This is a genomic window from Pseudomonas sp. B15(2017) (assembly GCF_002113215.1).
Classification (GTDB): domain Bacteria; phylum Pseudomonadota; class Gammaproteobacteria; order Pseudomonadales; family Pseudomonadaceae; genus Aquipseudomonas.
This window is the reverse complement of sequence record NZ_NEJZ01000001.1, coordinates 228461-459146: the sequence shown is the minus strand read 5'-3', so window position 1 is coordinate 459146 and position 230686 is coordinate 228461. Positions and strand designations below refer to the sequence as shown.

Here is a 230686-nt window from a genome sequence, read left to right as displayed (position 1 = left end):
CCCTGCTTCCGCGACCCGTGTTGAAACCAAGTTGGAACAGGCTTAAACAATGTCGAACTTAGTGACCAATGCTGGACACGCCCATGGCCACGACCATGGGCACGATGACCATCACCACGACTCGGGCGAGATGACCGTATACGGTTTCTGGCTCTACCTGATGACCGACTGCATTCTGTTTGCGTCGATCTTCGCGGTATACGCGGTACTGGTAAACAACGTCGCCGGTGGCCCGTCGGGCCACGACATCTTCGAACTGCCATACGTGCTGGGCGAAACCGCTCTGCTGTTGTTCAGTTCGATCACCTACGGCTTCGCCATGCTGGCGTTGTACAAAGGCAAGAAGCAGCAGGTTCTGGGCTGGTTGTTCCTGACCTTCCTGCTCGGCGCAGGCTTTATCGCCATGGAGATCAACGAGTTCCACCTGCTGATCTCCGAGGGCTTCGGTCCTAGCCGTTCGGGCTTCCTGTCGGCGTTCTTCACCTTGGTCGGTACCCACGGTCTGCACGTATCCGCGGGTCTGATCTGGATGGGCATCATGATGTACCAGGTCAACAAGCACGGCCTGACGGCGACCAACAAGACCCGTCTGAGCTGCCTGAGCCTGTTCTGGCACTTCCTGGACGTGGTGTGGATCTGCGTATTCACCGTTGTTTACCTGATGGGGACCCTGTAATGGCTAATGCACACTCCCATGACAGCCATGATGCTGGCCACGGCAGCGTAAAGTCGTACGCCATCGGCTTCATCCTGTCGGTAATCCTGACCGTCATCCCGTTCGGCCTGGTGATGTTCCCGACCCTGCCGAAGTCGACGACGCTGGCAATCGTCCTGCTGTTCGCCGTGATCCAGGTGATCGTTCACCTGTATTACTTCCTGCACCTGGACCGCTCCGTGGCTCAGCGTAACAACGTGATCGCGTTCGTCTTTACGGCCATCGTGATCCTGCTGCTGGTCGGCCTGTCGCTGTGGATCATGTTCAGCATCCACACGTTCATGATGGCGAAGTGAGGTAGACCCGATGTCGCTCAAGCACTTTATCCAAATCACCAAACCGGGGATCATTTTCGGTAACGTGCTTTCTGTGGCAGGCGGGTTCTTCCTGGCCTCGAAAGGGCATGTGGATCTGGCGGTGTTCCTGGCCGCCATGATCGGCACTTCCCTGGTCGTGGCCTCCGGTTGCGTGTTCAACAACTGCATCGACCGCGACATCGACCTGAAGATGGAGCGCACCAAAAACCGGGTGCTGGTTCAGGGCTTGATCTCCCTGAAACTGGCCCTGGTCTATGCGACCGTCCTGGGTGTCGCCGGCGTTGCGTTGCTGTACAAGGTGGCCAACCCGTTGGCTGCCCTGTTCGCCGTGATCGGCTTCATCATCTACGTCGGCTTCTACAGCCTGTACCTCAAGCGCAAGTCGGTTCACGGCACGCTGGTGGGCAGTCTGTCGGGCGCCATGCCGCCGGTGATCGGTTACGTGGCCGTGACCAACAGCTTCGACATGGCCGCGTTGACTCTGCTGGTGATGTTCAGCCTGTGGCAGATGCCGCATTCCTACGCCATCGCGATCTTCCGCTTCAACGATTACCTGGCCGCATCGATTCCGGTGCTGCCAGTGAAGCGCGGGATCCAGGTGGCCAAGAAGCACATCCTGTTCTACATCCTGGCTTTCCTCGTGGCGACCCTGATGCTGACCTTCAGCGGCTACGCCGGCATGAGCTACCTCGCCGTCGCCGCGGCCATGGGCATGTACTGGCTGTACATGGCCTGGACCGGCTACAAGGCGGTGGATGACACGGTCTGGGCACGCAAGCTGTTCGTGTTCTCGATCTTCACCATCACCGCGTTGAGCGTCATGATGTCCCTGGACTTCAAGGTGCCGACCGAGCTGCTGCTGACGTACGCGCCGTAAGGTTCGAACGTTGTACGAGAAACCCCGTTCATCGAGAGATGAGCGGGGTTTTTTGTTGCTCGGATGCTGGAGAAACGACGTCAATTGTCGCCGACAGACCTTCTCCCAAAAGGGCGCGGTAACCAGCCATTCTCCCGAAGCGACTCGCTCGAAATCGACAGGTTGCGGTCGGTAGGCAAAAGCCCTAGATTCGGATCCAACGACATGCATCGATCAAGAGGCTGGGCGAAATGACTGAGAGGATGACCTGCGACGAGCGCTTCATTGCCCTGGCAAAAGAGCTGAATTACGACATCAATGGCGAGAACACGGTGGGCGGCAATTACGCGCCGCTGGTGCGTCATCGCGATGAGCTGTACATCAGTGGCATGGTGCCGCGCACCGAGGGCAAGATTCAGTATCCCGGCCGGGTCGGGCTGGAGCTGACGCTCAAGGATGCGCAAGCCGCCGCGAGCATCAGCGCCATGCGTTGCCTGGCGTTCATCGTCGATGCAGTCGGTTCGCTGGACAAGGTCAGGGCGTTGTTGCGGGTCACGGTGTACGTGAAGTCCACGCCGGATTTCGTTGACCTCAGCGAAGTCGCCAACGGCGCTTCGGATGTATTCAGTTATGTGTTGGGCGATGTCGGGCGTCACACTCGCACCACCGTCGGCGTTTATCAGTTGCCGAAGAATGCAGCCATCGAAGTCGACATGATTGCCGCCGTGCACCCATCGGCATAATCGCCAATCAGAGCCCAACAAAAAGCCCCGCCTGAATTTCAGAGCGGGGCTTTTTCGTCAGCGCCGGTATTACTGGGCGGCGATGCTGTAACCGTCGAACGCGGTCTGCTGTTGCAGGGCGGTGATGATGTTCTTGCGGTTGATCGCGTGCTCGGTGCCAGCGTTGTCGACGAACGTTTCGCCTTCGATTTCCGCCTCATCGCCTTCACCGACGAAGGTGAAACCGAGGAATTCCAGCGCCTCGCGATCCACGCTCAGGCGCGAACGTGGTGTGCGCATCGGCAAGGTCACGCTGATGCCGTCCTTGCTGATGCTGAATACTTCGACGTCTTTCTTGGCGCGTGCGGCTTTGCCCTTGCCGCCGCTCGGGTTGCTGATCGCTTGATGGGTCTGGTTCAGCACTTTGAGGGCCAGGCCGTAGACGATTTCCTGGAACGCCGGATCGTCCTTGAAGCTGGACAGGATGCGGCTGATCGGGAATTTGCTGCTCAGGTCTTCGAGCGCGGCGGTGTCAGCGGCCTCGGCGTCCTTCAGCGCTTTGAGCTGACCCATCAGTTCGTAAGCCTGATCGTCATCGAAGCGATCATGGGCCTGACGGATCGCGGCGCGCAACTCGCGGATCTGATCGCTCTCGCGGCTCGACTGGAACGCGTCCAGCACCATCTCGCTGATGATCTTCGCCTGTGGGATGTGTTGTGAAAGATTGATGGAGTTTTCGTATTCCGCTTTGGACGACAGAGTGACTACGGATTCAGCGGTGTTGAAATCGGACATTGAAATTTCACTACTTTTTTAACTTGAGATGAGACGAGAAAGCGCTGAAGGCTTTTTCAGGCCGACTAATTTAGGGGAGCGCGGCGGCGTTGTCACGGAGCAAGGGGCCGGCGGTGCCGATTATTTATCCTGATGTTTTCTGATGGGTAACCAGGCACCGCGAGCGCCCTGCGTTATTCATTGGCGACGGCATTTATCGGTAACCGCCGGGACGCCAGGTTACGCAGCGTCCAGTAGAGCTTCAACGAGCGGGTACCGATCAGGCCGCACATGAAACCCGCAATGCCGGCCTTGAACAGCAGCATGTCCGGCGACGCAGAACGCTCCGGATGCACGTCATGCTGATAATTGAAGTAGTAGTTTGCGAAAAAGAACATCAAATACATGATCAGGGTTTTTACCGTGCCGGGCATGATCAGCCCGGTCGCGGAGTCGTCGAGCTCTATGCCCCGCCGGGAGAACACCAGCCAGGCCGAGATTCCACCCAACATAAGCGAACCGAACCAGATGCTCAAAAACAAGACCGGGTTGATCGTCAGACTCACGCAGTACAGCGACCACGCGAGAAACGCCGGGGGTGTTATGAGCATTGAGGCGCGGCTTTCACGGCGAGGAGAAAATGCCTTGATACCGAGACAGACCACCAGCAGAAGAATCAGGTAAACCCGCAACGGGGTGTTTTGCAGAATCGTGAGCATTGCGCAGCATCCATGCTGGAGAAGGAGGAGGGTGGAGCATAGCCGGGGTCACAGTAAACGTCGGCTATTTCAGCCGCAAACGCTCCATCGCAATCACCGATGTTTCAAATCCCAGACTGGCGAAAAACGCTTCCGCGCCTTCGCGCCCGGCACGCAGGACCCAGGTGATGTCGGTGTTGTCGCCCATCACATGTTCAACCAGCGCCCGCCCGATGCCCGAGCGCCGATGTTGCCCGTCGACCACTACCATCGACAGGTAACCGTTGGACAAACCATCGGTGAGGCCTCGGGCGAAACCGACAATCTGCTGGCCGCTCAATGCCACGGCGGTGCGCTGAGAGTTCTGAACAAGCTGTGCGAAATGTTCGGCGGTGCCGGTGCGATGGCCCCAGCCGTGCCGCTCGAGAAACTGCCTTGCTGCCTCCACTTCCGTGGACATGAGATCGCGTACTGAAATGTCTTCGTTCATTCGTTGATCCCTTCCCTGGTGTATTTCCAACGGTAGTCGCGTTGTTTACGGTCTGCCCCACGTCTGCATGGCGAACTCGACGAAGCGACGCAGTTTCGGCAGCCGATAGCGATCAGGCGCGTAGAGCAGATGCATCGGGCGGTTTGGCGGCTGGTATTGCGGCATCACGACAACCAGTCGGCCGTCGCGCAGATCCTGTTCCACCAGCGCGTCCGGCAACATCACGATCCCCATGCCGGTGCGCGCGGCCTGATGCAGGCCGGCGGAACTGTTGATCAGCATCGGGCCTTTGACATCGACCATGATTTCGCCGTCCGGGCCGCTGAGGCGCCACTGCTTTTCCACCGATTGCCAGTCGTCACCGGCGGGATAGGCGAAGGACAGGCAGTCGTGCTGGCGCAGTTCCTCAGGCGTGAGCGGCATGCCGCGTCGGGCCACGTATTTCGGGGAGGCGCAGACGGTCAGGGTGTAGTCGATCAGCGGGCGGGCGATCAGGTTGGACTGGTCGAAGTGCCCCAGTCGGAAGGCCACATCGAGACCACTTTCCAGGAGATCCGGACGGCGGTTGGTCAGGATCACATCGAGTTTGACCTGCGGGCATTGCAGGGAAAACTCACTGAGCGCCGGGGCCAGGCGTTCGACGCCAAAGGTCAGCGGCGCAGTAACTCGCAGGATGCCGCGCGGTTCATCGAGCGTCTGCTCGGCGAGCCGCTCGGAGTCGGCGACCAGACCGAGCACTTCCAGGCAGCGCTGGTAGTAAACGCTGCCGAACTCGGTCAGTCGCTGGCGGCGGGTGGTGCGTTGCAACAGTTGTACGCCGAGCCGTTGCTCCAGCGCCCGCAGGTGGTTGCCCACCATGGTCGTGGACATTTCGCACTGCAGCGCGGCCGCCGTCATGCTGCCGGATTCCACAACCTTGACGTACACGCTCATCGACTGGAACAAATCCATTATCAAGCCCGGCTTTTAAATGATTGAAGTTTTACCGAGTTTATCCAGTTCAGGTGGATAACCATACTGCCAGCACCTCTCACCTCGCTGGAGTTTGCCGACATGACCGCCGCCCTGATGAACACTTATCAACCGCTGGACTTGAGCTTCATCAGAGGCCTGGGCACCCGACTCTGGGATCAGGCGGGCCGCGAATACCTGGATGCGGTGGCGGGCGTGGCGGTGACCAATGTCGGCCATTCGCACCCGCGCATCGTCTCGGCGATCAGCGAGCAGGCGGGATTGCTGCTGCACACTTCCAATCTCTACAGCATCGACTGGCAACAATCGCTGGCGCAGAAGCTGACGCGGCTGGCGGGGATGGAGCGGGCGTTCTTCAACAACTCCGGTGCCGAGGCCAACGAAACCGCGCTGAAACTGGCGCGTCTGTACGGCTGGCGCAAAGGTATCGAACAGCCGCTGGTGGTGGTGATGGCCAACGCGTTTCATGGCCGTACCCTCGGCACCCTGTCCGCCAGCGATGGCCCGGCGGTGCGCCTGGGTTTCAATCACTTGCCCGGGGATTTCGTCAAAGTGCCGTTCGGCGATCTTCAAGCGCTGGAGCAAGTGCAGCGCAAGCATGGCCAGCGGATCGTGGCGATTCTGGTCGAGCCGATCCAGGGCGAAAGCGGCGTGCAACTGGCACCGCCTGGCTACCTCAAGGCCCTGCGCGAGTTGTGCAACCGCCACGCGTGGCTGCTGATGCTCGACGAAATCCAGACCGGTATCGGTCGTACCGGCCGCTGGTTCGCGTTCCAGCACGAAGGCATCGTTCCCGACGTCATGACCCTCGCCAAAGGCCTGGGTAACGGCGTGCCGATCGGCGCCTGCCTGGCACGGAGCCGGGCGGCGGATCTGTTCACCCCCGGCAGCCATGGCAGCACCTTCGGCGGCAATCCATTGGCGTGTCGGGTGGGTTGCACCGTGCTTGAGATCATCGAAGAACAAGGCCTGCTGGAAAATGCCAGGGTTCAAGGCGAGCGACTGCTGACCCGTTTGCGCGCAGAGTTGGCGGACAATCCGAATGTGCTGGCGATTCGGGGGCAAGGGTTGATGATCGGCATCGAACTCAAACAGCCGGTCCGCGACCTGACACTGATTGCCGCGCGGGATCATGGACTGCTGATCAACGTCACTCGCGGCAAGACGATCCGGCTGCTGCCGCCGCTGACGATTGATGAGCGGGAGGTGGGGATGATTGTCAGAGGGGTGGCTCGGGTGCTGGGCGAAAGCTGATTGTCCCGGTCGCGTCTGAAATGGCTGCCGTTTTTTCGGCAGCCATTTTTTTTAATCAGGGTAGTCCGACAAATCCGGCGCCAGCATTCGGGTCTTCGGTGCGCCGTTCGCGTTGTGCTGAATGATGTCGTTCGGCTGTCCCTGTTGATTGAAAAACACCTGGCCGATCCCCGCCGAATTCCACAGGCGTTCACCCGCTTCGGCGTGCTCGGGCACATAAGGCACGATGCGCATGCGGCGGCGTTTGGTCAGCCAGTTGAGCGGTGAGCGCGGCGAGTAGAGCCAGCGGTTGAGGCGGTCGAACCATTCCAGCAGGGTCGGCGGGAATTCGTTCTTGATGCCGCTGCTGGTGATCTGCCAGATGCGCGGGCCGGCCTTGCGATGTCGGATCAGGACTTCGTAGACGAAGGAATAATGCACGTCGCCTGACAGCACCACGTAACTGCCCGGTGTACGTGAGTGTCGGAAAATGTTCAGGATCACCTGGGCCGCGCCGCGATGGGCCATCCAGTTTTCCGCGTCCACCAGCAGGGGATAACCGCACCAGCTGAAGACTCGTTGCACGGTTTCGATCAGCTTCACACCGAAGATCGGTGCCGGCGAAACGATGATCGCCGAAGGGTGGTCGAGCAGTTCCTGCTGCAGTTCGCTCAGAGCTTCCCAGTCCAGCAGACCCGACGGTTGCTTGAGCGCCATTTCGCTGCGCCAGCGTCGGGTGCGGGTATCGAGTACCACCAGCGCCGGGCTGGTCGGCAATACGAAATGCCATTGCTGAAAACGCAGCAGTTCCTCGATCAATGCGTCCTGCACGGGCGCGTCGAGGTAGCGATCGTCACCGCTCGCGCTCAGGCCTCGGGTTTTCTCCAGCACTGCGCTGAATGCATCCGGATGGTTGCCCCAGCCCTGACACAGCATGTAGGCGATCAGCGCGTTGCCGATGATGCGTTTGGAGAACGGGTGGCCGTAGGCCGTTTCCTCCCATTGCGCGGACAGGTTCCAGTCGTCGGTGATGTCGTGGTCATCGAAAATCATCAGGCTCGGCAAGTGCGCCAACGCCCGGGCAACCTGGCCGAGTCCGGCCTTGAACCCGTCAATGCGGGTCTGCTCGAGGGCATAGCGCTTGAGGCGTTCAGTCGTCAGCGCTGGCGGTTGCGGGTTGACCAGTGCCCAAGGGGTTGGCGACCACACCAGCAAATACATCGCCATCACTTCGGCAAACGTCACGAGGTGATTGTCGGCGCTGCTGCTGGTGAAGATCGGCTTGCGCGCACCCCCGAAGAAACGCTCGCGCAGTGTCTCGTTACTTTCCAGTGCCGGCAGCAAATCCGCACGGTGGTAGTAACTGGCCGGGTGTTCGTAGAGCATCGCGCTGTCGCTGACCACCGCGCCTTCGAGGTGCTCACCAAACAGGCCGAGGCGCTCGATCAGGGCATGAATTGCCCGCAGCATCGGACCGGCCACGTCATCGGCGTAAACCTGATCACCACTCATCATCAACAGCGCGGGGCGCTGCTGCGGATCAGTTTCGGCGGCCAGCAACCGGTCAACGCAGAGCAGACCGTCGGCGGCCGGGTGATGCGGCTTGCGGCAGGAACCGTGGAGCAACTGGTCGATGCGCGAGCGCAGGACGAAGTTCGGGCCGCTGGCGTTGTCGTAGAGCAGGTGTGGCGCCCAGTCGGCGATGGGCTGCTGGCCATCGATCAACAGGTCGTAGTCGATGCGGGTGTCGCAGGGCAGGGCCGTTTCCAGCGCAACGTCGATCAGGTGAACAAACGCCCCGGTGCCCACAGGAATGACCGTGCATTTCCCGGCATCCAGTGGAATGTCTCCTACGCCTTGCAGGCGCAAGGTCAGCGACAGCTCGCGGCTGCCGACCAGCCAAAGCACCAGGCGCGTCGGTTCCAGTCGGCGCAGCAGTGGCCCGGCCAGAACAGCAGGCAACGGGCTCAGGTCATCAGGTGTCGCAGGCATTGGGGAAAAAGCTCAAGGCGCACAGGCCGGCGATGATAGCGCAGCCGGCGCCTTGAACCCTTAAACCAGGCTTAAGAGCCGGCTTTTTCCAGCTTCAGCGCCAGCAGGCGCCATTCGGCAGGTGTCGCGTCGACGCTTGGCCGTTCCTGTACGGAGCAGTCGAAGCGGTAGGTCACGTCGTCGCCATTCATGTTCCGTGCGGTGACGGTGTTGCTGAACGAGTAAACCTGATCCTTGAAGCGCTGTGGCGTGAGGCTTTTGCTGTCGGCAAACCGGGCAGAGGCGGGGAAGCGCAAGGTGCTGGTCACAAACGGGCTGCACATCACATACGCGAGCATTGATTTGTCGCCCTGGGCGTCGGCGCGCGATTTTTTGCTCAGCGCCGTCAGGGCCTTGCGCCCCTGATCGTCACTCTGGTCGATCACGGTTTGCACCGACATCGTCTTCGGGGCGCGACTGGCGTAGTTCGGCAGCAATGCGGAATCCGCTGGAGAAGGCTTGTTGTCCGGCTCGATAGCGGCAAACACCGGCGCGTCTTTCAGCACAGCAGGGCTTGCGACCGCCTCGGCTTCCGGCAGCAACGAGGTCGGCTCGGCTTCCTGCTGTGCCACGACGTTTTCAGTCTGCGCAGTTTCGTAGCGATGCGCCGACGGGAACAGCGAAAAAGTGATCGCCAGCACCACCATCGAAACAATGAAACCGCCCGCTACACCGACCAGGTTGGCGTAAAACAAATGCCAGCTGCCGCGGTTTTTCACCACCCAGCGCCACATCAAACCCCAGGCCGCGACAAATGCCAGAAAACGCAGAAACTCCATTCGATCCTTTCCTTAAACCTGCAAAAACCTGAAAACAGTGCGTCGCGCAGAATGAGTCCCGACGATGGGGCGGCAAGATACCAAAATGGAAGTCTGACGCCACGAAGACATTTACATGCCGTTTTTGGGTGAATTGATGATTGCAAACAATATGATCGCCGCCAAGCACGCCCCCATGCCGCATGCGGCGCCTTGAAGCTGACGCATGGCGGGGTGTTCAGCCTGCGAGCGACGGGCAACCAGCATCCAGACACCCACCAGCGTGGCAACCGTTGCCATTATTTCCAGCAATATGCCCATGACGCCGTAAATCGGCGGTCGGGTTGATCCGAACAGGCCGATACAGAGCTCGCTGACCGTCACAGCCACCACCATGCCGCTGGCTGCGCCCAGCACATTGGCGAGAAGCAGATTCCACGCGCCGCGTTGCCGGACAACCCACACCCACATGCCGGCCCAAGCCATTAAGGCAATCACACCATCCATCGAATTCATCCTTTTGAATCAGTCGCGTTGCATGCGTTTGATAAGCCTGGCGACAGTGGACGGCACGATAGCAAAATAGTAGCTTCGCGCCACTCCTGATTCCTGTAATGGACTACTCATGTCAAAAGTCGCCCCTGCTCTGCGTCTGCTGTGTGCAATCACTTTCGCCAGCGCCATGACCCCGGTATTCGCCGCCTGGAAAGAGCACCCGGAAAACAGCTGGAAGTATTACCTTGCCAACTGTCAGCGCATGCAGGAAAAAATGGCCGACGTCCAGAGCGGTCGTGTATCCGGCGCCTTTGAGGTGATGGGCAATCTGGAGAACAGCCTGGGGAGCATGAATGAACGCCGCACGAACCTGCCTCCCCAATACCTCGCCTCGCGGGAATTCGCTCAATGCGAAAACGTGGCGGCCGAGGCCGATGCGATGATTGCCCGTGGCAAAGCCGAGTTCGCCGACAGAATGAACCAGGCCGCCGAGCAAGGCCGCATCGCCCACCAGAACTCCCCCGAATACCAACGCGCCCGTTCGCTCGGCTTCAGCGATGTCGGCGAAATTTCCTTCCTCAAACTTCACGAAGACACGGACGGCGAAGCACGCCTGAAAACCATGCTGATTACCGTCGATGAAGTCTGCGGCCAATACTTTCGCGCCACGCAATATGTGAAGCCGTATGTGATCTACACCGTTCGGCCGTCGGATGGCGGCTGTGGTGAGGAAAAACGCGTGGCGATCGTCGGCGGCAGGTCGGTGGAGAAGGGGGATTACATCGATGGGCGGGGCGAATTCCAGTATGTGGGCTGGAAGAAAATGGTCGGTGCGGACGGTTTTGCGACGGATGTTCGGGTGTTGAAGGCTCGGCGCTGACTGCAAAGCAGTCGCACCGTTTCTCCGGATCGCGCGTCTGAATTACAGAATGTCCTTGAGATAACCCTTGAGCGCGAGGAGCGGCTGATCCAGCTGCTCCAGCGATTGCGCCTGACTGAGGTCGGTCGACAACTTGTGCAGTTCCCGCCCCAGCGGTTTCTCGACGCCACCCAACGCATCCATCGCCAGCGCCAGGCACTCGTTCATCTTGAACTGGATCGTCTCGACATCACCCCGGCGCACCAGCAGTTCGAATACGTCTTTCTGATAGTCGCCCATGACCATGTCATCGCGCAGAATCGGGCTCAGGCCTTCTTCCTCGTAAGCGAGTTTCAGGGAGAAAAGGGCGACGGTTTCCAGTGACGTTTCCATGGGGTGAACCTGTGCGAGATCACGCCGGAGGGCCAGCGGCACTTTCCGACAGACGAAAAAAAAGGCCTTGCTAAGCAAGACCTTTCTTGATTTTGGTGCCCCGAGGGAGACTCGAACTCCCACTCCTTTCGAAAACGGATTTTGAATCCGCCGCGTCTACCAATTCCGCCATCAGGGCTCAATGGCGGCGAAGTATAGAGAGGTGCCTACCGTTGGTCAATCACGTTTCATGGTCAATTTTCGATATTTCCGCTAGACTTTCCGGCCCTGCTAGACGAACCCCATCATGCGCGTTGCTGACTTTACCTTCGAGCTTCCTGATTCGCTGATTGCCCGCCATCCTTTGGCCGAGCGTCGCGGTAGTCGCCTGTTGACCCTGGATGGGGTCAGCGGCGCCCTGGCACACCGTCAATTCACTGATCTGCTGGAGCATTTGCGCCCCGGCGATCTGATGGTGTTCAACAATACCCGGGTGATTCCGGCGCGCCTGTTCGGGCAGAAGGAGTCCGGCGGCAAGCTGGAAATCCTCATCGAGCGCGTGCTCGATTCCCACCGCGTGCTGGCCCATGTGCGCTCCAGCAAGTCGCCGAAACCGGGTTCGAAGATCCTCATCGACGGCGGCGGCGAAGCCGAGATGCTGGCGCGTCACGATGCGCTGTTCGAGCTGGGGTTTGCCGAAGAAGTGTTGCCGCTGCTCGATCGCGTCGGGCACATGCCGTTGCCTCCTTATATAGATCGCCCGGACGAAGGTTCGGATCGCGAGCGCTATCAGACCGTGTATGCCGAGAAGCTCGGCGCGGTGGCGGCACCGACCGCCGGGCTGCATTTTGATCAGACGCTGATGGACGCGATCGCCGCCAAGGGCGTCGAGACTGCGTTCGTCACGCTGCACGTTGGCGCGGGTACGTTCCAGCCAGTGCGCGTCGAGAAGATCGAAGATCACCACATGCACACTGAATGGCTGGAAGTCGGTCAGGAAGTGGTCGATGCGGTCGCGGCCTGTCGCGCCCGTGGCGGTCGAGTGATTGCTGTCGGCACCACCAGCGTGCGTTCGCTGGAAAGCGCCGCCCGCGACGGCGTGCTCAAGCCGTTCAGCGGCGACACCGACATCTTTATCTTCCCGGGCCGGCCGTTCCATGTGGTCGATGCGCTGGTCACCAATTTCCATTTGCCCGAATCCACGCTGTTGATGCTGGTTTCGGCGTTTGCCGGTTATCCCGAGACCATGGCCGCCTACAAAGCTGCCGTCGACAACCAATACCGCTTTTTCAGCTACGGTGATGCGATGTTCATTACCCGTAATCCCGCACCACGTGGCCCTGAGGAAACACTATGAGTCGCCAATGCCGTATGTCGTTTGAGCTGCTTGCCACCGATGGCAAGGCTCGTCGCGGTCGTCTGACCTTCCCGCGTGGCACCGTCGAGACCCCGGCCTTCATGCCGGTGGGCACCTACGGCACGGTCAAGGGCATGTTGCCGCGTGACATCGTCGCCACCGGCGCGGAGATCATTCTGGGCAACACCTTCCACCTGTGGCTGCGCCCGGGTACCGAAGTGATCAAGGAACACGGCGACCTGCACGATTTCATGCAGTGGAAAGGCCCGATCCTGACCGACTCCGGCGGTTTCCAGGTGTTCAGCCTCGGCGCCATGCGCAAGATCAAGGAGGAGGGCGTGACCTTCGCCTCCCCGGTCGACGGCTCGAAAGTGTTCATGGGCCCGGAAGAGTCGATGCAGGTTCAGCGCGATCTGGGCTCGGACATCGTGATGATCTTCGACGAATGCACCCCGTATCCGGCTGACGAAGACGTTGCCCGTGTCTCCATGGAGCTGTCGCTGCGTTGGGCCCAGCGTTCGAAGAACGCCCACGGCGACAACACGGCGGCGCTGTTCGGCATCGTCCAGGGCGGCATGCACCAGGACCTGCGCATGCGCTCGCTGGAAGGCCTGGACAAGATCGGTTTCGACGGCCTGGCCATCGGCGGCCTGTCGGTGGGCGAGCCCAAGCACGAAATGATCAAGGTGCTGGATTACCTGCCAGGCATGATGCCGGCTGACAAACCTCGTTACCTTATGGGCGTTGGCAAACCGGAAGATCTGGTTGAGGGTGTGCGCCGCGGTGTGGACATGTTCGATTGCGTGATGCCAACCCGTAATGCCCGCAACGGGCATCTGTTCATTGATACAGGCGTGCTGAAGATCCGTAACGCGTTCCATCGCCATGATGATTCGCCTCTGGATCCCACCTGCGATTGCTATACCTGCCAGAACTTCTCCCGCGCTTATCTGCATCATCTGGACAAGTGCGGCGAAATGCTCGGCAGCATGCTCAATACCATCCACAATTTGCGCCATTATCAGGTGCTGATGGCTGGTTTGCGCGAGGCTATTCAACAGGGTACATTGGCCGCCTTTGTCGATGCCTTCTACGCCAAACGCGGGCTTCCCGTTCCGCCTTTGGACTGAGTTTTCTGACCCCAAGATTCAACATTTGCAACTGGAGTGCTAAATGAGCTTTTTTATCTCTAATGCCATGGCTGACGCGGCTGCACCGGCTGCAGCGCCTATGGGCGGCGGCTTCGAGTGGATTTTCCTGGTCGGCTTCCTGGTCATCTTCTACCTGATGATCTGGCGTCCACAGGCCAAGCGCGCCAAAGAGCAGAAGAACCTGCTGAACAGCCTGCAGAAGGGCGACGAAGTGGTCACCACCGGCGGCATCGCCGGCAAGATCACCAAAGTGGCCGATGACTTCGTGGTTCTGGAAGTTTCCGACACCGTGGAAATGAAGTTCCAGAAGGGCGCCATCGCCGCCACGCTGCCAAAAGGCACGCTGAAAGCGATCTAAGGTTCCAACTTCTACTCAATCGACGGGGCGCGCAAGGCGCCCCGCGTTCATAACGGGCGGCGTGATGCTGAACAAATACCCTCTGTGGAAATACATTCTGATCCTGGCGGTGCTGGCGATCGGTCTGATTTATTCCGCTCCGAATCTATACCCCGATGACCCGGCCATTCAGATCAGCGGCGCCAGCACGGCCCTGCAGGTCAATCAGGCCGATCTGGATCGCGCGAGCACCGCGCTCAAGGAATCCGGGATCAACGTCAAGGCTTCGAGCCTGGCTGCGAACGGCAAGGGCGGTCTGATCCGTCTGACCAAGGCTGAAGACCAGCTGCCGGCCAAGGACGTTGTCCGCAAGGCATTGGGTGATGACTACGTCGTCGCGCTTAACCTGGCGCAAACCACCCCGCAATGGTTGCGCAACCTGGCCGCGCACCCGATGAAGCTGGGTCTGGACTTGTCCGGTGGTGTGCACTTCCTGCTGGAAGTGGATATGGACAAAGCCCTCGACGCCCGCCTGAAAGTCTATGAAGGCGACGTCAAGAGCCTGCTGCGCAAAGAGAAACTGCGCTATCGCAGCCTGCCGCAACTCAATGGCGCCATTCAGTTGGGCTTCAGCGATGCTGACTCCCGCGAACAGGCCCGCGCGCTGATCCGCAAGAATTTCAACGATTTCGACATTGTTCCGGCCGACCTCAACGGTCAACCGGTGCTGCGTCTGGCGATGACCCCGGCCAAGCTGGCGGAAATCCGTGAATACTCCATCAAGCAGAACCTGACCACGGTACGTAACCGCGTCAACGAGCTGGGTGTTGCCGAACCGATCGTCCAGCGTCAGGGCGCCAACCGTATCGTGGTTGAGCTGCCGGGCGTGCAGGACACTGCCGAAGCCAAGCGTATCCTCGGCAAGACCGCCAACCTCGAGTTCCGTCTGGCTGCAGAACCTGGCGCTTCGAAAGCCACTTCCGAAACCTTCGAGTTCCGTGAAGGCAAGCGTCCTCCTGCCCAGATCGAGCGTGGCCTGATCATCACCGGTGACCAGGTGACTGATGCCAAGGCCGGTTTTGATTCGCAGCACGGTACGCCTGAAGTGAACATCCGCCTGGATGGTCACGGTGGCGATCTGATGAACCGCGCGACCCGCAGCAACGTCGGTCGCAGCATGGCGGTGATCTTCATCGAGCAGCGTCCGGTCACTACTTACGTCAAGCAAATGGTTGATGGCGTCGAGAAAGACGTTCCGGTGCAGACCTTCAAGGAAGAGAAGAAAATCATCAGCCTGGCGACCATTCAGTCGCCGCTGGGTGCGCAGTTCCGTATCACCGGCCTGAACGGTCAGGGCGAGTCGTCCGAACTGGCGCTGCTGCTGCGTGCCGGTGGCCTGGCTGCTCCAATGTACTTCGCTGAAGAGCGCACCATCGGCCCGAGCCTGGGTGCGGACAACATCACCAAGGGTATCGATGCATCGCTGTGGGGCATGCTGTTCGTCTCGCTGTTCATCATCGCCATCTACCGTTTCTTCGGCGTCATCGCCACCGTTGCTCTGGCAGTGAACATGGTGTTGCTGCTGGCGCTGATGTCGCTGCTGGGGGCTACGCTGACCCTGCCGGGTATCGCCGGTATCGTGTTGACCATGGGTATGGCGGTCGACGCCAACGTGCTGATCTTCTCGCGGATTCGTGAAGAGATCGCCGCCGGCATGACCGTGCAGCGTGCAATCAACGAAGGCTTCGGCCGGGCATTCACTGCGATTCTTGACGCCAACCTGACCACCTTGCTGGTCGGCGGCATCCTCTTCGCCATGGGCACCGGCCCGGTGAAGGGCTTTGCAGTGACCATGTCCCTCGGGATCTTTACCTCGATGTTCACGGCCATCATGGTGACCCGCGCAATGGTCAACCTGATCTTTGGCGGACGTGACTTCAAGAAGTTGTGGATTTAAGGGGCTGCCATGTTACGTACAATCAACTTCATGGGCGTCCGCAACTTTGCGTTCGGCGTCACAGTATTTCTGACCTTGCTGGCCATCTTCAGTGTGTTCCACAAGGGCATGAACTGGGGACTGGACTTCACCGGTGGTACGCTCATCGAGCTGACCTACGAGCGTCCGGCTGACGTCACCAAGGTGCGCGAGCAGCTGGTGACTTCGGGTTACCACGAGGCCGTCGTGCAGAACTTCGGTGCAACCACCGATCTGCTGGTGCGCATGCCGGGTGAAGACCCGCAACTGGGTCATCAGGTTGCAGAAGCGCTGCAAAAGGTCGGCGGCGATAATCCTGCTACCGTCAAGCGCGTGGAGTTCGTCGGCCCGCAGGTCGGTGAAGAGCTGCGTGACCAGGGCGGCCTCGGCATGCTGCTGGCACTCGGCGGCATCCTGATCTACCTGGCTTTCCGCTTTCAGTGGAAGTTCGCGGTCGGCGCCATCGTATCGCTGGTCCATGACGTGATCGTGACCATCGGTATCCTGTCGTTTTTCCAGATCACCTTCGACCTGACGGTGTTGGCGGCGGTGCTGGCGATCATCGGCTACTCGCTCAACGACACCATCGTCGTATTCGACCGGGTGCGTGAGAACTTCCGTGTCCTGCGCAAGGCTTCGCTGATCGAGAACATCAACATCTCGACAACTCAGACTCTGCTGCGGACCATGGCGACGTCGATCTCCACCCTGCTGGCGATCGCGGCGCTGCTGTTCTTCGGTGGCGATAACCTGTTCGGCTTCTCCATCGCCCTGTTTATCGGTGTTCTGGCGGGTACCTACTCGTCGATCTACATCGCGAACGTGGTGTTGATCTGGCTGAACCTGAGTTCTGAAGATCTCATTCCTCCGGCCAACACCGAGAAGGAAGTCGACGACCGTCCATAACGGCCATCGTTTTCCCGGCGGTCAGTCAAAAAAGACGCGAGTTGAACTCGCGTCTTTTTTTTTGCTCCAAGGCTGGGAGAAGCGCGGGCGCGTTCCCGCATGTGATGGTCAGGAGGTTCATGTGAACAAGTCGTTGCTGGTTGGTGCGGTATTGGGTGCTGTCGGTGTGACTGCCGGGGGTGCTGTTGCCACCTACAGCCTGGTGAAAAGCGGCCCTGAGTATGCGCAAGTGCTGGCGGTAGAGCCGGTCAAGACACAGATCAAGACTCCACGTGAAGTGTGCAAGGATGTGACGGTGACCCGGCAGGCGCCGGTGAAAGACCAACACCAGATCGCCGGCACCGTGGTCGGTGCGCTGGCAGGTGGCCTGCTGGGTAACCAGATCGGTGGCGGTACCGGCAAGAAGATTGCCACGGTGGCCGGTGCGGTCGGTGGCGGTTACGCCGGTAACAAGGTTCAGGAGGGTATGCAGGAGCGTGATACCTACACGACGACTCAGACTCGCTGCAACACGGTGAATGACATCAGCGACAAGGTCGTGGGCTATGACGTCCGGTATTCGCTGGACGGCAAGGAAGGCAAGGTGCGGATGGATCGTGATCCGGGCAACCAGATTCCGGTCGACAAGGAAGGCAAGCTGATCCTGTCGCAGAACCAGCCAGGTCAGTGATTGGCTGATGGCTTATAGAAAAAGCACCTTTCGAGGTGCTTTTTTCATGCCCATAAAAAAACACCCCGAAGGGTGTTTTTGGTTTCGCGAAACGCTTAGCGCTTCAGCGAGGCCGGCAGGTGCGGCTGGATCGCCGTCAGAACTGCCTTGAAGCATTTGGTGTTGCCGGCAACGACGTGGCCTTTTTCAAGGAAGTCGTGACCGCCGGTGAAGTCGCTCACCAGACCGCCTGCTTCCTGAATCAGCAGGGCGCCGGCAGCCATGTCCCATTCGGACAGACCCGACTCCCAAAACGCATCGAAACGACCGGCGGCTACGTAAGCCAGGTCCAGGCTCGCCGCACCGGCGCGGCGGATACCGGCAGTCTGGCCAACCAGGGCGCGGAACATGCCAAGGTAGTTGTCGAGGTTGTCCATCTGGTCGTCACGGAACGGGAAACCGGTGCCGAGCAGGGCGCCTTCAAGGCTGGTGCGACCGCTGACACGCAGGCGACGACCATTCAGTTGAGCGCCGCGACCACGGCTGGCGGTGAATTCTTCCTGACGAACCGGATCCAGAACAACGGCGTGTTCCAGGCGGCCGCGGTATTTGCAGGCAATGCTGACAGCGAAGTGAGGAATGCCGCGCAGGAAGTTGGTGGTGCCGTCCAGTGGATCGATAATCCACAGGTATTCTTCGCCTTCGATGCCGGTGCCGGCGTGCAGGCCAGTCTCTTCACCCATGATCGAGTGATTCGGGTAAGCCTTGCGCAGGGCGTCGATGATTTTCTGTTCGGCAGCGCGATCCACCTCGGATACGTAATCCTTGGCGTCTTTTTCGTCGACCTTGATGGTATCCAGGCGCTCGATGGAGCGGAAGATCAGTTCACTGGCGCTGCGGGCGGCGCGCAGCGCGATATTCAGCATGGGCTGCATGGATGTGTCACCTAAGGTTGTTAAAGAAAGCCGCGCATTCTATCAGAACTTTTCTTCAGGTGAAGGTCGCTGTTCGCTTTCATAGCTTAACGGTAGGCTGTTCTGTAAGATTTGCACCCCTTTGCCGAGTCCGAGAGCGCCCGCCGTGCTGCAAAATATTCGTGTCGTCCTGGTCAATACCAGCCATCCGGGAAACATCGGCGGGACCGCGCGCGCCATGAAAAACATGGGCCTGTCGCGTCTGGTGCTGGTTGATCCGCGTGTCTTTCCGCATCACGAAGCCGATGCCCGCGCTTCGGGTGCCGGCGACATCCTTGAAAACGCGCAAGTCGTCGCCACCTTGGAAGACGCCCTGGTCGGTTGCAATCTGGTTCTCGGCACCAGTGCCCGTGACCGGCGTATTCCCTGGCCATTGCTGGATCCGCGCGAGTGCGGGACCAAAGTGGTCGAGGAGGCAGGGCAGGGCGCGGAAATCGCGCTGGTGTTCGGTCGTGAAGATTCTGGCCTGACCAATGACGAGCTGCAGCGATGTCACTATCACGTGCACATCCCCTCCGATCCTGGGTTCAGCTCGCTGAACCTCGGGGCGGCGGTGCAGGTGTTGAGCTATGAAGTGCGCATGGCGTGGCTGGCTGCACAAGGCCAGCCGACCAAGATTGAGAAGGAAGAAGTGGCCTCCGTGAAAAGCGCAGAGCTTGCGACCATGGATGAGCTGGAGCGGTTCTATGAACACCTTGAGCAAACCCTGGTGGCCATCGAATTCCTCGATCCGGAAAAACCGCGGCACTTGATGGCGCGCCTGCGCCGGTTGTACGGACGCAGCTCGGTCAGCCGGGCGGAAATGAATATTTTGCGTGGCATCCTCACGGAAACCCAGAAAGCGGCCCGTGGCGAGCTCCTTAAGCGGAAGGATTAATGATGTTCGAGCGTTTGCGTGAAGATATCCAGAGCGTATTCCACCGAGACCCGGCGGCGCGTAACGCTTTTGAAGTCCTGACCTGCTACCCCGGCATGCATGCAATCTGGATTCATCGACTGGCCGGCATGCTCTGGCGCAACGATTTGAAATGGCTGGCGCGGCTGGTGTCGAACTTCGCTCGCTGGCTGACCGGGATCGAGATCCATCCGGGCGCCAAGGTCGGTCGACGCTTCTTCATTGACCATGGCATGGGCATCGTGATCGGCGAAACCGCTGAAATCGGCGATGACGTGACGATCTATCAGGGTGTGACTCTGGGTGGCACCAGCTGGAACAAGGGCAAGCGTCACCCGACGCTCGGCGACGGCGTTGTGGTGGGCGCGGGTGCAAAGGTGCTTGGTCCGTTCACCGTAGGCGCTGGCGCCAAGGTCGGTTCCAACGCCGTGGTCACCAAGGAAGTGCCTCCGGGCGCCACTGTTGTGGGGATTCCGGGGCGGATCATCGTCAAGTCTGATGATGAGGTCGACGCCAAGCGCAAGGCGATGGCCGAAAAGATCGGTTTCGATGCCTACGGCGTCAGCGAAGACATGCCCGATCCGGTGGCGCGCGCCATTGGCCAGTTGCTCGATCACCTGCAAGCGGTGGACGGGCGTCTGGAGGGAATGTGCGGCGCGCTGAAGGATCTGGGCAGCAACTACTGTGCGAAAGATCTGCCCGAGCTGCGTGAAGAAGACTTCGCCTGCGTCAAGGGCAAGGACGAATCCAAGCTCCATTGACGCGCTTGCAGGGCTGCTGCCGACCGGTGTGCCATTAGGCCGCAGACCCTGCTATCATTCGCGCGCTCTTTTGCGGGTAAACCCGACTAAAGCACTAGGTCTTATAGTTGACTTAAATGCTCGGGAATTGCATACTCCCGCCCATTCCGAACTCCGTGGTAATTGTCCATGCGACTGACTACAAAAGGCCGATACGCCGTGACCGCCATGCTTGACCTGGCGTTGCACGCGCAACACGGGCCCGTGTCCCTGGCCGATATCTCCGAGCGCCAAGGCATCTCCCTGTCCTATCTCGAACAGCTTTTCGCCAAGCTGCGCCGCAGCAACCTGGTTTCCAGTGTTCGCGGTCCGGGCGGTGGCTACCAGTTGTCCCGCGACATGCAGGGCATCCAGGTGGCGCAGGTGATCGATGCGGTGAACGAATCGGTCGATGCAACAAAATGCCAGGGCCAGGGCGACTGCCACTCCGGTGACACTTGCCTGACCCACCACCTGTGGTGCGATCTGAGCCTGCAGATTCACGAATTTCTCAGCGGTATCAGCTTGGCCGACCTCGTAACTCGCCGTGAGGTGCAGGAAGTGGCCCAGCGTCAGGATCAGCGTCGTTGCAATGGCAAGGCGCCGCGCCTGGACAAGATTGAAGCGTCCGCCGTCGAATGACAGCCAGAGAGCTAGCGGCACGCCAGCCAGCCTGATTTAGGAGATAGTCCATGAAATTGCCGATTTACCTTGATTACTCTGCGACCACCCCGGTCGATCCGCGCGTTGCGCAAAAAATGAGTGAATGCCTGCTGGTCGACGGAAACTTCGGCAACCCGGCGTCCCGTTCCCACGTGTTCGGCTGGAAGGCCGAAGAGTCCGTCGAAAACGCCCGTCGTCAGGTGGCCGACCTGGTCAACGCCGACCCGCGTGAAATCGTCTGGACCTCCGGTGCCACCGAGTCCGACAACCTGGCAATCAAGGGTGCGGCACATTTCTACGCCTCCAAGGGCAAGCACCTGATCACCTCCAAGATCGAACACAAGGCTGTCCTCGACACCATGCGCCAGCTGGAGCGTGAAGGTTTCGAAGTCACCTACCTCGATCCGACCGAAGACGGCCTGATCACCCCGGCCATGATCGAAGCCGCGCTGCGCGAAGACACCATCCTGGTGTCGGTGATGCACGTGAACAACGAAATCGGCACCGTCAACGACATTGCCGCCATCGGCGAGCTGACCCGTTCCAAAGGCATCCTGTTCCACGTCGACGCCGCTCAGTCCACCGGCAAGGTCGAAATCGACCTGCAGAAACTGAAAGTCGACATGATGTCGTTCTCCGCTCACAAGACTTACGGCCCTAAAGGCATCGGCGCGTTGTACGTCAGCCGCAAGCCGCGTGTGCGCATCGAAGCGACCATGCACGGCGGCGGTCATGAGCGCGGCATGCGTTCCGGCACCCTGGCGACTCACCAGATCGTCGGCATGGGCGAAGCGTTCCGTGTGGCCAAGGAAGACATGGCTGCCGAAAACGTTCGCATCAAGGCATTGAGCGATCGCTTCTACAAGCAGGTCGAGCATCTGGAGGAGCTGTACGTCAACGGCAGCCTCACCGCGCGCGTTCCGCACAACCTGAACCTGAGCTTCAACTACGTTGAAGGCGAGTCGCTGATCATGGCGCTCAAGGATCTGGCGGTTTCGTCCGGTTCGGCCTGCACCTCGGCGTCGCTGGAGCCTTCGTACGTACTGCGCGCCCTGGGCCGCAACGACGAACTGGCACACAGCTCGATCCGTTTTACCTTCGGCCGTTTCACCACCGAGGAAGAAATCGACTACGCCGCGCAGAAAGTCTGCGAGGCCGTTACCAAGCTGCGCGCTCTGTCGCCGCTGTGGGACATGTACAAAGACGGCGTCGATATCTCGAAGATCGAGTGGGCGGCACACTAAATATAGAAGCCGCCGGATACGGATCCTGTAGCGACGCGGCGGTTTACGCAGCGCAGTTGCAGGGTCTCAAGAGCGGCCCTGATGAGTGAGGATTGAGAATCATGGCTTACAGCGAAAAGGTCATCGACCACTACGAAAACCCGCGTAACGTCGGCAAGATGAACGCCGAAGATCCGGACGTTGGCACCGGCATGGTCGGCGCTCCGGCGTGCGGCGACGTGATGCGTCTGCAAATCAAGGTCAACGATCAGGGCGTTATCGAAGACGCCAAGTTCAAGACCTACGGCTGCGGTTCGGCTATCGCCTCCAGCTCCCTCGCTACCGAGTGGATGAAAGGCAAGACCCTGGACGAAGCTGAAACCATCAAGAACACTCAGCTGGCTGAAGAACTGGCCCTGCCGCCAGTGAAAATCCACTGCTCGGTTCTCGCTGAAGACGCCATCAAGGCCGCCGTTCGCGATTACAAGCAGAAGAAAGGCTTGATCTGACTTTCAAGATTTGGCGACGAGTAAGGAGTCAACGATGGCTATCAGCATGACAGAAGCGGCTGCTCGACACGTGCGGCGCTCCCTTGACGGGCGCGGCAAGGGTGAGGGGATTCGTCTGGGTGTTCGCACCACGGGCTGTTCCGGCCTTGCCTACGTGCTGGAGTTTGTCGACGAGGTGGTTGCAGAAGATCAGGTGTTCGAGAGTCACGGCGAGAAAGTGATCATCGACCCGAAAAGCCTGGCCTACCTCGACGGCACCGAGCTTGACTTCGTCAAGGAAGGGTTGAACGAAGGCTTCAAGTTCAACAACCCCAACGTACGCGGTGAATGTGGCTGCGGCGAAAGCTTCAACATCTGAGGCTTGTCGTGGGTACTCCTTGTCATTTCGCTTTATTCGAGCTGCAACCGGGCTTTCGCCTGGATCTCGAGCAGTTGGCCACGCGCTATCGCGAGTTGGCGCGCGGCGTTCATCCTGACCGCTTTGCCGATGCTTCCGAGCGCGAGCAGCGGTCGGCGCTCGAGCAGTCTGCGCGGCTCAACGATGCCTACCAGACACTCAAGAGTCCGGCCCGGCGTGCACGCTACCTGCTGACCATCAGCGGGCATGAAGTGCCGATGGAAGTCACCGTCCACGATCCCGAGTTTCTTTTGCAGCAGATGCAATGGCGCGAAGAGCTCGAAGATCTGCAGGACAGTGCCGACCTGGACGGTGTCGCGGCTTTCAAGCGTCGCCTGAAAACCGCGCAGGAAGAGCTCAACGAAAGCTTCGCAGCCTGTTGGGATGATGCAGCGCAACGCGAACAGGCCGAACGCCTGATGCGGCGCATGCAGTTCCTCGACAAGCTCACCTACGAAGTGCGCCAGTTAGAAGAGCGCCTCGACGATTAACCCAGTGCCGCTCCGGTCGCACGCCTGATATACAGATAAGTCCTGATCACGATGGCCCTACTGCAGATCGCCGAACCCGGCCAAAGTCCTCAACCGCACCAGCGTCGTCTGGCTGTGGGGATCGACTTGGGTACTACCAATTCGCTGGTCGCTGCATTGCGCAGTGGTCTTTCCGAGCCGCTGGCCGATGCCGAAGGACGGGTCATCCTGCCTTCCGCCGTGCGTTATCACGCCGATCGCGTCGAAGTCGGCGAGTCGGCCAAGCTGGCTGCGTCCTCCGACCCCCTGAATACCGTGCTGTCGGTCAAGCGCCTGATGGGGCGTGGTCTGTCCGACGTCAAGCAATTGGGCGATCAGCTGCCGTACCGCTTTGTCGGCGGCGAATCGCACATGCCGTTCATCGACACCGTGCAGGGCCCGAAAAGCCCGGTCGAGGTTTCCGCCGATATCCTGAAAGTATTGCGTCAGCGCGCTGAAGCCACCCTCGGCGGCGAGCTGGTGGGCGCGGTGATCACCGTTCCGGCGTATTTCGACGATGCCCAGCGCCAGGCTACGAAGGATGCGGCGAAACTCGCCGGTCTGAACGTGCTGCGTCTGCTCAATGAACCGACCGCAGCAGCGGTGGCATACGGTCTGGATCAGCATGCCGAAGGCCTGGTCGCCATTTACGACCTGGGTGGCGGCACATTCGATATTTCGATTCTGCGTCTGACCGGCGGCGTGTTCGAAGTCCTGGCCACCGGTGGCGACAGTGCCCTGGGCGGTGACGATTTCGATCATGCGATTGCCGGCTGGATCATCCAAAGTGCCGGTTTGTCCGCCGACCTCGATCCGGGTGCACAGCGCAGCTTGCTGCAAGCCGCTTGCGCTGCCAAAGAAGCCCTGACGGACTCTGACACTGTTGAAGTTGCCTACGGCGACTGGAAAGCACAGCTGACCCGCGAAGCCTTCGATGCGTTGATCGAACCGATGGTCGCCCGCAGTCTTAAAGCCTGCCGCCGTGCCGTGCGTGATTCCGGCGTCGAGCTGGAAGACGTGCACGCCGTGGTCATGGTCGGTGGTTCGACCCGCGTTCCGCGTGTTCGCGAAGCTGTCGCCGAAGCGTTCGGTCGTCAGCCGCTGACCGAAATCGACCCGGATCAAGTGGTGGCCATTGGTGCTGCGATCCAGGCCGATACGCTGGCCGGCAACAAGCGTGATGGCGGCGAATTGCTGCTGCTCGACGTGATTCCGTTGTCCCTGGGTCTGGAAACCATGGGCGGCCTGATGGAGAAGGTGATTCCGCGCAACACCACCATCCCCGTCGCACGCGCACAGGACTTCACCACCTATAAAGATGGCCAGTCGGCCATGGCGATCCATGTGTTGCAGGGCGAGCGTGAGTTGATCAGCGATTGCCGCTCACTGGCTCGCTTCGAATTGCGCGGTATTCCGGCGATGGTGGCCGGCGCGGCGAAAATTCGTGTGACCTTCCAGGTTGATGCCGACGGTCTGCTCAGCGTCTCGGCCCGTGAACTGGGCTCGGGCGTTGAGGCGAGCATCCAGGTCAAGCCGTCCTACGGGCTGACCGACGGCGAAATCGCCAAGATGCTGAAAGATTCGTTCCAGCACGCCAATGACGACAAGGTCGCTCGCGTGCTTCGCGAGCAGCAAGTCGATGCCCAGCGCCTGATCGAAGCGGTGCAGGGGGCTCTGGAGGCGGATGGCGAGCGTTTGCTCGACGCCGAAGAGCGCATGGTCATCGATCTGCAGGTGCAGGAACTGACCGAACTGATGAAAGGCACTGATGGCTATGCCATCGAGCAGCAGACCAAGCGTCTGTCGCAAGTGACCGATGCTTTTGCAGCCCGTCGTATGGATCAGACGGTGAAAGCCGCTCTGTCGGGGCGCAATCTGAATGAAATCGAGGATATCTGATGCCGCAGGTCATTTTTCTGCCCCACGAGAAGTTCTGCCCTGAAGGCATGGTGGTCGAGGCTGAGCCCGGCACTTCGATTCTCGAGCTGGCCCACGAACACCATATCGAGATGGAAAGCGCCTGCGGCGGTGTCTGTGCCTGCACCACTTGCCACTGCATCATCCGCGAGGGTTTCGACTCGCTGGAAGAGGCTGACGAGCTGGAAGAAGACTTCCTTGATCGCGCCTGGGGTCTGGAAGCGCAATCGCGCCTGGCCTGTCAGGCGATCGTCGGTGAAGAAGACATCACCGTCGAAATCCCGAAATATTCGCTTAACCATGCGGCCGAAGCGCCGCACTGACTGGTAAGACTGTCATGAGCTACGGTTGGAATGATGTTCAACGTATTGCAGAAGAGCTGGCCGAGGCCCATGAGGGGCTCGATCCGTATTCTGTAGGTTTTGTCCGTCTGCAGCATATGATCGAGGAACTGCCTGACTTCGATAAGACTTCTGGCCGCGTTGGCGAGAAGGTTCTGGAAGCGGTTCAGGAGCTCTGGGCCAATGAATTGGACTGATCGTCTCGCAGGTTAGGCAATACCCAAGAACCCGCGTATAATTCGCGGGTTTAATTTTTCGCAAATTACCGTTTCTGGAGTTACACCATGGCTGTTCAACGTACTTTCTCCATCATCAAGCCTGACGCCGTTGCAAAAGGCGCTGCCGGCGAAATCGTTACCCGTTTCGAAAAGGCTGGTCTGAAAGTGGTTGCTTCGAAAATGAAGCAACTGTCCAAAGCCGAAGCTGAAGGCTTCTACGCTGAGCACAAAGAGCGCGGTTTCTTCGGTGACCTGGTTGCTTTCATGATCTCCGGTCCAGTGGTTGTTCAGGTTCTGGAAGGCGAAAACGCCATCGCTCGCAACCGTGAGCTGATGGGCGCTACCAACCCTAAAGAAGCTGCTCCAGGCACCATCCGTGCCGACTTCGCTGAATCGATCGACGCCAACGCCGTTCACGGTTCGGACTCCGAAGCCGCTGCCGCTCGCGAAATCTCGTACTTCTTCGCAGCTACCGAAGTAACCACTCGCTAAGCATTGGCTTGAGAGTGAAGGTGAATCCATGACTACATCGACTGTTAAAACCAACCTGCTGGGGCTGACCCAGCCGGAAATGGAAAAATTCTTCGACTCAATCGGGGAGAAGCGTTTCCGTGCCGGTCAGGTAATGAAATGGATTCACCACTTTGGCGTCGATGATTTCGACGCCATGACGAACGTCAGCAAGGCCTTGCGCGAAAAGCTCAAGGCTGTTGCCGAGGTCCGTGGTCCCGAAGTGGTCAGCGAGGACATTTCCAGCGACGGCACCCGCAAGTGGGTGGTGCGCGTGGCGTCCGGCAGCTGTGTCGAGACCGTTTACATCCCCCAGGGCAAACGCGGCACTCTGTGCGTTTCGTCCCAGGCAGGCTGTGCCCTGGACTGCAGTTTCTGCTCCACCGGCAAGCAAGGCTTCAACAGCAACCTCACCGCCGCCGAAGTCATCGGCCAGGTGTGGATTGCCAACAAATCCTTCGGCAGTGTTCCGGCTACCATCGACCGCGCCATCACCAACGTGGTGATGATGGGCATGGGCGAACCGCTGCTGAACTTCGATAACGTCGTGGCCGCCATGCATCTGATGATGGATGACCTGGGCTACGGGATCTCCAAGCGCCGCGTGACCCTGTCCACGTCGGGTGTGGTGCCGATGATCGATGAGCTGGCCAAGCATATCGACGTATCCCTGGCGTTGTCCCTGCACGCACCGAATGACGCATTGCGTAACCAATTGGTGCCGATCAACAAGAAATATCCGCTTAAGATGCTGCTCGAGTCGTGCCAGCGCTACATGTCCGAACTGGGCGAGAAGCGCGTGCTGACCATCGAGTACACCTTGCTCAAGGACGTCAACGACAAGCTTGAGCACGCCGTGGAAATGATCGAGTTGCTGAAAGACATTCCGTGCAAGATCAACCTGATTCCGTTCAACCCGTTCCCGCATTCCGGGTACGAGCGGCCGAGCAACAACGCCATCCGCCGGTTCCAGGATCAGCTTCACCAGGCCGGTTTCAACGTCACTGTGCGCACCACTCGTGGTGAAGACATCGACGCGGCTTGTGGTCAATTGGTAGGGCAGGTGCTGGATCGCACCCGTCGCAGCGAACGTTACATCGCCGTGCGTGAATTGAGCGCCGACAGCGATCTGGCACAGAACGCCGCGAACACTAACTAAGAGAGGATCTCTATGTCCCTGCGCTTTGCGCTGCTGTTGCTGTTGACCAGCCTGTGTGCTGGTTGTGTCCTGTCGGGCGATTACAACCCGATGAAGACCAGCAAGGGCCGTGACGAAGCGCGTGCTGCCTACGTGCAACTGGGGCTGGGATACTTGCAGCAGGGCATGACCGAGCGGGCCAAGGTTCCACTGAAGAAGGCCCTGGAGCTGGACGGTTCGGATCCCGACGCCAATGCCGCGCTGGGGCTGGTATTCCAGGCTGAAATGGAACCGAAACTGGCTGACGAACACTTCCGCAAAGCCTTGTCCTCCCGTCCCGCCGATGCACGCATCCTCAACAACTACGGCAGTTTTCTCTACGAAGAACAGCGTTACAAGGAAGCCTACGAGCGATTTGAACAGGCAGCCGCCGATACCCTGTATCCTGAGCGTTCGCGGGTATTCGAAAACCTCGGCATGACGGCGGCGAAGCTCGGGAAGCGTGATCTGGCGCAGCAGCAGCTGGAAAAAGCGCTGCGTTTGAACCGCCAGCAGCCAAGGGCATTGCTGGAAATGGCTGAGTTGTCATTCGAAGACAGGCATTATGTGCCCGCGCGTGACTATTACGACCGTTTCAGCCAGCTCTCCGAGCAAAATGCACGTAGTCTGTTGCTCGCCGTTCGGTTGGCAAAAGTATTTGAAGATCGCGACAAGGCCGCCAGTGCGGGCCTGCAATTAAAACGACTCTATCCCGGTACGCCGGAATATCAGCAATACCTGTCGGAGCAATGATGAAAGCGGCGCATCCCGAAGTTGTAGCAGCGAATCGCGTTAATCCCGGTGAGACCCTGCGCCAGGCCCGCGAAAGCAATGGCTGGTCGCTGGCCGAAGTGGCCCTCAAGCTCAACCTCACCGTGACTTCCCTGAGCAATCTTGAAGCCGGCGCATTCGACAAGTTGCCCGGGCATACCTTTGCTCGCGGCTACATTCGCGCGTACGCCAAATTGCTTGGCATGGACCAGACCGTTCTGGTCCAGCAATTCGACCAGTCCACCGGCACCGATTCCCAGGGCAGCAACGTCCACGCCCTGGGCCGTATCGAAGAGCCGGTGCGGGTTTCCCACACCATTTTGCGTATCGTCAGCCTGTTGCTGCTGATTGCGGTCATCGGCGGCGGTTTCGTCTGGTGGCAGGATCAGACTTCGCTGCGTACCAAGGACCTGATCGGCCTGACCCCGGAACACGTCGAAGTCGAAGGCGCCGACGGCACCACCCAGATTCATCCGCTGGACGAGCCGGAAGACCAGGCCGTCGCGGAAGGCGAGGCCGAGGGCTCCACCTCTCTGGCGCTGCCACAGTCGGAAACCACGGCTGAATCGACCGGTGCCGAGACTGCAGCCCCAGCGACCGCACCGGTTGCTCCGGCACCCGCTGCGCCAGCCGCCACTCCGGCTGCCCCGGCCCATACGCCAGCGCCTGTGGTTACTGCTCCAGCGAATCCGGCACCTGCCGCTCCGACCACGCCGGCGCCGACCGTCACCGCCCCGGCAGCTCCGGTCGTCGCTGCACCCGCGCCGACAGCGCCAGTTGCTCCGGCTGCAGGTCAAGGCCAGGTTCAGGTGCAGTTCATCGCCGATTGCTGGACTCAAGTGACCGATGGCAGCGGCAAAGTGCTGTACAGCGGCCTCAAGCGTAAGGGCGACAGCCTGTCTGTCGTCGGCAAGCCTCCGTTTGCCGTGCGTCTGGGCGTAGCCCGTGGCGCCCAGGTCAGCTACAACGGCCAGCCGGTCGATGTTGCTCCGTTCACCAGTGGCGAGACCGCTCGCCTGAAGTTGGGTCAATAAGTCATGCACGGCGAATCTCCAATCAAACGTCGCGAATCGCGCAAGATCTGGGTCGGTAACGTGCCCGTGGGCGGCGATGCCCCTATCGCTGTGCAGAGCATGACCAACAGCGACACCAATGACGTCGCTGCCACCGTCGCGCAGATCAACCGTCTGGAAGCCGCCGGCGTCGACATCGTCCGCGTTTCGGTGCCGGACATGGACGCCGCCGAGGCGTTCGGCAAGATCAAGCAACTGGTCAAGGTGCCGTTGGTTGCCGACATCCATTTCGACTACAAGATCGCTTTGCGCGTGGCCGAACTGGGTGTGGATTGCCTGCGCATCAACCCGGGCAACATCGGTCGCGAAGACCGAGTGCGTGCGGTGGTCGATGCCGCCCGTGACCGCGGTATCCCGATCCGTATCGGCGTCAACGCCGGTTCCCTGGAAAAAGACCTGCAAAAGAAATACGGCGAGCCGACGCCGGCCGCGTTGGTCGAATCCGCCCTGCGTCACGTCGAACACCTTGAACGCCTGAATTTCCAGGACTTCAAGGTCAGCGTGAAGGCTTCCGACGTGTTCATGGCCGTTGAAGCCTACCGTCTGCTGGCCAAGGAAATCGTCCAGCCGCTGCACCTGGGCATCACCGAAGCCGGTGGATTGCGTTCCGGTACAGTGAAATCCGCCGTGGGCCTAGGTATGCTGCTCGCCGAGGGGATTGGCGATACCATCCGCATCTCCCTGGCGGCCGACCCGGTCGAGGAAGTGAAGGTCGGTTACGACATTCTCAAGTCTTTGCATCTGCGTTCCCGTGGCATCAACTTCATCGCCTGCCCGAGCTGCTCGCGGCAGAACTTCGATGTGGTCAAGACCATGAACGAGCTGGAAGGGCGCCTTGAAGACCTGCTGGTGCCGCTGGATGTCGCGGTGATCGGTTGTGTGGTCAACGGCCCCGGCGAAGCCAAGGAAGCCCATATCGGCCTGACCGGCGGCACGCCAAACCTGATTTACATCGACGGCAAGCCGTCGCAGAAGCTGACGAATGACAATCTGGTGGACGAGCTGGAAAAGCTGATCCGCGAGAAAGCGGCCGAGAAGGTCGAAGCTGACGCAGCGGTTATCGCGCGCGGCTGATCGAACGAATTAAGGAATTTCTGTGAGCAAGTCCCTGCAAGCCATTCGTGGCATGAACGACATCCTGCCGGAACAGACTCCGGTATGGCGCTACTTCGAAGGCACTGTTTCGCGTTTGCTGGATAACTACGGTTACAAGCAGATCCGCATGCCGATCGTCGAGTTCACCGAGCTGTTCAAGCGCTCGATCGGTGAAGTGACCGACATCGTCGAAAAAGAGATGTACACCTTTGACGATCGCAACGGCGACTCCCTGACCCTGCGTCCGGAAGGCACGGCCGCTTGCGTGCGTGCGGTGCTCGAGCACGGCATCACCGGCGGTGGCCAGGTACAGAAACTCTGGTACATCGGCCCGATGTTCCGTCACGAGCGCCCGCAAAAAGGCCGTTATCGCCAGTTTCACCAGATCGGTCTGGAGGTGTTCAACCTCGACGGTCCGGACATCGACGCCGAACTGATCGTGCTGACCTGGCGCCTGTGGGGCGAGCTGGGCATCCGTGATGCGGTCAAGCTCGAGCTCAACAGCCTCGGCACCAGCGAGTCCCGCGGTCGTTATCGTGAAGCGCTGGTCGAGTATCTCTCGGCGCACCACGACAAACTGGACGAAGACAGCCAGCGTCGCCTGAAAACCAACCCGCTGCGCGTGCTCGACACCAAAAATGCCGACACCCAGGCCGTGCTGGTCAATGCGCCGAAAATGGCCGACTACCTGGATGACGAATCCCGTGCCCACTTCGAAGGCCTGAAGGCCCGTCTGGATGCCGTCGGCATTCCTTACGTGCTGAACCCGAAGCTGGTGCGTGGTCTGGATTACTACAGCAAGACCGTATTCGAATGGGTCACCGACAAGCTCGGCGCCCAGGGCACCGTCTGCGCGGGTGGGCGCTATGACGGCCTGGTCGAGCAGATGGGCGGCAAGCCGACTCCGGGCGTCGGTTTCGCCATGGGCATCGAACGTCTGGTGCTGCTGCTGGAAACCCTGGAGCAGATTCCGGAAGAAATCTCCCGTCAGGTCGACGTCTATCTCTGCGCCTTCGGCGAAGAAGCAGAGCTGGCCGGTCTGGCCCTGGCCGAGCGTGTACGCGACCAACTGCCCAACCTGCGTCTGCAAGTCAATGCCGGCGCCGGAAGCTTCAAGAGCCAGTTCAAGAAAGCCGACAAGAGCGGTGCGTTGTACGCACTGATCCTCGGTGACGACGAAATGGCCCAGCAAGTGGTAGGTTTCAAACCCCTGCGTGGCCAGGGCGAACAACAAAGCATTGCCTGGGATGCGCTCGCTGCACACCTGGCCACCTGCGTCGTGCAGGGTTGAAGCTGTCCAAACAGCCGATTTAGCGATTAAGGAGTATTGGGGTGTCGAGTACCGAAGACGAACAGTTGGCGGATTTGAAGGACTGGTGGACACGCAACGGCAAACCTCTGGTCACCGGCGGCCTGTTGGCGCTGGTCATCGTGTTCGGCTGGCAGGCTTATCACAAGTATCAGAGCAACCAGTCGCAAGGCGCCTCGGTGCTCTATCAGCAATTGCTGGAAACCACGCTGACCCCGGACGGCAAGCCTGACGCCGCGCGCGTTGCGGATCTGGCCGGCAAGCTCAACAGCGAATTCGGCGGTTCTGCCTACGCGCAGTACGGCAGCCTGTTCGTGGCCAAGGTAGCGGTCGACAGCGGCAAGCTGGACGACGCGGCGACCGAACTCAAGGCCATCGTGGCCAAACCGGCCAACCCGGCGCTGGGCGAAATCGCCCGTCAGCGTCTGGCGCAGGTACTGGGTGCACAGAACAAGGCCGATGAAGCCCTGAAACTGCTCGAAGGCGATGCCGACAAGTCGTTCCTGGCCACTCGCGAAGAACTCAAGGGCGACCTGCTGGTACAGCTGGGCCGTACCGACGAAGCGAACGCGGCGTATCAAAAAGCCAAGGCGGCACTGTCGGATGAAGCGGCGGTCGGTGGCCTTCAAATCAAGCTGGACGACCTGGCCAAAGGGGATGCGTGACGTGATCGGTTGGAAGCATGCAGCAGTGCTGGCTCTGGCCATTCTGGCCGCGGGTTGCAGCAGCAACAGCAAAAAAGAACTGCCACCGGCCGAGCTGACCGACTTCAAAGAAGAAGTGGTCCTGCACAAGCAGTGGAGCCGTTCGATCGGTGACGGTCAGGGCGAAACGTACAACATGCTGGTGCCGGCGATCGACGGTGACACCATCTACGCGGCCGACGTGACCGGTATCGTGATGGGCCTGGATCGCAGCAATGGCGACGTGAAATGGAAGAAAGACCTTGAACTGCCCGTGTCCGGCGCCGTTGGCGTGGGTTACGGTCTGGTCATGGTCGGCACCCTGCGCGGTGAAGTCGTTGCCCTCGATGCCATCAACGGCGAAGAGAAGTGGCGTTCGCGCGTCAACAGCGAAGTCCTCGCGCCACCGGCCAACAACGGTGACGTGGTGGTGGTACAGACCCAGGACGATCGTCTGATTGGTCTGGACGCGTCCACCGGCAACCAGCGCTGGGTGTATGACAGCACGCCGGCCGTACTGACCCTGCGCGGCACCAGCGCACCGATCGTCACCAACCGCCTCGCGGTGGCTGGCCTGTCGACCGGTAAAGTGGTCGCTCTCGACATTTCCAACGGCGTGCCGGTCTGGGAACAGCGGATCGCGATTCCACAAGGTCGTTCGGAGCTGGAGCGCGTGGTCGACATCGACGGCGGTCTGCTGCTGTCCGGCGGCACCTTGTACGTAGCCAGCTATCAGGGTCGCGTTGCGGCGCTGGATCTGGAAAGCGGCCGTCAACTCTGGCAGCGCGACGCGTCGAGCTACGCCGGTGTTGCACAGGGTTTCGGCAACGTTTACGTAAGCCTGTCGTCGGGCACCGTTGAAGGCGTCGACGAGCGTTCCACCACAGCACTGTGGAGCAACGACTCGCTGGCCCGTCGTCAACTGTCGGCGCCGGAAGTGTTCTCCAGCTACGTTGCAGTTGGTGACCTGGAAGGTTACCTGCACCTGCTGAGTCAGGTGGACGGTCGTTTCGTCGGCCGCGAGCGCATCGACAGCGACGGCCTGCGCGCCCGTCCGCTGGTGGTGGGTGACACGATTTATGTGTATGGCAACAGCGGCAAACTGGAAGCCCTGACCATCAAGTAATGGTTTGACTATGCTTGGGGTTGATCCCCAAGCGGCCCTGCTCCGGCAGGGTTTGCAACACCCATGGGCGTTGCCCCGAGCACCAGCCGCTGCCTCGCAGCGGCTTTTGTATTTTCTGAAATAACGAAGTGGAGAGCCGCATGGTTCCCGTAATCGCCCTGGTGGGCCGACCGAACGTCGGCAAGTCCACCTTGTTCAACCGCCTGACCAGGACTCGCGACGCCATCGTCGGCGACTTGTCCGGTCTGACCCGTGATCGCCAGTACGGTGAGGCCAAGTGGCAAGGGCGTTCCTACATTCTGATCGACACCGGCGGTATCTCCGGTGACGAGCATGGTATGGACGAAAAAATGGCCGAGCAGTCGCTGCTGGCCATCGAAGAAGCAGATGTCGTTCTGTTCCTGGTAGATGCCAAGGCCGGTTTCACCGCCGCCGACCAGATGATCGGCGAACACCTGCGCAAGCGTAACAAGCGTTCCTACGTGGTCGCCAACAAGGTCGACAACATCGATCCGGAAATGGCTCGCGCAGAATTCGCGCCGATGGGCATGGGCGATGCGATCCCGATCGCCGGCGCGCATGGTCGCGGCATCACTCAATTGCTGGAAATCGCCCTGAGCGAATTCCCGAAAGATGAGGACGAGCCGCAGGAAGGCGAAGAGCAGGAGGAAGTCGCCGAAGGCGAGGAAGCCAAGCGTATTCCTGGCCCGAGCGAAAAGGACGGCATCAAGATCGCCATCATCGGCCGGCCGAACGTCGGCAAGTCGACGCTGGTCAACCGCATGCTCGGTGAAGAGCGGGTGATCGTCTACGACCAGCCGGGCACCACTCGCGACAGTATCTACATCCCGTTCGAGCGTAACGACGAGAAGTACACGCTGATCGACACTGCCGGTGTGCGCAAGCGCGGCAAGATCCACGAAGAAGTCGAAAAGTTCTCCGTGGTCAAAACCCTGCAGGCCATCAAAGACGCCAACGTGGTGATCTTCGTGATGGACGCCCGCGAAGGTGTGGTCGATCACGACCTCAACCTGCTCGGTTTTGCACTGGAGTCTGGCCGTGCATTGGTCATCGCGCTGAACAAGTGGGATGGCATGACGCCGGGCGAGCGTGACTACGTGAAGACCGAGCTGGAACGCCGGTTGTTCTTCGTCGACTTCGCCGACATCCACTTCATCTCGGCCCTGCACGGTACTGGCGTGGGGAACCTCTACGCTTCGGTGCAGAACTCCTTCAAGTCGGCGGTCACTCGCTGGCCGACCAGCCGTCTGACCCAGATCCTCGAAGACGCGGTCAGCGAGCATCAGCCACCGATGGTCAATGGCCGCCGGATCAAGCTGCGCTATGCCCACCTTGGTGGCGCCAACCCGCCGCTGATTGTGATCCACGGCAACCAGATCGAAAAAGTGCCGAACTCGTACGTGCGCTATCTGGAAAACACTTATCGCCGTGTGCTCAAACTGGTCGGTACGCCGATCCGTATCGAGTTCAAGGGCGGCGAGAACCCGTACGAAGGCAACAAGAACACGCTGACCGACCGCCAGGTCAACAAGAAGCGTCGCTTGATGTCGCACAACAAGAAAGCCAGCAAGAAGCGCCGCGACAAGCGCTGATCCCGGTCATCAAGAGAGAAGGGCGCCGTCTGGCGCCCTTTTTTTATGGGCGCCGGATGGGCTATCCTCGGGCTCTCCCGCGCCGTCGTCAGAGCCGGGGCAGAGCAGGGAACCCCGATGATCACCAGCAAGCTGCCGAATGTCGGCATCACGATTTTCACGCAGATGTCTCAGCTCGCGGCGCAGACCGGAGCGATCAACCTTTCCCAGGGTTTTCCCGATTTCGACGGCCCGCAGGCACTGCGCGACGCGGTCGGTCGACACATCGCCAGCGGCCATAACCAGTATTCGCCCATGACCGGCCTGCCGGCGCTGCGCCAGCAGATCGCGGCGAAAATCGCCCGCAGTTATGACGTCAACGTCGATGCCGACACCGAGGTGACCGTGACCCCGGGCGCGACCCAGGCGATCTTCTGCGCCATCCAGGCGGTTATCCACAGCGGCGACGAAGTCATCGTGTTCGACCCCGCCTATGACAGCTACGAGCCATCGGTGGAACTGGCCGGTGGGCGCTGTGTGCATGTGCAACTCGGTCTGGATGATTTCTCCATCGACTTCGACAAGCTCAGTGCAGCGCTGAGTCCGCGCACGCGGATGATCATCCTCAACACCCCGCACAACCCCAGCGGCGCCCTGATCAGTCGCGCAGAGCTGGACCAACTGGCGGCGCTGATCCGCGATCGCGACATTTATGTGATCAGCGACGAAGTCTACGAACACCTGGTGTATGACGGCGTTCCGCATGTCAGCGTGCTGGCCCACGAAGAGTTGTATCAGCGCGCCTTCGTGGTCAGCTCGTTCGGCAAGACCTATCACGTCACCGGCTGGAAAACCGGTTACGTCGTGGCGCCGCCAGCGCTGACCGCCGAGCTGCGCAAAGTGCACCAGTACGTCAGTTTCTGTGGCGTGACGCCATTGCAGTTCGCTTTGGCCGATTACATGGCCGAGCATCCGGAGCACGTCGAAGAACTGCCGGGCTTCTATCAGGCCAAGCGCGATCTGTTCTGTGATTTGCTCGCGCCGTCGCGATTCAGTTTCACCCGGGTCACGGGCACCTATTTCCAGTTGGTCGATTACTCGCAGATTCGCCCCGACCTGAACGATGTCGAAATGGCAATGTGGATGACCCGCGAGCACGGCGTGGCGAGTATTCCGGTGTCGGTGTTCTACCAGAGTCCACCTGAAGGCCAGCGCCTGGTGCGCCTGTGCTTTGCCAAACGTGAGGAGACGCTGCGGGAAGCAGCGGCCAAACTATGCGTGATCTGAGTGCGTTGCCCGATCTCAATCTGGCGCTGATCCAGACCAGCCTGGCCTGGCATGACCGTCAGGCCAATCTCGAGCATTTCGACGTTTTGCTGGAGCAGGCGCGCGGTGCGGATCTGATTATCCTGCCGGAAATGTTCACCACCGGATTCTCCATGGAATCCGAAACCTTGGCCGAAGCCGAAAACGGCCCGACCAGCAAATGGCTGCGGGCCCAGGCTGCGAAGCTGAACGCGGTCGTCACCGGCAGCGTGATCATCCAGGCCGCCGACGGCAGCCACCGCAACCGCTTGCTGTGGGCTCGCCCGGACGGCGAAGTGCTGTATTACGACAAGCGTCACCTGTTTCGCATGGCCGGCGAGCACAACCACTACACCCCCGGCGAGCGCCAGGTGCAGTTCGAACTCAAGGGCTGGCGGGTGCGTCCGCTGATCTGCTACGACTTGCGCTTCCCGGTGTGGAGCCGCGACGCGCAGGACACCGATCTGTTGTTGTACACCGCCAACTGGCCGGGCGCGCGGCGTCAGCACTGGAACCGGCTGCTACCGGCCCGGGCCATTGAAAACCTTTGTTATGTAGCGGCGGTCAACCGGGTTGGCACCGATGGCAAAGGCTTTGCGTATACAGGCGACAGTCAGGTGCTGGACTTCCAGGGCGAGACGTTGCTCGCGGCCGGAGAGGCTGACGGGGTGTTCAAGGTGGTTCTGGAAGCGGCTTCGCTGGCGGCTTACCGCGAGCGGTTTCCGGCGAATCTGGATGCGGACACCTTCGAGTTCACCTGATAGCCCAGATCACCTAGATCGTTCCCACGCTCCGCGTGGGAACGCCACAAGGGACGCAGAGCGTCACGAGCTGCATTCCCACGCAGAGCGTGGGAACGATCAGATAGAAAATAAAAAGGCCCCGGAGTGCGAACTCCGGGGCCTTGTGCATTGCAGCGATCAGTTACGCCGCTTTCGCTTCCGGCTGGCTCAGCGAGCGGTTCAGCGCGCTGAACAGGGCCTTGAAGCTGGCGGTGGTGATGTTTTCATCGATACCCACACCGTGCACCGCACGCTCGCCGTTCACACGCAGTTCGATGTAGGCCGCCGCCTTGGCGTTGGTGCCTGCGCCGATGGCGTGTTCGTTGTAGTCCATGATTTCCACCGGAATCGGCAGACCGGCCACCAGCGCTTCCAGCGCGCCGTTGCCCTTGCCGCGCCAGTGCAGGTTGGTTTCGCCCTGACCTTTGCTCGCCACTTCCACTTCGACGGCGCTATTGCCGTTTTCTTCCTGCAAGCGATGGCTGACCAGCGCGTACGGGGTATTGGCTTGCAGGTATTCGCTGTGCAGCAGCGCGTGGATCTGCTGCGCAGTCATCTCCAGGCCCAGGCGATCGGTTTCACGCTGCACGACCTGGCTGAATTCGATCTGCATGCGACGCGGCAGGCTGATGCCGTATTCCTGTTCCAGCAGGTAAGCGATGCCGCCCTTGCCCGACTGGCTGTTGACGCGGATCACCGCCTCGTAGCTGCGACCGATGTCGGCCGGGTCGATCGGCAAGTACGGTACTTCCCACAGTGCGTCGGATTTCTGCTGGGCGAAGCCCTTGCGGATTGCGTCCTGGTGGGAGCCGGAGAATGCGGTGTGCACCAGGTCGCCGACGTATGGGTGACGCGGGTGAACCTGAATCTGGTTGCACTCTTCAACGACTTTGCGCACGCCGTCGATGTCGGAGAAGTCCAGTTGCGGGTCAAGGCCCTGGGTGTACATGTTCAGTGCCACGGTCACGAGGTCGACGTTGCCGGTACGCTCGCCGTTGCCGAACAGGCAGCCTTCGACGCGGTCGGCACCGGCCATCAGGCCCAGTTCGGTGGCGGCCACGCCAGTGCCACGGTCGTTGTGGGTGTGCAGGCTGATGATCACGCTGTCACGACGGTTGATGTTGCGGTGGAACCACTCGATCTGGTCGGCGTAGACGTTCGGGGTCGCGCACTCAACGGTGGCCGGCAGGTTGAGGATGATCTTGTGCTCAGGCGTCGGGTTCCAGACCTCGATCACCGCATCACAGACTTCCTTGGCGAATTCCAGCTCGGTGGCGCTAAAGGTTTCCGGCGAGTATTCGAATGTCCACTCGGTGTCCGGCTGCATGGCTGCGTATTTGACGAACAGCTTGGCGGCGTTGACGGCGATGGCCTTGATCCCGTCCTTGTCCTGGTTGAACACGATGCGACGGAAAGAAGGGGAGGTGGCGTTGTACAGGTGAACGATGGCTTTCTTCGCCCCGCGCAGGGATTCGAAAGTGCGCTCGATCAGGTCTTCACGGCCCTGGGTCAGCACCTGGATGGTGGTGTCGTCCGGGATGTGGCCGTCTTCGATCAGGGTGCGCACGAAGTCGAAGTCGGTTTGCGAAGCGGCAGGGAACGAGGCTTCGATTTCCTTCACGCCTACCTGCACCAGGGTTTTCCAGAAGCGCAGCTTTTTCACCGCGTCCATTGGCTCGATCAACGACTGGTTGCCGTCACGCAGGTCGGAGCTGCACCAGATCGGCGCGGCATCGATGGTTTTCGATGGCCAGGTACGGTCCGGCAGGTTGATCACAGGAAACGCGCGGTATTTCGAAGACGGGTCTTTGAGCATGCTCATCGGGAAATTCCTTATTGTCTGGGCCGAAAAGAGGCGGCCTGCCGGTGGAACGAACGTTCTTGGAAAAGCGTGGGACGAGGCGCAGCGATTCAGCCCGGCAGTCGTGCGCTGACGAGGCACAGGCTGCGGTGCTGGCGAAGCTGAATGAGGGTGTGAGAGGTTTTCATGCCCTCAACCCTAACCGCGGGGGATGAGGATGGCAAGCAGTCGAAAAAAATTGAGAGGAATACTCGGAAAGCGGTTTTTTCCGAGATTTTATTCTCTGAAACAGATTGATTGTTTGCAGAGATTGCGCAGTCCGTTCGTCGTGCGCAATCGCTGTGGGAGCGAGCTTGCTCGCGATGAGGGCCGTCGCCTCACCCGCAAATCAAGGCTGGAAAGCCCCGATGAAAATCGCCGGATCGACTCGCGCATCGTTCAGGCTGACGTTCCAGTGCATATGCGGTCCGGTCGCCCGACCTGTGGCGCCCACCTTGCCAACCACCGCGCCACGCGCCAGTTGCTGGCCGTTCTGCACATCAATCTTCGACATATGACAGAACATGCTGATGAAGCCCTGGCCGTGGTCGACGAACACCGTGTTGCCATTGAAGAAGTAGTTGCCGATCAGGATCACCTTGCCCGCCGCCGGGGTCTTGATCGGCGTGCCCGCCGGCACCGCGAAGTCCAGACCTGCGTGTGGATTGCGCTCTTCACCGTTGAAGAAACGGCGCACGCCGAACTTGCTCGACAGCGGCCCGTTGACCGGTTTGTCCAGCAGCAGGTTGCTTGGGGTGTTCGGGCTGAAACTGCGATAGGCCTTGATCTGCTCGGCCAGTTCGCTCTCGATGCGCTTGAGGTTGGCCGGGTTCGGATTGACCTGCTGAGTGTTCTTCAGGGTGATGTGCTGTTCCGGGTATTTCTTGTTGCCGACATTGAAGTTGAGGTTACGGCCGCCACTGCTGATCTGCTGAATACCGGGTTTGACGGTCAGCGGAACGCCGACAATCGCCAGCCAGTTGTTCTGTTCCTTGACGACCAGCACCGGTTTGCCCTGGTACGTGGCTTTCGGCGCTTGCGCGGCGCTGCCCAGATTGACGACTGCCACGCCGCCCGGCACCGGTTTGTTCAGTAGGCGGGTGATGTAACTGTCGGCGTGGGCGTTGAAGGTCAGGCACAGCAACAGCAGCGGAGCGAGAAAACGCGGCATGGATCAGTCCAGTAAAGAGAGAGTGACGGGCGTCAGGTGGTTGTCCTCGACGCGCACTTGCAGCTCGCCTTCGCCCAGTCTGGCTTTTAGGCGCTGGCCGGTGTGGGTCTGCGCGGCGTTGCGGATCGCGTTGCCGCGTTCATCCAGCAGAATGCTGTAGCCACGGCCGAGCGTCGCCAACGGGCTGACCACGTGCAACGTCTGCATCTGGCTTTGCAGCTGCAGGCGGCGACGTTTCAGGCCTTCGTTCATGGCGCGTGGCAGGCGTTCGGCGAGGCTGTCGAGGCGTTGGCGCAACAGGGCCAGTTGGCGTCCCGGGTGTTGCCCGGCGAGGCGGGTTTCCAGGCGGATCAGGCGTTCGCGGCGGGTATTGAGCTGACGCTCGAAGGCACGGCGCATGCGCATGTCGAGGTCATCCAGACGCTGTGCCTGCTGGCGCAGACGTTCGCCGGGATGGCGCAAGCGGCGGGTCACGCCCTCGAGCCGCAGGCGATCGCGCATCAGGCGATCACGCATGCGCATCACCAGTCGGCGATGCAGGCTTTCGACCTGACGGATCAGGTGACTGGAGTCCGGTGCAAGCAGTTCAGCAGCAGCGGACGGCGTGGGGGCGCGCACGTCGGCCACGAAGTCGCTGATCGACACATCGGTTTCATGGCCGACTGCGCTGACGATCGGCGTGACGCAGGCATCCACCGCCCTGGCCACGGCCTCTTCGTTAAAGCACCAGAGGTCTTCCAGCGAGCCGCCGCCACGGGCCAGGATCAGCGCGTCGAAGCCACGGGCATCCGCCATTTTCAAAGCGCGGACGATCTGCGCAGTGGCTTCACGGCCCTGAACGGCAGTCGGAATCAGCGTCAGTTGCACTTGCGGCGCGCGACGGCGAAACACACTGATGATGTCGCGAATCACCGCGCCGGTCGGTGAACTGATGATGCCGATGCGTTGCGGATGCGCCGGAAGCGGCACCTTGCGCTCGGCACTGAACAGGCCCTCGGCGCTGAGCTTTTCCTTCAGCGCATCGAAGGCCAGGCGCAGGGCGCCGTCACCGGCAGGCTCCACGGTGTCGAGGATCAGCTGATAGTCGCCACGCCCTTCGAACAGCGAGACCTTGCCGCGCACCTTGACCGCCAGGCCATCCTTCAGCGCCTGACGCACCCGCGCGGCATTCTGGCGGAACAGTGCGCAACGCACCTGCGCGCCGCTGTCCTTGAGCGTGAAATACACGTGGCCGGACGCCGGGCGGGCGAGGTTGGAGATTTCGCCTTCGACCCAGATGTTGCTGAACACGTCTTCAAGCAACACCCGCGCGCGGCCGTTGAGCTGGCTGACGGTCAGGACTTCGCGGTCCAGACCGAGTCTTGCAAAGGGATCTTTAATCATGGGGCGCAGTTTAAAGGCATTCGCCGGTGAATGTCTGGAGGAAGTGTTGCACCAGAGCTGTGGGATTTTGCCGAGAGGCGAGGGCGACGGTGCTCTGGCAATCGCCGGTCAGCGGGACAAATCTCACACCGGCGGGCGCGATATCCTGCATCGATTCCGGCAGTAGCGCGATGCCGAATCCGGCCTGGATCAACTGCAGTTGCGTGGTCTTGCGCGACATCACCCGCGCAGCCTGAGGGAAGAAACCGTGACGCATGCACAGGTCGGCGCACAAATAACTCAGCCCGCCGCGCTGCGGATGCGGGATGGAGATAAACGCTTCGTCTCTCAATTGCGCCAAGTCGACTGCCTCCACCAACGCCAGTCGATGATTCATCGGCACGGCAAGCAGCAGGCGCTCGGTATAGAGCGGCACAACCTGAACGCCTTCACGCTGGCGCAGTACTGGCAGACGCAGAAGGCCGATGTCGAGCCGGCCCTCGGCCAGTTCTTCAAGTTGTGTTTCCGAGGATAGCGTGCCGATGTCCAGCGAAACGCCGGGTCGTTGCTCAAGATATGCGCTCATGTCGCTCAGCAGCCGGCCACTGATCGGGACGGTGCTGGAGTGACACACGCGCAAAGTGCCGCGTTGGCCCTGGCCGATCTCCGTGGCCAGGGTGCTGGCCTTGTTCAGTTCATTGAGCAGGTTTCTCGCCCGGGGCAGGAACGCTTCGCCAGCAGCGGTGAGCCGAGGCTGGCGCGCGGTGCGTTCGAACAGCGGTGTTTGCAGGCGGTTTTCCATGTCCTTGATCTGCCGGCTCAACGCCGATTGAGCGATGAACAGCCGTTCGGCTGCGGCGCTGAAGCTGCCGCTTTCGGCGATTTCCACGAAGTAGCGCAATTGACGGGTTGAAAGCACGAGGCATGCCTTTTCGAGATGGCTTGGCGAATTCGATGATATTAGTCGCAACCCTCGGCGCTGGCTAAAGTCATCGCAGGTCTATAAAGGAAGCGAATGGATGAGCGTGGCGGGTTTGTTGAGCGAATGGTCGTGGGGCGCGCAGGGCTGGGTGGTGATCGGACTGGCCATCGCGCTGGCCTACATCGTCTTCGGGATTGCCGGTTTCGGTACGGCGCTGGTGGCGGGGCCAATTCTGATTCTGTTCATGCCGCTGTCGAAAATCGTGCCGTTGCTGGTGTTGCTGGATTTCGTCGCGGCGTTCGGCAATTTGCTGCCTTCGCGGCGGGATGTGGCGAAACCGGAATTGCTGCGGCTGCTGCCGTGCATGGCGGTGGGTTGCACGCTGGGGGTGATTTTTCTGCTGAACCTCAAATCCGATCTTTTGCTGCTGTTGATGGGGCTGTTCATCAGTGCCTATGCGATCTACAGCTTGTGGATCAAGGCACGGCCGACGCAGTTGTCCGCCGGGTGGGCATTGCCGATGGGCACGGTGGGCGGGCTGTTCGGGGCTTTGTTCGGCAGTGGTGGCTTTCTTTATGCGATCTACCTCAACAGCCGACTGCCCAAGGACGCAGCCCGGGCCACGCAAAGTGCGCTGATCAGTTGCAGCACGGTAGTGCGTTTGAGCCTGTTCGCCATCGCCGGTGTGTATGCCGAGCTACCCTTGTTGATGCTTGCGCTGTGCCTGTTGCCAGCCATGGCGCTGGGCTTGTGGGGCGGGCGGCGCTTGACCATGCGCCTGTCCCGCGAGGCCTTCGTGCGGCTGGTGACCTGGCTGGTGCTGGCAAGCGGGATTGCGCTGATCGGCCGCTATTTAAGCACTTGACCGGATTTTGTCAGGGATTAAGCTGCCGGCCGCGTTCGTCGCAGAACATCCTTTGACGCAGCAGGCTTGCACCATGAATTCCCAAAGCATCATCGTCCCGAAAATCTCCAACCTGCCGGTGCACGAGCCCCGGGCCCGGGCGATCCTGCGCTGGCTGGTGCGCAAGAACATCGTCAAGGAAGAGCTGAGCACTTGTGGACGCACCGGCAATCGCATGGCCTACGCCATCGCCGATGGCGCCCGCGCGGTGGTGCTATACCCCGAGGCGTTGCCGTTCGGTGAGCCGATCAATGGGCTGGAAGTCATCACCAAGCGCTGTATCTACACGCCAGCCAAGGGTTTTCTCGAGGAGGCTGGTTGTGCCGAGTGCCGTCAGGAAATCGGCGAAGCATTGTTCGAAAGCCTGGAAGACTGGATGCCGGGCCGCACTGACAACTTCACCTGCCCTGAGTGCGGGCATGAAGACGACATCAACGGCTTTCTGTATTTGCAGGAGTGCGGTTTTTCCAACCTCGGGTTCATCTTCAACAACTGGCTGGAGGCGGGGTTCAAGCAGAGCTTCATAGACGAATTCGCCGACTGGCTGGATCAGCCGGTGAGCTGGGTCAAGGTCGAGCTTTAGAGGCCGCTTTTTCCGTACATCAGCAACATTGATATAAGACAAGTTTTACATTGAACCCGAGGGGGTGTCTGACTATAATGGCGCGCTTCCATTTTCCCGCTCGGGAGCCCCCGCGATGCTGCGTATCAGCCAAGAAGCTCTGACCTTCGACGACATTCTCCTAGTGCCCGGTTATTCCGAGGTGCTTCCTAACGAAGTCAGTCTGAAGACCCGCCTTACCCGTGGCATCGAGCTGAACATTCCTCTGGTTTCTGCCGCCATGGACACCGTTACCGAAGCCCGTCTGGCAATCGCCATGGCTCAGGAAGGTGGCATCGGCATTATCCACAAGAACATGACCATCGAGCAGCAAGCTGCCGAAGTTCGCAAGGTCAAGAAGTTCGAAGCCGGTGTGGTCAAGGACCCAATCACCATCGAGGCTGACGCCACGGTTCGTGATCTGTTCGAACTGACCCGCATGCACAACATTTCCGGCGTTCCGGTTCTGCACGATGGCGACCTGGTCGGCATCGTCACTTCCCGTGACGTGCGTTTCGAAACCCGTCTGGACGCCACCGTTCGCGAAGTGATGACGCCCAAAGAGCGTCTGGTCACTGTTCGCGAAGGCGCCGACAAGAACGAAGTCCGCGAGCTGCTGCACAAGCACCGTCTGGAAAAAGTCCTGATCGTCGACGACAAGTTTGCCCTCAAAGGCATGATGACCGTCAAAGACATCGAAAAAGCCAAGGCTTACCCACTGGCCAGCAAGGACGACCAGGGTCGTCTGCGCGTCGGTGCTGCGGTCGGTACCGGTAAAGACACCGGTGACCGCGTTGCTGCCCTGGTCAATGCCGGTGTGGACGTGGTGGTGGTCGACACCGCTCACGGTCACTCCAAAGGCGTGATCGACCGCGTTCGCTGGGTCAAGGAGAACTTCCCTGAAGTGCAGGTGATCGGCGGCAACATCGCCACCGGCGCAGCCGCCAAGGCTCTGGCCGAAGCTGGCGCCGACGCGGTCAAGGTCGGTATCGGCCCTGGCTCGATCTGCACCACCCGTATCGTCGCCGGTGTCGGCGTTCCGCAAATCAGTGCCATCGCCAACGTCGCCGCAGCCCTTGAAGGCACTGGCGTTCCGTTGATCGCCGACGGCGGCATCCGTTTCTCCGGTGACCTGTCCAAGGCCATCGTGGCCGGTGCGTCCTGCGTGATGATGGGCTCGATGTTCGCCGGTACCGAAGAAGCGCCGGGCGAGATCGAACTGTTCCAGGGCCGTTCCTACAAGGCTTATCGCGGCATGGGTTCGCTGGGCGCCATGTCCCAGGCTCAAGGCTCCTCCGACCGTTACTTCCAGGATTCCTCGGCAGGCGCCGAGAAACTCGTTCCGGAAGGCATCGAAGGCCGTGTTCCCTACAAGGGCACCCTGAGCGCGATCATTCACCAGTTGATGGGCGGTCTGCGTTCCTCGATGGGTTACACCGGCAGCGCCAACATCGAAGAGATGCGCACCAAGCCTGAGTTCGTGCGGATCACCGGTGCAGGTATGGCCGAATCCCACGTCCACGACGTGCAGATCACCAAGGAAGCGCCAAACTACCGCGTAGGTTGAGGCTTCAAGCAAAACGTCAAATGACCGGGGCTGTTTTATTCAGCCCCGAGTTGTTTCTGAATCAAGACTGTTTCTGAATTACTTAGACGAGACTGAATCATGGCCCTCGACATTCACGCTCACCGCATCCTGATCCTCGACTTCGGTTCGCAATACACCCAACTGATCGCCCGCCGCGTGCGCGAGATCGGTGTGTACTGCGAACTGCACCCGTTCGACATGGACGAGGATGCGATCCGCGAATTCGCGCCAAAAGGCGTGATCCTCGCGGGCGGTCCCGAGTCCGTGCACGAAGCCAACAGCCCGCGCTGCCCGCAAGCGGTGTTCGATCTGGGCGTACCGGTTTTCGGTATCTGCTACGGCATGCAGACCATGGCCGAGCAGCTGGGCGGCAAGGTTGAAGGCTCCGAACTGCGTGAGTTCGGTTATGCCCGCGTTGACGTGGTCGGCAAGAGCCGCCTGCTCGACGGCATCGAAGACCACATCGACGCCGACGGCCTGTTCGGCCTCGACGTGTGGATGAGCCACGGTGACAAGGTCACCAAAATGCCAGGCGATTTCCACATTCTGGCCAGCACCCCGAGCTGCCCGATCGCCGGCATGTTCAACGACGAGCGTGCTTACTATGGCGTGCAATTCCACCCGGAAGTGACCCACACCAAGCAGGGCGGTCGCATCCTGTCGCGTTTCGTTCTCGACATCTGCGGCTGTGAAGCCCTGTGGACTCCGTCGAAGATCGCCGAAGACGCCATCGCCAACATCCGCGCACAGGTCGGTACCGACAACGTGCTGCTGGGTCTGTCCGGCGGTGTGGATTCCTCGGTAGTTGCGGCGCTGCTGCACAAGGCCATCGGCGATCAACTGACCTGCGTCTTCGTCGACAACGGCCTGCTGCGTCTGCACGAAGGCGAGCAAGTGATGGCCATGTTCGCCGAGAACATGGGCGTCAAGGTGATCCGTGCCAACGCTGAAGAGCAGTTCCTGAACAACCTGGCCGGCGAAGCCGATCCGGAGAAGAAGCGCAAGATCATCGGCCGCACCTTCATCGACGTGTTCGATGCCGAATCCTGCAAGCTGGAAAACATCAAGTACCTGGCCCAGGGCACCATCTACCCGGACGTGATCGAGTCGGCTGGCGCGAAAAGCGGCAAGGCCCACGTGATCAAGTCGCACCACAACGTGGGCGGCCTGCCGGAAGAAATGAACCTGAAACTGGTCGAGCCACTGCGCGAACTGTTCAAGGACGAAGTCCGTCGTCTGGGCCTGGAACTGGGCCTGCCGTACGACATGGTCTACCGCCACCCGTTCCCGGGCCCGGGCCTGGGCGTGCGGATCCTCGGTGAAGTGAAGAAGGAATACGCCGACCTGCTGCGTCGCGCCGACCACATCTTCATCGAAGAACTGCGCAAGGCCGACTGGTACCACAAGGTCAGCCAGGCCTTCGTCGTGTTCCAGCCGGTGAAATCGGTTGGCGTGGTCGGCGATGGCCGTCGTTACGCCTGGGTCGTGGCGCTGCGTGCCGTGGAAACCATCGACTTCATGACCGCGCGTTGGGCACACCTGCCTTACGAACTGCTGGAAACTGTCAGCGGCCGCATCATCAATGAAATCGAAGGTATTTCGCGCGTGACTTACGACGTGTCGAGCAAGCCGCCGGCGACCATTGAGTGGGAGTGATCCCGCGCAAGCCGTAATGGTTTGAATGCTGGATGAAAAAGCCGTGTGAACGTGAGTTCACACGGCTTTTTGCATTTGTGTCGTCCACTGGATTCATGCCCCTGCGGCCTGTGGTCACGGCCGCGTTGCTGTTTCTTTCTCATTTGCAGGTGTATCGTATTCGCCCTTTACGGGCCTGCGGGCCCGCCGCAGATACGTGAGGTAGTTGAGTTCATGTCCTTTACCCGTCGCCAAATCCTCGGTGGCCTGGCCGGTCTTGTTGTCGTTGGCGTGGGAGCGGGGGGCGCGTCGCGTTACTGGCTGGGCAAGATGGCCGATGCCGATGCGGGGCATGACTACGAGCTGATCGCCGCGCCACTGGATGTCGAGTTGGTGCCGGGGCACAAGACCGAGGCGTGGGCGTTCGGCCCGTCGGCGCCGGGCACCGAATTGCGCGTGCGTCAGGGCGAGTGGTTGCGGGTTCGCTTCATCAATCATCTGCCGGTCGCGACCACCATTCACTGGCACGGCATCCGCCTGCCGCTGGAAATGGACGGTGTGCCGTATGTGTCGCAATTGCCGGTGCTGCCGGGCGAATACTTCGATTACAAATTCCGTGTGCCGGACGCCGGCAGCTATTGGTATCACCCGCACGTCAGCAGCAGCGAAGAACTCGGTCGCGGGCTGGTCGGGCCGTTGATTGTCGAGGAGCGCGAGCCGACCGGGTTCAAGTACGAAAAGACCCTGAGCCTGAAGAACTGGCATATCGACGACGAGGGCAATTTCGTCGAATTCAGCATCCCGCGTGAAGCGGCCCGGGGCGGTACGGCAGGAAGGCTGTCGACCATCAACGGCGTGCCTTCGCCGGTGATCGAGTTGCCGGCGGGGCAGATCACCCGCGTGCGCCTGCTCAACCTCGACAATACCCTGACCTATCGCATCAATATTCCCGGCGTCGAAGCGCAGATTTATGCGCTGGACGGCAACCCGGTCGAGCCGCGCCCGCTGGGCAAGGAATACTGGCTCGGCCCGGGCATGCGCATCTGTCTGGCGATCAAGGCGCCGGCTGCCGGTGAAGAACTGTCGCTGCGCAATGGCCCGGTTCGCCTGGGCACTCTGCGTTCGGTAGCCAACAATGACGCGCCGACCGACTGGCCGAAAGCACTGCCGGCCAACCCGGTGGCCGAGCCGGACCTGGCCAATGCCGAGAAACTCAACTTCAATTTCGAATGGGTCGGTTCGGTGTCGGTGAATGTTGATAACGGCAAGCCGCCGAGCCTGTGGCAGATCAACGGCAAGGCCTGGGACATCACGGACAAGACCTGCGCCGACCGGCCGATCGCCAGCCTGAAACTGGGTCAGAGCTATATTTTCGAACTGAAGAACATGACCCAGTACCAGCACCCGATCCACCTGCACGGCATGAGCTTCAAGGTGATTGCGTCGAACCGGCACAAGATCGTGCCGTACTTCACCGACACTTATCTGCTGGGCAAAAACGAGCGCGCGCAAGTGGCGTTGGTGGCGGATAACCCTGGCGTGTGGATGTTCCACTGCCACGTGATCGACCACATGGAAACCGGCCTGATGGCCGCCATCGAGGTGAAGTGATGCGCCAGATTCGCCCCGCGGCGATCATCGACCGCAGCCGTGACCGCGACTTCATGCGCGAAGCCCTGGCGTTGGCGGCCCAAGGCGCAGCCCTCGGCGAAGTGCCGGTGGGCGCGGTGCTGGTACAGGATGGCGAGATTATCGGTCGCGGCTTCAATTGCCCGATCAGCGCCAGTGACCCGAGTGCTCATGCGGAAATGGTCGCGATCCGCGCCGCTGCTCAGGCTGTGAGCAACTATCGCCTGCCGGGCAGTACGCTCTACGTGACGCTGGAACCGTGCAGCATGTGCGCCGGGCTGATCGTGCATTCGCGGATTGCGCGGGTGGTGTACGGCGCGCTGGAGCCCAAGGCCGGGATTGTGCAGAGTCAGGGGCAGTTCTTCACTCAGGGCTTTCTCAACCATCGAGTGCTGTATGAAGGCGGGGTGTTGGCGCAGGAGTGCGGGGCGGTGTTGACCGAGTTCTTCAGGGCGCGGCGGGCGAAACCCGCAGACTGAAGCACAACATCAAACCCTGTGGGAGCTGGCCAGCCAGCTCCCACAATTTTTTGCAGTGTCTGGAAGGGATCGTTACTTCTTCGCGACGATGACGGCGCGCATCGGCGCCGGCAGCCCTTCGATCGTCTTGCTGTGATCTTGCGGATCGAGGAAGTCGCTCAACGACTGATACTTCATCCACTCGGTCCCGCGCTGCTCTTCGACGGTGGTGGTGCTCACATCCACACATTTCACATCGGTGAAACCCGCGCGCCGCAGCCACAGTTCCAGCGCCGGCACCGATGGCAAAAACCACACATTGCGCATCTGCGCATAACGGTCTTCCGGCACCAGCACTTGATGCTTGTCGCCTTCGACCACCAATGTCTCCAGCACCAGTTCGCCACCCTTCACCAGGCAATCCTTCAGCGCCAGCAAATGCTCGATCGGCGAACGACGGTGGTAGAACACGCCCATGGAAAACACCGTGTCGAAGCCTTCCAGGTTCGGCGGCAGGTCTTCGAACGGGAACGGCAGGTGCCAGGCATTCGGCTCTGACAGATAACGTTGCACCGCCTGGAACTGGCAGAAGAACAGCCAGTTCGGATCGACGCCGATCACGCTGTCGGCACCGGCGCCGAGCATGCGCCACATGTAGTAGCCGTTGCCGCAACCGACATCGAGGATGCGCTTGCCCTTCAGGTCCAGATGCGGAGAAACCCGCGACCACTTCCAGTCCGAGCGCCATTCGGTGTCGACGTGCACGCCGAACAGATCGAACGGCCCCTTGCGCCACGGCGACAGGCCCATCAGCGCGGTGCGCATCTGTGCGCGGGTTGCGTCGTCGCAATCGGTGTCCAGCTTCAGGCCGTCGAGCAGGTCGACTTCGGTCGGCTGGAGCTTCGGCAAAGCGTCCAGCGCACTTTGCCAGCGTTCCAGATCGCCGTGGCCTTTCTCCATTTTCTTGTCGAGCTGCACTTGCAGGGTGTTGGCCCATTCGGCCAGCGGCGTACCGGCCAGACGGCGGGCGAGGGGAGACAGATCAATCATGGCAAGGCAATCAACGAGGCAAAGTTAAGACACTGGAACCACGGCACGACTTTCGAGAACCCGGCCGCCAGCAGGCGCTCGCGGTGTTCTTCGAGGCTGTCGGGCTTCATGACGTTTTCGATGGCGCTGCGCTTCTGGGCGATTTCCAGTTCGCTGTAGCCGTTGGCGCGTTTGAATGCGACGTGCAGATCGGTGAGCAGCGCGTGTTCTTCGGCATCGTTGAAGCGCAGCTTCTCCGACAGAATCAGCGCGCCACCCGGCAGCAACGATTGGCGAATGCGCGACAGCAACGCGGTGCGCTGATCCGGGGCGATGAATTGCAGAGTGAAGTTCAGCGCCACCACCGAGGCCGGTTTGAAATCGAGGGCGAGGATGTCGCCTTCGATCACCTCCACTGGCAGCAACTCCTGGAACATCGAATCCTGACCGTTGAGGTATTCGCGGCAGCGCTCGACCATCGCCGCCGAGTTATCCACCGCGATCACCCGGCAACCGTCGGTGCGCACGTGCCGGCGCAGGGCCTGGGTTACCGCACCGAGAGAGGCGCCGAGGTCGTAGAGCACGCTGTTCGGCCGGGCGAACTGCGCGGCGAGCACGCCGAGGTTTTCGACGATGGTCGGGTAACCCGGCACCGAACGCTTGATCATGTCCGGGAACACCCGCACCACGTCTTCGTTGAAGGCGAAGTCAGGCACCTGGGCCATCGGCTGGGCGAAAATGCGATCGGGTTCTTTGCTCACGGCGGTTCCGGCGGTGTCGATGAAAAGGCCGGCATTTTAGCCAAACTGGCGCGCAGATGCGCGGGTTGTCTGATAAACCGCCGGGTCAAAGGGCCGGACGTTTGCTCTGGGAAAATGCCGAGGCGGCGATGCCCCACTGCCCCAGCCAGTAACTGAGGATGATGACGTACGGAGCAGCGTGGAACGGTGCGACAAAACGATCGATGCCGATCACGCTGTCAGAAAACACGAACGCCACTGCGCCACCCGCCGCCAGCAATGCCGAGCGCTGCGGCACGCCGCTGCCGAGCCGGGCCAGGGCGCGCCAGAGCATGGCGCTGATGGCGGTGCCGTAAACGATCACCGGCACGGTCAACGGACCCAGTCCACTGGAGATCAGAATGCCCAACAGCACGGCGCCGACGCTGAGCGCCAGGATCAGCGGCAGCAATGCCAGGCGCCGGCAATCACTGAGATAAGCCTTGAGATACGCAAGATGCGCGACCAGAAACGCACCCAGGCCGAAGACGAACAAATCCCCCGGCCACGCCAGCAGCACATCGCCGATCAACGAGAAAATCAGTCCGAGGCTGATCCAGCGGCGATATTCGCTCGGCGGCGCATCGTGCAACCAGCCGAGCAATGCCAGCACCGGCAGCGGTTTGACCAGCAGGCAAAGCAACGCCGCGTGGGTACTGACGCCGTAGAGAAAAGTCACGGCGCCCATCAGCGCGAGGATCAGCCAGCCCACGATCAGTTCACCGAAATGGCGCAGTCAAAGGTTTCCACCGGCAACACTTCCGGTGCCCATGGTTGCTGTGAAGTCAGACGCAGACGACCGGTGCCGGTGGCGAAAGCCTGGAAGCGCCAGGTCGAGAGACCGGCCGCGCCGACCACGCCGGCATCTTCCGGATTGCTGTAGACCTCGGGGCTGAGGGCGCGCAATACGCCGCCGGCGGAATCCTGGATAGCCCAGCGGTAGCCGGTGGTGGGGTTGCTCGGGAGCATGACGATCAGGTTTTGCCCATTGGTGAGTTGCACCGGGCATTCGCTCTGTTTTTCCACGGTCACGTTGGTTTTCGGTTGCGTGGCGCAGGCGGCCAGCAGGGCGAGAGACAGGGGGACAAACAGGCGAAGGGGGGACATGGATTCAGTGGCTCCGGCGTTGGCGACGAACGGCGAGCATAACTGAAGATGAGACAAAGTGTGACAACGCCAGGCTTGGCGTGATCGTTCCCACGTCGAGGCGTCGAACGCGTCCGCGTGGGAATGCCGCCCGGGACGCTCTGCGTCCTTTGCAAGCGTGACGCAGAGCGTCAAAGGATGCATTCCCACGCGGAGCGTGGGAACGATCAGCAGGGGAGGGTTAGAAAAGCACCTTCGCCACATCCGCAAACTTCTTGGCGAAATGCACGGTGATGCCTTCTTTCAGGTAATCCGGCAGTTCTTCGAAGTTGCCGCGATTCGCCTCCGGCAGAATCAACTCGAAAATCTTCTGGCGCCGCGCCGCAATCACCTTCTCGCGCACCCCGCCAATCGGCAGTACATGCCCGGTCAGTGTCAATTCACCGGTCATCGCCACGCCTTTTTTCGGCGGCTGGTTACGAGCGAGGGAGAGCAAGGCACTGGCCATGGTCACGCCGGCGCTCGGGCCGTCTTTCGGTGTTGCACCTTCCGGCACGTGCAGGTGGACGAAAGCTTCATCGAAGAATTTCGTATCGCCACCGAAGGATTTGAGGTGCGAGCTGACGTAGCTGTAGGCGATCTCGGCCGATTCCTTCATCACATCGCCCAGTTGCCCGGTGAGTTTGAAACCACGATTTAACGTGTGAATCCGCGTGGCTTCGATCGGCAGAGTCGCGCCGCCCATGCTGGTCCATGCCAGGCCAGTGATCACGCCGGTGCCGGACAGCACCTGTTCGTTGCGGAACACCGGATGGCCGAGGGACGCTTCGAGATCTTTCGGGCCGATCTTGATCACCGCTTTCGGGTCGTCGATCAGCTTCATCACCGCTTTGCGCACCAGTTTGCCCATCTGTTTTTCCAGCTGGCGCACGCCGGCTTCACGGGCGTAACCGTCGATCAAGGCCTTGAGCGCCGTGTCGCTGATGCTCAGGCTGCCCTTGGACACGCCGGCCTTTTCCAGCAGTTTCGGCCACAGGTGACGCTTGGCGATGGCGACTTTTTCTTCGGTGATATAACCCGACAGGCGAATCACTTCCATCCGGTCCAGCAACGGGCCGGGAATCGAATCCAGAGTGTTGGCGGTGCAGACGAACAGGACTTTCGACAGGTCCATCCGCAGGTCCAGATAGTGGTCGAGGAATTCGACGTTCTGTTCCGGATCGAGGGTTTCCAGCAGCGCCGAGGCTGGATCGCCCTGGTAGCTCTGGCCCATCTTGTCGATCTCGTCGAGCATGATCACCGGGTTCATCACTTCGACGTCTTTCAACGCCTGCACCAGTTTGCCCGGCTGCGCACCAATGTAAGTGCGGCGGTGGCCCTTGATTTCGGCCTCGTCACGCATGCCGCCGACGCTGAAACGGTAGAACGGCCGGCCGAGCGATTCGGCGATCGATTTGCCGACACTGGTTTTACCCACGCCCGGCGGGCCGACCAGCAGCACGATGGAGCCGCTGATTTCACCTTTGTAGGCACCGACCGCGAGGAATTCGAGGATCCGGTCCTTGATGTCGTCGAGGCCGGCGTGGTGTTTGTCCAGCACCTTGCGCGCGTGCTTGAGGTCGATCTTGTCCTCGCCGTACACGCCCCACGGCACTGAGGTCGCCCAGTCGAGGTAGTTGCGGGTGACCGCGTATTCCGGCGATCCGGTTTCGAGGATCGACAGTTTGTTCATCTCTTCTTCGAGGCGCTTCTGCACCTGGGTCGGCAGGACTTTGCCTTCCAGGCGCTGCTCGAACTGTTCGAGGTCGGCGCTGCGGTCGTCCTTGGTCAGGCCGAGTTCCTGCTGGATGACCTTGAGCTGTTCCTTGAGGAAGAACTCGCGCTGATGCTCGCCGATCTTGCGGTTCACTTCGGCGGAGATTTCTTTCTGCAGGCGCGCAACTTCGACTTCCTTGCGCAGCATCGGCAGGACTTTTTCCATGCGCTTGAGCATCGGCACGCAGTCGAGCACTTGCTGCAGCTCATTGCCGGTCGCCGAGGTAAGGGCGGCGGCGAAGTCGGTCAGCGGCGACGGATCGTTGGGGCTGAAGCGGTTGAGGTAGTTCTTCAGCTCTTCGCTGTACAGCGGGTTGAGCGGCAGCAGTTCCTTGATCGCGTTGATCAGCGCCATGCCGTAGGCCTTGACCTCGTCGGTCGGCTCGGTGGGCTGGTGCGGGTATTCGACTTCCACCAGATACGGCGGGCGGTGGTGTTTGAGCCAGGTCTTGATGCGGACGCGGCTCAGGCCCTGGGCGACGAATTGCAGTTTGCCGTTTTCGCGGCTGGCGTGGTGCACCTTGACCAGGGTGCCGTATTGCGGCAGTGCCTTGGTGTCGAAGTGGCGCGGGTCTTCCTGGGGCGTGTCCATGAAGAACAGGGCCAGGGAGTGGTGTTCGGATTTGCTGACCAGTTCGAGGGTTTCAGCCCAGGGTTCTTCGTTGACGATGACCGGCAGGACCTGAGCCGGGAAGAACGGGCGGTTGTGGATCGGCATGATATACACCTTGTCCGGCAGGTTCTGGCCGGGCAGGGCCAGACCTTTGCCAGGGACGTGGTGTTCGATGTGTTCGGCGTCGGTTTCGGTGATGTCGTCGGGGTTCTCGGGGAATTCTTGCTGGTCGCTCATGGGGCACCTGCGCAATGGGGTATGGCTGTTAGATGGGGCAGGGTTTTGGTGGTTTCAATGGGGTGGGTGTTTCTGGTTGTGTGTTCAGGGCTTTGACAGGTTTAGGACCTCGTCTGGAAGTGTATGTGTACCACCTTGTCAGGACTGCCCTTCGCCATGCTGCGCCCTCATTCTCAACATGGACGTGTGCCAATGAGTATCACCACCCCTCCCACACCCGAAGAGATCAAAAACGATCTCAACGTGATCGCCCATTATTTGTTCAATACCCAAACCCCATTGCTTCCCGAACAGAAACCGACCAGCGAACAGGCCTTCCTGAAACGCCTCGATGAGCAACTGAAAACCTACCGTACAAGCTACCTGCAACGCAGTCGCGCGCTGTATCAGGTGGTGGAAAACAGCGATCTGAAAAGCGCCGACGGCAAAAAGTTGATCGCAACGCTGAAAAACGGACTGGCTAGCCAACTGGCCGGCATGGACATGCGCGACCGCATCGACGGCAAACCGGCGAAAAGCTTCCTCGTATATGACGCGGGCTTCACCGCCATCGGCAACGAAGCAAGGCAAGCCGTCAGCGACCGCCTGCTGCACCCGCAAGCCGGCGAGCTTCTCCAAAAACTCAATAGGGTACCTATGCTGCGTCCAGCCACTTACGCGCTGCAGTTCAGCTACCAGGACACCATCGTCGAGCTGGCCGGCGCCTTCCTCGTCACGGAAAAAAACAACCGTCAGGTCAAGGATCTGCAGACAGACCAAGGCATGGGTTACGCGTTGCTGTTCACCCCCGCAAGGGGCATCGAATTCTTCAATTCCCTGGCTGATCTCGACAACCAGTTGCGCGCGTCACTGAACCAGGCCAGTGCAAGCCAAGAATTCATGCACATGCTGCCGACGCGCTATCACGCTGTGGGCGCAGCAGGTATCTGGCCGCTGTCGCTCGTACCGATCGACAGCAAGCCCTTGTTCGAACACATCTACGATGCGCTGATCGAAAAACGTACGCAGGATATCGAGCGCGCCTTGAGCTTCTCCGATAACCCGCTGCAAGACCCCACGCTATTGCTCGCGGCCCTGGAGCGCGCAATTGCCGCCGCATTGCCGGATCTCACGTCGCGTATGGAATTGCGCGCGCAATCCTTGTTCGAACGCCATCTGCGCGATAGCGCACCGCACTGGTATCGGAGCGCCAGCACTGCGCAAAAAAACGCACTGACGCAGCACCTGCGCAACTACCAGCAGAGGCGGCAACACCTGCTCGACCTGATGGGACCGGCAGGCAGCCTGACGGCCCTGGCCCGCCAGCAATGGCTGGAGCGCCTGAGCGAAGATCTGGAAATCGACGATATCGAGCCCGAAAAATTAAGCCTATCCACCGTTCGTCAAGTACCGGGATACGGTAATTATGTGCAACAAAGCAGTTTGCTTGAGCTGACCTTGCGCGGCCCGCACACCGGCGATGAATTACCGGACTCGGCGTTTTTGAAGCACACCACCCTCACTTACAATGACGAGCCTTTGCCACCAGCCTACGCTGACGTGACACCAGCGTGGCTGATCAAGCAAGCCCTGGAACTGCAGCCTCGAACTGATTTCTATGACTTGCAAAAAGCGCTACAGGCCAGGCCTGCGATCAAGTCCGCCATCGAGCAGATGCTCGATCACCGTATCGTCGCCCTCGCTCACACGGCAGTGCTGCAAGGGCATCTGCTCGACAGTGACCTGCAACTGATCCAGCGCCTGCGTGACGGCCGCGATTCCCGCCTGCGCGCCGCCACCGTGTCGCTGCACGGCGCACAGTTACAGGACTTGTGGGTGCTGTGCCAGAACGATGACGGCGGCGCGATCAAACGGTTGTTGCTGTGTACGCCAGAAGCGCCGCGAGAGCAGCAATTCCAGGCTTTCGACAGTGAGCTCGAATGCCAGACTCACTTGCTTGGCTGGGCCCGGCAAAGTGTCGCCGACAGCATGGCCGGCTATCTGATCCGTCGCGCGCCCATGCGTTTTCGCCAGAAGGTGCGCCAGGTGTTGTCCGGACTGAGTTTCAAGCCAGAGGCGCACGAGCATCACAAGGTCACGTTCGCTCACGGCAGTCATCTTGATTGCCTTGGTGCGATGGCCAGGCACATGCTCGCTACACGGACCGACGACTACGATTTCAGTACACCGTTGTGGTATCGCTCGACCACCTCCGTCAACCGCCGGAAACTGACGACCCATGGCGAAGGCGCCGACGGAGTCTTGCGTGCGTTCATTAGCCACGCCTTGTCGGGCAGTCGCTTTCCGACCTTTGATGACTATGTGCACGAGCAAGCAAAAATAAGCTTGAATCGCTTGCTCAAACGCACGGCCAACGATGTCGACCCGGATACCGTCTGGGCATTCTCGCCGACCTCCATCATGCCCTCGTGGACACCGGCACCTTTGACGTACACGGAGCTTTATCGCGACGGTTACGCCGACGGCGTCGGTTTTCTCGATGAAAAATTTTCCCGCTCGGCGCGCTTCAGAGGTCCGCAGGGGATCGATATCAGCAACCTGACCGCAGAGAATGTCGCGCGTTCGGTCACCGGTGTATGGATCGGCCAACGCTACATCGACAAAGTCAAGGCCGAGCTGCAAAGTTCGACAAGCGAAGGCTATGACTTCAGGCGTAATGCGACCCTGGCGATTACCCGGCTCCAGATGAAAAACGCCGCGCTGGAGTGCCAGCTGCAAGGCCATATTGCCAGTCATGACCTGCAATGGCTGGAGCGCAGTATTGACAGTATGGGTGAGACTTCAGGTGCCACGCGCACCAATTATGCGCTTCACCGTCTGATGATCGACGGCGAGTGGGTGATCGATACGTGGCTGTTCAGCCACGGCGACAACCCGGTCCTGCTCTACACACCCGATGCGCCCGACGGCGTGGTTTTTCGCGAGGCGCGGCTGTTCAACTACCTGCTTAAACAGCTGTCCGGCATGCTCGAATACCTGGTCTCGCGAGTCAGCGTCAGCGCCCGGCCCCGTGTAAGCAAGTACCTTGAAAATATCAGGAAGGAGCTGCCCGCAGGCCTCAATAAAACGACACCCAGCCCTGCGCGTTACGACTCGACCCACGCGGTCGCGGCAGTCAGTGATCTGCGCTTTGCCCTTTACAACATGAAGCTGCAACGTCGGATCGACGACGTTAACGCGACCACCACCAGCCGTGCCGGAATGATCGCCGGTCTGGTATGGATCACTGTCGAACTGTTCACCGCCATTGCCACTGCGCCGTTTCCGCTGCTGAGCCTGAGTAGCGGTCTGCTGTTGGCTTTCAAGGACGGCATGCTCGCCCTGCACGCCTATCGCCAGGGTGACCACGGTGAAGCTTTTGAGCATTGGCTCGGCTATCTGTTCAACAGTGCCGGGGCGGTACTGACCGACCTGCGTCCGATGTTGAAACCGCTCAAACCCACACGCAGTCTTTTGCTGCCACGCCTCTCCAGTGCCAGCGCCAGAAATCAACTGGAACATGTCATGGCCGTGATTGATGACGTGGCACCCCAACCTCATTTGAAAGACATGCATGTGGTGTCTTTCAGAAACCAACTGTTCTATACCAGGAACAGTCCTGACGAACTCGGTCGTTATTTGCTCTATCGGTTCAAGCCGGATTCCAGCGAACTCGTTTCTACCGGCATTCTGACCGTGCGCAATTCCGATGGCGTTCTGGTACGTAGTGGCATGGTCGGTGGAGCGCCCAAGTATGAGCCTGTACCAGAGACCCCCGGACCGTATAAGGACTATGGCGTAGAGCCCAAGTACCGGGAACGCATCGAAACGGTGATGAATCCGCAAACCCGGCAGAACATCCTCCTGCGCAGTCAGGACGATATAGCCATCACGCCCGCCGTCGTCATGGAAGGCGCCGCCCATGAGCTTGCCTCGACACGCACCGCATACCTCAAGCAGGTCGAAAAGCTCAGCGCAGACGCCACTGCTCATTTCGCCGGACTTGCCCCGCTGGCAGCCCGCGCCGAAGTCCCGGCAGTCGCCGGCGACCTGTCATTTGCCCGGTTGATCGGCAGCGATACTGTCAAAGGGAAAAATCTGGTGATCGGCGCCCGGCCCGATTCGATCGCCAGCAAACAACTGCTGATCGATAATCTGGACGCACTCGTCAGTCACGGCTACAAGCGGCTTTACGTGGAATACCTGGCGGGTGATGTCTTCAATATCAAGCTGGCAAAAATGAACAAGGGTGGAACCTGGAAGCACATCAAAACTCATCTTGAAGCCGTCGACCGTGCACTGGGACATGAGAAAGACGCACCACACTCGTATCTGGCACTGGTGCGTGCGGCTCGCGAAAAAGGTCTGAAAATCCATGCGCTGGATGCTTCGACCAGCTACAACCTGGACGGGGCTCTGGTCCTGGCCGATGTCTCGCCATTGACCCCTCGAAGCAACCTCATCAGAAATTTCTATTCACACAAGACGCTGGCCGCCGATATCGCCGATGCGCCCGAGGAGCGCTGGGTGGTTCTCACTGAACAATCACGCATGTGCACCTCCGACGAAACCCCAGGCCTGGCTGACCTGCATGCTGCTGTCGCCGTGCGTGTAGAAGACGTTGCCCTGGATCAGTCAGCACGTATCAGCCTCGATTCGGCCGGGACAAACGCGGGGGATGCGGCTGCCAAGGGCGATTATCGTGTGCAATGGCCGACGGCATACAAGGCTCCCCAGCCCGTCTCCAGGCCCGCTCCGATTACTTCTGTTGTCGAGCATTTCAGCGACTACGATATCCCGGCCTCCCTGCGTGACGATATCGCGAACATGTTGCACCAACGCCATGCCTTGGATTCACGTTATTCCCCGTCCGCACCTAAAGAAAGACCGGCGCATGATGCATTCATCACCAACCGCGAGCGTCTCGGGAAAAAAGCCCGGGACACTTTTGCTCAGTACACTCCCCCCGCAGCTGCCAGGCTCCCGACAATCACCTCAGACACCTCATTCGAAGGTTTTTTGCGGCAGTTGGCTGACGGACGCTTGAACCTGCTGATCGGCGAGGCCCATAGCGACGTATCGAGCAAAGTGCTGCTGAAAAAACACATGAAGGCGCTCAAGCAAGCCGGGTATGACACGCTGTACATGGAGCATCTGTTCACCGATCTGCATCAGGCTGACCTGGATGTTTTTTACCGGACACAGCGCATGCCGGACCGACTGAAGGCTTATCTGCGCGTTCAGGACCGTGGCCAGATGCCCACCCATGCCGGTAACGATACGTACACAGAGGTCTGTCAGGCGGCGGCCAAGTACAACATCCGTATCAGGGCACTCGATTGCACGGCGTCGTACCACGTCAAGGGCTTGCGTGACACCGATATTTCTCGCAACGAGATGTTCAGCTATTTCGCCACTCAGGTGATCAAAGCCGACCAACTGGCACACGGACCGCATAAATGGGTGGCCCTGATCGGCAGTGCCCACACCAATTACAACCTGGGTGTACCGGGGCTGGCGGATACCCTCTCGGCAGTCAGTCTCCATGTGCGCGACACCGCTCCGGAACTGGCCAAAGGTATCCATCGCGGGGGGTGGGAAGTTGTGGCCGGCAGGATGGGAACCGCTAGCCGCGCCCTGCGCAGCGATTTCTTGATGGAGGTGGCCGTCGCCGGAGGGGAAAAACCAGTCCCGGTGCAGTCTGTCAGCCGCAGCAAACTGACCGGTGCCGGGATGTTCATGATCGACAGTTCAGACACGGGTGCGCTCCGTCTGGTGCATAAATCCAGGACCGGTGAAATCGTCGAGACACCGATCCAGGTCAACGATCACGGCTTGCTGTTCATTGATCGTTGGGAGAAAAAAGATAAGCGATTCAAATACCTGCAGAACTTGATCAATATGCTTGAACACGATCTGCAAATGATCAGGGTGAGATAAAAACCGGCTGGCTCCGGGCATTGTCAAAAAACAACGGATTTGACGGTCGGAAGGGCTCGTGGTGCCTCAGGCAGAACGCACCACAAGCCCTTCTTCGCGCAGCGGTATTTTCAATAATCAGGTTGGATACCGATCGACCTCAACATTATCCAGCACCCGATTCACCGCCAGTTCAGCCAGCATGATGATTTGCTGAATGGCCAGAATCGTCCGCCGCTGCGGGAGGTCGATGTGTGCGGCGATGTCGCTGGTCATGAGGCTGGCCTGTGCCAGTGATTCGCAGGCGTGCACCAGCAGGCTTTCGCTGTCCTGATCGGGGGCGACCTGGAACATGGTGCTGGGTTTATGGAAGCGCAGGGTGGTGGCGTTGGGTTTCAGGTAGTGGTCGAGGGCGCGCTCGGCGGCTTCGTGGAGTTTTTTGGAATCTGGCGATTCGTAGGGCGATGCGTCGTTTGATTCGGGGGGATTGGGTGTTGGTTTTTTCATGGTGAATACTCAGTTGGTGAAGTTGGAGCTGCCTTCGATTGCCGCGACGCAATCTGAGGTGGCAGCTGTACGCGGGTTCGCGGACCGATAACTGAGGAATCGGCATACCTCCAGAGAAGGTATCCCGCGCACAGCCGCCATGACACAAACAACAGGCACCGGGGTGCCGTGAGGTTGGCGATTATGCATCAGTTATCGGGCCGCGACGCCCCATCGCTGAATGTTTCAGCGACCCTGAAAGCCTATCCACCCCGTTTCCTAGGGACAACCGACGCGACTTGTCGGAATCATCCCCAAAAAACACCCCGTCTGTAGGACGCAAGTTTCAAAACAGATGCTGCTCCAGCCGCCGGGGCCCGTCGCCCGCTCTATCGAGTATCCAGCGCTGGATGTCAGGCAGTTTGCGCAGTGCAGCAAACACGCGGGGGGAATGTTGCGGCGTGCACAGCACATGTACGTTGGGGCCGGCATCGAGGGTGGCGCAGACGTCCAGGCCTTCGCGACGCAGTTGGCGGACCTGTTCCAGCACGGCCAGTGTCGCCGGGCGCCAATAGAAAACCGGTGGCTGCGAAGTCATGGCGATCAGGTGCAGTTCGATGGCTTCGCGCTCCACGGCATCGGCCAGTCGGGTGAAGTCGCATTCGAGAATGGCGCGGTGCACTTGTTCCAGACGCTCCGGCAGCAGCTTCAAACGGGTCGGATAAAACTCGCTGCTGGTGGCCAGCAGATGACCCTGGCGGGAACTGACGGTTTTGTGTCGGGCATCGACCACAGCGATCAGGTCATGCAGTGGCCAGTGCCGTGCGGGAGCGATTTGCAGGGCCGGCCCCGAAAGCAGCTGCGCATTGCCGGGCCACTGCACAAAACCACCGCAGACCGAGCGCGCCGCCGAGCCGGAGCCGGACAGGCGCGCCAGATCGCTGAGGGTGGGATGCGTCAGCGAGTGTCCGCGATACACGGCAAATGCCGCCGCAAGTGCGCTGAAACCCGCTGCCGACGAGGCGATGCCGGCGCCGGTCGGGAAACTGTTGGTGGTTGCGATGCGAAGCGGTTGCCAGTGATCGAAATGTTCGCGCAAGGCGTGCAGGTGATGTTCGATCCCGGCGCGCAGGGTGGGATCGGCCGGTACCAGTGCGCCTTGCCTGTTTTTCCATAGAAATTCATCGGCCGAGCCACCGGGCAATGGCGCCAGCGTGCAGATACTGACGCAGCGGCTCAGGGTCATCGAAAGCGAGGCGTTATTGGGCAAGGTGTTGTGAGCGTCGCGCATGCCCCAATACTTGATCAGTGCAATGTTGGCCGGGGACGAGACGCTGGTGCGATTCATGAACGGATGATCTCGAGTCCCGCCACCGCGAGCGGTGCGTCGATTCGCTGATACCGCGAAAGCTGCGGCACCTCTTCTGCGCCCATCACCAGCAGTGCCCCGGCCTGGTGACCGGTCAGGGCTCCCGCGCCGCAGATTTTGGCTGCTCCTCCTGCGTTTTCTATCGAGCGAATCAAGCGGGCGACGGCGGCGGGGACGACGCCCAGCTTTTCCAGATCCGCCTGGTAATCGCGTATCACCGCACGAAGCGTTTCCGGCATCGGTCGCGATTGTTGCAGCAGCGAACAGAAGCGCTCGGTATTGCGTTGCATGCTGGCCAGTAATGGATTGTTGGCGCCTTCGAGCCGGTATCGGGTGGCGGCGATGACTTGGCCGGTGCTCTCGCGGGCGGTTCCGGTGTTGAACACTCGCAACGTGCCGGGCGGCAGGAGCACAGGGCTGTCGGGTAGCGTGAGCAGATTGAACGGGCCCTGCGCGTCACGCCGGCCTATGACAACCGAGCCCAGCAGGCTGGTGTTGTGGTCGATGCCCGAGGGTTCGCCGTGCTGATAGCGTTCTACCGCCAGGGCCAATTGCTCGAGCGGACAATCGGCTTCTGTCAGCCGGAACAGCTGCGACAGTGCAGCCATGAGCGTGACGGCCAGTGCGCCGGAGCTGCCGAAGCCGGCGCCGGTCGGAATCTGTGATTGCACCCGCAGGACAAAGCCCTGCCAGTTGGCGGGCGCGAGTCGCAGCAGGATTTCACCCATGGCGCATTTGATCAGGTGGTCGGGGGCGCTGACGTTGAGTCGCGCAAAACTGGAGGTACTCGGGACGCGCCGATAATGCGCCCAGGCCAGACGAACATGGCGGATGTAGTCGGCCAATTGCTCGGGGTCATAGCGGTGCTGGAACGCAAGGTCGGGCAGTTGCACGTCGATCTGCCGACTCTCGTGCGGGGATATCCACACGTTGCAGTAAAGCCCCACGGCACAGGCAATGGCCGGACATCCATGCAGCGCGGCATGTTCCCCCATCAGGATGATTTTGCCGGGCGCTCTGGCATGGATCACGGGCATGCTCAGCGCCCCAATCGCTGATGGACTGAAACCAGCTGATGCGAGGCTTGGGCGGCCATGATCGACAGTTCCCCCGCGAGTACCAGCGCACCGAGAATTTCCGCCAGCCGCCGGGTGTCGACGCCTGGTTTTTTACTGCCCGGGACGATCCCCATCAAGGCCAGGGCTTCGCGCTGGGTGGACAACCCGGTACCGCCGCCGACTGTTCCCAACGGCGTGTCCGGCAACAGGACCGAGGCGTAAATGGCTCCGTGTTCACAGGCTTCGATACAAGTGATGCCTACCGCACTTTCGGCCACCTGAGCGACATCCTGACCGGTGGCGATGAAAAACGCGGCGAGGATATTGGCGTGATGGGCGTTGTGGCCGATGGCGCCGGCCATGGCGGAACCGAGCAGGTTCTTGCGGTATTGCAGTTCGCACAGGTCGGTGGAGTTGGTTTTGAGAATATCGCGCAGGATATCGGCGCTCAGGTGGGCTTCGGCATGAATGCGCTGGCCGCGCCCGTTGAGGAAATTGACCATTGCCGCTTTTTTATCGGTGCAATAGTTGCCCGAGATGCTGATGCAGCGCACGCCTGTTTCCGGGCTGATCAACTGGATAATCGCTCGGTCGCAGGCAAGGGTTGCCATGTTCATGCCCATGGCATCGGCGCTGTGGAAGCGAAAACGCAGGTAAATCGTTCTGCCGACCACTGCCGGCACGATTTCCTGCAATTGCAGATAGTGGCTGTCCTGTTCGCAACATTGCTTGATCTGCGGGTAGTGGTCGCGAATCCAGGCGAGAAAGGTTTGGGCCTGTTCAATGCCGCTGGTGCGAAACACAGGCGCGCGGGTAATGCCCACGTCCTCGACCCGCACTACGGCGCCGCCGGCGGCATGCAAGGCGCGGCAACCGCGCGAGGTGCTGGCGATCAGCGCGCCTTCGGTGGTGGCCATGGGCACATAGACCGGTTCCTGAGCCGTAATGGCCTGGCCTTTGACAAGCAGCGGTCCGGCGACACCCAGCGGAATCTGTATGGAGCCGATGCGGTTCTCGCAATGAACCGGTCGCGTGTCGTGCTGATATTCGCCGATCGCCTGCAGGGACGACCCGTTGATTCGTTGCAGGGCCTCGCGTCGTATCAGGTTGGCTTCATCGGGCGCAAGGTGTGCGGGCAACTGATGGAGCCGGGTCTGTCCGTTGACCAGAGACTCGATCCAGTGGTTGCCAAAGTGGTGGGGGGCGGACATCGCTGGCTCCATGATTCAACCGCTTCTCAGGGTTGATGATCGGAGCAAATGAGCAGAACCGCGCCTGTCAGAGTTGACAGTCTTTTATATCGATTGGCGATTGGCGCCCACAAAAAAGGCGACACCCTTGGCAGGGCGTCGCCTTTGCTTTTACCGCCTCTAAAACTTATTCCGGCAGTTTGTACGCAATCACATAGTCACCCATCTTGGTGCCCAGCGAACCGTGACCGCCGACAACGAGCAGAACGTATTGCTTGCCGTCCTTGCCGGTGTAGGTCATCGGGGTCGCCTGGCCGCCGGCCGGCAGACGCGATTTCCACAGTTCCTTACCGGTGTTCACGTCATAGGCGCGCAGGTACTGGTCGAGGGTGCCGCTGAGGAAGCCGACGCCGCCGGCAGTGACGATCGAGCCGCCCATGCTTGGCACGCCCAGGGTGAAGCCGATCGGGATTGGCGAGCTGTCGCGGCTGGTACCGTTTTTGCGTTTCCAGACGACTTTGCCGGTGGTCAGGTCGATACCGGCGACGTAGCCCCAGGCCGGGGCCTGGCACGGTACGCCGAGTGGCGACATGAACGGGTGCATGATCACCGCATATGGCGCGCCGGTGTTCGGTTGCACGCCAGCGGTTTCGCTCTCGCGCTTGCTGCCGGCGGCGACTTTTTCGCGCGGCACCATTTTCGAGACGAAGGCCATGTAGTTCGGGCTGGTGAACAGCATCTGGCGAACCGGGTCGACCGATACGCCGCCCCAGTTGAACACGCCGACGTTACCCGGATAAATCAGGCTGCCCTGTTCCGACGGAGGCGTGTATTGGCCTTCGTAGCGCAGTTCCTTGAACTGGATGCGGCACAGCATCTGGTCGAACGGGCTGGCGCCCCACATGGCTTTTTCGGTCAGTTCCGGGGCCAGCAGGTTCAGGTCCGAACGGGCCTGGGTCGGGGCGGTGTGGTCGCCTTTCACGGCGCCTTGCGGAACCGGGATCTCGCGGATCGGGATGATCGGCGTGCCGTCACGACGGTCGAGGACGTACAGGCTGCCCTGTTTGGTCGGGGCGATCAGTGCAGGCTTGATGCCGTCGGCGGTTTTCATGTCCAGCAGGGTTGGCTGGCTGCCGACGTCCATGTCCCACAGGTCGTGGTGGGTGAACTGGTAGTTCCAGCGCACTTTGCCGGTGGCCAGGTCCAGGGCGACGACGCCGGCGCTGAATTTCTCGGCGCCCGCGGTGCGGTCGGCGCCCCACTGGTCTGGCGTCTGGTTGCCCAGTGGCAGGTAAACCATGCCGAGTTTTTCATCGACGCTGGCCAGCGACCACATGTTGGCCGAGTTGCGGCTGTAGGTCTCGCCCGGGGCCAAAGGCTCGGTGGCGTCAGGCTTGTCGCTGTCCCAGTTCCACACCAGGTGACCGTCGCGCACGTCGAAGGCGCGGATCACGCCCGATGGCTCGTTGGTCGATTCGTTGTCGGTGACATGGCCGCCCATGATCACCAGATCACGGGTGATGGCGGCTGGCGAGGTGGAGTAGTAACCACCGGCGGTGAACGGGCCGATGCCTTGGGTCAGGTCAACCACACCGTTGGTGCCGAAGCCTTCGCAGATCTTGCCGGTGTCGGCGTTCAGTGCGATCAGGCGGGCATCGGCGGTCGGCAGGTACAGGCGACGCGGGCAGGCCTGGGCGACGGCTTTGCCGGCTTCGGAGATGACGGCGGACGCAGCGTTTTGCGACTTGGCGTACGCGGCTTCGTCGTAGTACGACACGCCACGGCAGGTCATGTGGGCGAAGCCCTTGAAGCCGACCGGGCTCTTGATCTGCGGGTCGAAGCGCCACAGTTCCTTGCCGGTGTCCGGGTCCAGCGCCAGCACTTTGCTGTGGGCGGTGCAGGCGTAGAGCATGCCGTTGGCTTTCAGCGGGGTGTTTTCGTTGGTCAGCTCGACCGGGTCATCAGCGCTCGGCAGGTCGCCGGTCTGGATGCGCCAGGCTTCTTGCAGCTTGCCGACGTTGGCCGGGGTGATCTGCTTCAGAGGCGAGTAGCGATCACCGAACTCGGTGCGGCCATAGGCCTGCCAGTCGCCGTCGGGCATGGCTGGCGCGGTGCTGGTGGTACCGGCGGTGTCGCGACCCAGTTCGCCGAAGGTTTCGCCCGGGTGGGTGAACAGGCTGGCCAGAGCGGTGACACCGGCCAGAATCACGGCCACGGTCAAACCACCGGTGCCCATCGGCGCAGGGCCTGCGAGCAACAGCGGACGACGGAACCACGGCAGCAGCATCACGAAACCGAGGACAAACCACAGCGCCAGACGCGGCACCAGTTGCCACCAGTCCAGGCCGACTTCCCACAGCGCCCAGACGGTGCTGGCGAACAGCACGATGGCGTACAGGCCCAGTGCTGCGCGACGGCGCATCAACATCAGAATGCCGGTCAGCGTGATGCCGATGCCGGCCAGCAGGTAGTACAGCGAGCCGCCGAGCGTGCTCAGCTTGATTCCCCCGGCCAGCATGGCCAGGCCCATCAGTAGAAGCAGAATGCCGAGCAGGTTCGGCAGAAGACGGCTTCGACTCGAAGCACCTTCAGTGCTCATAGTGTGATTCTCCGTGACGTTTATGTAGTCCCGCGCTGTAGTCACTGTAGATGACGATTTGGCGTGGGCATGGTTCAAGTAAAACTTGTGTAGCTAGCTAAATTTCGTGTGGGGCGGTGTCGATCAGAACGACGACTGGATCTTGATCCCGCCGATCAGCGCGTCATCGACCTTGTCCACGCCGCCCGGATGGCGGATGTATTGCAGGTTCGGGCGCACGGTCAGCCAGTTCGTCACGTGCACGCCGTAATAGAGTTCGGCGCTGTATTCGGTGTCCTGCGGCGGCAGGTAGGACGGATCGTCGTAGTCGTAGACGGCGCGGGCCTGGTTGGTCGCTTCGGCGTTCTTGCGATAGGCCGGATTGACGTGAACCCGAGCCAGAGCGAAACCGATGTCGTCCCTGGCGCGGGCGTCGAACAGGCCTTTGTAGACCACGCCGGCCTGGACGTAGTTGTCGATGGCGTTGGTCTTCTTGTCGTGCATCGTGCCGTTGGCGAACACGCTCAAGCCGCGAGAGTTGTCGCTGGCGACGCTGGTGATCTGCTGCTGCACGCCGAGCCACACACCGTGTTTGCTTGAAGCGCTGCGATAGGCTTCGCCGCTCAGGGCCGCCGGCTGGCCGTTGCTGTCTTTATAGGCGTCGGTGGCCTTGGCGTTGCTGTAGTAGTAACCGGCGCGGTATTCGCCCGGCAGGCCGTTCAGTTTCGGCTTCCACACCAGTTCGATCGGCAGGATCGCGCCCTGGGTGCCGCTGCCGCTGAGCTTGAAGCCGTTGCCGCGATCGAGGTTCGACGGGTTCTGTTCATAGGCGCCGACTTGTGCGTACAACTCCGGCGTCAGGTGATATTTGACGCGCAACGCCCATTGGCTGACCGGCCAGTTGTACCAGATGCCGCCGACCCAGTTGCCGACCTGCGAGCCGCAGAACGCCAGGTTTTGGAAGTCGCACGGGAAGCTGTTGAAGTCTTCGCCTTCGCCGAAGCGGCCGACCTTGATGTCGAGTTTCTGGTCGAAGAATTTCTGCTGGTACCACATCTGCGTCAGGCGGGTGGTCTGGCCACGGCCCCAGACTTCCTGGGCCGAGGTGAAGCCACCGACGCGCGGGTCGTTGATGCGGTCGTTGCTGATGTTGTTGCCGCTGCGTTTGGTCACGGTCAGCTGGAATTCTGCGTCATCCCAGCCCAGCAGTTTTTGCAGGTCCAGATGAGTGCCGAGGCCCCATTGGTCGCTGTAGCGCGCGGTGCGGTCGTGGTCGTAGCCGCCGTGCAGGTTGCTGCCCATTTCACCGGTGTAGTCGAGCTTGAAGTCGATGCCTTTTGCCGAGAGTTCGCTGCGGGTGCCGTTCCAGTCACCGAGCATCCACGGTGATTCACTGTCGAAGGCCGAGGCGGCCTGGGTGCAGGTGGCGAGGCCAAGGGCGGTGCAGCCGCCGATCAGGCGCAGGGTTGAGATAGCGCTGTCTCTGGAGAGCGGAAAATCGGGCATTGAATAGGTCTTTCTTGATCTTTTTGGGGGATAAGCTGGCCGCTACGATTTGACGCAGGCAGTGAAGCGATTCAGCAGAAGGGCGGCAGGATAATGTCCTGTTACAAAAACACAAAGTGCTTTTGCAGACATGAACCCTTTCGGATTCGGTAACAGTGCGGCAATCGATCACATTGCCCGGGATGATGGAGCCTGCGATCTTGTGCGGTTCACCTACATTTGAAGGAAGGCCTTCCACCGGCTCTGCCCCTCGGCTAAGGTGCGCGGCTTCTGCATTTTCACTTCGCCCAAAGGCCCGGCATGAACGACCACAATCCCGATCCGCTGCACGGCGTGACCCTCGAACAAATCCTCAATGCACTGGTAACCCACTACGAATGGTCGGGCCTGGCCGAGCGCATCGACATCCGCTGCTTCAAGAGCGATCCGACCATCAAGTCGAGCCTGACCTTTTTGCGCAAGACGCCATGGGCGCGGGAAAAGGTTGAGCGTCTGTACGTGAAGCTGATGCGCACCAAGCGACCGCTCTGAGATGAACGCCCCATGGCGGCGACGCCTGATCACTTCGGTCGCGGTGCTGGGCTGGGCCGGGCTGGGGATTCAGCTGTACCTGATTTTCTTCGCACGGCTGAGTGTCGGCGCCAGCCTGCTGGGCGGGCTGGTGAGTTTCTTCAGCTACTTCACCGTGATCACCAACACCCTGGTGGCGGTGGTGCTGACCTGCGCGGTGACCCATCGCGAATCCGCTGCGCGCCAGTGGTTTCTGCAACCCCGGGTCAGCAGCGGGATTGCCGTCAGCATTGCGGTGGTGGGCCTGGCCTACAGCATTCTGCTGAGACATCTGTGGCATCCGCAGGGCTGGCAGTTTATCGCTGACGAATTGCTGCACGACGTGATGCCGCTGCTGTTTCTGGCTTATTGGTGGTTGTGTGTGCCGAAGGGCACCCTGCGTCTGAAGCACCTGCCGCTGTGGCTGATCTATCCGCTGGTGTACTTCGCCTATGCGCTGTTGCGCGGGCATTTGCTGGGGGCTTACGCCTATCCGTTCATTGACGTGGCGCTGCTGGGTTATCCACAGGTGTTCGTCAATGCCGGGGGGATTCTGCTGGGCTTTGTGCTGATGGCGTTGCTGGTGATCGGGCTTGATCGCTGGCAAGGGCGGCGCCTTTAACCGCGCCGCCGCGCGTATTCACTCTTCTTCCGAGCCTTCGGCACGCCAGTAGCCGACGGCTTTGACGAACTGCTCATCCAGCCCGTGCTCATCGAGCAGTACCCGGCGGATCTGCCGCGAGACTTTTGTTTCCGTCGCCACCCACGCATACAGATTGCCCTTGGGCACCTGCAATTGTTTGATGGTGGCCAGCAGATTGTCTTTGCCGCCCTCACGCAACACCCAGATCACATTGACCTGCGCCGCGCTTTCCAGGGTTTGCTGCTCCTTGCCGTTCTCCACTTCGATCACCACCAGCGCCTTGCGATTGGCCGCCAGGCCTTCGAGGCGGCGGGCGATGGCGGGCAGGGCGGTTTCGTCGCCGATCAGCAGGTAGCTGTCGAAGATGTCCGGCACGATCATCGAGCCACGCGGGCCGCCAATGTGCAGGAACTGCCCCGGTTTGGCCTGTTCGGCCCAGGTCGAGGCAGGGCCGTCGCCGTGCAGGACGAAATCGATGTCCAGCTCAAGCTTGTCGAGGTCGTAGCGGCGCGGGGTGTAGTCGCGCATCGGTGGCATCGGCACGTCGTTCTTGCCGGCGCCGAGCACCAGGGTTTCCAGCGCGGCGGCCTGTTCGGCGTTCTGCGGGAACAACAGTTTGACGTGATCGTCGGTGCCCAGGCTGATGAACCCGGCCAGTTCCGGCCCGCCGAGGGTGATGCGGCGCATGCGCGGGGTCAGGTCGACCGCCCGCAGAACCTCGAGCCGGCGGCGTTTGATTTCATGCATCACACGGTGGATGCCTTGGGTCTGGACTTCAGTCATTCGGCTTTCTCCGGGGCAGATTGAACGGCAGGGCCGTCGACGATGGCTTTGGCGGTGTCGTTGAGCAGGTCGCGCACCCGCAGGATTTCTTCCGGGCTCCAGCGCCCGTGGTGCATCTGCAAGGCATGACGCAGGTTGTGTACCGCTTCATGGATTTCCGGCGGCCGGTCGTGACCGCGTAGCGAGCGCTTGCTGACGTCGATGCGCATGCGCACGCCGTCCAGCGCCACCGCTTGTTCGCTGAGGGATTGCCGGCCGGCATCGGTCACGGCGTAGCGCTTTTTGCCGCCCTCGGCGTCGCCGGTGATCATTTCGCTCTCTTCAAGGAATGTCAGGGTCGGGTAGATCACGCCGGGGCTGGGGCTGTAGGCGCCGTCGAACATGGTTTCGATCTGGCGGATCAGGTCGTAGCCGTGGCACGGCTGTTCGGCGATCAGTGCCAGTAGCAGCAATTTCAGATCACCGGGAGCGAAAACCCGCGGGCCGCGACCGCCGCGCTCGCGGCCGTGGCGTTTTTCGAAGCCGTCACGGCTGTCGCCGTGGTCGCGGTGGGGGGAATGATGGTCTCTCATTTCAGTCGTCTCTCGTCGTATTTAGATACAACTTAAGATATATCTTTCAGGCCGGGCAAGGCCTTTTTCTTCGAAAGGGAATGGCCGCTGACGAGCGGTCGAAGCGCGTGAGCAGGGTTTCAAATGATTTTTTTGCCAAAAAGACCGGTCACGCAGAAATAACCATGAAGTTAAAGCTATGACTCTATTAATCGTTGATCTTATATTCTAAAACTTGAGGAAAGTACGACTGGGTCGTGTTGAAAGTGCTGTAATGCTTTTTACTTGAAACTGTAGGTAGGGAATTGCTTACAGTCACTTTATTGAATTTGTGATTTTGGATGTTTTTTCTTTCGAGTTGTAAGGGTGTTGAACTACAAGTGCGTGGGAAGTTGCCTGCTTACATTTAATCTACAAGCGTTGATCATGCCGCGGAGTTGAACTTCAGTGTCTCGGGCCTTATCGGCCGTTGTGAGCTGAACTTCAATGTTTCGATTCCTTAAAAAGAAAACAGGTACTGATCGATGTTCAAGAAAATCGCAATCACCGCTTCTCTCGCTGCCCTCGCCCTCAGCTCTTCCGTGACCTTTGCTGCCGGTGAAGCGCGCCACTCCATCAGCCTCATCGCCCATGTGCCGACCAATGGTTTCTACGTGGTGCCAACTGATGCGGATCTGGTCAACAAAGACCAGGACATGAGCTATCAGCCAAGCACCGGCAAAATGCGTGAGATCAATGGTTTCTTCGATGTGCGCAACAACAACGGTTCGGTTCACGCCAGCCTGGAAAGTGTTCCGCAATTGATCTATGGAAGCGAAACCATCCCGCTGGAAGTTTCGTTCAACAACAAAGTACTGACCCTGACTCCACAAATGGTCGTGGGTGAGTCCGAGTCCGACGTGAACTATCGCGCACCGATCAAAATCCGCGCCACAGGCAGCTCTTTCCCCTCGGGTGATTACACCGGTACTGTCGCGCTGACCTTCGACGCTGTACCGCCGATCGCTGCGCTCTGATCGGGCAGCTGCGCTGACCGCTCGGTAGCGTTTCCCGGCGGGACACCCATTCCCCAATGTCCCGCCGGACTTCAACTTGTTCGAAATCAGAGTAAGAGTTCATGTTCCCGATGACACCCATCGCGGTCGCGCTTGCACTGTTGTTTTGTGCCGGTGCGACGGCGGCACCTGTTTCCGCGGGTTCGACACCCCGCAGTCTGCTGGCGCAAGCCAAAGGTTTGCCAGCGGATTTCGAGGAGCATTTCTTTGACGTGCCCTTGGCCGTGCGGGTCGAGCTTGACCAGCAGCCTTTGGGAGAAGCTCTGGTCGTGCTGTCACGCGATGACCGCATCACCTTGCTCGAATTCACCGATACCAGCGAAAACCGCTACGGCCCGGCTGAACGGGAAAAGTGGGCGGCCTATCTCAAGCCCGGCGTGCCATTGGGCGATTGCTCCGGTGCGTGCCCGAATGATGTGCTGGCCGTGCATTACAACCTCGAAAGTTCCCTGGTCTCGATCCTCACCCGCAATGCCGAGCGCGATCTCGAGGCCAAGCGTTTTCACGATCAACCCCTCGAAGGCAGCAGCGGCCTGATGGTGCGCAATCAGCTCAACCTCAATGGTGGCCAGGATCAGGACCTGGGTGGGCGCTATGGTCTGGAGGCCAGTGGCAGCCTGGGTAACTGGAGCCAGACGTTCAACATGCAAATGGCGCGCATGGGCGGTCCCGACGACAAGCTGTACCACGCCGTGCACGAGCTTTACACCCAACGCGAGCTGCAAGGCAGCTTCTTTCGTCTGGGTTATTTCACCCCCAATTCCGAAGGCCTGACCCGTCAGCCGCGTACATTCGGCACCAGCCCCGACACGGCGGTCGGTGTGATGTACGGCAGCTCCGACAGTCTGGCCATCAACAACGCGATGCCCAGCGTTTATCCGATTTATGTCACCGCCAACCGTCAGGGCTCGGTGGAGATTTACCGCGACGGCCTGCTGATCAACACGCAGTCGGTGCCGGCCGGATTGCAGACCCTCGATACCCGACCGCTTCCCGGCGGCATCTATGAAGTGGAAGTGCGGCTGATCGAAGACGGTCAGATCACCTCCACCACCCAGGAGCTGGTCTACAAGCCGAACAACTGGCGCAACCTTGACGAGCGCTGGCGCTACAACCTGTTCGCCGGCGAAGAGAGCAAGCTGCTCAGCAACTGGGATCAACAGGCCAGCGGCAGTCCCACGGCCGGCGCTTCGATCAATTACCTGGCGCACCCGCGGGTGATTCTCGGGCTGTCGGCACGCCAGATCCGGGAAACACTGCAGTACGGCACGTCCATCGACTGGACGCTGGCCAACCATCTCAGCCTGTATGCCAACGTCTACCAGACCCGGGACTACGGCACCGGACTGGACCTGCAGAGCCTGTACAACTATGGCTCCGGCAGCCTGATCTTCAGCCACACCCGCAGTTGGCTGGACACCACCGATCTTTACGAAACCCTGCCCGATGGCACCCGTGTGCGCCAACGCAACGTGTTCGTCGGCCAGACCAGCAATTCTTCGCTGGCGATCAATCATCGCGTCGATCAGCGCAACTCCCTCAACGCCCGGGTTTCGCACAGTGAAGGCAACGTCGAAGGCTTCGGCGTGGATCTGGGCTGGAACCGCCGTGCCGTGCTGTTCGGCAACGATGCCAATTGGCGCCTGTCGCTGTTTGATCGTCCCGGCAGTTTCAGCAGCGGCAATGATCGCAGCCGGGGTGTCGATCTCAGCCTGAACCTCGCCATCGGCGCGCCGGGCCAGCAGTTGACCGGCAGCATCGGTTCACGCACCGACCGTGATGGCGGTCGCGACAACAATGCCTCTCTGGGCTGGCGCAAGGACTTCAAGGATCACGTGCTGCAGAACGTATCGGTCACCGCGCTGAGCGATACCTACGGCATGGGCCTGTCGAGCCTGGCCAACTTCCGCACCGACACGGTCAATGGCGACGGTTTCGTTCAGCGTTCGTCCTATAACAACAAGTTCACCGGCGGCCTGAACCTCGACAGCACGCTGGTGGTGGGCGGGCAGAAAATGCTGATGACCAGCGAATACGAGATGCGCGGCGCCGGCATGATCGTCGATGTGGAATCGGACATTGACGGGATTGTCCTGCGGGCCGACGACCTGAGTGGCGGCGGTGCTTCATTGAAGCCGGGGCGCAATTTCATTCCGCTGACGGCGTACCAGAACAGCTCCGTGAGCTTCGACTTCGAGGGCAACCATGTGCCCGCCGCGACCATCGCTCCGGCCCGGACCCGCTATCACCTGAACAAGGGCGGCGTGGATTACCGGCAGATCCGGGTGATGAAAACCCTCACTGTCCTCGGTCGTCTGGTGGATGCGCAGGGGCGTCCGCTCAGGGGCCATCACGTGATCAACCACGCCAGTCGCGGAGTGACCGAAGTCGACGGGTTCTTCTCGATGGAAATGAATGCTGGCTCCCCGACGCTGGAAGTGCGCCGGGATAACAACCTGCTGTGCCAGTTCCGTCTCAACGAGAAGGATCACCGCAGCGAAAACAATGTGTTGATGATCGGTGACCTGCGCTGCACGCCCGACACTCTCGCCGATCTCGCATCCATCGAACAGAAGGCGGGTTGATGCCATGAAAGCGACAAAGTACTGGCTGGGTTTACTAACGGCGTTGAGCCTTTCGGCCGAGGCAGCCACTCATGAAATAAAGGCGTTGTTCCAGCCAGACCCCTCGCAGCCAAACAAGAACATTTTTGTCAACAAGACGCCCAACAGTGGCTATTGCGCGAGTTATCCGGGTCAGTGCTCGGCGCACAATATGTTCAGTATTCAAACGCCGGTGCGGTTCACGTCCACGCGGCCCTTCGCCCCTGGCGACAGTCTGGGAGTGAGGGTTCCGGCCAATTGGCGGCGGTTGACCGTCACCAATCGGGATACGCAGGAAACCGAAACCGTTGAAGTGCGAATCATCGGCATCGGGTCCACCTATGTCCTGAGCCATCCGGCGGCCGAACTGACAGGCGCGGCGACCCCCCTGGAGGGACATCAGCAACTCTGGACCAGTAGAAGTTGGGTCTATGTTCCGGCTCCGTGTCAATACAGCGGTGTAGGGTTATATACATCGGCAACCTACAGGTTTTTCTGGAAGGCACCGGAAGAGGCTGCCTGTACCAAGGTCGCCGCGTACACGATTCCGTCGATGTCATTCGTCAACCTCGATTTTGCCTATGAATTGAGAACGCCCAATCCGTTGGGTATGTCATCAGGGCTCTACACCGGGTCGTTGTCCTACACCATGGGCCCCGATGGTGATTTTCAGATGGGCACGACGATGGTGCCGGACGATAGCGATCTGACTCTGGATTTCGTGTTGGACGTACAGCACACGCTGAAAGTCGAGCTGCCTCCTGGCGGAAACAAAATTGCGCTGGAGCCGGCAGGCGGCTGGCAACAGTGGATCGACAGCGGCCGCAGGCCGACCGACATCTTCCGTAATCAGCCGTTTTTCCTGTCCGCTTCATCGCGTTTCAAGGTGATGTTGCAGTGCAGTTCTCTGGGAGGGGCCGACTGCAACATAGGCAATAACCAGGTGGGCTTCTCCAAGTTCCAGGTCAGGCTGACGATGCCACCCGGCATTGTCGGCCCCGGGAATACCGATGGCTGGTCCGGCACGCTGACTTACAACACCTGGCTTGGACCGTTCGAGCCCAGCCGTTATGTCGATCGCAAACAAGGCATGTTGCGCTTCTTCATCTCTCCCAGGTTTCTGGATTTTTTGAAGCCCGGCATGAACGGCACGCTGTGGGGCAACGCCACGATCATTTTCGATTCGGAAGTATGAGCATCTGCCAACGGGGCATTGTGATTTTCATGAGGTTGAAAGGATGAGACATCTGTTTTTGCTGTTGCTGTGCGCGGTGTTCTGGACCACGGCCCAGGCCGGACCGCAAATCAATGTGGGCACGGTGTACGACTACCTGGACGGCGACAAAAGCACCTACCTGAAACGGGTGTTCAACAGCGGCGACAGCACGGCATTCGTCAAGGTCAACGTGCTGGAGATCGTCTATGACGGCCAGGGCCAGCCCCAGGAGGTTCCGGTTGCGAGCGCCGCTGATGGCGCGTCGCGCAACGGCCTGATGGCCAGCCCGGCACGCCTGATCATTCCAGCCCAGGGCATGCAGGGCACGCGTCTGCTGTATATGGGGGAGCGGGACCGCGAGCGCTATTTCCGTGTGCGCTTCGTGCCGGTGGTGCCGGAGAAGGAGGACGATTTTGTGGTGTCCAGCGAAGAGCGCGAAGACTACAAGAAGACCCTTTCGGCGGGCGTCAACGTGATGACCGGTTTCGGCACGGTGTTTTTCGTACGGCCGAAAGACACTCGCTACGACACGGTCCTCAACGACACCGGCAGTCGGTATGAAGTGCGCAACAACGGCAACACGGTGGTTGTGGTCGACGAGTTCAAGAGCTGTTCACTGGTAAAGGAAACCGACTGCGGCGCGACCGTCAAACACCACGTCATGGCCGGCCGCACGTTCGCTTTCGACAAGGAAAAGGGCCGCGAGTATCGCTTCAAGCTCGTTGAAGGCGAGCGCAAGCAGGATCTCAAGGTCGTCAGCCGCTGACCCGCAGGAAATGACATGAACAAGTATTGTGTGGCCGCCGTACTGGCGGCAATCAGCACGTTGACCGCAACCGCTGTCTCGGCGGCTCGGGAAACGCTGCATTTCGAAGTGACGCTGACCATCCCCAGCCGACCGTTTTACATCCTGCCGTCGGAACCGGACTGGATCCACCGACCGCAGATTCTGGCCTGGAACTACCCGGATTCGACCCTCGGTGGGTTCAGCAGGAACTTCGATGTGCGGCATGACACCAGCGCCATCGAGGCTCGGCTGGAAAGCGCGCCGTACCTGTCGACGGGCAGGCCCGGCGAGAATATCGATCTGCGGCATGACACCAGCGCCATCGAGGCTCGGCTGGAAAGCGCGCCGTACCTGTCGACGGGCAGGCCCGGCGAGAATATCGATCTGCGGGTGCGCTTCAACAACGTGGAACTGAGTGCCGCTCCGGCGTACCGTCAGGTGCTGTCAAAGGAGGAGGCCGCGATAGGCAAGCGAGTGCCGCTGGAGATCGATCCGATCATGCCGGCCGGTGGTTACAAGGCGGGAGATTATTTCGGCAACGTACTGGTCGTGTTCAACGCGAGGGCCCCGGGAGAGTAACAAGCGGCAGTCGCTGATCGGTATCCGTTTGCGGATGGATAAAGGAAAGATCGCGATCATTGCCGGGCTGGGCAGCCGCCAGGGAGGCGGATTTTCTATCGATGCAAAGGAAAGCGACATGATCAAGCAATTGGTGATCGCCGTGTGCGTGGGCGTTTCGACGCCGATGGCCGGTGAAGCCTTCGCAGCACAGGAAAAGCACGTTTTTGAAGTCTCGGTGGATATTCCAACCCTGGAATTTTATGTGATACCGAGCGAAACGGACTGGATACACCATCAACAGACGCTGCCCTGGGACATTGCCACTTCGACCCTCGGCGGCTTGCGCAAGAACTTCGATGTGCGCACTGACAGCAGTGCCATCGAAGCCCGCCTCGAAAGCTTCCCCTTTCTCTCCAGCGGCCTGGATTCACGGGATGACATCAGTCTGCGCATCAACTTCAACGGTACGGAGTTGAGTCATCAGCTGGTTCCGGTTCAGGTCGTGTCGCGCGAGGAAGCTGTCGCGGGCAAGAGGGTGCAGCTGGAGATCGAGCCGCGCAGGCCTGCCAACGGTTATACGCCGGGTGATTACTACGGCACCGTCAACATCATCTTCAATGTGGCAGCCCCGACGGGTTGATCGTTGAACCAACAAAAGACCGTTTGCTGAGCAAGGAGCTGGTAATGGTTTCAGGGTTGCGAACATTCAACAGATTTGGCAAGGCAAAGTGGCAGGCGGGTCTCTACGGCTGGTTGATCTGCTCATCAGCGCACGCGGTGACTCAGGAAATCAGGGCGGTCTATGTACCGGATCCCGCCAATCCGCAGACCAACAGCTTCATCAACCAGACGCCGCAGAGCGGTTACTGCGCCACTTATCCCAACGATTGCAAACCGTTATCGGGCGTCCGGCTGCCGTTGCGATTCGCTTCAGTGCAGGCGCTGGAGCCGGGCTCGTCCGAGCGCAACGGCGCGATGTTCAACATGCCGGCGCAGTGGCGCAGCCTGATGGTCACCAATGTCTTTACCGGCGAGACCGCGACAGTGGACATGCGCATCGGCGGGTTCGGTTCACAGTATGTGCTCAGCGACACGGCGGCCAATCTGACGGGCGAGACCGACGATCAGCAGGCGCACTACAAGTTGTGGGGCACCAGTTGGGGTGTCGCGCCGCTGCCCTGCCGGCCCGGGGCGATGCCGTCTCACGGCCCGGATTTTTTCCAGTTCTTCTGGAAGACGCCGACCGAAGGTATCTGCGCCAAACGGGCCGCGTTCATGATTCCCTGGATGTCCTATGGCTATCTGGACGTGGGCTACGAATTGCACATGCCGGATCCGTTGACGATGTCTGCCGGCCTGTACACCGGTCAGTTGGCCTACGGTGTCGGGCCAGGCATGGACATCGACACCGGTGACAATCTGCTGCCGGATGCGTCGGCCGTGACTTTCCGGTTCGTGCTGGATGTCCAGCATGTTCTGAAAGTCGATATTCCTCCGGGCGGCAACAAGGTCGTGCTGGTGCCCGAAGGGGGCTGGCAGGCCTGGTTGCAACAGGGGCGAAAACCGGCACGGTTGTTTCGCGACCAGACGTTCAACATTTCGTCCTCCTCGCGCTTCAAGATGTTCCTTGAGTGCCAGCACGGCGGCGCGCAGTCTTGCGGGTTGCAGGACTCGGCGGGAGGCAGCACGCAGGCGCAGGTGTTCGTCAGCGTCAGCCTGCCCGACAGCATCACTGACAGTGCGGGCCAGCCGGTGCGGCATCGGCCGTTGTCGGCAAGTCCGAGTGTCCCGGGATTTCAGCCGGGCCGGTTTCTGGACCGGGCGCCGGGCACGCTGCATTTCGAAATACCCAAGGACTATGTCGAGCAGATGCTGCAACCCGGCCAGGCCCGGCGTTACGCCGGCAATGTCACAGTGATCTGGGATTCGGAAGTCTGAGCCCACCCCTTAAGGCAACCTGACCGGTTGCCTTAAGGGGTGCGCAGCGGCTCAGATCCCCGCGCGAGCCATGGCCTCGCGGGTCAGCCGTTGTTTCAGTGCCTTTTCCTGCCGACCGATGCTTTCAAGCCAATCGTCAAAGGTCATCTGACTGGTTTTTTCCTCTGTGAAGAGCAGATCCTCCGGGATCGACAGGCGCTGAGCCAATTCACTGAGGGTGCGTCTGAGCTCGGGGGAGCGATCCTTTCCTTCGCTCCAGCGTTCCTGGGCTTCCTGCAAATCGATCAGCAGGTCGACCTGTTCCTGGTACACGCGCGCGTTGGCTTCGATTTCTCCCGACCAGGTTTCACGCAAATAACGATCCCAGAAAAATTGGTCGAGCATCTGGTCGACCAGACCGCCATCGGCCTCGGCATCGAGAATCCTGTCGCCGGCCGCATCGATGGTTTCGTCGGTGACCCCGGCGATCGCGCGGAATTTCATGGCCTCGGATTGCCAGGGCAGTTCAAGGCGTCTGGCCAGACCGGTTTCATAGGCCAGGTGGACTTCCACATCGTCAGCTGCGCCCTGGCGGGCCGCGATATCGGCCCGGGCAATCTCGTTGACTTGCCTGAGGCGCGCAGCACCTTTGGCCAGTGTCACCAGTCGGCGTTCAAGCTCATCGGGAGAACTGGAATAAGTGCGTGCTTCCGATTCCAGCACGCGTATTCCCATGCTGTTGAACAACTGGGCGCCGGCGTCTTCGCAACCTTCGGGGGCAGTCGACATCAGGAACAGTTCTTCGCGCAGCCGGGTATCGATGTTCATGGCGTCGATCATTCGCCAGACACGCTCGGTCAACTGATTCAGTGCCTCTCCACCCAGTTCGTAATCGGCAGAACGAGTCAAACCCTGCAGCACCTGGAAGAAGCCGTCGGAGCCGGGTTCACTCGCCAGGTCATGCCACGCTTCCGGACGAAGCGCCCCGATGCCGGGCGTTTCATCAGCCACTTCGGTGTCCATGGAAATCGGCCATTGCTCCAGCAAGTCTTCAGCAACGGTGGCGTAAGTGTGTGACGGACGCAGACCCACGGACCTGCGATAGCTTTCATAAGTGGAGCGTGCCTGGCTGGCCATTTGTTCCAGACGAACACGCGTGCGGGCGATCAGGTAAGCCTCATCGGAGCCTGGCTGCACTTCGGGAATGTACCTGAGCGGGTTGTTGCCCAGATCAAGAAAGAACCCTCGGGGGCGGGGAACATCGAACAGGCCCAGCGGCCAGCCGTCGATCTGTGTATTGATCAGACTCAGGATTCGCAACCTCGGCATGCGCCCGACCGACAGGGGCATGCTGATTGGGTTGTTGTCCAGTCTCAGGATTTCCAGGCGCGTCAGCGTGTTCAACAGCTGTGTATTGGCAGGCGTCAGCTGCAACAGGTTGTTGTTCAGACGCAGGGTTTCCAGACGCTGCATCCGGTCGATGCCGGCGGGCAGGGTCCTGAGGTTGCAGTGTCTGGCACTCAATTGACGCAGTTGAGGGAAATCCTTCAGCAGGCCGCCGGCCGTTAAAGAAAAACTCTGGCCGTCCAGATTCAGTGTCGTGATCTGATCGAGCCAGGGTTTGAGGCCGTCCGGTAATTGCCCCCACCATTGCTGGAGGTCATGGGGCAGCATCTCTTTCGACAAGTCCAGCGCGTAGCCGCTCTCAAGGCTGATGCTGCGTTCCTGGAACACCTCGGACCTGCGTTCGAAGCACTCCACCAGACGCTCTGCAAGGAAGCGTCCGCCTTTGTGTTGATACTCCCACCAGGTTTGCGGGACGCCCATGTTCTCGAAGTCCACGGGGGCACCCTGGCTCCGGAACCTGAATGCCCAAGAGTCGAGTGTTTGCTTCAGCGTCGTGAGTTCACTTTCAAGCCGCGCGATTTTCCAGTGGGCATCGCCGGTGGCCTGCAATGACCGGGCGAACGTCGCCACTTCTGTTTCGCTGAAGTGCGGATAGAGATTTCCGACTTTTTCTTCCACGGTCAGCGGCGCCTTGGACAGCCTCGGTCCGCGCAACAGCAGCTCGGTTTCCAGCGGGATAACAGGACGGATCGGGGAGCGTGCCAGGATTGTCCTGCGTTCGGCTGGCGTTTCGGTGCAGAGCATCACCCATTGTCTGAACGATTGCCCCTGGCCCGTGCGATAGCCCAGTGCACGGCGTTTGCCTTCGGGCAGGGCGGCCAGTATGGAATCATAGAAGTCAGCAGCGTCGTGCAGTTTGTTGTTCTCACCGTCGCGTACCTCATAACGACCGTGTTCATCCCGGATCAATCTGCGCACTGTTGTGGCATCGTCCGGGCCGGCGCTGCTTCGCAACCGGCCGTCATGCGTGCCTTCGCGAACCTCTATGCGCAAATCTGAGAACGTGTCGGTGTAGATCCTCAGCGCGCCGAGCGTGAGACGTTCGGTATCCGGCACCAGCCATGCCGGATCATGCAAGCCCTCGCTGGCCCGGGTGGCGAGTACCTCGAACGCGGTTTCCCGGGCCTGACTTTTCAGGCGCAAAGGGATGTGTTGCTGCTCGCTCATGATGTTGTGCTCGGCGGCTGTCGCCTCGTTTGTCAGCGATTCGGCGATTCGTGCCGACAAGGGAGGGAAATGGCGCTGGATCAACTGGGCCCCGGCATCGGTGGCCTGGTTTCTCAAGCGGTACTGGTAGTCGAAAATTTCGCTTTCGCGGGTTTGCACGGCGTCGGCCAATCGATTGCGCAAGACCTGTGCCCGCCGGGCTTTGGGATAGTCCCCGCCCAGCAGTGACTGCATGTCGGCGTCATCGAGGAACTCCACCACTCGCTCGGGCAAGCGGTTGTCCAATACGTCGTCAAGTCCGATGGACAGCGTCTGATGATCAAACGCAAGGGGGTTGCCGTATTGCCGGTAAGCGCCGGTCAGATCATTGTTTTGCCAGACTTTGACGGCCTTGTCGGCTGGCCAGCCAGGCATGTCGGTGATCATTCGGTCAAACCAGTGCGAATCCGGGGGAAGGGGCTCTGCGCTGCGAATGCGCTCGCCGAGCCCTTTTGTTTCCTCGCGGATACGGGTGCGGTTCAGCGTGTCCTCGAGCAGCGGCGGTGGCGGGCTGTTTTCCACATGCATCCGGCGCAACGCGTCGATCGGCGTGCCACTGATGCGACGTATCCTTTCCAGTTCGACATCACTGTAAACGTCGACCGAGTGCCCCAGACGTCGCATCAGTTGTGGGCCATCCCAGTCATGCGGGGTCTCTGCTTCGTGAGTCCAGGCCCCCGCACCGTTGTGCTTCAGCCGCGGGGAGTAAGCCTGCGGTCGGGAAGGGTGCTCGACACGGTATTGGCCGCTTTCGCGGTCGAACCTGACTGAATAGTGCCTGCCCTCCAGCGGCAGAATGGTCTTGCCGGCATGTTGGTGCAGACCCAGGGCATCCGGTCTGGCGCCCTCCGGCAAGGCCGGTTGCGACAGCTCGTACGGTTGGAGGTCCGGGTGCCACAACCGTGTGCTGCCATCGAACGAGCGTACGGCTTTCATGTTTTCAATCAGCGGCGAAAACTTCAGCAGAAACGGCCTGGCGACCACCGCACCACTGGCGAACGCCGCCAGTTGCAGGACGTCGTTGACCACTCCCACCACATGTTCCGCAGCCTCTTCCCAATGACCCAGTGCCAGATCCACCGCCCCCTCGATGACTTCATTGGTCAATTGCCAGGCGGTGTAGCCGAGCATTGCCAGACCGACGACAGGCACAAAGGGTGCAGCCACCATCACCGCCACGTTCAGGATGTCCTGGACAATTGCGAAAGCGTTCGCCCACCAGTCTGCGCGAGCATTCTTGTCCGCATCGGCGGTAGGCACGGCGATGTTGCGCGCATCGTTGAGGATTTTGTCGAGCTGGCGCTGATAGAGCGATTCCCACAAGGCACCGCTGAACGGTATCGCACCGTATTGCAGGTTGGGATGGCTGACCGGTGTTTCGCGCCAGGAAGGACGTGAGTCTCCACGTTTGTGTGGATACCATTTCACATGCAGCAGACGCTGCTTGAGATCGGCAAAGAAATACCCGCGGTCCTTGTGATCGACGAATTGGCTGAAGAACTGCCAGTAGCTGCCTCCGGTGGAGGGCAGTGTGTCGTTCTTCTGCAACTGGCGAGTCAGCTCGGTCAGAAAGTCGAGGTGGGTGGCGTATTCTTTCAACGGATGTTCCGGGTCGTGCGGAACGTAGGCGATGATCCGCGACGAGGACAGCGGATACCCGGGGTCGGGGCGCAGAATCAGGATGCCGGTCATCTTCAGATCCATGATGGTCAGCTCGCAAGCCTGCATCCGCTGCTGGCCGAGCCTGAGTGCCACCCGACCGTCGAGCAGGGCACGGATCAGCTGCACACCTTCACGGTCGATGTCTTTCTTTGCCAGCGCCACGCGTGCGGCCACCCGCAGCGCGGCCTTCTGGCTTTGCACGACCTGCGTCTTTACGTAACTGCGCGCTACCGGGTCGTCGTTCAACAGCATTTCCTGAAGATGTGCCTGATAAAGCCTGCCGATATCCAGTTCGCGACACAGCGTCTGGAATTGGGCCACGGTCATCAGTCGATCCAGTGGGGAAATGTCGTACTGATCGTTTACAAGTTGCATTTTGAGGACGAACGCGGAATTCGATGCGTAAGTTTCGTTATAGGCGAAGTTGTTCAGGGCAGCTTCGAGCAATGAAATTTTTCTTGAGGTTGAACCACTCAAAATATTTCTGACGTACCAAGGCGATCTGCTTTCGCGATACAGAATCAGAAATGTATTCCTGATATCGACGTCGATGCCGGTTTTCTCCCGCAAGCGTGTCCTCAATAACGGTTCGGCAAACGCGTGAATATCTTTCAGTCGGGCCAGTGCCTTGTCGGCAGCGTTGCGGGCTGCCCAGGCACTGCGATGGACGCTGGCCAGTCGCGGCTGCATCCAGTATTCACGACGCGGTTTTATATTTTTCAATACTTCGCCGTGATGCGGTTTCATATCGGTAAAAACCGGATCGATCCGCGATTTGATTAATTCGTAATGTTGCCCTTTGTATTCGGTTTTTGCAGTCATGGGTGCAGCCTTGAATAAGTCAGGAATGTTGAGCCTAACGTTCAAGTATGCGGAGGGTTAGTTCAAAAGTTTGTTTCTCGAGTGCGAGCCAGACAGGGGAACGATTGAATATTGGAATGCATAAAACAAATAGTTATTGCCCCCGCAACTTCATTCGGTGTTAAGCGATGGCAGGTTCGCCAGTGCTACCTGAGAAACGGGCGACGACCGACATTGCGAGTCGCTGCCGGGTTGCAGATACGGCATCAGGATCGGCGCCATGCCCTTGAGCACCTGCACCGGCAGGGCCGAGGTGAATTTGAAGCTCTCCGCCGACCGCCCTGGAACGAACGCCGTGAGCGTGCCGAAATGGTGATCGCCGATGTAGAACACGAAGGTCGCGGTGCGGTTGATCGACTTGGAACTCAGAATGCGCCCGCCGGAACCGATGGCCTCGATTCGGTTGTCGCCTGTACCGGTTTTTCCGCCCATGGTCAGCGGTGTTCCATCGTTCAGTTTGAAACTGCCGGAAACACGTTTGGCCGTTCCCGAGTCCACCACTTGCGACAACGCTTCACGCATTGCCGTGGCGACTTCGGACGGCATCACCCGTTTACCGACATGAGGGTCGTTGACCAGTTTCGTTTCGTAAGGCGTGCCGGCGGCAAAGTGCAGGCTGTCGATGCGCAGGGTCGGCATGCGCACGCCGTCATTGAGGATGGTGCCGATCAGCTCGGCCAGCGCAGCGGGGCGGTCGCCGGAGCTGCCGATGGCGGTGGCCAGTGACGGCACCAGGTGATCGAACGGATAGCCGACTTTCTGCCAGCGCTGATGGATCTCGAGGAACGCCTCGATTTCCAGCATGGTGCGGATCCGACTGTCGCGGGCGCCTTTGTGCTTGCTCTTGAACAGCCAGCTGTAGACTTCCTGACGCTCGAACTGACTGGCCTTGACGATCTGGCTCCAGGTCGCGTCCGGGTGGTTGAGCAGGTAGCCGATCAGCCACAGGTCCAGCGGGTGGACCTTGGCGATGAAGCCCTGGTCCGGCAGGTCATAGGTACCGGGACCGTAGGCCAGATAAAGCCGTTCGAGGCGTTCGTCGGTGAGTTTTTCGGTGATTTTGACGCCCTTGAGGTGCGAGCGCACAAAAGTATTGAAGTCTTCCTGGCTGGCTTCGGGCAGCAGGTAACGGTGCACGGCGGCCATGCGGATCGGCGTCGGGCGCATGCTGTCGAGGAAGGTGTCGAGGCGGGCCTGGGTGTCCTTGTTCTTGTACTTCTTCCAGAACTTGAGCAGGAACGAGGTGCCTTCGCGGTCGGCGAACGAGGCGAGGTATTCCTGACGGCGCGGGTCGCGGTCGTCCTTGAGCAGTTCGGCGCTGTTGTTGGGGCCGGAGTAGGTGGTGTAGCGCACCAGATCGCGCATCAGGCGAATGAACGGCAGGTTGATCGACTCGCGCAGGGCATCGCGCAAGGTCGGCATGCGGCCGTTGTCTTCCTTGCGAAAGTTATGGAACACATGCAGCCCGCCACCGGTGAAAAACGCTTCACCGGGGCTGGCCGAGTATTTGCGGTCGAGGGCGGCGCCGAGCAGCTTCGACAGATCGTGATCCTTGTTCTGGATCAGGTAGTCGATCACCCACCGGCTCAGGCGATCCTGATCCGGCACGTCGATTTTTTTCAGTTCCGGCCCGGTCATGGCGCCGTATTTGTCATGCAGCTCCGCGATGATTTGCAGGTAGGTTGTCAGCACGCGCATCTTGGCGGTGGAGCCCAGTTCCAGCTTGCTGCCCTCGTTGATGTCGAACGGCTGATCGGTGCTGTCGGTCTGCACCCGCACGCGCGAGCCGTCCGGGGTCAGCTCGAACAGGGTGAAGCTGTAACGCACCTGTGTGGTGCTGGTGGGCGTCAGCAGGCGTTCACCCATCAGACCGACTTCGGTGGCGTAGGCCGGGTCGGCCAGTCGTTTCAGGTAGGCGGTGGCCTGGGTCTGCAGCTCGCCTTGCAAGGTGCTGGTAGCGGACAGGTCTAGACGGTCGAGGTCGTACAGCGGACGGTTGAGCATCGACGCCAACCGGCTGCGGGCGACGCTGATGCCTTTATTGGTTTCGATCGGCTGAATGGTCGGCTGGGTCTGCCAGTCACGGTAGCTGATGGTGCTGGCCAGCGCCGCATCGGCGAGAGTGGCGTCGATCACACCGTTCTGCTTGAGCACGCGCAAGTGGCTGTTGGTCAGTTCGACCAGCTCTTCGCGGCCCTTGGTCAGGTAATGCGAAGGACGGCGCTGGGCGATCATCAGCGAGAGCATTTCGCGCAGGGCCAGGCCCTTGTCCGCCATGCTCTTCGGATCGGTTTCAGTGCTCGAGAGTTTGCGGTTGGCCTCGTTGAAATCGGCGCCATACCAGACCCGCAGGCCCTCGGCCATGCCGTGTACTTCGCCATGCCCCGGCACCGCCGACAGCGGCACGCTGTTGAGGTAATCACGAATGATGTTCTGCCGCGCCTGCAAGGTGTCCGGGCCGCCCTGGTAGGCGCGCACGCTGGCGGAAATCATCTGGCGGATCTTCTCCGCGCCGGACACCGTCAGGCCATCGGGCGAATGACGATATTTCTCAAGTTGCGTCGCCAGGGTACTGCCACCGGCCGACTGCCCCGGCAAGTGCAGCAACTTGGCGACTTGCGACCACGCGGCCATGCCGAAGCGCGGCCAGTCCACCGCCGGGTTGGCCAAGGGTTGCTTTGGGTCGAGCAGAAAGCGGTTTTCGATGAACAACAGGCTGTTGACTACCACCGGCGGGATTGTGTCGAAACTCGAATACAGCTGCTGGGGGTAGTTGTACTGATACAGCGGTGCGGCGCGGCAATCGGTGATCGACAACCCGGCCTGGATCTTTTCGGAATAGGGCACGAACAGGCCCTTGTCGGTGTAGTTGAGCAGGGCCGGGGAGAAACGCGTCTGTTCGGTGATCACGTAGTTGCGCTTGATCAGCCGTGGCAGGAACTCGTCCAGCGAGCTGTAGCCCAGACGCAGGTCGAACGGCCCGTTGCCCGGATAGCGGATGGCGTCGCTGGGGCCCGGTTGCAATTCGTACTTGAGTTTGGCGGCGTACTGGCTGAGCTCGCGGGACTGAAATCGCGAGGTGCGCATTTCCTTCATCGCAGCCAGACCCACGACAATCGCGATGATCACCAACAGGAGCCAGAAAGCCTTCCACCCATGCCGGTTACGACGGGGTTTTTCAGGGACAGGCGCTTCATCCACACGTTCAGTCGGAACCACTTTTTCACTCGAATCGGTTTGCCACAAAGCGCCCATAGTCGATTGATCCATTCACGCAGATTGATCGGACTTGTCTGAAGCTTAGTCGGTGGTTGGCGTGGGTGAAAAAATTGTGAAGAGGGCACCCTGAACAAATCTGCAAATCCGGCTGCCACCCTCCGGCAAGTGATTGCAAGCCTGAAAGGGCCGGAACAGAGAGGTCTTGAGGTCGATGCGACTTTGGTCGCGGCATGACGCTGCACCATTGCTGTGCAATACTCGGCGCCCATTTGCGCGGTGAATAATCCTCAAAATGCAGGACGATTTGTCTCGTAAGCCGCGTATTTGACGAGGTTTACGTCTGAATCAGATGCCTTATAGAGTGAAAAAACCTGTCGCAAGCTTTTTATACTGCACGCCCCGCTGATCCCGCAGGTTGCTTCTGCGGGACGGTCCTGCCCACGAAGCAGGGCCGGTTTTGACCCAGGCGCAGGCTTATCGGCCGACGCTTGAACACTCGGTGGTCACATCCAATAACAAGACGAGGAAGTCCCCCATGCCAGTCGGCAATCACCCGCCCCATGGCGAAACCGCTCAAGGCGGCCCGCTCAAACGCGAACTCGGTGAACGGCATATTCGCCTGATGGCGCTCGGCGCCTGCATCGGTGTCGGCCTGTTTCTCGGTTCGGCCAAGGCCATCGAAATGGCCGGCCCGGCGATCATGCTGTCTTACATCATCGGCGGTCTGGCGATCCTGGTGATCATGCGCGCCCTCGGCGAAATGGCCGTGCACAACCCGGTCGCCGGTTCTTTCAGCCGTTATGCACAGGATTATCTCGGTCCGCTGGCGGGCTTTCTGACCGGCTGGAACTACTGGTTCCTGTGGCTGGTGACCTGCGTCGCCGAAATCACGGCGGTGGCGGTGTACATGGGCATCTGGTTCCCCGATGTGCCGCGCTGGATCTGGGCGCTGGCGGCACTGGTCAGCATGGGTTCGATCAACCTGATCGCGGTGAAGGCCTTCGGTGAATTCGAGTTCTGGTTCGCCCTGATCAAGATCGTCACCATCATCGCCATGGTGCTCGGCGGCATCGGCATCATCGCTTTCGGCTTCGGCAACGACGGTGTGGCGCTGGGGATTTCCAATCTGTGGGCCCACGGCGGCTTCATGCCCAACGGCGTGACGGGCGTGTTGATGTCCCTGCAAATGGTGATGTTCGCCTACCTCGGTGTGGAAATGATCGGCCTGACCGCCGGCGAAGCGAAGAACCCGCAGAAGACCATCCCGAATGCGATCGGCTCGGTGTTCTGGCGCATCCTGCTGTTCTACGTCGGCGCACTGTTCGTGATTCTGTCGATCTATCCGTGGAACGAAATCGGCACCCAGGGCAGTCCGTTCGTGATGACCTTTGAACGTCTGGGCATCAAGACTGCCGCCGGCATCATCAACTTCGTGGTGATCACCGCCGCGCTGTCGTCTTGCAACGGCGGCATCTTCAGTACCGGGCGCATGCTCTACAGCCTGGCGCAGAACGGCCAGGCGCCGGCCGGCTTCGCTCGCACCTCGGGCAACGGCGTACCGCGTCGGGCATTGCTGCTGTCGATCTTCGCCCTGCTGCTGGGCGTGCTGCTGAATTATCTGGTGCCGGAAAAGGTCTTCGTCTGGGTGACTTCGATTGCTACCTTCGGCGCGATCTGGACCTGGGTGATGATCCTGCTGGCCCAGTTGAAATTCCGCAAAGGCCTGAGCGCCAGCGAACGTGCAGGTCTCAAGTACAAGATGTGGCTGTTCCCGGTCAGCTCGTATCTGGCGCTGGCGTTCCTGGTGCTGGTGGTCGGCCTGATGGCGTATTTCCCGGACACTCGCGTGGCGCTGTATGTAGGCCCGGCGTTCCTGGTCCTGCTGACCGTTCTGTTCTACGTGTTCAAGTTGCAACCAAAGGATTCGGTACAGGGCGCGATGCGTTCGGCTTCGTAATTCGTTGTCGCTGAAACCTGAAAGCCCCGGCCGAAAGTCCGGGGCTTTTTCATGGGGCGAAGTGATGCCGCTGGTCTGAAAGCGCCGCAAAAAACGACTTCTGATTCAGAGTCATGTTCGAAGGTTTATCTACGTCGTTTCCAGCGCAGCCGTGAACAGAGGCGCAGGTATGAGGATCAGCGATTTTCTCGTACGAGAACTCGGCCGCCGTCAGGTCGTGTTGTTCTTTCTGCTCGCCACGATGCTGTACATCCTGCCGCTGATCCTCGTCGACTTTCCCTACATCGACGACAACTGGCGCACCCTCGCTGCTGGCAACGCCTGGGCGCGGCAGGGGCGGTTGTTCATGGACTGGTTTTATCAAGCGCTGACTTTCACTGGCGCTGCGCCGAACATTTTCCCGTTGCCGCTGTTGCTCGCCACGGTGGCCATGTCGTTCGCGCTGACCCGGCTGACCTTCCACTATTTCCCCGAACCGACGCTGGCCTGTTGTCTGGTGCCGTTGCCGCTCTGGTACAACCCGTTCCTGTTGCAGAACCTGTCCTATCAATACGACGGGGCCGGCATGGCGCTGAGTCTGGTCGCGGTGATCTACGCGATCACGTTTGGCGGCGCTTCACGCATTCAGCGCTGGCTGGTGCCGTCGGTGTTGCTGGCGCTGGCGATCGGGTTGTATCAGATCAGCCTGAATGTGTTTCTCGGGTTGTGCTGCGTGGAATTGCTGCGCAATGTTCATCGGCGAGTGCCGTGGGGTGAACTCTGGTGCCGGTCAGGCTGGCGGCTGGCGCAGCTGTTGCTGGGCGTGTCGATCTACGCGGTCACGGCCTATCCGTTCACGGATTCCACACGCACCGAATTGCTCAACCTCAGTGCTGATCCACTGCTGCAGATCAGCATCAATGTTGGCCGGGTCATGGAGAAGGTGGCGCTGCTGTTTCACAGTGGCTACACAGCAGTGTTCGTCGTATTACTTCTGTGCGCATTGTTCGGTGGTGTACGGATGGGACGGCAAATTTGCCTGCGCCAGGAACCACCCGCAAAGGGCCTGCTCCTGAGCTGTGGCTGTCTGCTGACTTTGCCGCTGGTTGTGCTGCTGATACCGGGGATGACGCTGCTGTTTCGCGACTTCAATGAAGGTGCGCGTACCCTGATGGGGTTCGGCGTGCTGCTGATGTTGCTGTTCTATCTGGCCTGTACCGGATTGACGTCGCTGCACTCGCGGCTGCCCCTGTTGTTGGCGATTCCGCTTTTGGCCACGTTGTCGCTGTCCTTCGCTTACGGGCGAGTACTGACGATGGAAAAGACCTTCGCCAACAGTGCTCTCTACAGCCTCAGTCACGACATTTCTTCCCATCGCGAACTGCGCGACGCCAAACGGATTTATATGTCGGTCACTTACTCCGATCGCTGGCTGGCAAGTGCGACGGGCACGTTCAAACAGTTACCGGTACTGCGCTATCTGCTGAATATCGACTACTTCATGCTCGCGGAAAACCTGCCGTCGACCGGCATCACCAACGTGGTTGCCGAGCGCGAGCGGCGCAACGCCACCCGCGTCGGCTATCAGGGGTTTCCAGCCTTGGTTGATCGACTCTATTACCGCATCTATCTGATCGGTGATTACGGTTTCATCGTCATGAAGGAGCCGCCCCATGGCCGCTTGCTGCAATGGTGACCGTCGGTCTGAAACCACCCCCCTCCTGTAATTTCTGACAGTAGACCCTGCTCACGCTCTGCCCTAGCTTGAAGCACTCGACGGTTGCCGCGACAGCAAGGATTGGCGATGAGAATCTTGTGGAAAGGGTTTTCCGCACAAACGGCCATCGGCCTCGGCGGCATGTTGATTCACTGGCAGATTTTTTTCGTGTTGACCAGCGCCGTTCAGGCGACTCAGTCGGCAAGTAACTTCGCCGCGTTTTGTATCGCCGCCGCCTTCTCGTTTTACATGAACGCGCTCTACACATTCGAGACTGGAACGTCAGTGCTGGCCTATCTGGGCTTCATGAGCGTGATGGGCGTTTTGAGTTATGGCACAGGTGAGTTCGGTGATGCGCGGAATTTGCCGGGACTGGCGACGGTGTCCGTGTTTTCGCTGTTGAATCTGTTGCTGGGGTACTGCTTTTTCCGGTTTGTGCTGTTTCGGGGGCGTCAGACATGAAAAGCCTCGCGAGCGTGGCGGCGTCCGCGGGGTTCACCTCCTTGAGGCTCGACAGACTGGCCCTTCTGGCGGTTGTATTCCTCGCCCTGATCGTGCGGTTTTACGCCATTGATGTGCCGAGTATCTGGTATGACGAGGCCTACAGTCTGTTGCTCGCACGCGAAACGCCGGCGCGCATTTTGGCACTGACTGCGCTGGATGTTCATCCTCCACTGTATTACGTGCTGCTGCATTACTGGGTGATGTTGTGGGGGGAGGGAGCACTGCCGGCCCGGGCGATGAGTGCGCTGGCGGATGTGGGAACGCTGTTGTTGTGTGTCAGGTTGATGAGCCTGATTTCCACGCGCCGGGCCACCTGGATTGCTGCGTTGCTGCTGGCGTTGCTGCCGTTATCCGCCGGCTACAGTCAGGAGGCCCGAATGTATACCCTGCTGGGGTTTTGGCTGATTGGCGCAACGATGGCTCTGGTGTGTTGGACACGGGCACCCGAAAAAAAACGGTTTGCGATTTCCTATGTTTTATTGATGGTTGCTGCGTTCTATACGCATTACTTTGCGTTCCTGTGCGTAGCCATTCATTGGCTTTTCTGGTGGAAAACGTGCTCCGAACTTCAAGACAAGGCAATTGGGGGGCGTGCCTGGATTCTGGCTAACGGCATGATCGTTCTACTGTATGTGCCCTGGCTGCCTGTACTGACTGATCAACTGCTCAGCCGACCGGATTTCGGCTGGATAGCGCCGCTCACCTGGCAATCGGTATTTACCCTCATATGGCAAATAACCGGTACGAGCGAGTCAGTAAGCTGGGCGACATGGTGGCGAGTCTGGCCGTCTGTTTTTATCATCGCCTGCGCGTTTACCGTACTGATGCAACATCGTGACTCACGACGGTATGCCTGGCTTTTGGTGGGATATTTCTTTATCCCATTACTGTTTTTGCTAGCGATTTCCCTGGTGAAACCAGCGTTTATCCTCCGCTACTTTTACTTTGCAGCTATCGCGCTTCCATTGATCGTTGCGGTGGCTATTGATAAGTGGTGGCATCGTCGACGGACACTTGCCTTGCTGCTCATGGCAGCGTTTCTACTGGGCGAACTTCAGGGAATGGCAGACCTCTCCAGGCGTCGAAACAACAGTGCAGGGATGGAGGCACTGGCGATTGCCTTGAATGCCCAGAGCCGTTCAGGCGACGAGATCGTGTTTGACAATCTGTATTGGTATTTGCCGTTCGCGAACTACAACAAAACGGGCATATCACCAAAGATTTTTGTAGGGATGACAAGTGTACGGCTTTCCGGATATCCGGATCGTTCGGGATGGGCGCTGATCCCGGCACCGCAACAATCAATGCTGATTGATGATGATTCGATAAGGGCGCTGGATGCAAAACGAGTGTGGTGGGTCGCGCACAAATCGAATGCCAAAGATCTCTCTTTGTTCTCGAACCAATGGATCAAGATTCGGAGCCTTGACGGAGGTGATATCGAAGCCCGCTTGTTTGTTCACAAGTGAGGGCCTGCCGGCGTTGACAGGCCCTGAATCATTCAAGCAGCTACGACTTCCTGCGGTTCAAAACTGTCCGCCCGCGCCATCTGCCACATCCGCGAATAGAACTCGCCGTTCACCTCTCCGGTGAGCAGTTCCCCCGGTTTCAGGAACACATGCAGCTGCGAGAACAGTTTGATTTCAGTCGCCGACATGCGCCGCACCAAATGCTTGGCCGAGAGTTGCGACGGATGATCGAGGCCGGCGGCGGCGAGCATTTCCGCCAGCGCCTTCAACGTATTGCGGTGGAAGTTGTAGACCCGCTGGGCCTTGTCCGGCACCACCAGCGCACGCTGGCGCAGGGTGTCCTGGGTGGCGACGCCGGTCGGACATTTGTTGGTGTGGCAGCTTTGCGACTGGATGCAGCCGATGGCGAACATGAAGCCGCGCGCCGAGTTGGCCCAGTCGGCGCCGATGGCGAGCACGCTGGCAATGTCGAAGGCGCTGACGATCTTGCCGCTGGCGCCGAGCTTGATCTTGTCGCGCAGATTCAGCCCCACCAGGGTGTTGTGAACAAACAGCAGGCCTTCGCGCATCGGCACGCCGATGTGGTCGGTGAACTCCACCGGGGCGGCGCCGGTGCCGCCTTCCTTGCCGTCGACCACGATGAAGTCCGGCAGGATGCCGGTCTCCAGCATGGCCTTGGCGATGCCCATGAACTCCCACGGATGGCCGAGGCAGAACTTGAAGCCCACCGGTTTGCCGCCGGACAGTTCACGCAGCTGCTGGATGAAATGCATCATCTCGATCGGTGTGGAGAACGCGCTGTGGCGCGACGGCGAGATGCAGTCTTCGCCCATCAGGATGCCGCGGGTGTCGGCGATTTCCTGGGTCACTTTGTGCTTGGGCAGAATTCCGCCGTGGCCCGGTTTGGCGCCCTGGCTCATCTTGATTTCGATCATCCGCACCTGCGGGGTCTGCGCCTGGGCGGCGAAACGTTCCGGGTCGAAACGGCCGTCGCTGGTGCGGCAGCCGAAATAGCCGCTGCCCAGTTCCCAGGTCAGGTCGCCGCCGTGTTCGCGGTGATAGGGGCTGATGCTGCCTTCGCCGGTGTCGTGAGCGAAGTTGCCGAGTTTGGCGCCCTGGTTCAGCGCGCGGATCGCGTTGGCGCTGAGGGAGCCAAAACTCATGGCCGAGATGTTGAACACCGATGCAGAGTAAGGCTGGGTGCACTGCGGGCCACCGACGGTGACGCGAAAGCTGCTCGGGTCGCTCAACGGTGCCGGGCGCATCGAATGACCGATGAATTCGAAGCCGGATTGGTAGACGTCGATCAGGGTGCCGAACGGCTTGTCGGCGGTTTCATTCTTCGCTCGCGAATACACCAGCGAACGCTGGGCGCGAGAGAAGGGCAGGGCGTCGCTGTCGGATTCCAGCAGGTACTGGCGGATTTCCGGGCGAATCCCCTCGACGAGATAACGGATGTTGCCCAGGATCGGGTAATTGCGGCGCACCGCGTGCGGGCTCTGCATCAGGTCGAACAGACCGATCAGGCTCAATACGCCGGTGACGGCGGTGATCGGCCACAGCCAGTCGTGTTCGAGAAAGGGCAGGCTGGCGAGGGTGAAAATCACGCAGACGGCAAAGAAGGCGTAGCGGCTCAGGAGTGACAGGCTCATACGGTTTCCTTGGTTCGGACTTGGATTGTTCAGCGCCGCAGATCCCTGTGGGAGCGAGCTTGCTCGCGATAGCGGTGGGCCAGTCAACGCATAAGTCGGTTATGGCGGCCCTTTCGCGAGCAAGCTCGCTCCCACAGAAAAGCTCACAGCGCTGTATCAGGCGTTCTGCGCCTGCAGAAAGATCGAAAACAGCTCCGACTGGGATTTGATCCCCAGCTTGCTGTACATGTGTTTCTTATGGACTTTCACGGTTTCAACAGAGATTTCCAGCTTACGGGCGATTTCTTTACTGGAGCAACCGCTGAGCATCAGGCGCCCGACGTCCAGCTCCCGGGCGGTCAGCTGCGCGCCCTTGAGTTGCTGCACCGATGCCTCGAGCTGCACCCGCCAGTCCGGTTGCGCAGGCGCCGGGGCGAGGGCCACGGTTTCGTTGATTTCATAGGGCAGGCGCTGGCGCAACAGGCCGAGCACCCACGGCTGGATCAGCGACAGCAGGGCAATCTGCTCGCCGGTGAAGCGCTGCTGGCTGCCCAGTGACAGACACAGCGTGCGGTCGCCTTCGAGTTGGCAATTGAACTGGATTTCGTCGGCCACCACATTCAGACGAAAGTATCGCTGGTAATACTCGGTCAGTTCGAAGTGCTCCGGCGCGACCTCCGACAGGCGATACAGCCCGGTACGCGATTGCTCGCGGCAGGCGATGTAGAACGGATCGAGCAGGTACAACCCGCGCAGATAATCCTGAAACAGCTGGTCGGGACTGCCGTCGGCACCGGGGCATTCGGCGAACACCTGCGGGTGACGGTCGGCGCTGAACAGCAGCGCCACCCAGCTATCGAACGTGACGTACTGGTCGAGCAGGCGTACCAGCTGCGCCCAGAAATTCGGCTTGTCGAGGGCGTCGATCAACTGCCCGACGGCGCGGTGCCAGGTGATGTCGTCAAACGAAACAGTCATGCCTCTACCCCTATCGGGTTACCCCGGCCGCGTAATTCCCTGGCCGGTCGAATGCGAAGCATACTGGCCCACAGACAGCCGCCGGGCAATCTTTCCGCCCCCGGCGCTCATCACAAGGACTCCCCATGAAAGTCGAACTCGCCCAACTGGCGGGCCGTGACAAAGACACGGCGTACAACCTCGAACGCGCCCTCGCCGCGATTGCGGCCTGCGCCACCGACACGCAATTGATCGTGTTCCCCGAGACCCACCTGATGGGCTTCCCGACCGCTGACACCGTGGCGCAGGTCGCCGAACCGGTCGACGGCCCGACCGTCAGCGCCGTGCAGGCCGCCGCCCGTGAACGCAACCTGGCGGTGGTGATCGGCATGGCCGAGAACGATGACGGCCGCTTCTACAACACCACGCTGCTGATCACCCCCGAAGGTATCGCCCTGAAATACCGCAAGACCCACCTCTGGGCGTCGGATCGTGGTGTGTTCGAAGCGGGTGATCGATATGCAACGTGTTTGTGGAACGGTGTGCGGGTCGGTCTGCTGATCTGTTACGACATCGAGTTCCCGGAATCGGCCCGCGCCCTGGCGCAACTGGGGGCGCAGATGTTGATCGTGACCAACGGCAACATGGACCCGTACGGCCCGACCCACCGCACTGCGATCATGGCCCGGGCTCAGGAAAACCAGGCGTTTGCGTTGATGGTCAACCGCGTGGAAGCCGGGGATGACGGGTTGATGTTTGCCGGCGGCAGTGCGCTGGTGGATCCGCTGGGAACGGTGCTGTTCGAGGCCGGGCGTGAGGAGGGGCGGTTCAGCGTTGAGCTGGATTTCGACCAGTTGGCGCTGGCGCGCAAGGATTATCGCTATCTGGATGATCAGCGGTTGAAGTTGCCGGGGGAGGTGGTCGAGCACGCCTCGGGAGTACGAGAGCTGCTGATCCCTTGACCCGTTGTACCCGATCGTTCCCACGCTCTGCGTGGGAATGCCTCCATGGACGCTCTGCGTCCGCTCTTGGGACGCAGAGCGTCCCGGGCTGCATTCCCACGCGGAGCGTGGGAACGATCAGCAACACCTGAAACATTCGCCGAACTCGGCCTCTGCCATAAATCCAATAAAATCCGGAGTAAGTCGCCCATGGCTCGTTTGCAACGCACCCTTTCGCTGGGGTCGGTGGTGCTGTTCGGCATCGCCTACATGACGCCGATCATTGTCCTCGGTACGTTCGGCATCCTCGCCCAGTCCACCGCCGGCATGGTGCCCGCCGCGTATCTGGCGGCGCTGGTGGCGATGTTTTTCACCGCCATGAGTTATGGCCGCATGGCCGCCGCGTTCCCGGTGGCGGGCTCGGCCTACAGCTACGTGCGCAAGGCCATCAGCCCGAAACTCGGCTTCATCGCCGGGTGGGCGGTGCTGCTCGATTATCTGTTTCTGCCGATGGCGATCTGGCTGATCGGCGCCGCATACCTCGCGTCGGCCTTCCCGTCGATCCCGCAGTGGATCTGGGTGCTGGCGTTCATCGGCATCACCAGCGCGATCAACATCATCGGCCTGAAACTGGCCAACGGCATCAACGCCTTGCTGATGCTGGTGCAGTTCCTGGTGCTGATCGCCTTTGTCGCGCTGTGCGTGCACTACGTCGGTGGCGATGCCAGCACGCCGCTGTGGTCGATCAAACCGTTCTTCAATGGCGACATGCAGATGCCGCTGATCATGAGCGGGGCCGCCATCGCCTGCTACTCGTTTCTCGGTTTCGACGCGGTCAGTACCCTCACCGAAGAAACCCGCGATCCACGTCGCACCATCCCTCGGGCAATCATGTTGATTACCCTGATCGGCGGGCTGATTTTCGTCGGCGTGTCGTACTTCGTGCAGATCGCCCATCCATCGTTCCAGTTCAACAGCGTCGACTCGGCGGCCTACGAAATTGCGCGCAATATCGGTGGCGACCTGTTCGTGTCGATTTTCCTGATCGGCCTGATCGTCGGTCAGTTCGCCTCGGGCCTGTCGGCGCAGGCCAGCGGTTCGCGGCTGTTGTTTGCGATGGGCCGTGACGGTGTGCTGCCCAAGTCGTTTTTCGGCACCTTGCACGAGCGCTTCGGTACGCCGGTCAACAGCATCCTGCTGTGTGCGGTGGTGGCTTTGCTGGCGCTGAAGCTCGACGTGACCACCTCGACTTCGTTCATCAACTTCGGCGCGTTCCTGGCGTTCAGCCTGGTCAATCTGTCGGTGATTTTTCACTACTGGATCGGCGGCGAGAAAAAAGGCCTGCGCGAGCTGATGCTGTTTCTGGTCTTCCCGTTCATCGGCCTGGCGGCGGACTTGTGGCTGATGGTCAGCCTCGATCACCTGGCGCTGTATCTGGGCCTGAGCTGGCTGGCGATTGGTGTGGTGTATCTGGCGGTGCTGACCGGCGGGTTCCGTCGTCAGCCGCCGGAAATGGATTTCCAGGAAGCGGCCTGACGTGCGGTCGAGCCTTTGCCTCACGAGCGGCAAGCGTGTGATCCTTGCCGTTTTTGAGTCATAGGCTTTTCGTTCATGTCGACCGCAAATAATTCCACGATCCGCATCGCTGCCGCGCTGCTGCTCAACCCCGACGGCCAGACCCTGCTGGTGCGCAAGCGCGACACCACGGCGTTCATGCAGCCCGGCGGCAAAATCGAAGCCCATGAGCTGCCGGTGCATGCGCTGGCCCGTGAGCTGGAAGAAGAACTGGGACTGCTGATCGATCCGGCGCAGGCGAGTTTTCTCGGCCAGTTCTCGGCACCCGCCGCCAACGAGCCGGGATTCGTCGTGCAGGCCGAGATCTTTCAGCTGACCATCGACGCCAGGGTGTCTCCGGCCGCCGAGATCGAAGAGGTGATCTGGATCGACCCGGCCACCGACGGCAATGTCGTTCTCGCCCCATTGACACGTGACCTGATCCTGCCGTTTTATCGAGCCTCGCTGACCGCGATCGCCTGATCATTCGTGCAAAGGACTTCGTCATGATCCCGCTTCAAGACCTGCTGATTTTTGCCGCCGCCGCGCTGCTGATGGTACTGACGCCGGGGCCGAACATGATCTACCTGATCTCCCGTTCGATCTGTCAGGGCCGCAAGGCCGGGGTCACGTCGCTGGTGGGCGTGGTGGCCGGGTTCTTCGTGCATATGTTCGCGGCGGCAGCCGGTTTGACGGCGGTGTTTCTCGCGGTCCCTATGGCATATGAGGTGTTGAAGTGGGCCGGCGCGCTGTACCTGTTGTGGCTGGCCTGGCAGGCAGTGAAACCCGGCGCCCGCTCGCCATTCGAGGTGCAGGCATTGCCGGCGGACTCGTCGCGCAAACTCATCACCATGGGGTTTCTCACCAGCGCGCTGAACCCGAAAATCGCGGTGTTCTACCTCTCGGTGTTTCCGCAGTTCATCACGCCGGAGCACGGCTCGGTGTTCAGCCAGAGCATCATTCTCGGCCTGACCCAGATCAGCGTCAGTTTCAGCGTCAACCTGTTGATCGCCCTGTCGGCGGCCGGTATCGCGTCGTGGTTCGTCAACAACCCGACCTGGCTGGCGGTGCAGCGTTATTTCATGGGCTTTGTGCTGGGCGCACTGGCCGTGCGGCTGATGCTTGAACAACGCAAGGCCGCCTGAACATGTGGATCGAACGGCTCGACGCCAGTCATGCGTTGGCCTATAGCGAATTGATGCTGGAAGCCTATGACCGCCATCCGCAAGCGTTCACTTCCAGTGTGCGCGAGCGCGCAGTGATGCCGCTGAGCTGGTGGGAATCACGGCTGACCAGCAAGCTCGACGCGGTGTTTGGCGCGTTTGAAGGCAGTCGGCTGGCGGGCATTGTCGGCCTGGCGTTCGAGCCTCGGGAGAAGGCCCGGCACAAGGCAACGGTGTTCGGCATGTATGTGTCGGCCGGGTTTCGTCAACGAGGCCTGGGACTGAAATTGATGGAGGCCGTGCTGGAGGAAGCGCAGCAGCATCCGGCACTGAAAGTCATTCAACTGACTGTCACCGCCGGCAATGAAGCCGCATTCAAGCTGTACCAGCGCTGCGGCTTCATCCAGTTTGGTCTGGAACCCCTGGCGGTTCGGGTCGGTGAGGAATATTTCGACAAGATCCATATGTGGTGTGAATCTCGCTGAAGTCCTGGTCGGACTTTCGTGGCGAGGGAACTTGCTCCTGCGGGGCTGCGAAGCGGCCTTTATTGCGCATAGTCACGGTCTGACGGAAGACCACATGTTCACGTTTTCCTGTAGAGGAATCGGAATTTCCCAACGCGAACTGCATGGCCTGCCAATACTCGCCCCCCCCCACCAAGCCATGGAGAACTTTCGACAGGTACTCAACCGCCCTGATGAGTTGCCTGGCTTTGATGACCTGGCAGGTAATTAATGCCCCCCACTTATTTCACCCGCATTGCTGCGGGCTGTGGGGAGGTTAACCTTGACGGTCCCTTTTTCCTGCCGGAGCTGGTTAATTAACGCGTTCCCGCGTCCTGCATCTCCTAAACTCTGAATTGAAAAAAATCAGCTGCGGTAGTTATTTGATATCCACCGACATCCTCATCTCCAAGTTGAATTTGCACGCTTTTTATTCCCTTCCCGGAAAATGATATCGGATGATAGGAAATCGACTCCTGTGCCTGCGCAATGGTAGTGTGGAGTAGCGTTTCCTGTGCATCATAAAATCTTATCGAATAAGAATCATACGGGCGACCAGTGCCTCCCCTGCTTATCGCGAACCAAAAACTCACGTAAGAGTAAGTAGAGTTAAATGTATATTTCACTCCTCCATTTTCTACGCATAATGAGCTCTCTTCGTTTTTTCCGGGAGAGTGAGCCCAAGTTGCACTTAGAATTCCGCTATTCAGGGGTAAACTGTGAGGCAAAAGTGTTATTTCTCCGCTGGGGATCGTATATGTAATATCGGGTTGAAATAAGACTCTTTCATTTCCAAAGTCTTCACTCAGTACTTCATTGGTATTCATTGGTAGCGCTCCTTTGCAGGCTCAGCCCCTTACCGGAATGGCAGCAGGCATGCACCATTGAGCGCCGTCGGTAGAAAGTTGCGCACCTGTCAACTTTGACAGTCCAGACGAGTGGTCAAGGCTTGCGCAACGTCTGCTGACGTAGGACATAAATCGGCGGTTCGGGTCGGTGAGGACTACTTCGACAAGATCCACATGTGGTGCGCGCCTTTGCTGCCATCCGCCAGCCTCAACGAACCGCGCTGACCCCATCCAGCGTCGAGAACGAGGTGTCCTTGGCCGTCAGCAGGAAATCGCGCATGTACGGCGCGTCGAGCATGTCGGCGCGGATCGCCGCGTACAGCGTTGCAAACAAGCCTTTCTCGCCCAGCCGCTTACCCTTCACGTAGCCCCGCGAGCTGTATTCATGCAGTGCCCAGTGCGGCATGCCGCACACACCACGGCCGCTGGCCACCAGTTGCATCATCATCACCGTCAGCTCTGAGGTGCGCACCTGCGCCGGTTCGATGTCGGCCGGTTCGAGGAAGCGAGTGAAGATATCGAGACGATCCCGTTCCACCGGATAAGTGATCAGGGTTTCGCTCAGCAGATCTTCGGGGACGATGTACGGTTTGCTCGCCAATGCGTGCTGGTTGGCGACTGCGAGCATGGCTTCGTAGGTGAACAGCGGCACGTAGGTGATGCCGGCGATTTCCAGCGGATCGGACGTCACCACCAGATCCAGATCGCCACGAGCCAGCGCCGGCAGCGGGGCAAAGGAGAAACCCGAAGCGAGGTCGAGTTCGACTTCCGGCCAGGCATCGCGGAACTGATCGATGGTCGGCATCAGCCACTGGAAGCAGCTGTGACATTCGATCGCCATGTGCAGACGCCCGGCGGTGCCCCCGGCCAGACGCCCGATGTCGCGTTCGGCGGCGCGCAGCAGCGGCAGGGTCGCGTCGGCCAGTTGCAGCAGGCGCAGGCCGGCGCTGGTGAAGCGTAAGGGTTTGGTCTTGCGCACGAACAGCGGCATGCCCATGCGCTCTTCCAGTTCCTTGAACTGGTGGGACAACGCCGACTGGGTCAGGTGCAGGCGATCGGCCGCATCCACCAGGCTGTCGGCTTCGCGCAGGGCGTGCAGGGTTTTCAGGTGACGGATCTCAAGCACCGCAGGCTCCATGAGGAAAATTTGTGATCAACACGAAAAGGTTGAGTTTGTCTCATGTTGCCCTGGCTGTCGACAATGGCGCCATCTTTTACGCAATGGAGAACATTCGACATGGCCGTGGCTCACACTCTGGGTTTCCCGCGCATTGGCGCCGACCGCGAACTGAAAAAAGCCCTCGAAGCCTATTGGAAAGGCGATCTCGATCAGGCGTCCCTGAATCAGGTCGGCCGTGAGCTGCGCGCCAGGCACTGGCAATTGCAGAAAGACGCCGGCATCGACCTGCTGCCGGTCGGCGACTTTGCCTGGTACGACCAGGTGCTGACCCACTCGCTGACCTTCGGTGTGATCCCCGAGCGCTTCGACGGGGTGCGCGACGAGCGTGGCCTGCCGACACTCGACACGCTGTTCGCCATGGCCCGTGGCGCCACGGCGTCCTGTTGCGGTGCTGAGCACGGCAAGACCCAATACGCACAAGAACTGACCAAGTGGTTCGACACCAACTACCACTACCTGGTCCCGGAGTTCAGCGCAGACCAGCAGTTCAAGCTGAGCTGGGAACAGCTGTTTGATGAAGTCGAAGAAGCCAAGGCCCTCGGTCACAACGTCAAACCGGTGATCATCGGCCCGCTGACTTATCTGTGGCTGGGCAAGGTCAAAGGCAACGACTTCGACAAGCTCGACCTGCTCGAGCGCCTGTTGCCGGTGTACAACGACATCCTCGGCCGTCTCGCCACACAGGGCGTGGAGTGGGTGCAGATCGACGAACCGATCCTCACCATCGACCTGCCGCAAGCCTGGAAAAGTGCCTTCGAACGCGCCTATCACATCCTTCAGTACTCGCCGCTGAAGAAACTGGTGGCGACCTATTTCAGTGGCCTGCAAGACAACCTCGGCCTGGCCGTCGGCTTGCCGGTGCAGGGCTTGCACATCGACGCCGTGCGGGCGCCGGATCAGCTCGGTCAGGTGCTGGATCGCCTGCCGACCTACAAGATTCTTTCGGTAGGCCTGGTCAACGGCCGCAACGTCTGGCGCTGCGAACTGGAGCAGGCACTGGCGCAGTTGCAACCGGCGCAGGAGCGCTTTGGCGACAACCTGTGGGTCAGCAGTTCCTGCTCGTTGCTGCACAGCCCGGTGGATGTCGAGCGCGAAGACAAGCTCGACCCGGAACTGAAAAGCTGGCTGGCATTCGCCGTGCAGAAGTGCAGCGAAATCTCTGTGTTACGTGATGCGCTGAACGATCCGCAAGCGCCGAAAGTGCAAAGCGCGCTGGCCGAAAGCCGCGCGATTCAAGAGCGTCGCGCCCGCTCGCCGCGTATTCATAAAGCCGCCGTGCAGGCGCGGATCGAAGCGATCAACGCCAGCGACAGCCAGCGTCATTCGCCGTTCGCCAAACGCATCGCCGCGCAACAGGCGCGTCTGAAATTGCCGGCGTTCCCGACCACCACCATCGGTTCGTTCCCGCAGACCGGGTCGATTCGTCTGGCCCGTCAGGCGTTCAAGCAGGGCAAACTGTCGGCCAACGATTACCACGATGCGATGCGCAGCGAAATCCGCCACGCGGTGCAGGTGCAGGAACGTCTGGGCCTCGATGTGCTGGTGCACGGTGAGGCCGAGCGCAATGACATGGTCGAGTACTTTGCCGAGCAACTGGACGGCTATCTGATCACCCGTTTCGGCTGGGTCCAGAGCTACGGCTCCCGTTGCGTCAAACCAGCGGTGATTTATGGCGATCTGTCCCGTCCGAACCCCATGACCGTGGACTGGATCACCTACGCCCAGAGCCTGACCGACAAGGTCATGAAAGGCATGCTGACCGGCCCTGTGACCATGCTGATGTGGTCGTTCCCCCGCGAAGATGTGTCGCGCAAGGTCCAGGCGCAACAACTGGCGCTGGCCCTGCGTGACGAGGTGGTGGATCTGGAAAACGCCGGGATCAGGATCGTGCAGATCGACGAAGCCGCGTTCCGCGAAGGCTTGCCGCTGCGCCGCGCACAGTGGCAGGAATACCTCGACTGGGCGGTGGAAGCGTTCCGTCTGACCGCCTCGGGCGTGAAGGACGAAACCCAGATTCACACCCACATGTGCTACAGCGAATTCAACGACGTGATCAAGGCGATTGCCGACATGGATGCCGATGTGATCACCATCGAAACCTCGCGCTCGGACATGGAATTGCTTGAGGCCTTCGAAGCGTTCGACTACCCGAACGACATCGGCCCGGGCGTCTATGACATCCACTCGCCGCGAGTGCCGGACACAGCGGAAATGGTCAAGCTGATGAGCAAGGCCGTGAAACGGATTCCGGCAGCGCGGTTGTGGGTCAACCCCGATTGCGGGCTGAAGACCCGCGCCTGGCCTGAGACCGAGGCGGCGCTGGTCAACATGGTCGCGGCGGCGCGACAGTTGCGCAGTCAGTTGGCGTAACGCAACACCGAATGAAGAGTGGCGACCGCTCGGCACTCTTCATCAAACTGTCATCGAACTGTGGCAGCGCGCTTGAACAAACTTCATCAGACTCGCGCTCTACTGGGGTTCTGCGTTTCGGTGTTTTTCATGTTCAAGGGAATTTTTGCAATCGCGGCGTTGTTGGCCGCGGTTTTTTTCGTTCCGGCGTCTTCTGCGGCGTCGCGTTGCGACGTCAATGTACCGACCGAGCGGGTCGATCTGGAGCAGGTGAGCCTGGCGTACCAGAGCATCGGCCGTGGGTCGGATCCGGCGCTGCTGCTGGTGATGGGGCTGGGCGGGCAGTTGATCCACTGGCCGGATGAAGTGGTGGTTGCGCTGTGTCAGCAGGGCTTTCGGGTGATCCGTTATGACAACCGCGATGTCGGTCTTTCGACCTGGCGCCAGGCGCCGGCCGACGCCAACCTGACCTTTGAAGTGCTGCGCTACAAACTCGGGTTGCCGGTGGCGGCGCCTTACAGCCTGACCGACATGGCCGACGATGCGCTGGGGCTGATGGACGCGTTGCACGTCGAGCAATTCCATGTGCTCGGCGCGAGCATGGGCGGGATGATCGCCCAGCACATGGCGGCGATGGCACCGCAACGGGTCGAGAGCCTGACGCTGATCATGACCAGCTCCGGTGCCGAAGGGCTGCCGGCGCCGAGCGCGGCACTGGTGCAATTGCTGGCTCGACGTGGTGCTCCCAATCGCCAGATCGCACTGGAGCAACAGGCGGATCTGCTGGCGGCGCTGGGCAGCCCTTCAGTCAGTGATGATCGCCAGGCGTTGCTGCATCAGGCGGCGCTGTCCTATGACCGGGCGTTCAACCCTGAAGGCGTGAAGCGCCAGATCATGGCGATCCTCGCCGAACCGAGCCGGGTGGCGTTGCTCAATCAACTGCGGGTCCCGACGCTGGTGGTGCATGGCACGGCGGATCCGCTGCTGCCGGTGATGCACGGCGTGCATCTGGCGGCGCACATTCGCGGCAGTCAGTTGCGCTTGATTCCGGGGCTGGCGCACCGCTTTCAGGAAGCGTTCAAGGAGCCGTTGCTGGCGGCGGTGTTGCCGTATCTGCGCGAGCATCGCGAAGACACGTCGCACTGGGCGCAGATCGAACCGGTGGCAGAGCACAACCTGCTTTGACTCAGGCGTGAAGCCGTACCCACACCGACACCAGCACCGTCGCCGCCATCAGCCACGCCACCGCCGCGACCGCCAGCGAAGCTTCGAGGCGCATGCGGTCGACCATCACGTACAGCGTCGCCAGATACACGAAGTACGGGATGATCGACCACATACCGAAGACGATGGTGGTCTTCAGGTCGTCGATCGAACGGCCCTTGCCGACGATGTAGTGGGCGATCAGGGCGAAGGTCGGGAACAGCGGCACCAGCCCGGCGATGTAGTAGTTTTTGGTCTTGGCCAGCATGGCGAGGATCACCACCACTGCCGCGCCGAGCATTGCCTTGAAAATCAGATCCACGTCGTTCTCGCTTAATGGCTCAGGCCGTACTTTTTCACTTTGTCGAACAGCGTGGTCTTGGCCATCCCCAGTTCCAGGCTGGCCTGGGTCAGGTTGCCGCCGCTGCGTTGCAGGGCGTCACTGAGCAGGTTGCGTTCGAACGCTTCCACTGCTTCGGCGAACGCCAGGCCTTGGCCTGTACTGCCCGCGCCGGTTTTCTTGAACGCCGGCAGACCGAGGGCGAAGCGCTCGGCGACGTTGCGCAACTCGCGCACGTTGCCCGGCCAGTCGTGGCTCATCAGGCTCGACAGCGTCTGGTTGTCCAGCTCCGGCAGTGCGCGGTCGAAGCGCAGGGCCGATTGCTGGGTGAAGTGTTCGAACAGTTGCAGGATGTCTTCGCGGCGTTCGCGCAGAGGCGGCAGTTCCAGCGTCACCACGTTGAGGCGGTAGTACAAGTCGCTGCGGAATTCACCGACCTTGCTCGATTCGTCGAGGTCGGACTTGGTGGCCGCAATCACCCGGCAATCCACCGCCACACTCTGGTTCGAGCCGAGGCGTTCAAGGGTGCGCTCCTGTAACACCCGCAGCAGTTTGATCTGCAACGGCAGTGGCATGCTTTCGACTTCATCGAGGAATAGCGTGCCGCCATCGGCGTGTTCGATCTTGCCGATCCGCCGCTTGCCGGCGCCGGTGAAGGCGTTGGCTTCGTGGCCGAATATTTCGCTTTCGAACAGGTTTTCCGGCAGACCGCCGCAGTTCAGCGCCACGAACTGTTTGGTGTGGCGGCGGCTGAAGTCGTGCAGGCAACGGGCGACCAGTTCCTTGCCGGTACCGGTTTCCCCTTCGATCAGCACGTTGGCCGAGGTGTCGGCGACATTGGCGATCAGCTCCCGCAGGTTCTGCATGGCCGGCGAACGGCCGATGATCCGACCTTCAAGGGAATCGCGTTCGGCCAGTTGCCGGCGCAGGGACGAGACTTCGCGATTCAGGCTGCGTTGCTCCAGCGCGCGACGGGCCACATCGACCAGACGTTCGGGGGAGAACGGTTTTTCCATGAAATCGTAGGCGCCTTTCTGCATCGCGCCGACGGCCATGGAGATGTCGCCATGCCCGGTGATCAGCACCACCGGCAGGCTGCAATCACGTTGCTTGAGGCGGGTCAGCAGTTCCAGGCCGTCGATGCCCGGCAGGCGAATGTCGCTGATGACGATGCCGGCGAAGTTGTCGCCGACCTGCTCCAGCGCCTCTTCGGCACTGCCCACGCCGATGCAGGGAATGTCTTCGAGGGTCAGCGCCTGCTGGCAGCCGAGCAGCACATGGGGATCGTCTTCGACGATCAGCACACTAAGGTCGTTGTTCATATTGGCTCGGCAGGAGTAGGGCTTACCAACGGTAAACTGAGGACGAAGGTGGTGCCACCGCTGGCCGGGTGTTCGACACCCAGATGCCCGCCGGTGGCGGCGGCGAGGCTGGCCGACAGGGTCAGGCCGAGGCCCAGACCCTGTTCGCCGGGTTTGGTGGTGAAGAACGGTTCGAACAGATGCTTGCGCGCTTCGGCGTCGATGCCGTGACCGTTGTCGCGTACCCGCAGGCGATATTTGCCGTTGAATTCTTCGCCTTCCAGCCACAGTTCCGGCAGCGGTTGCGCCTGCATGGCGTCAAGGGCGTTGCCGATCAGGTTGACCAGAATCTGTTCAAGTCGTGTCTGGTCGATCTGCAACTGCACATCGTCGAACTGGCGATGCTGTTGCAGGGCGGCTTTTTCGACACGGGCGCCGAGCACTTGCAGCGCGGCATCCACCGCTTTGCCGAGGCTGGCGCGGCCCTTGTCGTCGCCGCGTCGGGCGAAGGAGCGCAGGCTGGCGGTGATCCGGCCCATGCGGTCGATCAGGTCGTTGATGGTCTTAAGGTTGGTGCTCGCGACATCCAGCTGGCCGCGCTCAAGGAAGCGAATGGTGTTGCCCGACAGCGTGCGCATCGCCGCCAGCGGCTGGTTCAGTTCGTGGGCGATGCTGGTCGACATCTGGCCGATGGCCGCGAGTTTGCCGGCCTGCACCAGTTCGTCCTGGGCGCGGCGCAAGGTTTCTTCGGCCTGACGCCGTTCGCGGATCTGACTCTTGAGCCGGTCGTTGCTGGCGCGCAGGTCGGCGGTGCGTTCGGTAATCCGACGCTCCAGCTGATTGTTGGCTTCCTGCAAGGCTTCGCGGGCGGCGAGGCGGGTGGCGATGACCTTGCGCCGTTCGTTCCAGGCGATCAGCAGGAACGCCACCAAGGCAAATGCCACGGCCACCAGAATCCCTTGATTGATCGCCTCGCGCCGCAGGTCCTGCAACGGGGTGAGCAGAGTGAAATTCCACGGGGTGTCGCTCAGCGGCCGGGTTTGCGCCAGATAGCTGATGTTTTCTTCATGGCGGTCCTGTTGGCTCGGCACTTCGCTGTTGGCCGGGAAGGTGAGTTTTTCCACGCCTTCGGACAGGGTTTCCCGGGCCAGCGGTTGCAGCTCGTTCAGCGGGAACCAGTAGTACTGCAGGCTGCGGGCGAGTTTTTCCTTGGTCTCGTCGCTCAGCGCAATCACCGATTTCAAGCGCCGCGCCGGGTCGCTGGACAGAATGATGATGCCGTTTTCATCGCTGACGAATGCTTCCAGGCGCGCTCGCTGCCAGCGTTCTTCCATGGCTTCCAGGCGCACCTTGACCACCGCGACGCCGATGATCTTGCCGTGTTCTTCGAGGCCGTGGGCCAGGTAATAGCCGGGTTCGCCGTTGGTGCTGCCGATCCCGTAGAAACGTCCGGGCTGGCCGCGTATGGCATTCTGGAAGTAGGCACGGAACGACAGGTCTTCACCGAGGTAGCTGTCGACGTCGCGCCAGTTGCTGGTGGCCATGACGCGACCGGTGGTGTCCATGACGTAGATGGCCCGACTGCGGCTGCGCCGGTTCAGGCCTTCAAGGTAATCGTTGACCGTTTGCCGGTGTTCCGGGGTCGGGTCGCCGAGCAACTGCGAAACGCTCGATTCGAGTTCCAGCAGGCTGGGCAGGTAGGTGTATTTGCTGATCTCGCTTTCGACCGCGCGGGCGTGCAGTTCCAGCTGGCGCTGGCCGTTTTCGCCGAGGCTGCGAATGCCGAAGTGTTCACTGGTCCAGAAGCCGATGTAGCCCAGTCCGATCATCAGGGCGATGACCAGCGGCGGCAGGAACAGGTGGCGGATCAGACGGGGTTTCACGGCAAGTGATGGCGGCGTGGCGCGATAGAGAGTGGGGTCGCATTTCATCACAGATGCCTTGGGTCAACCACCCGGATTCCCCGACAGTTGCTGTCGGGGAAACCGGCAGTTTTTTAGTGCTGCAGGATTTTCTCGAGGAAATGCTGCGCGCGTTCGGAGCGGGCATTGATGTCGCCGAAGAATTCCTCTTTCGGGCAGTCTTCGATGATCTTGCCGGCGTCCATGAAGATCACGCGGTCGGCCACTTTGCGGGCGAAGCCCATTTCGTGGGTCACGCACATCATGGTCATGCCTTCGTGGGCCAGCTGCACCATCACGTCGAGCACTTCGTTGACCATTTCCGGGTCCAGCGCCGAGGTCGGCTCGTCGAACAGCATGACGATCGGGTCCATCGCCAGTGCACGGGCGATCGCCACACGCTGTTGCTGACCGCCGGACAGTTGGCCGGGGTGCTTGTGGGCGTGAGCCGACAGGCCGACGCGCTCAAGCAGTTGTAGGCCTTTCTTGGTCGCTTCTTCCTTGCTGCGGCCCAGCACCTTGATCTGCGCGATGGTCAGGTTTTCGGTGATGGTCAGGTGTGGGAACAGTTCGAAATGCTGGAACACCATGCCGACGCGCGAGCGCAGTTTCGGCAGGTTGGTCTTCGGATCCGCAATCGACGTGCCGTCGACCACGATGTCGCCTTTCTGGAACGGCTCCAGCGCGTTGACGCACTTGATCAGGGTCGATTTGCCCGAACCGGACGGGCCGCAAACCACGATCACTTCACCCTTTTTGACCTCGGTGCTGCAATCGGTCAGCACCTGGAAGTCCCCATACCACTTGTTGATGTTCTTGATAGAGATCATACGGCGAACCTTTTTTGCAGACGCTTGACCAGCTGCGAGGCGGCAAAGCTGATGGTGAAGTACACGAGACCTGCGAAGATCAGGAACTCATTCGAGCGGCCAATGATGTCGCCACTGGCGCGCGAGGCGTTGAGGAAGTCCACCAGGCCCACGGTGTAGACCAGCGAGGTGTCCTGGAACAGGATGATGCTCTGCTGCAGCAGCAGCGGGGTCATCTTGCGGAACGCCTGGGGCAGGATGATCAGGCGCATCATCTGGCCGTAGGTCATGCCCAGTGCCTGGGCGGCACCCATCTGGCCCTTGGGAATCGACTGCACGCCGGCCCGGACGATTTCGCAGAAATACGCCGCTTCGAACATCATGAACGCCACGATGCACGAGGTGAACGCGCCGATCGGGGTGTCTTCGCCGGTGATCCAGCGCAGCACGAACGGCACTGCCAGGTAGAACCAGGTGATCACCAGCAGCAGCGGGATCGAGCGGAAATAGTTGACGTAGGCGCCGGCGATGCTCGACAGCAGTTTGCTGTGGGACAGACGCATCAGCGCGAGGAGGGTGCCGAGGATGATCCCGCCGATCACGCCCAGCGCCATCAGCTTGAGGGTCATCAGCATGCCGTTCCACAGGCCGGGGATGGCCGGAACGATGCCACTGAAATCGAATTCCATTATTTACCCCCCACGGAGATCAGGCCGGGCACGGCGACTTTCTTCTCGACCATGCGCATCAGCAGCATCAGGCTCATGTTCAGGGTGAAGTAGATCAGGGTCGCCAGGGTGAAGGCTTCAAACAGGTTGGCCGAGAACTCGGCGGTCTGTTTGGTTTGCGCCAGAAGCTCCATCAGACCGATCAGCGAGGCCACGGAGGAGTTCTTGAACACGTTCAGGAATTCCGAGGTGAGCGGCGGAATGATGATCCGGTAGGCCTGGGGCAGCAGCACGTTCCAGTAGATCTGCGGCAGCTTGAAACCCATCGCGCGGGCGGCGGATTCCTGGCCACGCGGCAGCGCCTGGATGCCGGTGCGAACCTGTTCGCAGACCCGGGCGGCGGTGAACAGGCCCAGGCAGACGACAACGCTCAGGTAGGCCGAGGTGGTCGGGTTCAGGTCCTGCTTGTACCAGTCCTGCAGGTTCTGCGGCAGCATGTCGGGCACAAGGAAGTACCAGATGAACAGCTGAACCAGCAGCGGCACGTTACGGAACAGTTCGACGTAGCAGGTCGCGATGCCCGCCACGATGCGGTTCGGCACGGTGCGCATGATGCCCAGCAGCGAGCCCAGCAACAGGGCAATGATCCAGGCCACGATGGCGATGGCGATGGTCCAGCCCAGGCCGGAGATGAACCAGTCGAGATAGGTCTCGCTGCCCACGCCGGTGGACTTGAAGAACACGCCCCAGTCCCAGTTGTAATTCATTAGGGTCTCCCCTCGATTCGATCGATGTACAAGTGCCCGCCTGGGGAAGATCCTTTCCCGTCTGACGTTGAACGTCAGGCACACGCGATCGGCTCGAAAACCACCAGGTCGAGTGTTCCAGTTGAAACCAGCAGGTATTAACTGTCACCCGAGGAAGGATGGGCTCCCTCAGGTGACAAGGTTAGATCAGCGTCAGATTTTTACGTCTGGTGCAGGCTTGTCGCTCGGGTTGGCGATCAGCTCTTTAACCTTTTCGCTCATCGGGAAGTTCAGGTTCAGACCCTTCGGCGGGATCGGGCTTTCGAACCATTTGCTGTAGATCTTGTTGATCTCGCCGGACTTGTAGAGCGCGACGATGGCGTCGTCTACAGCCTTCTTGAAGGCCGGATCGTCTTTGCGAACCATGCACGCGTAGGCCTCAAAGGACTGTGGAGTACCGGTGATGACCCAGTCGTCCGGCTTCTTGGCCTTGGCTTCTTCGCCGGCCAGCAGGGCGTCGTCCATCATGAAGGCGACGGCGCGGCCGCTCTCCAGCATCTGGAAGGATTCGCCGTGGTCCTTGGCGGAGATGACGTTCATGCCCATCTGCTTGTCGGCGTTCATCGCCTTGATGATGCGCTCGGACGTGGTGCCGGCGGTGGTCACGACGTTCTTGCCTTTCAGGTCGGCGAAGTCAGCGTAGGACGGCTTGCCTTCCTTGTCTTTCTTGACCAGCAGGCGGGTGCCGATTTCGAAGATGTTGACGGTGAAGTCGACTTGCTGGGCGCGTTCGGCGTTGTTGGTGGTGGAGCCGCACTCGATGTCCACGGTGCCGTTCTGCACCAGAGGAATACGGGTTTGCGAGGTGACCAGGTTGTACTTGGTGTTCAGGTCAGGCTTGTTCAGGTCTTTTTTCAGGGCTTCGACGATAGCGACCTGAATGTCGTGGGAGTAGCCCACGGGTTTACCCGAAGCATCGGCGATGTAGGAAAAGGGAATGGAGCTGTCACGATGCCCGAGGGTGATGGTGCCCGAGTCGTTGATCTTCTTAAGGGTGCCGGTGAGCTCGGCAGCGAAAACTGGTGTGCTGATCAGAGCGGCAGCAATGGCTGCGCCCAGGATATGGGGAACGATGCGCATCAAATTTTCCTCGACATTGTTTTTTTTATGGAGCCGGTTGAGCGGGCCCTTTGTACTTCGAATGCCTGACGGCTCCTGTTGTGTTGGCGCAACAGGCATTCGTCGAAGGAGTGTAGAGCATGAGTCGTGCCAGACCAGTTGCGACAGGTTAACTGGTTGATTTTGCTGGTGATTAAAGTTTTGTGATGGCGTTTTTCAGCCTTTCTGATCCGGTAATCCGAACCGACCGACAGGTCGCGTTCGGAAAACCGAATGCCGATGGTTCAGCGCCAGACGGGCAGCAGGTCCAGGGTGAACAGCAGGTGCGAGAGCGCGCAGATCACCCCGAAAAACAGCACCAGTGCGATCATGGGCGTGCCGCCCCAGACCCGGTAATGCGGGCTGCCAAAGCGAGTGCGCGAGGCCCGCGCCAGCAACGCCGGGGTGATCACGGCCCAGAGCGTGGCGGCCAGCCCGGCAAACCCGATGGCATGAATGAAGCCTTCCGGCCAGAGGAACCCGCAGATCATCGGTGGCAGAAAGGTGGCGGCAGCCGTTCGCAGGCGGCCCATGGGCTGATCGTCGAAGCCGAGTACGTCGGCCAGATAATCGAACAGGCCCAGGGTCACGCCGAGAAACGAGCAGGCCACGGCGAAGTTGGAGAAGAAGGTCAGCAACAGGTCGACATGGGCGCTGTCCAGGCGCGAACCGAGAGCGCTGATCAGCACATCAATGTTGCCGCCGCGCCGGGCGATGTCCTTGAAGGCTTCGCGGGGAATATTGCCCATGCTGCACAGCATCCACACCAGATACAGGCCCAGCGCGATCAGCGTCCCGCCCAGCAGGCAGGCGCGGATTCGCCGAGGGTCCTTGCCGAAATGCTTCATCAGGCTCGGCACATTGCCGTGGAAACCGAACGAGGTCAGGCAGAAGGGCAGGGTCACCAGCAGGTAGGGCCAGTAACGGCTGTCGCCGCCGTTGAGGTCGAGCAGCGTGGCCGGTTGTACATGGCCGAGCAGACCGCCGAAGGTCAGGAAAAACGCCAGAATCTTCGCGCCAAACACCACAGTGGTCATCCGGCTCACCGCCGAGGTGCTGAGCCAGACGATGAACGCCACCAGTACGGTGAATCCCAGCCCGCCGAGGCGCGGCGACAGCGAGATGCCCATGGATTGCACGGTGTGATGGATCACTGAACCACTGGCGGAAATGTAGGCGTAGGTCAGGGTATAGAGCACGAAGACGATACTCAGACCGTTGATCCGGCTCCAGGCATGCCCCAGCAGATCACGGGTGATGGTCGAGAAACTCGCCCCTTCGTGGTAGTTGAGGTTGGCCTCGAGAATCATCAGGCCCGAATGCAGGGTGCAGAACCAGGCAAACACCAGCACCGCGACCGAACCGTAGAACCACAGCCCGGACATGATGACCGGCAGGGAAAACATTCCCGCGCCGACGATGGTGCCGCCGATGATCATGGCGCCGCCCAGGATCGAGGGCGGCCGTTCGAGGACGGAGGATGAAGCGGGTGAATCGAGTGAGGTGGCACGCATGGCAGGGCCTGCATAGATATTGTTATGAAGGATTCGATCCAGCTCGCCCCTCTCGGAGCGAGCGGCGCTCATCGGATGTTCAACAGTGCTGACAGCCGGCTCACGGCCTGCAACAGGAAACGGTCCTGTCCCGGCAGTGCATCGAACGACAGGCCCACCGGCAGAGCACCCGTGGCCGCTACCGGCACGGTGATGCTCGGCGCTGCCAGGTTGCTGGCCGGGTCGGTATTGCGCACGAACCGCTCGAAATGGCTTTCATCCGCGCAATCAGTCAGCAGTGGCGCGCTGCAACTGACCGTCGGGTAGGCCATCAAGTCCAGTTGGTGATGCTCGAACAGTTGCCGGTACTCCTGCTCCAGCCGGACTTTGCTCATCAATGCCTGCACATAGTCGGTGTAGGAAATTGCCGGGCTTTCCAGTTGTGTGGTGAGGATTTTCTTGATGCCGGGGTCTGCGATTTGCGCCAGGACGTCGAGAAAATCCCCGCCACGGCCTTCTTTCATCAGGAAGCGTGGGAAATCAATGAAGAATTCATAGATCGGCAGCGGGAACTGGATGTATTCGTTGATCTCACCGATCACCGCGTCGTCGATCGGTACGATCTCCACACCGTTGCTGGCGAGTGCATCGATGGCGACGCGGCAGTCACGGCTGACGTTGTCGTCCAGATCGGCCCAGAGAAAGCGTTCGGGCAGGCCGATGCGCAGCGGATGATCCTCGGGCAGCGGCGCGATGTGCTGGCCGCTGAGGTGGCCGTGGACGAACCGACAGTCTTCCACCGTGCGTGTCAGCAGGCCCGGGGTGTCCTTGGTCTGCGAGACCGGGACAATGCCGTCGGCCGGATACTCGCCGGTGGTCGGGCGCAGGCCGACGATCCCACAGAAGGCCGCCGGAATGCGCACCGAACCGCCGGTGTCGGTGCCCACCGCGCACGGCACCAGCCCGGCGGCGACGGCGGCGGCACAGCCACCGCTGCTGCCCCCGGCGCTGTGACGTTCGTTCGCCGGGTTGATGACCCTGCCGTGGCTGTGGTTGGCCGAGGTCACGCCGAACGACAGTTCGTGCATGTTGTTCTTGCCCACCACGCGCGCGCCCAATTGCTTGAAGCGCGCCACGATGCCGGCATCGTTCTGCGGCCGGTAATCGGCCAGGCCGGGCGTGCCGGCGGTGGTCGGCATGCCGCGCACATTGATGTTGTCCTTGAAGGACACCGGCAGCCCGTACAGCGGCGCCAGGCGATCGGCATCCGGGGCGTAGCCCAGCGCCGTCGGATCGAGGGTGATGAAACTGTTCAGATGCTGCGCTTTTTTGTGGCGCTCGCGCAGGGCTTGCTGCCAGGTGTCGAGGCAGAGCTCGCCACGGCGCAATCCGTTGACGAGCTGTTCGATGGAAAACTGACTGTACATGGAAGGTCTCGGCGAAAAGAGGAGGGCGCCATCAGCAGTAGCGGTATTGCGGGACCAGACCGTCGAGCGGATTGCCGTCGATCAGGTCGCCACCCAGGCTGCTGATGACCGAACACGCTGCGTTCAGGGCCGTCTGGATCGAGCCTTCGGCCCAGCCGCCGGTGAACGATGCGCCGCAGCCCGCCAGATAAAGACCGGTGTCCTGGCGCGGGTCGAGGGCGGTGCGGAACTGATAGAACAGCCGCTCGGAATAGATGTCATCGCCGGGGAAGTTCAGTTTGAAGGCGCCGAGGGCGTGCTTGTCGGTCAGCCAGTCGTATTCGAGCACGTAGCGCTGATAATCGCCGTCGAGCGGAACCAGGTGGCGGGCGAATTCCGGCGCGCTCATCGCCAGCTCATCCACCAGCCGCAGGCAGCGCTGCACTTTGTCGGTCATGGAGACCATCTTGTGCGAGTCGTCTTCCCAGGTGTAACTGATCAGCACCACGCCCCAGGAGTCTGGATCCTGCGGGGCGTAATCCAGGCAGTACACGCCCTTGACCAGGGTGTCGGTCTGGATGTTCTGCGCCAGGCCGTGTTTGAGCCAGAACTTGTCTTTGGTCAGGATGAACAGCTTGGACGAGCCGACCATGTGGGTTTCGTTGATCGCACGGGCCACGTCACGGTTCACGAATGCCTGGTTCTGCGTCAGCTTGAGATTGACCTGCAAGGCGCGGGTCGTAGTGGTGGTGATCACCCGGTCGCAGGCATAGGTTTCGCCGTTGCTGCCGGCCAGCAGGATTTGCCCGTCGGCGCCCTTGTTGATCGATTCGATGCGCGTGCGGCAAATCATGTCGCGCAGTTGCATGCCGTTGAAGCGGGTGTCGGCGATCAGTTCTGCCAGCGAAGAAATACCGTTCGGCACCAGTCGCTGATTGACCTCCAGCGCATTGACCACCAGCCGCAGGATTTCGGTGAACGAGGCGCGATAGACTGACTGGAAACCCCCGGAACCGATGCCCAGCGAGCCGAACAGGTGGAAGTCTTCCGGTTTGCGCCAGACCTTGCCGCCCGGCGGTTTATGGCTGGTGAAGATGCGCACCATGGCCGAGTAGAACGAGCTGTCGCCGAAGCAATCCAGATAGCGTTGCCACTCCGGCTGAACTTCACTGAAGTTGTGTTGCTTGAGCAAGTCGGTCAGCAGCAGCGGCGGGGCAAGGCAGGTGCCGTCGTCCAGCTCGGCGCCTTCGCGCAGAAAGGCATTCCAGCCCTGGTGCACGGTACTGAACAACGCCGGCGGCGGTTGCATCGCGGGCCAGTGGTGGGTCTCGCCACGGTAATGCAGTTCGGTATCGACCACCCCCGGATCGGGAAAGGCTTCGGTGGTCTGGATGCCGAATTTGTCGAGGTAGTGGAACAGTCCGACCTCGCTCGGCGGAAAGCGCATGGCGCCCATTTCCGCGATGAACTGCGGTTGTTCTGCATCAAAGCACTGGGTCAGCAAGCGACCGCCAATATGGCTTTCTTCGGCCTCGAACAGCGTCACGCGACGGGCACCGGCACGCAACAGTTCATAGGCCGCCACCAGTCCGGTCAGACCGGCGCCGACGATGCCGATGTGTTTTTGCGCAGTGTGCGCCGGCAGGCTGCCGATGGCCTGGTCGGCGTTGCGCAGGAACTGACCGTAATCGTAAAGCAGGTCGACATAGGGGAAAGACAGGCACGCGGTAGCCTGGCTGGCAGGATTGTTCATGGAGTTCACAGGGGTAATTCTCGGTCGGTCAGATGATGAGCTGCAGGCTTTCGAGCGCGCGGTCGGGATTGAGCAAGAGAATTTTCTTGCCCTGGATTTTCCACTCGCCGTCGAGGTTGATCAGACGATGTTCGACGGTGGCCGGGTAATGCCATTCGCGGTCGCCACGGGCTTCGCAATACAGCAGGTTGCTGCTGGCGACGGCGCTGTACGTTGGCTCTTCAATCGTGATCCGTGGTCGCTGGGCAATGTGCAGGCAGCGGCTTTTCGGCTGCTGGGAAAAGTTGCGGGCATTGGCCAGACGGTTGATGCGCAGGGTGGTCAGGAAGCGGTCTTCATACACCAGCGAGGATTCGTGCAGCGGGCTGCGCTGTTCGCGGGTCATCGGAATCCAGTAGGTGTAGTCGTCGCTCAGCAATTGTTGCCAGGCTTCAAAATCCTGTTGGTCGAGCAGGTGCATTTCGGTCTCGAGCAAACGCTCGATGGCCCGTTCAGTTTGATCGTGGTGCATGGTCGTTCCGCATCAGGTTTTGCCAGGTGTCGTAGAAGTTGCGCATCGCCAGTTCACTGGTGCCGGACACCACGCGCGTCTGGTCGTGGGTTTCGCCCGGTTCGAACAGGCGGGCGACGTTGACCCATTCGTTGGCGTCGCTGTGCAGACCTTCCGTGGCCCGCTCGTACATCTCCACGTCGTCATGGGCGACCATCGAGCACGGCGAGTTGATCAGGTTGTTGTACTGCACGGTCCGCTCCAGCAACTGCACCGGAGCGCCTTGCAGTTCGAAGATCCACGATTCGACGATGGTTTCCTGTGCACTCACCGGGCGGATCACCCGCAGGGTCTGGATCGGGCCCTTGACCATCAGGTTGGGGAAATACACGGTGTTGTGACGGGTGTCGTCGAGAATGGCCCGGGCCTGGTCTTCGCCGTAGCTTTCCACCATCAGTTCCCAATAACCGGGAATGCTCGTGTAGGCCTTGTGGATCGAGTTGCTGACCCCGGTGTGTCCGTGGCCGTTAGGCCAGACGCGGATGCCCATGCCGGCGAAGAATTCGTACGAGCCCATGAACGGCGAGAACAACTCCACGGCCATCGGTGCAGGCCGGCTCTGGTCGTCGGTTTCCTTCCACAGGCGGATGGCTTCGCCCGCCGAGGATTCGTGGGCAATCATCGGGTGGCAGGTGTCGGTCTGGTTGTCGACCACCATCTTCCAGTTGCAGCGATGCCTGTGCAGCAGCGGTTGACCGACCACACGCAGCTGACCTTGCGGAGAACGCATGACCATGTTGTCCAGTGTCGACAGCGACTCGCCGAAAAACTCGTCGAAACCCATACCGGTTTCACTCAGGCGCACGAACACGAAGCCGCGATAGTTGTGCACCGCCGCGACGGGTTGCATACCCTTGTGGGCCGAGCAACTGCTCAGGTCGCAGTCGTCGTATTCCTTTTTCACCGGGATGCTCAGCAGCTCGCCGTCGGTCTTGAACGTCCAGGCGTGATAGGGGCAACGCATGAAGCGACCCACATTGCCACGCGCTTCGGCCAGCACTTTCACACCTTTGTGCGGGCAGCGGTTGTGCAGCACCACGATGTCACCGTTCTTCTGACGCACCATTGCCAGCGGTCGGCCGGCGAGGGTCGCGGTGAAATAGTCGCCGGTCTCGGGGATCAGGCTGTCGTGGCCCAGATAGCACCAGCTGGCGGCAAAGACACGCTGCTGCTCCTGTTCGAACAGTTGTTGATCAAGGAACAGAGATTTGTGCACTTCTCTGCCATTGAAATAGTTGTCCAACGGGGGAGTCCTCTTCAGATCGCCAGCTTCAGGCGCTGGCTTTTCGCCCGGGAAACGCAAGGGTAGATCCGTGCGCTGCAGGCCGCTTCTTGTTCGCTCATGATGAAATCCCGGTGCTCGACGTCGCCTTCCAGCACGTCCAGCGCGCAGACACCGCACTCGCCGCGACGACAGTCGGAGATCGGGTCGAGGCCGGCGGCTTCCAGGGCTTCGAGCAAGCTCTGGTCGGGGCCGACCTCGATGCTCACGCCGGAATCCGCCGCCTCGACCGTGAAGCCCTGGGCACCTTCGTCCCTGGCGACGTTGAACACCTCCAGATGGATGCGATCACGGGCCAGTCCGGCGGATTTGGCATGGCTCAGGATGTCGTTGAGCATCGCTGTCGGGCCGCAGACGTAGAGCCGGTCTGCGGGACTAAGGTCGGCAAGCACCTGATGAATCGCCGGGCGTTGACCGGACAGGTGCAGGCTCATCCGTTCCTGCAGCAGTGCGCGCAGCTCTTCGGCATAGGCAGCATCGTCAGCGCTGCGGGCAAAGTAATGCAGGTGTGCCGAACGCTTCAGCGCTGTCAGATGGCGCAGGATGCCGGTCAACGGAGTGATGCCGATGCCGCCTGCGATGGCGATGTCGCGGCCGGTCCGGGTGTCGAGCGGGTAGTTGAAGGTGTTGAACGGGCCTTCGAGCTGCACCCGATCACCGGCCACCAATGAGCGCAGGTAGTGGCTGCTGGCGGATTCGTCACTGAGACGGATGGCGAAGGTGAATTGGCCTTCGGCGCTGTCGCCCAGCTCTACGGTTGAGTAATGGCGCCATTCGCCCGAAGGCGCTATCAGCCATTTGAAGTGCGCCCCGGCGTGGGCCGACTCCGTGGCGGCGGGTGCGCCGCTGACGGTGATTTCCTTGATCGATGCCGACAGCATCCGGCAATGGGTAACGGTGTAATTCATGCCGGGTTTTCCTGGGGCAGCGGCGTTTCGTGCAGGTACAGCCAGCGGGTGCTGTGCTGATGCACGCGCAGGATCGCCACGGAAATGCGCGAGCTCTCGCGCTGGTTCTGGCGATGGGTTTCCTTGTAGCGCAGGGCGACGGTCGGGCCTTCGTGCCAGATCGTGTGCAGGTCGCTGATGTCGATCTCAAGGCCGGGTCGGGCACCGACCGCACCTTTGAACAGTTGCTCGACCTGCGCTCGGCCGACGACGGCGGCCGAGGTGGTGACCATGCTGAAGTCTTCGCTGAAGACATCCATCAGCGGCGCGATGGCGGATTCGCCGGCACCGTCGGCATTGGTGAAAACACGATGAATCAGCTCATGCACGTGGTGGATGCTGTGGCGTGCTTGTTCAACCGGGTTGTTGTTCATGGCATTCCTTTGGAGGGTTCAGTTGACTCATTTGAAACAGCGGGAACAGTCCGACCAGCGCGGCAATCGCGAACGTGGCGTGATAGGCCGGGGTCGAGTCGAATTGTTTGAGCAGCAGGTTGTAGATCATCAGAAACAGGGCCGCGCCGACGCTGAACGACATCTGTCGGTTGATGTTCCAGATCACGCTGGCCTTGTGGGTCTCGCCGCCCTTGAAGTCCATTAGCGAGGTGGTTTGCGCGGTGTTGGCGCCGATTCCGCCGCCGATGCCCATCAGGCTGTAGGCGATCACGATCACCCCGATATCGGTCGGTGCATCCACCAGCATCAGGGTGGCGATGCCGGCGCTGTGCAGCAGCATGCCGAGGATGAACAGGCGTCGGGCGCCGATTCTGTTGTAGACCCGGCCGCAGATCAGCATCGCGATGAATGCGCCGATGGCGTAGAGGATCATGAACATGCCGGTCAGGCGTGCGCTGAAGTGCAGGGTGTTCTGTAGAAAGAAGATGCTCATCAGGTTGACCCCGGTGAACACGCCGGGAATCGCGTAATAGATGAAGATCGAGGTGCTGAGTTTTTTGCTCTTGAGCAGACTCAGGTCAATGATCGCGTCGCCTTTGCGACGGTAGTGCAGCAGGTACAGCGCCACGAACATCAGGCCTGCCGCGACACAGGCGATGGCTTCGATGGCAGGATAGTCGCCGCCGTACAGCGACATGCCCATCAGCAGGCTGCCCAGGGCGGCGCTGACCAATAGCAGACCGAGGACGTCCGGGCGTGGCAGGCTGGTGGGGCGGGCTTCGCGGATCCAGAACCACGATAGTCCTGCGGCAATCAGCGAAAACGGAATGTTGCTGTAAAACACCCAGCGCCACGAACTGTTGTCGACGATGATGCCACCGACGGTCGGCGAAATCGCCGGGGCGATCAGGGCCACGGCCATCACCAGCGTGGAGATTTTCGCCCGTTGCTCACCCTGGAACAGGTTGAAGGTCAACGCCTGGCCCACCGGAATCAGCAAACCGCCGCCGATGCCCTGGACGAATCGCCAGATCACCAGCTCATGGAAGCTGTCGGCCAGGCCGCACATCCACACGGCCCCGGTAAACACCAGCATCGAGGCGGTGAGAATCTCGCGGCTGCCGAAGCGCCCGGCCAGCCAGGTGCTGACAGGAATGATCAGCGTCAGACCGAGAATGTAGGCATTGGCCACCCAGGCCACCGAAGAACTGCTTACTTGCAATGTTGCCGAGATACTTGGCAATGCCACGGCAGACATGAATATGTTTATGCAGTCAATAAAAAAGCCGATCAGAAAGATCAGCGCGATCTTGTAGCGATAGTTCATTGTTGTTTCCTCTTTGTCGCAAAGCATAGGGGCGATGGACTTGGAGTGTCGATACGACTATCCTTGAAACAATGTTTGAAGGAATTAAACAGTGAACGCTACCGCCATGCATGCTCATCTGAATCGGGTTCAGACATTTCTCGCCGTGGTCGACTTTGGCTCTTACACCAAGGCCGCGAACTATCTGAGTATCAGCAAAGCCATGGCCAGCCTGCATGTCAAGGCGCTGGAAGAAGTTCTTTCGGCGACACTGCTGATCCGCAATACCCGAAACATATCGCTGACTGAAATAGGTCAGGACTTCTATGAGGAGTTCAAGGGCATTGTCGCGGATATCGATAATGCCTTTGATAATGTGCTCAAGGGTAATAACCGGGTTTCCGGAAAGTTACGAATTAGTTCAACCAGCGAGTACGGCGAGAAGTTCATTCTTCCGTTGATTCCATTGTTCAACGAGCGTTATCCGGAAATCCGCCTGAGCTACAACTTCAACTCGTCGTTGAATGATCTGGTGGCGGAAAAACTGGATCTGGTAGTGCGTCTTGGCAATCTGGCGGATTCGGCATTCAAGAGTCGCAAGCTGGCGGATTATCAGATCGTGCTGGTGGCGACTCCGGCATTTCTCGAACGTCATCCGGTGGCATTGCCGCAGGATCTGAACGGTGTGCCATGGATTGCCAACAGCAATCTGCAGGCGCCTACGCAATGGGTTTTGCGCGATGATCAGGGGCGGACGGTGGAGGTCAATGGCATCAGCCATTTCGAATCCAATTCCTCGACGGCGATTCGTTCGATGACCTTGTCGTCGCTCGGTGTCTCGGTGCTGCCGGGCTGGGTGGTCGAGGATGATATCGCCAGCGGACGACTGATTCGCCTGTTGCCGGCCTATGCGTTGCCATCGCAGTCGATCAACGTCGTCTTCCCCAACACCGCGCATCTGCCGCACAAATCCCGGGCGTTCATCGATTTCCTCCTGCTGCATCTGGCGCAGTAACGCAAAAGCCCCTGAATCTCGCGATTCAGGGGCTTTCGTTTGAGCGGCTTGAAGATCAGGCTGCTTCGATCTTGTTGCGGTTCTGCTCGACCTGGTTCAGGTAGGCCGCCAGTTTTTCCTGTTCGGCCGGGGTGGTGAACAGGCCCAGCTTGCTGCGGCGCCAAAGGATGTCGTGAGCGGTGGTGGCCCACTCTTCGGCGCACAGGTAATCGACTTCACGGGTGTAGAGACCGCCGCCGATGTGTTCGCCCATGTCGGTCAGGCTGTCCACGCCTTCGAGCATGCGCCAGGTACGGCTGCCGTAAGTGGTGGCCCAGCGGCGGGCGATTTCGGTCGGAACCCAGTCGAACCTGTCGCGGATCAGCGCGCTCAGGGCCTGTGGCGTGGTCATGTCTTCACCACCCGGCAGGGTGGCGGTGGCCGTCCAGCTCGGGCGCATCTGGGTGAAGTACGGCATCAACTGCGCCATCGCCGACTCGGCGAGTTTGCGATAGGTGGTCAGCTTGCCGCCAAACACCGACAGCAGCGGCGCTTCTTCGGTGCTGCCGGACAGCGCGAGGGTGTAGTCGCGGGTCACGGCGGACGGGTTGTCGGATTCGTCGTTGCACAACGGACGCACGCCCGAGTAGGTGTGCAGGATGTCGTCACGGCTGATCTGCTTCTTGAAGTGGGCGTTGACCACTTTGAGCAGGTAATCGGTTTCGCCGTCGGTGATTGCCACTTTTGCCGGATCCCCGGTGTACTCGCGGTCGGTGGTGCCGATCAGGGTCAGGTTGTTCAGGTACGGAATGGTGAAAACGATGCGCTGATCTTCGTTTTGCAGGATGTGCGCGTGATCGCCTTCGTACAGCTTCGGCACGATGATGTGGCTGCCCTGGATCAGACGAATGCCGTACGGCGATTCCATCTTCAGGTCGTCACGGATGAACTTGGCGACCCATGGACCGGCGGCGTTCACCAGCGCTCTGGCAGTGATCGAAAACAGGCTGCCGTCGGCGCGTTCCAGGTTCAGGTGCCACAGGCCCTTGGCGCGACGAGCGCTGACGCAACGGGTCTGGGTGTGAATGTGCGCACCTTTTTCACGGGCGGCCATGGCGTTCAGAACCACGAGGCGGGCGTCGTCGACCCAGCAGTCGGAGTATTCGAAGCCTTTGCTGATTTCGCTTTTCAGCGCGCTGTCGGCACCGAACTTCAGGCTTTTGGAGCCTGCGAGTTTTTCGCGCTTGCCGAGGTGGTCATACAGGAACAGACCTGCACGGATCATCCACGCCGGACGCAGATGCGGGCGGTGCGGCAGGACGAAACGCATTGGCTTGACGATGTGCGGGGCCTTGGCCAGCAGCACTTCGCGTTCGGCCAGGGCTTCGCGCACCAGACGGAATTCATAATGTTCGAGATAGCGCAGTCCACCGTGGATCAGCTTGCTGCTGGCCGACGAGGTGTGGCTGGCCAGATCGTCCTTTTCGCAAAGGAACACCGAAAGACCGCGACCGGCGGCATCCGCTGCGATCCCCACGCCATTGATCCCGCCGCCGATGACGGCGAGGTCGTAGATCTCGGAGATGGGGGGCGTACGCAAGGTAGAGGTGGACATCGGCTGGCCTCGGGCTCTTTTGATTTTCTGTCTTGGAAATCGAACATAAATGTTCATTTGCGAAAATGGTAGCCCATAAAGACGCGCGCAGCCAGTCGACTTCGATTGAAAAAACTCATCGAAGGACGGTTAAAAGAAAATTTTCGAACATTAGATGCGCATAAGGCGCCGGAGCAGGAGTGATCGTTCCCATGTCGAGGCGTCGAACCGTCCGCGTGGGAATGCATGCATTGACGCTCTGCGTCATCTTCTGAATGGGACGCGGAGCGTCCCGGGCTGCATTCCCACGCAGAGCGTGGGACGAGAAACAAAGGGGGGTTAAACGACTTCCAGACGAATCTTGTGCTGACTCAGCAGTTGCGCCAGGGCCGGCACCGGTTGCTGATCGGTGACCAGGCAATCGATCAGGCTGATCGGGCCGAGGCGGATCATCGCGTTACGGCCGAACTTGCTGGAGTCCGCCGCCAGGATCACCTGTCGGGCATTGGCGATGATCGCCTGGGACACCCGCACTTCCTGGTAATCGAAGTCGAGCAGGCTGCCGTCCTCATCGATACCGCTGATGCCCACCAGCGCGAAGTCGACCTTGAACTGATTGATGAAATCCACACTCGCCTGACCGACCACGCCGCCATCGCGACGGACATTGCCGCCAGTCAGCAGCACATCGAAATCATCCTTGGCGCTGAGCATCGAAGCGACGTGCAGGTTGTTGGTGATGATTTTCAGATGACTGTGGTTGAGCAGGGCGCGGGCGATGGATTCGGTGGTGGTGCCGATGTTGATGAACAGCGAGGCGTGATCGGGAATTTGCGCGGCGATGGCTTCACCGATGCGTTGCTTTTCATCGCGCATCTGATCGGCGCGCATCGCATAGGCGGTGTTTTCGACGCTGGAATCATAGGCGGCGCCGCCATGGTAGCGGCGCAGCAGATTGGCTTCCGCCAGTTGATTGATATCGCGGCGGATGGTTTGCGGGGTAACAACGAACAGCGTGGCCATTTCCTCGATGCTCACATAGCCGCGTTCGCGGACCAGTTCGAGGATTTGCTGCTGACGGGGAGGCAGATTCATGGGGCTTCCTTTGGGCTGCCGTGCAAAATTTGCCCATGATGCCGCAGGAATCCGCTCCCGACCAGTTACATGCCGTTACCAGTCCTCAGACTGGCTTATTCAGCGTCCTCACGTTCCCAGTCGCGGGTACGGCTGACGGCTTTTTTCCAGCCTTTGTAGAGCTTCTCTTTTGCCGCTTCGTCCAGGCTTGGTTCGAACTCGCGCTCGATCACTGCCTTGCCGCGCAGTTCTTCCAGGCTGCCCCAGAAACCGCACGCCAGACCGGCCAGATAAGCTGCGCCCAGCGCCGTGGTTTCGCGCATTTTCGGACGCTCGACCTGAGTGCCGAGGATGTCGGCCTGGAACTGCATGAGGAAGTTGTTCGCCACTGCACCGCCATCCACGCGCAGGGCCTTGAGGCGTTCGCCGGAGTCCTGTTGCATGGCGTCGAGAACGTCGCGAGTCTGGTAGGCGATCGACTCCAGTGCGGCGCGGATGATGTGATCCACACGTACGCCACGGGTCAGGCCGAACAGGGCGCCACGGGCATACGGATCCCAGTAGGGAGCGCCGAGGCCGGTGAAGGCCGGCACCAGATAGACGCCGTTGCTGTCCTTCACTTTATTGGCGAAGTATTCGGTGTCGAGGGCGTCGTTGACGATTTTCAGTTCATCGCGCAGCCACTGTACGGTCGAACCGCCGTTGAACACCGCGCCTTCCAGGGCGTAAGCCACTTCGCCGCGCGGGCCGCAAGCGATGGTGGTGAGCATGCCGTGCCGGGATTTCACGGCTTTGTCGCCGGTATTCATCAGCAGGAAGCAACCGGTGCCGTAGGTGTTTTTCGCCTGGCCCGGCTCGACGCACATCTGGCCGAACAGCGCAGCCTGCTGGTCGCCGGCGATACCGCCGATGGCGATGCCGCTTTTGGTGCGGCCGTAGATTTCCGACGACGCTTTGACTTCCGGCAGCATCTCGCGCGGGATGTCGAGGATTTCCAGCATCTTCGCGTCCCACTCCAGCGTGTGGATGTTGAAGAGCATGGTGCGCGAGGCGTTGGTGTAGTCGGTGACGTGGACCTTGCCGCCGGTAAATTTCCAGATCAGCCAGCTGTCGACAGTGCCGAACAGCAATTCGCCGTTGCGCGCGCGCTCGCGGCTGCCTTCGACGTTGTCGAGGATCCACTTCAGCTTGGTGCCGGAGAAGTACGGGTCGGTGACCAGGCCAGTGGTGTCGCGGATGTAATCTTCATGACCGTCGCGCTTGAGCTGCTGGCAGATCTCGGTGCTGCGGCGGCATTGCCAGACGATCGCGTTGTACACCGGGCGGCCGGTGGTCTTGTCCCAGACCACGGTGGTTTCACGCTGGTTGGTGATGCCGATGGCGGCGACCTGGTCATGGTGCAGACCGGCCTGGGCCAGGGCTTCGACCATCACCGCGCTCTGGGTGGCGAAGATTTCCATCGGGTCGTGTTCGACCCAGCCGGCTTGCGGGTAATGCTGGGCGAATTCGCGTTGTGCGGTGCAGACCACGTTCGCGTCGCGGTCGAAAATGATCGCGCGGGAGCTGGTCGTACCCTGATCGAGGGCAATGATGTAGTTCTTGTTCTGAATGTCGGTCATGTCGATTGCCTTGGACGAAATAAGGGAGAGTGGGCCGTGGCGCGGGCTCTATAAGGGCAGGAGCCCGCGCCGACTGTTTCAAGAAGTTCTTGGTTTGCCGTCAATGGCCGGTTCTGCATCCTTTGTAGCAGGTGTGGCGCCGGTCAGGTGACGGGCAATCAGCCCGCGATACCCGGCAGCGCCGAGGCAGGCACCGACAATCGGTGCAAAAATCGGAATCAGGAAGTACGGGATTTCACGTGCGCCAGTGAAGGAAATTTCACCCCAGCCGGCGAAGAAAGTCATCAGTTTAGGACCGAAGTCCCGGGCCGGATTCATCGCGAAACCGGTCAGCGGGCCCATCGAGCTGCCGATCACGGCAATCAGCAGACCGATCAGCAGCGGCGCCAGCGGGCCTTTCGGCAGGCCGTTGTTGTCGTCGGTCAGGGACATGATCACGCCCATCAGGATCGCGGTGATGATCACCTCGACCAGAAACGCCTGTGCAGTCGACAGCGCCGGGTTCGGGAAGGTGGAGAACACCGACGCCAGTTCGAGGCTGGCTTCAGTGCCGCGAACCATATGGTGAGTTTGTTCGAAATCGAAGAACAGGTTGCTGTACAGCGTATAAACCAGCAGCGCACCGCAAAAGGCGCCGGCGACCTGGGCCAGAATGTAGAACGGCAGTTTGCGCTTTTCGAAGTCGGCAAAAATGCTCAGGGCAATACTGACGGCAGGGTTCAGGTGCGCGCCGGAAACGCCGGCGGTGAGGTAGATCGCCATGCTGACGCCGACGCCCCAGATGATGCTGATTTCCCACAGACCGAAGCTGGCGCCTGCGACCTTGAGCGCGGCGACACAACCCGTACCGAAAAAGATCAGGAGTGCAGTGCCTAGAAACTCGGCCAGACACTGGCTCGAGAGCGAAGGTTGCTGTAACGCAGTTGTCATTGAAAACCTCGGTTTTTGTTGTTGTCTGGCGCGTTGCCGAAAGGGCAAGGCGCGATTTTCGCCGAGGCAGGATCCCCATCCTGTTCCCGGTTTACTGCTGGGTGCTGCGATGACGATAATTCTTGCATTATTCAGATTCGAAAAAATATAGACAAGAAACAAACCTGTCAAAGGTCGAAAGTGAACCATCAGTCACAAATAAACTATCAGTCATGTGAATGATCCTGCAGGTCACCCGGTCTGCGCGGCTGTTATCAGCCTGCAAACTCCGGGAAACGTGGCGCGTGGTAGAGCCTTTTGCACAACGATGGCCTAAAATTCGCCGCAGGATTTTTTGCCACTGCCGAGCCCGGAGCTGCCATGACCCCTGCGTTGGACTTGTTGAAAAAAGTTCGTGCCGAACATCGCGTGCACAGTTACGAACATGACCCGAAGGCCGCGTCGTATGGCCTGGAGGCCGCGGAAAAGCTGGGGCTCGATCCGGCGCAGGTGTTCAAGACGCTGCTGGCGGCCAGTGAGAAGGGTGAGTTGCTGGTGGCCGTGGTACCGGTCGTCGGAAGTCTCGACCTCAAGGGGCTTGCCCACGCCGCCGGAGTGAAAAAAGTCGAGATGGCCGACCCGGCTGCCGCGCAACGTTCCACCGGTTACTTGTTGGGCGGCATCAGTCCGCTGGGGCAGAAAAAACGCCTGCGTACTTTCATCGATAACTCGGCCCAGCCTTTTGCGACCATCTACGTCAGCGCCGGTCGGCGCGGGCTGGAAGTAGAGCTGGCGCCGGCAGTATTGGCAGCACACACCCAGGCGAAATTTGCCGACATCGGTCGCCCTTGACGTCTGTATGAAGAAAATTGGCCGGCACTGTCACTGGCGCTGATCCGGCCGGCGCTGCATGCTCGTTCGACTGACACAGGGAGAAGGTTATGCAGCTCGAGTTTCATCAGGTCGATGCGTTCAGTGACCGGCCGTTCAGCGGCAATCCGGCAATGGTCTATCGGCTCGACGCGTGGCTCGCGGACGAACTGATGCAAAAGATCGCCGCCGAGCACAATCTGGCGGAGACCGCGTTTCTGGTGCGCGAAGCACAGGCGTGGCATATCCGCTGGTTCACACCGACCACCGAGGTGCCGTTGTGTGGTCATGCGACCCTGGCCAGCGCCTATGTGCTGTTCGAGATTTATAAGGAAACGGCCGAGCGTCTGGACTTCACCTGCAAGTCCGGGCCATTGAGCGTCAGTCGCGAAGGCGGCACGCTATGGCTGGATTTTCCGGCCATCGAAGCGGTGGAGAAAGGCGTCACCGTGGAGATCGAGCGGGCGCTGAATGTCCAGGCAGTGGATGTTCTGAGTTCCAACGAGCTGTTTGTGGTGTTGGAGTCCGAGCAGGCGGTGCTTGATTGCCAGCCGGACATGGTCGCCCTCGCCAAATTGCCGTGGTTGGGCGCCATCGTCACCGCCCCGGGCAATCAGCATGACTTCGTCTCACGCTATTTCGCCCCGGCCATCGGCATCAATGAAGACCCGGTGACCGGTTCGACCCATTGCAGTCTGATCCCCTACTGGTCGAAACGTCTGGGCAAATCCAGCCTGACCGCGTGCCAGCGTTCGGCGCGGGGCGGCGAGTTGTTTTGTCGGCTGGAAGGCGAGCGAGTGAAGATCGGCGGGAATGCGACGCTGGTGGCCAGCGGCACATTGATGCTGGGCTGAAGCCAAAAAACCAGGGAGCCATCAGGCTCCCTCATTGTTTGCGTGCAGATCAGCGTGCGGCGCTGTAACGGCGGACGCCGTTCTCTGTCGCCGGAATTTGAGCGGCCGTGCTGCCCGACGCCTGGAACAGCACCAGATGTTCCGCCGCCACCCGAATCCCGACATCCGCACCAACCTGATGGTCGGCATGGCTCGGGAAGATCGACTCCAGCTGTGCGCCGGTCGGCAGTTGCAGGCGATACAGGGTCGAAGCGCCGAGGAACGTCTTGCCGACGATCCGCGCTTTCAAGCCACTGTCCGGCGCGTAAACGATGTCATCCGGACGCAGCAGCACATCCACCGCCCCACCGACCGGCCAGGTGTAGGCGCGATTGCCGCGCAGTTCGCCGAGTTCGGTCTGCACCGATTCCGGGCTGCCGAGCTGGCCGCGAATGAAGTAGCCCTGACCGATGAAGCTGGCCACAAACGGCGTCGCCGGTTCGTGATAGAGGTTGTAGGGCGTGTCCCACTGCTCCAGCCGGCCTTCCTTGAACACGCCGACGTGATCGCTGACGGCGAAGGCTTCTTCCTGGTCGTGCGTCACCAGAATCGCGCTGGTGCCGCGGGCCTTGAGGATGTCGCGCACTTCATGGCTCAGCTTGCGACGCAACTCGCCATCGAGGTTGGAGAATGGCTCGTCGAGCAACAGCAGTTGTGGCTCCGGCGCCAAAGCGCGGGCGAGGGCGACACGTTGTTGCTGGCCGCCGGACAACTCGTGAGGGAAGCGTTTGCCGAGGTTCTTCAGATTGACCAGTTCCAGCAGCTCTTCGGTGACACGCTCCTTGTTCGGGTGCTTGCGGATGCCGAAGGCGATGTTGTCCGCGACACTCAGGTGCGGGAACAGCGCGTAGTCCTGGAACACCATGCCGATCCGGCGTTTTTCCGGGGCGAGGGTGAAACCGGCGCTGGAGATCACTTCACCGCCGAGAGAGATTTCCCCTTCGTGCACCGGTTCGAAACCGGCAATCGCGCGCAGGGTGGTGGTCTTGCCGCAACCGGACGAGCCGAGCAGGCAGCCGATGTCGCCGGCGTTGAGGTGCAGATTGAGGTTCTGCACCACACGTTGATCTTGATAGCCGCAAGCGAGGTTGCGCAGGTTCAGCAGTAATTCATGACTCATGCGTGGTGATATGCCGGTTCGACGAGGAACTCGAGCAGGGCCTTCTGTGCGTGGAGACGGTTTTCTGCCTGATCCCAGGCGACGGAGCGCGGGTCATCAAGCAGGTCGAGACTGATTTCTTCACCGCGGTGAGCGGGAAGGCAGTGCAGGAATAACACGTCCTCGGCCGCCAGGTCGAGCAGGGCACGGGTGACCTGGTATGGCGCGAACAGTTTGAGGCGCTGGGCGGTTTCCTCTTCCTGACCCATGGAGGTCCAGACGTCGGTACTTACCAGATGCGCGCCGCGCACGGCCTCTTGCGGGTCGCGGACGATGGTCACGCGGTCACCGGCCTTGGCCACGAATTCAGGATTCGGCTCGTAGCCTTCCGGGCAGGCCACGCGCAGCTGGAAGTCGAACTGGATGGCCGCTTCTATATAGCTGTTGCACATGTTGTTGCCGTCGCCGATCCAGGCCACGGTCTTGCCCTGGATCGAGCCGCGGTGCTCGAGAAAGGTTTGCATGTCGGCCAGCAACTGGCACGGGTGCAGGTCATCGGACAGGCCGTTGATCACCGGCACGCGGGAGTTGGCAGCGAATTCGGTCAGGGTGCTGTGGGCAAAGGTCCGGATCATCACCGCGTCGAGCATGCTCGACATGACGATGGCGCAATCGCCGATCGGCTCGCCACGGCCCAGCTGGGTGTCGCGCGGCGACAGAAAGATCGCCTGGCCGCCGAGCTGGATCATGCCGGCCTCGAAAGAGATCCGGGTGCGGGTCGAGGATTTCTCGAAGATCATCCCCAGGACGCGGTTTTTCAGAGGCTCGAACAGTACGCCGCGGTTACGCAGGTCCTTGAGCTCAACGCCTCGACGGATCACGCTGACCAGCTCTTCGGGCGTGCAATCCATCAGGGAGAGAAAGTGCCTTGCGCTCATCATTGACTACCTTTTTGCTACAAACCGCAGATGCTCAAAGCCTTGTTTATCGGAACAACGGGCGAGACCTGCGGCGTAAGCCGCACGGGGCGACGAAATAGGGGGAGGCGCGATATTGACACTAAATGTCGCGTTTTTCCAATAGGCTACGGTTTTTGCAGAAATGCGCCGGGGTGCAAACAGTGCGAACACTGTGATTTCCGGTCAGTTTTCGAGAGGGCAACGAGGCATTTGTACACTGGCCCCACCGGGCTTGGCAATCAGGCGCGGCGGGGATGGCACAGCTCTGGTCGGTTTGCGACCGGTGAGCCGGCGGTTTCGCTTGGTCGGATGCGCAGGTTGAAACATTTGCTAAAGCAAAGTGCTGGGTTATAAATAAATCACGAGCGACGCAGGAAGCCTCCGCATGGAATCGAAAGAAAAACTGTTAATGGAACTGCTGGGCCACACGGCACGCTCATTGACCCACCTCACCGCGTCGATGACCTCGATGTCCTTCGAACTGCTGCGCAGCGATGACGACGTGGTCAAGGCCGCCAGCCGACAGATGATCGACCGCATGGCGACCATCAGCGCCGGGCTCGACGAGCATTGGCGACTGATCGGCGAGCTCACCGGCGTCCACGTCGCCCACGAGCAGATCGAGACCATCCAGGAAATCCAGCTGGCCGCGCCGCCTCAGCTTCCGGCGAACTGACGTGTCCATCGGCGGCCCTGATGGCCGCCGATTCACAAGACAAACGTCGCTGGCGCTGCACCGGGTCGCGGGCCATAGTTTTGTTCCCGCGGGCGTGATTGCCTGCCCAGAACAAGACAGAGACTGGCCATGACCAAGACTCTCCATCACCGTGCCTGCCACCTGTGCGAAGCCATCTGCGGCTTGACCATTGAAACCACCGAAACCGACGGCCAGGTGCAGATCACCTCGATCAAGGGCGATGCTCAGGACACGTTCAGTCGCGGGCACATCTGCCCCAAGGCCGTCGCGCTGCAAGATATCCAGAATGATCCGGATCGCCTGCGTCAGCCCATGCGCCGGGTCGGCAGCGAATGGCTGCCCATCGCGTGGGACGAAGCATTCGAGCTGGTCGCCGAAAAACTCTCGGCGATTCAGGAGCGTCATGGGCAGAACGCAGTCGCCGTGTATCAGGGCAACCCCAGCGTCCACAACTATGGGTTGATGACCCACAGCAATTACTTCCTCGGCCTGTTGAAAACCCGCAACCGCTATTCGGCGACGTCGGTCGATCAACTGCCCCATCACCTGACCAGCTACCTGATGTATGGCCACGGCTTGCTGTTGCCGATCCCGGATATCGATCACACGGACTTCATGCTGATCCTGGGCGGCAACCCGTTGGCGTCCAACGGCAGCATCATGACCGTGCCGGATGTCGAGAAGCGTCTGAAGGCGATTCAGGCCAGGGGCGGCAAAGTGGTAGTGGTCGATCCACGACGCAGCGAGACGGCGGCGATGGCCGATCAGCATTTGTTCGTGCGTCCGGGGGGCGATGCGGCGTTGTTGTTTGGTGTGCTCAATACGCTGTTCAGTGAAGGCCTGACGTCTGAAAGTCATTTGCCGGTGGACGGTCTGGATGAGCTTCGCGCGGCGGTGGCGGGTTTCACCGCCGAAGCCATGAGCCCGTTGTGCGCGGTGCCCGCCGAACAGATCCGCCAATTGGCCCGGGACTTCGCCGCTGCGCCAAGCGCCGTTTGCTACGGCCGGATGGGTGTTTCCACTCAGGCCTTCGGCACGCTGTGCCATTGGGTCGTGCAGTTGATCAATCTGGTCACCGGCAATCTCGACCGCGTTGGCGGTGCACTGTGCACGGAGCCGGCGGTGGATCTGGTGGCCTCGACCTCGGGCGGGCACTTCAATAAATGGCAGAGCCGCGTGTCCGGGCGCCCTGAATATGGCGGCGAGCTGCCAGTCTCGGCACTGGCCGAAGAAATGCTCACCGAAGGCGAGGGGCAGATCCGCGCGCTGATCACCGTGGCCGGCAATCCGGTCCTGTCGACGCCCAACGGCCGGCAACTGGAGCGGGCGCTGGACGGTCTGGAGTTCATGGTCAGCGTCGATCTGTACATCAACGAAACCACGCGCTATGCCGACCTGATCCTGCCGTCCACCTCGGCGCTGGAGAACGATCACTACGACACCACTTTCAACCTGTTCGCGGTGCGCAACGTCACCCGGTTCAACCGGGCGATCCTCGCCAAACCCGAAGGTGCGCTGCACGACTGGGAGATCTTCGTCGGCCTGGCCAAGGCCTTTGCCGCGAAGACCGGCAAGGAGCTGAAACCGACGATGCCGCCGGCGAAGATGATCGACATGGGGTTACGCATGGGCTTGTATGGCGATGCATCCGAGCAAAAATTGTCGCTTGCGACGCTGTTCGATCATCCGCACGGTGTCGACCTGGGAGCGCTCAAACCCAACCTGACTGCGCGGTTGAAGACTGCCAATCAACGGATTCAGGCGGCTCCACCGGAAATCCTCGCCGACTTGGCGCGCTTCGCCGCGTTGCAGGCACCCGCCGCCGATGAGCTGTTGATGATCGGCCGCCGTCATGTGCGCAGCAACAATTCGTGGATGCACAATTATCATCGACTGGTGAAGGGCAAGCCGCGTCATCAGCTGCTGATGAACCCGGACGATCTCGCCAGTCGCGGGCTAAGTGACGGTCAGCTCGTGCGCGTGAGTTCACGGGTCGGCCAGATCGAAGTCGAAGTGCTGGGCAGTGCCGACATGATGAAGGGCGTGGTCAGCCTGCCGCATGGATGGGGCCATGCCCGGCCGGGTGTACAGATGGCGATTGCCAGCGGTCAGCCGGGCTCCAGCGCCAATGACCTGACCGATGAGTGTCAGCTCGACGAGCTGTCGGGCAACGCAGCGCTCAATGGCGTGCCGGTGACGGTGGCAGCGGCTTGAGCATGTCTGTCGGGGAGACCGAGCAGCGCGCTCGGGATTCCGTTACAATGCGCCACCGTGCCGACCCATGAGTCGGAAAGTTCAGCCGAGGTGCTCCATGGATATCATCGAAACGATTAAAGAGCAGATTGCCAACAACACCATTCTGCTTTACATGAAAGGCTCGCCGAATGCCCCGCAGTGTGGCTTCTCCGCGAAAGCTGCGCAGGCTGTAATGGGCTGTGGCGAGAAGTTCGCCTACGTCGACATCCTGCAGAACCCGGAAATCCGCGCCAACCTGCCGAAGTACGCCAACTGGCCGACTTTCCCGCAACTGTGGGTCGGCGGTGAACTGGTCGGCGGCAGCGACATCATGGCTGAAATGTTCGCCAATGGTGAGCTGCAGACCCTGATCAAGGAAGCATCCGCCAAGGCTGCTGCGGCCAAGTCCGAAGCCTGATTGGTTTCTGCCCGGATTTCAGCGAGTCTGAAATCCGGGCGATAAAAAGCCCCGCCTCTGGAAAGAGAGCGGGGCTTTTTAGTGTCTCGAGTTTAGCGCTGACTGATTACTCGTCTTCACCCATCTGCGATTGCAGATAGTTCTCAAGACCGACCTTGTCGATCAGGCCCAGTTGGGTTTCCAGCCAGTCGATATGTTCTTCTTCGGATTCCAGGATGTCCTCGAGCAGTTCACGGCTGCCGAAGTCACCGACGGATTCGCAGTGGGCGATGGCGACCTTCAGGTCGGCATGGCCAGTCTTCTCGATGCGCAGGTCGCACTCCAGCATTTCCTTGGTGTGCTCGCCGATGTGCAACTTGCCCAGATCCTGCACGTTCGGCAGGCCTTCGAGGAACAGGATGCGCTTGATCAGCTTGTCCGCGTGCTTCATCTCGTCGATGGATTCGTGGTACTCGTGTTTGCCGAGCTTGTTCAGGCCCCAATCTTCATACATGCGCGCATGCAGGAAGTACTGATTGATCGCGACCAGCTCATTGGCAAGGATCTTGTTGAGATGCTGGATGACTGTTACGTCGCCTTTCATGATGGGAGTCCTGCCCTAAGTAGCGGTATATAAGGCGGAGTTTGAGCTTGGTATTTATAAGTGTCAAACCTAAGTTATTGAATAATAAATGAAAATTAATCTGAATAAGAATGTTTGTGTTCCGCGTCTAGGCGCTAAGCAATTGATTTTCAGGCATAAAAAAACCGGACCTAAGTCCGGTTCTTCGAATTCGGGATAATTACGCGGCGGTAAATTCTGCCGGGTAGGGGATCGCGGCCTGGGCGGTTTGCAGCTTGGTCAGGGTTTCGCGAACCACTTCCTTCGCCAGGCACGCACATTTGCCGCATTGGCTGGCTACGCCGGTGGCCTGACGAACTTCTTTGTAGCTGCAGCAACCTTCATAGATCGCTTCGCGGATCTGTCCGTCGGTGACGCCAGTGCAGAGGCAAACATACATAAGTGAGAACCGTCGCTGGTTGTGACTCAATTGCGATGGATCTTAATGTTAACGAGAATGATTGTCAAAGTGCTTTCCCGGTGGTTTTGATCGCCAATGCCTGTGACTGACGAACGGTGGTGCATGGCTGAGTGCCAGCCCGGATTTCGCGAAAAACCTTTAAGGACAGTCGAAAAACGCAGTGTATGATGGTCGGCCCTTGCGAAGAGGGTTCGTGTCACAGGGCTGTCGCCTGAGGGTGGCAGGCTGGCGCGGACCCTGAACTTCAAGTTTCTACACCAGGAGATATCAATGAGCGTACTCGTAGGCAAACAAGCCCCTGACTTCACCGTCCCGGCCGTACTCGGCAATGGCGAGATCGTTGACAGCTTCACCCTGTCCTCGGCCATCAAAGGCAAATACGGCCTGGTGTTCTTCTACCCGCTGGACTTCACCTTCGTCTGCCCGTCCGAGCTGATCGCTCTGGACAACCGCATGGCTGACTTCAAGGCGCGCAACGTAGAAGTGGTCGCTGTGTCGATCGACTCGCACTTCACCCACAACGCCTGGCGCAACACCCCGGTCAACAATGGCGGCATCGGTCAGGTGAAATACACCATGGCTGCCGACATGAAGCACGAAATCGCCAAGGCCTACGACGTTGAATCCGAAGGCGGCGTGGCTTTCCGTGGCGCGTTCCTGATCGACGACAAGGGCGTTGTCCGCTCGCAGATCGTCAACGACCTGCCGCTGGGCCGTAACATGGAAGAGCTGATCCGTCTGGTCGACGCGCTGCAATTCCACGAAGAGCACGGCGAAGTCTGCCCTGCCAACTGGAAAAAAGGTGACAAAGGCATGAACGCTTCGCCAGAAGGCGTTGCGGCTTACCTGACCGAGAACGCTGCAGCCCTGTAAGGCGCAACGTCGAGGTACAAAAAAACCGGCCCACGTGGCCGGTTTTTTCATGCTCGGAAGAAACCCGACGAGGATCAGTCGTCGAAGTCTTCCCAGCCGCCCATCTGTTTCCAGCGGTTGACGATGCCGCAGAACAGCTCGGCCGTCTTCTCGGTGTCGTAACGCGCGGAGTGCGCTTCACGGCCGTCGAAGTCGATGTCGGCTGCCTGACAGGCTTTCGCCAGCACGGTTTGGCCGTATGCCAGACCGGCGAGGGTCGCGGTGTCGAAACTGGAGAACGGGTGGAACGGGTTGCGCTTCATGTCAAGCCGCGCGACGGCGGCGTTGAGGAAGCCCAGGTCGAAGCTGCTGTTGTGGCCGACCAGAATTGCCCGTTTGCAGCCGTTGGCCTTCAAGGCCTTGCGCACGCCACGGAAGATGTCGGTCAGCGCTGTTTCTTCGCTGACGGCCATGCGCAACGGATGATCGAGCTTGATCCCGGTGAACTCCAGTGCCGCCGCTTCAACGTTGGCGCCTTCGAACGGCTCGACGCGGAAGAAGTAGGTGTGATCCGGGTACACAAAACCCTTTTCATCCATGGCGATGGTGGTCGCGGCAATCTCCAGCAGAGCGTCGGTGGCCGAGTTGAAGCCACCGGTTTCTACGTCGACGACAACCGGCAGGTAGCCGCGAAAGCGTGCTGCCATTGGATGGCGCGAACCGCCGCCACCTTGACCGTCCAGTTCGTCGTCGAAATGGTCTTCACTCACGCGTGTTCCTCCAGCAGGCGCCAGCGCAGTTTTTCACCGGCGCGCAGCGGGATAACGGTCAGCTCGCCGAAAGGCAGGCTGGTCGGTGCGGTCCATTCGTCACGAACCAGGGTGATGCGATCGGTGTTTGCCGGCAGGCCATAGAAGCGCGGGCCGTTGAGGCTGGCGAACGCTTCGAGCTTGTCCAGCGCGTTGCGCTGTTCAAAGGCTTCGGCGTACAGCTCGATGGCGGCGTACGCGGTGTAGCAGCCGGCGCAGCCGCAGGCTGCTTCTTTGGCGTGCTGGGCGTGCGGTGCCGAGTCGGTACCCAGGAAGAACTTCGCGCTGCCGCTGGTGGCGGCGTCGAGCAGGGCTTCCTGGTGCGTGTTGCGCTTGAGGATCGGCAGGCAATAGAAGTGCGGCCGGATCCCGCCTACCAGCATGTGGTTGCGGTTGTAGAGCAGATGGTGCGCGGTGATGGTCGCGCCGACGTTGGCCGAGGCCTCGTTGACGAACTGCACGGCATCGCCGGTAGTGATGTGTTCGAACACCACTTTCAGTGTCGGGAAACGCTCGACCACGCGGCGCATGTGCTCATCGATGAAGATTTTTTCGCGGTCGAACACGTCGACGTCGCCACGGGTGACTTCACCGTGGATCAACAGCGGCATGCCGACTTCGGCCATGGCTTCCAGCGCCGGGAAAATCTTGTCGATGCTGGTGACCCCGGAATCGGAGTTGGTGGTGGCGCCGGCCGGGTACAGCTTGGCGGCATGCACGAAACCGCCGGCCTTGGCCTCACGGATTTCTTCGGGCTGGGTGCGGTCGGTGAGGTACAGCACCATCAGCGGCTCGAAACGACTGCCGGCCGGGCGGGCAGCGAGAATCCGCTGGCGATAGCCGTCGGCTTCAGCGGCGTTGCGCACCGGAGGTACCAGGTTGGGCATGATGATTGCGCGACCAAAGGTGCGCGCGACATCCGCAACGGTATTGGTCAACACGGCACCATCGCGAAGATGAATGTGCCAGTCGTCGGGACGCAGCAGGGTCAGGCGGTCGGACATGAGGGAATTCCAGGCGGGTCAAACTGAGGCGAATGCTACCGGAAAAGACTCTTGCAGGCACTCGCTATCAAGTTTTGCGACGAGCGTCCGATATCCCAAAGGTATGCCGTAAAGATGTATGTCTCGGTCTTTTTTGTTGTAGAAGCCAATGGAGCCTCCCGTGCGCCAGCGATATTTAGCCTTGCTCAGTGTGTTTGCCAGCCTTCCCGCGATGGCACTGACCTACCAGACACGTCTGGAGAACATTGAGTGGACGGTCGAAGGCGACAAGTTCGAGTGCCGCCTGACGCAGCCGATCACCGACTTCGGCTCGGGGCAGTTCGTGCGCAAGGCCGGCGAGCAGGCGATCTTCCGTCTGAATGCCTACAACGCGATGTTGGGCGGTGGTTCGGCAACCTTGCTGGCGGCGGCCGCGCCCTGGCAGCCGGGACGCAATGACATCAACCTGGGCAGTGTCAGGATCGGCACCGGCAACGTGCTGTTCAACAGTTCGCAATCGCAGGCCGGCGGGCTGATCAGCGGTTTGCTGGAAGGTCGTAGCCCGGTGGTGCGACGTGCCTCCGGTGATGGACGGGTCTCCGAAGTGCGGCTGCTGCCGGTCAAGTTCAGCAAGGCGTTCAACGACTACCAGACCTGCGTGGCGAAATTGCTCCCGCAGAATTTCGATCAGGTCAAAAACTCGCAGGTCGGTTTTCCGGGCGAAGGCACCGATCTGGACGCCGCCGCGAAAGCCAAACTGCAAGTGATGCTCGAATTCATGAAGGCCGATCCGACGGTCAATCACATTGAGCTCGATGGCTATTCCGACAACAGTGGCAATCGCCTGACCAATCGTGAGTTGTCGCGCCGTCGTGCGCTGGCGGTGGTTGATTTCTTCAAGGCCAACGGCATCGCCGAATCGCAGATCACCGTGCGTTTCCACGGCGAACAATACCCGCTGGTCCCGAACACCAACGCCGCCAACCGGGCGAAAAATCGCCGGGTCAGCGTGAAGTTGGCCCGGGTGGCACCGGTTACCGCCCCAGCACCTCAAGCCAGCACGCCTGCCAATGCAGCGGCGACCTCCTGACCTGTCGGTCATCGTCGCCCTCTCGACAGATTCTGTCGCTTTGTCGTCTTAAGCTGTCGCGCCTCTGTAAATTATCGCGTTTGAGCGGTAGACTCCTCGGCTTTCCGTAGAACCCCGTGGAGTGATGGCATGGCGGACGTAAACAAGGTCGTTCTGGCGTATTCCGGCGGCCTGGACACTTCGGTGATCCTCAAGTGGCTGCAGGATACTTATAACTGTGAAGTCGTGACCTTCACCGCTGACCTGGGTCAGGGCGAAGAAGTCGAGCCGGCCCGCGCCAAGGCGCAGGCCATGGGCGTCAAAGAAATCTACATCGACGACCTGCGCGAAGAATTCGTGCGTGACTTCGTGTTCCCGATGTTCCGCGCCAACACCGTTTACGAAGGCGAGTACCTGCTGGGTACTTCCATCGCGCGTCCGCTGATCGCCAAGCGTCTGATCGAAATCGCCAACGAAACCGGCGCTGACGCCATTTCCCACGGCGCCACCGGCAAGGGCAACGACCAGGTACGTTTCGAACTGGGTGCCTACGCGCTCAAGCCAGGCGTGAAAGTGATCGCTCCATGGCGCGAGTGGGACCTGCTGTCCCGCGAGAAACTGATGGACTACGCCGAGAAGCACGCGATCCCGATCGAGCGTCACGGCAAGAAGAAGTCCCCGTACTCGATGGATGCCAACCTGTTGCACATCTCCTATGAAGGCGGCGTGCTGGAAGACACCTGGACCGAGCACGAAGAAGACATGTGGCGCTGGACCGTCTCCCCGGAGAAGGCTCCCGACACCCCTCAGTATCTGGAACTGACCTACCGTAACGGCGACATCGTCGCGCTGGACGGCGTTGAAATGACCCCGGCCACCGTGCTGGCGACGCTGAACAAAATCGGTGGCGAACATGGCATCGGCCGTCTGGACATCGTCGAGAACCGTTATGTCGGCATGAAGTCCCGTGGCTGCTACGAAACCCCGGGCGGCACCATCATGCTGCGCGCTCACCGCGCCATCGAATCGATCACCCTGGACCGCGAAGTCGCTCACTTGAAAGACGAGCTGATGCCGAAGTACGCCAGCCTGATCTACACCGGCTACTGGTGGAGCCCTGAGCGTCTGATGCTGCAACAGATGATCGACGCCTCGCAGGTCAACGTGAACGGCGTTGTGCGCCTGAAGCTGTACAAGGGCAACGTAATCGTGACCGGCCGCAAGTCCGACGATTCGCTGTTCGACGCCAACATCGCGACTTTCGAAGAAGACGGCGGCGCCTACAACCAGGCCGACGCGGCGGGCTTCATCAAGCTCAACGCGCTGCGCATGCGCATTGCCGCCAACAAGGGCCGCAAGCTGTTCTGAGTCCTTCGGGGCTGATGTGAAAAAAACGGCCTTGTCGTAGCGACAAGGCCGTTTTTTTTGGGATGCTCTCCTTTGAATTGATCGATACCGGTCAACATTACTGTCCTCATCGGCTGTACATCGCTGCATTGCATGATTGTCCTGCTGCGCGCTTTATCCCCTTTCGAATTTTCCCAATACGGATGTGGTCAGCGCGTGCGTGTCATAAACAATGCAGAACGTTGTTCCCTGGCTTCTCTTGGCGTGTTTGGCCAGGATTTCGATATTGTCTTTAAGTAAAGCATCCGCCCCCGCTTCGGTTAAAAACAGTAATAATCTCGGCGAATGCTTGTTTGAGTGTGGGATTTTTTCAAATAGCAGTTCAATCTCCGAATCAGTGTGTAACTTTCGAATGTCGATGATGTACACCTTGGTCAGCGGTTTTGGAAGTTTAATGGCGTGCGACTCAATATTGGGTGGAGTGTGTACAGCCTCGGTCGGTAAATTATCCTCCTCTTCGAAAGCTTTAAGAAAGTTCTTGTCGTTGTCGAAGTCTGATGGAGCATAGAGAGAACGGTAGTTAAAGTTGAGTGTGATGAAAAACAGGAATAGCAAGTAGAACGGAAAGCTGATCAGGAACCAGACATAGATCTCCCGCTCATTGTTATTAAGAAAAGGCAGGGATACGGCGGCGGAGGTCTCCGATATAAAGGCGAAGATGGCAATGACGGTGATGGGGTTGGGAATTTTTTTGTTGATCTTTAGCATGGTCTTTACTCATGAATGGTCTTTCTCGTCGTTTTGATGTGGTTGGGTGGTCGAGTTTTAAGTTGGCGGGCGGATAAGGATTTCGGTATCTGGTGTTTATATTAAATTCCAGAGTTGCGATATGTGTAAGTTGTTTCAGTTGTTTTTAGTATCTGTTCATTGAACCGGGTTTTGGTTTTTCAGTCTGTTACGAGCGCCGCCGCGAAGGACGTGGAGAGGTGTGGAGTTCCTGATGCAGACTCATGATTTTCTATAAGTGAGTCTTTTCTGTAGGAATAATCTTTATTGCCTGTAGGAGGCGTCTCTCGGTGCTGGTGTAGAGGAACTTATCCATGCCATGGGTGAAATGACTACGTTATTGTGCCGGTTCTAAAAATTCGAACAGCGAAACTGGACTTGCCCATGAATAAAGTGCTGATCGTGGATGATCACCCCGTCATTCGTCTTGCGGTACGTATGCTGATGGAACGTCATGGCTACGAAGTCATTGCAGAAACCGATAATGGCGTGGATGCGTTACAACTTGCTCGTGACCAGATGCCGGATATCGTCATTCTGGATATCGGTATTCCGAAACTTGATGGCCTGGAAGTCATTGCGCGTCTTACGACAAGTGCGATGCCATTGAAGGTGCTGGTGCTGACGTCCCAGTCACCGGGACACTTTTCCATGCGCTGCATGCAATCGGGGGCAGCGGGTTATGTTTGCAAGCAACAGGATCTGACGGAGTTGCTGAGTGCAATCAAGGCGGTACTGTCCGGGTACAGCTACTTTCCGAATCAGGCGTTGCATACCGTGCGGACAAGCCTGGGTAATGCCAGCGAGGCCGATATGGTAGACCGCCTGTCCGGGCGCGAAATGATGGTGTTGCAGCAACTGGCGCGCGGAAAGACCAACAAGGAAATTGCCGACGGGATGTTTCTCAGCAACAAGACCGTGAGTACCTACAAGACCCGATTGCTTTTGAAGCTCAACGCGCGTTCGCTGGTCGATTTGATCGAGCTGGCCCAGCGAAACGGCCTGGTCTGAGGTTTGAGTGGCTGACGGATCATGGGCGGATCGAAATCAGCGTGCGACAGAAAGAGAAAAGCCTCCGTTTCGGGAGGCTTTCAAATGTCAGAGATCAAAATCGTAATCGGCCAATTGCTTTTGCAGTCGGCGCTCCTCAAGCAGGTTGTCGATGGTTCGGCGTTTGCTCAAGTTGGTCTTGGCGACTTCAACCACAGGTTCGGCATCGTCGGCCTCCGTGGCGATAAAGTCGTCATCCGCTTCCAATTGCTCTTTGCTGGTGCTCATAAGGTCAACTCCAGGCTAAGACTGCCTTTGGCGCTCCTTATATCGATATTCCAGCAGATGGTAAAAAAGATTTTTTCAATCGATAAATCAATAAAACCAATACCCGCTCAATCGTCAGAAGTTTTGTGCTTGTATTCACACAGATCTTCGATCCGACAGCTGCCACAGCGGGGTTTGCGCGCCAGACACACGTAGCGTCCGTGAAGAATCAGCCAGTGGTGCGAGTCGAGAAGGTATTCTTTTGGCACAAACTTCATCAGCTTCTTTTCGACTTCAACCACGTTTTTCCCTGGTGCAATGCCGGTGCGGTTACTGACCCGGAAGATATGGGTGTCCACGGCCATGGTCAGTTGGCGGAATGCGGTATTGAGCACGACGTTAGCGGTCTTGCGGCCAACGCCGGGCAAGGCCTCCAGCGCTTCGCGCGTCTGCGGGACTTCGCCATTGTGCAGCTCGACCAGCATGCGACAGGTCTCGATCACGTTTTTGGCCTTGCTGTTATAGAGGCCGATCGTCTTGATGTACTCGGACAACCCATCGACGCCCAAGGCGTGAATGGCCGCCGGCGTGTTTGCCACCGGGAACAGCTTCGCCGTCGCCTTGTTGACCCCGACGTCTGTGGATTGCGCGGACAGAATCACCGCGATCAACAGTTCGAAAGGCGAGGAATAGGCCAGTTCGGTCTTGGGCTCGGGGTTGTCCTCGTGAAACCGGCGGAAGATCTCCAGACGTTTTGCGGCATTCATGGGTGATGCGTTTCCTCGGGTAGGGCGGCAGGGCGAGTCCAGGCCTGACGGGCGGCCAGTAACAGTCCAAGCAGTATGAAGGCGCCGGGAGCCAGCGTCGCGAAATGCAGGCCATCACTGAACAGAATCAAACCTTGCCAGTGTTCCGACAGGTGATGGCCGATGCTGCCTTGACCGATCAGCTCACGCAACACCGCGAGCACAATCATCAGCGCGGCAAACAGGCCACCCAGTTTCAGACGGCTGCGGACCGGCTGGCAAAAAAAACCACTGTGCTCCAGCACGACGCACTGCAAGCCGAGCAGCGCTGCATAAAGACTGAGCAGGTGATGCCACTGCATCGCGCCGCGTTGCAGAAAAATATCGGCGCAGCCCGCCAGGGTCGCTGCCAGCATCACACTGACCGGTAGCAGGCTTTCGCTGCTCAGGCGCGAGCGCAACGGTGCCATGCACAAGCCGTAAATGCCCACGACAACCGTAAACATCACCAGCGTCGCCAGCGCACCTGCCATGGAGTCGGTGGTGCCGATCAACAGCACCAGCATCATTGAGTTCGACAGAGTTGCTGTCGTGTTCATGGCGCGCTCCCGAGCAGGGTCGTTCGGTGTTCATCGAAGTAACGCAGGGCATCGTGGATGGCGTTGATGGCCGCACGGGAGGTGATGGTCGCCCCCGCGATCTGGTCGAACTGCCCCTGATCCTTTTTCAGCGCCCATCCGGCGTCGGTCGGTTGGTTGCTCGATTTTCCGGTGAAGTTCTGAAGCCAGCTATTTGGCCAATCGCCGAGGTGCCCACCCAGCGACGGCGTTTCGTTTTGCTCGAGGGTTTTCACACCGAGCAATCGGCCATTGGCATCGATGGCAATCAACAACTCGATCTGGCCGGCATAACCCTGGGTCTGGCTGCGCAGCAGGATCGCCACGGGCTGGCTGCCTTTGGTCGCCCGATAACCGCCCAGTAGCTGGCTATGGCTCAGGTTGACGTCGGTCAGCGTCAGAGGTTGTTCAAGCGGCAGATTGTCGTAAGCGTCGATCGGCAGTACGTCCAGCCATTTACGATTTTCAAGAAGCCGCTGTTCGGCGGCGATCTGCGGCGCATTGCTACGTTGCACCAGCCATGTCACGCCGATGCCCAGCGCGGTAATCATCCCCAGTGTGATGAGACTGCTCGTCCGGTTCATGGTGTCACCTGCGCCTGACGAGCCACCGCGAAGCGCTCCAGCGCCGGCACGCACAGGTTCATCAACAGCACCGCAAACGCCACCCCGTCGGGGTAACCGCCCCAAGTGCGAATCACGTAAGTCAGCAACCCCACGCCGACGCCGAACAGCAAACGGGCGAGTGGGCTTTTAGCCCCCGACACCGGTTCGGTGACGATGAAGAACGCACCCAGCATGGTCGCGCCACTCAGCAGGTGAAACAGCGGCGAGCCGTGGGAGTCGGATCCCGAACCGTTCCAGCACAGCAGGCTGATCACGAACAGGCTGGCGAGCATGCCGACCGGCGCGTGCCAGCCAAACACCCGACGTTGCAACAGGAACAATCCACCGGCGAGGAACGCCAGGTTCACCCATTCCACGCCGTGTCCGCCAAAGCGACCGAATGCCGGATTACCGACAAACAGTTCGTCCATGGTCAGGCTTTTATTGATGCGCAGACTGTCCAGCGCGGTGGCCTGAACCCAGGCGTCGGGCTGCGCGCCAAGGTTGAACACCTGGCCAAAAGCTGCCGTCAGATCCATGCCATGAGCCGGCCAGTGTGTCATTGGCTGAGGGAACATCACCATGGCCAGTGCGAAGCCGAGCATGGCCGGATTGAACGGGTTGCGGCCCACGCCACCGTACAGATGTTTGCCCAGCAACAGGCCCGAGGCGATTGCCGTGACCGTCAGCCACCACGGGCAATAAGGCGGCAGGGCAATCGCCAGCAGCGTGGCGCTGACCACTGCGCTGCCGTCGGTCAAGGTGGCCTGCATCGGTTGTCGACGCAGGTGTGTCACAACGGCTTCAACGCTCAAAGCCGTGACGACCGACAAGACCAGGTTGATCAACACGCCCCAACCGTAAAACCAGAACAACGCCAGCCATCCTGGCAATGTCGCCAGCAAAACCAGCTTCATTGCCTGTTGCAGGCGCTCGTCTCTGGTTTCAATGGATGACATGGGCTTGTACCTGCCGCTCTGCTTCCTGCAGGCGGGCGCGGGCTTTTTCGAGGATGTCGGCGGGCGTGCCGTCGCGCCGTTGCAACTTGTTCAGGTCGGCGCGAGCGTAGGCCAGTTCGGTTTTCAGTTGGCGAAGCCGGTCGTCGATCGGGCGTTTCTCGACGCGCACAAGCTCCGGCGCCGGTTGATCGCTGGCGGCTTCGGCGTTGTGCAGCGCCTGTTCGGCGTCACGCAGCGCTTGCTCCAGTGAGGCGATTTCAACTGCGGGAGCCTCTGCGGTTTGCGCTTTTTTCAGCTCGGCGCGGCGCATCGCCAACTGGATCTTCGCCCGTTTCAGATCGGCGTCCTTCGCCGGGGCGGCTGAGACAGGCGCAGGTGCCGCGCTGCTTTCCAGCTTCGCCAGTGCCTGTTCGGCGGCTTCGAACTGCTGCTGCAGGACGATCAGTTGCGACTGCTGATCGAAGGTCGGCGGATGACCGAACGCCTTGAGCGACTTGTTCAATTGCGCCCGGCTCATGGCCACGTCGATCTTGGCTTTTTTCAGCGCGGCATCGGCGGTTGCGGCTTTTTGCGCGCGCACCCGTTCAAGTGCCGCCTGCACCGGATCGAGCGTGTTGGCGGCGACTTCGACCTGTGCCGCACGCTGCGCCCGGGCTTCGCGTTCGGCCTGCTTCTGCTGTTCTTCGCGTTGCAGGCGAGCATTGCGCCGTTCGAAACGTTGCCGTGCGTGATCGCGTTTGGCCGCGCGGGCCTGCTGTTCTTCAAGGCTGGCGGCCAGGCCGCCGACCACCGGCAGCGTGCCCGGCGGCAGCGGGTGCATCTCGATGCAATCGACCGGGCAGGGCGCCACGCACAGATCGCAACCGGTGCATTCGTCGATGATGACGGTGTGCATCAGTTTTGCCGCGCCGACGATGGCGTCGATCGGGCAGGCCTGGATGCACTTGGTGCAGCCGATGCATTCGGCTTCACGGATGAAAGCCACCTGCGGCGGCGCCGAACCACGGCTGATGTCCAGCTCGAGTACCGGGATTTTCAACAGTTCGGCCAGCGCCGCGATGGTTTCGTCGCCACCCGGTGGGCACTTGTTGATCGGCTCGCCGTCGGCGATGCCTTCAGCGTAGGGTTTGCATCCGGGATGGCCGCACTTGCCGCATTGGGTCTGCGGCAGCAGGGCATCGATGCGTTGAATCAGACTCATGTTTTGATCAGTCCACTGAATCCGAGAAAAGCCACGGCCATCAGTCCGGCGCCGATCAACAGGACCGGCAAACCACGAAAGGGCAGGGGAATATCGTTGTCGGCCGTGCGCTCACGCAAATCGCTGAACAGGCTCAACACGAGCCAGAAACCCAGACCGGCGCCAAGACTCAGCGCAATCGCATGAAACAGGCCTTTATCCGTTTGCGCGTTGATCAGCGTCAGCCCCAGTACACCGGCATTGCCCAGCAGCAGCGGCCACAAGCCATCGAATGGCAGCGTGGGTCGCCAATGCGCCAGCAGTTTCAACAACGGCGCGATCAGCAGGGTGCTCAACGGCAGGAACACAAACAGCCGCAGGAATTCCAGTTGCAACGGCACCAGCAGCCAATGCCAGATCGCATAACCCGCCACGCCGACAATCAACATCAGACACAACGTTGCCAGCCCCAGCGCATGCACTTGACGGCGTTCACCCGCCAGCAGCGGATCGACGCCCAGCGGCCAGTGCAACACGAAGTTGTTGATCAGCGCAGCACTGAAGAGCGTAAGCACGAGTTCGGTCATGGTTCTGCCGGTGGCAACGGGCGTGTGTCACTTAAGGTTAGGCATTATCCGGCAGCCGTGGAGGGCGGGCCGGATATGAAAAATCCCACAGGCGCACGGAGCACGCCTGTGGGATCAGTCAGGGCAGAGCCTTACTTGATGCGCTGACCCGGCTTGGCGCCGCTGTCCGGGCTCAGCAGGTAGATTTCTTCACCGCCAGGGCCGGCCGCCATCACCATGCCTTCGGAAATGCCGAACTTCATTTTCCGTGGCTTGAGGTTGGCGATCATCATGGTCAGGCGACCGTCGAGTTTCGACGGATCCGGGTAAGCGCTCTTGATCCCGGAGAACACGTTGCGTTGCTCGTCACCGATATCCAGGGTCAGACGCAGCAGCTTGTCGGCGCCTTCAACGTGTTCGGCCTTGACGATCAGCGCCACACGCAGGTCGACGGCGGCGAAGGTGTCGAAGTCGATTTCCGGCGCCAGCGGATCCTTGGCCAGTTCGCCGTTGCCGGCAGGCGCGGCGGCGCCGGTGTCGGTCTGGCTGGCGGTCAGGTCTTCTTTCGAGGCGTCGGTCATGGCTTGCACTTTTACCGGGTCGATGCGGGTCATCAACGGCTTGAATTCGTTCAACTGGTGGTTGGCCAGCAGGGTGGTGTGGTCGTTCCAGGTCAGCGGGGCGACGTTGAGGAACGCCTCGGCATCGGCGGCCAGCACTGGCAACACCGGCTTGAGGAAGATCACCAGTTGGCGGAACAGGTTGATCGCGGTGGCGCAGACCGCCTGGACTTCATCCTGCTTGCCTTCCTGCTTGTTCAGCGACCATGGTGCCTTGTCGGCGATCCAGGCGTTGGCGCGGTCGGCCAAAGCCATGGTTTCGCGCATGGCACGGGCGAAGTCGCGGGCTTCATAGGCATCGGCGATGCTCGGCGCGGCGGCCAGGAACGCTTCAGTCAGTTCCGGTGCGGCGTTGTTGTCCACCAGCAGGCCGGCGTTGCCCTTCTGGATGAAACCGGCGCAACGGCTGGCGATGTTGACGACTTTGCCGACCAGGTCGGAATTGACCTTCTGCACGAAGTCTTCGAGGTTCAGGTCGAGGTCGTCCACGCCACGGCCCAGTTTGGCCGCGTAGTAGTAGCGCAAATACTCCGGCGACAGATGGTCCAGGTAGGTACGGGCCTTGATGAAGGTGCCGCGGGACTTGGACATCTTCTGACCGTTGACGGTCAGGTAGCCGTGAACGTTGATGCCGGTCGGCTTGCGGAAACCCGCGCCTTCGAGCATCGCCGGCCAGAACAGGGCGTGGAAGTTGACGATATCCTTGCCGATGAAGTGGTACAGCTCGGCGGTGGAGTCCTTGCCCCAGAACGCGTCGAAGTCCAGCTCCGGCGTACGGTTGCAGAGGTTCTTGAAGCTGGCCATGTAGCCGATCGGCGCGTCCAGCCACACGTAGAAATACTTGCCCGGCTCGCCGGGGATCTCGAAGCCGAAGTACGGCGCATCGCGGGAGATGTCCCACTGTTGCAGGCCGGCGTCCAGCCATTCGGCGATCTTGTTGGCCACGGCGTCCTGCAGGGTGCCGCTGCGGGTCCAGGCCTGCAGCATTTCCTGGAAGTCCGGCAGCTTGAAGAAGAAGTGCTGGGAATCCTTGAGCACCGGGGTGGCGCCGGAGATTGCCGACTTCGGATCCTTCAGGTCGGTCGGCGCGTAGGTCGCGCCGCATTTTTCGCAGTTGTCGCCGTACTGGTCTTCGGTGCCGCATTTCGGGCAGGTGCCCTTGATGAAGCGGTCGGCCAGGAACATTTTCTTTTCCGGGTCGAAATACTGGGTGATCGAACGTTGGGCGATGTGCCCGGCGTCACGCAGCTTCAGGTAGATCTGGCTCGACAGCTCACGGTTTTCTTCGGCGTGAGTGGAGTGGAAGTTGTCGAAGTCCACCAGGAAGTCGGCAAAGTCGGCGCTGTGTTCAGCCTGGACGTTGGCGATCAGTTGTTCCGGGGTGATGCCTTCCTTTTCCGCGCGCAGCATGATCGCCGAACCGTGGGCGTCGTCGGCGCAGACATAAATGCACTGATTGCCGCGATGCTTCTGGAAGCGCACCCACATATCGGTCTGGATGTATTCCAGCATATGGCCAAGGTGGATCGAACCGTTGGCGTAGGGCAGGGCGCTGGTGACGAGAATCTTGCGTGGTTCGGACATGTGGGGCTTCGCTACTTGATGAAACGGAGGTCGGCCACTATAAAGCGCCGGGAAAGATATTTCACCTCTGCAAATCGTTGCCGGACATGCCGTCCGGAGGACAGAAGGGGTAGGATACCCGCCATCTTTTCCCAGTCTTGTTATCGGAGTTGCCCATGAGCGCCGTCACTCGCGCAGCGGTGGAAGCCGTCCTCAGCCAATACACCGACCCTTATCTGAACCAGGATCCGGTCAGCGCCGGTTGCGTGCGCAACATCGAAATCACCGGCGATCGCGTCAGCGTGCAGCTGGAAATCGGTTATGCCGCCGGTCTGTTCAAGAGCGGCTGGGCGCAATTGCTGCAACTGGCCATCGAAAACCTCGACGGCGTGGTGACGGCTAAGGTCGAGGTCAACAGCGTGATCGCCGCGCACAAGGCCCAGGCGCAGATTCCGGGGCTGGCCAACGTCAAGAACGTAGTCGCCGTGGCGTCGGGCAAGGGCGGTGTGGGCAAGTCCACCACCGCCGCCAACCTGGCGCTGGCACTGGCCCGCGAAGGCGCGAAGGTCGGGATTCTCGACGCCGATATCTATGGCCCGAGCCAGGGCATCATGTTCGGCATTGCCGAGGGCACCCGCCCGCAGGTCAAGGATCAGAAGTGGTTCGTGCCGCTTCAGGCCCATGGTGTGGAAGTGATGTCGATGGCGTTCCTGACCGACGACAACACGCCAATGGTCTGGCGCGGGCCGATGGTCTCCGGCGCGCTGCTGCAACTGGTCACGCAAACGGCGTGGGGCGACCTGGATTATCTGGTGATCGACATGCCGCCAGGCACGGGCGACATCCAGCTGACCCTGGCGCAGAAAGTCCCGGTGGCCGGCGCCGTGATCGTCACCACCCCGCAGGATCTGGCGTTGCTCGATGCGCGCAAAGGCGTGGAGATGTTCCGCAAGGTCAACATTCCGGTGTTGGGTGTGGTGGAAAACATGGCCGTGCACATCTGCTCGAACTGCGGTCATGCCGAGCATCTGTTCGGTGAGGGCGGTGGCGAGAAGCTGGCGACCCAGTTCGGCGTCGAGCTGCTGGCCTCGTTGCCGCTGTCGATGCTGATCCGCGAACAGGCCGACGGCGGCAAACCGACGGTGATTTCCGAGCCGGACAGCCAGATCGCCATGGTCTATCAGGAGCTGGCCCGCCATGTCGGCGCGCGGATCGTGTTGCAGGAAGCTGCTTCGCCGGCGATGCCGAACATCACCATCAGCGACGATTGATTTTGCCGCGGCGCTAAAAAAACTGTGGGAGCGAGCTTGCTCGCGATAAGGCCATGACATTCACTATTGATGGTGACTGTTGTACCGCTATCGCGAGCAAGCTCGCTCCCACAGAGTTTGTGGCAGGGCTTAAATGCGCAACCCGCCATCCATCTCCAGAATCCGGCCGGTGTAGTAGTCGTTCTCGAAGATGTACGCCGCCGAGTGGGCGATCTCTTCCGGCTTGCCCATGCGCTTGAGCGGAATGCCCGAGGTCATTTTCTCCAGCGCTTCAGGCTTCATGCCCAGGGTCATCTCGGTTTCGATGAAGCCCGGTGCAATGCCGGCCACGCGAATGCCGTAGCGCGCCAGTTCCTTGGCCCAGGTCACGGTTGCCGCAGCGACGCCAGCCTTGGCGGCGGAGTAGTTGGTCTGGCCGACGTTGCCCGCGCGGGAGATCGACGAGATGTTGATGATCGCGCCGCTGTTTTTCAGCTCGACCATTTTCGCCGCCACTTCACGGGTGCAGAGGAACACGCCGGTCAGGTTGACGTCGATCACCGCCTGCCACTGGGCCAGGCTCATCTTGGTCATTTCGCCATCCTTGACCTTGAGCAACAGGCCGTCGCGCAGGATACCGGCGTTGTTGATCAGGCCGTGGATCGCGCCGAAGTCTTCGGCGACCCGGGCGACCATGTGCGTCACCTGCTCTTCGTTGGCGACGTTGCACAGGTAGCTGCGCGCCTCGACACCCTTGGCCTTGCAGGCCGCGACCGCGTCGTCGAGTTTTTCCTGGTTCAGGTCAACCAGCGCCAGCTTCGCACCCTTGCCCGCTAAATACTCGGCCATCGAGCGGCCCAAGCCTTGGCAACCGCCAGTGATAATGATTACTTTGTCGTTGAGTTGCATTCGCATGCCCCCGAGAGCAGGTCAGAGTGGTGTCCTTTAAAGAGCCTCTCGATCTGCGCCTGACATGGCCCGGCTGCACATGAGAACTGCCCCTGAGGCGACTGATACTTATCCGTGTCGCCTGTCCGTTTTTTCGACGGATTCTATTTAAGGAGTCATAAATTGAGCGTTGAAGCGGCTAAGAATGCCCGAGAATTGCTTCTCAAGGAATACCGTGGCGTGCTGTCGACCCACTCCAAATCAATGCCCGGTTTTCCGTTTGGCTCGGTGGTTCCTTATTGCCTGGACGAGCAGGGCCGGCCGCTGATCCTGATCAGCCGCATCGCCCAGCACACCCACAACCTGCAGAAAGACCCGAAATGTTCGCTGCTGGTGGGGGAGCGCGAGGCTGACGATGTGCAGGCCGTTGGTCGCCTGACCTATCTGGCCGAAGCAGAAAAACTCGAAGACGCGGCCGCCATCGAGGCTGCCGCCGAGCGCTACTACCGTTATTTCCCCGATTCGCGGAATTACCACAAGGCTCACGATTTCGATTTCTGGGTGCTCAAACCCGTGCGCCATCGCTACATCGGCGGTTTCGGCGCGATCCACTGGGTCGATCACCTGACCCTGGCCAACCCCTTCGCCGGCAAGGCCGAAATCAGCATGGTCGAGCACATGAACAGCGACCACGCCAAGGCCATCGCTCATTACGTCGACTTGGCAGGGCTGCCGAAAACGGAACCGGCGCAAATGGCTGGTATCGACACCGAAGGCATGCACCTGCGCATTGGTCAGGCGCTGTACTGGCTGCCGTTTCAAGCGCCTTGTCATACGCCGATACAAGTGCGCGAGGCCTTGGTTTCTCTGGCTCACGCCGAGGTCTGGCCAAAAAATGCCGTGGCCGATGCTTGAATTCACGAAAGGGCGACGTCATCTAAGGCTTACTGCAAGGCATTTCTTGCGTTGAGGAAACTTTGATGCGCCCTTTTTTGTTGCTCTTTCTGCTGTTCCCGGTGTTGGAGCTGTTCGTATTCGTCAAAGTGGCAGGATCGATCGGATTTTTCCCGGCCCTGCTGCTGATTATTCTCGGCTCGATGTTCGGCGTGTTCGTGCTGCGCATCGCCGGGCTGGCTACCGCACTGCGTGCCCGTGAAAGCCTGAACCGCGGCGAACTGCCTGCGCAAACCATGCTCGAAGGCCTGATGCTGGCCCTGGCCGGTGGTCTGCTGATCCTGCCGGGCTTCATCAGCGACGTGTTCGGTCTGGTGCTGCTGTTGCCGTTCAGTCGTCGACTGGTCGCCAACAAAATGCGCCAGCGCGCCGAAGAGCAGGCCATGCGCCAGCGGGCGTTCGCCGATGACCTGCAACCTCGCGGCGGTCCGGCACCGCGCCAGCCTCTCGGCCGCGAAGGCGATGTGATCGAAGGCGAATTCGAACACCGCGACACCAAGTAACTTCTGTATCGACACGGCACCTTCGGGTGCCGTGTTCGTTTGCGGGGCGAGTTCATGCAGCCGCGTGAAAATTTTTTGACCCCCGCCCTTGTAATAAGCTTCTGCGCCCTTATGTATCGGTCACCGAAAGGTTCCGACATTTTGAGTCGGACAGACTTCCGCGGTTCGCTCGACGAGCCGCAACCGGCGCAGGCCGGATTCGTTAAACCCGCCGGGACTACACCGGCCGATGAAAACCACAATTAGGAGAGATCGACAATGAAGCTTCGTCCTCTGCATGACCGCGTCGTTATCCGTCGCAGCGAAGAAGAAAAGAAAACCGCTGGCGGTATCGTCCTGCCAGGTTCGGCTGCTGAAAAAGCCAACCACGGTGAGATTCTGGCTGTAGGCCCGGGTAAAGCACTGGAAAGCGGTGAAGTGCGTGCACTGTCCGTGAAAGTGGGCGACAAGGTTGTGTTCGGTCCGTACTCCGGCAGCAACACTGTGAAAGTCGACGGCGAAGACCTGCTGGTAATGAGCGAGAACGAAATCCTCGCCGTTATCGAAGGCTGATAACCCCGTTCATTTTCCCGCTACTACAAAGTATTTAAGGAATATCGATCATGGCTGCTAAAGAAGTTAAATTCGGCGATTCCGCCCGCAAGAAAATGCTGGTTGGCGTAAACGTACTGGCTGACGCGGTAAAAGCGACCCTGGGCCCGAAAGGCCGTAACGTAATCCTTGAGAAGAGCTTCGGCGCTCCGACCATCACCAAGGACGGCGTTTCCGTCGCCAAGGAAATCGAACTCGAAGACCGTTTCGAAAACATGGGCGCGCAGCTGGTCAAAGACGTTGCCTCCCGTGCCAACGATGACGCTGGTGACGGTACTACCACCGCTACCGTTCTGGCTCAGTCGATCGTCAACGAAGGCCTGAAAGCCGTTGCTGCCGGCATGAACCCGATGGACCTGAAGCGCGGTATCGACAAAGCGACCATCGCTGTCGTTGCCGAGCTGAAGAAGCTGTCCGCGCCATGCACCGACACCAAAGCGATCGCTCAAGTTGGCACCATCTCCGCCAACTCCGACAACTCCATCGGCGACATCATTGCCGAAGCCATGGAAAAAGTCGGTAAAGAAGGCGTGATCACCGTTGAAGAAGGCTCGGGCCTGGAAAACGAACTGTCGGTTGTAGAAGGCATGCAGTTCGACCGTGGCTACCTGTCCCCGTACTTCGTCAACAAGCCGGACACCATGGTCGCCGAGCTCGACGGCCCGCTGATCCTGCTGGTCGACAAAAAGATCTCGAACATCCGCGAAATGCTGCCAGTACTGGAAGCCGTTGCCAAAGCCGGCCGTCCACTGCTGATCGTTGCCGAAGACGTTGAAGGCGAAGCCCTGGCGACTCTGGTCGTGAACAACATGCGTGGCATCGTTAAAGTCGCAGCCGTCAAGGCTCCGGGCTTCGGCGACCGTCGCAAGGCCATGCTGCAGGACATCGCCGTTCTGACCGGCGGTACCGTGATCTCCGAAGAGATCGGCCTGAGCCTGGAAAGCACCACTCTGGAACATCTGGGTAGCGCCAAGCGCGTGACCCTGTCCAAGGAAAACACCACAGTTGTCGATGGCGCTGGCAACCAGGGCGACATCGAAGCCCGTATCGCCCAGATCCGTGCTCAAGTGGCCGAGACTTCCTCGGACTACGACCGTGAAAAACTGCAAGAGCGTCTGGCCAAGCTGTCCGGCGGCGTTGCAGTGATCAAGGTTGGCGCCGGTTCCGAAGTTGAAATGAAAGAGAAGAAAGCCCGCGTTGAAGACGCCCTGCACGCTACCCGTGCAGCCGTTGAAGAAGGCGTGGTGCCTGGCGGTGGCGTTGCGCTGATCCGCGCTCTGAACGCGATCATCAACCTGAAAGGCGACAACGCTGACCAGGACGTAGGTATCGCTGTTCTGCGTCGCGCTGTTGAAGCACCGCTGCGTCAGATCGCTGCCAACAGCGGCGACGAGCCAAGCGTTGTGGTCAACGAAGTCAAGAACGGCAAAGGTAACTTCGGTTACAACGCTGCGAGTGGCGAATACGGCGACATGATCGAAATGGGCATCCTGGACCCAACCAAGGTCACCCGTTCGGCACTGCAAGCTGCATCGTCGATTGGCGGTCTGATCCTGACCACCGAAGCTGCTGTTGCTGACGCACCGAAGAAAGAAGGTGCGGTAGGCGGCGGTATGCCGGACATGGGCGGCATGGGTGGCATGGGCGGCATGATGTAAGCCAGCCTTACCCAGTAACGAAAAACCCCGTCTGCGAGAGCAGACGGGTTTTTTTTTGCCCGCGTTTCAGGGTTCAGGCGTTGACTGGACGGGCCCGCGTGTTGGTTTCAGCCCTGGCTGCCGGGCGATACAGAACCCAGTAATACGAGCCCAGACAGATCAGCCAGCAGAAGATCGCCGTCCACACGTTATGAGAAAAGAAGTGCGCGCCCTGCATCATCCGGCTGATCGAAAACACCGAACCCAGCGCAAAGGCGAAGATGAATGCCTGACGAGCCAGTCGCGGGCGACGGTCGCGCAGCACGAAGAACAACGCAAACAGGGTGAAGCCCGTGGCCGCATGACCACCCGGCCAGCAACGACCAGGCTTGTCGGTAGGCGGGCGATGATCCAGCAGCTTGCTGTAGGTTTCGTGGCCGCCGAACTGTTCGAGGCTCCATGGGCATTGCACCGCTGTCACCGCCTTCACTGGCGTGACAAACGAGGTGGCCAGACCCAGCGACAACACCAGACAGCCCAGCTCACGCTTGAACGGTTTGAGCCGCTCGATGAAAAACGCGCCGATGAACCCGACGATGGCAAACACCGAAAAGGCGATCACCACTTGTTTGGCGCGGTCATGAAGGATGTCTTCGAGAAAAAAACTGTGGCGGCCGATGAAGTCGCCCGCGACCGGGTCGTAAAACAGTCGGGCCAGATCCATGTCCAGGTCGGTCAGTTCCAGCAACACCAGAATGACCGCCGCGACGGCGGGAATGCCCAGGCAAAGCCCTAAATTCAAAGGCCTTGAAGCAGGGCGGGCAGAAATCGAAACCATGGCAATTCCTTCATCGGTAAGGTCTTCAGAGAAGCACAACCGTGTGAGTCTGCGCCCGGTTCTGTCGGCGATTTGTCGGTCGCTCGTGAAAAACTCGTAAAGTCCGGCCATGCGTGCAATTAACTCAAATCAATCTACCCGGCGCCTAGCCGTGAGCCACACTTGGCCGTAAGCTGCGCGGGCCAAGACGGCCGCTACCGTGTACGGAGGAGGTGCCCATGCGAATTCTATTGGTCGAAGACAACCGCGATATCCTGGCCAATCTGGCCGATTACCTGGGGCTCAAAGGCTATACCGTCGATTGCGCCCAGGACGGTCTGTCGGGCCTGCATCTGGCGGCCACCGAGCATTACGATCTGATCGTGCTCGACATCATGCTGCCGGGCATCGACGGCTACACCCTGTGCAAGCGCCTGCGCGAGGACGCCCGTCGCGATACGCCGGTGATCATGCTCACCGCTCGCGATCAGCTCGATGATCGCTTGCAGGGCTTCAAGTCCGGGGCCGACGATTATCTGGTCAAGCCGTTCGCGCTGTCGGAACTGGCAGCCCGGGTCGAAGCCGTGATGCGCCGTACCCAGGGCGGCGGCCGGCGTGCCCTGCAGGTCGGTGATCTGAGTTACGACCTCGATACCCTTGAAGTGACCCGCGAAGGCAAATTGCTCAAGCTCAATCCGGTTGGCCTCAAGCTGTTGGCGGTGCTGATGCAGAAGAGCCCGCATGTCCTGCGCCGGGAAATTCTCGAGGAAGCGCTGTGGGGCGATGACTGCCCGGACAGCGACAGCCTGCGCAGCCATGTTCACCAATTGCGTCAGGTCATCGACAAACCATTCGCCAAACCATTGCTGCACACCGTGCACGGCGTGGGTTACCGCCTGGCCGAGGGCCGCGATGGAGTTTAAGCAAAGCCTTGCCCAGCGGATCATCATCGCCTTTGCATTGATGAGCGCGCTGGTGGCCGGAGCGTTTGCGATGGGCATCGTCGCGACCGTACACCTGGTCGAGGAAAAACTGATTTCCGCCGGGCTGGGCGGGGACCTGCAACGCCTGCTGCTGATGGACAACGTCTCGGACTGGAGCCACCGGCCGGAGCCGGATCAACTGTTCTACTTCAGCGGCGGGCCGGGCGACTTCGAGCTGCCCAAGGACCTGCGGCACCTGGATTCGGGTTTCCATGAAGTCTTTCGCGAGCAGCTGTCGTATCACGCGATGGTCGAGGTGGTCGATGGTCGCCGCTATGTGCTGCTGCAGGATCAAAGCGATTTCGAAGAGCGCGAGCGCGTGCTGTTCGCCGTGGTGCTGGTGGGCTTCGTACTCAGTCTGGCGCTGGCGGTGTTCCTCGGCTGGGTGCTGGCGCGCAAGGTGATGGCGCCGGTGGTACGGCTGGCGCGCCAGGTGCGCCATCGCGACCAGTTGCTCGGGCTGGCCCCTCCGCTGGCGCCGGATTACGCGGCAGACGAGGTGGGCGAACTGGCGGTGGCATTCGATGCTACCCTCGGGCGCCTGCGTCAGGCACTGACGCGAGAGCGCTTGTTTACCAGCGACGTCAGCCACGAGTTGCGCACACCGCTGATGGTATTGGCCAGTTCCTGTGAACTGCTGCTGGAAAACCCGGGTATCGATCAGCGCGGCAAGGCTCAGGTCCAGCGCATTGCGCGTGCCAGTGAGGAAATGCGTGAGCTGGTGCAGACCTTCCTGATGCTCGCCCGTGCCCAGCGCGAAGACGCGGGTGCCGCCCCCCGGCACACCCTCGCGCAAGTGGCCGACAGCTTGCTTTGTCTGTGGCGCGAGCCCATCGAATCCAAGGGCTTGCAGCTGATTTTCGAGCCGGGCAATCCGCCCGGCACCTGCTACAACGCGACGCTACTCAATGCCGTGATGGGCAACCTGCTGCGCAACGCCTTGCACTACACCGAGCAGGGTTTCATTCGCCTGACGCTCAACGAAAACGGTTTCGTGGTCGAGGATTCGGGCGTAGGCATTCCCGAGGAAAAACGCGAGGCGATGTTCCAGCCCTTTGTACGCGGCAACGAAAAACGCGGCGAAGGATTGGGGTTGGGTCTGTCACTGGTTCAACGCATCTGCGAGAACCAGGGCTGGAGTGTCACGTTAAGCACGATGGAGCCCAATGGCTGCCGGTTCGAGGTCGTTCTGGGCAAGCAGTGAGGATCAATCAATTGATGGGGGGGGACTCCCGCCAACCTGTCTGATTCCTGTATAACCTTGAAATAGTTTGCCGATTTACATGACGTTTTTTTCACAAAGGGATGACCTGACGCTGACACGCCGCTGCTTAAGGTGGCGTCATCAGTAATTCAGGAGTCCTGGTGATGGCCGGCCCGATCAAACTCGATTTTTCCGAAAAGTACGACGACAACCATGCGCAGAGATATCTGCGCAAACACCAGGAAGGTCTGGGGCGTCGTTTGTCCAATTGGCGGGATCAGCAGTTGGCCCGCAAGGCGTTGACCCTCGTGGGTGAGCCGGGACTGGTGCTGGACTTGCCCTGCGGTGCAGGACGTTTCTGGCCATTGTTGGCGGAAAAACCCAACCGGGTGATCATCGGGGCGGACAACTCCGAGTCGATGATCAAGACCGCCATGCAGGCCCAGCCGGCGGATGTGGTGAAACGGGTACAACCCTTGCACACATCTGCGTTCGACATTGCCTTGCCTGATAACGCCGTCGACAGCATTTTCTGCATGCGACTGTTGCATCACATTGGCGAAGCCGAGCACCGCCGGACGATTCTGCGCGAGTTCGAGCGTGTCACCCGGGACAGCGTGATCATTTCGCTGTGGGTGGACGGCAATTTCAAGGCCTGGAAACGCAAGCGCGCCGAGCGCAAGCGTGGGCAAAAGGGTTACCAGAACCGGTTTGTGTTACCGGCCGCAACAGTTGAAAAGGAATTCGAAGAAGCAGGATTCCGGATCCAGGAACAACTGGACTTTATTCCGCTCTATGCCATGTGGCGAGTCTACGTATTACGCAAGAGGTAAGAGGATGGCAGTGCAATTTGCAGCAGAAACGGAAGTCGCTCCCGAGGATCGCTTCGACTACTACTGGAACCAGCGTGGCGAATGGGTCGAGGAACCCAATGTGCGCCGTGGGGGCGAAAGTGGTGTGCAGCGTGTGGTGGGACGCGATGGTCAACTGCTGTATGCCAAGCGTCAGACAGGCCATATCTATCGCAGTTGGCTGCACCCGTTCGGACGTCCGACCGTATTGCGCGAGCTCGATGCGCTGACCGGGGTCTCCCGTCTCGGCGTCCGGGTACCCGAAATCGTGTTCTGCGGTGCCCAGCCAGACCCCAAATTCAAATGGCGTGCGCTGTTGGTAACCAAATCCCTCGACGGCTTTCAGGAGCTTGAGCAATGGGAGGCCGGCGGCGGTCGTGAGCAATATGGCGAAGCCGTCTATGAGCGCGTGCTCAAGGACCTCGCCGAAAACCTGGCGCGCATGCACAAGGGCCGTTGGCAGCACAGCTGCATCTACATCAAGCACGTATTTGTGCGGGTGACCGGCGAAGGTGATTCAGCCAAGGTCGAAGTCGCCCTGATCGATCTGGAAAAATGCCGTCAGCGTCTGACCGCTTACCGCGCGGCTGCCCATGACATGAAGCAATTGCGCCGCCACTCGTCGTTCAGCGCAACGGACTGGAAAAAACTCGTCTACTTTTATGAGACGGCGTTTGGCAGCGCTATCAAAGGTTTATAGCGATGAAACTAGAAATTGCACGAGGTTTGTTTCTGGTAGGAGCCTTGGCAGTTGCGTCATTGGCGGTGGCGGCCTGGGAACAGCCACGCATGCAGGTGATCGGCGCCTCGGCGAGCGATCCCCATTGCCCGATGCCACGGGTGGCGAAAGCCTCCGTGGCCACGCAGCCGGATCATGATCTGTTGCTGTTCATGTTCGGACTTTCTCAAGGGATGAGGCCGCAGAGTTGAATCGATTGAAATCTCTTTCTACAAGAGCCAAAGGCCTCGCTGATGCGAGGCCTTTTTTATTGCGTCACGCCTTGGGATCGGGTTTCGCCAGCACGGTGTAAACGCACGGTAGAACAAACAGCGTGAACAGCGTCCCGATCGACATCCCGGTCGCGATCACGGTACCGATGTCGAAACGGCTGACCGCACCGGCGCCGGTGGCCAGGATCAGCGGCACCATGCCGAACACCATCGCCGCGGTCGTCATCAAGACCGGGCGCAGACGAATCGCCGCCGCTTCCTCCACCGCCTCGCGGGGTGTCAGGCCCTTCTCCTTGCGCAACTGGTTGGCGAACTCGACGATCAGGATCCCGTGCTTGCTGATCAGCCCGATCAGCGTCACCAGCCCGACCTGAGTGTAGATGTTCATGCTCGACCAGCCGAGGAACAACGGAATCAGTGCCCCGCAGATCGACAACGGCACGGTCACCAGAATCACCAGCGGGTCGCGGAAGCTTTCGAACTGCGCCGCCAGCACCAGGAAAATGATCGCCAGGGCCAGGGCAAAAGTTACCCACAGCGCACTACCTTCCTGGACGAACTGCCGGGAGGCGCCGCCGTAATCGAAAGCAAAACCGGCCGGGGCTTCTTCCCGGGCGATCTGCAACACGCTGTCGATGGCTTCGCCCATGCTCACCAGCGGGAAACCGGACAGTTTCGCCGCGTTGAGTTGCTGGAACTGGTTGAGCTGTCGCGGTCGTGCGCGGTCGGTCACGGTGATCAGGGTCGACAGCGGAAGCAACTCGCCCTGGGTATTTTTCACGTAGTAATTGTTCAGCCAGTCCGGGTTGTCGCGGTAGGCCCGCTCGACCTGGGCGATGACCTTGTAGCTGCGGCCTTCGATGGTGAACCGGTTGATCTCGGCTTCGCCCAGCAGAGTGGCGAGGGTGCCGCCCAGATCCTGCATCGACACGCCCATCTGCGCCGCCTTGGCGCGGTCGATGTCGACCACCACTTCGGGTTTGTCGAAAGCCAGATCGAGGTCAACGAAGGCGAACTTGCCCGACGCCATGACGCGTTTCTTGATCCGGTCAGCCACTTGCAGCAACAGCTCGTAGTCGTTGGCGGTGTTGATCACGAACTCGAACGGCAGGCCTTCGCCGGTGCCGGGCAGGGATGGCAGGTTAAAACCAAAGATCTGCAGGCCGGGAATGCCCTCGAGTTTGCCCTGTACTTCCGGGAGGATTTCCATTTGTGTGCGACTGCGCTCGTTCCACGGTTTGAGCAGGAAACCGCCGATGCCGGTCTGCACGCCGTTATAGCCGTTGATCTGGAACGATGAGTAGTACTCCGGAAACTCCTTGAAGATCTTGATGAACTCGTCGGTGTAGGTGTTCAGGTAATCGAGGTTGGTCGGCTGCGGGGCGTTGGCCATCATGAAAATGATGCCCTGGTCTTCGTCCGGTGCCAGTTCCGACTTGGTGAACTTGAGCAGCACCGGAATCAGGCACAGCACGATCACCGCGAACACCAGCACCACCGGCCGGGTGTTGAGTGTGCCGTGCAGCATGCTTTGATAGCGGCGCTTGAGGCTGTCGAAAATCCGGTCCAGTCGATGGGCCAGGCCCGTGGGGTTTTCATCGTGGCGCAACAGCACGGCGCACATCATCGGTGACAGAGTCAGGGCGACGATCCCGGAAATCACCACTGCCCCGACCAGTGTCAGCGCAAACTCCTTGAACAGCGCTCCGGTCAGCCCGGTCAGGAAGCCGATCGGTGCGTACACCGCCGCCAGGGTGATGGTCATCGACACCACCGGCATGGCGATTTCCCGAGCGCCCTCGAGCGCGGCGTCCAGCGGTGTCTTGCCTTCCTCGATATGCCGGTGAATGTTTTCCACCACCACAATCGCGTCGTCCACCACCAGCCCGATGGCCAGCACCATTGCCAGCAGGGTCAGCAGGTTCATCGAATAGCCCATCATCTGCATGAAGAACATCACGCCGATCATCGACAGCGGAATGGTCACTACCGGAATGACCACCGAGCGCAGGGCGCCGAGGAACAGGAATACCACCACGATCACGATCAGCACCGCCTCGAACAGGGTTTTCACCACTTCGTCGATGGAGGCCTGGATGAACAGCGTGGCATCGTAGGCGATCTCGCTCTTGAGGTTGGGCGGCAACTGGGCCTCCAGCTCCGGCATGATCTTGCGCACTTCCTTGATCACATCCAGCGGGTTGGCCCCGGGCGTGGCCTTGATCCCGATATACACCGAAGGTGTTCCGCCGAACGAACTGATCGAGTTGTAGTTTTCCGCGCCCATCTCGACCCGTGCCACATCGCTGAGCAACACCCGACTGTCGCCACTGACCTTGAGCGGGATCTTGCCGAAGGCTTCGGCGGACTTCAGTTCAGTGTTGGCATTGATGCTGGTGACCACGTACTCGCCTTTCACTTCGCCGGCGGCGGAGAGGAAGTTATACTGGCGCACCGCGTTGGTCACGTCGCTGGCGCTGAGGCCGAAACCGGCGAGTTTCACCGGATCGATCCACAGGCGCATGGCGAACACCTGGTTGCCGAGAATCTCCGCCTCGGCCATGCCCGGTAAGGTCGCCAGCTTCGGCTGGATCACCCGCGACAGATAGTCGGTGATCTGCGGGTTGTTCAGTTCCTTGCTGAAGAAGCTGATGTACATCAGCGCCGAGGCGTCGGCGGCTTCCTTGCTCAGTACCGGGTCTTCGGCGTCCTGAGGCAGTTTGTTCTTCACCTCGTTGGCCTTGGCCAGCAGTTCGGTGAACAAGCGGTCGCTGTTGGAGCCGATGCGCGCGTAGATCGAAATCACCGAGAAGTTCTGACGACTGACCGAGGTCATGTAGTCGATGCCCTCGGCGCTGGCCAGACTCTGTTGCATCGGCTGGGTGATGTAGCCCTGGATGGTTTCGGCGTTGGCCCCGGGGTACGCGGTGGTCACCGTGATCAGGGCGTTTTCCATTTGCGGGTACTGACGCAGCGGCAGTTTGCTCCAGGCCTGGAAGCCCAGCAGCACAATCAGCAGGCTGACCACGGTGGCGAGCACCGGGCGGCGGATGAACGGATCGGTAAAAGCCATTGGGTTTCCTTGATCAGTCGGCGCGGGGCGGACTGTTCTGCTCGCCGAGGGTCTTGTCGTCGCTGATGGCAATGTGGGCGCCGTTGTCCAGTTTGATCTGGCCGGCCGTCACCACCTGTTCGCCGCTCTGCACGCCCTTGTTGATCACTACCTGGCCATCGCGGCGTTCGCCGGTCTCGACGAACCGACGCTCGGCGATCAGTACCGGTTGGCCCTTGTCGTCCTTTTCGACGGTGCCGTCTTCGGCTTTCTTCTGGGTGACCACGTACGTCGAATTGCCGTAGAGGGTGTAGGTGATCGCGCTTTCCGGGACCACGATGTGTTTCTGCGGATCCGGCAGCAGCACCTCGACGCTGGTGAACATGCCCGGCAGCAACTTGCCGTCGGGGTTGGCCAGGGTGGCGCGCACCAGGATATTGCGGGTGGTGCTTTCGACGATCGGGTTGATGGCGCTGATGGCGCCGGTGAAATTCTGGCCGGGATAGGCCGCGACCGTGATCTGCACCGGCTGACCGATGGCCAGTTTCGGTACCGACTGTTCGGGTACATAGAAGTCGGCGTAGAGGCTGCTCAGATCCTGCAGGGTAGCGATCTTGGTGCCGCTGGCGAGGTAGTCGCCGATATCGACGAGGCGGATGCCGATGGTGCCGCTGAAGGGCGCGACGATGCGTTTTTTGGCCAGCGCCGCATTGAGTTGATTGACCGTGGCCTTGTTCTTTTGCAACTGCGCCGAGAGCCGGTCGAATTCGCCTTTGGAGATGGCGCTGCTGCCGACGAGCTGGCTGCCGCGACCGTAATCCAGCTGCGCGAGACCGAGATCGGCCTTGGCGGTTTCGAGGAAGGCGGCTTCGACGGCGCTGTCCAGTTGCAGTAATGGTTGGCCGGCCTTGACCTTCTGCCCCGATTCGAATTTCAGCTCGGTGACGGTGCCGGCGTTCTCCAGACTCAGGTCGACGCCTTGCAGCGCCTTCAGCGTGCCGACGGTGGGCAAGCGCATTTGCCACGGGCGCTCGACGGCCGTGGCCACGGCGACGCTGATCGGCGGTTTCGGTTTGGCAAAGCCCTGGATCATCGTGTAGATCGAGAAGGCCTTGTAACCGGCGAGTAGCAGAACGATCAGCAGTACAACACCCAACATGATCAGCATGCGGCGACGCAGCATATTCCAGTTCCTTGGAGAAAATCAGGTGAGACAGGCGGGCACATTACCCTGAGTCCGGCAGGGATTCCAACTGCCAGTTTTTATCGGGTATCAGGGAGGAAGGTGGAGTACAGCGGGGCCGCCGACCGAGCGGTCGGCGGCGAATTTCAGGCCATCAGATGAAGATGGTTGTCCCAGAGCCCTGCGGGCAAATCCAGCGGTTTGGCCAGCAGATCGTCCTGACGGCAATCGTAGTAGCGGCAGCGTCCCTGACCGGAGGTCACGACAAAACCGTCCTTCACTGCACCGACGCCGGCGCAGTCAGGCAGCGGTGCGTCGAGGCGCACTTCGCCGCTGTCCAGATCCCAGATGAAGAAGCGGTTGCCGCGCGGTGCGGTCAGTGCCACCAGACGCAGGTCGCTGTGCACGGCGACGCTGGCGGTGTAATGACCCATCGACTGCAACTGATGCTCCGGCACCGGGAACGCCACGAATGGCTGACCGGGACGTTTGATCGCCAGCAGCTCCGAGCGCTCGTGGGACGGCCCCATGAATTGCTGGCCGGCGACGATGGTGCCGTCGCTGGCGATCCCCAGGTGGCGCACGCTGTTCATCTGCTGGGCGAGGGTTTCCTTGCTCAGCAAAGTGCCGTCGCGCTGCATCAGCACCAGGCTCGGTTCCATGGCGTCGAGGTTCATGTCGACCCGGCTTTCGGCCTCGGTGCGGATCCCGCCGTTGGCCACCACCAGGGTTTCACCGTCGGGCATCCACGACACCTGATGCGGGCCGAGACCGTGGGTGGAAATCTCGCCGCTGTGGACCAGCCGTTCGCCTTCGAATTTGTACACCCCGAGCAGTCCACGGCCCGGATCGCTGGTGTCGTTTTCGGTGGCGTACAGGTAGTCGCCGCTGTGGTGGATCACCGCGTGGCCGTAGAAATGCCGGTTCGGCTGCGAGGTCACGGTTTGCAGCAATCCACCGTTGCGCAGGTCGATCAGATAGCTCTCGGTGCCCGGCCGGCGGGCGACGAACAGCGCGATCGGCAGCGTCGGGTGATTGATGATGTCGTGGCAGCGCTGGCCGACTGCGGTGGCGAACACTTGAGTGCCGTCCAGCCGATAGCCGACGGCGTAATGCTTGCCGTCGGCGTCGTCCCGCGCCGACAGCAGCAGCGGGCTTTGGTCCTTGCGTTTGAACAGCGTCCAGCCGCCCAGAGTCACTGCTCCCAGCAGCAAACTACCTAAAGTCAGAGCCTGGCGTCGCAGCATGGCACGTGCCCTCATCAGTCACCGTCGTTGGCGTTGAAGCCCAGTTGGATGCCCAGCGCCTTGGCCAGCTCGCCTTCGTGCAGGCGGTGGACGACGTTGAGGCTGTCGTAGATGTCGTTGAGCTGCTGGCGACCGGCGTCGTCGTTGAGCATTTCGGTCAGCGAGCGCTGGGTGCTGGCAAACAGTTTGAGCGACGCCGCGTAGGCTGCATCGATCTTGTCCGCCAGCGGTTTTTGCTCGGCCGGCAGCAGGCCGCGCAGGCCTTTGTTGTCGACGCCTTCCCAGACGGTTTTCGCCGCCGCGAGGCTGGCTTCCAGCGACTCCATGGACGACTGGCTGCGCCATGCATCGGCCTGGAACGGCTGAGGCACGCCCTTGCTCTGACGGCCCATCGGCGTGCCGAGTTTTTTCTTCAGGGTGTCGAGGGCAGTGACCTGTACCCGCAGCAGATCGGCGATCGCTTCGTGCGAGTCTGCGTAGCGCTGGTTCGGGAATTTGCTCATCTGCGCGAGCATGCCGTCGGTGTTGTTCCAGCTGCTGAGGATCTCTTCGGCCAGTTGTTTCTGACGCTCGCCGATGGCCACCAACAGCGGGCAGTATTTGGCTTTCTGCGCATCGTTGGCCACATCCGGCTTGGCGTCGAACAGGATGTACTCGTAGGCGGACAGGCCTTGAACCACGACGCTGGACTTGGCCAGGGCGGCCGCATCGATCTGCGGTTGCGCGGTGACCAGTTGCTCGACCTGACGGCCGACCAGGTTTTTCTTGTCCGGCCAGAACTGCACCTGCCACGAACGGTTGCCCTCGGCCAGCGGGCCGATCAGCAGCGGTTGCAGCTCGGCCCAGGCTTTCTGCGCATGCAGGAAGTCGGCGCGGGCGGTGTCCAGGGACTCTTTGCCCTGGCAGTAGGCGAGGGCGCTGATGGCCAGTTGCTTGTCGGCTTCGACCCAGCGCGTGTAGGTCGGCAGGATCACCGATTTGGCGATGGCTGCCGAAGTGACGGCTTGCGGGTCCTGCGGCGAGCACGCGCCGAGGGCCAGTGCGGCAAGGCTGGTGAACAACAGCTTGGGACGGAACATGTCGGGCTCCCGATTCTTTTAGGTGTTTAAAGTGAGTTCAAGAACGCCAGCAGCGCGGCACGCTGCTCGGCGTTGAAAGACAAAACCTGTTGCTGCGCCGCCTTGGCTTCGCCGCCATGCCAGAGCACGGCTTCGAGTAAGTTGCGGGCGCGGCCGTCATGCAGAAACTGGGTGTGGCCGCTGACCGCCTGCGTCAGGCCGATGCCCCACAGCGGCGGGGTGCGCCAGTCGCGGCCGGAGGCCTGGAATTCAGTGCGGTTGTCCGCCAGACCTTCGCCCATGTCATGCAGCAGCAGATCGCTGTACGGGCGAATCACTTGATTGGCCAGTTCAGGTTCGGCCGCGTTCGCGGCAGTGGTGTACTTCGGTGTGTGACAGGACTGGCAGCCAGCCTGGAAAAACAGATTCTTGCCGGCCAGCACCTGCGCATCGTTGACCCCTCGACGGGCGGGAACGGCGAGGTTGCGGCTGTAGAACAGCACCAGACGCAGGATGTTGTCGCTGACTTCCGGCTCACCATCCGGGCCGTTACCATTCGGCGCCTGTTTGCAGGCGGTTTGTGCGTCGGTGCAGTCATCAAACGGTCTGAGGCTGGTGGTGAGGCCCATATCACCAGAAAACGCGTGAACATTCTGTTGATTGAGGTTTGGTTGGCCGGCTTTCCAGCCAAATCGACCCATGACCGTCTTTTGCTGCGCGTCGTCCCAGACCCGGTTTGGCCGACCGTTGACGCCGTTGTTCTCTTTGGCCTGGGCGGTGGCGTTGGCGAGGATCGCTTCTTCGGGGATCGCTTCGAGCAGACCGAGGCCGATCATCGGCGGTGCAACGCGGGCGGAGAAACGCGTGTCCGGGTGCATCGGGCCGTAGCCGAGCTGGGTAATCTGCAAAACCGGTTTACGCAGCTCGACTTCGGTGCCGTCCTTGAAGCGAACCGGCACCGGCGTGTAATCGACCCGCACCTTGCCTTCCGGCGCGACGCCTGGGACAGACATGTCCTGAAACTGACCGCCGTAGACGGGTTCGGGCACCACGCCCACCTGTTCGATCACCTTGGCATAAGCCGGCGCATCTGGAATCGACAGGCGCACCAGCATCGAAACAGCGTTGGCTGCATCCGGTGTCGGCGGATGACCGCGGCCGTCCTTGATGTGGCAGTTCTGGCAGGCGTTGGTGTTGAACAGCGGGCCGAGGCCATCGCGGGCCGTGGTGGTCGACGGCGCGATCACCCACGGGCTGCGAAAGAAACTGTTGCCGACGCTGAAGTCCACCCGGCGCGAGGGCGGCAGGTTGGCGGACGGCAGGGAAAACGCGTTCTGATCGCTCTTGCGCACGGTCGCCGCGCCGCCGGAACGGGCCTCACCCGGCTCGGCCTTGGTGAAACGCGGGGCGTCATCGCAAGCACTCAGGCCCAGGGCCAGACACAGTGCGGACAAGCGAAGAGGCAGCGAGGGCATCAGACTTCCTGCGGACGGGCAAAAATAAAGGCGCAAAGTCTAACAGGGCGAGGGGGTTTGAATAAGAGGAATTATCGTTTGCTTGATTTGTGGCAATTCTGAAGGATTGATCGTTCCCACGCTCTGCGTGGGAATGCCTCAACGGACGCTCTGCGTTCGGCTGTTGATTTGGGATTCTCCTTGGATGTAGGCCATAACGAAAAATGCTCCGTATCTTTCGATACGGAGCATTTTTTTTGAACGCTGCGCAGATTGTTAGGTTTTCACACAATCTGCGAAGGTCGCCTTGTTCAGTCAGACAGTGTCAATCAGAACTCGTGATCGGCGTTGTCCGGGTTCAGGTCGCTGATGCCCAGTTTGCCGGCAGCCGCTTCGATCGAACCGGTCTGCTTGACCAGCGAGGCGATGGCGTCACGGACGATCTGGTTGCCGGCGGTGTTGCCGGCAGCGATCAACTGGTCGTAGTGCTCACCCTTGTTGGCGTGATCGACCATGACCTGGATCTTGGCTTCGGTAGCGGCCAGATCGTTTTTCAGGGCGGTGTCGGCAGCCGGGTCAACCTTGGCCACCAGCGACGACAGGCTGGCGCCGGTCATTTTGGTGCCGTCGACGCGGGTGTACTCGCCCAGGTAAACGTTACGAATGCCCTTGGCATCGTAGAAGTGCGAGTTGTGGGTGTTGTCGCTGAAGCAATCCTGTTCGTCTTCCGGGGAGTTCGCTTCCAGGGACACCTTCATGCGCTCGCCGGCCAGCTCGCCCAGGGACAGGCTGCCCATGCCGAACAGCATTTTGCGCAGGCCGCTTTCAGCCGGTTCGGCTTCCAGGGTGGCGCGGTAGTTGTCGGCCACGTTCGGTTTCCAGTTGCCGACCATTTCTTCCAGGTCGCTGACCAGCAGCTGGGTCACGGCTTTCAGGTAGGCACGACGACGGTCGTTATGGCCGCCGGTAGCGCCGGCGCCTTCCAGGTAGTCCGACGCAGGACGGTTGCCGGCGCCAGGGCCGGTGCCGTTCAGGTCCTGGCCCCAGAGCAGAAATTCGATGGCGTGGTAGCCGGTGGCGACGTTGGCTTCGGAACCGCCCAGCTCGTTCAGGCTGGCGAGTTTTTCCGGGGTGATGTCCTTGACGTCGACCTTGTCTTCGCCAACCTGAACTTCGGTGTTGGCGATGATGTTGGCAGTGGCACCCGGGTTGCCCAGTGCGTGCTCATAGGATTTGTCGACGTAGTCGATCAGGCCTTCGTCCAGCGGCCAGGCATTCACCTGACCTTCCCAGTCATCGATTATGGTATTGCCGAAGCGGAACACTTCGCTCTGCAGATAAGGAACGCGGGCGGCTACCCAGGCAGCCTTGGCGGCTTTCAGGGTGTCGGCGTTCGGCTTGGCAAGGAACGCGTCGATGGCGGTTTGCAGGGTTTTCGCGGTGGATTCGGCATCGCTGTAAACGGCGAAGACCATGTCGGCATAGTGCGAGACAACGGCTTTGCCGGCGGCCTCGTCGACTTTGCCGGCAGCAGCAGGCGCAGCCGGTGCGGCAGTGCTCGCAGCTGGAGTCGGCGCAGGAGCGGCGGCCTTTTCTTTGTCTTTACCTTCGCCGCAACCGGCGAGGGAAATAGCGATGGCCAGCAGACTGGCGGTAGCCAGAGGCATACGAATCATGGCGAACATCCTGCTTCGGTAATTGAGTGGACAGGCGCGGGGCTGCGCAAAAAGCTGCGACATAATGCAAATCTTTCGCATTATGTGTAAAGGGTTGTAGCTGGAAATATTTCCTATTTGCGCGAGGCTTGCGCTGGATCAACAGCGGAGACGATACCCGGCGGATCGAGGGTTTTGCCGGGCTTTGCAGGAAGATTTCAGAGGATGGCCGCGTTGCTGCGCTGGGCCTGCTTGAGATAAACGCTCAGCTCGCGCGCCGGCAGCGGCTTGCTGTAGTGGTAGCCCTGACCTTCGTGGCAGCCTTCGGAGATGATGTAGGTTTCCTGTTCGGCGGTTTCCACGCCCTCGGCGATCACCTGCATGCCCAGGCTCTTGCCCAGTTGAATGATGGCGCGAACGATGGTCGCGTCATCGTCGTCATCCAGCAGATCCTGGACGAAGCTCTTGTCGATCTTGATCTTGTCCAGCGGCAGACTCTTGAGATAACTCAGCGACGAATAGCCGGTGCCGAAGTCGTCGATGGCAATCAGGGCACCGGAGCGGCGCAGGCTCAGCAGGTGCTGGGCGGCGGTACTGATGTCTTCCATCAGGCCGGTTTCGGTGACTTCCAGCTCCAGGCTGCGTGGTGGCAGGCGGTACATCTGCAACAGGTTGTTGACCACCCGTGGCAGCTCGGCGTGGTGCAACTGCACGGTGGACAGGTTGACCGCCATGCGCAGGTCGACGAAGCCCTGATCGTGCCAGTCGCGCAGTTGCTTGCAGGCCTGATCCAGCACCCATTCGCCGATGGCGATGATGGTGCCGTTCTGTTCCGCCAGCGGGATGAACAGGTCCGGCGGCACCAGACCATGTTCCGGATGCTGCCAGCGGATCAGGGCTTCGACGCCGACCACACGATGATCGCGGTAGCTGATCTGTGGCTGGTAGACGAGGTAGAACTGGTCGCGCAACAGCGCATCACGCAGGTCTTTTTCCAGCTCGCGACGTCGGCGCATTTCGCTGTCGACGCTGGCGATATAGAACTGATAGCGGTTGCGCGAGCGGGTCTTGGCCAGGGTCATGGTCTGCTCGGCTTTCTGCAACAGCTTTTCGGTGCTGTCGCCATCCTCCGGGAACAGGGTGATGCCGATGGTCGCGCGCAGGCGAATTTCTTGATGATCGAGGGCGAACGGTGCTTCCAGGTCATCAAGAATGCTTTGCGCCAGTTCCGCCGCTTCGTAAGGCTGTTCGATATCGGCCTGCACCAGAGCGAACTGATCGCCGCCGAGACGGGCGAGGGCGCCGAGGCGACCGCTGTGGGCGCGCAGGCGGTCGGCGAGTGCCAGCAGCAACTGGTCGCCGGTCTGATAGCTGAATTGTTCGTTGATGCTTTTGAAATCGTCCAGACCTACGCAAAGGACGGCGACCCGCCGTTGCAGCTTGCCGGCGTCCACCAGAATCTTGTCCAGTTGCTGCTGCAATTGCTGGCGGTTCGGCAGACCGGTGAGAAAGTCGTACTGGGCCATGCGCAGCAGGCTGTTTTCCGCCTCGTGGCGCAGGTGGGTATTGCGTTCGATGGATTCGAGCAACTGGTTGGCGGTATTGATCCAGATCCCCAGTTCGTTTTTTTCGTGGCCCTTGAGCTGCGGAATCTTGTGTTCGCTGGGGCGGTCGGGGTTGATCTCGGTGAGGTGTTCGATGATCCGCGACAGCGGTTTGGTCAGCAGCCAGTGATAGACCAGATACAGCACCAGCCCCATGGCCAAAGCGCGCAACACGCCGGAAATGAAGATGATCACCGAGCTGACGATGAAACCCTGACCGTAGGTGGCCGTGTCGAGGGTGATGCTCAGGTCGCCGTAATATTCGCTGTAGGGGCCGCGTCCCACCAGTTGGGTGGTGAACGTGCGTTCCTGACCAAGGATCAGGTCGGTCAGCCAGCGACTGTTGGAATGCTGCAGTTCGCGGGATTTCTGCGCGAGCATCGCTTCGTTGGGATGGCCGATGGAGGCCTGGCGCACGGCGTCGTCCTGGAACAGGCCTTCGATCACCTGCATGCCCATCTCCCGGTCCAGGCTGTAGACCGCCTGGGTGGAGGGATCGCGGAACATGTCGAGGATGCGTTCGGCATCGTTGGCGACAGCCTGGCGTGTTTTATACGCATCGAAAACGATCTGCGCGCAGCTCAAGACCACGCCGACGATCAATGCCGACAGGAGCACGACCCGGAGCAACTTCACCGACAAGCTGTTCTTGAGTTCCAGCTTCAAAGGGTTATTCCTTGTTCCGTGCGGGTAGCGTCAAGTTGCCATGAGTATTGGCAATCCCGTGTTGGCAGTCAAAGGGACAATCGAGCCGCGGAAAATTTGTCCGTGGCCTTGGCCGAAATGCTGCTGTCTGGAGTATTTGCCCTATTTGTACTGTGTCGGTAGTTCTGGCCTCCAACTTGAGGGGCGTCGGACAATTTTTCCTCTTTGATGTTAGTTCGCGGTGGCTTGTGAGCAAGGCGAGAAGGGCTGCTTTGCGTGTGGGAAAAGGCTCTGTTTGTTATGCGGCGCACCCACGAGGATTTCTGCGGGCAGAAAAAACCCGGCAATGGCCGGGTTTTTGTCTGGCGTGCAGCTTAAGCGGTGAAGGTCTTGCCTTCGAACTGCTCGGCCACGAACTTCCAGTTGACCAGGTTCCAGAACGCCTCGACGTATTTTGGACGCAGGTTACGGTAGTCGATGTAGTAAGCGTGTTCCCACACGTCGCAGGTCAGCAGCGGGGTGTCGCCGCTGGTCAGCGGGTTGCCGGCGCCGATGGTGCTGGCCAGGGCCAGGGAGCCGTCAGCCTTTTTCACCAGCCAGCCCCAGCCGGAACCGAAGGTGCCGATCGAGGTTTTGCTGAACTCTTCCTTGAACTTGTCGAACGAACCGAAAGCCGCGTTGATGGCTTCAGCCAGTGCGCCGGTTGGTTGACCGCCGGCGTTTGGCGCCAGGCAGTTCCAGTAGAAGGTGTGGTTCCAGACCTGAGCGGCGTTGTTGAAGATGCCGCCCGAGGAAGTCTTGACGATTTCTTCCAGGGTCTTGCCTTCGAACTCGGTGCCTGGCACCAGGTTGTTCAGGTTCACGACGTAGGTGTTGTGGTGCTTGTCGTGGTGGAATTCCAGGGTTTCCTTGGAAATGTGCGGCTGCAGGGCATCGTGTGCGTAAGGCAGCGGCGGCAATTCGAAAGCCATGATGATTCTCCTAATCAGGTCTGTTGCGGTGAGCGCAAGGCCGATCTCGGGCGGCCAGAAATGCACCGGCGAGTTTTTACTCTTTGCGGCGCAGGGTTCGGATCATAGCACCGGGGGTGCGGCTTAACCACGCAACAACTGTGTGGGATAGAGGTTCCAGAGCTGTTTGGAATAAATCATGAAGCCAATATCAATTGCCCTGCCACCGTGAACATCATTACCGCGACCAACAGATCGAGAATCCGCCACGTACTCGGCCGTGCCAGCCACGGTGCAAGCCATGCCGCGCCGAACGCCAGGGTGAAGAACCACAACAGCGAAGCACTCGCCGCACCGACGACATAAGCGCCAGGCACCGACTGTTGTGCGCCGAGAGAACCGATCAGCAGAACGGTGTCCAGATAGACGTGCGGGTTGAGCAGCGTCACTGCCAGTGCGCTGAGCATCACCGCGCGCAGCGAACGAACGGTCTGGTTTTCTCCCTGTTGCAGACTTTGCTTCGAGCAAGCCCGGCGCAACGCCTGGCTGCCGTACCAGATCAGAAACACCGCGCCGCCCCAGCGGGCGACCGCCAATAGGGTCGGATTCTGCGCCAGCACGGTGGCCAGACCGAAAACCCCTGCCGCCACCAGCAACGCATCACAGGCGACGCACAGCGCGGCGACCGGCAGGTGATGCTCACGCCGCAGGCTCTGCGCCAGGACAAAGGCATTCTGCGTGCCGATCGCCATGATCAGCCCGAACGCCACCAGCAAACCGTTGGTATAGCTTTGCCACATGATCGTTACTCCGCGTTGGCTGCGAGATCGCGCAGCACTTGCATGGCGCGTTCGGCGTCGGCCTGACCGACGAACAAATGATCGTGGTAGTAGCCGGCAATCACGTTGCAACTGATGCCGGCCCTGCCCAGTACGGTGGCGAACGCGGCGGTCAGGCCGACGGCTTCCAGCGCCGAATGCACGTTCAACGTGATCCACGCCGCGACATAGTCAAAGCTGAAACCGGCGCGCTCGGCGTGGGAGCGTTCGAGAATCACCGTCAGGCCTTCCTGTTCACGGAAACTGCCGACGATTTCCAGGCCGCTCGGCAAATGCCCGTCGCGCAAGGTACAGAACACGTATTCGCCAACGTTGAGTTGCGGGCTCATGCTGCGCAGCAGGGTGGTCAACGAGGTTTCGCCAGCCATGGAGGTGGTCCTTGATAAAGAGTGCTTGCTGGCTATTCTCCCGGTTGACGCTGTATAAGAAAAACAAATAGTGCTGATCGCTCATTAGGAAAACTGATGTTCGACTACAAATTGCTTTCCGCTCTGGCCGCCGTGGTCGAGCAGGCCGGATTCGAACGGGCGGCGCAGGTGCTGGGCCTTTCGCAATCGGCGATTTCCCAGCGGATCAAACTGCTGGAGGCGCGGGTCGGCCAGCCGGTTTTGGTGCGCGGCACGCCGCCTTCGCCGACCGAAATTGGCCGGCGCCTGCTCAACCATGTGCAGCAGGTGCGCCTGCTCGAACGGGATTTGCAGACGCTGGTGCCGGCGCTGGACGAAGAAGGCCTGCCGGAGCGCCTGCGCATCGCCCTGAATGCCGACAGCCTCGCCACCTGGTGGGCCGAGGCGGTGGGCGATTTCTGCGCCGAACAACATCTATTGCTGGACCTGATCGTCGAAGACCAGACCGTCGGCCTCAAACGCATGCGCGCCGGTGAAGTGGCCGGTTGCCTGTGCGCCAGCGAGCGGCCGGTTGCAGGCGCGCGTAGCGTGTTACTTGGCGCGATGCGTTATCGGGCACTGGCCAGTCCGGCGTTCATTGAACGGCACTTTCCCGACGGCGTGCGGGCCGAGCAATTGCCGCGCACCCCGGCGCTGGTGTTCGGCCCGGACGATTTTCTGCAGCATCGTTATCTGGCTTCCCTCGGCGTCGATGGCGGTTTCGAACATCACCTGTGTCCGTCGTCCGAAGGCTTCATTCGCCTGACCGAAGCCGGACTCGGCTGGGGACTGGTGCCGGAATTACAGGTGCGCGAACAACTGGAGCGCGGCGTGCTGCGCGAACTGTTGCCAGATAAACCGATCGACGTGCCCTTGTACTGGCATCATTGGCGCAATGGCGGTCAGTTGCTCGGCCTGTTGACCGAGCAACTGGTGCGCTCGTCGGCGCAATGGCTGGTGCCGTTGGACTGACGGCCAGCGTCAAGACTCACGAATCAGGCAAACGAAAGACAGCGGAGCTTTACATGAAAATTCTGGTCACCGGCGCAAGCGGCTTCATTGGCGGACGCTTTGCGCGTTTCGCCCTGGAGCAGGGCCTGGACGTGCGGGTCAACGGTCGCCGGGCCGAGGGTGTCGAGCATCTGGTGCGTCGCGGTGCCGAGTTCGTTCAAGGCGATTTGAGCGACCCGGATCTGGTGCGTGCGCTATGCAGTGATGTCGAAGCCGTGGTGCATTGCGCCGGCGCGGTCGGCTTGTGGGGCCGGTATCAGGACTTCCATCAGGGCAACGTGCAGGTCACCGAAAACGTGGTCGAGGCCTGCCTGAAACAACGGGTTCGGCGCCTGGTGCATCTGTCGTCGCCATCAATCTACTTTGACGGTCGCGACCATCTCGGCCTGACCGAAGAGCAAGTGCCCAAGCGCTTCAAGCATCACTACGCAGCGACCAAATTCCTGGCCGAGCAAAAGGTCTTCGGCGCCCAGGAATTCGGCCTCGAAACCCTCGCCTTGCGCCCGCGTTTCGTCACCGGCGCCGGCGACATGAGCATCTTCCCGCGCTTGCTGAACATGCAGCGCAAGGGCCGTCTGGCGATCATCGGCAACGGTCTGAACAAGGTCGATTTCACCAGCGTGCACAACCTCAACGAAGCGTTGCTCAGCAGCCTGCTGGCCGACGCCTCAGCGCTGGGCAAGGCCTACAACATCAGCAACGGCGCTCCGGTGCCGCTGTGGGATGTGGTCAATTACGTGATGCGCAAGATGGAAGTCCCACAGGTCACCAAATACCGTTCCTACGGCCTGGCCTACAGCGTGGCGGCGCTCAACGAAGGTGTGTGCAAGCTCTGGCCGGGGCGTCCCGAGCCGACCCTGTCGCGCCTGGGCATGCAGGTGATGAACAAAAATTTCACCCTCGACATCAGTCGCGCCCGGCATTATCTGGACTACGATCCGAAAGTCAGTCTGTGGACGGCCCTCGATGAGTTCTGTGGCTGGTGGAAGGCCCAGGACATTCGTTGACACGAATCTGCCGGCCGGCACTGAACCGCGCCACGGCTTGAGGGTCAACCCCAGCGGCCGCGGGGTTTATACTTCGCCCCAATCTGCCATCACCGCGTTTCACAAAGGTTGCCTCAATGTCCATGCGTAACGATGCCCACGACGATTTCGACGATGTACCGAGCCTGCGCGCCGATACCCTCGATGACGACGATTTTCCGGCCACCGCCCGCACCTCCGTGCATTCGCGCACGCCGCCGGTGGTCAAGGTCAAGGCTGCCAGCACCGGGCCGTTGTGGGCACTGGTCGGCGCATTGTTCTTCGCGTTCATTGGTCTGGCCTGGTGGAGCTTCCAGCAGATTTCGCTGATGGAGCAGCAACTGGTGGCGACCCAGGAAAGTTTTGCGCGCATCAGTGAGGAAGCGGCGGGGCGCTTGCAGGACATTTCCGGCAAGGTCGTAGCCAGCCAGACCAACGTCACCACCGACAGCGAAGCCCTGAAGCTGCAGATCAAGCAGCTGCAAAGTGCGCTTCAGGATCAGAGCAAACAGCAGCAGGGCGTGGCCGGGCAGGCGACGGATCTGGACAAGCGCCTGGCGCAGATGACCGCCCAGACCACCGAGCAACAGAACGCCAACACCCAGTTGCAGGCCCAGGTCAAAGCCCTGAGGGCCGAGCTGGCGACGCTGAAAAGCACGCCGGCCGACACCAGCAAGGTCGATGCCCAGCTCAAGAGCTTCGATGCACAGGTGAAAAGCTTCGACGCGCAGTTCAAGAGCCTCGGTGCCGACATCACGGCCCTGAAAAAACAGGGCGGTTCGAACGCCGCCATCGAGCGTCTGGAGCAGGAAATCGTCATTCTCAAGAGCGAGCAGGACAATCGTCCGGCCGCTGCGCAGGGCGGCACCAACACCGCCGAGTTCGACGCATTCCGTGGGCAGATGACCCGCAACATCAACACCCTGCAAGCGCAGATCCAGAATCTGCAACAGCAAATCAACGCCCGTCCGTAAGCTTGTCGCATGGCGAGGGCGCGAACGCCCTCGCCGCAGCAACATTCAGAAGCTTTCTGAATATCCATACATGCCTTCAGGCCGTCTACGCTCTTGAAACACCAACAAGAACGAGGGATGCGTCATGGGGTTTGTGCACAAGCTGGCCTGGCTCGGCGCGGTGCTGCTGTTGAGTTTCGGTCAGGCCAACGCGGCTACCACGGAAAAAGATGACAGCAAGGCCGCCATCGCCCTGCTGGAAAAGGCTCTGGCCTATTACCACGACAACGGCGACAAGGCGTTCGCGGCGTTCAGCCGTCAGGGCGAATTCGTCGACAAGGACCGTTACGTGTTCGTGGTCGACACCAAGGGCGTGATGCTCGCCAGCGGTGGGCCGTCGTCGGCATTGATCGGCCGTGACGTCAGCGAAGTCCTCGGGCCGGACTTGCAAAAGTCCTTCAAGGACGCCCTGAAAGTGCCGGAGGGCAACGGCATCCAGCAGGCCGAGTACCGCTGGCAGAACTGGTCCGACGGCAAGGTCGAGCGCAAGCACGTTTACTATCAACGCATCGGTCAGCGGATACTGGCAGTGGGTTATTACTTGCCGCGCGCGTCGGCTGAACAGGCGAAAGCGTTGCTCGACAAAGCGGCCACCGACCTGACCAAAGACGAGAAGGGCACGTTGTCCGCGATCAACTCGCTCAAGGGCGGTTACTTGCAGGACGACCTGTATGTGTTCGTCGTCAATCTCGACACCCACCGCTACGTCGCCCACGGCACCAACCTGCGCCTGATCAACACCGATTTCGCCAAGGTCGATGACCCGGAAGGCAAACCGGTGGGCGAACCGATTCTCGCGCTGATTGGCAAACAGGATGAGGGTGAGTACGAGTACCGCTGGAAAAACCCGGTGACCGGCAAGGTCGAGAACAAACATGCCTACCTGAAGAAGGTCGGGAACATGCTGGTGGCGGTCGGTTATTACAGCGCTTGAGTGCACATTCCTGTGGGAGCGACGGTGTTCGTTAGTCAGCGGACGCCGTGTTCACGCCCGCGCAACAACCGGTTCGGCATCGCGATCGCCGCCGCCAGCCCGAGCAGCGACACCGCCGCGCTGACCATCAGCAAATGCCGGAATGTCACCAGCAGCTCGGCGCGCAAGGCGTTCTGCGCATCGCCGGGCGCCGCGTTCAGGCCATCGAGCAGCACGTTGCCGGAATGCCCTTCGCTCATCAACGAACTGCCGGCCAGATGGGCGAAACTGGAGTCCTGCAACAACGCCAGCAACAGCGCGGACATCAACGCCACACCCACCGCGCCGCCCAGGGAGCGGAACAGGTTGGTGGTGCTGGTGGCGACGCCGATGTCCTTTTGCTCGACCGAGTTCTGCGTGCCGACCAGCGAGGTCGGGAACTGCATGCCACCGGCGATACCGCTGAGCAGCATGAACAGGCTGCTGATCAGTGTCGCATCAGGCGGGCTGAAGGCCATGCCGAGGATCGAGATCGGCATCAGCAGCGCGCCGGTGAGAATCTGCGGTTTGTAGCGCCCGGTGATCGAGGTACGACGGCCGGCGAAATACGCGCCGATCGGCAAACCCATCGCCAGCGGCAGCAAGTGCAACGCAGCGCTGTCAGCTCCCGCGCCCGTCACGCTCTGGAAGCGCAGCGGCATCAGCACAATCAGCGAAATCGCCTGGAAGCTGCAAAAGAAAATCGTGCACCAGCACAGCAGCGCGCTGCGGTTGGTGAACAGATGCATCGGCAACAACGGCTCCCGGGCGCGCCGCTCATGCCAGACGAACACCGCCAGCACTGCCACCGCGCACGCGAACAGACCGAGCACTTCACGGCTGCGCCACGCGTGGCCCTGGCCGACCTCAGTGATCGCCAGTAACAGCGCGGTCAGGCCGATGATCATCAGCAGTGTGCCGAGGTAATCGATGATGGGCTTGCGCTGCGGAATCGGCAGGCCGATCAGATTGCGTCGCGCCACCCAATACGCGCCAAGGCCCAGCGGCAGGTTGATCAGGAACACCCAGCGCCAGGACAGGTACTCGGTCATGTAGCCGCCGAGCACCGGGCCGGCGACGCTGGCCACCGCGTACATGCTGCTGAAATAACCCTGATAACGGCCGCGCTCCCGTGGCGGCACGATGTCGCCGATGATCGCCTGGCTCACCGAAATCATCCCGCCGGCGCCGATGCCCTGGAAAATCCGCGCCAGTACCAGTTGCTCCATGCTCTGGGCCATGCCGCAAAACAGCGAGGCGAGGGTGAACAGGCCCATGCCGAACAGCATCAGTTTGCGCCGCCCGTACAAATCGCCGAGCTTGCCGTAAATCGGCACCGCCACGGTCATCGCCACCATGTATCCGGAAATCACCCAGGCCAGCAGGCTGACGTCCTTGAACTGTGCGGAGATGGCCGGCATGGAAACGGCGACGATGGTCTGGTCCAGCGCGCCGAGAAAGATCGCCAGCATCAGCGCGACCAGCACGCTGCGAATGGCCGGTTTGGGCGTTTCGGGGTGGTTGAGAGTGGTCACGGGCAAACCTGTGGGCAGAGATGATATCCGCCGTGGCGAGCGGATCAGTGCTCGCCAGTGTAAGTCGATAGCAGGCTATTCGATAGCCTCATACGGAAGCCCGACGTAATTTTCTGCAATGGTTTTTTGCCCCGCTTCCGAGCTGACAAAGTAATCCAGTTCAGACGCGCTGATGCGCTGACTGAAATCGTCGTGCTCGTCGAAACGGTGCAGCATGGAGGTCATCCACCAGGAAAATCGCTCGGCCTTCCACACCCGGCGCAGGCAGATCTCTGAATACTTCTCCAAAAGTCCGGTGCGACCTTCGCGATAGACCTTCAGCAAAATCCTGAACAGCGTGCTGACATCGCTGGCCGCCAGATTCAGCCCCTTGGCGCCGGTCGGCGGAACGATGTGCGCCGCGTCCCCTACCAGAAACATCCGCCCGTATTGCATCGGCTCGACCACAAAACTGCGCAGTGGCGCGATGCTTTTTTCAATCGACGGACCGGTCACCAGTTGTTGCGCCAGGTCCTCCGGCAGACGCTTGCGCAGTTCATCCCAGAAGCGTTGATCCGACCAGTCGTCGACCTTTTCCTCGGCCGGCACTTGCAGGTAATAGCGGGTGCGGGTCGCCGAACGCATGCTGCACAGGGCGAAGCCGCGCTCGTGGCGGGCGTAGACCAGTTCGTCGTGAATCGGTGGCGTATCGGCGAGAATGCCCAGCCAGCCGAACGGATAAACCCGCTCGAAGACTTTCAGGCAGTCCTCGGGAATCGACTGCCGGGCCACACCGTGGAACCCGTCGCAACCGGCGATGTAGTCGCAATCGACGCGCCAGGTTTCGCCGTCCTTTTCGAAGGTGACGTAGGCCTCGTCGCTTTTCATGTCACAGGGAACGACATGGCTGGCTTCGTAGATGGTTTGTCCGCCGGTCTCCCGACGAGCGGCCATCAGGTCGCGGGTGACCTCGGTCTGGCCGTAGACCATCACGGTTTTTCCACCGGTCAACGCCTGCAGATCGATGTGTACCCGACGCCCGTCCAGGGCCAGTTCGAACCCGCCATGCACCAGCCCTTCGGCGTCCATCCGCTGACCCACGCCAGCCTCGCGCAATAGCTCTACCATGCCTTGTTCAAGCACACCGGCGCGGATTCGGCCGAGTACATAGTCAGGTGTCTGGCGCTCCAGAATCAGGGTGTCGATGCCGGCGTTATGCAGCAGTTGGCCGAGCAATAAACCGGAAGGACCGGCGCCGATGATGGCGACTTGGGTTTTCAGCGTTTTCATTGTTTTTATGACTCGCAAGCTTCACGCGACAACGGCCGGTGAATGATTTTCAGGATTCGAGTGCTTGCATTTTTCCCTTGCGGGTCTGTCAATTGAAGGTGAAAACTGAGCCGATACCTGTACATTCTGCCAATCGGTGCGATTATCGCCCGCAAACCTCGAGGCCTGGATTGAAGTGATGAACAAGCCTGACCTGCCTTCGATTCCGGTGTTCAAGCTCTACGGTGAAAGCCTGGACTGGCCGACCCCTGACTTGCTGCACTGTGAAACCATTTCCAAACGCAGCCGCGAACACCAATGGGAAATCAAACCCCACCGTCATGCCGATTTGTGCCAGTTGCTCTTCGTATTCAAAGGTCAGGCAGAGCTTGAAATCGAAGGCCAACGCACGCAACTGAAGGAAGCCGCGATCCAGATCCTGCCGCCGTTATCGGTGCATGGATTTCGTTTTTCCGAGGACGTCGAAGGATTTGTCGTCACCCTCGCCACACCGTTGATCAACCATTTGCAGGCACAACTGGGCAGCGCGGTGCAGGCCCTGGCCCAGGCCGAAAGCTATCCGGCGGGCAAGGACGCGGAGTACCTCAACAGTCTGTTTGCCGCATTGCAGGCCGAGTACAACGGCCATCAACCGGCGCGGGAAATGCTCATGCATTCGCTGGTCAGCGTGATCATGGTCTGGGTCAGCCGTCAGGCGATCCGCCGTCACAACGCCACGCAACGCCCGCAGCGCCAGCGTGAATATCTCAATGGCTTTATTCAATTGGTGGAGGAGACGTACAGACAGCACGTCAAGGTCGAGGACCTGGCCCATCGTCTGGGGATTTCCGTCTCGCATCTCAACGGCACCTGCCGCGAACTGGCGGGGCAGCCGGCGTTGCAGATCATGCACGAGCGTCAGTTACTGGAAGCCAAGCGCCTGCTGACTTACACCAGCATGACCATTTACGAGATGTCCGAGGTGTTGGGGTTTTCCGATCCGACCAACTTCACGCGCCTGTTCCGGCGCCGGGTGGGGATCTCGCCAAAGGCGTTTCGCGACCGACTCAAATCCGAACAACAAGAGAGTCAATAGGTGGGAGCGAGCTTGCTCGCGAAGAGGGTGGATCAGCCGGCAGTTTTGCCACCTGACACGCCGCCTTCGTGAGCAAGCTCACTCCCACAGACGTCCAGTATCAGCGCAGGGCGTTGAGGGTGGCGTTGTGAGGAATGCAGCGCTCGAAGTTGCAGCTCGCGTATTCACGGGGCAGTTGCCGCAACTGCTCCACGCGCCATGCTGCGGTGCCGTACAGCGCCAGCGTGGCCGCGCAGGTGATGAAAATCGCGAAGTATCTTCTTGTTCTGGTGTTCATGGCGGTGACCTCTGAACGAATACCCTTGGGTACTGCTTTCAGCATAGGTCAGCGCCGTGGAGTTGCCAGCGGCTGCGAACGGCTTTACAGCCCTTCATCCCATTGCGGGTTTTCGGGAAAACGCTGCACCAGAAAATCCAGCATGCAACGCAGCGCTGCCGGCATGTGCTTGCGCGAGGCATACACGGCATAGATGTTCATCTGCCGCGGCTCGGCGTGGGGCAGCAGGCGAACCAGTTCGCCGCTGTGTACATGCACCCCGGCCTGATAGGTCGGCAGCATCGCCACCCCGGCGCCGGCCAGGGTCGCGCGCAGCAGGGTGCTGGCCTCGTTGGCGCTGATGTTGCCCTGCACCGGTACCGAAACCGGTTCGCCATCCTCCTCGAAATGCCACAGGCTCTTGCCGAAATAGGAATGGGTCAGGCAGTTGTGCCGGCTCAGATCTTCTACGCGTTGTGGCTGCGGATGTTCTTGCAGATAGGCGGGCGCGGCGCAGACCACCGAGCGGCACACCGTCAGGCGCCGGGCGATCAGATTCGGATCGAGGTCATTGCTGGTGCGAATCGCCAGGTCGATGCGTTCGTCCACCAGGTTTACCGTGCGATCGAGCATCTGCAGATCGATGTTCACCCCCGGATACGCTTTGACGAACGCCGCCATGGCATCGGCCAGCTGCGCCTGGCCGAACGAGGTGCTGACGCTGATCCGCAACATACCCCGTGGCGCATCGGCAGGTTCGCTGACCGCGGCCTGCATGTCACCGGACAGCTCCAGCATCTGCCGGCAGCGCGGCAGGATTTCGTTGCCGGCGGCGGTCAGGCTCAACTTGCGGGTGGTGCGGTGCATCAGGCGCGCGCCGACCCAGTCTTCCAGTTCCGCCAGATACCGCGACACCACCGGCCTCGACAGGTCCAGGTGGTCGGCCGCCGCCGACTGGCTGCCCAGATCCACCACCGTGACAAACACCCGCATTGCTTGGAGACGATCCATGATTTGCCCGCTTTCAGAAACAAACTATGTTCAAGCATCGCATTTTTTGTATCGAGTCTGGCAACTAAGCTCTGCCCCCATCGCCAAGCACGGCATTCGAACAGCGGAGCAACTCATGATCGGCTTCACCACTCTCAAGCGCGTTTTACTGGCCACCGCCACCCTCGGTTTTGCTGCCCACGCAGCGGCCGCGAACCTGACCCTCGACGTCTACAACCCGGGCACCAAGGCGATCTTCCCGGTGACTTCGGTGCTGGTCAGCGGCGAGAAAGACGCGATTCTGGTGGACGCCCAGTTCGGCAAATCCCAGGCCGAGCAAGTGGTGGAAAAGATCCGCGCCAGCGGCAAGCAATTGACCACCATTTACATCAGCCACGGTGACCCGGATTACTACTTCGGTCTCGACACCCTGACCAAAGCCTTCCCGCAGGCAAAGGTCTTGGCCTCGCAACCGACCGTTGATCACATCAAGCAAACCGTCGACGGCAAACTCGCCTTCTGGGGCCCGAAAATGGGCGCCGACGTGCCGGCCAAAACCATCGTGCCGGGCGTGCTCAAGGGCGACAGCCTGATGCTTGAAGGGCAAAAGCTGCAGGTGGTTGGCCTGGAAGGCAAGCAGCCGGATCGCAGCTTCGTGTGGATTCCTTCACTGAAAGCCGTGGTCGGTGGTGTGGTTGTCGCCGAGAACATCCACGTGTGGATGGCCGACACCCAGACCGCGCAATCCCACGCCGACTGGCTGGAAACCCTACACTCGATCGAAACCCTGAAACCGAAAACCGTGGTGCCGGGTCACTACCTGGGTGACAGCGCCCGTTCGCTGGCGGCCGTGAAATTCACTGCCGACTACATCAAGGCGTTCGACGAAGAAACTGCCAAGGCCAAGGACTCTGCCGCACTGATCGCCGCGATGAAAAAACGCTACCCGAAACTGGGCGAAGAAAGCTCGCTGGAGCTGAGCGCCAAAGTCGCCAAGGGCGAAATGAAGTGGTAACCCGATTCTGAAAACGCAGCACTCTCAAGCCAACTGGAGAATGTCATGAGCAAGATCGCAATCATTGGTGCCACCGGCCGTGCCGGCAGCCAACTGCTGGAAGAAGCCCTGCGTCGCGGCCACAGCGTCACCGCCATCGCTCGGGATACCTCGAAAATCGGCGCCCGTGCCGGTGTGGTCAGCAAGAATGTCGACGTGCTGGACTCCGCCGCGCTGCAGGACGCCGTCGTCGGTCACGATGTGGTGATCAGCGCCGCGCATTTCGCCACGGTGCCGGCCAGCGCGCTGATCGGCCCGGTGAAACAGGCCGGGGTGAAACGTCTGCTGGTGGTCGGCGGTGCCGGCTCGCTGTTGCTGCCGGACGGTACTCGTGTGATCGACAGCGCCGGTTTCCCCGCCGAGTACAAGGCCGAGGCCAGCGCCGGTGCAGCGTTTCTCGATGCGCTGCGTCAGGAGCAGGAGCTGGACTGGACGTTCCTGTCGCCGTCGGCGCTGTTTGTCGAAGGCGAGCGCACCGGCAAGTTCCGTGTCGGCAAGGATGACTTGCTGGTGAGTGCTGAAGGCCAGAGCTCGATCACCTTTGCCGACTACGCGATTGCGCTGCTCGACGAAGTGGAAACGCCGAAGCATTCGCGTCAGCGGTTTACGGTCGGTTACTGAATCTCGACACCGGTCCAATGTGGGAGCGAGCTTGCTCGCGAAGAGGGCGTGTCAGTCGACATCAACGTTGAATGACGCACCGTATTCGCGAGCAAGCTCGCTCCCACAGGATATTGGGGTGTTCACCGCGTATGAGCCTGCTCCACCAGCCACCCCATCAATTCCTGCAATTTCGCCGACGGCTCCGACGCCGGCGCGACGATGTAATAGCCCAGTCCCGTCTTCACCTTCAGATCGAACGGCATCACCAGTCGCCCGGCGTTCAAGTCATCGCCGATCAACGACCAGTCGCCGATCGCCACCCCTGTCCCGTGGGACGCCATCGACATCGCCTGATCCAGCGTCTCGAAATGCTGACCGCTGGCGATGTTGCTCAATTGCAGTTCGGCGGCTTCGAGCCAGAGTGTCCAGTCGTCATCGGTGTGGGTCGGGTGCAGCAGCAGGTGTTGTTGCAGGTCTGCCGGTGTGTGCAGGGCCGGACCACCGTTGAGCAGCGTCGGCGAACAGACCGGCGTCAGTTGTTCATCGAACAGATGCAGGGTCGCGGGTGAGTCGTGGGGCGCGGTGCCGTAGATCACCGCCGCGTCGAACTGCTCGCGATGAAAGTCCACCCCGTGTTGCAACGACGCCGTGAGTTTCACCGGCACGTCCGGGCGTTCGCGCTGCCATTGCAACAGCCGTGGCAACAACCAGCGCATCACGCAGCTCGGGGCCTTGAGTTGCAGGGTCTCGCGCTTGGCGCCGATCTGCTCCACCGAGTCGCCGATCAGGCTGAAGATCTGCTGCACCCGTGGCAGCCATTCGCGACCTTCGGCCGTCAGCTCCAGGCCCCGGGCCAGGCGAATGAACAGCTCATAACCCAGATGCTCCTCCAGCCCGGCGATCTGCCGGCTCACCGCACCCTGGGTGATGTGCAACTGTTCGGCGGCCCGGGTGAAGTTGCAGCACTGCGCGGTGATCAGAAACGTGTGCAGGGCGGGCAGGGGAGGCAGTCGTTTCATGTGGATCCAAGCCATGACGTGAGGACATGGCTAGTATGAGCTTTTATCGATTGTTGCGGCTACACGCCGCCCGTTTCAATGAGGCCAATCACCGGTTCCTTTAAAGCCCGGTGCCTCAACGAACAAGAAGGGCAAAGACATGGCGACGTGTGGCGAAGTACTGGTCAAGTTACTCGAAGGTTATGGGGTCGAGCAGGTGTTCGGCATTCCCGGGGTACATACCGTGGAGCTGTATCGCGGGCTGGCCCGTTCGAGCATCAACCACGTCACCCCCCGGCATGAACAAGGCGCCGGCTTCATGGCCGACGGCTACGCCCGCACCAGCGGCAAACCGGGTGTGTGCTTCATCATCACCGGCCCGGGCATGACCAACATCACCACGGCGATGGGCCAGGCCTATGCCGATTCGATCCCGATGCTGGTGATCTCCAGCGTGCAGTCGCGCAGTCAACTGGGCGGTGGTCGCGGCAAGCTGCATGAACTGCCGAACCAGAGTGCACTGGTCGGCGGCGTGGCGGCGTTCTCCCACACCCTGATGTCGGCGTCCGAATTGCCGGGCGTGCTGGCCCGTGCGTTTGCGCTGTTCCAGGCCGGGCGTCCGCGTCCGGTACACATCGAAATTCCGCTGGACGTGCTGGTCGAAGAGGCCGACGAACTGCTGGCCAGTGTGCCGGTCAACATCGACCGCGCCGGAGCTGCGCCGGCCGCCGTGAGCCGCATGACCGAACTGCTGGCCGGCGCCCAGCGTCCGCTGATCCTCGCCGGTGGCGGCGCCATCGATGCGGCTGCCGAACTCACTGAACTGGCCGAACTGCTCGGCGCACCCGTGGCGCTGACCATCAACGCCAAAGGCATGTTGCCGTCCAGTCATCCGCTGCTGATCGGTTCGACCCAGAGCCTGGTCGCGACCCGCGCCCTGGTGGCGGATGCCGACGTGGTGCTGGCGATCGGCACCGAGCTGGCGGAAACCGACTACGACGTCACCTTCGCCGGCGGCTTCGAAATTCCCGGCAAGTTGCTGCGCGTCGATATCGATCCCGACCAGACCGTGCGCAACTACCCGCCCCACGTGGCGCTGGTCGCCGACTCGCGCAATGCCGCACAAGCGCTGCTCAGTGCGCTGTCGCACAAACCGCTGGCCGAGCGCCGCAACGACTGGGGCCAGGTGCGAGCCGCGCGTCTGCGTGAAGACCTGGCAGCGACCTGGGACGCGCCGACCCTGGCCCAGACCCGTTTCCTGGAAACCGTGCTGCACGAACTGCCGAATGCAGTTTTCGTCGGCGACTCCACGCAACCGGTGTACACCGGCAATCTCACCTTCAATCCGGAGCGTCCGCGCCGCTGGTTCAACTCGTCCACCGGCTACGGCACCCTTGGTTACGCCTTGCCGGCAGCGATTGGTGCGTGGCTCGGCGGCAACCTCGAACACGGCGCACGTCCGCCGGTGCTGTGTCTGATCGGCGACGGCGGTCTGCAATTCACCCTGCCGGAACTGGCCAGCGCCGTGGAAGCGCGCACGCCGGTGATCATCCTGCTGTGGAATAACCAGGGTTACGAAGAGATCAAGAAATACATGGTCAACCGCGCCATCGAGCCGGTGGGCGTGGACATCTACACCCCGGATTTCATCGGCGTGGCCAAGGCCCTGGGTTGCGCGGCAGAAGCGATCAGCTCGGCCGAACAACTGCGCGGTGCACTGCGCGCCGCCAGCGATCGGCAGGGCCCGACCCTGATCGAAATCGACCAGACCCAATGGATGAAGGCGGTGGCCCAATGATGAACTTCCCGACGACACTCGACGGCCTGTACATCAACGGCCAATGGTCCGCCGGCCGCGAACACCTGCGCGTCATCAATCCGGCCACCGAAGCGTTGCTGACCACGGTCAATGGCGGTGACGAAAGCGCCGTCAATCAAGCGGTGACAGCGGCGACTGAAGCCTTCAAGGACTGGTCGAAAACCTCGGGCGCCGAGCGCGGCGCGATACTGCGCAACATCGCCGATGGCGTGCGCAACGGCCGCGAACATTTGATGAAGTTGCAGTCGAGCAACAACGGCAAACCGCAGTTCGAAGCGGGAATCGATGTCGACGACGTGATCGCCACTTTCGAGTACTACGCCGAACTCGCCGAAGGCCTCGACGCCAGACTCGACAGTGACGTACCGCTGCCGAGCGACGATTTCAGTGCACGTCTGCGCCGCGAGCCGTGCGGTGTGGTCGGGCTGATCGTGCCGTGGAACTTCCCGATGGTCACCACCGCATGGAAACTCGCCCCAGCCCTGGCCGCCGGTTGCTGCGTGGTGCTCAAGCCGTCGGAAGTCACGCCGCTGCCGGAGCTGGAACTGGCAGCAATCATCGCCGAATCCGGTCTGCCCAAAGGCGTGTTCAACCTGGTGTGCGGCACCGGTCTGGCGGTCGGTGCGCCGCTGTCGGCGGATCCGCGCATCGCCAAGGTTTCCTTCACCGGCAGCAACGCCGTCGGTGTGCAAGTGATGCAGCGCGCCGCTGAATCCGTGAAGGGTGTGAGCCTGGAACTGGGCGGCAAATCCTCGCTGCTGATTCTGGAAGATGCCGACCTTGACCTGGCGGTGGAGCTGGCCTGTGGCGGCGGTTTCTTCAACGCCGGGCAGATGTGCTCGGCCACCAGCCGGGTGCTGGTGGCCGATGAGCTGGCCGACGAATTCCTGATTCGTCTGAAGGCCCGCGCGGAAAAAATCCGTGTCGCCGATCCGTTCGATCCTGAAGTCGAGATGGGCGCGCTGGTCAATCAGGCGCAGTACCAGCGGGTGCTCGGTCATATCGACCGTGGGCTGAGTGCCGGGGCCAGGCTGATTTGTGGCGGCAATCGCCCCGCCGATCTGCCGCGCGGCTATTTCTTGCAGCCGACGATCTTCACCGAAGTGCCCCTCGACAGTGCGCTGTGGTGTGAAGAGATCTTCGGCCCGGTGATCTGCGTGCGCAGTTTCGCTTCGGAAGCCGAGGCGATTGCCTTGGCCAACGATAGCCAGTTCGGTCTGGTCGCCAGTGTCGTCACGCGCAATGCCGAGACGGCGGATCGGGTCGCCAACGCCTTGCAGGCGGGGCTGGTATGGCTCAACGCGCCGCAGGTGATCTTCCCGCAGACCGCGTGGGGTGGTTACAAGCAGAGCAGCATCGGTCGCGAGTTGGGGCCGTGGGGTCTGGCGGCATTTCAGGAAATCAAGCACGTGATTCGCGCGCTCTGAATGCCCGAAAAAGGTCAGCGCATGCCTCGCAAGGAGGCATGCGCCGGCGTCATGGCTCCAATGAGTTTTTATCGATAGTCAGGTGTTTTGCACGACCTCAGGATGAACCCGCAGACCACGCTCAAGCCCTTTGAAACCGGGCGCTTGGGCAACATCGGTCAGGCAGATGCAAGGGTTGCGATCAATCTCATACTTAGAAGAATAATGGGAGTCCTAAATGGGCGAGCACGATCTGAACAGGCGTCAATTCATCAAAACCGTCGGCGTGGCCTCGGTGGCTGCGGCGGCCATGAGCATGCCCTTCATCCGGGCCAGTGCCAGCGACACCCGCTTTGCCGGCAAGACCCTGCGCCTGCTGACCTGGTCCGATGACACGGGCCTCGCCGCACTGCGCAACATCGCTGCAACGTTCGAAGCCAAGACCGGCGCCAAAGTGATTGCCGACCGTACCGGCAGCACCTCGGAAATGGTCGCCAAACTCAAGGCCGGCGGTGATCGTCCGCAGTACGACATCATCACTCTGGCCGGGGTCGGCGCCGAAGGTCTGGCCGCTGCCGGACTGCTGGAAAAACCGGATCTCAACCGCATTCCCAACCTGATCGACGTCCCGGAAAAATACCGCACCGGGGCCAATGGTCACGGCATCGGTTACCTGCTGTGGTGCAACAGTCTGGTCTACAGCACTCGCACCCAGACCACCGCGCCGGACAGTTACGCCGCGCTGTGGGACGCCGATCTGGCGCCGAACATTTTCCTGCCGCCGCCGAACTGGACCGAGGCCATGGACCTGATCATCATCGCCGCCAAACTGGCCGGTGGTGACGAGCACAACATCGAACCGGGCTTCAAGAAACTCGCGGAGCTGAAAGACCGCGTGGTGACCCTGGGCGAAAACCCCAACCAGATCGCCGAGCTGTTCCGCACCGGCTCCCTGGACATGGGCGGCCTCTACGCCCCGGCGTTCTTCCCCAAGCAGATCCGCGATCCGAACTATGGCCTCGGCGCCACGTTCGGCATGAAGGAAGGTTTCTATACCGACCTGATGCTCTCGGTGATGCCGAAGAACCGTCCGGGCGACACCGATCTAGCCTATGCCTTCATCGACCACTCCCTCGACCCGCTGGTGCAGGGCAAGATGGCCGAAGACATCTTCAACGGCCCGGTCAACGCCAAGGCGATCATCTCCGCCGAAGCGCGCAAGAGCCCGTTCATCCTCACGCCGGAGCAGATTGCGGAGAAGGCGATCATGCACGACAACGCTTTCCTGGCGACCGTGCATGACCAGTGGATTCGTCGCTACACGGAAATCTTTTCTTCCTGATCGAGTGATGGACACAGGTTCTTCAAACACCGAAGTACCTGTGGGAGCGAGCTTGCTCGCGATCGCGGACTGACATTCACCGACAGTGTCGACTGACAGATTGCTATCGCGAGCAAGCTCGCTCCCACAGGTTTCTCGGTGAATTTGAAGGCAGTGTCTGTCAGTTGTTTTTCCATTGACGAGATCATTGCTATGGAACATCAATCCCTGACCCAACCGGTCGGCACGGGTGACGTGCGCCCGGCGCGCGGTATTTCGCCGACGGCGCGGGCGTGGTTTTTCCTCACGCCGTCGATGCTGTTTCTCGGCATGCTGATTGCCGCCAGCCTGCTGGTGCTGCGCATGAGCGTCGGCACCAAGGGCGCGGAGTGGTCCGGTTTCAGCCTGGCCAGTTACGCGCAGTTGCTCGAACCCTACTACCTCAAATCGTTGCTGCTGACTTTGCGTCTGGCGCTGATCAGCGCGGTGATCGCCGTGGTGCTGGCGATCCCGGTGGCGTACACCATGGCGCGTCTGAACTCGCCGTTCGTGCGACGGATTTTCCTCGCGGCGGTGCTGCTGCCGTTGCTGGTCAACCTGCTGCTGCAAAGCTACGGCTGGCTGGTGATCCTCGGCCCCGGCGGCATGCTCAACCAGACCCTGATGGGCCTCGGTCTGATCAAGCGCCCGATCATGTTGCTGTACAACCAGAACGGCGTGTTGATGGGCCTGGTGCAGACGGCGTTTCCGCTGGCCGTGCTGCCGATTGCGAGCGCCATGCGCGGCGTCGCACGCAGCTACGAAGAAGCCGCCGCGACCCTCGGCGCCAGCCGCTTTCAAGTGTTCCGCCAGGTGGTGTTGCCAATGAGTCTGCCGGGAATCATCACCGGCGCGACTCTGGTGTTCGCCTACAACGCCAGCAGTTTTGTGGTGCCACTTCTGCTGGGTGGCCGTCGCGTGCCGATGCTGGCGGTGATGGTGCATGACCAGATCGCTCCGCTGATGAACTGGCCTGCCGCCTCCGCCGCCGGGGTGGTGCTGATCGTCACCACGCTCGCCATCATGACCTTGTCCGAATACATCACCGGCCGCCGTCGCCGTCTGCTGGAGGCTTCGCAATGAGTGCCCTGATCAAGAAGCGTCAGTCGCTGCTGCCGGGCGACACCGGCAAGTTTGCGGGCATCCTTTCCGGGATCATTTTGTTCCTGGCCGTGTTACCGATCCTGACCATGATCGTGATGTCGTTCAGCGGCGCGTCGAACCTCGACTTCCCGCCGAGCAGTTACAGCCTGCAGTGGTACAAGGCGGCGTGGCACACGTTTGTGTCGCCGGACGCCAGCGATGTGCTGAGCCTCGGCCAGGCCATGGGCACCAGTTTGCTGGTGTCGTGCCTGACGATGATTTTCGCCACGCTGATCGCGGTGCCGGCGGCTTACGCGCTGACCCGTTGCGAGTTCCGTGGCAAGGGCGTGGCGCTGCAATTGATGTCGCTGCCGCTGGTGTTCCCGATGGTGGTGCTCGGGCTGGCGTTGTTGCTGGTGTTCGACAGCCTGCCGTTTCACATGACCACATCGCGGCTGGTAATTGCTCACGTGATTCTGGCGCTGCCGTTCGTGGTGAAGAACTGCACGGCGGCCATGCTTTCCATCGGCAGCGAAGTCGAAGAGGCCGCGCAGATGCTCGGCGCTTCGCCACTGCGCGCCATCGTCGACGTGGTGGTGCCGTTGATGAAATCGGGGATTCTGGCGGGGATGCTGCTGGCGTTCATCGTTTCGTTCAACGAGTTCACCGTGACCTATTTCCTCTACACCATCGACGTCATGACCGTGCCGATCTGGATGTACAGCCGCACCGTGTCATCGCTCGACCCTACTGTGTTCTCGTTTGCCGTGCTGATCGTGTTGATCGACTTCGTCCTGATCTGGGCGTTGGAGAAGCTGGTCGGTGAAGGCGGCGTGTCCTTTTGATTTCTTGAGGTGATTTTATGTCTGGTCTGATTCTGGAAAACGTCGAGAAACACTACGGCTCGGCCTGCGCGGTGAAAGACGTCAACCTGCATTTGCCCGAGGGCAAACTGGTGTGTTTCCTCGGCCCTTCGGGTTGCGGCAAGACCACTTTGCTGCGAATGATCGCCGGGCTGGAAACCCTCACCGGCGGCGAGATTCGCCTGGACGGCGAGGACATCGGCCACACGCCGGCGCACCTGCGCAACTTCGGCATGGTGTTTCAGTCGCTGGCGCTTTTTCCGCACATGACCGTGGGCGAGAACATCGCCTATCCGCTGAAGCTGCGCGGCGTGAGCAAGGCCGATCAACAGGCGCGGGTGGTGCAATTGCTGGAACTGATCCAGCTGCAACCGATGATCGATCGTCCGGTAGCGAAACTCTCCGGCGGTCAGCGTCAGCGAGTGGCGATTGCCCGGGCGATTGCCTCGCACCCGAAAATCCTGCTGCTGGACGAACCGCTGTCGGCGCTTGACGCCAAGTTGCGCGAGTCGATGCAGGTGGAAATCCGCCAGCTGCAACAACGCCTGAACATCACCACGATCATGGTCACCCACGATCAGCGCGAGGCCATGACCATGGCGGACATCGTGGTAGTCCTCGGTGAGCATCGGGTGCAGCAGGTGGGCACGCCGATTGAAATCTACCGGCATCCGGCCAACGAATTCGTCGCGGACTTCATCGGCTCCGGCAATATCTTCCCGGCAACGGCCCTGGGCGATGGCAAGGTTGTGCTGCCGGGCGGCGATGCCCTGCAAGTGCCGATCTGCAGCAGCATCGTGGTCGGGCAGAAAGTAAAAATGCTGATCCGCCCTGAAGATCTGCAACTGTCGGCGCCCCAGGCCACGGCGGGCAATCGCCTGCTGGGCAAGGTGACGTTCGTGCGCGACATCGGCGCGACCATCGAGACTACGGTGGAATGTTCCGGGGTGACCTTCACGGCGCTGAGCACGCCGTGTCAGGGCATCGGTCTGGGGATCGGGCATCCGGTGTCGGTGACGTTGCCGAGTGAGGCGTGTCGGGTGCTGGGCGCCTGATCCAGATCAGACGGTCAGCCGCAAGCGCGCCAGATCCCTCAACGGTGGCGCGCCGAACAGGCGGCTGTACTCGCGGCTGAACTGCGAAGGGCTTTCATACCCCACCCGATACCCCGCCGCCGACGCCTCCAGCCCCTCAGCCAGCATCAAGCGCCGCGCCTCTTGCAGGCGCAGTTGCTTCTGATACTGCAACGGACTCATCGCCGTCATCGCCTTGAAGCGGTGATGCAAGGTCGAGACGCTGAGGTTCACTTCCTTCGCCAGATCATCAATGCGCAGCGGCTGTTCGAAGTTGCCGTTGAGCCATTTGATCGCCTGGCTGATGCGGTGGCTCTGGCTGTTGGCGATGGCGATTTCGTACAGCCGATGGCCTTGGGGACTGCGCAACAGGCGATAGAGAATTTCCCGGCGGATCAGCGGTGCGAGCATGGCGATGTCTTTCGGCGCGTCGAGCAGACGGGCCAGACGCAGCACCGCATCGAGCATCGCGCTGTCGATCTTTTCCACATACAGACCGCGCCCGGTCGGACGGGTCGGCACGCCCATCGGGCCGGCGTCGGCGATCAGCGCGGTGATTTCCGCCGGGTCGATGTCCAGGCGTACGGCGAGAATCGGCTCTTCGGGCGAGACATTCACGACTCGACCGCTCAACGGCATCGAGACCGACACCACGAGGTAATTCAACGGGTCGTAATTGAAGAACTCGTCCGCCAGCCGTACCTCTTTGCGACCCTGGGCCATGATGCACAGCGCCGGTTGCGCGAGCACCGGGGCGAAGTCATGGGATTGGGTGTGGCGCGACATGAACAGCGAACCGACGGCAGTGGCATAACTGCCATCTTCGGACGTGTTGCGGCGAATGATGGCCGCCAGTTCCGCGCGCTGCTTTTCCATGTCGGCTTCCATATCGGCATCGCGCGGCGCCTGAAAACGATCGAACGACGTCATGCACAGCCTCCTCGGCAAGGGATGGAATGGGAGCAGAGCTTAAGTTTGTGCAAGCGCGAGCGGTAGACACATCCTGCGAAATGCTTGCCTGATCCTGCATGGCGTTGCGTGCCTGCCCGGACATGAAGGGGCGAAGCCCGGGAAACTTGCTCGAAACCGGTGTGACAGGACAGTGACAGCAATTCACGACTTGTTACAGGTCTGCAAGACAGTCTCGCAGGATTGTGCAACGCGACGGCAGGAATCGACTAACGGCGAGCGATGCCCGGCCCTTAACCTTTGATCCTGTCGCAGCCCGTCCCCGGCTGCCACACGACTCCCTGGGAGGGTTGAACATGTCCAAGCAGATTCCCGTCAGTCATATGGCCTTCGTTCGAGCGCGCGCCGGGCGCTCGGCGGAACTCGGCATGCGCCTGAGCGCGCTGATCGAGCCGTCCCGTGCCGCCGCCGGTTGCCTGAGCTTTTCCTTGCAGCATTCGCAGTGTGATCCGGAGTTGTGGCTGGTCTCCGGTTTCTGGATCAACCAGCAATCGATGACCGCCTATTTCAGCAGCCCGTCGATGGAAATCTTTGCCGAGCTGGTGCAGGACCTGGTGGTCAATAGCCTGGATTTCCACACGTTCAAGGAAGTCTCGGCCGCACAGGCCGTAGGCCAATGCACTGCGCCGATACACAAACTCGCCGGTTGAATGTTTAATGGCCGGCCTATCTGACTGAGCCAGGACCTGCGATATGGCACGTAAAGAGTTCGAACACTTCGAAGCGGTTTCCGCTGTAGTTCCCGTCGAGTTGGGCGGCAACAAGGGTTATCACGCGGCAATCGCCGTCAAGGCGCTGGTCGACGGCGGAGCACCGCGCTTTCACAAACTGCTGAACGATCAGGTTTTCCCCGGCGCCATCGCGGCCGATGAAGCCGCGATCAATGAACTGGACAAGCTCAAGGGCGTCACCGACGACGCCGAGCTGATCTGGTAAGCGCTTACTTCGTAGCCCCCGGGCGCCACATCTTGAACAACGCCTCCGGCCCCAGCTGGAAATAGTCCGCCGGTCCGCCGCCCCGCAGTATCGGTTCGGCGGCGGCGGTGTCGTAGATCCCGTCCTTCAACAGCCATTTGGCGATGTGCACGGCGACCACTTCGCCCAGCACCAGCCAGCTCGGTACGGTCTCGCCGTCGGCGCGCTGCAACTGAATGATCTGGGTGACCTTGCATTCAAAGGACACCGGGCTTTCGGCCACGCGCGGCACGGCAATCACCTTCGACGCCACCGGCGTAAGCCCCGCCAGTTCGAACTCGTTGACCTCTGGCCCGACCATCGCGCAGCTCTGGTTCATCTGCTCGGCCAGCGGGCGGGTGGCGAGGTTCCAGACGAACTCACCGGTCTGCTCGATGTTGTTCAGGCTGTCTTTGCGCCCGACGCTGGAGAAGCCGATGATCGGCGGAATGTAGTTGAACGCGTTGAAAAAGCTGTAGGGCGCCAGGTTCAGCCGGCCCTCGGCATCCTGCGAAGAAATCCAGCCGATGGGGCGCGGGCCGACGATGGCGTTGAACGGATCGTGTGGCAGGCCGTGGCCGTTGGCCGGTTCATAGAAATGGATGTCATCGGGCATGGTGGGGTGTTCCTGAAGGCTTTTATAAGCGGCCAATAGTGCAAGTCCGGTCCGCGAAGATCAAATGCCGACCTTTGAAAATGAACAAGCCCGGCAATGGCCGGGCTTTGGTGTCTGCATTCTGCCGATCAGCTGATAGCTGCAGCAGTACCGGTTTTATCGAAACCGTCGGCAGCGATGGCGTTGGCGGTGCCGGTTTTGTCGAAACCGTCGGCAGCGATGGCGGACGCAGTGCCAGTCTTGTCAAAACCATCAGCCGCAACGGCTTTGCCGACGTTGGTCTTGTCGAAGCCGTCAGCGGCGTAGGTGCCGGTGTGGCTGGTTTCGATGGCAGCGCTGGCGCCGGAAATGAAGTCGGCGGATTTGGTTTTGTCCGAACCGTCGGCGGCAAAGGTGTTGGCGGCCAGGACGGACAGGGTCAGGGCGAGGATCAGTTTGGTTTTCATGGTCGTTCTCCAGATTCGTTATTCGTTGGCGATGTGTTTCGCATGGGATTCATGCTACGCCAACTAAATTGATTAAAAAGCGCAAAATAATGCTAAAAACTATCGATTAACTTGATGTTAAGGGCGACGCATTCAATTCGCTTTCGTCGTCGTAGCGAGCGTCGCGCGGTTAATCGATCAGGTAGGTGCAGAATGCGGCGGGGGCATTAACCGGTGATTAATCGCCGCTTTTTGCCTGTGTGACAGATTTTTCATGGATTCCCGACCGGTTTTTCACCCGCGCAACGCCAGTCTGCCCACGGCCATAAAGCCAAAAACGGCCGTCACACACAGGAGCGTTGCCCGCGATGAACAAACTGCCTCAAATCACCCTGGCCTTCTGGGTCATGAAAATCTGCGCGACGACCCTAGGGGAAACCGCGGGGGATTTGCTGTCGATGACCCTTAACGTCGGCTACGCCATCAGCTCGCTGATCCTGATCAGCGTGTTTGTCCTGACACTGATCACGCAGCTGATGTCCAAGACCTACAAGCCGTTGCTGTACTGGATCGTGATCCTGTCGACCAGCACCGCCGGCACCACCATGTCGGACTTCATGGACCGCACGCTGGAGCTGGGCTACGCCACCGGTTCGATGATCCTGATCGCGATTCTGCTGGCGATCTTCGCGGCATGGCGCCTGAGCGGCGACTCGCTCAACGTCACCAGGGTGCAGAGCTTTCGCGGCGAGATGTTCTACTGGATGGCGATTCTGTTCTCCAACACCCTGGGCACCGCGCTCGGCGATTACCTGGCGGACGACTCGGGCCTGGGCTTTGCCGGTGGCGCGCTGCTGATCGGCTCGGCGATTGCTGTGGTGGTGCTGCTCAAGTACTTCACGAAGATTTCGACCGTCGCGCTGTTCTGGGTGGCGTTCGTGCTGACCCGGCCGTTCGGTGCGACGTTGGGCGACTTGATGACCAAGTCCCATGAGAAGGGCGGGCTGGACTTTGGCACCATCGGTTCGTCGGCAGTGCTGGCGGGGATTTTGCTGGTGATGATCGTGGGCGCGTCTTATGCGCAGAAGCGTTATGGCAAACAGCCGGTTGCCGAGTTGACCTGATACCGAGGTGACTTCAATCGCGAGCAAGCTCGCTCCCACAGGGTCAGTTGTATGCCGATCCAATGTGGGAGCGAGCTTGCTCGCGATGGGGCCAGAACAGCCACCGTTGCAGTGGCTGAATGAATCCGGTCAGTCAGTGACGATGCGCGAGTGTTTCTGGGTGTCTTTCATGGTGATGTACACCAGCAGGGACACCGCGATGCACGCGGTCACATACCAGTAGTAACCGGTTTCCATGCCGATGCTCTTGAACCACAGCGCGATGTATTCGGCGGTGCCGCCGAAGATCGACACGGTCAGTGCGTACGGCAGGCCGACGCCCAGGGCGCGGATTTCGGTCGGGAACAGCTCGGCCTTCACCACGGCGTTGATGGAGGTGTAGCCGCTGACGATGATCAGCGCCGCCATGATCAGGAAGAACGCGCCCCACCAGGTCTGGATGGTGTGCAGGGTCATCAGGATCGGCACGGTGAAGATCGTCCCCAGCACGCCGAAGGCGATCAGGATCGGGCGACGACCGATTTTATCGGACAGGCCGCCGATGATCGGTTGCAGGCACATGAACAGGAACAGCGTGGCGGCGGAAATGGTGGTGGAGTCGGAAATGCTCATGCCGACGGTGTTCACCAGGTATTTCTGCATGTAAGTGGTGTAGGTGTAGAACGCCAGCGTACCGCCCATGGTCAGGCCGACCACGGTCAGCAATTCCTTCGGATGACGCAGCAAGGTGCGCATGGCGCTTTCCTTGGATTTCTCTTTTTTCACGAAGGATTCGGTTTCTTCCATGCCACGACGCAGGTACAGCGCCACGATTGCGCACAGCGCGCCGATGGCGAACGGGATGCGCCAGCCCCACGCGTACAGTTGCTCAGTGGTGAGCATCTGCTGCAGCACGATCAACACGCCCAGCGCGATGAGCTGGCCGGAGATCAGGGTCACGTACTGGAAGCTGGAGAAGAAGCCGCGACGTTCCTTGGTCGCCATCTCCGACAGATAAGTCGCCGAGGTGCCGTACTCGCCGCCGACCGACAGGCCTTGCAGCAGACGGGCGAATACCAGCAGGATCGGCGCGCCGATGCCGATGGTTTCGTAGTTCGGGCTGAGGGCGATCAGCAGCGAGCCAAAGCACATCAGGTACACCGAGGCCATCAGTGCCTTTTTACGGCCGACCTTGTCGGCGTACAGACCCATCAGCCAGCCACCGATCGGACGCATCAGAAAGCCCACGGCGAAGATCGCAGCGGTGTTCATCAACTGGGCGGTGGTGGAACCGGCGGGGAAGAAGGTCTTGGCGAAGTACAGCGAGAAGGCGGCATAAACGTACCAGTCGTACCACTCGACCATGTTGCCGACGGAACCGCTGAAGATCGACTTGATGCGACTGGCGGTGGTTCGTTCTTTGGCCGGCACGGCAGCCGACCCAAGAGGCAGGGCGTTGGAGTTATCCATTGAAGGATCCTTCGTTTAATTGTTTTTGTGGAGCGCGCAGAAACGCAGCCTGCGAGGGCTATAGCAGGAGCTGTGCCAACGGGGAGAGGGCCGGTTTAGAGGGGTTGGGGAGATGGGTTGAGCGGGATTTTGCCGATGAGCCGGAATGAATGAGCGGAAATCCGCTCACTCGGGCTCGGATCGTTCCCACGCTCTGCGTGGGAATGCCTCAATGCGGGGATCAGTCGGGCACGAACATTTCCCGGGTCAGACCATGGCGCTGCATCTTTTCATTGAAGGTTCGGCGCGGCAGTTGCAGTTCTTCCAGCACGGCTTTCACATCCCCCTTGTGCCGGGTCAAAGCGGCCCGCAGGCACTGCGCCTCAAACGCCTCTTGCTGCGCCGCCAGCGACTGCCCCGGATCGATACCTTGCACCGGTTCATCCAGCCCCAGCACCTGCCGTTCGGCGACGTTCGCCAACTCACGAACATTACCCGGCCAGTCATGGCTCAGCAGGTGACTCAATTGCGCACCACTGAGCGGCGGAAAAGACCGCCCCAATCGCTGAGCGGCGCTTTGTGCGAAGGACTCGAACAACAACGGAATGTCCTCCCGACGATCGCGCAGCGGTGGCAGGCGCAATTCGGCAACGTTCAGGCGATACGCCAGGTCCTCGCGAAAACGCCCGGCCCGGGCCTCATCCAGCAAATCGGGTTTGGTCGCCGCGACGATGCGCAAGTCCACGCGAATGCTCTGGTTCGACCCCAGCCGCTCCAGCTTCTGTTCCTGCAACACCCGCAACAGTTTCACCTGCTGGGCCAGCGGCATGCTTTCGATTTCATCGAGAAACAGGGTGCCGCCATCGGCGTATTCCAGTTTGCCGGTGCGCTTGCCGGAGGCCCCTGTGAACGCGCCGCTCTCATGCCCGAACAATTCGGCTTCGAACAACTGCTCGGGGATCGCCGCGCAGTTCAGTGCCACGAACGGCTTGTCGGCGCGCGGGCCGAAGTCGTGCAGGCAGCGGGCAACCAGTTCCTTGCCGCTGCCGGTTTCGCCACGGATCAGCACGTTGACCGGCAATGTTGCGAGGTCAAGCACCTGCCGGCGCAGGGTCTGCATACCACGGGACACGCCGAGCAGCGTCGCATCCAGTCTGGCGCGGTTGTCGGCCTGTTCGTGCAGGGCGCGGTTTTCCAGCACCAGCCGACGCTTGTCCAGCGCCCGCCGCAGGCTGCCGAGCAGGGCCTCGGGGCTGAAGGGTTTTTCCAGAAAGTCGTAGGCGCCATCGCGCATCGCTTCGACCGCCATCGGCACATCGCCGTGGCCGGTGAGCAGAATCACCGGCAGGTCGGCATCGCGGCGCTGGACTTCGGCCAGCAGTTCAAGACCGCTGAGACCGGGCATGCGCACATCGCTGAGAATCACCCCGGCAAAGTGTTTCGGCAGCGCCGCCAGGCATTCCTCGGCGCGGCTGAACAGCTGCACCTCGAACCCGGACAGGCTTAGCCATTGCTCGACGGCGTTGCGAATGCTGCTTTCGTCATCGACCACCATCACTGAGTTGAGCATCAGAGGTGCGCCTCCAGATCGATCGGCAAGGTCAGGCTGAACACTGCACCGTTGTCACCATTTTCGGCGCACAGGCGCCCGCCGGATTCATGGACGATGGCGAACGATACCGCCAGTCCCAGACCCAGCCCGTCACCCACAGGTTTAGTGGTGAAGAACGGATCGAATACCTGACCCAGATGTTCTTCGGCAATGCCGCCACCGTTGTCGATGACGCTCAGGCGCCACAGTTGTTCGTCAGCTTCCAGGCGGATTTCCAGACGCTTGCACGGCTTGCCCTGCATCGCATCGAGGGCGTTGCGCAGCAGGTTGATCAGCACTTGTTCGAGGCGAATCGCGTCGCCGCGCACCCAGGCCGGACGGGTCAGGTGCAGCACCAGACTGACCTGTTCATCACGCAGGCGCGCATCGAGCAATTGCAGCGCCTGATCGACCACAGTCGCCAGGTCCAGCCGTTCGCGCAAGCCGCTGGGGCTTTTGCGGGCAAAGGTTTTCAGGTGGCCGGTGAGGGCAGCCATGCGCGTGAGCATTTCGTCCACCGGTTTGAGCGCCTTGCAGGCGTCATCGACCCGACCGTGATCGAGCAGCAGCCTCAGAGTTGCAAGCTGCATGCGCTGGGCGGTCAGCGGCTGATTGATTTCGTGGGCCAGCGCAGCGGACATCTGCCCCAGTGCCGCCAGTTTCGCTGATTGCACCAGACCTTCCTGGGCGGTGCGCAAGTCCCGGGTGCGTTCCTCCACCAGTTGCTCAAGCTCTTCGCGGCTGCGCTGGCGCATCTTGGCCAGACGCCAGCGCTGGTTGAGGAACAGCAACAGAAACACCAGCGCCAGCCACACCCCGGCGGCGGCGAGCCCGGCATTGCGCTGGTCTTCGAAGGACACTTGCGGACGCCGCAGCAGGTGTAGCGTCCAGCCTTCGGCGGTCAGCGGCAGCGATTCCCACAGGTAATCCGCCGTGCCTTGCGGGCCTTCGACGCGGCGCAGTTCGCTGTTGTCATCAAAGCGGCGTAGCGACAGATGAGTCAGCGGCACCAGCGATTGCTTGTCGTATTGGCGAGTGCGCTTGATCTCTCGGTAATCGGCCGGGCTCAGCGGGTGCAGCAGGCGGTAGCGCCAGTCGGGCTGGTTGGCAATGAAGATGATGCCCCGGGCATCGCTGACCAGTAGCGTATCGCTGCCCTGGCTCCATTCGCGTTCAAGCTCCGGGAATTCGAGTTTGACCACCATCGCCCCGAGGAACTCGCCGTTGTCGCCGAGCACCGCGCTGGACAGGAAGTAGCCGGGAATCCCGCTGGTCACGCCGACTGCGTAGAAACGCCCGGTGCCCTGGGTGCGGGTCTGACTGAAATAGGGGCGAAAGCCATAGTTGTGGCCGACGTAACTGCTGGGCAGACGCCAGTTGCTGGCCGCCACCGCCAGGCCGGTGTGATCGAGCAGTTCAAGCGTCGAGGACTGCGCGGCACCGTTGATCTTTTCCAGCTTCAGATTCAGCGCAGCCTGCTGTTCGGCATCCACGGGACCTGCCAGCGCCGCACGCAATTGCGGGTCCAGCGCCAGCACGGCGGGCAGGGCGCGGTAACGGTCGATCAGGGTGTGCAGCGAATTGGCGTACAGCGCCAGTTGCTGGTTGGCTCGGGCGGCATCTTCCACCAGTGCCTGGCGTTCGGCGTGACGGATCGCAAGCGTTGCGGCGAGGGCAGCGCCGGCGAGGATCAGCAGGGTGTACAACGACAGACGCAGGGTACGGGAAGTCGGCAGCATGCTGGGCGCATAGAGATAGGAAGTCGGGCCGGCACCATAGCATGGTGTCGGCCCGAACTGACAAGAGGGGCAGAAGTTCTGCCCGGATCGCCCGATCAGAGGTGCGTGTTGGATTTGCGCACAGGGATGCGAGTTATTTTGGCTCTATGAAATACACTCCGGGCAGAACTTTGCGAGGACCCTGAACTGCGACGTGACGATAGGTTGCTTTCACTCTGGTCTGACGGCCGCAGCCCCGTGATTTTTTCGAGCATTGTCATGCTTTGCCAGGAAATTCCGACCAACTCTTCGGCGTCCAATACTTGCTGACGCAGCGCTTGCTGGGCTTTCACTGACACCTCTTCCTTAAGGCTCTGTTCGGCGATGAGCCTGTCGGCCGTGTCCAGCCATTTTGCCGCCTGAGCCTTCTTGTCCGCCTTGGCCTTGGTGCCTCTCAACTCGTCGACGTAGCCCCCTACGATCGGACCCAATATCATGCCCGCCACGGTTGCTGCCGTGGTAACACCCAGTGTGCTCATGGTGAAGAACCGGTTGGCATCTTGCGTGACATCGGCGGGTGGTACGGCGCCGTTCCCACCGGGGTTCCAGGTGTTGGGCGGTGACCAGCCCGGGGTGAACAGCGTTGCGTGCAAAACGAACTGGGCGGTGGCGGTGAGTAATGTGGAAACTACAGCTGCGTTGGCCGGAGACGAAGTCCCGACGGGCAGCAATGCCAATCCGACTTTCGAATTGACCGCCGCCAGCGCGGCTTGCGTGCCCCATTCGCCCCAGGATTGTTCGGGTTTGGGCGGCAGCTTGCCGGGAGGATTGTTTGCCGGGTCATCCACCAGCGCGGGTGTACCGGTGGATGGCTCGCTGCCGGCGATCGAGTTGGGACGTGACGACGACGTCGATCCGCCTATGTGGACGGAGGTCTGGTCAGGCGTGGCCGGCGTCGGTCTCGTCATCATCCCTTGCTCGTCAATGAAATTGATCGGGTTGTTCGCCGTCATCCGGTACAGATTCAATCCGTCCACGGTTCCTGCCTTGTCCGGCTGGGTCCAGCGTTGCAGCCATGGGGCGTAATAGCGTTGTCCGTAATAGATCAGGCCGCTTTCATCGGTTTCCTTGCCGCTGTAGCGGATGAACTTGTAGTTCACCTCAATCCGTGACCGGGCTCCCAGTGTCGAGGTACTGCCAAACGGGTAGTAGGTCTCCTCACTGATCAATCGCGCCAGTTGATCCACTTCTTTCAGGGACGACCCCAGGTGATCCTTGAGGATATAGCGCATTTGACTCTGATCGATGCCCGTGGGTTTTCCCTTCACCCAGTGGAGACATGTCACGTGGCCTGCGCCAGTGTCCAGCTTGATCACGTGCAGCTCTTCGCCGTTGTCTCTGGTGCGGATCTCCAGATCGGGCAAGTAGCGCACGTCCCGGAAATGGCTGACTGAGGGAGTGTGGGTCTCCAGTCTTTTGTGCACGCGCAGATCCTGACTGTAGCGATACTGCTCCGTATCGTGTGGTCCGGTGGGATGTCTGGCCAGGGTCACGGAGTCCAGTTGATTGCGACTGTTCCACTGCAGTGGGCCGAACGGAAGCGCCAGCTGGTTGCCCGCAGCATCGAACTCGATGGGAAAAACCGGTATCGGATCACCCGTTTTCCAGCGCACCCCCCGGTTGCTGTCCGGATCGATATACACCTGGGAAGTATGGTTGGCCCCATCGCGGACGCGGGTGGTTTTTACGAGGTTGTCGCCATTGTCGTACTCGTATGTTTCCGTGTAATTGCGCCGATCATTGGGGTCGGTCGGCTGTGGCAGACCCGGGTTATCCGTAGGTGGCATCTCGTCGTATCCGCTGGCGTAAATCAGGCGGTACGTTGAGTCATAGCTGAACGCACGGTGGCCATCGACGCGCTGGTTGTGAAAATACGTCGGTGCGTAGCCGCCATCGAGGATGCGAGTGATGTTGCCCATCCGGTCATATTCATACCCGAAATCCTGAATCGATTCCCCTGTCGCCTTTTGTGCGTATTGTCGAAGCAGGCGACCGTCAGCGGCCCGATAGTGCCAGTGACTGCTCACATGATTGCCTGTCCGTTGCAGGGTCGTCTGCCCGGTGGCGTTGTATTGTGCATCCCGCAAGACCGGTTGCCAGGCGAGTAGGTCATTAACCTTGAGTTGCACCTGTGTGAGCTGCCCGGCTACGTCGTAAGCCAGACGCCGCTGGTGGCCGCCGGCATCGGTCTGCTTCAGTAGTGCGCCAAGGGGGCTGAGATTCTGCTGACTGGAAAAGGACAATCCATCGTGAAAAGTTCGGCTTTCCTGCAGCGCAGCGCCTGTAAGGGCAAAAGAGTGCAGTTTGACGCTGCCCGATGGATCATTGATTTCGACCATTTGCCCGCGCCGGTTGTAGCCCGCGTCGGCCGAGGCATCGGCATAGACGTAGGCCTCTTTATCCAGTCCGGTGTCCTGCGCGACGGACACCAGGCGCAGTTGATTGTCGAATGTGTGCTGCCAATGGTGGTTGCGTGCGTCCCAGCGTTGCAAGGTTTCGCCTGTCACTCCAGGCAGGCGCCGGCTTTTTCCGGCGTCCACACTGTCTGTTTCAAGCAGCTCTGCGATCAGATTGAAAACGCTGGTGATGGTGGGGCTGGCCAGACGCGGGTCCCACTGTTTCACCACGTGCCCGAGCGCATCGCGTTGCTGGCGTGTGATCAGTGCCTCGGCGGTTGCGCCGGCAACCGAGCGCAGATAGGCCACCTGACGAACCATCAGGCCCCGGCTGTCATAAGCTGACAGCGAAGGTGTGCGCTCATGGAGAGAGGGGAGCATCGTCTTTGTCCTCTGCTGTGTTCATCAAATTCAAAGACCCGACATTACAAGCCTGCGCCGAGCGAGTTGAGGCTTGTTTACCATCGATTCAGGTGTTGGTTTTTCTTGTGGAGGGTCGCTGACCTCCGGCGTCTGCCGGGGCGAAGAGGACGGATCGTTGGCAGCCTTCAGCACTTGGCTCAATGCCTCGAAGTACGGGGCGCCTTCGCCTGGGACCAATTTGCCAATTTCCGCCTGCTGCAGAGGAGTGAGTGTCTTCATTTGCTCAAAGAACAATTCCTGCATCTTTGCCTCATAGGTAGCGGGAGCGGCCTCGGGCTTCATTTCCGTTTCCGGGCCTTCATCCGCTACTGGATTCAGTTGATCGGGTAGTCCAGCAACGGCGCCCAGGATTTCTTCAGCGAGGTCGATGGTGTCGTTCACGGCTTCGGCTTTGCGCAACATGTCCGCCCTGTTCAGGCCTTTCCTCAAGTGGCGGTAACCTAATATCGGTACGAGGGCCATGCCGATAGCCGGCGCGACACTCACGATGGCGGGGGCGGCGGCGGCGGCGGGGGGGAAAATGAGGGCAGCAACGCCGCCGACAACGCCGGCGATAGCCCCTCCCGCAGTACCGCCGACACCTAAGCCTTTTCGTATGGCAGCCCTGCCGTACCGGGACCTGATGTATTTTCCAAACGTGAGGTCTTGGCGAACCTGCTCGATATCGGCGTCTTCAGGAACCAGTTTCTCAAAATCGGATGCGATGTTTTTCATCTGTCCTGCGGCTGTTTGCGCTTTTTTAACGGCGCCAACCCATCTATTCAGCTTATAACCAATGGTTTTTTTGCCGTCACCGGTGTTGCCGGAGGCGCCGGCTTCGTCTTTCGTGTTGCCGGTGTCGTCCACATAGAAAATCGGATTGTTGCCGACAAACGCATACCGATTCATTCCATCCGCATCGCCGCTGGGGTCGGCGCTGATCCAGCGCCCCAGCCATGGCGCGTAATACCGTGCTCCGTAGTAATAAAGCCCGGTGACATCCATTTCCTTGCCCGAATAGCGGGTGAACTTGTAGTCCGCTTCGATCTGCGAGCGGGCCGCCATCGACGAGGTAGCGCCGAAGGCGTAGTAGCTTTCGCGGCTGATCACCTGCGCCCGTTGATCAATCTCAGTAACGCTCGATCCCAAATGGTCGGAATGGGAATAACACAACCGATCAGCATCGATACCAGGTGGTTTGCCAGTGATCCAGTGCAGGCACGTCACCTCGCCGATGCCGGTGGCGACAGTGACCCTGTGCAATTCTTCTCCGCTGCTTCGGGTGCGGATTTCCAGACTCCCCACGTAATGCACCTCAGCAACATGGTTGACTGTGCCTGTGTGGGTTTCGTGGCGCTTATAGACCCTTGCACCCTGGCTGTAGTGATACAACTCCTGATCGGGCGGGCCGCTGGCGTGCTCCAGGAGGATCAGCGATTTCAGCTGATGGCGGCTGTTCCAGTCCATCGGCTGCCCGGGTTGCAGGGCCAGTTGATTACCGGCGCGGTCGAACAGGGCGTTGAAGTCAGGTGCCGGGTCTCCCGCTTTCCAGCGCACACCGCGATTGCTGGACGGGTCGATGAACATCTCGCGGGTGTAAGTGTTGCCCTCGCGCACGTGGGTCAGTTTTTTCAGGTTGTTGCCGTCGTCGTATTCGAAAGACTCGACATAGTTGCGTCGGTCATCGGGATCGGTGGGTTGCGGCCGTCCGGGGTTGTCCGCAGGCGGGGCGTCGCTGTAACCGGTGGCGCGGATCAGGCGGTACACCGAGTCATAGCCAAATGTGCGTTCACCGTCGACCTGTTGGTTGCGGAAAAACGTCGGTGTGTAGGTGTGATCGATGATGCGAGTGATGATCCCTGCTGCGTCATATGCATACTCGAAATCCTGAACCGGCGGTTCCGAAGCCTTTTGCGCGGACTGTCGAAGCAGACGTCCGTCGGCCTCGCGGTAATGCCAGTGGCTGTTTACACCGTTGCCGTGCCGTTGTTCGGTGATCTGGCCGGCGGCGTTGTAATCCGCGCCATTCAAGATCGGCTGAACATTTTGTCCGCTGAGTTGCAGTTGCACTTGAGCAAGCTGCCCGGCGATGTCGAAGGTGGAAAGTTGAACATGCCCGCCGGCGTCGGTGGTTTGCAGCAGTGCACCCATGGCGCTGAAACGCTGGCGGCCGGTGCAGATCTTGCCGTCCTTGAAGGTGCGGATTTCTTCCGTTGACTGGCCACGCATGTTGAAGCTGTTGAATTGCACCGTACCCGATGGATCGCTCAGCGCTGTCATTTGTCCGCGCAGGTTGTGCGTCGGGTCGGCCGAAACGCTGCCGTAGCTGAAGCTTTCGAATCCGGTTATCCCGTTTTCTGTGACGCTGCTCAGACGAAGTTGCGGGTCGTAGCTCATCTCCCGGTGATTGCCGTTGGCATCCCAATGCTGCAAAAGCTCGTCGCCGAGTCCGGGCAGAAGCGTGTCCGCGCCACCGTCGACGTTCCGGGCCTTGACCGCTATGCCATCTAACTTGAACACGGTCGTTGTATTGGGCTTTGGTAAGCGCGGATCCTGCTGTGCAACCAGATGGCCAACAACGTCATATTGCAGTCGGTTGATGAGCGCTCGCACTTCCTCGCCGGCTACTTTGCGCAGGTAGTCGACTTGTCTGACAGCCTCGCCACGAGGGCCGGATACCGACATCGTTGGTGTGAGGTAGTGCACGCTGGCATTCATGACTTGATCCGTTTTATGGGCTTTACAGGATGAAACGGCGTCAGACGAATGTTTCGGAATACTGGCGCTGAAGCCTGACGGTTCTCAGGTTTCCTGGTTTTGGCGTTGGCCTTTGCGCGCGGTGCGTATCGCTCACCTCTATCGTTCGAGGGGCGCCACCTCTTGAAATGGCCTGCACCAATGCCCGGTGATTCACCACTGCTGCAAACGCCACCTGTTGTTCTGTAGGGAGTTGCCCGACTTGCCCAAGCAGGCGGCCCATTTCGATGTCCGAAAAGAAATTGCCCGTATTACCTCTGGAGTCATCAGGTAGTTCGGAAGGCAGATCCTGCGGATCAGGGAGGTTTTCACTTATCACGTTGACGATGTCGATATGGTCGGCCAGATTATTCATGGACTCCAGAATGTCTTCCCTGGCTTTTCCCTCGTTTACGTTCTTCTTCATGTACCTGAGCATGATGACGGGCATCGCCACATAGCCGATCACCCCACCCAGGATTGCGAAAATCGCGCCTCCGAGCACGGCACCCAGGACGGCGCCCAGCGGGCCACCGATTATCAAGCCCGCAATTCCACCGATAAAAGTACCCAGCGCCGAGCCTGTTGTGGAGCCAATCTTCACACCGGCCTTCATGGCGGCCCGACCGGACGAAGAACGCAGATACTCGCCGAGCGTAAGATTTTCAATCTGTGCCTTGAAAGCAAGATATCGGCTAAAACCTTTTGGCACCGGCCTGTCGGGAGGGGCGTCATCTACATCCGCTCGACCACGTGGCTCCGGCTTTAGAGGTGGGCCACCGCCACCGCCACCACCTTCATCTTGCGGTGAAGGTTCAGGCACCATATCTCTGAAAGCTGCTGCCATTCCCTTGAGCTGTCCCGACGCTTTTTTCGATATGTTCACGAACGAAAAGAAGCCCGTGAGCACGTTAAACCACGTACTTTCGTGACCTGTGACATCGACATGGATCAGCGGGTTGTTGCCGACAAACGCGTAAAGATTCAGTCCGTCCACATCTCCCGCCGGATCGGCGGCGATCCAGCGGCCCAGCCAGGGGGCGTAGTAACGCGCACCGTAGTAGTACAGCCCGCCGATATCCATTTCCTTGCCCGAGTAGCGGATGAAGCGGTAGTCCGCCTCGATCTGTGATCGCGCCACCATCCAGGCGGTGGTGCCGAAGGGCAAGTAACCTTCATGACTGATCACCTGCGCCTGTTGATCGAGTTCCATGGATACGGACTGCAGGTGATCATTGAGGGTGTAGCGCATTTGATCGGCCGGCATGTTCGGCGGTTTACCGCTGACCCAGTGCAGGCAAACCACGTTTTCGATGCCGCTGACGAGGGAGATCAGATGTAATTCTTCGCCATTGTCTTGGGTGCGAATCTCCAGCCCCGGCAGATAGCGCGCCTCATGGAAGTGATCGATGGCCGCTGTGTGGCTGTCGTGGCGTTTGTAGACTCGCTTGCCCTGACTGTAGCGGTAATGCTCTTCGTCATTCGGGCCACTGCCGTTGCGGTCTACCAGGATGACCGACGCCAGATGATTGCGATTGTTCCATTGCATCGGCTGGCCAGACTGCAGGGCCAGCAGGTTGCCGGCGCTGTCGAACCGAGTGCTGAAGTCTGGTGGCGGATCTCCGGGCCTCCAGCGCAAACCCCGGTTGCTGAGTGGATCTATGAACACCTCGCTGGTGTAACTGGCGCCGTCGCGTGCATGAGTGGTTTTGATGAGGTTGTTGCCCTTGTCGTACTCATAGGTTTGCGTGTAATTGCGCCGATCAGCAGGGTCGGACGGTTGGGGCCGGCCCGGGTTGTCTGTCAGGGGCCTGTCGCTGTATCCGGTCGCGCTGTGCAGTCGGTAGAGTGAGTCATAGGCGAACAGGCGACGACCGTCGAGCCGCTGGTTGGCGAAAAAACGCGGCGTGAAGGTGTTATCGATGAGGGTCGTGATATTGCCCATCGGATCGTATTCATATTCGAAATCCTGAAGCGCCGGCCCTGACCCCTTTTGTGCGTAGCGACGCAGCAGGAAACCGTCGGCGGCGCGATAGTGCGAATGGCTGATCACGCCGTTGCCGGCCTGGTGTTCGATGACCCGCCCGGCGGCATCGTACTGTGCACCTTGCAGTACCGTTTGCCAGTCGGGTTGGCCATGCAGCCCGAGCAGCACTTGTACCAGCTGACCTGCCACATCGAACTTCGACTGCTGCCGGTGCCCGGCGGCATCGGTATGTTCGACAAGCATGCCCAGCGGGCTGAACAACTTGTGGCTGGTCAGCGCCAGGCCATCGTGAAAAGTGCGGGTTTCCTGTCGAGCGGGGCCTGTGAGAGCGAAGCTGTGAAATTCGACACTGCCGGACGGGTCGGTCAGCTTGATCATCTGCCCGCGCAGGTTGTGACCAGGGTCGGCTGACAGGGTGGCATACAGCCGGGTTTCGACTTCCGGCACACCGTTCTCTTCGAGCGTCAAAAGGCGCAGTTGGAGGTCGTGATGCCTGCGTCGGTGGTTGCCGTTCGCGTCCCAGGATTGCAGAGTTTCACCGGCCAGCCCCGGCAACGTGACGTTCACGCCGGCATCGACGCTGGCAAGCTTCACGACCTGACCATCCAGCGTAAAAAGGCTGGTTGTATTCACCGTGGACAGGCGCGGATCCTGTTGCCCCACGGCCCGGCCAGCGACGTCATGGAGCCTGCGGGTGACGAGCGCCTGAACATCCTCACCCGCCACATTGCGCAGATAGGCCACCTGCCGAATCCCGAGTGCGCGCGGATCATGAGCCTGCAGGGAGGGTGTGTTCCCGTGCACATTGGCACTTGTCATTTAGCCTTTTTCAACCTTCTGACAGGTTGTTTAAAAGGGACCTTCGCGGGTTTCGACGGCGGTGTGTCATCAGTGTCATTGAAGTCATAACTGAGCTTGAACCATGGATGCAGGATGTCGAACGCCAGATAATCAAGAGCGTTGATCGTCTGGATTGGCCGGCCCAGGGCATCGTAGAACATCTGGTCGTGGTAGCCGTGCTTGCGCATCGCACTGTCATTGATGCAGCGATGGGTGTTGAGAAAGTAGGGGCGGTAAACCCGGATGGTCTCGCCCTTGTGGTTGTATTCCACACGCCCCTGGACCCGCCAGCGCTGAATGGCCGGCATTTCGACCGGCTTGCCGTCGGCGCCGGTCACCAGATCGTCTTCGGGCGTGGCGACAAGGGCATCGCCCGGCGGGACGAGCTGTTTGCTTTGCAGCTCGCGGCCAAAACCGTCGGTATAGCTGATCGTCATCTGAATCTGTTGCAGCGGGTCGGTGTGATAGCGGTCGGCAACCAGACTCAGGCTGTGCACCGGCTGCCTGGGAGCTGTGTGAATAATACCGAGCAGTGCCTGTTCGCTGGCCGTGCGTTTTTTGCGCTGGTTCAGCCAGCGCAATGCCGAGGCACGGATGTGGCCATCGGGCAGAATCAGGCCGTTGGAGACCCATTCCTTTCTTTTGTGCGACAGGGTCTGGCGCGAGAGAACGGGCATCCAGCTGAACAGCTCGGTGCGCACTGCACTGGCGGCGGATACCACTACGGTTTTCGGATGGGCGAGGGCGTATTCGACACTCAGATCAGACTGCGGCGGGTAAGCGGCCAGCGGCTGGAAACCGGCCGGCAGCCCCTCTTCGGTGCCATGAAAACTATGGGCAATCGGTTGGCCGCCCGGTTCGTACAGCACTTCCTGAATGTTCTCGTTGGGATCCGTGATGCTCTGCGGCAACAGGGTGTGCATGTCGTATTTCACTGAAGTCGCACAGCCGTCCGGCAGGGTGATGGCAATGGTCAGCAGATGGTCTGCATCCCATGTTATGTGCGTCACACCATGGCTGGCGGTCTGTTGCACCTCGGTGACGTGGTAGAAACCGCTGGCGCTGGCGTAGGTGAAAAAGCCGCTTTGCGCTGACCACAGGTTTTGCAGCAGATCCTCTTCAGGGTCCTCCGGGAGGAACAGCTTCATGGGCGTGTAGCCGATCTTTGTCAGTTCGTCCCGGATGACTATCGGGACGCCGTCGTAGGCCACCAGGGCCTTTTTGTCGAACACGGCCTGCTCGGTCGGGCCGGCCAGCGGCGGGTAGAGCATCTTGCCCCCTGACTCCAGATACGTGTGTTGCAAGAGTGAGGTCAGTTCCCGCGCGGTCGTCCATTCGGCACTGTCTTTATACCGTTCGAAGTTTTCGAAACTGATGTCCGCCGCTTGCAGCCCGCCCGGGAGTGCGCCTTTGGGCAGCTTCATCGCGTTGCTGCGCTGGCGCCAGGGCAAGCCGAGCAGCCAGTGGCCGTCAGTGGTCAGTTGTAGGTACGCGGCGAGTGTTTCGCTCAGATAAAAAAACTGTTGCTGCTCGTCGTGGCTGTCCACCCAGGCTCGAAGCTGGTCCTCTCGATCGAAGGGCGGTTTGTCCAGTTCGGTGCGACGGCGAGCACAGGCGACCGTGACACTTCGAGTCAACTGACCGTACTCGTTCAGCTCCTGATTGATGGTGTGCTGACAATTGGGGTCGTCCATGAAGCGTTCGTATTGATGGGTACGGGTTTCCAGTTCGAGCACCAGCAGACTGGACGGGTTGTCGTTGACCATCCGCACCCGATAACGGAATTCGCTCAGTGAGAACAGCCGCGCCGGGGCGGGGTCGTCTGCCTGACAGACCTCGCTGCGCAGTGGACTACCGGCCAGGGCATAGGCAATTTCGCGATGGTCGTCGGCTGTGTGCTGCGTCCGAACACGCTCCTTTCTGTTCTTGGCATCGAACGTTGAAATAACCGTGGACCCCAGTGGCGTGTTTTCGTCGTCGAGTTCGCAGATGCCGCTCAAGACCAGATCGATGCTTCTACCGGTATGAAACCAATGTGTCACCCGCATCGGCGCCGTGTGGCCACTTTCGGCCTTGCCCGGCTCCAGGTCACTGTCGGTCTGACAGACTTTGCCGAAACCGCGGAATTCACGTTCGTAGCCGTCGTAATAGCCCTCGAAATATTCGTGGAACTGCATCAGATAATTGCCGGTGATTTCATCGTCCTGGCGCAACCAGTGAAGCACCATTTGGGGAAAGGGCAGAAGGCAGACCGGACGCCGGCGCGCCATCAGTTCCAGACGTTTTTCATCCAGCCAGAATTGCGCACTGCTGCGATGTTTCAGGGTTGCGCCGTAGCCCATGTTGTTGTTGCAGCCGGTAAGCAGATAGGGCCGTTCACTGACGAAGTGATAAACCCAGTGCTGCGGCGTCATGTGCGGTTTGGTCAACAGCAGGCTGGCGCAGCCCAGGCCTCGCAGGTCGGCGAAGGTTACCTGGCAGAGGTTGTCGTAGCGAATGCCGGTGGGCCAGTCGACGATGAGCGGGACTTGCTCAAAGGCATTGCCCCCGTAATTCCAGTAGATCTCGAAATGATCGGAGCACAGACGGATCAGCGCCGGTGCACCGGAGCCGTCGAGGTCGGCGGAGCGAATGTGATCGGCGTTGAAATGCTGATACTCAAAAGGCAGCGCGCTGATCGCAATACCTTTGCCGAATCGGCCATGCCCCAGATTCGCCCAGGTTTCGATACTGTCGTGGCGGACTCTGCACAGTCCCGAGAGGTCACTGGCGTGCAGGTTGCCAAACATCACCAGTTCGGTGCGGGCGTTGCCGAACAGCGGCAAGCGATCCGGTGTATGCGGTATCTCCTTGCCGGGCATGAATCCTTTCTCCCGCACATTGGCATACACCCTTACGCTGTTCGGGCCGACCAGAGCGAGGTCGTCCAGACCGGCGCCGCTCCAGTCGCCCATCTGGGCCAGATGGTGGAAAAACTCTACGGGGAACTGGCTGAAAGGTTTGAACAACGACCAGGTGCCATCCGGATTGAGCGTGTAATACCCGCTGCCTCCGGGTTGCGCGACGACCCAGTCCAGACGCCCGTCACCGGTGAGGTCGGTGAGAATCTGCACCACCTGCTTGTTGCTGTCGGCGTTCGGAATCAGCGGTAGCAGTGTCCAGGAACCGTAGACGATTTCGTCTGTACCAGGCGCGCCCCGCAAGGGCTCGCGGTAGTACCAGGCGCCGTCGTACTGGCAGAGAAAACCGGGCACGCCTTCGCCGTAAAGATCGACGCAATGGTAGGGCTGGCCGTCGTTGAGGCCGGGCATGTGATCGAGTTGCAGGAAGGGTTTGGGGGTGGTGTCGAGTATCAGTGCTTCATAGAAATATTCGAGGGGCGGCATGTGCTTGACGCGACCTGTAGCGTCGAAACTCATGTAGTGCGCGGCTTTCAGATGGTTGTACAGCAGTGGTGTGGATTCGTGTTCCAGCAGCAGGCGATTGACCAGCACCGGAGCGGGACCTGTGTGGTTGAACAACAGAAACTGCCTGCACAGGCGCCGGGTGCCCACCTCGAACCCGAAGCGATGCATGCGAAAAGGGTCGCTGCGTGCTGGCCACGCACGAACGGGTTCAAATGTCGGTAGCTCATCCAGCCCGGTGGCACGTTCGCCGTAGCAGACGATTAATCTGAACAACCATTCCAGATCCTGCGGGTTCGGGTGTTCGAGACATAGCAGCCCGGTGCTGGGAGCCTTGTTGCAGTAGCAGACCTGACGCAGGTAGCGCTGGGCCCGATAGTCAAAGCGTGGGTCGGCGTCGGTGTCGTCGGATTTGTATTCGAAGCAGATGTTTTCCCCGACGGCGTTCCTGATTTCCACCAGCAGCCACACGGCAATGCGGGTTGGATCTTCAGGGTCGTAAATGCATGATTCCGGCGAGTTGCCATAGCACTGTTGCGAGCCGTCGGCACGGGACACCACCCAGAAAGGGTTGCCGTCGGCAGGTGTCCAGAGTTCGTAGCGGTTGAACGTGTTTTCCAGGCGAGGGATGTAGCGCACTACGGAAAATTTTCTGGTGTTCTTGCCTTTTCCTCGAGTGCGCCGGGTTGCCTTGATCCTGCCACTGGCCGTCAGTTCGGGCCGCAGGTCCGTGCCGTCGGCCTGCATGACATCGGCGCCTGCGTACTTCGGCACGCCCTTGCTGGTCTTGCGCGAGATCGCGGGCAGCGGCAGATCCCAGCCGAGCCCGTACTTGCCGTTGCCCGCGTTCCCCTCGTAGACAAGCTGCAACTCGGGAGTGAGCGTGCGCGCCTTCAGGATCGGGAGGGGCAGGGTGTAAGAGCGCTGCCCGGTCGCACCCGTCTCACTCCAACTGCGTCCATTCGTTGCAATGGACGCAGTCTTGGAAATGGAGGGAGGAGTGACGAGCGCATCTGCATCCGGGGTCATGGCGTCGCAACCTGAAAATGTCGAGACATCACGCTAGCAAAGCGAAGTGCGCCAGACACCTGTCAGATCTGACAGGTGCCGACTGACGGCAGGCGAAAAAAAACCGGGCGGTCATCGCTGGCCGCCCGGTTTTTTCACAAGCAGATGAAGTGCTTACTGCACTTCCACCGCCAGGCTTTCGCTGATCTTCTGTTGCCAGATCGCAGGACCGGTGATGTGCACCGACTCACCTTTGCTGTCCACCGCAACGGTGACCGGCATGTCCTTGACCTCGAACTCGTAGATCGCTTCCATCCCCAGCTCGGCGAACGCCAGAACCTTGGACTTCTTGATCGCTTGCGCCACCAGGTAAGCGGCACCGCCGACGGCCATCAGATACACAGCCTTGTTGTCCTTGATCGCGTCGATAGCGGTCGGGCCGCGCTCGGACTTGCCGATCATGCCCAAAAGGCCGGTCTGCTCAAGGATCTGACGGGTGAACTTGTCCATCCGTGTGGCGGTGGTCGGGCCAGCCGGGCCCACCACTTCGTCACCGACCGGATCAACCGGGCCGACGTAGTAGATGAAGCGGCCTTTCAGATCAACCGGCAGGGTTTCGCCCTTGTTCAGCATCTCGACCATGCGCTTGTGCGCAGCGTCGCGACCGGTGAGCATCTTGCCGTTGAGCAGGACGGTTTCGCCCGGCTTCCAGCTCTGCACCTCTTCCGGGGTCAGGGTGTCGAGGTTGACGCGACGGGCCGACGGGCCGGCTTCCCAGACGATTTCCGGGTAGGCGTCCAGCGGTGGCGCCTCCAGCGAAGCAGGGCCGGAACCATCGAGCACGAAGTGCGCGTGACGGGTCGCGGCGCAGTTCGGGATCATGCACACCGGCAGGGAAGCTGCGTGGGTCGGATAATCCATGATTTTCACGTCGAGCACGGTGGTCAGGCCACCGAGGCCCTGGGCGCCGATGCCCAGCTGGTTAACCTTCTCGAACAGCTCCAGACGCATTTCTTCGATGCGGTTCTGCGGGCCACGGGCTTTGAGCTCGTGAATGTCGATGGACTCCATCAACACTTCCTTGGCCATCACAGCGGCTTTCTCGGCGGTGCCGCCGATGCCGATGCCCAGCATGCCCGGTGGGCACCAGCCGGCGCCCATAGTCGGAACGGTCTTGAGTACCCAGTCGACGATCGAGTCGGACGGGTTGAGCATGGCCATTTTCGACTTGTTCTCGGAACCGCCGCCCTTGGCCGCCACGTCCACTTCCACGGTGTTGCCCGGAACGATGGAGTAGTGGATGACCGCCGGGGTGTTGTCCTTGGTGTTTTTACGAGCGCCCGCCGGGTCGGCGAGGATCGAGGCACGCAGGACGTTTTCCGGCAGGTTGTAGGCGCGGCGCACGCCTTCGTTGATCATGTCGTCCAGGCTCATCGTCGCGCCATCCCAGCGCACGTCCATGCCCACACGCACAAACACGGTCACGATGCCGGTGTCCTGGCAGATCGGCCGGTGGCCGGTGGCGCACATGCGCGAGTTGATCAGGATCTGCGCCATCGAGTCACGGGCCGCTGGCGATTCTTCGCGCAGGTAGGCTTCGTGCATCGCCTGGATGAAGTCCACGGGGTGGTAGTAGGAAATGAACTGCAGGGCGTCGGCAACGCTCTGAATCAGGTCGTCTTGCTTGATCACGGTCATGAGTCGCGCTCCTCTAAAAGACGGGAACATTCAATAAGGTGCCTGCGGCTTGGGTGCATCGGTCGGTCGCAGACACCTTTCAAGGCACGCCGGGGCTGCTGGCGCGACGCTAAAAAGGCGCGGCAGTATACCGCGCCTCGGTGGCGGGCACATCTGCCGGGAGTCATTCGTTGGTCGCATGGCTGCAGGTTTTTGACGCCAAATACCCGGCCCGAAAATCAATGGTCATTTATCGACCGGGCCACTAAAGTGGCAGCCGGTCTGTAGAGTAGGACACTCGGTCAGCCTCTTATCGCACGGTGAGTCAACGATTGACCCATAACGCCATTCAACGTCTTTTGCTCAAACGCTTCGCCCTCGCTGCAGCCACCTATGGATTGGCTTTGCTGCTGCTGTGGCTGGCGTATTTCACTGGTCACTACAACGATTCGCTGGCCGGCGTCGCCTTCGGCAGCGCGCTGGTGGTGATCAGCCAGGCGACCCTGTTCGCGGTGTTTTTTTCGGGCGCCAACCTGCGCTTCTCCGATCCGAGCCTGACTGAAGCACAAGTACTGCTCGGCCTCGGCTGGCAGACGTGGCTGATCGCGCATCTGGAGGAAGCCCGGGGCGAGTTCCTGGTCTTTTATGTACTGATCCTGTTGTTCGGCCTGTTCCATCTGTCACGCCGGGCATTCGTGCGCTGCGCGATGCTGGTGTTCTTCAGTTTCTGCGCCATCACCTTGTGGGACGGCTATCACTTCCAGTTACCTGACCCGGCGCTGGCCGCGTTGCAGGTGTGCCTCCTGCTGATCGTGCTGGTGTGGCTGGTGATCTATGCCCGTTTCGTCCAGACCTCGCGGCAACGCATGCGCCAGCGCCGGTTCGCCTTGCAGGCGCATCAGGACACCCTGCGCGGGATGATGCGCCAGCTCGAAGATCTGGTCGCCACCGACGAACTGACCGGGCTGTTCAATCGCCGGCATTTTCTGCGCCTGGCCACCCGCGAGCTGAACGCGATGGAGGCCGACGTGGTACATGGTCTGGCGCTGATCGACCTCGACCACTTCAAGCGCATCAACGACCTGCACGGCCATGCCGCCGGCGATCAGGTGCTGCAAGCGTTCGCCGGGGTGGCCGGTGCCTGCCTGCGCGACGGCGACGTGCTGGCGCGTTATGGTGGTGAAGAATTCGTGGTGCTGCTGCCCGATTGCAACGCCGAGCGCCTGACCGCCTGTTGCGAACGCCTGCGCATCGCCTTCACCGACGTTGAACTGGTGGGCCTGAATGTGAAAAACCTGAGTCTTTCGGCCGGCATGACCTTGCTGGAACTGGGCGATGATCTGGACGAAGCCTTGCAGCGCGCCGATCAGGCGCTGTACCGGGCCAAGCGTGACGGGCGCAACCGTTGCGCAGCGGCGTGGGAGAACGTCGATGCCTGAACTGCAGGTCGGTGAGCGACAGTGGTCGGTGGCGGCGGGCAGCAATCTGCTCGATGCGCTCAATCAGAACGGTGTAGCGGTGCCTTATAGCTGCCGCGCCGGCAGTTGCCACGCGTGTCTGGTGCAATGCGTGCGGGGTTTGCCTGCTGACAGTCGTCCGGATGCCCTCAGCGCGGAGCAACGCGATCAGGGCTGGCGCCTGGCCTGTCAGTGTCAGGTGATCGAGGATTTGCAGGTGCACACCTTCGATCCCGTCACCGATGGTCGTCCGGCCACGGTCGAAGCGCTGGACTGGCTCGGCGACAGCGTGTTGCGAATGCGCCTGACACCCCAGCGGCCGTTGCGCTACAGCGCCGGCCAGCATCTGGTGCTGTGGGCCGGCCACATCGCGCGGCCGTATTCGCTGGCGAGCCTGCCGGAGGAAGACCGCTTTCTTGAGTTTCACCTTGATTGCCGCGAGCCCGGCGAATTCAGCGATGCCGCGCGCCGCTTGCAGATCGGCGACCCCATCCGCCTCGGCGAACTGCGCGGCGGTGCGCTGCATTACGACCCTGACTGGCATGACCGGCCGCTGTGGCTATTGGCCGCCGGTACCGGGCTCGGCCCGTTGTTCGGGGTGTTGCGCGAAGCCTTGCGTCACGATCATCGGGGCGCCATTCGTGTCATTCACCTGGCCCATGATGCCGACGGGCATTACCTGGTCAAACCCCTTGAGGCACTGGCCGCGCAGCGGGAAAACCTCAGCGTCGAATGCTGGACGGCGGCCGAGTTGCCGGGCGCTTTGGCGCAACTGCGCCTTGTCTCCCGACAAACCCTGGCTTTAGTCTGCGGCTCGACTGCCAGCGTCGACGCGTTTGCCAAGCGTCTGTTCCTGGCCGGACTGCCGCGCAATCAACTGCTGGCCGATGTCTTCCTCAGCCGTGATTGAGCGCTGAATTCCCAGACGCGAGACCTGCCATGCCCGAAGCCATCCTGCTGCACCGCGAACGCGGTTTGCTGACCCTGCGCCTCAACCGCCCGGACAAGAAAAACGCCCTGACCCGCGCCATGTACAGCCAGTTGGCCGAGGCGCTGAAACAGGCCGGCAGCGACCCGGAAGTCAACGCCGTGCTGATCACCGGCAGCACCGAGTGCTTCACCGCCGGCAACGACATCGCCGACTTCATCCAGCAACCGCCGAGCGACCTCGACAGCCCGGTGTTCCACTTCATGCTTGAACTGCTCGAATGCCGCAAACCGGTGATCGCTGCCGTGGCCGGGGCGGCGGTGGGGATCGGCACCACGCTGTTGCTGCATTGCGATCTGGTTTATGTGGCGCGGGATGCGCGGTTGCGCATGCCGTTCGTCAATCTCGGGTTGTGCCCGGAGTTCGGTTCCAGCCTGATCCTGCCGCGTCTGCTCGGGCAGGCCAAGGCGTCGGAACTGTTGCTGCTCGGTGAAGGTTTTACCGGTGAGCAAGCGGCGCAATGGGGGATTGCCACCGAAGCGCTGGGCAGTGGCGAAGCCGCATTGTCCAGGGCGCGGGAAATGGCGCTGCGGTTTGACGAGCTGCCGGCGGAGGCGGTACGCATCAGCAAACAATTGATGCGCGCGCCGGATCGGGAATTGATTCGCAAGGTGATCGAAGAGGAGGGGGCGTTGTTCACCCAGCGGTTGCGCTCGCCAGAGGCGTTGGCGGCGCTGACCGGGTTCATCAAACGGCATTGAAATATTTGCCGACTGCCGACTGCCGACTGCCGACGCGCACCTAGCGCTCGCACCCCGAACACTGATCGTTCCCACGCTCTGCGTGGGAATGCAGCCCGGGACGCTCCGCGTCCCATGCCGAAGCGGACGCGGAGCGTCCATTAAGGCATTCCCACGCAGAGCGTGGGAACGATCAACAAAATCCAACCCAGAAATGAAAAAGCCCCGCCATTCACATGGCGGGGCTTTTCGTTTTCAGCAACCGGTCACTCAGACCTGCGGGTCGCCCACGTGCAGGATCTTCATGCCGTTGGTGCCGCCGGTGGTGTGGTAGCTGTCGCCCTTGGTCAGGATCACCCAGTCGCCTTTCTCCACAACGCCGCGCTTGACCAGCTCGTCGATGGCTTTCTGGCTGACTTCGTTCGGGGCCAGCGACGCCGGGTCGAACGGCACGGTGTACACGCCACGGAACATTGCCGCGCGGGCCTGGGCTTCGCGGTGCGGAGTGAAGCAGTAGATCGGCACCGACGAACGGATACGCGACATGATCAGCGGGGTGTAGCCGCTTTCGGTCAGCGCGATGATCGCCTTGACGCCCGGGAAGTGGTTGGCGGTGTACATGGTCGCCAGCGCGATGCTCTCGTCGCAACGCTCGAATTCCTTGCCGATGCGGTGGCTGGACGTCTTGCTGGTCGGGTGCTTTTCAGCGCCGACGCAGATGCGCGCCATCGCCTGCACGGCTTCCAGCGGGTAAGCGCCGGCAGCGGATTCGGCCGACAGCATCACGGCGTCGGTATAGTCGAGCACGGCGTTGGCCACGTCGGACACTTCGGCGCGGGTCGGCATCGGGTTCTGGATCATCGACTCCATCATCTGGGTCGCCACGATCACCGCCTTGTTGTGGCGGCGTGCGTGCAGAATGATTTTCTTCTGGATGCCCACCAGCTCGGCGTCGCCGATTTCCACGCCCAGGTCACCACGGGCAACCATCACAGCGTCGGAAGCCTTGATCAGGCCGTCGAGGGTTTCGTCGTCGGCCACGGCTTCGGCGCGTTCGATCTTCGCCACCAGCCAGGCAGTGCCGCCGGCTTCGTCGCGCAGTTGACGGGCGTAGTTCATGTCGGCGGCGTCACGCGGGAAGGACACGGCGAGGTAGTCGACTTCCATTTCAGCGGCGAGCTTGATGTCGGCCTTGTCTTTTTCAGTCAGGGCCGGTGCGGTCAGGCCGCCACCGCGACGGTTGATGCCTTTATGGTCGGACAGCGGGCCGCCGATGGTCACGACGCAGTTCAGCTCGGTGGCGGTGGCGGTTTCAACGCGCATGACCACGCGGCCGTCGTCGAGCAGCAGCTCGTCGCCCACGCCGCAGTCCTTGACCAGGTCCGGGTAGTCGATGCCGACAACCTGCTGGTTGCCTTCAGTCAGCGGATGGCTGGTGGAGAAGGTGAACTTGTCACCGATCTTCAGCTCGATGCGCTTGTTGGCGAATTTGGCGATGCGGATTTTCGGGCCTTGCAGGTCACCCAGCAGGGCGACGAAGCGGCCGTGCTTGGCAGCGAGGTCACGCACCAGCTTCGCGCGAGCCTTGTGCTCGTCGGGGGTGCCGTGGGAGAAGTTCAGACGGGCGACGTCCAGGCCAGCCAGAATCAGCTGTTCGAGAACTTCCGGCGAGTTACTGGCCGGGCCAAGGGTAGCGACGATTTTGGTACGACGGACGGACATGCAAAGACTCCTCAAGTTCAAGCGCCAGCGAAGGCTACTATGCTCTTGGGGTGTAGTCATTGTTCGTTTGCACTACTTAATACTTTCTTTATTGAACACGGCAACTTTGGGACAAACGCGCCTGAAGATTTCCGACCAGGGGTCGATACAGAGCACAAGACAGGAGAACCCCCATGCGATTCGTGCCCATTGCCGCCCTTGCCCTCAGCGTCCTCGCCGTCACGGGCTGCACCCGTTGGTCGATGAACCATCATTTGAACAACGCTTACAGCGCCTATGACCGGGGCAACTGCGAGCAGGTGATGCTCGAGCTGTCCAAGGTCGAACGCGCCAGCCGGGCCCGCCCTTACGTGTGGCCGGAAGTCTCGATGATGCGCGGCCAGTGCCTTGAGCGGCAGAAAATGTTCGTCGATGCGGCGCAGACCTACCAGTTCATCATCGCCTCGTACCCCAACAGCGAATACGCCTACCGCGCCCGTGCGCGTCTGGAAACCCTGCAGAGCCTGGGTCACTACCCGACTCGCAGCGCAGCCGCCGTGGTGCGTCCAACCCGATTCTGATGGCGGTTGTCATACAAAAGCTGGCTGCCTGTATAGGGTGAGCTATAGTCCAATGACACCGGTTTAGAGCCTGGACTCCAGACCGGCGCAACACCTGCGACTGGCATGAGCAATACGTGGCGAGCGCCACACCGGGAGCGGGGAGAGCGGACCTGACCGACAGGTTCGTTCCGAAGCACAGTGCGGCCCGTTTGCCGGGCCATGCATGGCGATACGCTCATGTTTACCGACCGTCGAATCGAACGGCACCAGTTGCCGTATTTTCTGCGAGTGTTCAACAGCGTCACCGACAAACCCATCGGCTTTCTGGGCAACGTCTCCGAAGACGGGCTGATGCTGATCAGCCAGTTGCCGATGATGATCGGTGCCGAATTCAAACTGCGTCTGAAAATCCCCTTGGGCGATGGCTGCCAGCAGGTGATCGACCTCAGCGCCTGCTGCCTGTGGTGCCACGAAGAGGCCACGCCCCGGTATTACGATGCCGGCTTCAGCCTGTTCCGCACCCCGCCGGAATACGGGCAACTGGTCGAGGCATTGAAGCAGTACTTCAGTTTTCAGCCGTTGCCGGCTTCGGCCTGATTCAAATCCCCCCAAAGCATCGCGGGCAAATCCGCTCCCACCTCGACGCCACTGATCCCGGTGTGAGTGGGCTTGCCGGGCGGCGATCCGACGAATGCAATAACCAAACGCCAGGCCGTCGCATTGATCGATGAGGCAGGCTGCCGTCTGTCGGGACTGTCAGATATTACAGGTGTGCCCGCCATGAACTCTGGCGCTGAATGGGATCAGGCTTGGTCACGATGACCGAGCAAGTTCAACCCATCACCGTTGAGGAGTGGACCATGTCAGGCAATCAAAGGAACGTACAAGCCAATCTCGCTGCCAACGAGCATGTGCTATTGGGATGTGAGCAGGAATTATGCGCAGAGCTTTATGTGACGGCGGAATTTGGGCCCGACGGTAAAAACTTCAGTTTTGAAGTCAGCAGGTATTGGGCGACCCAACTTCCGGAAGGAGTCGGAACCATTCGGTTGAAGGTGGGTGATGACTTTGATGAACAACTGACCGACGCTGCAATTACGGATGGCCGGGAGCATGCGGTTCAAGGGACGGGCGTTATACCGACACCGTTTGGCAAGGCTGAGATGACGTTCACATTTATCTTCAATGCTCCGGACAAGACCGTAACCATGGAAGCGAAGAAGACCCTGACTCATCCTTTGTCGTGAATCTGCGTCGTGCAAAAGGGTCGCCATCTGCCGGATGTGGCGACCCTGTAGTTTTTACGCGCCTATCGCAATCGCCCGCTCGTTATCCAGCGTCCTCTGCGCCAGCAGCAATCCCATCTCGCTCAACTGATAGATCGCCATCGCCAGATGCCGCGGCTTGTCGTCCAGGCTGTCGGCCAGGTCGAGCAGCAGAATGCTCACTGAAGAAAAGGTCTCGTAGGTCTGGATGGCGATTGCCTCGGGGTTGATCTCGGGATCGACCTTGAACATCTGCATGCCGCGATCCACGGAATTGCGCGGTTTTTCGGCCTTGGGATTGAGGTAGAAATCGAGGGCCTTGTGGGCCGCGTCGTGGAGTTTCTTTGAATCGATGGAAGCGTAGGGGGAGACCGTATCGGGTTGATCGGTCGGGTCCTTTGGATCGGTGTCCGAAGGGGGATTTGGAACTGGCTTTTTCATGTATTTCGTACTCGTCGTTAGGGCCACCATCTGGCTCGCGACTAAACGAGAAGGGGTGGCGGCTGTAAGCAGGTTAGTCGACCGGGAGTACGTACCGGTGCGCCCGAGGGCGCCCTGCGAACAGCCACCATCGAGTGCGGGGATAGGGAATACCCGACTGGATGACGCTTATGCGCAACGTACTAAGACCCCGGGCGACTAAACCCGGCCGCTGATTGGCAGCGACGGGGATCAAGTTACGGGGCAACGCCAAGGCGCACAAGCCGGCGGATTCTGAGGGATTTGTAGGCAATGGCACAAGGCATCGTAGCCCGCTGTTACGACTTGCAGGACGCTGCCGGACCGGGCTGTGGGAAGAGTTACCGTTTGTCGGGACTGTCAGAAATGTCAGGTGTATGGAGCAGATGCAATGTCATTGAATGGGTTCAGTACTTGAACATCAACTCGCAGGAGACTGTGATGAGCAACAGCGAAAATGATGAAAAGCCATCGCCTGATGGGGCTGTCGACGACAAGCCAGGTTTGACGACGTTGCTCACATTGAGGGCTTACGAGGGAGATTATTGGGCAGACCTTGACCTGGAGTGTACCTACAGTCCATCAGGCGATACGTTTACCTGCCAGGCAAAACGTTACAGGGCGAGGAACAATGGGGTCAGTTCTGGCAACGTGCTTCTTGAATTCTCTGAAGTGGGACACTGGGGTGAAACTCAGTTGACGGGTAGTGCGACGCAGAATGGGAACTGGCACCACATTTCCGGAGGAGGCACCGTAACTGCCAGACCCTATTACGCGATGGTCAAGTTCCATTACATATACGACAGGAGTGGTGTTTCGGATGTCCATCTAAGATCCTCCAATGTTGTCTTTTTTGTTCCGCAACCACCACAAATTGACCCCATCGGCATTGTTACTCAACGAGCGTTTGATGTAACGGGGACGGGGATGCCCGGTGCAACCGTGTCCATTTTCAACCTTTCGTATGAGCTGCTGGGGAGCCGGGTCGTCGAAAGTAACGGGCGCTGGACCATCAGGATCACCATGCATCCTTCAGAGCCATCAATTACCTTTTACGCCACCCAAAAAGCTCCAAACGATGAAGTTTCCGACAAATCATCAAATGTCACTGTGACTTTTATGGGACGCGCTGAAATCACAAGTCCGAAAGCCAATGACATCATTTCAACGCCCAAACCCACGATTTACGGAATCGGCCAGAATGGCGCGACCATCCGCATTTACGAATCTGGCAGCGGTGTAGTTCTCTACGGTTCCGACACCGTCAATGGCGACAGTTGGAGTATTCCTCTGACGGAGCCGTTGCCGAATCGTCGAATTACACTCGTCGCCGGACAAACGTTCCATGGAATCGAAACGTGGTCCAACGAAGTACCACTCAACGTTCGGCTCAAACCCGGCACCCCGCTCATCACCAACCCTCCAGCCAATGCCATTGTGAACCGTACATTTGATATCAGCGGAACCGGAGGGGTCGCAGGGGCCGATATCAGGGTCCTGCTCGATCTTCAGGACAGGCTGGTCGGCACTACTCAGGTACAAGGCAATAGCTGGAACGCATCTGTCTCTCTCCCGAGCGACATCCCGCCAGGGGAAGTCCGCCTTGCTTGCGAGCAGTTACTCAACGGGGTGCCTTCCGATCGAAGTCTGTATCGTCCGTTCAAACTGAAACCCGAGAGGGTCACGTCACTGGCGGCGACCGTCGATGACGATGCAAAGGTCACCATTACAGGGACGGGAACAGTGGGGGCCACGCTGTACATTAACTATGTAGGCAATGATGTCCCCATCAAGACCTTCACTGTGCCCAGCAATCCCTGGAGCATGGATTACCCTGACTGGTTACCCGGAGTTGCGCCATACAGAATCGGAGCCCGACAAAGCGTGACCGGATCTGATGGACAACCGATCTATTCGGACTGGGCGGACAGAGAAGGGACGTTCACCGTCAATGTACCGTTACCGACATTGACTCATCGCGTCAGCCCGGTAGGCATTCCCACCTTTTCGGGGACCGGCAGAAACTGGCCCGGCCAAACGGCGTCCAGGATCGAAGTCCGCTTGAACAATACCAATGACCCCATCGTGCCGATTGTTGACGTAAGACCGGATCGATCCTGGACAAGCGCGGCAGCGGCACGATGGGCGCCGGGTACTTTTTCGGTGACTGCGCGACAATCCTTCCAGGCACTTTCGTCAACCTGGCTGCAGCCACCTGTAACGGTGATCATTCCCGCGCCCCCGGCGGTTATCGAAAAAGTGACCCCGAACGGCTTGTTTGCAACGGTGACTGGCCAATGCTGGCCAGGAGCTGCGTTGACGATAAGCTTCAGTGACGATTCTGCCTCCCATCCGGTTACGGATACGGACCAGAACGGGCAATGGGATTTCCAGCGCTCCACGGCGTTTCGCCCCGGCAGGCACACGGTCACGGTCACGCAGACGTTTGGTGGCCAAAGCTCAAGCCCGGTGACCCTGTCTTTCGAAATTGTGCTGAGCGCCCCCGTTATCACTCCGCCAGCCAATGGGCAAACGGATCATTTGCCGGTGCTACAAGGCACCGGCGGGATAGCGGGCTGCACGATCAGCGTGTACGACTTCGTGACCCGAGAGCTGTTGGGAGAAACGATTGCCTCGGGGAATGAGTGGTCGGTGCAACTCACGGAACTCGAATATCAGACCCACACGGTTTTTGCCGTGCAGGTACTGGGGGATCTGCAGTCGCAACACAGTGCCTCAGTCGTTTTTACTGTGGTGTTGCTTGCGCCGACGATCGACTTTCCAAAAAACGGAACATCAGTCCCTCGAACTTTCAAGGTAGAAGGCTATGCCAGGGCGGGGAAAGGATTCGACCGCACGGAGGTCGACGTGTACATCGATGGCGTTGCCCATCGTGTCTATCCGCGTTTTGGCGATGGATTTTTCCAGCAGTATTTCCCCCGGCCGTTGGGGCCATGCGTCGTGACAGCCAGGCAGTACTTCAGGGATCAGGCGTCACCGAATGCTCAAGAGGTACTTGTCACGATCGTTCCCGACAAGGCGCTCATTGAAACGCCAGGTGAGAGTGAGGCGGTCGGACAGAGCGCGGTGATCTGCGGGTTCGGGTACCCGCAAGATACCGTCGTCGTTGCCCTGCCAGGCGGCACTGAACTGGGACAGGCCGAGGTCCGGGAAGACGGGACGTGGTCCTGCGGGATCGAACTCCCTGAGACCCCTGCCGACCTTTCCCTTCTCACCGAGCAGCGCAAGGGCGGGTTCCACTCGGGTTGGTCTAAACCCAGAGCACTGCTGCGTCTCGCGCCCCCTCCTTCGTTTGACGAGCCGGCGGAGGGCCAATGGGAGGGAAAAACGCCTGGATTCGCCGGTGGTGCTCTGACGGGGTCGCAGGTTGATGTGGCCACCTGGTTCGACGCCGACGACAAGCATGCAAAAGCGCTCGTGACCAACGCTGAACGTTGGGACGGGGTATCCGAGCGAAATCTGCCTGCTGGCCCGCATTGGGCCCGTGCCGTGCAGATCCTGGGTGGAAAACGTTCCGTACCAGCGGACAGCAAACGATTCGAAGTCGCGCCCTCAGACGAGTCGTCACGCCCGGACTAATCCGACCAAAGGCGACGTCTACTGTCATTTCTGACAGTAGACGACGTCGGCTCAAACACGCCAGATTCACGGTATATGCCACGCAAAATTTGCTTGTCCATAACCGGAAATCGTTTCGAAGCCAGGAGCATCAACATGACCCGCTCTCCCGCCCAGATCGCTCAGCAGATGTTCATTGAGGCGGTCGGAAAACCCAAGCGTTCATCCACCACGGCCCTGAAACGTTTCTTCACGGCTGGAGGATCGGTCGCCGTTCTGGCAAACAAGGGCGTTGACGGGTTGATGCAAGACCTTGGCCTGGACCGGCACCAGGCCAGCATGTTTCAGCAGCGTCTCAATGTGCTTTCGAGCGTGGTATTGCGGCAGTTCATAGAACACCAGTTGACCACGAAAGATGCCACGCCTGTCGCGCGTGCGGGACTCAATAACGGTCCTACTTACGCCTTGTTGTTCAATCCGAATTTCGATGCGTTGTGCCCGCCGGGTGCCATTGAAGCCATTCATTCGCCGGCAGCGTATCTCACGGCTCTGTTGCATTGGGCAATGCATCGGCTGGGTGTGACCGATGGCAAGGGCTTTGCACTGGTGGAGCGGCGGACGGATCTCGAAAAGCTGTTGATCGATTTCAATGCCGTCCATGGCACAGTGTCGTCAGTGAACGTGATCAGCCACATCATGGAGCGCTTCATCACTGCCACACTGGGGGCCACTCAGAATCTCGACGAAGAGCTGAACGAGAAGGCATTTCCCCGCGAGCTGCCCTTTCACTGGCCTTGGGTCACCCTCGATCATGTACTGAAGGGGCATCACGAATCGGTGGGAAGCGTGGTGCGACTGTGCGATATGCAGTATCCGTACTTTCTTCGTTCTGCGCCCTGGAGCAGCCAGTCTGACGCGGCATTGATCCAGGCTTCGCGATCCAGTCCTTCTCAGCGTGCCTTGCTGATCGAACCCGCCTATTTTTCGGGCGGAGGAGGGGCGGGAGATTTCTACCCACGGTACTTCGGCCTGACGGCAGTGGAGGGGCCAAACCTGGCGAATGTGGGGCTTTTCAACGAAAGAACGAAACTCGACAACACAAGCCTTGAGGCCTTGCTCTGCGTCGAGGCATTTTTGCCCTGGCTGTCTGAAAACGCACAGAGTCAACATGCGGGTCCGGTGAATGGCAAGGACCATGGGGCTGTTTTCATTCATGAGGCAAAGGATCCTCCCATTGCTATCCAACACCGGGAAATTGACGGCCTGAACCGTTTCGAGCAGATGACGCCTGACCGGATTGACCGTATCAATCGAATCGTGCGGTTGAGCGCCTGGATGGACCTGCAACACCACCAGACCGACAGGCTCATTGTTGCGGCGATGCTCGCTGAAACCCCGTCACCGGCCCCTTCTCGTTATTGGATAACATCGAATACCTTGCGAGCGCTCGGCCTGTTTCAGGAGCTGCGGGAAGTCTTTGAATGCACCGCAGAGGATTTCGCCGCTTTCATCGGGTCTCTTTCCGTTTTCGGCCGGGGCACGGAGCGCGCTCAGTTCGATCGAATCTTCAACAGCGCAGCCCCCGGTTTTCGTCCCCTGGTGCTGGATGATCGAGCGTTCCCGATTATTCCGGTGTCCGCTGCCGACCAGCTCACGGTCCAGCAGTTGTGCGGTGGCCTGGGCATTGATCTGGAAACCTATTTTTACCTCGCCAACCTGATTGCTGCCGCCCACGGCCTGACTCAGCTCAAGTGCAGCCTGCCGATCGTGTCCGGTTTTTATCGCATGGTCAGGCTGCCAAGGTTACTGGGGATCACTCCAATCGAAAGCATCTTGTTGTTGAACGTGATGGGTGGTCAGGTATGGGTGAACGCGTTGGCAGGCATGACACAGATCAACGACAGCAAATCACCCGAAGAACCGGATGTGCT

General features: G+C 60.3%; 201 protein-coding genes and 1 tRNA gene (2 of these 202 cut by a window edge). 105 read left to right on the top strand and 97 right to left on the bottom strand.

Annotation, left to right across the window (positions count from 1 at the left end):
• From cyoB to CAF73_RS02050, 5 genes are all read left to right on the top strand, one after another.
• Positions 1 to 46: the 3' portion of a cytochrome o ubiquinol oxidase subunit I gene (gene cyoB / locus CAF73_RS02070; protein WP_085701769.1), read on the top strand. 1985 nt of this gene lie to the left of the window's left edge; 46 of the gene's 2031 nt are visible here — the last part of the coding sequence; its start codon lies beyond the left edge, outside the window; the stop codon is at positions 44 to 46.
• Between the two features lie 3 nt (positions 47 to 49).
• The gene (locus CAF73_RS02065; RefSeq protein ID WP_065261340.1) at positions 50 to 676 is read left to right on the top strand and encodes a cytochrome o ubiquinol oxidase subunit III; all 627 of its coding nucleotides are present in this window, start codon (positions 50 to 52) and stop codon (positions 674 to 676) included.
• The gene (gene cyoD / locus CAF73_RS02060; protein WP_065261339.1) at positions 676 to 1011 is read left to right on the top strand and encodes a cytochrome o ubiquinol oxidase subunit IV; all 336 of its coding nucleotides are present in this window, start codon (positions 676 to 678) and stop codon (positions 1009 to 1011) included. Before CAF73_RS02065 ends, cyoD begins: the two co-directional genes overlap by 1 nt.
• A gap of 10 nt (positions 1012 to 1021) precedes the next feature.
• Entirely contained in the window at positions 1022 to 1909 is an 888-nt protein-coding gene (gene cyoE, locus CAF73_RS02055; RefSeq protein WP_039765651.1) for a heme o synthase, read from the top strand.
• Positions 1910 to 2139: 230 nt separating this feature from the next.
• The gene (locus CAF73_RS02050) at positions 2140 to 2631 is read left to right on the top strand and encodes a RidA family protein (RefSeq protein WP_085699892.1); all 492 of its coding nucleotides are present in this window, start codon (positions 2140 to 2142) and stop codon (positions 2629 to 2631) included.
• A 69-nt stretch (positions 2632 to 2700) separates the two neighbouring features.
• Here the strand turns inward: CAF73_RS02050 and CAF73_RS02045 are convergent, their stop codons facing one another.
• The 4 genes from CAF73_RS02045 to CAF73_RS02030 all read right to left on the bottom strand — a co-directional run bounded on the left by CAF73_RS02045 (position 2701) and on the right by CAF73_RS02030 (position 5523).
• Complete coding sequence (locus tag CAF73_RS02045) at positions 2701 to 3405, bottom strand: hypothetical protein (protein ID WP_085701768.1); 705 nt, start codon at positions 3403 to 3405, stop codon at positions 2701 to 2703.
• 173 nt (positions 3406 to 3578) lie between these two features.
• Positions 3579 to 4103, bottom strand: coding sequence for a hypothetical protein (locus tag CAF73_RS02040; RefSeq protein ID WP_085701767.1), 525 nt, complete (start codon positions 4101 to 4103; stop codon positions 3579 to 3581).
• 64 nt (positions 4104 to 4167) lie between these two features.
• Positions 4168 to 4572, bottom strand: coding sequence for a GNAT family N-acetyltransferase (locus CAF73_RS02035; protein WP_085701766.1), 405 nt, complete (start codon positions 4570 to 4572; stop codon positions 4168 to 4170).
• A 45-nt stretch (positions 4573 to 4617) separates the two neighbouring features.
• Entirely contained in the window at positions 4618 to 5523 is a 906-nt protein-coding gene (locus tag CAF73_RS02030) for a LysR family transcriptional regulator (protein ID WP_085701765.1), read from the bottom strand.
• A gap of 102 nt (positions 5524 to 5625) precedes the next feature.
• Between CAF73_RS02030 and CAF73_RS02025 the strand changes: the two genes are divergently transcribed.
• Positions 5626 to 6798, top strand: a complete 1173-nt coding sequence (locus tag CAF73_RS02025; RefSeq protein ID WP_085701764.1) for an aspartate aminotransferase family protein — start codon at positions 5626 to 5628, stop codon at positions 6796 to 6798.
• A gap of 51 nt (positions 6799 to 6849) precedes the next feature.
• On the opposite strand, the gene CAF73_RS02020 is transcribed toward CAF73_RS02025, so the two are convergent.
• From CAF73_RS02020 to CAF73_RS02010, 3 genes are all read right to left on the bottom strand, one after another.
• Positions 6850 to 8769: an alkaline phosphatase D family protein gene (locus CAF73_RS02020; protein ID WP_085701763.1), complete on the bottom strand. Its 1920-nt coding sequence runs from the start codon at positions 8767 to 8769 to the stop codon at positions 6850 to 6852.
• A 71-nt stretch (positions 8770 to 8840) separates the two neighbouring features.
• Positions 8841 to 9587 carry a hypothetical protein gene (locus CAF73_RS02015; RefSeq protein WP_085701762.1) on the bottom strand — a complete coding sequence of 249 codons (747 nt, stop codon included), beginning with the start codon at positions 9585 to 9587 and terminating at the stop codon, positions 8841 to 8843.
• Between the two features lie 111 nt (positions 9588 to 9698).
• Positions 9699 to 10073, bottom strand: a complete 375-nt coding sequence (locus CAF73_RS02010) for a hypothetical protein (protein ID WP_085699875.1) — start codon at positions 10071 to 10073, stop codon at positions 9699 to 9701.
• Positions 10074 to 10191: 118 nt separating this feature from the next.
• Between CAF73_RS02010 and CAF73_RS02005 the strand changes: the two genes are divergently transcribed.
• Positions 10192 to 10941 (top strand): hypothetical protein, encoded by a 750-nt coding sequence (locus CAF73_RS02005; RefSeq protein ID WP_085701761.1) that lies wholly within the window; start codon positions 10192 to 10194, stop codon positions 10939 to 10941.
• A gap of 42 nt (positions 10942 to 10983) precedes the next feature.
• Here CAF73_RS02005 and CAF73_RS02000 read toward each other — a convergent pair whose 3' ends face one another.
• Together CAF73_RS02000 and CAF73_RS01995 are read right to left on the bottom strand one after the other, a co-directional pair.
• Positions 10984 to 11313 (bottom strand): hypothetical protein, encoded by a 330-nt coding sequence (locus CAF73_RS02000; protein WP_085701760.1) that lies wholly within the window; start codon positions 11311 to 11313, stop codon positions 10984 to 10986.
• A 93-nt stretch (positions 11314 to 11406) separates the two neighbouring features.
• Positions 11407 to 11491, bottom strand: a tRNA-Leu gene (locus tag CAF73_RS01995).
• Between the two features lie 108 nt (positions 11492 to 11599).
• Here CAF73_RS01995 and queA point away from each other — a divergent pair.
• The 6 genes from queA to CAF73_RS01965 all read left to right on the top strand — a co-directional run bounded on the left by queA (position 11600) and on the right by CAF73_RS01965 (position 17688).
• The gene (gene queA, locus CAF73_RS01990; protein WP_085701759.1) at positions 11600 to 12649 is read left to right on the top strand and encodes a tRNA preQ1(34) S-adenosylmethionine ribosyltransferase-isomerase QueA; all 1050 of its coding nucleotides are present in this window, start codon (positions 11600 to 11602) and stop codon (positions 12647 to 12649) included.
• A gap of 14 nt (positions 12650 to 12663) precedes the next feature.
• Complete coding sequence (gene tgt, locus CAF73_RS01985) at positions 12664 to 13779, top strand: tRNA guanosine(34) transglycosylase Tgt (protein WP_161794909.1); 1116 nt, start codon at positions 12664 to 12666, stop codon at positions 13777 to 13779.
• 43 nt (positions 13780 to 13822) lie between these two features.
• Positions 13823 to 14158, top strand: coding sequence for a preprotein translocase subunit YajC (yajC, locus tag CAF73_RS01980; protein ID WP_065257675.1), 336 nt, complete (start codon positions 13823 to 13825; stop codon positions 14156 to 14158).
• 64 nt (positions 14159 to 14222) lie between these two features.
• Positions 14223 to 16094: a protein translocase subunit SecD gene (gene secD, locus CAF73_RS01975; RefSeq protein ID WP_085699850.1), complete on the top strand. Its 1872-nt coding sequence runs from the start codon at positions 14223 to 14225 to the stop codon at positions 16092 to 16094.
• Between the two features lie 9 nt (positions 16095 to 16103).
• Positions 16104 to 17018 (top strand): protein translocase subunit SecF, encoded by a 915-nt coding sequence (gene secF / locus CAF73_RS01970; RefSeq protein ID WP_085699848.1) that lies wholly within the window; start codon positions 16104 to 16106, stop codon positions 17016 to 17018.
• A gap of 121 nt (positions 17019 to 17139) precedes the next feature.
• Positions 17140 to 17688 carry a glycine zipper 2TM domain-containing protein gene (locus CAF73_RS01965; protein WP_011335818.1) on the top strand — a complete coding sequence of 183 codons (549 nt, stop codon included), beginning with the start codon at positions 17140 to 17142 and terminating at the stop codon, positions 17686 to 17688.
• Positions 17689 to 17783: 95 nt separating this feature from the next.
• On the opposite strand, the gene suhB is transcribed toward CAF73_RS01965, so the two are convergent.
• A complete protein-coding gene (gene suhB / locus CAF73_RS01960; RefSeq protein ID WP_085699846.1) occupies positions 17784 to 18602 on the bottom strand; it encodes an inositol-phosphate phosphatase in 819 nt (272 codons plus the stop codon).
• A gap of 145 nt (positions 18603 to 18747) precedes the next feature.
• On the opposite strand from suhB, the gene trmJ reads away from it, so the two are divergent.
• The 21 genes from trmJ (at position 18748) to CAF73_RS01855 (ending at position 37494) form a co-directional block, all read left to right on the top strand.
• Complete coding sequence (gene trmJ, locus CAF73_RS01955) at positions 18748 to 19518, top strand: tRNA (cytosine(32)/uridine(32)-2'-O)-methyltransferase TrmJ (RefSeq protein ID WP_085699844.1); 771 nt, start codon at positions 18748 to 18750, stop codon at positions 19516 to 19518.
• Positions 19519 to 19520: 2 nt separating this feature from the next.
• Complete coding sequence (gene cysE, locus CAF73_RS01950; RefSeq protein ID WP_085701758.1) at positions 19521 to 20297, top strand: serine O-acetyltransferase; 777 nt, start codon at positions 19521 to 19523, stop codon at positions 20295 to 20297.
• Positions 20298 to 20465: 168 nt separating this feature from the next.
• Positions 20466 to 20957: a Fe-S cluster assembly transcriptional regulator IscR gene (iscR, locus tag CAF73_RS01945; protein ID WP_007956690.1), complete on the top strand. Its 492-nt coding sequence runs from the start codon at positions 20466 to 20468 to the stop codon at positions 20955 to 20957.
• A 50-nt stretch (positions 20958 to 21007) separates the two neighbouring features.
• Positions 21008 to 22222 (top strand): IscS subfamily cysteine desulfurase, encoded by a 1215-nt coding sequence (locus CAF73_RS01940; protein WP_064599246.1) that lies wholly within the window; start codon positions 21008 to 21010, stop codon positions 22220 to 22222.
• Positions 22223 to 22323: 101 nt separating this feature from the next.
• The gene (iscU, locus tag CAF73_RS01935; RefSeq protein WP_003227907.1) at positions 22324 to 22710 is read left to right on the top strand and encodes a Fe-S cluster assembly scaffold IscU; all 387 of its coding nucleotides are present in this window, start codon (positions 22324 to 22326) and stop codon (positions 22708 to 22710) included.
• A 34-nt stretch (positions 22711 to 22744) separates the two neighbouring features.
• On the top strand, positions 22745 to 23068 hold the full coding sequence (gene iscA, locus CAF73_RS01930; protein ID WP_003227904.1) for an iron-sulfur cluster assembly protein IscA: 324 nt from the start codon (positions 22745 to 22747) through the stop codon (positions 23066 to 23068).
• An 8-nt stretch (positions 23069 to 23076) separates the two neighbouring features.
• On the top strand, positions 23077 to 23598 hold the full coding sequence (hscB, locus tag CAF73_RS01925; protein ID WP_085699840.1) for a co-chaperone HscB: 522 nt from the start codon (positions 23077 to 23079) through the stop codon (positions 23596 to 23598).
• Positions 23599 to 23649: 51 nt separating this feature from the next.
• On the top strand, positions 23650 to 25515 hold the full coding sequence (gene hscA / locus CAF73_RS01920) for a Fe-S protein assembly chaperone HscA (RefSeq protein ID WP_085699837.1): 1866 nt from the start codon (positions 23650 to 23652) through the stop codon (positions 25513 to 25515).
• Positions 25515 to 25856 (top strand): ISC system 2Fe-2S type ferredoxin, encoded by a 342-nt coding sequence (gene fdx / locus CAF73_RS01915; RefSeq protein WP_007964424.1) that lies wholly within the window; start codon positions 25515 to 25517, stop codon positions 25854 to 25856. The genes hscA and fdx overlap by 1 nt, the downstream gene beginning before the upstream one ends.
• Positions 25857 to 25870: 14 nt before the next feature.
• Positions 25871 to 26071: a Fe-S cluster assembly protein IscX gene (gene iscX / locus CAF73_RS01910; protein WP_085699835.1), complete on the top strand. Its 201-nt coding sequence runs from the start codon at positions 25871 to 25873 to the stop codon at positions 26069 to 26071.
• Positions 26072 to 26158: 87 nt separating this feature from the next.
• On the top strand, positions 26159 to 26584 hold the full coding sequence (ndk, locus tag CAF73_RS01905; RefSeq protein WP_065257687.1) for a nucleoside-diphosphate kinase: 426 nt from the start codon (positions 26159 to 26161) through the stop codon (positions 26582 to 26584).
• A 28-nt stretch (positions 26585 to 26612) separates the two neighbouring features.
• Positions 26613 to 27761, top strand: coding sequence for a 23S rRNA (adenine(2503)-C(2))-methyltransferase RlmN (gene rlmN, locus CAF73_RS01900; RefSeq protein ID WP_085684616.1), 1149 nt, complete (start codon positions 26613 to 26615; stop codon positions 27759 to 27761).
• A 12-nt stretch (positions 27762 to 27773) separates the two neighbouring features.
• Positions 27774 to 28532: a type IV pilus biogenesis/stability protein PilW gene (pilW, locus tag CAF73_RS01895; RefSeq protein WP_085701757.1), complete on the top strand. Its 759-nt coding sequence runs from the start codon at positions 27774 to 27776 to the stop codon at positions 28530 to 28532.
• On the top strand, positions 28532 to 29584 hold the full coding sequence (locus CAF73_RS01890) for a RodZ family helix-turn-helix domain-containing protein (protein ID WP_085699829.1): 1053 nt from the start codon (positions 28532 to 28534) through the stop codon (positions 29582 to 29584). Before pilW ends, CAF73_RS01890 begins: the two co-directional genes overlap by 1 nt.
• Before the next feature lie 3 nt (positions 29585 to 29587).
• Complete coding sequence (ispG, locus tag CAF73_RS01885) at positions 29588 to 30697, top strand: flavodoxin-dependent (E)-4-hydroxy-3-methylbut-2-enyl-diphosphate synthase (RefSeq protein WP_007956680.1); 1110 nt, start codon at positions 29588 to 29590, stop codon at positions 30695 to 30697.
• A 22-nt stretch (positions 30698 to 30719) separates the two neighbouring features.
• Complete coding sequence (gene hisS, locus CAF73_RS01880) at positions 30720 to 32009, top strand: histidine--tRNA ligase (RefSeq protein ID WP_085699827.1); 1290 nt, start codon at positions 30720 to 30722, stop codon at positions 32007 to 32009.
• Positions 32010 to 32050: 41 nt separating this feature from the next.
• The gene (locus CAF73_RS01875; RefSeq protein WP_011335807.1) at positions 32051 to 32692 is read left to right on the top strand and encodes a tetratricopeptide repeat protein; all 642 of its coding nucleotides are present in this window, start codon (positions 32051 to 32053) and stop codon (positions 32690 to 32692) included.
• Positions 32685 to 33836, top strand: a complete 1152-nt coding sequence (gene bamB / locus CAF73_RS01870) for an outer membrane protein assembly factor BamB (protein WP_085699825.1) — start codon at positions 32685 to 32687, stop codon at positions 33834 to 33836. Before CAF73_RS01875 ends, bamB begins: the two co-directional genes overlap by 8 nt.
• Positions 33837 to 33976: 140 nt before the next feature.
• Positions 33977 to 35449, top strand: a complete 1473-nt coding sequence (gene der, locus CAF73_RS01865; protein WP_085699823.1) for a ribosome biogenesis GTPase Der — start codon at positions 33977 to 33979, stop codon at positions 35447 to 35449.
• 117 nt (positions 35450 to 35566) lie between these two features.
• The gene (locus CAF73_RS01860) at positions 35567 to 36715 is read left to right on the top strand and encodes a pyridoxal phosphate-dependent aminotransferase (protein WP_085701756.1); all 1149 of its coding nucleotides are present in this window, start codon (positions 35567 to 35569) and stop codon (positions 36713 to 36715) included.
• The gene (locus tag CAF73_RS01855; RefSeq protein WP_085699819.1) at positions 36703 to 37494 is read left to right on the top strand and encodes an amidohydrolase; all 792 of its coding nucleotides are present in this window, start codon (positions 36703 to 36705) and stop codon (positions 37492 to 37494) included. The genes CAF73_RS01860 and CAF73_RS01855 overlap by 13 nt, the downstream gene beginning before the upstream one ends.
• A gap of 163 nt (positions 37495 to 37657) precedes the next feature.
• Here CAF73_RS01855 and leuA read toward each other — a convergent pair whose 3' ends face one another.
• From leuA to CAF73_RS01830, 4 genes are all read right to left on the bottom strand, one after another.
• The gene (leuA, locus tag CAF73_RS01850; RefSeq protein ID WP_007956672.1) at positions 37658 to 39337 is read right to left on the bottom strand and encodes a 2-isopropylmalate synthase; all 1680 of its coding nucleotides are present in this window, start codon (positions 39335 to 39337) and stop codon (positions 37658 to 37660) included.
• A gap of 367 nt (positions 39338 to 39704) precedes the next feature.
• Entirely contained in the window at positions 39705 to 40526 is an 822-nt protein-coding gene (locus tag CAF73_RS01840; protein ID WP_085701755.1) for a peptidoglycan DD-metalloendopeptidase family protein, read from the bottom strand.
• A 3-nt stretch (positions 40527 to 40529) separates the two neighbouring features.
• Positions 40530 to 41909, bottom strand: coding sequence for an exodeoxyribonuclease VII large subunit (xseA, locus tag CAF73_RS01835; protein WP_085699813.1), 1380 nt, complete (start codon positions 41907 to 41909; stop codon positions 40530 to 40532).
• 10 nt (positions 41910 to 41919) lie between these two features.
• Positions 41920 to 42807 carry a LysR family transcriptional regulator gene (locus CAF73_RS01830; RefSeq protein ID WP_085701754.1) on the bottom strand — a complete coding sequence of 296 codons (888 nt, stop codon included), beginning with the start codon at positions 42805 to 42807 and terminating at the stop codon, positions 41920 to 41922.
• Positions 42808 to 42907: 100 nt separating this feature from the next.
• Between CAF73_RS01830 and CAF73_RS01825 the strand changes: the two genes are divergently transcribed.
• From CAF73_RS01825 to tadA, 6 genes are all read left to right on the top strand, one after another.
• Positions 42908 to 43675, top strand: coding sequence for a sulfite exporter TauE/SafE family protein (locus CAF73_RS01825; RefSeq protein WP_085699809.1), 768 nt, complete (start codon positions 42908 to 42910; stop codon positions 43673 to 43675).
• Positions 43676 to 43748: 73 nt separating this feature from the next.
• Positions 43749 to 44297, top strand: a complete 549-nt coding sequence (locus CAF73_RS01820) for a sugar ABC transporter ATPase (protein ID WP_085610914.1) — start codon at positions 43749 to 43751, stop codon at positions 44295 to 44297.
• A gap of 115 nt (positions 44298 to 44412) precedes the next feature.
• A complete protein-coding gene (gene guaB, locus CAF73_RS01815; protein WP_011335798.1) occupies positions 44413 to 45882 on the top strand; it encodes an IMP dehydrogenase in 1470 nt (489 codons plus the stop codon).
• 99 nt (positions 45883 to 45981) lie between these two features.
• The gene (gene guaA, locus CAF73_RS01810; RefSeq protein ID WP_085699807.1) at positions 45982 to 47559 is read left to right on the top strand and encodes a glutamine-hydrolyzing GMP synthase; all 1578 of its coding nucleotides are present in this window, start codon (positions 45982 to 45984) and stop codon (positions 47557 to 47559) included.
• A 213-nt stretch (positions 47560 to 47772) separates the two neighbouring features.
• The gene (locus tag CAF73_RS01805) at positions 47773 to 49149 is read left to right on the top strand and encodes a multicopper oxidase family protein (RefSeq protein WP_085701753.1); all 1377 of its coding nucleotides are present in this window, start codon (positions 47773 to 47775) and stop codon (positions 49147 to 49149) included.
• Positions 49149 to 49646, top strand: a complete 498-nt coding sequence (gene tadA / locus CAF73_RS01800; protein WP_085699800.1) for a tRNA adenosine(34) deaminase TadA — start codon at positions 49149 to 49151, stop codon at positions 49644 to 49646. The genes CAF73_RS01805 and tadA overlap by 1 nt, the downstream gene beginning before the upstream one ends.
• Positions 49647 to 49718: 72 nt before the next feature.
• On the opposite strand, the gene cmoB is transcribed toward tadA, so the two are convergent.
• The 5 genes from cmoB to lon form a co-directional block, all read right to left on the bottom strand.
• Positions 49719 to 50675, bottom strand: a complete 957-nt coding sequence (cmoB, locus tag CAF73_RS01795) for a tRNA 5-methoxyuridine(34)/uridine 5-oxyacetic acid(34) synthase CmoB (protein ID WP_085699798.1) — start codon at positions 50673 to 50675, stop codon at positions 49719 to 49721.
• On the bottom strand, positions 50672 to 51379 hold the full coding sequence (gene cmoA, locus CAF73_RS01790) for a carboxy-S-adenosyl-L-methionine synthase CmoA (RefSeq protein ID WP_234206556.1): 708 nt from the start codon (positions 51377 to 51379) through the stop codon (positions 50672 to 50674). Before cmoA ends, cmoB begins: the two co-directional genes overlap by 4 nt.
• A gap of 121 nt (positions 51380 to 51500) precedes the next feature.
• Positions 51501 to 52145 (bottom strand): lysoplasmalogenase, encoded by a 645-nt coding sequence (locus CAF73_RS01785; protein WP_176247694.1) that lies wholly within the window; start codon positions 52143 to 52145, stop codon positions 51501 to 51503.
• Between the two features lie 2 nt (positions 52146 to 52147).
• Positions 52148 to 52540 (bottom strand): protease inhibitor I42 family protein, encoded by a 393-nt coding sequence (locus CAF73_RS01780; protein WP_085699792.1) that lies wholly within the window; start codon positions 52538 to 52540, stop codon positions 52148 to 52150.
• Between the two features lie 220 nt (positions 52541 to 52760).
• Positions 52761 to 55184, bottom strand: coding sequence for an endopeptidase La (lon, locus tag CAF73_RS01775; protein WP_085699790.1), 2424 nt, complete (start codon positions 55182 to 55184; stop codon positions 52761 to 52763).
• Between the two features lie 192 nt (positions 55185 to 55376).
• On the opposite strand from lon, the gene CAF73_RS01770 reads away from it, so the two are divergent.
• On the top strand, positions 55377 to 61103 hold the full coding sequence (locus tag CAF73_RS01770; protein ID WP_085701751.1) for a membrane-targeted effector domain-containing toxin: 5727 nt from the start codon (positions 55377 to 55379) through the stop codon (positions 61101 to 61103).
• A 117-nt stretch (positions 61104 to 61220) separates the two neighbouring features.
• Here the strand turns inward: CAF73_RS01770 and CAF73_RS01765 are convergent, their stop codons facing one another.
• The 6 genes from CAF73_RS01765 to CAF73_RS01740 all read right to left on the bottom strand — a co-directional run bounded on the left by CAF73_RS01765 (position 61221) and on the right by CAF73_RS01740 (position 69269).
• The gene (locus CAF73_RS01765; RefSeq protein ID WP_085701750.1) at positions 61221 to 61589 is read right to left on the bottom strand and encodes a DUF6124 family protein; all 369 of its coding nucleotides are present in this window, start codon (positions 61587 to 61589) and stop codon (positions 61221 to 61223) included.
• Between the two features lie 325 nt (positions 61590 to 61914).
• The gene (mvaD, locus tag CAF73_RS01760; protein WP_085701749.1) at positions 61915 to 62916 is read right to left on the bottom strand and encodes a diphosphomevalonate decarboxylase; all 1002 of its coding nucleotides are present in this window, start codon (positions 62914 to 62916) and stop codon (positions 61915 to 61917) included.
• The gene (locus CAF73_RS01755) at positions 62913 to 63974 is read right to left on the bottom strand and encodes a mevalonate kinase (protein ID WP_085701748.1); all 1062 of its coding nucleotides are present in this window, start codon (positions 63972 to 63974) and stop codon (positions 62913 to 62915) included. Before CAF73_RS01755 ends, mvaD begins: the two co-directional genes overlap by 4 nt.
• Positions 63975 to 63976: 2 nt before the next feature.
• Positions 63977 to 65206 carry a hydroxymethylglutaryl-CoA reductase gene (locus CAF73_RS01750; protein ID WP_176247693.1) on the bottom strand — a complete coding sequence of 410 codons (1230 nt, stop codon included), beginning with the start codon at positions 65204 to 65206 and terminating at the stop codon, positions 63977 to 63979.
• A 166-nt stretch (positions 65207 to 65372) separates the two neighbouring features.
• Positions 65373 to 67784: a glucose/quinate/shikimate family membrane-bound PQQ-dependent dehydrogenase gene (locus CAF73_RS01745; protein ID WP_085701746.1), complete on the bottom strand. Its 2412-nt coding sequence runs from the start codon at positions 67782 to 67784 to the stop codon at positions 65373 to 65375.
• Between the two features lie 123 nt (positions 67785 to 67907).
• Positions 67908 to 69269, bottom strand: coding sequence for a carbohydrate porin (locus tag CAF73_RS01740; protein ID WP_085701745.1), 1362 nt, complete (start codon positions 69267 to 69269; stop codon positions 67908 to 67910).
• Between the two features lie 300 nt (positions 69270 to 69569).
• Here CAF73_RS01740 and CAF73_RS01735 point away from each other — a divergent pair, with 300 nt between their 5' ends.
• Positions 69570 to 69800 carry a VF530 family DNA-binding protein gene (locus tag CAF73_RS01735; protein WP_007956650.1) on the top strand — a complete coding sequence of 77 codons (231 nt, stop codon included), beginning with the start codon at positions 69570 to 69572 and terminating at the stop codon, positions 69798 to 69800.
• 1 nt (position 69801) lies between these two features.
• Positions 69802 to 70440 (top strand): Pr6Pr family membrane protein, encoded by a 639-nt coding sequence (locus CAF73_RS01730; RefSeq protein WP_085701744.1) that lies wholly within the window; start codon positions 69802 to 69804, stop codon positions 70438 to 70440.
• Between the two features lie 18 nt (positions 70441 to 70458).
• Here CAF73_RS01730 and CAF73_RS01725 read toward each other — a convergent pair whose 3' ends face one another.
• Positions 70459 to 71244, bottom strand: a complete 786-nt coding sequence (locus CAF73_RS01725) for a siderophore-interacting protein (RefSeq protein WP_085701743.1) — start codon at positions 71242 to 71244, stop codon at positions 70459 to 70461.
• On the bottom strand, positions 71241 to 71816 hold the full coding sequence (locus CAF73_RS01720; RefSeq protein ID WP_011335784.1) for a PadR family transcriptional regulator: 576 nt from the start codon (positions 71814 to 71816) through the stop codon (positions 71241 to 71243). The genes CAF73_RS01725 and CAF73_RS01720 overlap by 4 nt, the downstream gene beginning before the upstream one ends.
• Before the next feature lie 503 nt (positions 71817 to 72319).
• On the opposite strand from CAF73_RS01720, the gene CAF73_RS01715 reads away from it, so the two are divergent.
• The 7 genes from CAF73_RS01715 (at position 72320) to CAF73_RS01685 (ending at position 79955) form a co-directional block, all read left to right on the top strand.
• The gene (locus tag CAF73_RS01715) at positions 72320 to 72811 is read left to right on the top strand and encodes a CS1 type fimbrial major subunit (protein ID WP_085701742.1); all 492 of its coding nucleotides are present in this window, start codon (positions 72320 to 72322) and stop codon (positions 72809 to 72811) included.
• Positions 72812 to 72912: 101 nt separating this feature from the next.
• Positions 72913 to 75435 carry a TcfC E-set like domain-containing protein gene (locus tag CAF73_RS01710; protein WP_085701741.1) on the top strand — a complete coding sequence of 841 codons (2523 nt, stop codon included), beginning with the start codon at positions 72913 to 72915 and terminating at the stop codon, positions 75433 to 75435.
• A gap of 4 nt (positions 75436 to 75439) precedes the next feature.
• Positions 75440 to 76648: a hypothetical protein gene (locus CAF73_RS01705; protein ID WP_085701740.1), complete on the top strand. Its 1209-nt coding sequence runs from the start codon at positions 75440 to 75442 to the stop codon at positions 76646 to 76648.
• 43 nt (positions 76649 to 76691) lie between these two features.
• The gene (locus CAF73_RS01700; RefSeq protein ID WP_085701739.1) at positions 76692 to 77435 is read left to right on the top strand and encodes a pilus assembly protein; all 744 of its coding nucleotides are present in this window, start codon (positions 76692 to 76694) and stop codon (positions 77433 to 77435) included.
• Between the two features lie 15 nt (positions 77436 to 77450).
• A complete protein-coding gene (locus CAF73_RS01695) occupies positions 77451 to 78035 on the top strand; it encodes a fimbrial assembly protein (protein WP_085701738.1) in 585 nt (194 codons plus the stop codon).
• 118 nt (positions 78036 to 78153) lie between these two features.
• Positions 78154 to 78657, top strand: coding sequence for a CS1 type fimbrial major subunit (locus tag CAF73_RS01690; protein WP_085701737.1), 504 nt, complete (start codon positions 78154 to 78156; stop codon positions 78655 to 78657).
• Positions 78658 to 78701: 44 nt separating this feature from the next.
• The gene (locus CAF73_RS01685) at positions 78702 to 79955 is read left to right on the top strand and encodes a hypothetical protein (protein WP_085701736.1); all 1254 of its coding nucleotides are present in this window, start codon (positions 78702 to 78704) and stop codon (positions 79953 to 79955) included.
• A gap of 51 nt (positions 79956 to 80006) precedes the next feature.
• On the opposite strand, the gene CAF73_RS01680 is transcribed toward CAF73_RS01685, so the two are convergent.
• A complete protein-coding gene (locus tag CAF73_RS01680) occupies positions 80007 to 85031 on the bottom strand; it encodes an NEL-type E3 ubiquitin ligase domain-containing protein (protein ID WP_085701735.1) in 5025 nt (1674 codons plus the stop codon).
• Positions 85032 to 85181: 150 nt separating this feature from the next.
• Positions 85182 to 88325, bottom strand: coding sequence for a transglycosylase domain-containing protein (locus tag CAF73_RS01675; RefSeq protein WP_085701734.1), 3144 nt, complete (start codon positions 88323 to 88325; stop codon positions 85182 to 85184).
• 499 nt (positions 88326 to 88824) lie between these two features.
• On the opposite strand from CAF73_RS01675, the gene CAF73_RS01670 reads away from it, so the two are divergent.
• The 4 genes from CAF73_RS01670 to CAF73_RS01655 all read left to right on the top strand — a co-directional run bounded on the left by CAF73_RS01670 (position 88825) and on the right by CAF73_RS01655 (position 93915).
• Positions 88825 to 90246 carry an amino acid permease gene (locus tag CAF73_RS01670; protein ID WP_085701733.1) on the top strand — a complete coding sequence of 474 codons (1422 nt, stop codon included), beginning with the start codon at positions 88825 to 88827 and terminating at the stop codon, positions 90244 to 90246.
• 169 nt (positions 90247 to 90415) lie between these two features.
• A complete protein-coding gene (locus CAF73_RS01665; protein WP_085701732.1) occupies positions 90416 to 91921 on the top strand; it encodes a glucosyltransferase domain-containing protein in 1506 nt (501 codons plus the stop codon).
• Between the two features lie 84 nt (positions 91922 to 92005).
• Entirely contained in the window at positions 92006 to 92404 is a 399-nt protein-coding gene (locus CAF73_RS01660; RefSeq protein WP_371918951.1) for a GtrA family protein, read from the top strand.
• On the top strand, positions 92401 to 93915 hold the full coding sequence (locus tag CAF73_RS01655; RefSeq protein WP_085701730.1) for a glycosyltransferase family 39 protein: 1515 nt from the start codon (positions 92401 to 92403) through the stop codon (positions 93913 to 93915). Before CAF73_RS01660 ends, CAF73_RS01655 begins: the two co-directional genes overlap by 4 nt.
• Positions 93916 to 93947: 32 nt before the next feature.
• Here the strand turns inward: CAF73_RS01655 and CAF73_RS01650 are convergent, their stop codons facing one another.
• Positions 93948 to 95567, bottom strand: a complete 1620-nt coding sequence (locus tag CAF73_RS01650) for an FMN-binding glutamate synthase family protein (protein ID WP_085699741.1) — start codon at positions 95565 to 95567, stop codon at positions 93948 to 93950.
• A gap of 156 nt (positions 95568 to 95723) precedes the next feature.
• Positions 95724 to 96524 (bottom strand): LuxR C-terminal-related transcriptional regulator, encoded by an 801-nt coding sequence (locus CAF73_RS01645; RefSeq protein ID WP_085701729.1) that lies wholly within the window; start codon positions 96522 to 96524, stop codon positions 95724 to 95726.
• 125 nt (positions 96525 to 96649) lie between these two features.
• On the opposite strand from CAF73_RS01645, the gene CAF73_RS01640 reads away from it, so the two are divergent.
• The 5 genes from CAF73_RS01640 (at position 96650) to CAF73_RS01615 (ending at position 100646) form a co-directional block, all read left to right on the top strand.
• Positions 96650 to 97465 carry a carbon-nitrogen hydrolase family protein gene (locus CAF73_RS01640; protein ID WP_085699737.1) on the top strand — a complete coding sequence of 272 codons (816 nt, stop codon included), beginning with the start codon at positions 96650 to 96652 and terminating at the stop codon, positions 97463 to 97465.
• Positions 97466 to 97654: 189 nt separating this feature from the next.
• Positions 97655 to 98980, top strand: a complete 1326-nt coding sequence (locus CAF73_RS01630; protein ID WP_085701727.1) for an APC family permease — start codon at positions 97655 to 97657, stop codon at positions 98978 to 98980.
• A 75-nt stretch (positions 98981 to 99055) separates the two neighbouring features.
• Entirely contained in the window at positions 99056 to 99481 is a 426-nt protein-coding gene (locus CAF73_RS01625; protein ID WP_085701726.1) for an NUDIX domain-containing protein, read from the top strand.
• 23 nt (positions 99482 to 99504) lie between these two features.
• The gene (locus CAF73_RS01620) at positions 99505 to 100143 is read left to right on the top strand and encodes a LysE family translocator (protein WP_085699729.1); all 639 of its coding nucleotides are present in this window, start codon (positions 99505 to 99507) and stop codon (positions 100141 to 100143) included.
• A 2-nt stretch (positions 100144 to 100145) separates the two neighbouring features.
• A complete protein-coding gene (locus CAF73_RS01615) occupies positions 100146 to 100646 on the top strand; it encodes a GNAT family N-acetyltransferase (protein WP_085701725.1) in 501 nt (166 codons plus the stop codon).
• A 362-nt stretch (positions 100647 to 101008) separates the two neighbouring features.
• On the opposite strand, the gene CAF73_RS29555 is transcribed toward CAF73_RS01615, so the two are convergent.
• The gene (locus CAF73_RS29555; RefSeq protein WP_139832616.1) at positions 101009 to 101491 is read right to left on the bottom strand and encodes a hypothetical protein; all 483 of its coding nucleotides are present in this window, start codon (positions 101489 to 101491) and stop codon (positions 101009 to 101011) included.
• 229 nt (positions 101492 to 101720) lie between these two features.
• Positions 101721 to 102638, bottom strand: coding sequence for a transcriptional regulator MetR (metR, locus tag CAF73_RS01610; protein ID WP_085701724.1), 918 nt, complete (start codon positions 102636 to 102638; stop codon positions 101721 to 101723).
• Positions 102639 to 102749: 111 nt separating this feature from the next.
• Between metR and metE the strand changes: the two genes are divergently transcribed.
• On the top strand, positions 102750 to 105062 hold the full coding sequence (metE, locus tag CAF73_RS01605) for a 5-methyltetrahydropteroyltriglutamate--homocysteine S-methyltransferase (RefSeq protein ID WP_085701723.1): 2313 nt from the start codon (positions 102750 to 102752) through the stop codon (positions 105060 to 105062).
• 129 nt (positions 105063 to 105191) lie between these two features.
• Entirely contained in the window at positions 105192 to 106226 is a 1035-nt protein-coding gene (locus CAF73_RS01600) for an alpha/beta fold hydrolase (RefSeq protein ID WP_085699721.1), read from the top strand.
• Position 106227: 1 nt separating this feature from the next.
• Here the strand turns inward: CAF73_RS01600 and CAF73_RS01595 are convergent, their stop codons facing one another.
• The 15 genes from CAF73_RS01595 to CAF73_RS01525 all read right to left on the bottom strand — a co-directional run bounded on the left by CAF73_RS01595 (position 106228) and on the right by CAF73_RS01525 (position 122320).
• The gene (locus CAF73_RS01595; RefSeq protein WP_162831789.1) at positions 106228 to 106557 is read right to left on the bottom strand and encodes a GlpM family protein; all 330 of its coding nucleotides are present in this window, start codon (positions 106555 to 106557) and stop codon (positions 106228 to 106230) included.
• Between the two features lie 20 nt (positions 106558 to 106577).
• Positions 106578 to 107906 (bottom strand): sigma-54 dependent transcriptional regulator, encoded by a 1329-nt coding sequence (locus tag CAF73_RS01590; RefSeq protein WP_085701722.1) that lies wholly within the window; start codon positions 107904 to 107906, stop codon positions 106578 to 106580.
• Positions 107903 to 109816, bottom strand: a complete 1914-nt coding sequence (locus CAF73_RS01585) for an ATP-binding protein (protein ID WP_085701721.1) — start codon at positions 109814 to 109816, stop codon at positions 107903 to 107905. Before CAF73_RS01585 ends, CAF73_RS01590 begins: the two co-directional genes overlap by 4 nt.
• Positions 109817 to 109881: 65 nt before the next feature.
• A complete protein-coding gene (locus CAF73_RS01580) occupies positions 109882 to 110616 on the bottom strand; it encodes an amino acid ABC transporter ATP-binding protein (protein WP_007927141.1) in 735 nt (244 codons plus the stop codon).
• On the bottom strand, positions 110613 to 111284 hold the full coding sequence (locus tag CAF73_RS01575) for an amino acid ABC transporter permease (RefSeq protein ID WP_085699712.1): 672 nt from the start codon (positions 111282 to 111284) through the stop codon (positions 110613 to 110615). The genes CAF73_RS01580 and CAF73_RS01575 overlap by 4 nt, the downstream gene beginning before the upstream one ends.
• A complete protein-coding gene (locus CAF73_RS01570; RefSeq protein ID WP_085684522.1) occupies positions 111284 to 112030 on the bottom strand; it encodes an amino acid ABC transporter permease in 747 nt (248 codons plus the stop codon). Before CAF73_RS01570 ends, CAF73_RS01575 begins: the two co-directional genes overlap by 1 nt.
• 192 nt (positions 112031 to 112222) lie before the next feature.
• Positions 112223 to 113149, bottom strand: a complete 927-nt coding sequence (locus CAF73_RS01565; RefSeq protein WP_085699710.1) for a glutamate/aspartate ABC transporter substrate-binding protein — start codon at positions 113147 to 113149, stop codon at positions 112223 to 112225.
• A gap of 263 nt (positions 113150 to 113412) precedes the next feature.
• Positions 113413 to 114681, bottom strand: coding sequence for a tryptophan permease (gene mtr / locus CAF73_RS01560; protein ID WP_085701720.1), 1269 nt, complete (start codon positions 114679 to 114681; stop codon positions 113413 to 113415).
• 68 nt (positions 114682 to 114749) lie between these two features.
• Positions 114750 to 116087 (bottom strand): amidase family protein, encoded by a 1338-nt coding sequence (locus tag CAF73_RS01555; RefSeq protein WP_085701719.1) that lies wholly within the window; start codon positions 116085 to 116087, stop codon positions 114750 to 114752.
• A gap of 31 nt (positions 116088 to 116118) precedes the next feature.
• Entirely contained in the window at positions 116119 to 117819 is a 1701-nt protein-coding gene (locus CAF73_RS01550) for an NAD(P)/FAD-dependent oxidoreductase (protein WP_139834794.1), read from the bottom strand.
• 28 nt (positions 117820 to 117847) lie between these two features.
• Positions 117848 to 118330 (bottom strand): aromatic-ring-hydroxylating dioxygenase subunit beta, encoded by a 483-nt coding sequence (locus tag CAF73_RS01545; protein ID WP_085699704.1) that lies wholly within the window; start codon positions 118328 to 118330, stop codon positions 117848 to 117850.
• Positions 118311 to 119585: an aromatic ring-hydroxylating dioxygenase subunit alpha gene (locus CAF73_RS01540; protein ID WP_256574577.1), complete on the bottom strand. Its 1275-nt coding sequence runs from the start codon at positions 119583 to 119585 to the stop codon at positions 118311 to 118313. The genes CAF73_RS01545 and CAF73_RS01540 overlap by 20 nt, the downstream gene beginning before the upstream one ends.
• 41 nt (positions 119586 to 119626) lie before the next feature.
• Positions 119627 to 120559, bottom strand: a complete 933-nt coding sequence (locus tag CAF73_RS01535; protein WP_085701716.1) for a PDR/VanB family oxidoreductase — start codon at positions 120557 to 120559, stop codon at positions 119627 to 119629.
• Positions 120556 to 120972, bottom strand: coding sequence for a DUF4440 domain-containing protein (locus tag CAF73_RS01530; RefSeq protein WP_085701715.1), 417 nt, complete (start codon positions 120970 to 120972; stop codon positions 120556 to 120558). The genes CAF73_RS01535 and CAF73_RS01530 overlap by 4 nt, the downstream gene beginning before the upstream one ends.
• On the bottom strand, positions 120953 to 122320 hold the full coding sequence (locus tag CAF73_RS01525) for an MFS transporter (RefSeq protein ID WP_085701714.1): 1368 nt from the start codon (positions 122318 to 122320) through the stop codon (positions 120953 to 120955). The genes CAF73_RS01530 and CAF73_RS01525 overlap by 20 nt, the downstream gene beginning before the upstream one ends.
• 106 nt (positions 122321 to 122426) lie before the next feature.
• Between CAF73_RS01525 and CAF73_RS01520 the strand changes: the two genes are divergently transcribed.
• On the top strand, positions 122427 to 123314 hold the full coding sequence (locus CAF73_RS01520) for a LysR family transcriptional regulator (RefSeq protein WP_085701837.1): 888 nt from the start codon (positions 122427 to 122429) through the stop codon (positions 123312 to 123314).
• A 55-nt stretch (positions 123315 to 123369) separates the two neighbouring features.
• Here CAF73_RS01520 and glpD read toward each other — a convergent pair whose 3' ends face one another.
• From glpD to CAF73_RS01500, 4 genes are all read right to left on the bottom strand, one after another.
• Complete coding sequence (gene glpD, locus CAF73_RS01515; protein ID WP_085701713.1) at positions 123370 to 124908, bottom strand: glycerol-3-phosphate dehydrogenase; 1539 nt, start codon at positions 124906 to 124908, stop codon at positions 123370 to 123372.
• A 318-nt stretch (positions 124909 to 125226) separates the two neighbouring features.
• Positions 125227 to 125982, bottom strand: a complete 756-nt coding sequence (locus CAF73_RS01510; protein WP_007953179.1) for a DeoR/GlpR family transcriptional regulator — start codon at positions 125980 to 125982, stop codon at positions 125227 to 125229.
• A 95-nt stretch (positions 125983 to 126077) separates the two neighbouring features.
• The gene (glpK, locus tag CAF73_RS01505; protein ID WP_085699692.1) at positions 126078 to 127580 is read right to left on the bottom strand and encodes a glycerol kinase GlpK; all 1503 of its coding nucleotides are present in this window, start codon (positions 127578 to 127580) and stop codon (positions 126078 to 126080) included.
• 78 nt (positions 127581 to 127658) lie between these two features.
• Positions 127659 to 128510: an MIP/aquaporin family protein gene (locus CAF73_RS01500; protein WP_007953183.1), complete on the bottom strand. Its 852-nt coding sequence runs from the start codon at positions 128508 to 128510 to the stop codon at positions 127659 to 127661.
• A gap of 360 nt (positions 128511 to 128870) precedes the next feature.
• Here CAF73_RS01500 and ybaK point away from each other — a divergent pair, with 360 nt between their 5' ends.
• Both ybaK and CAF73_RS01490 read left to right on the top strand, forming a co-directional pair.
• On the top strand, positions 128871 to 129341 hold the full coding sequence (gene ybaK / locus CAF73_RS01495; protein ID WP_085699690.1) for a Cys-tRNA(Pro) deacylase: 471 nt from the start codon (positions 128871 to 128873) through the stop codon (positions 129339 to 129341).
• A gap of 89 nt (positions 129342 to 129430) precedes the next feature.
• Positions 129431 to 130213 (top strand): PhzF family phenazine biosynthesis protein, encoded by a 783-nt coding sequence (locus CAF73_RS01490; RefSeq protein WP_085699688.1) that lies wholly within the window; start codon positions 129431 to 129433, stop codon positions 130211 to 130213.
• 49 nt (positions 130214 to 130262) lie between these two features.
• Here the strand turns inward: CAF73_RS01490 and CAF73_RS01485 are convergent, their stop codons facing one another.
• Positions 130263 to 131372, bottom strand: coding sequence for an ABC transporter ATP-binding protein (locus tag CAF73_RS01485; protein ID WP_085699686.1), 1110 nt, complete (start codon positions 131370 to 131372; stop codon positions 130263 to 130265).
• Positions 131369 to 132289, bottom strand: a complete 921-nt coding sequence (gene argF, locus CAF73_RS01480) for an ornithine carbamoyltransferase (RefSeq protein ID WP_085699684.1) — start codon at positions 132287 to 132289, stop codon at positions 131369 to 131371. The genes CAF73_RS01485 and argF overlap by 4 nt, the downstream gene beginning before the upstream one ends.
• A gap of 406 nt (positions 132290 to 132695) precedes the next feature.
• Between argF and CAF73_RS01475 the strand changes: the two genes are divergently transcribed.
• The 3 genes from CAF73_RS01475 to grxD all read left to right on the top strand — a co-directional run bounded on the left by CAF73_RS01475 (position 132696) and on the right by grxD (position 135660).
• Entirely contained in the window at positions 132696 to 132986 is a 291-nt protein-coding gene (locus CAF73_RS01475; protein ID WP_007953190.1) for a hypothetical protein, read from the top strand.
• Between the two features lie 129 nt (positions 132987 to 133115).
• On the top strand, positions 133116 to 135221 hold the full coding sequence (locus CAF73_RS01470) for a molybdopterin oxidoreductase family protein (RefSeq protein ID WP_085701712.1): 2106 nt from the start codon (positions 133116 to 133118) through the stop codon (positions 135219 to 135221).
• Positions 135222 to 135318: 97 nt separating this feature from the next.
• The gene (gene grxD, locus CAF73_RS01465) at positions 135319 to 135660 is read left to right on the top strand and encodes a Grx4 family monothiol glutaredoxin (RefSeq protein ID WP_085701711.1); all 342 of its coding nucleotides are present in this window, start codon (positions 135319 to 135321) and stop codon (positions 135658 to 135660) included.
• A gap of 106 nt (positions 135661 to 135766) precedes the next feature.
• Here grxD and bfr read toward each other — a convergent pair whose 3' ends face one another.
• Positions 135767 to 136243, bottom strand: a complete 477-nt coding sequence (gene bfr / locus CAF73_RS01460; protein ID WP_085684506.1) for a bacterioferritin — start codon at positions 136241 to 136243, stop codon at positions 135767 to 135769.
• A gap of 199 nt (positions 136244 to 136442) precedes the next feature.
• Positions 136443 to 136661 (bottom strand): bacterioferritin-associated ferredoxin, encoded by a 219-nt coding sequence (locus CAF73_RS01455; protein ID WP_007953193.1) that lies wholly within the window; start codon positions 136659 to 136661, stop codon positions 136443 to 136445.
• A 291-nt stretch (positions 136662 to 136952) separates the two neighbouring features.
• Between CAF73_RS01455 and CAF73_RS01450 the strand changes: the two genes are divergently transcribed.
• Positions 136953 to 137555, top strand: a complete 603-nt coding sequence (locus CAF73_RS01450; RefSeq protein WP_085580234.1) for a peroxiredoxin — start codon at positions 136953 to 136955, stop codon at positions 137553 to 137555.
• A gap of 74 nt (positions 137556 to 137629) precedes the next feature.
• On the opposite strand, the gene rnt is transcribed toward CAF73_RS01450, so the two are convergent.
• Entirely contained in the window at positions 137630 to 138304 is a 675-nt protein-coding gene (gene rnt, locus CAF73_RS01445) for a ribonuclease T (RefSeq protein WP_007953196.1), read from the bottom strand.
• Positions 138301 to 139347, bottom strand: coding sequence for a dihydroorotase (pyrC, locus tag CAF73_RS01440; protein WP_085701710.1), 1047 nt, complete (start codon positions 139345 to 139347; stop codon positions 138301 to 138303). The genes rnt and pyrC overlap by 4 nt, the downstream gene beginning before the upstream one ends.
• Positions 139348 to 139507: 160 nt before the next feature.
• On the opposite strand from pyrC, the gene CAF73_RS01435 reads away from it, so the two are divergent.
• Both CAF73_RS01435 and CAF73_RS01430 read left to right on the top strand, forming a co-directional pair.
• Positions 139508 to 140416 (top strand): OmpA family protein, encoded by a 909-nt coding sequence (locus tag CAF73_RS01435; protein ID WP_085699676.1) that lies wholly within the window; start codon positions 139508 to 139510, stop codon positions 140414 to 140416.
• A gap of 129 nt (positions 140417 to 140545) precedes the next feature.
• Complete coding sequence (locus CAF73_RS01430) at positions 140546 to 141763, top strand: argininosuccinate synthase (protein WP_007953201.1); 1218 nt, start codon at positions 140546 to 140548, stop codon at positions 141761 to 141763.
• Positions 141764 to 141916: 153 nt separating this feature from the next.
• On the opposite strand, the gene CAF73_RS01425 is transcribed toward CAF73_RS01430, so the two are convergent.
• Positions 141917 to 142510, bottom strand: a complete 594-nt coding sequence (locus tag CAF73_RS01425) for a hypothetical protein (protein ID WP_085699674.1) — start codon at positions 142508 to 142510, stop codon at positions 141917 to 141919.
• Positions 142511 to 142912: 402 nt separating this feature from the next.
• Between CAF73_RS01425 and CAF73_RS01420 the strand changes: the two genes are divergently transcribed.
• Positions 142913 to 143539, top strand: coding sequence for a response regulator transcription factor (locus CAF73_RS01420; protein ID WP_007953203.1), 627 nt, complete (start codon positions 142913 to 142915; stop codon positions 143537 to 143539).
• Between the two features lie 87 nt (positions 143540 to 143626).
• Here the strand turns inward: CAF73_RS01420 and CAF73_RS01415 are convergent, their stop codons facing one another.
• The 8 genes from CAF73_RS01415 to metG form a co-directional block, all read right to left on the bottom strand.
• Positions 143627 to 143806, bottom strand: a complete 180-nt coding sequence (locus CAF73_RS01415; RefSeq protein WP_007953204.1) for a PA3496 family putative envelope integrity protein — start codon at positions 143804 to 143806, stop codon at positions 143627 to 143629.
• A gap of 107 nt (positions 143807 to 143913) precedes the next feature.
• Entirely contained in the window at positions 143914 to 144552 is a 639-nt protein-coding gene (gene nth / locus CAF73_RS01410; protein WP_085699672.1) for an endonuclease III, read from the bottom strand.
• Positions 144549 to 145130: an Rnf-Nqr domain containing protein gene (locus tag CAF73_RS01405; protein ID WP_085701709.1), complete on the bottom strand. Its 582-nt coding sequence runs from the start codon at positions 145128 to 145130 to the stop codon at positions 144549 to 144551. The genes nth and CAF73_RS01405 overlap by 4 nt, the downstream gene beginning before the upstream one ends.
• Entirely contained in the window at positions 145127 to 145732 is a 606-nt protein-coding gene (locus CAF73_RS01400) for an RnfABCDGE type electron transport complex subunit G (RefSeq protein WP_085701708.1), read from the bottom strand. The genes CAF73_RS01405 and CAF73_RS01400 overlap by 4 nt, the downstream gene beginning before the upstream one ends.
• Positions 145729 to 146712, bottom strand: coding sequence for an RnfABCDGE type electron transport complex subunit D (locus CAF73_RS01395; protein ID WP_085701707.1), 984 nt, complete (start codon positions 146710 to 146712; stop codon positions 145729 to 145731). The genes CAF73_RS01400 and CAF73_RS01395 overlap by 4 nt, the downstream gene beginning before the upstream one ends.
• A complete protein-coding gene (gene rsxB / locus CAF73_RS01390; protein ID WP_085701706.1) occupies positions 146699 to 147913 on the bottom strand; it encodes an electron transport complex subunit RsxB in 1215 nt (404 codons plus the stop codon). Before rsxB ends, CAF73_RS01395 begins: the two co-directional genes overlap by 14 nt.
• Entirely contained in the window at positions 147910 to 148479 is a 570-nt protein-coding gene (locus CAF73_RS01385) for an electron transport complex protein RnfA (RefSeq protein ID WP_085701705.1), read from the bottom strand. The genes rsxB and CAF73_RS01385 overlap by 4 nt, the downstream gene beginning before the upstream one ends.
• A gap of 131 nt (positions 148480 to 148610) precedes the next feature.
• Positions 148611 to 150662: a methionine--tRNA ligase gene (gene metG / locus CAF73_RS01380; protein ID WP_085701704.1), complete on the bottom strand. Its 2052-nt coding sequence runs from the start codon at positions 150660 to 150662 to the stop codon at positions 148611 to 148613.
• 155 nt (positions 150663 to 150817) lie between these two features.
• Between metG and apbC the strand changes: the two genes are divergently transcribed.
• On the top strand, positions 150818 to 151912 hold the full coding sequence (apbC, locus tag CAF73_RS01375; RefSeq protein WP_085699657.1) for an iron-sulfur cluster carrier protein ApbC: 1095 nt from the start codon (positions 150818 to 150820) through the stop codon (positions 151910 to 151912).
• Positions 151913 to 152041: 129 nt separating this feature from the next.
• Here apbC and CAF73_RS01370 read toward each other — a convergent pair whose 3' ends face one another.
• Positions 152042 to 152800, bottom strand: a complete 759-nt coding sequence (locus CAF73_RS01370; RefSeq protein WP_085701703.1) for an SDR family oxidoreductase — start codon at positions 152798 to 152800, stop codon at positions 152042 to 152044.
• A gap of 162 nt (positions 152801 to 152962) precedes the next feature.
• Between CAF73_RS01370 and CAF73_RS01365 the strand changes: the two genes are divergently transcribed.
• The 4 genes from CAF73_RS01365 to groL all read left to right on the top strand — a co-directional run bounded on the left by CAF73_RS01365 (position 152963) and on the right by groL (position 156485).
• Complete coding sequence (locus CAF73_RS01365) at positions 152963 to 153694, top strand: HugZ family protein (RefSeq protein ID WP_085699652.1); 732 nt, start codon at positions 152963 to 152965, stop codon at positions 153692 to 153694.
• A gap of 65 nt (positions 153695 to 153759) precedes the next feature.
• The gene (locus CAF73_RS01360) at positions 153760 to 154236 is read left to right on the top strand and encodes an FxsA family protein (protein WP_085699650.1); all 477 of its coding nucleotides are present in this window, start codon (positions 153760 to 153762) and stop codon (positions 154234 to 154236) included.
• Between the two features lie 258 nt (positions 154237 to 154494).
• The gene (locus CAF73_RS01355) at positions 154495 to 154788 is read left to right on the top strand and encodes a co-chaperone GroES (RefSeq protein WP_011335724.1); all 294 of its coding nucleotides are present in this window, start codon (positions 154495 to 154497) and stop codon (positions 154786 to 154788) included.
• A gap of 50 nt (positions 154789 to 154838) precedes the next feature.
• Positions 154839 to 156485, top strand: coding sequence for a chaperonin GroEL (gene groL, locus CAF73_RS01350; RefSeq protein ID WP_085699648.1), 1647 nt, complete (start codon positions 154839 to 154841; stop codon positions 156483 to 156485).
• A 73-nt stretch (positions 156486 to 156558) separates the two neighbouring features.
• On the opposite strand, the gene CAF73_RS01345 is transcribed toward groL, so the two are convergent.
• Entirely contained in the window at positions 156559 to 157302 is a 744-nt protein-coding gene (locus CAF73_RS01345; protein ID WP_085701702.1) for a phosphatase PAP2 family protein, read from the bottom strand.
• Between the two features lie 218 nt (positions 157303 to 157520).
• Between CAF73_RS01345 and colR the strand changes: the two genes are divergently transcribed.
• From colR to CAF73_RS01320, 5 genes are all read left to right on the top strand, one after another.
• Positions 157521 to 158204: a two-component system response regulator ColR gene (colR, locus tag CAF73_RS01340; RefSeq protein WP_007953224.1), complete on the top strand. Its 684-nt coding sequence runs from the start codon at positions 157521 to 157523 to the stop codon at positions 158202 to 158204.
• Positions 158194 to 159468, top strand: a complete 1275-nt coding sequence (locus tag CAF73_RS01335) for a HAMP domain-containing sensor histidine kinase (RefSeq protein ID WP_085701701.1) — start codon at positions 158194 to 158196, stop codon at positions 159466 to 159468. The genes colR and CAF73_RS01335 overlap by 11 nt, the downstream gene beginning before the upstream one ends.
• Positions 159469 to 159632: 164 nt before the next feature.
• Positions 159633 to 160301, top strand: a complete 669-nt coding sequence (locus CAF73_RS01330; protein ID WP_085699642.1) for a class I SAM-dependent methyltransferase — start codon at positions 159633 to 159635, stop codon at positions 160299 to 160301.
• Positions 160302 to 160305: 4 nt separating this feature from the next.
• The gene (locus CAF73_RS01325) at positions 160306 to 161019 is read left to right on the top strand and encodes a lipopolysaccharide kinase InaA family protein (protein ID WP_085699640.1); all 714 of its coding nucleotides are present in this window, start codon (positions 160306 to 160308) and stop codon (positions 161017 to 161019) included.
• Between the two features lie 2 nt (positions 161020 to 161021).
• Positions 161022 to 161249, top strand: a complete 228-nt coding sequence (locus CAF73_RS01320) for a hypothetical protein (RefSeq protein ID WP_085701700.1) — start codon at positions 161022 to 161024, stop codon at positions 161247 to 161249.
• A gap of 64 nt (positions 161250 to 161313) precedes the next feature.
• Here the strand turns inward: CAF73_RS01320 and CAF73_RS01315 are convergent, their stop codons facing one another.
• From CAF73_RS01315 to CAF73_RS01270, 10 genes are all read right to left on the bottom strand, one after another.
• The gene (locus CAF73_RS01315; RefSeq protein ID WP_085701699.1) at positions 161314 to 164343 is read right to left on the bottom strand and encodes a multidrug efflux RND transporter permease subunit; all 3030 of its coding nucleotides are present in this window, start codon (positions 164341 to 164343) and stop codon (positions 161314 to 161316) included.
• A gap of 13 nt (positions 164344 to 164356) precedes the next feature.
• Positions 164357 to 165505 (bottom strand): efflux RND transporter periplasmic adaptor subunit, encoded by a 1149-nt coding sequence (locus tag CAF73_RS01310; protein WP_085701698.1) that lies wholly within the window; start codon positions 165503 to 165505, stop codon positions 164357 to 164359.
• A 146-nt stretch (positions 165506 to 165651) separates the two neighbouring features.
• Positions 165652 to 166752: a DUF1513 domain-containing protein gene (locus tag CAF73_RS01305; protein ID WP_085701697.1), complete on the bottom strand. Its 1101-nt coding sequence runs from the start codon at positions 166750 to 166752 to the stop codon at positions 165652 to 165654.
• 14 nt (positions 166753 to 166766) lie between these two features.
• Positions 166767 to 167831 (bottom strand): imelysin family protein, encoded by a 1065-nt coding sequence (locus CAF73_RS01300; protein ID WP_085701696.1) that lies wholly within the window; start codon positions 167829 to 167831, stop codon positions 166767 to 166769.
• 26 nt (positions 167832 to 167857) lie between these two features.
• Entirely contained in the window at positions 167858 to 169285 is a 1428-nt protein-coding gene (locus CAF73_RS01295; RefSeq protein WP_085699629.1) for a di-heme oxidoredictase family protein, read from the bottom strand.
• A gap of 308 nt (positions 169286 to 169593) precedes the next feature.
• A complete protein-coding gene (locus CAF73_RS01290) occupies positions 169594 to 170940 on the bottom strand; it encodes an imelysin family protein (protein ID WP_085699627.1) in 1347 nt (448 codons plus the stop codon).
• A 197-nt stretch (positions 170941 to 171137) separates the two neighbouring features.
• Positions 171138 to 173189 (bottom strand): bifunctional diguanylate cyclase/phosphodiesterase, encoded by a 2052-nt coding sequence (locus CAF73_RS01285; RefSeq protein WP_085699625.1) that lies wholly within the window; start codon positions 173187 to 173189, stop codon positions 171138 to 171140.
• Positions 173190 to 173542: 353 nt separating this feature from the next.
• On the bottom strand, positions 173543 to 174139 hold the full coding sequence (locus tag CAF73_RS01280; RefSeq protein WP_003227660.1) for a superoxide dismutase: 597 nt from the start codon (positions 174137 to 174139) through the stop codon (positions 173543 to 173545).
• A gap of 176 nt (positions 174140 to 174315) precedes the next feature.
• The gene (locus tag CAF73_RS01275) at positions 174316 to 174918 is read right to left on the bottom strand and encodes a LysE/ArgO family amino acid transporter (protein WP_011335710.1); all 603 of its coding nucleotides are present in this window, start codon (positions 174916 to 174918) and stop codon (positions 174316 to 174318) included.
• Between the two features lie 5 nt (positions 174919 to 174923).
• Positions 174924 to 175325, bottom strand: a complete 402-nt coding sequence (locus CAF73_RS01270; RefSeq protein ID WP_085701695.1) for an ACT domain-containing protein — start codon at positions 175323 to 175325, stop codon at positions 174924 to 174926.
• 96 nt (positions 175326 to 175421) lie between these two features.
• On the opposite strand from CAF73_RS01270, the gene CAF73_RS01265 reads away from it, so the two are divergent.
• The 4 genes from CAF73_RS01265 to CAF73_RS01250 all read left to right on the top strand — a co-directional run bounded on the left by CAF73_RS01265 (position 175422) and on the right by CAF73_RS01250 (position 179326).
• The gene (locus CAF73_RS01265; RefSeq protein WP_085606712.1) at positions 175422 to 176315 is read left to right on the top strand and encodes a LysR family transcriptional regulator ArgP; all 894 of its coding nucleotides are present in this window, start codon (positions 175422 to 175424) and stop codon (positions 176313 to 176315) included.
• 53 nt (positions 176316 to 176368) lie between these two features.
• Entirely contained in the window at positions 176369 to 177361 is a 993-nt protein-coding gene (locus CAF73_RS01260) for an NAD(P)-dependent oxidoreductase (RefSeq protein WP_085699621.1), read from the top strand.
• 116 nt (positions 177362 to 177477) lie between these two features.
• Positions 177478 to 178353 carry an ATPase gene (locus tag CAF73_RS01255; RefSeq protein ID WP_085701694.1) on the top strand — a complete coding sequence of 292 codons (876 nt, stop codon included), beginning with the start codon at positions 177478 to 177480 and terminating at the stop codon, positions 178351 to 178353.
• Positions 178354 to 178477: 124 nt separating this feature from the next.
• Positions 178478 to 179326, top strand: a complete 849-nt coding sequence (locus CAF73_RS01250; RefSeq protein WP_085701693.1) for a cache domain-containing protein — start codon at positions 178478 to 178480, stop codon at positions 179324 to 179326.
• Between the two features lie 35 nt (positions 179327 to 179361).
• Here the strand turns inward: CAF73_RS01250 and CAF73_RS01245 are convergent, their stop codons facing one another.
• Positions 179362 to 180879: an MDR family MFS transporter gene (locus CAF73_RS01245; RefSeq protein WP_085701692.1), complete on the bottom strand. Its 1518-nt coding sequence runs from the start codon at positions 180877 to 180879 to the stop codon at positions 179362 to 179364.
• Between the two features lie 75 nt (positions 180880 to 180954).
• Complete coding sequence (gene pobA, locus CAF73_RS01240; protein ID WP_371918952.1) at positions 180955 to 182139, bottom strand: 4-hydroxybenzoate 3-monooxygenase; 1185 nt, start codon at positions 182137 to 182139, stop codon at positions 180955 to 180957.
• A gap of 187 nt (positions 182140 to 182326) precedes the next feature.
• On the opposite strand from pobA, the gene CAF73_RS01235 reads away from it, so the two are divergent.
• Entirely contained in the window at positions 182327 to 183223 is an 897-nt protein-coding gene (locus CAF73_RS01235; protein ID WP_085699611.1) for a helix-turn-helix domain-containing protein, read from the top strand.
• Positions 183224 to 183323: 100 nt separating this feature from the next.
• On the opposite strand, the gene CAF73_RS30100 is transcribed toward CAF73_RS01235, so the two are convergent.
• Complete coding sequence (locus tag CAF73_RS30100; RefSeq protein ID WP_166225760.1) at positions 183324 to 183500, bottom strand: hypothetical protein; 177 nt, start codon at positions 183498 to 183500, stop codon at positions 183324 to 183326.
• Between the two features lie 84 nt (positions 183501 to 183584).
• Entirely contained in the window at positions 183585 to 184490 is a 906-nt protein-coding gene (locus CAF73_RS01225; protein WP_218191818.1) for a LysR family transcriptional regulator, read from the bottom strand.
• 115 nt (positions 184491 to 184605) lie between these two features.
• Between CAF73_RS01225 and CAF73_RS01220 the strand changes: the two genes are divergently transcribed.
• Positions 184606 to 185484: an MBL fold metallo-hydrolase gene (locus CAF73_RS01220; RefSeq protein WP_085701689.1), complete on the top strand. Its 879-nt coding sequence runs from the start codon at positions 184606 to 184608 to the stop codon at positions 185482 to 185484.
• Between the two features lie 45 nt (positions 185485 to 185529).
• On the top strand, positions 185530 to 186144 hold the full coding sequence (locus CAF73_RS01215; protein WP_085701688.1) for an NAD(P)-dependent oxidoreductase: 615 nt from the start codon (positions 185530 to 185532) through the stop codon (positions 186142 to 186144).
• Between the two features lie 122 nt (positions 186145 to 186266).
• On the opposite strand, the gene CAF73_RS01210 is transcribed toward CAF73_RS01215, so the two are convergent.
• The gene (locus CAF73_RS01210; RefSeq protein WP_085697228.1) at positions 186267 to 187145 is read right to left on the bottom strand and encodes a LysR substrate-binding domain-containing protein; all 879 of its coding nucleotides are present in this window, start codon (positions 187143 to 187145) and stop codon (positions 186267 to 186269) included.
• Between the two features lie 139 nt (positions 187146 to 187284).
• Here CAF73_RS01210 and CAF73_RS01205 point away from each other — a divergent pair, with 139 nt between their 5' ends.
• The 6 genes from CAF73_RS01205 to CAF73_RS01180 all read left to right on the top strand — a co-directional run bounded on the left by CAF73_RS01205 (position 187285) and on the right by CAF73_RS01180 (position 194710).
• Positions 187285 to 188922: a 5-guanidino-2-oxopentanoate decarboxylase gene (locus tag CAF73_RS01205; RefSeq protein ID WP_085701687.1), complete on the top strand. Its 1638-nt coding sequence runs from the start codon at positions 187285 to 187287 to the stop codon at positions 188920 to 188922.
• On the top strand, positions 188922 to 190370 hold the full coding sequence (locus CAF73_RS01200; RefSeq protein ID WP_176247698.1) for an aldehyde dehydrogenase family protein: 1449 nt from the start codon (positions 188922 to 188924) through the stop codon (positions 190368 to 190370). Before CAF73_RS01205 ends, CAF73_RS01200 begins: the two co-directional genes overlap by 1 nt.
• A 217-nt stretch (positions 190371 to 190587) precedes the next feature.
• Positions 190588 to 191691 carry an extracellular solute-binding protein gene (locus CAF73_RS01195; RefSeq protein WP_085697225.1) on the top strand — a complete coding sequence of 368 codons (1104 nt, stop codon included), beginning with the start codon at positions 190588 to 190590 and terminating at the stop codon, positions 191689 to 191691.
• A 192-nt stretch (positions 191692 to 191883) separates the two neighbouring features.
• A complete protein-coding gene (locus CAF73_RS01190) occupies positions 191884 to 192792 on the top strand; it encodes an ABC transporter permease (RefSeq protein WP_085701685.1) in 909 nt (302 codons plus the stop codon).
• A complete protein-coding gene (locus tag CAF73_RS01185) occupies positions 192789 to 193637 on the top strand; it encodes an ABC transporter permease (RefSeq protein ID WP_007960165.1) in 849 nt (282 codons plus the stop codon). Before CAF73_RS01190 ends, CAF73_RS01185 begins: the two co-directional genes overlap by 4 nt.
• A gap of 17 nt (positions 193638 to 193654) precedes the next feature.
• Positions 193655 to 194710 (top strand): ABC transporter ATP-binding protein, encoded by a 1056-nt coding sequence (locus tag CAF73_RS01180; RefSeq protein ID WP_085701684.1) that lies wholly within the window; start codon positions 193655 to 193657, stop codon positions 194708 to 194710.
• Positions 194711 to 194716: 6 nt separating this feature from the next.
• On the opposite strand, the gene CAF73_RS01175 is transcribed toward CAF73_RS01180, so the two are convergent.
• Positions 194717 to 195658 (bottom strand): AraC family transcriptional regulator, encoded by a 942-nt coding sequence (locus tag CAF73_RS01175; RefSeq protein ID WP_085697221.1) that lies wholly within the window; start codon positions 195656 to 195658, stop codon positions 194717 to 194719.
• A 335-nt stretch (positions 195659 to 195993) separates the two neighbouring features.
• On the opposite strand from CAF73_RS01175, the gene CAF73_RS01170 reads away from it, so the two are divergent.
• The gene (locus CAF73_RS01170) at positions 195994 to 196347 is read left to right on the top strand and encodes a putative quinol monooxygenase (RefSeq protein ID WP_085684418.1); all 354 of its coding nucleotides are present in this window, start codon (positions 195994 to 195996) and stop codon (positions 196345 to 196347) included.
• 43 nt (positions 196348 to 196390) lie between these two features.
• Positions 196391 to 196633, top strand: coding sequence for a hypothetical protein (locus CAF73_RS01165; protein ID WP_007960172.1), 243 nt, complete (start codon positions 196391 to 196393; stop codon positions 196631 to 196633).
• 4 nt (positions 196634 to 196637) lie between these two features.
• Here CAF73_RS01165 and CAF73_RS01160 read toward each other — a convergent pair whose 3' ends face one another.
• Both CAF73_RS01160 and CAF73_RS01155 read right to left on the bottom strand, forming a co-directional pair.
• Complete coding sequence (locus CAF73_RS01160) at positions 196638 to 197267, bottom strand: flavin reductase family protein (RefSeq protein ID WP_011335689.1); 630 nt, start codon at positions 197265 to 197267, stop codon at positions 196638 to 196640.
• Between the two features lie 128 nt (positions 197268 to 197395).
• Positions 197396 to 197713 (bottom strand): hypothetical protein, encoded by a 318-nt coding sequence (locus tag CAF73_RS01155; RefSeq protein WP_085697219.1) that lies wholly within the window; start codon positions 197711 to 197713, stop codon positions 197396 to 197398.
• Between the two features lie 347 nt (positions 197714 to 198060).
• On the opposite strand from CAF73_RS01155, the gene CAF73_RS01150 reads away from it, so the two are divergent.
• Complete coding sequence (locus tag CAF73_RS01150) at positions 198061 to 198816, top strand: hypothetical protein (RefSeq protein ID WP_085701683.1); 756 nt, start codon at positions 198061 to 198063, stop codon at positions 198814 to 198816.
• Positions 198817 to 198945: 129 nt separating this feature from the next.
• Here the strand turns inward: CAF73_RS01150 and CAF73_RS01145 are convergent, their stop codons facing one another.
• The 8 genes from CAF73_RS01145 to CAF73_RS01110 form a co-directional block, all read right to left on the bottom strand.
• On the bottom strand, positions 198946 to 200265 hold the full coding sequence (locus CAF73_RS01145; protein WP_085697217.1) for an MFS transporter: 1320 nt from the start codon (positions 200263 to 200265) through the stop codon (positions 198946 to 198948).
• Positions 200266 to 200485: 220 nt separating this feature from the next.
• Complete coding sequence (locus tag CAF73_RS01140) at positions 200486 to 201814, bottom strand: sigma-54 dependent transcriptional regulator (RefSeq protein WP_085701682.1); 1329 nt, start codon at positions 201812 to 201814, stop codon at positions 200486 to 200488.
• The gene (locus tag CAF73_RS01135; RefSeq protein WP_085697215.1) at positions 201814 to 203574 is read right to left on the bottom strand and encodes an ATP-binding protein; all 1761 of its coding nucleotides are present in this window, start codon (positions 203572 to 203574) and stop codon (positions 201814 to 201816) included. Before CAF73_RS01135 ends, CAF73_RS01140 begins: the two co-directional genes overlap by 1 nt.
• A gap of 95 nt (positions 203575 to 203669) precedes the next feature.
• Positions 203670 to 206390: an RHS repeat-associated core domain-containing protein gene (locus CAF73_RS01130; protein ID WP_085701681.1), complete on the bottom strand. Its 2721-nt coding sequence runs from the start codon at positions 206388 to 206390 to the stop codon at positions 203670 to 203672.
• Between the two features lie 30 nt (positions 206391 to 206420).
• A complete protein-coding gene (locus CAF73_RS01125) occupies positions 206421 to 209129 on the bottom strand; it encodes an RHS repeat-associated core domain-containing protein (RefSeq protein WP_085701680.1) in 2709 nt (902 codons plus the stop codon).
• 40 nt (positions 209130 to 209169) lie between these two features.
• On the bottom strand, positions 209170 to 211878 hold the full coding sequence (locus CAF73_RS01120) for an RHS repeat-associated core domain-containing protein (RefSeq protein WP_256574576.1): 2709 nt from the start codon (positions 211876 to 211878) through the stop codon (positions 209170 to 209172).
• A 71-nt stretch (positions 211879 to 211949) separates the two neighbouring features.
• Positions 211950 to 216407, bottom strand: coding sequence for a SpvB/TcaC N-terminal domain-containing protein (locus CAF73_RS01115; RefSeq protein ID WP_085701678.1), 4458 nt, complete (start codon positions 216405 to 216407; stop codon positions 211950 to 211952).
• Positions 216408 to 216560: 153 nt separating this feature from the next.
• The gene (locus tag CAF73_RS01110; RefSeq protein ID WP_085697210.1) at positions 216561 to 218084 is read right to left on the bottom strand and encodes a fumarate hydratase; all 1524 of its coding nucleotides are present in this window, start codon (positions 218082 to 218084) and stop codon (positions 216561 to 216563) included.
• Between the two features lie 311 nt (positions 218085 to 218395).
• On the opposite strand from CAF73_RS01110, the gene CAF73_RS01105 reads away from it, so the two are divergent.
• From CAF73_RS01105 to CAF73_RS01095, 3 genes are read left to right on the top strand one after another with little or no spacing between them, the layout of a single operon-like run.
• On the top strand, positions 218396 to 219502 hold the full coding sequence (locus CAF73_RS01105) for a diguanylate cyclase (protein WP_085701677.1): 1107 nt from the start codon (positions 218396 to 218398) through the stop codon (positions 219500 to 219502).
• Positions 219495 to 220430, top strand: a complete 936-nt coding sequence (locus CAF73_RS01100; RefSeq protein WP_085701676.1) for an iron-sulfur-binding ferredoxin reductase — start codon at positions 219495 to 219497, stop codon at positions 220428 to 220430. Before CAF73_RS01105 ends, CAF73_RS01100 begins: the two co-directional genes overlap by 8 nt.
• A 29-nt stretch (positions 220431 to 220459) precedes the next feature.
• Positions 220460 to 221209, top strand: a complete 750-nt coding sequence (locus tag CAF73_RS01095) for an enoyl-CoA hydratase-related protein (protein ID WP_085701675.1) — start codon at positions 220460 to 220462, stop codon at positions 221207 to 221209.
• 249 nt (positions 221210 to 221458) lie between these two features.
• Here the strand turns inward: CAF73_RS01095 and pyk are convergent, their stop codons facing one another.
• Positions 221459 to 222910 carry a pyruvate kinase gene (pyk, locus tag CAF73_RS01090; RefSeq protein ID WP_085697206.1) on the bottom strand — a complete coding sequence of 484 codons (1452 nt, stop codon included), beginning with the start codon at positions 222908 to 222910 and terminating at the stop codon, positions 221459 to 221461.
• 173 nt (positions 222911 to 223083) lie between these two features.
• Between pyk and CAF73_RS01085 the strand changes: the two genes are divergently transcribed.
• The 3 genes from CAF73_RS01085 (at position 223084) to CAF73_RS01075 (ending at position 224699) form a co-directional block, all read left to right on the top strand.
• The gene (locus tag CAF73_RS01085) at positions 223084 to 223470 is read left to right on the top strand and encodes a tol-pal system YbgF family protein (RefSeq protein ID WP_007951249.1); all 387 of its coding nucleotides are present in this window, start codon (positions 223084 to 223086) and stop codon (positions 223468 to 223470) included.
• Positions 223471 to 223689: 219 nt separating this feature from the next.
• Positions 223690 to 224049 (top strand): PilZ domain-containing protein, encoded by a 360-nt coding sequence (locus tag CAF73_RS01080; RefSeq protein WP_085697205.1) that lies wholly within the window; start codon positions 223690 to 223692, stop codon positions 224047 to 224049.
• Positions 224050 to 224270: 221 nt separating this feature from the next.
• Positions 224271 to 224699, top strand: coding sequence for a hypothetical protein (locus tag CAF73_RS01075; protein ID WP_139834793.1), 429 nt, complete (start codon positions 224271 to 224273; stop codon positions 224697 to 224699).
• A 54-nt stretch (positions 224700 to 224753) separates the two neighbouring features.
• Here the strand turns inward: CAF73_RS01075 and CAF73_RS01070 are convergent, their stop codons facing one another.
• Positions 224754 to 225158, bottom strand: coding sequence for a DUF6124 family protein (locus CAF73_RS01070; RefSeq protein ID WP_085701673.1), 405 nt, complete (start codon positions 225156 to 225158; stop codon positions 224754 to 224756).
• Between the two features lie 459 nt (positions 225159 to 225617).
• Between CAF73_RS01070 and CAF73_RS01065 the strand changes: the two genes are divergently transcribed.
• Both CAF73_RS01065 and CAF73_RS01060 read left to right on the top strand, forming a co-directional pair.
• Positions 225618 to 228776, top strand: coding sequence for a hypothetical protein (locus tag CAF73_RS01065; RefSeq protein WP_085701672.1), 3159 nt, complete (start codon positions 225618 to 225620; stop codon positions 228774 to 228776).
• 135 nt (positions 228777 to 228911) lie between these two features.
• Positions 228912 to 230686, top strand: the 5' end (the start) of a protein-coding gene (locus CAF73_RS01060; RefSeq protein ID WP_176247692.1) for a Tc toxin subunit A. The gene runs 1834 nt beyond the window's last position; 1775 of the gene's 3609 nt are visible here — the first part of the coding sequence; its start codon is at positions 228912 to 228914; its stop codon lies beyond the right edge, outside the window.

What these genes read in the sequence shown, in the direction of transcription:
- CAF73_RS01225 (WP_218191818.1), bottom strand. Translation starts at nt 184,490, where the DNA reads ATGGATCGTCTCCAAGCAATGCGGGTGTTTGTCACGGTGGTGGATCTG.
- CAF73_RS01300 (WP_085701696.1), bottom strand. Translation starts at nt 167,831, where the DNA reads ATGTTCCGTCCCAAGCTGTTGTTCACCAGCCTTGCCGCACTGGCCCTC.
- CAF73_RS01640 (WP_085699737.1), top strand. Translation starts at nt 96,650, where the DNA reads ATGAAAGTCGAACTCGCCCAACTGGCGGGCCGTGACAAAGACACGGCG.
- CAF73_RS01170 (WP_085684418.1), top strand. Translation starts at nt 195,994, where the DNA reads ATGTCCAAGCAGATTCCCGTCAGTCATATGGCCTTCGTTCGAGCGCGC.
- CAF73_RS01345 (WP_085701702.1), bottom strand. Translation starts at nt 157,302, where the DNA reads ATGGTTTCGATTTCTGCCCGCCCTGCTTCAAGGCCTTTGAATTTAGGG.
- CAF73_RS01590 (WP_085701722.1), bottom strand. Translation starts at nt 107,906, where the DNA reads ATGAACAACGACCTTAGTGTGCTGATCGTCGAAGACGATCCCCATGTG.
- iscU (WP_003227907.1), top strand. Translation starts at nt 22,324, where the DNA reads ATGGCTTACAGCGAAAAGGTCATCGACCACTACGAAAACCCGCGTAAC.
- CAF73_RS01425 (WP_085699674.1), bottom strand. Translation starts at nt 142,510, where the DNA reads ATGCTAAAGATCAACAAAAAAATTCCCAACCCCATCACCGTCATTGCC.
- CAF73_RS01220 (WP_085701689.1), top strand. Translation starts at nt 184,606, where the DNA reads ATGATCGGCTTCACCACTCTCAAGCGCGTTTTACTGGCCACCGCCACC.
- CAF73_RS01145 (WP_085697217.1), bottom strand. Translation starts at nt 200,265, where the DNA reads ATGGATAACTCCAACGCCCTGCCTCTTGGGTCGGCTGCCGTGCCGGCC.
- CAF73_RS01545 (WP_085699704.1), bottom strand. Translation starts at nt 118,330, where the DNA reads ATGCACCACGATCAAACTGAACGGGCCATCGAGCGTTTGCTCGAGACC.
- CAF73_RS01335 (WP_085701701.1), top strand. Translation starts at nt 158,194, where the DNA reads ATGGAGTTTAAGCAAAGCCTTGCCCAGCGGATCATCATCGCCTTTGCA.
- CAF73_RS01130 (WP_085701681.1), bottom strand. Translation starts at nt 206,390, where the DNA reads ATGCTCCCCTCTCTCCATGAGCGCACACCTTCGCTGTCAGCTTATGAC.
- CAF73_RS01100 (WP_085701676.1), top strand. Translation starts at nt 219,495, where the DNA reads ATGCCTGAACTGCAGGTCGGTGAGCGACAGTGGTCGGTGGCGGCGGGC.
- metG (WP_085701704.1), bottom strand. Translation starts at nt 150,662, where the DNA reads ATGTCCGAACCACGCAAGATTCTCGTCACCAGCGCCCTGCCCTACGCC.
- CAF73_RS01690 (WP_085701737.1), top strand. Translation starts at nt 78,154, where the DNA reads ATGATCAAGCAATTGGTGATCGCCGTGTGCGTGGGCGTTTCGACGCCG.
- CAF73_RS01330 (WP_085699642.1), top strand. Translation starts at nt 159,633, where the DNA reads ATGGCCGGCCCGATCAAACTCGATTTTTCCGAAAAGTACGACGACAAC.
- guaB (WP_011335798.1), top strand. Translation starts at nt 44,413, where the DNA reads ATGCTGCGTATCAGCCAAGAAGCTCTGACCTTCGACGACATTCTCCTA.
- ndk (WP_065257687.1), top strand. Translation starts at nt 26,159, where the DNA reads ATGGCTGTTCAACGTACTTTCTCCATCATCAAGCCTGACGCCGTTGCA.
- CAF73_RS02010 (WP_085699875.1), bottom strand. Translation starts at nt 10,073, where the DNA reads ATGGATGGTGTGATTGCCTTAATGGCTTGGGCCGGCATGTGGGTGTGG.
- hscA (WP_085699837.1), top strand. Translation starts at nt 23,650, where the DNA reads ATGGCCCTACTGCAGATCGCCGAACCCGGCCAAAGTCCTCAACCGCAC.
- CAF73_RS01065 (WP_085701672.1), top strand. Translation starts at nt 225,618, where the DNA reads ATGAGCAACAGCGAAAATGATGAAAAGCCATCGCCTGATGGGGCTGTC.
- CAF73_RS01275 (WP_011335710.1), bottom strand. Translation starts at nt 174,918, where the DNA reads ATGTGGCAAAGCTATACCAACGGTTTGCTGGTGGCGTTCGGGCTGATC.
- CAF73_RS02050 (WP_085699892.1), top strand. Translation starts at nt 2,140, where the DNA reads ATGACTGAGAGGATGACCTGCGACGAGCGCTTCATTGCCCTGGCAAAA.
- guaA (WP_085699807.1), top strand. Translation starts at nt 45,982, where the DNA reads ATGGCCCTCGACATTCACGCTCACCGCATCCTGATCCTCGACTTCGGT.
- CAF73_RS01080 (WP_085697205.1), top strand. Translation starts at nt 223,690, where the DNA reads ATGTTTACCGACCGTCGAATCGAACGGCACCAGTTGCCGTATTTTCTG.
- CAF73_RS01455 (WP_007953193.1), bottom strand. Translation starts at nt 136,661, where the DNA reads ATGTATGTTTGCCTCTGCACTGGCGTCACCGACGGACAGATCCGCGAA.
- CAF73_RS01250 (WP_085701693.1), top strand. Translation starts at nt 178,478, where the DNA reads ATGGGGTTTGTGCACAAGCTGGCCTGGCTCGGCGCGGTGCTGCTGTTG.
- CAF73_RS01150 (WP_085701683.1), top strand. Translation starts at nt 198,061, where the DNA reads ATGAACAAACTGCCTCAAATCACCCTGGCCTTCTGGGTCATGAAAATC.
- CAF73_RS01750 (WP_176247693.1), bottom strand. Translation starts at nt 65,206, where the DNA reads ATGTCCGCCCCCCACCACTTTGGCAACCACTGGATCGAGTCTCTGGTC.
- CAF73_RS01405 (WP_085701709.1), bottom strand. Translation starts at nt 145,130, where the DNA reads ATGAACACGACAGCAACTCTGTCGAACTCAATGATGCTGGTGCTGTTG.
- CAF73_RS02025 (WP_085701764.1), top strand. Translation starts at nt 5,626, where the DNA reads ATGACCGCCGCCCTGATGAACACTTATCAACCGCTGGACTTGAGCTTC.
- CAF73_RS01400 (WP_085701708.1), bottom strand. Translation starts at nt 145,732, where the DNA reads ATGAACCGGACGAGCAGTCTCATCACACTGGGGATGATTACCGCGCTG.
- CAF73_RS01655 (WP_085701730.1), top strand. Translation starts at nt 92,401, where the DNA reads ATGAAAAGCCTCGCGAGCGTGGCGGCGTCCGCGGGGTTCACCTCCTTG.
- grxD (WP_085701711.1), top strand. Translation starts at nt 135,319, where the DNA reads ATGGATATCATCGAAACGATTAAAGAGCAGATTGCCAACAACACCATT.
- CAF73_RS01520 (WP_085701837.1), top strand. Translation starts at nt 122,427, where the DNA reads ATGCATGCTCATCTGAATCGGGTTCAGACATTTCTCGCCGTGGTCGAC.
- CAF73_RS01825 (WP_085699809.1), top strand. Translation starts at nt 42,908, where the DNA reads ATGAGCGTGGCGGGTTTGTTGAGCGAATGGTCGTGGGGCGCGCAGGGC.
- CAF73_RS01755 (WP_085701748.1), bottom strand. Translation starts at nt 63,974, where the DNA reads ATGCCCGTGATCCATGCCAGAGCGCCCGGCAAAATCATCCTGATGGGG.
- mtr (WP_085701720.1), bottom strand. Translation starts at nt 114,681, where the DNA reads ATGCGTGCCACCTCACTCGATTCACCCGCTTCATCCTCCGTCCTCGAA.
- CAF73_RS01685 (WP_085701736.1), top strand. Translation starts at nt 78,702, where the DNA reads ATGGTTTCAGGGTTGCGAACATTCAACAGATTTGGCAAGGCAAAGTGG.
- CAF73_RS01510 (WP_007953179.1), bottom strand. Translation starts at nt 125,982, where the DNA reads ATGAATCTGCCTCCCCGTCAGCAGCAAATCCTCGAACTGGTCCGCGAA.
- CAF73_RS01500 (WP_007953183.1), bottom strand. Translation starts at nt 128,510, where the DNA reads ATGACAACTGCGTTACAGCAACCTTCGCTCTCGAGCCAGTGTCTGGCC.
- CAF73_RS01420 (WP_007953203.1), top strand. Translation starts at nt 142,913, where the DNA reads ATGAATAAAGTGCTGATCGTGGATGATCACCCCGTCATTCGTCTTGCG.
- cyoD (WP_065261339.1), top strand. Translation starts at nt 676, where the DNA reads ATGGCTAATGCACACTCCCATGACAGCCATGATGCTGGCCACGGCAGC.
- CAF73_RS01175 (WP_085697221.1), bottom strand. Translation starts at nt 195,658, where the DNA reads ATGACGTCGTTCGATCGTTTTCAGGCGCCGCGCGATGCCGATATGGAA.
- CAF73_RS01725 (WP_085701743.1), bottom strand. Translation starts at nt 71,244, where the DNA reads ATGACTGAAGTCCAGACCCAAGGCATCCACCGTGTGATGCATGAAATC.
- fdx (WP_007964424.1), top strand. Translation starts at nt 25,515, where the DNA reads ATGCCGCAGGTCATTTTTCTGCCCCACGAGAAGTTCTGCCCTGAAGGC.
- CAF73_RS01680 (WP_085701735.1), bottom strand. Translation starts at nt 85,031, where the DNA reads ATGACTGCAAAAACCGAATACAAAGGGCAACATTACGAATTAATCAAA.
- CAF73_RS29555 (WP_139832616.1), bottom strand. Translation starts at nt 101,491, where the DNA reads ATGAATACCAATGAAGTACTGAGTGAAGACTTTGGAAATGAAAGAGTC.
- CAF73_RS01070 (WP_085701673.1), bottom strand. Translation starts at nt 225,158, where the DNA reads ATGAAAAAGCCAGTTCCAAATCCCCCTTCGGACACCGATCCAAAGGAC.
- CAF73_RS02020 (WP_085701763.1), bottom strand. Translation starts at nt 8,769, where the DNA reads ATGCCTGCGACACCTGATGACCTGAGCCCGTTGCCTGCTGTTCTGGCC.
- cysE (WP_085701758.1), top strand. Translation starts at nt 19,521, where the DNA reads ATGTTCGAGCGTTTGCGTGAAGATATCCAGAGCGTATTCCACCGAGAC.
- CAF73_RS01730 (WP_085701744.1), top strand. Translation starts at nt 69,802, where the DNA reads ATGAACGCCCCATGGCGGCGACGCCTGATCACTTCGGTCGCGGTGCTG.
- CAF73_RS01115 (WP_085701678.1), bottom strand. Translation starts at nt 216,407, where the DNA reads ATGACCCCGGATGCAGATGCGCTCGTCACTCCTCCCTCCATTTCCAAG.
- CAF73_RS01700 (WP_085701739.1), top strand. Translation starts at nt 76,692, where the DNA reads ATGAGACATCTGTTTTTGCTGTTGCTGTGCGCGGTGTTCTGGACCACG.
- bamB (WP_085699825.1), top strand. Translation starts at nt 32,685, where the DNA reads ATGCGTGACGTGATCGGTTGGAAGCATGCAGCAGTGCTGGCTCTGGCC.
- CAF73_RS01630 (WP_085701727.1), top strand. Translation starts at nt 97,655, where the DNA reads ATGGCTCGTTTGCAACGCACCCTTTCGCTGGGGTCGGTGGTGCTGTTC.
- CAF73_RS01890 (WP_085699829.1), top strand. Translation starts at nt 28,532, where the DNA reads ATGAAAGCGGCGCATCCCGAAGTTGTAGCAGCGAATCGCGTTAATCCC.
- CAF73_RS01195 (WP_085697225.1), top strand. Translation starts at nt 190,588, where the DNA reads ATGGGCGAGCACGATCTGAACAGGCGTCAATTCATCAAAACCGTCGGC.
- CAF73_RS01485 (WP_085699686.1), bottom strand. Translation starts at nt 131,372, where the DNA reads ATGAGTCATGAATTACTGCTGAACCTGCGCAACCTCGCTTGCGGCTAT.
- CAF73_RS01695 (WP_085701738.1), top strand. Translation starts at nt 77,451, where the DNA reads ATGAACAAGTATTGTGTGGCCGCCGTACTGGCGGCAATCAGCACGTTG.
- CAF73_RS01720 (WP_011335784.1), bottom strand. Translation starts at nt 71,816, where the DNA reads ATGAGAGACCATCATTCCCCCCACCGCGACCACGGCGACAGCCGTGAC.
- CAF73_RS01370 (WP_085701703.1), bottom strand. Translation starts at nt 152,800, where the DNA reads ATGCAACTCAACGACAAAGTAATCATTATCACTGGCGGTTGCCAAGGC.
- CAF73_RS02000 (WP_085701760.1), bottom strand. Translation starts at nt 11,313, where the DNA reads ATGGAAACGTCACTGGAAACCGTCGCCCTTTTCTCCCTGAAACTCGCT.
- pilW (WP_085701757.1), top strand. Translation starts at nt 27,774, where the DNA reads ATGTCCCTGCGCTTTGCGCTGCTGTTGCTGTTGACCAGCCTGTGTGCT.
- CAF73_RS01855 (WP_085699819.1), top strand. Translation starts at nt 36,703, where the DNA reads ATGCGTGATCTGAGTGCGTTGCCCGATCTCAATCTGGCGCTGATCCAG.
- CAF73_RS01745 (WP_085701746.1), bottom strand. Translation starts at nt 67,784, where the DNA reads ATGAGCACTGAAGGTGCTTCGAGTCGAAGCCGTCTTCTGCCGAACCTG.
- CAF73_RS01305 (WP_085701697.1), bottom strand. Translation starts at nt 166,752, where the DNA reads ATGCTGCGACGCCAGGCTCTGACTTTAGGTAGTTTGCTGCTGGGAGCA.
- CAF73_RS01320 (WP_085701700.1), top strand. Translation starts at nt 161,022, where the DNA reads ATGAAACTAGAAATTGCACGAGGTTTGTTTCTGGTAGGAGCCTTGGCA.
- secD (WP_085699850.1), top strand. Translation starts at nt 14,223, where the DNA reads ATGCTGAACAAATACCCTCTGTGGAAATACATTCTGATCCTGGCGGTG.
- CAF73_RS01585 (WP_085701721.1), bottom strand. Translation starts at nt 109,816, where the DNA reads ATGAAATGCGACCCCACTCTCTATCGCGCCACGCCGCCATCACTTGCC.
- CAF73_RS01315 (WP_085701699.1), bottom strand. Translation starts at nt 164,343, where the DNA reads ATGGCTTTTACCGATCCGTTCATCCGCCGCCCGGTGCTCGCCACCGTG.
- CAF73_RS01165 (WP_007960172.1), top strand. Translation starts at nt 196,391, where the DNA reads ATGGCACGTAAAGAGTTCGAACACTTCGAAGCGGTTTCCGCTGTAGTT.
- colR (WP_007953224.1), top strand. Translation starts at nt 157,521, where the DNA reads ATGCGAATTCTATTGGTCGAAGACAACCGCGATATCCTGGCCAATCTG.
- CAF73_RS01280 (WP_003227660.1), bottom strand. Translation starts at nt 174,139, where the DNA reads ATGGCTTTCGAATTGCCGCCGCTGCCTTACGCACACGATGCCCTGCAG.
- CAF73_RS01135 (WP_085697215.1), bottom strand. Translation starts at nt 203,574, where the DNA reads ATGCTGCCGACTTCCCGTACCCTGCGTCTGTCGTTGTACACCCTGCTG.
- CAF73_RS01235 (WP_085699611.1), top strand. Translation starts at nt 182,327, where the DNA reads ATGAACAAGCCTGACCTGCCTTCGATTCCGGTGTTCAAGCTCTACGGT.
- CAF73_RS01430 (WP_007953201.1), top strand. Translation starts at nt 140,546, where the DNA reads ATGGCGGACGTAAACAAGGTCGTTCTGGCGTATTCCGGCGGCCTGGAC.
- mvaD (WP_085701749.1), bottom strand. Translation starts at nt 62,916, where the DNA reads ATGAATCGCACCAGCGTCTCGTCCCCGGCCAACATTGCACTGATCAAG.
- CAF73_RS01570 (WP_085684522.1), bottom strand. Translation starts at nt 112,030, where the DNA reads ATGAATTACAACTGGGACTGGGGCGTGTTCTTCAAGTCCACCGGCGTG.
- CAF73_RS01625 (WP_085701726.1), top strand. Translation starts at nt 99,056, where the DNA reads ATGTCGACCGCAAATAATTCCACGATCCGCATCGCTGCCGCGCTGCTG.
- CAF73_RS01085 (WP_007951249.1), top strand. Translation starts at nt 223,084, where the DNA reads ATGCGATTCGTGCCCATTGCCGCCCTTGCCCTCAGCGTCCTCGCCGTC.
- cmoA (WP_234206556.1), bottom strand. Translation starts at nt 51,379, where the DNA reads ATGGCCCAGGTGCCTGACTTCGCCTTCAACGAAGACGTGGTGCGGGTG.
- CAF73_RS01530 (WP_085701715.1), bottom strand. Translation starts at nt 120,972, where the DNA reads ATGAACAACAACCCGGTTGAACAAGCACGCCACAGCATCCACCACGTG.
- CAF73_RS01525 (WP_085701714.1), bottom strand. Translation starts at nt 122,320, where the DNA reads ATGAACTATCGCTACAAGATCGCGCTGATCTTTCTGATCGGCTTTTTT.
- CAF73_RS01260 (WP_085699621.1), top strand. Translation starts at nt 176,369, where the DNA reads ATGAAAATTCTGGTCACCGGCGCAAGCGGCTTCATTGGCGGACGCTTT.
- CAF73_RS01385 (WP_085701705.1), bottom strand. Translation starts at nt 148,479, where the DNA reads ATGACCGAACTCGTGCTTACGCTCTTCAGTGCTGCGCTGATCAACAAC.
- apbC (WP_085699657.1), top strand. Translation starts at nt 150,818, where the DNA reads ATGAGCGCCGTCACTCGCGCAGCGGTGGAAGCCGTCCTCAGCCAATAC.
- CAF73_RS01270 (WP_085701695.1), bottom strand. Translation starts at nt 175,325, where the DNA reads ATGGCTGGCGAAACCTCGTTGACCACCCTGCTGCGCAGCATGAGCCCG.
- CAF73_RS01310 (WP_085701698.1), bottom strand. Translation starts at nt 165,505, where the DNA reads ATGCTGCGTCGCCGCATGCTGATCATGTTGGGTGTTGTACTGCTGATC.
- queA (WP_085701759.1), top strand. Translation starts at nt 11,600, where the DNA reads ATGCGCGTTGCTGACTTTACCTTCGAGCTTCCTGATTCGCTGATTGCC.
- CAF73_RS01095 (WP_085701675.1), top strand. Translation starts at nt 220,460, where the DNA reads ATGCCCGAAGCCATCCTGCTGCACCGCGAACGCGGTTTGCTGACCCTG.
- CAF73_RS01645 (WP_085701729.1), bottom strand. Translation starts at nt 96,524, where the DNA reads ATGACTGTTTCGTTTGACGACATCACCTGGCACCGCGCCGTCGGGCAG.
- rlmN (WP_085684616.1), top strand. Translation starts at nt 26,613, where the DNA reads ATGACTACATCGACTGTTAAAACCAACCTGCTGGGGCTGACCCAGCCG.
- CAF73_RS01125 (WP_085701680.1), bottom strand. Translation starts at nt 209,129, where the DNA reads ATGAATGCCAGCGTGCACTACCTCACACCAACGATGTCGGTATCCGGC.
- CAF73_RS01265 (WP_085606712.1), top strand. Translation starts at nt 175,422, where the DNA reads ATGTTCGACTACAAATTGCTTTCCGCTCTGGCCGCCGTGGTCGAGCAG.
- der (WP_085699823.1), top strand. Translation starts at nt 33,977, where the DNA reads ATGGTTCCCGTAATCGCCCTGGTGGGCCGACCGAACGTCGGCAAGTCC.
- CAF73_RS02030 (WP_085701765.1), bottom strand. Translation starts at nt 5,523, where the DNA reads ATGGATTTGTTCCAGTCGATGAGCGTGTACGTCAAGGTTGTGGAATCC.
- CAF73_RS01715 (WP_085701742.1), top strand. Translation starts at nt 72,320, where the DNA reads ATGTTCAAGAAAATCGCAATCACCGCTTCTCTCGCTGCCCTCGCCCTC.
- CAF73_RS01355 (WP_011335724.1), top strand. Translation starts at nt 154,495, where the DNA reads ATGAAGCTTCGTCCTCTGCATGACCGCGTCGTTATCCGTCGCAGCGAA.
- CAF73_RS01670 (WP_085701733.1), top strand. Translation starts at nt 88,825, where the DNA reads ATGCCAGTCGGCAATCACCCGCCCCATGGCGAAACCGCTCAAGGCGGC.
- ispG (WP_007956680.1), top strand. Translation starts at nt 29,588, where the DNA reads ATGCACGGCGAATCTCCAATCAAACGTCGCGAATCGCGCAAGATCTGG.
- leuA (WP_007956672.1), bottom strand. Translation starts at nt 39,337, where the DNA reads ATGAGCATGCTCAAAGACCCGTCTTCGAAATACCGCGCGTTTCCTGTG.
- CAF73_RS01215 (WP_085701688.1), top strand. Translation starts at nt 185,530, where the DNA reads ATGAGCAAGATCGCAATCATTGGTGCCACCGGCCGTGCCGGCAGCCAA.
- groL (WP_085699648.1), top strand. Translation starts at nt 154,839, where the DNA reads ATGGCTGCTAAAGAAGTTAAATTCGGCGATTCCGCCCGCAAGAAAATG.
- iscA (WP_003227904.1), top strand. Translation starts at nt 22,745, where the DNA reads ATGGCTATCAGCATGACAGAAGCGGCTGCTCGACACGTGCGGCGCTCC.
- tgt (WP_161794909.1), top strand. Translation starts at nt 12,664, where the DNA reads ATGTCGTTTGAGCTGCTTGCCACCGATGGCAAGGCTCGTCGCGGTCGT.
- CAF73_RS01770 (WP_085701751.1), top strand. Translation starts at nt 55,377, where the DNA reads ATGAGTATCACCACCCCTCCCACACCCGAAGAGATCAAAAACGATCTC.
- CAF73_RS01205 (WP_085701687.1), top strand. Translation starts at nt 187,285, where the DNA reads ATGGCGACGTGTGGCGAAGTACTGGTCAAGTTACTCGAAGGTTATGGG.
- CAF73_RS01160 (WP_011335689.1), bottom strand. Translation starts at nt 197,267, where the DNA reads ATGCCCGATGACATCCATTTCTATGAACCGGCCAACGGCCACGGCCTG.
- glpD (WP_085701713.1), bottom strand. Translation starts at nt 124,908, where the DNA reads ATGTCCACCTCTACCTTGCGTACGCCCCCCATCTCCGAGATCTACGAC.
- CAF73_RS01185 (WP_007960165.1), top strand. Translation starts at nt 192,789, where the DNA reads ATGAGTGCCCTGATCAAGAAGCGTCAGTCGCTGCTGCCGGGCGACACC.
- CAF73_RS01110 (WP_085697210.1), bottom strand. Translation starts at nt 218,084, where the DNA reads ATGACCGTGATCAAGCAAGACGACCTGATTCAGAGCGTTGCCGACGCC.
- CAF73_RS01360 (WP_085699650.1), top strand. Translation starts at nt 153,760, where the DNA reads ATGCGCCCTTTTTTGTTGCTCTTTCTGCTGTTCCCGGTGTTGGAGCTG.
- CAF73_RS01190 (WP_085701685.1), top strand. Translation starts at nt 191,884, where the DNA reads ATGGAACATCAATCCCTGACCCAACCGGTCGGCACGGGTGACGTGCGC.
- yajC (WP_065257675.1), top strand. Translation starts at nt 13,823, where the DNA reads ATGAGCTTTTTTATCTCTAATGCCATGGCTGACGCGGCTGCACCGGCT.
- CAF73_RS01615 (WP_085701725.1), top strand. Translation starts at nt 100,146, where the DNA reads ATGTGGATCGAACGGCTCGACGCCAGTCATGCGTTGGCCTATAGCGAA.
- CAF73_RS02015 (WP_085701762.1), bottom strand. Translation starts at nt 9,587, where the DNA reads ATGGAGTTTCTGCGTTTTCTGGCATTTGTCGCGGCCTGGGGTTTGATG.
- CAF73_RS01450 (WP_085580234.1), top strand. Translation starts at nt 136,953, where the DNA reads ATGAGCGTACTCGTAGGCAAACAAGCCCCTGACTTCACCGTCCCGGCC.
- metE (WP_085701723.1), top strand. Translation starts at nt 102,750, where the DNA reads ATGGCCGTGGCTCACACTCTGGGTTTCCCGCGCATTGGCGCCGACCGC.
- CAF73_RS01860 (WP_085701756.1), top strand. Translation starts at nt 35,567, where the DNA reads ATGATCACCAGCAAGCTGCCGAATGTCGGCATCACGATTTTCACGCAG.
- nth (WP_085699672.1), bottom strand. Translation starts at nt 144,552, where the DNA reads ATGAATGCCGCAAAACGTCTGGAGATCTTCCGCCGGTTTCACGAGGAC.
- pyk (WP_085697206.1), bottom strand. Translation starts at nt 222,910, where the DNA reads ATGTCCGTCCGTCGTACCAAAATCGTCGCTACCCTTGGCCCGGCCAGT.
- pyrC (WP_085701710.1), bottom strand. Translation starts at nt 139,347, where the DNA reads ATGTCCGACCGCCTGACCCTGCTGCGTCCCGACGACTGGCACATTCAT.
- CAF73_RS01555 (WP_085701719.1), bottom strand. Translation starts at nt 116,087, where the DNA reads ATGTACAGTCAGTTTTCCATCGAACAGCTCGTCAACGGATTGCGCCGT.
- CAF73_RS01740 (WP_085701745.1), bottom strand. Translation starts at nt 69,269, where the DNA reads ATGCCCGATTTTCCGCTCTCCAGAGACAGCGCTATCTCAACCCTGCGC.
- CAF73_RS01325 (WP_085699640.1), top strand. Translation starts at nt 160,306, where the DNA reads ATGGCAGTGCAATTTGCAGCAGAAACGGAAGTCGCTCCCGAGGATCGC.
- CAF73_RS01290 (WP_085699627.1), bottom strand. Translation starts at nt 170,940, where the DNA reads ATGATTCGTATGCCTCTGGCTACCGCCAGTCTGCTGGCCATCGCTATT.
- CAF73_RS01705 (WP_085701740.1), top strand. Translation starts at nt 75,440, where the DNA reads ATGAAAGCGACAAAGTACTGGCTGGGTTTACTAACGGCGTTGAGCCTT.
- CAF73_RS01255 (WP_085701694.1), top strand. Translation starts at nt 177,478, where the DNA reads ATGTCCATGCGTAACGATGCCCACGACGATTTCGACGATGTACCGAGC.
- CAF73_RS02035 (WP_085701766.1), bottom strand. Translation starts at nt 4,572, where the DNA reads ATGAACGAAGACATTTCAGTACGCGATCTCATGTCCACGGAAGTGGAG.
- CAF73_RS01675 (WP_085701734.1), bottom strand. Translation starts at nt 88,325, where the DNA reads ATGGGCGCTTTGTGGCAAACCGATTCGAGTGAAAAAGTGGTTCCGACT.
- CAF73_RS02005 (WP_085701761.1), top strand. Translation starts at nt 10,192, where the DNA reads ATGTCAAAAGTCGCCCCTGCTCTGCGTCTGCTGTGTGCAATCACTTTC.
- CAF73_RS01550 (WP_139834794.1), bottom strand. Translation starts at nt 117,819, where the DNA reads ATGAACAATCCTGCCAGCCAGGCTACCGCGTGCCTGTCTTTCCCCTAT.
- bfr (WP_085684506.1), bottom strand. Translation starts at nt 136,243, where the DNA reads ATGAAAGGCGACGTAACAGTCATCCAGCATCTCAACAAGATCCTTGCC.
- CAF73_RS01155 (WP_085697219.1), bottom strand. Translation starts at nt 197,713, where the DNA reads ATGAAAACCAAACTGATCCTCGCCCTGACCCTGTCCGTCCTGGCCGCC.
- CAF73_RS01600 (WP_085699721.1), top strand. Translation starts at nt 105,192, where the DNA reads ATGTTCAAGGGAATTTTTGCAATCGCGGCGTTGTTGGCCGCGGTTTTT.
- CAF73_RS01765 (WP_085701750.1), bottom strand. Translation starts at nt 61,589, where the DNA reads ATGAAAAAACCAACACCCAATCCCCCCGAATCAAACGACGCATCGCCC.
- glpK (WP_085699692.1), bottom strand. Translation starts at nt 127,580, where the DNA reads ATGACCGACATTCAGAACAAGAACTACATCATTGCCCTCGATCAGGGT.
- CAF73_RS01180 (WP_085701684.1), top strand. Translation starts at nt 193,655, where the DNA reads ATGTCTGGTCTGATTCTGGAAAACGTCGAGAAACACTACGGCTCGGCC.
- cyoE (WP_039765651.1), top strand. Translation starts at nt 1,022, where the DNA reads ATGTCGCTCAAGCACTTTATCCAAATCACCAAACCGGGGATCATTTTC.
- CAF73_RS01470 (WP_085701712.1), top strand. Translation starts at nt 133,116, where the DNA reads ATGACCAAGACTCTCCATCACCGTGCCTGCCACCTGTGCGAAGCCATC.
- CAF73_RS02045 (WP_085701768.1), bottom strand. Translation starts at nt 3,405, where the DNA reads ATGTCCGATTTCAACACCGCTGAATCCGTAGTCACTCTGTCGTCCAAA.
- suhB (WP_085699846.1), bottom strand. Translation starts at nt 18,602, where the DNA reads ATGCAGCCCATGCTGAATATCGCGCTGCGCGCCGCCCGCAGCGCCAGT.
- iscX (WP_085699835.1), top strand. Translation starts at nt 25,871, where the DNA reads ATGAGCTACGGTTGGAATGATGTTCAACGTATTGCAGAAGAGCTGGCC.
- CAF73_RS01665 (WP_085701732.1), top strand. Translation starts at nt 90,416, where the DNA reads ATGAGGATCAGCGATTTTCTCGTACGAGAACTCGGCCGCCGTCAGGTC.
- CAF73_RS02065 (WP_065261340.1), top strand. Translation starts at nt 50, where the DNA reads ATGTCGAACTTAGTGACCAATGCTGGACACGCCCATGGCCACGACCAT.
- CAF73_RS01395 (WP_085701707.1), bottom strand. Translation starts at nt 146,712, where the DNA reads ATGTCATCCATTGAAACCAGAGACGAGCGCCTGCAACAGGCAATGAAG.
- CAF73_RS01940 (WP_064599246.1), top strand. Translation starts at nt 21,008, where the DNA reads ATGAAATTGCCGATTTACCTTGATTACTCTGCGACCACCCCGGTCGAT.
- CAF73_RS01620 (WP_085699729.1), top strand. Translation starts at nt 99,505, where the DNA reads ATGATCCCGCTTCAAGACCTGCTGATTTTTGCCGCCGCCGCGCTGCTG.
- CAF73_RS01295 (WP_085699629.1), bottom strand. Translation starts at nt 169,285, where the DNA reads ATGCCCTCGCTGCCTCTTCGCTTGTCCGCACTGTGTCTGGCCCTGGGC.
- CAF73_RS01075 (WP_139834793.1), top strand. Translation starts at nt 224,271, where the DNA reads ATGACCGAGCAAGTTCAACCCATCACCGTTGAGGAGTGGACCATGTCA.
- tadA (WP_085699800.1), top strand. Translation starts at nt 49,149, where the DNA reads ATGCGCCAGATTCGCCCCGCGGCGATCATCGACCGCAGCCGTGACCGC.
- CAF73_RS01735 (WP_007956650.1), top strand. Translation starts at nt 69,570, where the DNA reads ATGAACGACCACAATCCCGATCCGCTGCACGGCGTGACCCTCGAACAA.
- CAF73_RS01200 (WP_176247698.1), top strand. Translation starts at nt 188,922, where the DNA reads ATGAACTTCCCGACGACACTCGACGGCCTGTACATCAACGGCCAATGG.
- CAF73_RS01805 (WP_085701753.1), top strand. Translation starts at nt 47,773, where the DNA reads ATGTCCTTTACCCGTCGCCAAATCCTCGGTGGCCTGGCCGGTCTTGTT.
- cmoB (WP_085699798.1), bottom strand. Translation starts at nt 50,675, where the DNA reads ATGATTGATCTGTCTCCCCTCGCCCGCCGTCTGGCCGGTACGCCGCTG.
- secF (WP_085699848.1), top strand. Translation starts at nt 16,104, where the DNA reads ATGTTACGTACAATCAACTTCATGGGCGTCCGCAACTTTGCGTTCGGC.
- ybaK (WP_085699690.1), top strand. Translation starts at nt 128,871, where the DNA reads ATGACCCCTGCGTTGGACTTGTTGAAAAAAGTTCGTGCCGAACATCGC.
- CAF73_RS01820 (WP_085610914.1), top strand. Translation starts at nt 43,749, where the DNA reads ATGAATTCCCAAAGCATCATCGTCCCGAAAATCTCCAACCTGCCGGTG.
- CAF73_RS01210 (WP_085697228.1), bottom strand. Translation starts at nt 187,145, where the DNA reads ATGAAACGACTGCCTCCCCTGCCCGCCCTGCACACGTTTCTGATCACC.
- lon (WP_085699790.1), bottom strand. Translation starts at nt 55,184, where the DNA reads ATGAGCGACCAGCAAGAATTCCCCGAGAACCCCGACGACATCACCGAA.
- CAF73_RS30100 (WP_166225760.1), bottom strand. Translation starts at nt 183,500, where the DNA reads ATGAACACCAGAACAAGAAGATACTTCGCGATTTTCATCACCTGCGCG.
- CAF73_RS01575 (WP_085699712.1), bottom strand. Translation starts at nt 111,284, where the DNA reads ATGGAATTCGATTTCAGTGGCATCGTTCCGGCCATCCCCGGCCTGTGG.
- iscR (WP_007956690.1), top strand. Translation starts at nt 20,466, where the DNA reads ATGCGACTGACTACAAAAGGCCGATACGCCGTGACCGCCATGCTTGAC.
- CAF73_RS01535 (WP_085701716.1), bottom strand. Translation starts at nt 120,559, where the DNA reads ATGAATTACACCGTTACCCATTGCCGGATGCTGTCGGCATCGATCAAG.
- CAF73_RS01565 (WP_085699710.1), bottom strand. Translation starts at nt 113,149, where the DNA reads ATGCGCATCGTTCCCCATATCCTGGGCGCAGCCATTGCTGCCGCTCTG.
- CAF73_RS02040 (WP_085701767.1), bottom strand. Translation starts at nt 4,103, where the DNA reads ATGCTCACGATTCTGCAAAACACCCCGTTGCGGGTTTACCTGATTCTT.
- CAF73_RS01475 (WP_007953190.1), top strand. Translation starts at nt 132,696, where the DNA reads ATGGAATCGAAAGAAAAACTGTTAATGGAACTGCTGGGCCACACGGCA.
- CAF73_RS01580 (WP_007927141.1), bottom strand. Translation starts at nt 110,616, where the DNA reads ATGATCTCTATCAAGAACATCAACAAGTGGTATGGGGACTTCCAGGTG.
- CAF73_RS01710 (WP_085701741.1), top strand. Translation starts at nt 72,913, where the DNA reads ATGTTCCCGATGACACCCATCGCGGTCGCGCTTGCACTGTTGTTTTGT.
- CAF73_RS01840 (WP_085701755.1), bottom strand. Translation starts at nt 40,526, where the DNA reads ATGCCGCGTTTTCTCGCTCCGCTGCTGTTGCTGTGCCTGACCTTCAAC.
- CAF73_RS01490 (WP_085699688.1), top strand. Translation starts at nt 129,431, where the DNA reads ATGCAGCTCGAGTTTCATCAGGTCGATGCGTTCAGTGACCGGCCGTTC.
- CAF73_RS01140 (WP_085701682.1), bottom strand. Translation starts at nt 201,814, where the DNA reads ATGCTCAACTCAGTGATGGTGGTCGATGACGAAAGCAGCATTCGCAAC.
- CAF73_RS01650 (WP_085699741.1), bottom strand. Translation starts at nt 95,567, where the DNA reads ATGAGCCTGTCACTCCTGAGCCGCTACGCCTTCTTTGCCGTCTGCGTG.
- argF (WP_085699684.1), bottom strand. Translation starts at nt 132,289, where the DNA reads ATGAGCGCAAGGCACTTTCTCTCCCTGATGGATTGCACGCCCGAAGAG.
- CAF73_RS01415 (WP_007953204.1), bottom strand. Translation starts at nt 143,806, where the DNA reads ATGAGCACCAGCAAAGAGCAATTGGAAGCGGATGACGACTTTATCGCC.
- rsxB (WP_085701706.1), bottom strand. Translation starts at nt 147,913, where the DNA reads ATGAGTCTGATTCAACGCATCGATGCCCTGCTGCCGCAGACCCAATGC.
- CAF73_RS01780 (WP_085699792.1), bottom strand. Translation starts at nt 52,540, where the DNA reads ATGTCCCCCCTTCGCCTGTTTGTCCCCCTGTCTCTCGCCCTGCTGGCC.
- xseA (WP_085699813.1), bottom strand. Translation starts at nt 41,909, where the DNA reads ATGATTAAAGATCCCTTTGCAAGACTCGGTCTGGACCGCGAAGTCCTG.